A 225102-nucleotide genomic window follows, 5' to 3' on the forward strand; every position below is an offset into this window, starting at 1 on the left:
GACGAAAAGCAGAATTCTCATGCCCCACCTTTTTTCATGAGGAGAAATCCCGGTCAATAGTATTTCGACTCCATTTTCTGACTGCGCGAGTCAATTGCCAAAGAAATCAGCAATTTATGGCTATCTCCAGAGTAATGCTCGGGATTTGTCGGCCTCAAGCTTGCTCGCTTCAAACACCGCCCGTAGGATGGAATGAAATGTCCGACACTACCAGAACCCCTCAGCTTGTTTTTCCATGGAACGGAGTCCTTCCCGATCAGGACGCAATCGCCTTGCGCGATATCGATATCGTAGGGGTGGGGGCCTTCCGGCGGCATCAGCTGGAAATCCTGTCGAAGAGCAAAAATCTGATCGTACAAACTCACGGTATGCAGATTCCTGAACAAGTCAGCTCTATTTATCAGGCAGAACTTCTGCGCACGCTGGAATGGCTTCGTCCCTTCAAGGTGACGGAAGGGGAGCGACTGAATTTGCGTGAAGAGCAAGAACGTCTGTTTGAAAGTCTTTTCCCGCGCACGCGCGAACATCTGGGTGTGGCCGTGAATCGCCTGCGTGATGAGTATCTGGAAAACATGGAGTGGAGCAGCTGGCTTTTGCAGGATCACTGGCGCTACTTCGTTGGATATCTGCGCCAGAAGTTCCCGGGGCAGGCTGATATTCTGGAGCTGGCTCACTGGGAGTGGGTGCAAGCATGGATTGAAGTGCAGCCCTTTGACAGCGAAGGTGGTGAAGAACCCGGCGTGCTTTCACTGAATCCCAGTCTGCAGGTGGTGATTTTATCCCGAGACAATCTCGTCTTGAATCGAGACAAAGGTATGTATGCTTTTGTTTATAGTGGTACGAAGCATACTGTGGTGGAAAGGCCACTGGACGTGGTGGATTCGCTATTCATCGACTTGTTACAGGAAGATAGGAAGTATTCAAAAAAACAACTGCTGGAAATGGCCGCTATTTCCTTTAAATCCACACCCCCACCATCATCCGAGACACTGGAAAAAAAGTTTTTATCACTGCTTGGTGACGATATAATCAGAGACGTTCCGACATAAACCGAAACAAGGAGTGTTGAATGAATAAGATGATTCTGGCTTTGGCCGCTTTTATGGCAGGCAGTGTGGTTTCTTTGCAGTCGCAGGCAGCGACATCCAATGGTGTGTTGGTGAATGCAAATATCTTCATGTACAACAATAACACCGAGGCTTCTCCCGGTGGTGAAAGCAAATCCAATAACAGCATTTATGACATCAAACTGGGATACATCAGCGGCAATGGTTTGTATCTGGGGGGTATTTATACTCTTCGCAAGACAGAGACAGATTCCGGATCCGTGGATGGAAATGCGCTGGGGGCTTCGATCGGCTATGTCGGGGCCAGCGGCTTTTATGTGAAGGGTCATTATCTTTTGTCAGCTGAATACGATAATTTGAAAGAAGGCACGGGCCTTCAGGCTGATTTTGGGTACATGACCAATGTGACCAGTTCCTTCTTTGTGGGTGTGGAGCTGACGTACAGAAGCATTGATTATAAAAAGAGCGACACCAATGCGGCTTTGGACAGTTATAAAGTGACTGAAACATTTCCCATGCTGACAGTGGGATTCATCTTCTAACTTAAACTTAAAATGAAAATGAAAGGGCTTCCATCTTGGAAGCCCTTTTTTATTTCCTCAGGCCATCTATTTGGCTGCTTTGTGATGCTGGTGCATGAAGTCCTCTTTGACCAGGTCATAGAAGGATTTTTTATGGAATATTCGCGAGGTGCCGACGGCGATCGCCGAGCTGAGCATCATCGGAAACAGCGCGGAATGCCGATCTGTCATTTCAAAAATTAATATGAAGGCCGTAAACGGGGTCTGCATGAAACCGGACAGGAAGGAAATCATCGAGGTCATGATCAGCAGATGATGATTGTGCGGCCATACGATCTGGGCCATGAATGATCCCATCACGGCACCAATGGTTAAAGACGGGGCAAACAAGCCACCAGCCGCCCCTGCAATGGCCATCAGAAGAGGGCCGCCGATGCGCACTAAAATATCCTGAGCCGTGGCAGCGCCATCACGGAATAACAGATCCAGGATAAGCATTTTGCCGCCGCCCACACCGTGATTGCTGATAAAAGTAATGCCCAGCCAGAATAAAAAACCACAGCCCAGATTCAGCAGGCTTAAGCGGGTGAAAGACTGAATGCTTTTTCTTTTTTGATGCACGGAAAATAAAATCGACCCATAGCTTGCGCCAAGGATGCCGGTGATGGCTGATGTGACAATCACCCACATGTAGGTTTCCCAGCTGATGGATTCCAGACTGGGAAAACCAATGTAAAGATAGCTGCCTTGGACAGTCTGAACCAGCAGACCCGTGGCGATCACGGACCAGATCACATAGGTTTTAAAGTTATTGAAATAGTCTTTGGACAGCTCCTCAAGCGCATAGGCGATTCCACCCAACGGCGTGTTGAATGCTGCCGCCAGTCCCGATGCGCCTCCGGCCAGAATGAACGGGCGCATGGAAAGCTGCTGAATCCATTTTGTGGATTTTTCCCCGATGCGATAGAACAGCCCCGAGGCAATTTGTAAAGTGGGGCCTTCCTGGCCGACGGCGCCTCCGCCCAGAACGCAGGCGATAGAGGCGATGATCTTCATGGTGATGGTGCGAATACCGATCAGGGAGCGAATAAGCGGTTTGTCTGATGCGGGATCCAGTTCGTTGGCAATCAGCATCTGCGGAATGCCGCTGCCTCCGGCCTGTTTGGCAAAACGATAGGGCAGGTACCAGCTCAGATAAATCATCGTCAGGGTGATGGTCAGCGAGAGCGCCCAGTGAAAGTTATCAACCACATGCAGGGCGACTTCTTCACCGAAGAAAAAAGCCTGGGAATACAGCAGCGAGGTTCCAGCAGCAACAAGACTTGCCAGCAGATAGGGGACAACACGCAAAGTGTCCTGATATTCCAGCTTATGCAGAATGTGGCGCCAGTTCTGGCGTAAGTGTGTAAGGGTCATACATAACCCTTACTCCTGTTAGGGGGTGATGGAAACCCTTTTTTGAATAAAAAACTACAGACCTTTCAGGATGTCATTCAGATGCTGAATGTGTTGCAACGGGTGTTTGCCAACGTGATCGATCATCAGTTTTTTCGCGGCTTCGGCTTTGGCAACGCCTTCAAAAGTAATCAGGCGGTCCATCGCATTGGCTGATGAAACCAGAACCGCCAAAGGATCCATATCCTTTTCGCGCATTCCTTTCGGGCCCGTGCCGTTGATGGTTTCTTCGTGCTGACCGATGATATTGATGACCGTCTGGTCAAAGTGCTTTTTATCCTGCACTTTTTGCGCGCCTTCAATGGGGTGCTTTTTCCACAATGCCAGATCTTCCGGGCTCATGGTGGCTAGCGGCTGTGACAGGTTCAAAGTGCTGTGGTGGTGACCATAGTCATGCAGCAAAGCGCCCAAAGTCAGAAGCTGCGTTTTCTTCGGATCATTAAGACCCAGTTTCTGCGCCAGTGCAATCGACAGGGTCGCCACAGTCACGCCGTGGTGGGACACCGTCTTGTCCGTGTTCTCGATGTTCATCACCGCCGACATCGCCTGGGCGTTGCTCATGATAAAGTTCACATACTTGCCTGCGGCATCTTTGCAATAGTTGTAGCTTTCAACGTTCTCGGGATTTTCAAAAACCTCTTCCGCGTTGTTTTGTTGCGAACCCTGAATGATGTCGGCGCGGGTTTGGATGTCCTTCCCGGTGGTGTCGTCATAGGCCGTTTCAATATTCTTTTGCAGGTAACTGCGGTAGCTGACCTCTTCGTCGGTAAGGATGTACATTTTGCGCAGTTTTTTGTCCTTAAGACGCTTCAGGCGTTCCCCCTCAAAGCTGTCGCCGCGACGAAGGTAGAGTATCATCTTGTCGTTGATTTTAACGTAAGCGTTGAAGTCGATCTTTTGATCGCCGCGCAGGGTGCTTACACGTATAGAAACATAATCCATTGCCTCTGTATCCTTCGATTGCTATCTTTGAGTGGATGTCGATTGATAAAGAAATTGTAGAAGATTTTGTGAACGAGTCAAAGTCCTTGATTGAAGAGTTGTTGGACCTTCTCGAAGGTATTGAAGGCGACTTTTCTCAAGTTCGTAAACTTGCGGATTATGGCAATAACGTCGATCGAATTATGGGCGGTGCCAAGAGTCTTGCCCTGATGGCACCACCTGAACATGCATTGCACATGATTTCGGACTATGCGGCTCTGTGTAAAGCTGTCGGTTACAAGGCGTCCCAGATCACTGGCAATGAACAGTTCTTTCATGTTTGTGTGGGTCTTTTGCTGGACGCCACAGAGACTTTGGAAACCCTGCTTGAAAATATCCACAAAGATTCAAGCTTCCTGCGGGAAACGATCCCTCAGGCCTTTATCGAAAGACTTCGCTGGGTTTCAAATCAGTTCAATGAATCCTACAGTGCCAGCGTTGATACCGGTATGGCGCCGTCGAAGATGAATCAGTTTGAAATTGATGACCTGTTGAAAAAACTGGGACTTTAGTTTCCCAGTTTCTCAAGGCTCCACAAAGCCAGTTCCCCTAGCTTTTCATGTTCGCTCAGTGCTTGGATTTCCGGGCGCAGCTCTTTCAAACCCCGGTTGACGGCAACAATCATGGCATTGCGTTTTAAACCGAATGATCCCGCCCGGGCCAGCGGTGTTCCCAGAAAATCCCGACTGATTTTTTTGCCCGAGGCCGACAGAATGTAGCGCAGGTCCTCGATAAGCAGAGCTTCTTCCGATTCATTTAAGCTAAGACTTGTTTCGATGGAAAGCTGGCCTTTAAAGGCCTTCTGATTCCACGGGCAGACGGTTTGGCACAGATCACAACCAAAGAACCAATCGCCAATTTGCGAGCGCAGGCTTTCTTCCGGGATCTGGCGGGATTCAATAGTCAGATACGAGATGCATTTGCGTGCATCCATCTTGCGCGGCTCAATCAGCGCGCCGGTCGGGCAGATATCCAGACAGCGGGTGCAGGTGCCGCAGAAATCCGGCAAGGGTGCAAACTCGGTGTGAATTTTCAAAGAGGTGTAGATTTCACCGATAAAAAACAAGCTGCCTTTTTTCGGGTGGATCAGGCAGGTGTTCTTTCCCACCCAGCCAAGGCCGGCTTGTTTGGCAAGGTCCCGCTCCAGCACCGGGCTGCTGTCGGTGAAGGCCAGGAATTCTTCCTCGGGGAAAAGCTTTTGTAAATCTGTGCACAAAGACTTCATGCGATCCTTGAACCAGAAATGATAATCCATGCCTTGCGCATACAGGCTGACGCGGGCTTGTTTCAGCGGGAATTCAGATTTTTTCTCGGGATGGGGAAAGTAAGGCATGGCAAACACCAAAGCGCTCTGGGCCCGGGGCCATTTGCTTTGGGGGTTTTCCTTGATCTGGGCGTGCTCGGCCAGATAGGTCATGTCTCCGTGCAGTCCCTGGTCAATCCATTCCCGGTAGAAATCAAAGCTTAAGGGTTTGCTCAATGGCGCAAAACCGAAGTGGGAAAATCCCAGATCGGTCAAGGTTCCATCGATAAGAGATTTCATCTCCTGTGGCGTCACGCGAACAAACTCTTTCTTTCAGGCCTGTCTTTTTCTACAATCTAGGATGTGAATCAGGTGCAAAGTCTTATCGAATCTCATCCTCACTGGCCGGCTGTGGAGTCAATCTACCACAAGCTGCAGGCTCATGGCTATAAGGCCTTTTTGGCTGGCGGCTGCGTGCGCGACGCCCTGTTGGGCATTACCGCCAATGATTTGGATCTGGCGACGGATGCGACCCCCGAAAATGTTGAATCCCTGTTTAGTAAAACCGTCAATGTCGGCAAAAGTTTCGGCGTTATGCGCGTGATCGTGGAAGGCGCGGATATCGAGGTTGCCACCTTCCGCAATGACGGCACCTACAGTGACGGACGCCGCCCGGAAAATGTGGTTTTCTCAAGTCCTGAAGAGGATGCCGAGCGCCGGGATTTCACGGTGAATGCTCTTTTTTATGATTTGACCACGCACCAGGTGCTGGATTTTGTCGAGGGCCAGAAAGATCTTAAAGCGCGCATCCTGCGCACCGTAGGGCAGGCCGAGCGTCGTTTTGAAGAGGACAATCTGCGCCTGCTGCGTGCAGCCCGTTTTTCCGCCCAGCTGAATTTTGAACTGGAACCGGCCAGCTTTGCCGCCGTGAAAAAAATGGCCCCTAAAGTGAAGTCTGTCAGTGGTGAACGCATTCGCGATGAAATGACCAAGCTGCTGAAAACAGAACACGCCAGTCGCGGTCTGCAGGTCATGAAAGACTCAGGCCTGATGAATGTGTTGTTCCCGTTTCGTCTGCGCAAAAATGAATGGGTGAAGAACCCGCTGGCCACCGAATCCTGGCAGCGTCTGGCGCTGTTTGTGCGCGGGGCTCAGGGGACGGAGCTTTCCCCGGTTTTGGATATGCTGAAGCTTTCCAGCCGGGATCGCCGGGCGATTGAGGATGCCTGGAAAATCTGGCAGGATCCGCAACTGGTGTTGAAGAACTCTTTGGGAAAACAGCTGCAGATGCTGGCCAAAGAGGGTGTTGTTTTTGCTTTAAGAATCTTACTGTCCGAAGCGGTTGAAAAAGCTGCCATTGAACTTTTGCTGGCGGAATGGAAAAGCTGGCAGGAAATGCTGCCTCGGCCGTTTTTAAACGGCGAGGACCTGAAGGGGCGTCTCAGTGGGCCGGCCATTGGGGTGTGCCTGGACAAGGCCTTTGAACAGCAGCTGGAACGCCAGCTGCAAAGCCGCGATGAAGCGCTGTTGTGGCTGAAAAAATATCTGGAAAGAGAGTCATCTTAAATGGAATCCGCATTTGTTCCCAGCACCTGGAGACGTTTTTTCGCCTATGGCATTGATCAGATTATCAGTCTGCCGTTTTACCTGCCATTTGCCGGGGTGTTTTTAAGACTGATCTTTACTGAAGATGACGTCATCGTGACGTTGTTGCAGCTGTTTTTGCTGTTTTTGATTCCTGCAGTGTATGAATTCGTCTTTCTGGTGATGATGCAGGCCACGCCAGGCAAATGGTTTATGGGGCTTAAAGTGGTTCCGGCCACAAACTACACCGAAAAACTGCACTGGTCGCAGTGTCTGTTGCGCCCATTGACGGGGCGTTTGAGTTTCTTTTTCTCGTGGGGAATTTATGCCCTGGCGTTTTTCCGTTACGATCGCACGCATCTGTGTGACTGGGCGGCGGAAACGCGTGTGGTGCAGGATAAGCCTCGCGCGACTCAAGCGCGCATGCGCTGGGTGTTGGGACTGGTATTTGTGTGTCTTTATTCCTATGAAGGACTGGCTTCCGCCAAAATGATTCTGAAGTCGATTGACTGGTCCGAGCGTCAAGCCAACCTGCGTGAGGTGTTTGATCTTCAGGATTATATGGATGTGACGTTCGAAGATTAGATCGCTGATTAAGCGGCCGGTTTCCATTTCTTGAAAATGGTCGTGGTCATCAACAGATCGATGTTGCCGGATCCAGACAGGGCCTCGTCGCGCAGATCCTGAATCGCCTGGGTCGCTGTGCGGGCTTGCTTTCCACCTTCAGTCAAAGCGGTCATTTCATGGAAACGATAAGCAAACCCCAATAGTTTGCCAAACTCAGAAATATCCGCATTAATAAGCTTCTTAGGGAAGCCTGTGCCGGCGCCATTTTCACGGTGCTGGCCGATGGCATCGGAAATCTCCTGCGGCAGCGGTACTTTTTTAGCTTTCACCATGACCACCGAACGCTCGGGGTACAGCTGATACTGGCTGATCTCTTCCGGGGTGTAGTCATTCACGGGTTTCGAGCCCACGGTGACGGGCATCTGGGACAAGCCAATATTGTGCAGAAGGCCTGCGATGGCGGCAGTTTCGCGTTTGTCGGCGCTCCAGCCCAGCAATTGGGCGAAATAAGCGGCGTATGCCGACAGACAGATGCAGTCATGGTAAAGGGTTCGCACATTGCCTGAGAAACGGAAGACCTCATCAAAGATCTCCTGCGGGGGAAGATCTTTGGTCAGTTCAAAGTCGGCAACGATGGATTTGCATTTATCAAGGATCACTTTGCCTTCGGAATAATCCGTGGAAGCACCATTCAGGAACTGCGCCATGATTTCATAGATGACTTTTTTCGAGCGGTGGAATTTTTCTGTCATCGAAATCGGCAGGGGCATGTTGCGCATGCTCATCACCGTGCGGGCGTATTCAAAGAACGGTTTCATCTGGGTCTTTTTGATGTACATCTGCTGTTTTAAGGCATTGAACTTGTCCAGATGCTTTTGGTCGACGATGTCGCCGGATTTACGCATCATCACGGATCTGTGATTGGCGGGCAGGTGGACAAAGACATCAAAGTTGATGTTTGTTCCGGCGTCCATATCGCGCAGATCCACGGGCATTAATGCTGTGATCGGGATCTGGTCGCCTTCCATTTCAATCGGGGCCAGTTGCAGAACCATGTCGGAAATGAATTCGCGGTCGAAATTGATGTGCATGATTTCATTCGCACCGTTTTTCTTCACGACGGAGAAATCCAAAGGGGCGGCGGAGGAATGCAGAACGATGACCGGGCAGTCGGGATAGTTCATTTTGGTGGACTGCACCCATTCATTGGTCAGATTGGTGCCGTCCTGTCCGTCGACCAGGGCTAAAATAGGTTTGAAATTTTCGGAAGTGCCGTGATCCAGGGCTTCGTCGATGGATTTGAAGTGCTTGAGCTGGTACGGATAGTAACCCTTCAGGATAGAGGTGATGGCTTCCCAGAAGGAGTCACGGGGACTCCCGATGAGAACATCAACCGTCTTTCCTGAAGTGGAACTCATTGCTGCACCGAAATCTCCACATAGAAAGTGGAGCCGTTCGTCAGGTTGAAGGGGATGACGAGTGTGGCACCTTTATCAGCGTGGGTGATCTTGAAATCACCGGAAATCACGGTTGGAATTGCCATCTCGAAGTTGTAACCCAGTTGATTCAGAGTTGTCTTGGCAGAACCGTAAATCATGTTGGTCATTTCACCAACGGCGTCCGACACATCACCATTGATGGAGGTGTGCTTTTCGCCCAGCATGTTCTCAAGAATGTGGAAGATACTGTCTTTGCCATAAGAGATCAGCAAAGTACCTTTCAAAGGAGGTGCAACCATACCGACCATGCCGGCGATTTCCCCTTTAAGCACGAATTGCGGCTCAATGAAGGGCTTGCCAGGTGTTGCATCGGTCTGAGCGATGGTTTTCAGGGTCTTGATAACGCCTTCGACGAAAGCATTGATCAAGCGCTTGTCAAACAGGGGATTGATAGCTTCTTTTGGTGCTGCAGACATTTATTTCTCCAGATCCAGGTCTTAGGAAGCTTTTGCTTGCGCAGAAGGGTTGTGTTTGGCCCAAACGCGTTCCATCTTGCCCTTCAGAGTGGCAGAGTTGAACGGTTTTACCACGTAGTCAGAAACGCCGGCTTTAGCGGCTTCCAGGATGTGCTTTTGCTCGGACTCTGCAGTCACCAGCATGAATGGCACAGACTTAGTGCGGGGATCGGCTTTGCAGGCCTTCAAAAGGTCGATACCCTGCATTCCGGGCATATTCCAGTCCGAAATGACAAAGCCGTAAGGCTGGCCTGCATCATGAGCGGCCTGGATCATCGGCAGGGCTGTTTTACCGTCGTCAGCTTCCTCTACGTTGGTGTAGCCAAGCTCATTTAGCACTTTTTTAATGATTTTTCGCATAGTTGCGAAGTCATCAACGACCAAAAACTTCGTATTTGTGGGAAACATAATATCTCCTGAATGTTGGAAACTGTGTAAAATCCTCATGCTTATCGGTCTAGTTTTTTAAAACTAGAGTCCAAAGCTATTGCGAATTTCAGTTTTTGTTGTCAGACTTTATTACAGGTGGTCGAGGCTACTTTTGGACATGAGTCCTGGGTGGCGTTGAAGGTTTAGACGGATTTAAAAACAAAAACAATTAGCGGGAGGGAGCAAGGATGCTCAGAGATGTCCTGATTCAAAAAGGTCTTTCAAATAGAGAGGCAGAAGTTGCTGAACTTGTGTCTAAAGGCTTGTCCAACAAGGAAGTTGCGAACCAGCTTTTTGTAACTGAGAAAACAGTTAAATTTCACCTCACAAACATCTACAAAAAAATGAATGTGAAGTCTCGTGCACAGTTGATCGTATGGTGCTTGCCTCACCTGGGCTTCGTTGAAACTGAAGTTCGCGCTGAGAACAACAACCAAGCAGCTGCTGCAACTGCATTCAATAACAATGCAACACAAACGATCCCAGCTGGATCTGCGACTGTTGCAGGTACTACAACTCTACCAGGTAGCGGTTTGAACCGTGGCGGTAACTCCGATATTGGTATGGGCGGCATCTAATCTTTATTGATTAGATTGGTTCTAAGGCGCAGGATGTGGAGACACAGACCTGCGCTTTGTTTTTTCAGAAAGGGGCTGCATCTTGGCTGCTTCAAAACCCGTCTCATCATCTCAAGTGGTAATGACTCAATTGGTTCTTCCTTCCCATACCAACTCTTTGGGAAGTGTCTTTGGCGGAACGATCATGTCCTGGATCGATATCTGCGCCGCGATCTGCTCACAACGACATTGTAACAAGGAAACCGTCACGGCCAGTATTGACCGTTTGGATTTCGTGGCACCTGTTTACAAGGGCTGGGTGGTAAATCTGAAGGCCAGCGTGAACTACACTTCCAGAACGTCAATGGAAGTCGGGGTTCGTGTGGATGCAGAAAATCCAAAAACCGGAGAGTCCTTCCATACGGCTTCTGCGTATCTGACTTTTGTGGCTTTGGGCTCTATGGGAAAACCAACAGAAGTTCCGGGCTTGGTGCTGGAATCCGACGAAGACAAACGCCGTTTCGAACAGGCGAAAAAACGTCGCGAGATTCGCCTGCAGAATAAAACCAGATAATTTTTGTTTTTCATTTTCTATTATTGCTCATGTTCGTTGTTAGATTACATTTGCTAATCAACAGCGAACTGCCGAGTGCGTCTGCTTAAAAATCTCTTTGAAATGTTCGGGCCCTGGGTTAGAAAATACTGTGGGGTCAGAATATCCGGTTAATCCATTTGGCGAATACGCAAACATCAGTTTCATGGTTAAGGCCACGTTGGGCTTCGATTGGTCCAAAACTGAACTTGGCCCCATTGAAAATTGGGATTCCGGCCTTATCAATTCTTTGCGCATAGTATTTAGTTGTCCCGTGGGGATGTACTGCACTTGGGGACCCGAGCGTCGGGTCTTTTACAACGATGCCTATGCTCCGATTTTAAAACATCGTCATCCGCGGGCATTGGGGTCGCCTCTTCGTGAAGTGTGGCCTGAGGTTTGGGATCAGGTGGATGTCATTGCCAGCACTGTTGAATCCGGCGGTGTCGTCCTTGAGTCTGACGTGCAGTTCGACATCGAAGTCGATGGCAAGCCTCAGGGCAATTACTACACCTACGGAAATTCGCCACTGTTTGATTCCGCAGGAAAAATTTCAGGAATGTTGTGCACAATTCTGGATACGACAGTTTCCGTAACAAGAAATCAAGCAGCCGAAGAAAGTCTGGCCAGATCCAATCAAGAGGTCCGCGCTGAGCGCCGAAAACTGCGTTCTATCCTGGAAAAAGCCCCGATTGCCATGGCGGTTCTGGACGGGCCCGAGCACCGTTTTGCAATGGTGAATGATTCTTACCGGGAACTTTTTCTGGGGGACTGTGATGTGTCCGGGCAAAGAATGAAAGATGTTTTTCCAAAAACGGAAGATATCGGATTGATTGCGCAACTGGATGACATTTATCGAACAGGAAAGGTTTTCGAAGCCAGAAATTTTGAAGTTCGTGATCGCCGGGCCGACGGAGTGGAATTTTCTGTCTTTGTTGATGTGGTCTATCAGCCGATTTATGATTTTAACGACGAAATCGAAGGTCTTGTTCTTGCCGCCAATAACGTCACTGAACAGGTGATGGCAGAGCGTGCTTTGCAGTCAGCCAAAGAGGCCGCTGAAAATGCCAATCAGGCGAAATCAGCGTTTCTGGCCAATATGTCTCATGAAATCCGCACTCCTTTGGGGGTTATTCTGGGCTTCTCGGAAATCATCGGCACACAGGATCTGGATGAAGAGGATCGTAAAAAATACTTCGAAATCATTCATCGCAATGGCATGTCGCTGACTCGAATCATTGATGACATTCTGGATCTTTCCAAAATCGAAGCGGGCAAGTTTGAAATCGAAAACAAACCGGTCCGACTGAAAAAACTTCTTCAGGAAGTTCTGACCATGTTCTTTGATCAGGCTTCGCGAAAAAGTATTTATCTGAATTATGATTTGGCCGAGATCGGCAATCTGGTGATTTTGTCGGATGTCGTTCGCATTCGTCAGGTGCTGGTGAATCTTATCGGGAATGCGATCAAATTCACGCTGAAGGGTTCGGTAAAGGTTTCCTGCCGGGCTGAGCAGGTGAATGGTGTGCGCAAAAGAATAACCTTCAGTATCGAAGACACCGGTATCGGTATGACGACAGAGCAGGCGGATCGTCTGTTCCAGCCGTTCACTCAAGCTGACGCCACCTCAACCCGCCGCTTTGGCGGGACCGGATTGGGACTGGCGCTTTCCCGAAATCTGGCCCGAGCCCTCGGGGGGGATGTCAGAATTGCTCACTGCGAACCTCATAGGGGATGCACGTTTGAGTTTTCCTTTGAGGCCGAGGACGCCAGTCCCGGTGCCGCCACGGTTTTGGAAGGTGTCGAGGTCGAGACTGAAAATCCTTTGGCGGGTGTGCGAGTTCTGGCTGTGGATGATTCGGCGGACAACCGCGAGCTTATCAGTAAAATCCTCAGCAATGCGGGGCTGGATGTGACTGAAGCTGAAAGCGGTGAAGAAGCTTTGAATCAGGCCTTTAAGTCGCGTTATGATCTGGTTCTGATGGACATTCAGATGCCGGGATTGGATGGGTTTAGCACGCTGTCCGGGCTTCGCAAGCAGGGTTTTCAGGGGCCGATTATCGCCCTGACTGCACACGCAATGCGGGAAGATCGTGATCGGGCCTTTGCGGCTGGATTTGCAGATCACCTGACAAAGCCGATCAATTCAAAGCTTTTGCTTCAATCGATTCAGTCGCACCTGCGTTTGGCTTAAAGTTATTTACAAAGAAGTTCAATCCAGCGAAGGGCTTCCTTCGCGTTCGGACTGGTTGGGGCCTCGTCGGGCTGATTGTCGCCAGACAGGACATCCTGCTTTTTTCGAGCACAGTCCTTCTTGGTTTTTTCTTTTAATTTCGCCAGTTCAAATGCGGGTTCTAAAGTATAGAACAGACGCGCGACGTCCTGCTCTTTTTCGTCGCCTTCAGCGGGGTTGGACTTTTCATACTGATCCAAAGTGGCTTCAAATGATTTTTCCAAGGTCTTTAAAACAGAACTTTTTTTCTGAAAAGTGGTTTCCTTCGAGGCTTTTTCAAATGCAGTCTGTGACTCTTTGAAAAAGTCTTCGGTGTTTTTAAGTGTTGCTGCCTGGGCGGTCAGCAGGGTTAGGGCCAATGCTATTTTAAACATGTGTCGCCCTTTTTGTCGGCCGGGGTGTGAGGCACGCCGGGTTTGTATTCATCCAGCAGCTCATTCATTTTTACTTCGGTCTGACGAACATAGGAATTGTTTTTGATGATTTTGGAAACGGCCTCACCCGGAGCTGTCGTGTTGGACAGGCGCAGCTTTCGGATCAATGCTTTGGCTTCGGCAGGGCCTTGCGGTCCATAGGCCACCAGGGTCAGATAGTTCAGCACGTCCGGATTGGAGGCAAGTCGTCCTGCGCGGGAGGCAAGGGCGGGTTTCACAATGCTGTCGCGCACATGCACGTAATATCCGAGGGAATAAATCAGGTTGCGAGCGACACCTTTGCCGGGACTGACCCAGGTGCAATAGTTCTTGGGATTGCCGGGGCGGGGTGGTGGATTCACCAGATCATCTTTCATGATTTCACGGAAGGGTTTGCAGGCCGGGTTCTGGCTCTTCATCAAAGTTTCCAGAATGTTGCGACCATTGCCTTCAATGAATTCTCCGTCTTCTTTCCAGCCCGCCAGTTCTTTCACCGGATTGGAGGTCAGCTGGCCCATGCCGACGCCGCCGTTATAGGCGATGTAAAAGTTAAAGGCGGTTTCGTTGTTGATTTTTTTAAGAATGAAACGGGGGTCGATCGGCATGCGATCGGAAGACATGCAGTTCAGGGCCTGATTCAAAGAATACTCGATAAAGTCCACGGTGGAAGAATTCAGGCAAGGCGCTGATTTTCCGGCGTTTTCAAACTTCTTCGGAGTGTCTTTCAAGCAGCTGTAGCCCTGATTGCCGACCTCGCGTTGCAGGGAAGCTTCGATGCATTCGCGGCGGATGGCTTTGACATTGCTTTGGGCTTTGGTGACCTTGGCGATGTCCTTGGTGGTTTTCTTCAGGGATTTAAAGCGGTCTTCCAGTTCGCAGGCCACGACGTAGCCGGCTTTTTGGGACGCTTCAAAGTTGCTATAGGCAAAAGCCTGAGTCAGCGGATCCGTGGCCTGAACCAGAGACTGATTGACCTCGAGGTTTGAGACCCCTTTTTTGCCGGACTTGTCGTTCACACATTGAGGGCCATCGGCCGCAGCATGGAACGCAACAACGCATGAAAAGGCGACTATAAATAGTTGAATGCAAAGGTGTCTCACCAAAGGCTTATCGGACAGATTGTGGAAGAGATGAGCTTAAAAGACAAAACCTCAGGACGATGGTCCTGAGGTTTTCTGAGGTCATTCCATTTTTGTGTTCCGGAAGCTATTTAACAAGATAGTCCTTCCAGCGATTGATCAGGGTCGGAGTCAGCTGCGTATAACAAACGGTGCCTTCGGTGGCGGTTTCTTTGCGCAGGATCTGTGCTTCGCGGCCCAAATCAAAGATCTTGTATTCTTCAGCGCGTGGGAAGTACAGCTGCACATCCTGCTGCATTTCGCTCACAGTCTGGGCCATCAGTTTTTTAAGTTGTTCCATGCCCTGGCCAGTCAGTGCGCTGACGAACACGCGAGGATAAGCCTTCACTCGGAATTGTCGCTCCAAAGGTGCGACATCACACTTGTTAAAGACGTGGATGATCTTTTTATCCTGCCAGTTGAACTCTTTAATCAAAGCTTCAACCACCTCGATTTGTCTTTCCATGTTTGGGGAAGACAGATCCACCACGTGCAAAAGCACGTCGGCTTCAGAGGACTCTTCAAGTGTTGCTTTAAAGGCCTCGATCAATTGAGTCGGCAATTTGCGGATGAATCCCACGGTGTCCGTCACGACAGCAGGGGGCGCATCCGGCAGGAAGATCTTGCGGGTTGTAGGATCCAGAGTCGCAAAGACCTGGTTTTTCGTCATCACCTGAGCGCCGGTCAGGCGGTTTAGAATCGAGCTTTTTCCGGAGTTGGTGTAGCCCACCAACGCGAAAGAAGGGATCTCGTGACGACGACGGGATTGTCTGTGCTGCGCACGGTTTTGGCGCACACTTTCAAGTTTTTTCTTAATAAGGGCCACACGCTCACGGATGCGACGACGGTCGTTTTCCAGGGCGGTTTCACCCGGGCCTCGGGTTCCGATACCACCACCCTGACGGGAAAGTGAATCAAGCCAGGCGCCGACGTTGCGGGGCATTTGATCCAGAAGTTGTGCAAGTTCCACTTGAAGTTTTCCTTCAAAGGTCTGCGCACGCTGGGCAAAGATATCCAGAATCAGCTGATTGCGATCGATCACGCGGGCTTTCACGATCTGCTGCAAGTTTCGTTGCTGCACTCCGGAAAGCTGGTGGTCCATCACTACAATCGTGGCTCCGCTGTCGCGAACCATCTCAGCCACTTCCTCAACTTTACCGGTGCCGATCAAGGTCGCCGGGTTCCATTGCGGAAGAACCTGAATGATAGAGCCCACGACTTCGCCGCCAGCGGCAGAAACCAGCTCTTCAAGTTCCAACAGATTTTCTTTGATTTCAGTAAGGGGCTCGGTCTTAAGGCCGACACCAATGACGATCGCTCTATCCTGGTCTTTGACTTGGGCTTGATTATTCAATCAGGAATGCCCTCCCTTAGTCTTAATTTTAGCACGGTCAGGGGTGGGCACAAAGTTAAATTTACAGAAGCAAAGTCAGGATTCCGCCAGCAAGAATCAAGGCCGCGCTGGGCAGGCGTCGGCGCAGCAAAACCAGACTAACCAAAAAGAGTCCCCATGACAGGGGGGTGATTAATGAGTCCCGCCCCAGTTGTACCAGGGTTGAAAACAGCAATCCCACGGAAACCGCCACAACTCCTTGCAGGAATTGCTTCAGAGCTTCGGAATTCTTCATCCATTGATAGGCCGGAATGCTAAGCGCGACAAAGATGAAGGCCGGCAGAAATATCCCGATGGTCGCAATCAGGGCGCCAGTGGGGCCCTGTAACAGATAGCCAATGAAGCTTGCTGTGGTAAAAACGGGGCCGGGGGTGAACTGGCCAACGGCAATGGCGTCCATCAGTTGGGTTTCGGTAAGCCAGCTGCGTTTTTCAATCAATTCACTTTTCAGAAAACTAAGCAGAACATAACCACTGCCGAATAAGACGGAGCCCACTTTGAAAAACACCCAGAAAAGGGCGCCCGCATTCCAAAGGCGGGTGTTGGTTTTTAAAAGAGGCAACGCCAGAATTCCCCCTGCCAGCAGCAAAGGAATTTCTGCCATCCCTGATGAATGCAGCAAGGCTGAGGTCACTACCAGCAACAACAGAAACAGGACAGACGGGGATCTTAGTGAACGAAGGCTTTCCGCATTGAGCGAACTGACTTTTAAAAGACTCAGCAGAAATCTTGAAGCGGCCTGAAGAATCACCGCCAGCACTACGGCTTTGACTCCCATTAGAAAGCTTTCCATTTGCGGAAGTTTTGCATAATGCACATAAAAGGCGGCAATCAGAGTGACGATCAGGAACGCGGGCAGAATAAAGCAGACACCCGCCACACCCAGGCCTTTCCAGCCGGCACGGCGATAGCCAATGTGAATCGCAAGTTCTGTAGAATTGGGACCGGGGATCAGATTGGACAAAGCCAGAAGTTCCAGAAACTCAGGACGGGTCATCCATTGGCGGCGATGGACAAATTCATCTTCCATCAGTGAAATGTGTGCGGCGGGGCCACCAAAAGAGGTGGCTCCCAGTTTAAGAAAAATCCAGGCAAGCTCCCAAAGGGACCCTTGAAAGCGTTCCGGATTACTTTTTGCCACGGGCTTTCAAAGCGTCCTTGATGAACTGTGCTTCTAAAGCCGTGAACACCACGGAATTCACGATGCCATCGACAGTCGTGGTTCTTTGCAGAACGTTGGCAGAGCGGCGTATGCCCGTCAGGAATGGCCCGATCACTTCCGCTTTGCCGATTTGTTGAATCAGCTTGTAAGCGATGTTGGAGGATTCCAGATTTGGGAAGACCAGCACGTTTGCGCCACCCTTAAGGCCCGAGAACGGGAACAGGCGTTCCATGATCTCTGGATTCACAGCCGTATCGGCCTGCATGTCACCTTCGATCATCAGATCCGGGCGCAAAGAGCGGGCGATTTCGGCCGCTTTTTTCATCTTGCGAGGAGTGCCGTCGGCACCGCTGAAGTTGGAATAGCTCAGCATCGCCACGCGAGGCTCGATACCGAAGTACTCAACAATCTTTGCTGCTTGCAGGGCGATTTGCGCGCACTGCTCAGCCGTCGGGTTGAAGTTCACGGTCGTGTCAGCCAATACCAGGAATTTATCCTCAAGCAGGACAAAGTTCAGACCCGCGGGAATGCCTTCTTTGTAAGTGCCGATAGTCTGCAGGATCGGTCGAACCGCATCCGCATAGTTGATGGAAGATCCGCTGACCATGCCGTCAGCTTCACCCTGATTTACCATCATCGCCGCGAAGTAATTCGGATCCGCCATCAGGCGCTCGGCCTCACCCAGATTGATGCCCTTGCGCTGGCGCAGGGAATACAGCTTTTCAACAAAGCTGAAATACTTCGGATGAGAAGACGGATGGACGATCTGTACATCGTTCAAAAGCGGAATATCCAAAGCTTTGATTTTTTCTTTCACGCGCTCTGGGTAACCCAGCAAAATCGGCTGGCAGATTCTTTCTTCAACCAAAGTTGCCAAAGCTTTCAAAACCTTGGTGCTGGTGCCTTCCGGGAAGACAATGCGGGGCAATTCGCCGCCGTTGGCTTCAGAATTCTGGTGCACGCGGTTGATCGCTGAACGGATGAAGACTTTGGAAGGGCCCTGTTGGGCTTCCAGGGATTCACGGTATTGATCCCAGTCTTCGATTGCACGAGTTGCCACGCCGGATTTCATCGCAGCTTTCGCCACTTCCGGTGCCACCCACAGCAACACACGGGTGTCGAATGGTTTCGGGATCAGGTAATCGCGACCGAATTTGAAGCTTTTTCCGCCGTAAGTGGCCGAAACTTTATCCGGCACATCCATACGGGCCAGCTTCGCCAATGCATGAACTGCTGCCAGTTTCATGTCTTCGTTGATTTGGGTGGAGCGTGTATCCAAAGCCCCACGGAAGATGGACGGGAAGCCCAGAACGTTGTTCACCTGGTTCGGATAGTCAGAGCGACCCGTGGCGATAATAGCATCCGGACGGGCTGCGCGAGCTTTGTCCGGAGTGATTTCCGGCTCTGGGTTGGCCATGGCAAAGATGATAGGGTCTTTAGCCATGTCCTTCAGCATTTCAGGGGTCAAAGCACCCGCCACAGAAAGGCCGACAAAGACATCCGCACCACGCAGGGCTTCTGTCAATGTGCGCGCTTCGGTTTCTGATGCGAAGTATTCTTTGTACTTGTTCATGCCGGCGGTGCGGCCTTTGTAGATAACACCTTGAGAATCGCACATGATGATGTTTTCACGGCGAGCACCCAACGCGATAAAGATCTTCGCGCAAGAGTTTGCAGATGCGCCCGCGCCATTCACGACGATGCGAACTGTTTCCATTTTACGGTTGGTGATAGAGCACGCATTCAATAGTGCGGCACCGGACACAATCGCAGTTCCGTGCTGGTCATCGTGGAAGACCGGGATGTTCATTTCTTTTTTCAGGCGCTCTTCGATTTCAAAGCACTCGGGTGCTTTGATGTCTTCAAGGTTGATACCGCCGAAGGTTGGTTCCAGAACGCGAACCGCATTACAGAACACGTCCACATCGGTTGCTGCCACTTCGATGTCAAAAACGTCAATACCGGCAAATTGTTTGAACAAGATGCCTTTACCTTCCATTACCGGCTTGCCTGCTGCAGGGCCGATGTTTCCCAAACCCAGTACCGCAGTACCGTTAGAGATCACCGCCACCAGATTGCCTTTGGCAGTGTAATCGTAAACTTTTGCCGGATCCTTCGCGATGGCTTTACAGGGTGCTGCCACTCCCGGAGAGTACGCCAAAGAAAGATCTTTTTCCGTAGCACATGGCTTGGAAGAGATGACTTCGATTTTGCCCGGTTTGCCTTGCTGGTGGTACAGCAGGGCTTCTTGGTCGAAGTTCGTCGTGCCTGTTTTAGACTCGGGTTTGGTTTCAGTTTTGTTGTCCAAGGATTCTCCTTTGGTGTTGCAGTTTTTGGGCTCCCGAAGCCAGGGATTTTACGACCCATTTCAATGGGTTAGAGGGAGTCCAGTTACAAGTGCCATTACTCTACCGAGGGGGGTGAGGTGGGTCAATGAATGGGGGACTTGGCGCGCTGAGCCTTTGAGGCAAAAAATATTTCTCCGAGCGAAAACTGCTCACTTTTAGAGCAATATTTCTAGTAATTGCGGAAAATCCGCGATCTGTGGGCATTTGCTGTTCCTAGACCAAAATCCTCGAGTGTTCGATACTTCGGGGGGAGATCCAGAACAGCCTTTTACTATTTGGTGGAACTGCCGAAAAGACATATCATTTTAATGGTTTATACAACTAAGGAGACTGTTCATGAAATCACCACGTGATGTTGTTCTTGTAGAAGGTGTTCGCACTCCCTTCGCGAAAGCAGGAACAAAACTTAAAAAAGTACACCCGGCTGAATTGGGTAAAGTCGCTCTGAAACAAGTTATCGCCCAGACAAATCTGGATGTGAACCTTGTTGATGAAGTGATCATCGGGAACACTGGAAATCCTCCGGACTCTGTGAATATCTCGCGCGTGGTGGCATTGAACGCTGGCATTCCTTTGAAAACATCTGCATACACAGTTCACAGAAACTGTGCGTCTGCACTTGAGTCCATTTCCAATGGTTTTGAAAAAATCAAATCCGGCACCATGGATGTGATCCTTGCGGGCGGGACTGAAAACATGTCCCAGATGCCGACGCTGCCGCCGAAAAAATTCCAGGAAATCTACGAAAAACTTTTCGCTGCGAAAGGGCCGAAACAAGCATTGCCGCTGTTGTGGTCTTTGTTCAAAGCAGACGTGAAACAGATCAAAGCTTTGTTGTCCGGTAACATGCGTGATGAATACTTCCCGGTGATTTCCGTGATGATGGGTCTGACAGATCCTTTTGTCGGCATCAACATGGGGCAAACAGCCGAGATCCTGGCAAAAGAGTGGGGTCTGTCCCGTGAAACTCAAGACAGATTCGCTCTGCGCTCGCACCAGTTGGCGTCCAAAGCCATGAAAGAGGGCCGCATGCGTGAAGAGATCGCGCCTGTCTATCTGGCTCCTGAATACAAAGAAGTGATCAGCGATGACATCGGTCCGCGTGATACGCAAACAATGGAAGCCCTGGCGAAGCTGAAGCCGTTCTTTGATAAGGCGACAGGTTCTATCACGGCAGGGAACTCCTGCCCGATCACAGATGGCGCGGCCATGGTGCTTATGATGTCCCGTGAAAAAGCCGAAGCCCTGGGTTACAAGCCACTGGCAACAATCCGTTCTTACGGTTTTGCGGGTCTTGAACCAGAGCGCATGGGCTTGGGCCCGGTTTATTCCACTCCGGTGGCGTTGAAGCGTGCGGGTCTTTCCATGAAAGATATCGGCCTGGTTGAATTGAACGAAGCTTTCGCGGCTCAGGTTCTTTCCTGCCAAAAGGCATTTGATTCTGACAAATTCGGTCAGGAAAAATTGGGATTGTCTTCCAAGATTGGTGAAATCCGTGATGATATTCTGAATGTCAACGGCGGAGCCATCGCACTTGGTCACCCAGTGGGCGCAACCGGCACCCGTATCGTTCTGACTTTGGCCAAAGAAATGAAACGCAGAAACACCCAGTTTGGTCTGGCGACTTTGTGTATCGGTGGTGGCCAAGGGGGATCCATGATCCTTGAGAACGAAGGCTAAAAGAAGCTCTCGGTACCGAAGCCCTTGGGACAGAGCCCGGCTCTGCGCTCATAGGCTTCGGACAGTCCTCGCGGACGCCATCCCTTTGGGATGAGCTGCTGCGGAACTTGCCTCTGAGCACAGATCCAGGCTCTGTCCCAAGGGCTTCGGGAGAGTTTCTTTGAGCTGGTTCGCAAGGACTGATTGTTGTGTGATTTTTTAAGTATGTTTTTAGATTTGCAACTTAGGAGTTTTCAGAATGTCTATTCAGGAAAGTATTAAAATTGTTCCTCAGGGTGAGGTTGCTGTTGTTGAGTTTGATCTGGTGGGGGAAAAAGTTAATAAGTTTTCTACGCCGGTGATGATGCGCCTTAAGGAAGTTGTCGAGGAGTTGAAGAAGTCCTCGTACAAGGCTGTTATTTTTAAATCCAACAAACCCAAGATCTTTATTGCGGGTGCGGATATTGAAGAAATCAAAAGCATGACCAAGGCTGAAGAATTTGAAGCTGCGGTGAAGGGTGGTCAGGAAGTTATCAGTATGGTTGAAGACCTGCCGATGCCGACGATTGCTGCTGTGAATGGTGCTTGTATGGGTGGGGGTTGTGAATTCATCCTTGCTTGTGATTACCGTATTGCTTCCGAGGATTCTTCCACGAAAATTGGTTTGCCGGAAATTCAACTGGGCATCCTGCCTGGTTTTGGTGGTTGTATTCGTCTGCCTCGCGTGATTGGTTTGCAGGCGGCTTTGGATATTATCCTGGCTGGTAAGTCTGTGAATTCCAAAAAGGCTTTGAAACTTGGTCTGGTGGATAAAGTTGTTCACGCGAACCTGCTTGAGTCCTTCTCTTTGAAATGGGCGAAAGAAATCATCGCGGATGGCGCTAAAAAGCGTCGTAAAACATTCAAGCCACAAGGGGCTGTGAATGTGATTTTGGAAAGCGCTTTGGGTCGCAGCATTGTCTTTAAGAAAGCCCGTGAGGGTGTGTTGAAGGCGACGAAGGGTCATTATCCAGCACCTTTGCAGGCGTTGGAAGTGATTCAGAAAACTTATGGTATGTCTGATCGCGATGCGGCTTTGCGTGTAGAGCGTGAAGGCTTCTGCAAGCTGGGTGTGACTGATATTTCCAAAAACCTGATCCACGTTTTCTATTTGACCGAGATGGTGAAAAAACAAAACGGTGTGCCGGGTGTGGATGTGAAGCCACGCGATGTGAAAGGTCTTGGTGTTTTGGGTGCTGGCACCATGGGTGGCGGTATTGCTTACGTGGCGGCAGACAAGGGCATTCAGGTTCGCATGAAGGACTTGAACACCGATGCGCTGGGTAAGGGTTTGAAGCACGCCAGCGATCTTTGGATGAAACTTGTGAAAAGAAAATCCATCGACAAGTATCAGTTCCAGCAAAAAATGGATCTGGTGTCTGTTTCCACTGATTACGCAGGTTTCAAAAATCTGGATGTTGTCGTTGAAGCCATCGTTGAAGACATGGGTGTTAAGCAAAAAGTTATAGGTGAGTGCGCAGGTCAAATGCGTCCTGACGCCATTATCGCGACCAACACCAGCTCCCTGTCTGTGACTGAAATGGCCAAAGGTCATCCACGTCCGGAGTATTTCGCGGGTATGCACTTCTTCAATCCGGTGAATAAAATGCCATTGATCGAAGTCATCCGTGGTGAAAAGACTTCTGACGAAACAATTGCAACTATTTACGAGCTGTCCAAAAAAATGGGCAAGATGCCAGTGGTGGTAAAAGACGGTCCGGGCTTCCTGGTGAATCGTTTGCTTTTGCCTTACATGGGCGAAGCGGCGTTCTTGCTTCAGGAAGGCATGAGCATCGAATTCGTCGACAAGGTTTACGTGAAAGAATTCGGTATGCCGATGGGTCCATTTGAATTGATGGATGAAGTTGGTTTGGATGTTTGTTTGAAGGTTCTTAAAATCTTCAAAAAAGCCTTCGGCGAGCGTATCGAGCTGGCGGCTTGTATGGAAGCTCTGGGGAATTCCGGTCGCCTGGGTCGTAAGAACGGCAAGGGGTTCTATACATACGGTGAAGACGGTAAGCGTGGCGCTGTGGATCAGACTGTGTATGCAGCTTTGGGTCTGGGTCAGCCGACCAATCCATACGATGGCAAAGAGTGCATCGAGCGTGGTGTCTTTGCGATGATCAATGAGTGCTCTTTGGCGCTGGTTGAAGATCGTATCGTGGAAACTCCGCACGAAGTGGATCTGGCGATGATCATGGGTACGGGCTTCCCGCCGTTCCGTGGTGGTCTGATGAAGTACACCGACAGCATTGGCACTCAGTATGTGGCCGACCAGCTGGCGATGTACGCTTCCAGCCGCAAAGCAGCTCGCCTGAAACCGGCGACTCCGCTAACGAACATGGCAAAATCAAACAGCAAGTTCTACAAATAGTTTTTTAGTATTTTTGTAAGCAACAGCTGTTGGTTTTTTATTCGACAGCTAAGCTGGTTTTCAAAAAAAAAGCCTTCAACAATGTTGGGGGCTTTTTTATTTCTATTCATGATTTCTGCACGCCGCCATCGCTACGGCGGCGGAAAGCGTCAACTATCCCGTGATTTGATCCTGAAATCGAGATAATTGTAAATGCGCCGGAATCTGTTTGCCGGAAAGACTTTCTGCCAGCACGCGGGCAGCGTGAAAGCTTAATCCCATGCCGTGTCCAGAGCATCCCGCCATCACATGCAGACCCTGACGGTTGGGAACTTCGCCAATCATCATTTGTCCATCCGGGGAATAGCCCATAATACCAGACCACTGATAGGCAATGCGCGCGTCTTTGCCGTGTTTAAAGTGACTGCGCACAAAATCAATCAAAGCTTGCTGAATCAGCGGTGTGGTGGCATCAGTCCAGGTGTTTTCGGTTTCAACCGATAGATTTCTAAACCCACCAATCAACAGGTGTCCCGACGGCAGTTGGCGGAAATAACAAAGATGCTTCGTCAGGTAGCACGGTCCTTTTACGAACGCTGGCAGGGGTTCTGTGACCAGAATCTGTCCACGGCCAGCGCGAATAAGGTTTGCGAACTCGGGCGCCACCAGGGGCAAATAGGCATTCAAAGTCAATAGCACTTTCGGTGCGCTGAACAGGCCTTGGTCCGTTTGCAGGACATGGCCTTGAGCTTTGTGAACCACCGAAAACACTTCTGTGCTTTCAAAGATTTCAGCCTTCAAACGAGCACGCATTTTTTCAATCAGCTTTACCGGATGGACGTAGCCATCCCCCGTGTACTGGATGCCGCCGTCAAAGCCCGTGACGCCATAGTCGCGTTCCATATCTTCCGGGCCCACTTCCAAAACATCTATACCGACAGAGCGCATGATTTGCGCGGCTTTCTGATATTTTTCCCAATGGGCAGCGCTCGGGGCCACCGTGCAGGATCCCGTGTGGCGGAAGTCCACAGCATCCAGATCCTTGCCGATGATTTCGTCTAAAAGCAGTCGGCGGTTTTCTTCAGAAAACTTCCAGATCTCGGCGGCTTTTTCCAGGCCGAATTGTTCCTGCAGTTTCATGAAATGTTCCGTCGATCCGCAGGTCACAAAGCCCGCGTTGCGGCCCGAAGCGCCAAAGGCCACGCGGTGCTTTTCAAGGATCGCAATTTTTAAATCAGGATTTTCTTTTTCCAGCCAGTACGCAGTCGACAGCCCGGCAATACCCGCGCCGACGATGACGACATCAAATTGTTTTCTTTTTTGCGAAGCGGATTGGTCAAGCCACAGCGAGATACTCATAAAAGTCCTTAAAGATACTTGATCATTTCTTCGGCCGTGCAACGGCAGGGTTTTCCATCGCGGATGCAGGTGTAATCGACATCAATCCAGTAATTCGGGTGCGTCGCCACACTTGTAAAACCGTATTTCGTCAGATAGCGGATGGAAGAATTGTTCGGGGATTCTTTCCAGGCGTGGGTGATCACGGCTTTCGCGCCCAGTTTGCGGAAGCATTCCAAGGCCGCATCAGAAAGTTTCGGCCCCCAGCCGCCACCCTGAACTTCCGGCGCAATGAAAAGACTTTGAAAATAGGCGGCACTTTCCAAGGGCACATTCCAAAGCTCCGGATGCAGTTTTGAGCCTTTGCCTTTGCTCCACGCGCCGGGAGGATAAGCCAGACGGAAGCCTTTGATATGGTTCTGATCATCGATCAAAACAAAGGAACACATCACGCCTTGGGATTGGGATTTATTGAAGCAGTCTTGCAGTTCGCTTTCGGAAAAGTAGCCCATGCCGATCGTCGAATCGGTAAAAGCTTTCACCAGAGGCAGGTCGGTCAGTTCCAGCGGGCGCAGTTTCATGCCCTCATAAACTCATATCCCGAAAACGGGGTCAAGTTATATGGGCATTTCGTCATAGCCATCGCCGCGGCCGACGTTCAGGGAAAAGCGACGGTGTTCCTGATCCCAGTGCGCCTGAATGGCGATAGGGTGGCAGCACACTTCGCAGTCATAGATAAACTCCTGATCGTCGCCGTCCTCATGGTAAAGGGTCATCGCAAATTTTTCCCGGCAATGCGGGCAGATGACTTTATAGTCCATAGGGCCTTCTTTCTGCTTTCATTGTCTGAAATCTGAATGAACAAGCAAAGAAGGCCTGCTAAGAAACAGCGCTTAAGTCTCTTTTCCCAGGGCTTGAGTCAGGAATTTATGGCAGGCAAAGAACATAACTCCGGGGATCAGACTTAAGACTGCCAAGAGCAGCCAGAACTGGTCTTTCCCCATGGTCTCATAGAACATGCCCACGTAACCTGCGACGTAGTTTCCGAAGAAGGCCGCCAGGAACCACACACCCATCATCATCGATACAATTTTGGCCGGGGAAACTTTCGTCACCACCGACAGACCGATCGGTGAAATGTAAAGCTCTGCCATAGTCAGCAGGAAGGTCGAACCCAACAGCCACATCACAGATCCTTGGCCGCCGCCCACGATTTTTGCCGCGAAGTACATGACCACCAAGGCCACCGCACCCAGCACACAACCCAGGGCCATCTTGGTGACCGTGGAAGGAGCCTTGCCATACTTAGCCTGCCATGCCCAGAAACGGTCCAATAGCGGCGCAAACAGAATGATGATAAGAGGGTTGAAGCTTTGATACCACGTGGAAGGAATCTCCCATCCGAAGAAGTTCCAGTCGGTCTGCTGATCCGCCCACAATTGCATGGTGTTACCCTGCTGTTCGTAAACCCCCCAGAAGAAGATCGTGACCATGCACAGGACCGTCAGGGCGATGGTGCGGGTCCATTCTTCGCGGGTCATCGGTTTGTGCGCGACAGCTTCGACTTCCCTGATGGATTTTTTGTGTTCAGTTTCAGGCAGGTGTTTGCCGCCGAAGTGATAGATCGCCAGGGATAAAAGCATGCCCACGCCCGCAGCGCCAAAGCCCCAGTGCCAGCCGACTTTTTGCCCCAGAGTTCCGCAAATCAGTGGCGACATAATCGCCCCCAGATTGATACCCATATAGAAAATCGTGTAAGCCCCGTCGCGGCGGTTGTCGCCTTGAGCGTAAAGGCCGCCCACTTGGGTCGAGATGTTGGGTTTAAAGAAGCCGTTCCCCACGATCAGGAAAAGCAAGGCCGGGAAGAACAGGCTTTCCACCGCCATCAGGAAGTGGCCGATGGCCATCAAAAAGCCGCCGACATACACCGAACGGCGCTGGCCGATGAAGCGATCGGCGATAATTCCGCCGAAAAAGGGTGTAAAATAAACAAGGCCCGTGTACAGCCCGTAAATTTGTGAGGACATGGCCTGCACGGACATTTCGCCATAGAAGTATCCCAGGAAGGATTTAAGGGCCGAAAAGCCCCAAATTTCTTTGCCGTGCTGAGCTTCCAGGAACAGGTACTGAGTCATGTAAAGCACCAGAAGCACTCTCATGCCGTAATATGAGAATCTTTCCCACATCTCAGTGAAGAAGAGTGTAAAAAGTCCTCGTGGATGCCCCATGAAGGTGGTGGAATCTGCGGCCATGAAACTCCTGTCAATGTAATGAACATTGCAATTTTCTTTTTTTCAGAACTCTTTTGATCTTGGCAATACTTTGGCATAAATGCACTGAAATTAAATGCATCAGAAATTTCAGAGGGGGCCATTCATGGCGGTTAAAAAGAACATCCTGGTTGTGGGCGCATTGCTTTCTTCGACGCTTCTTTCGGCGTGCACCCAGTTCGAGGCAAAGCCGCTGGATCAAATCATCCAGGCCAAGCAGGCTCCTGCAAACTCTCTGAGTACCTTCAGCAATCCGGCTGACATCCCGGCAAATGCCGCGTGCAAACAGGCTTCCTGTGTCACCATTCAAAAAAGCTCTTTGGGGAAGATCTTCCTGCTGATGGCTTCTGGTATCACTTCCGGAATGACGCCACAGTGGTACGACCTGAAACCTTTGGTGGTGAGCTTTGAAAAATCCGGCAACCGCCTGGCTTTGATCGGCGAAAACTACAACAGCATCTATTCTGAAATCCGCACCGTGAATCTGATCCAGAGCTTCGAAGTGATTTCTGAAGACGCAAATTCCATCACGTTCGACTGGGGACAGGGGCTTAAGAGTTTTGTCCTTCAGCGTTCCTATGACGTGGATGCCCCTCGCGGAAATGTGGATCTGACCGACAGCTCCTTGGCGTCTTTGCCGGTGATTGATTCTTTTGTGACTGGAATCAAGTTTGATGAAAAGAACATCGAGCTGAATCAGTTGTCCAAGATCCGCAGCGACAATATCAAAGTCGGTTCTGACAAGTCCCTGAATCACGAACCGCGTGAAGAAACTCTGAATATGAACATTCAGATTCGCGCCTATGATCTTTCCAAGAACTTCAAGGCCAAAGAATACGACAGCTCCCGCCGGGTGGGTTTCTTCGTTACCAAATACCGTAAGCTTGGCTACAGCAAGGAAATGACGAACCTGATCACCAAGTGGGATATTTCCCCGGAAAAAGGCCCGATCAAGGTGCGTGTTTCAGAAGCGGTTCCAGAAGACTATCTGACAGCTGTGACTGAAGGCGCGCTTTACTGGAATAAAGTTTTTGGCCGTGATGTGATCCAGGTGGTGACGGGTGTTCCTGTGGATGCCAAGCCGGAAGATCGCAGCATCATCGTGCGCTGGATTCCCTGGCTTGATTCCGGTGCGGCCTATGCAATTGGTCAGTCAGATCCTTTGACGGGCGAGCTTTTGCGCGCTCAGGTGTTTATGCCTTCCGTGTTCACCTCTGTGGGCTCTGCCGATCTGGTGAAGCTGAACGGTGATGTGCCGGTGGTGGCTGCAGGTGCGATTGCCTGTGACTTGACCCCGTCATTGCTGGCCCTGAATAAGATTGCCCGTGAAGCGGGGGATTCTCAGCGTCTAAGACTGGCTCAGGACAGTGTGCGTGCCACGGTGGCGCACGAACTGGGGCATGCTTTGGGGATGCGCCATAACTTCGCGGGTTCTTCTTCCGCGAAAGTATCCACTCAGGAAATTTACGAATCAGCCAAGACTTATTTGCGTGATCCAAATCACCAGGGTCTGGAAACATCCACCAGTATCATGGACTATGTCAGCGGTATTGATGACATCCTGATGTCGGGCCGTATCAAGTATGCGGCGCTTTCTTATGACAAGATGGCGATGGACTGGGCTTATTCTGACAACAACACGGCTTTGGATGAAAAAATCAGCCGTTATTGCACGGATGATGATATCGCCGTGGCGAATTCTCAAGGTTTGCAGATCTATGGTTGCGAGCGTTTTGATGCTGGTAACAACCCATTGCTGCGTAAGTATCTGGATGCGGTGGATGAGCGTGATGATCTGGTGAAGGTTCTGTTTGCCTCCATCATTGGTCGTTTGTACCCGGCTGATCAGCCGGGCGTGGTTCGTAATCTGGAAACGGTATTGGCGGACACTGTAAAATGGGGTCGTGCGAATATTGATCTGTCTTTTGTTTCTCAGGTTCTTTTTGACAGTACAAAGGCGGGGCAGCCGGCAGCAAGCTTTGCTTCTTTGACGGCAGTGAAAACCGGCAAGATCATGTATGCACGTCTGGGTCTTGATGAACAGCTGATGAAAGAGCGTGCGGCATCCTTGAAAGAAGTCGGCGGCTATGCGGCGATGCTGAATGGTTTGATGCGCGATAAAAACGGCAACATCAACATGAAATGGCTGGATCAGCAGATTGAAGAGCTGAAAGCGGCCCCGTACCTGGCTGGTGGTAAAACTTTGGGTGGTCGTGAGTATGTTCTGACCGAGGCCCAACAAAGAAAGATCCTGAAGTTCATGGACAGCCTCCGTCCGGTGAATGACAAGATTTTGTTGGCTGGTGGCGCGACCTTGTTGCCGAAATTGAACGAAGCCGTGGAAGATGCCAATGGCGCTAAATCCATCGTGACCTCTTTGCTGGGTCAGAACCTGTTGGATGAAGCGGAAGCAGAGTCCCTGACGGCGTTGTATCTGGATCTGGCGCAGGCAGCGACGGGGACAGTGGTGGTGAAAGTGGGCCCGGGCCTTGCTAAAGAAGTGACCTTGCCCTATTCCTGGTTGAAGGCGGATGAAAAGGCTTACTTCGGGAAGTTATTGTCTTCTCAGGGGCTGCGCTTTGATATGACTTTGCGTGTGGCGAAAGCCCGCTCTGAACAGCTGCAAAAGATCGCGGGCTTGTTATCTGAGATTGATCCATCTTTGGATCCGGTGACTGAGCCGAACCTGACCGCTTTGCCATTGCGTCTTTTGACCGGAGGTTTGGTGGATGCCGCAGCGGCGGCTTGGTTGAAGGCTGAAATTGAAGTTCTGACAGCTTTGAGCAAGATTCAATAGCATCTATATATAGAGCACGTTTTGATGAAAAGGCCGGCTTTGCACCGGCCTTTTTTATTTGTCTCAAAGCGAGACGGGAATCAGTGACTGTCGAAAGTTTTTGCGCCTGCGTCCCTGAAATGGCGCCCTTGGCATCTTCGTATCAGCGCGAAACGAAAAAGGGGTGCCAGATCGATTATAGGTATGGCACGACTGGTCCGCCTCTTGCCTTAGGGATATGCAGGAGGCGATTATGACAAACTCTATCTTTAAAAATAAAATGCTGGGTGTGTTGCTGCTGGCGGTTCTTTCCCTCAGTGCATGTGCCAAGAAGGATAGCAGCTCTGTTCGCGTCGCAGGCCGCACAACCAACACAGGAACAACTTCCGGTGGCGGTGTCAGCCAGGGTGGAACGACAACAAGTGGTACTTGCGGTACTTCCTCTGCCGGTAAAATCTTTGATCAGTATGCTTCCCCTCAATTTGAAACTCAGGTGAAGAACTTTGTTTCTGCTACTTTGGACCCACAATCATTGGGCACGGTGAGCGGCAACATCAATGACAGAACCGGTGTGGATCTTTTTGCAACCTTCAAATTCGACAGCGCGGGCAGCCTGATTCCGGCTGAATCCAACATGTTGATCAAGATCTTCGATTCTTATGCGAATCAGGTTTATCAGGGGCAAGTGATCCAGCCTTACTCTGTGTCTTTCTCTCAGGCTTCTGAGGGCATGATTGATCGCAATACGCGTCAATTCCAGGTTAAATTCAGAGACGGTTATGGTGAAATCATCTTCCAAGGTGCTTACGATAACAGCATCGCCGAAGGCACTGTTTACTACCAGAACTATACAGCGGTTTCCGGTTATCAGCCAGCCAGCGGTACTCTGGGTAACTTCCGCATGTATGCCTGCTCCTTGATCAAATAAGCGCCGCGTCTTGCTTCACCCCCTATCGAGTTTGAAGATAGGGGAATGCCTCAACGTTTCATTTTCGAATCATCTATTTTAGACTCCGTTGTCGGAGGACATTCAGCCATCGATATTCCAAGGCTGAATATTCATTCCCTCGAGGCTGCCAGTTCCTTCTTATTAAGCTATGGCTTTGATATCACCCGCGAAGACGACCTGGAAAGGTTGTGGTACTTCCATCGTCGTGCTTTGGTGTTGATGCTGGAAAAGCTGGGTTTTCAGGACACCGATCTTCCTGAAGTATTCCGTGACCGCAAAAAACTGGGCGACATCCGCCAGCTTCTGATTTTTGCAAGTTCCCAAAATCCGGAAGAACAACAGCTGCAGCGCTGGGCCTGTGCGATCATCCGCTGCATGCACGTCTTTGTGCATGCGGAAAATGACCTGTTCAGTTCATTTTCTGAAGAAATCCAGTCCCAGATCCTGACGCCTTTCCAGAACTGCATCCTGCATGACGGAAACACCCATCGCACCTTTATGAAAAGCCCCACCGACCAGTTGGATCAGGTGGAGCTGATGGGCTTTGAAGTAAAACCCTTCAAAACTTCATCCAGCACCGTGATCAAACTTTTGGCCAAGCCCGATGCGCTGGCAATGAAGATCTTTGACAAGCTGGGGGTTCGCTTTGTGACCCGCAATCTGTTTGATTCCTTCCAGGTCGTGCGCTTCCTGATCAAAGAAGACATCATCAGCTTTCCGCACATCATGCCGGATCAAAGTTCGAACAATCTTTACCCGGTGAATCTGTTCATGAGCGTGTGTGATGATCTGTCCCACCGTCTGGACACCCTGGATGAAAAAAGCATTCAGGAAGCCTTTGACCAGAAACTGGCCGAAGAAGGCGAGAACGTAAAGTTCCTGCGCAAGGAAAACTTCTTCTCGGGTGAAGACTATAAATTTATCAAATTCATTTCCCGTAAGCTGGTTCATATCAAACCTCAGGGGGGCAAAGAGGCCTTTAGCTTCTTCTATCCATTCGAGGTGCAGATCATGGATAAGTCCGCTCACGATCGCATTTTGTCCGGTCCCAGCGAACATCAGGCTTACAAGGAACGTCAACGAACAGCCGCGAGAAAACGCCTGTTCCCGGATCCAGGTTAATTATGTTTTTAAAACTTCTTTCTTATCCTCGTTCTTTGCTGGGTGCGATTCTGCTGCCGATTCACACGGTGTTGTGTTCAGCGGCGATGGTCATCTGCAATATTCTGTTTAACAACCGCAAGCTGGAAGACCACATTGTCGAGTTCTGGACCCGCAACTGCTGCCGCATGTTCAATGTGAAAGTGGAAGTTAAAGGCCTGGAAAACCGTCCTGATGGCGGATTCCTGTACGTCTTTAATCACACCAGTTTCTTCGACATCTTTGCCATGAACGGCTGGTTGGGATCTTTCCGTTTCGGGGCTAAAATTGAACTTTTCAGCATTCCGGTGTTTGGCGCCGGCATGAGACGCGCGGGCATTTTGCCGATTGCAAGAAATCGCCGTGATGAAGTTTTCAAAGTCTATCAGGCCGCCGAAGCCCGCATTAAGGCCGGGGAGCGTTTTGCCCTGGCGCCGGAAGGCACCCGTCAGAAAACTGAAACTTTGGGATCATTCAAATCCGGTCCGTTCATCTTCGCTATCAGCGCCAAGGCACCCATCGTGCCGGTGATCGTGAAGGGGGCGGCAGCGATCATGTCCAAGGGGCAGCTTGTGCCTAACTGGGGCGTGTGGAGTCGCACAATAACGCTCGAGGTCCTTCCTCCGGTCAGCACCGAAGGATACACTATTGAAGATCGTCCTATTCTGCAGGAAAAGGTTCGCAAGATGATGGAGCCGTACTTCGCAGTGGATAACTTCTAACGTCCAATTTCCAATTTCCAAACGGGGGTTTGGTGAAAAGCTTTCAGGAGTTCTGGCCTTTTTATCTGCAAGAGCATTCCAACCCCTTCAATCGTCGTCTGCATTTTGTCGGGACGCTGCTGGTACATCTTCTGATTCTGGCAGCTGTTCTGACTAAGCAATGGAACCTGCTGTGGTGGCTTCCGGTGATTGGCTATGGCTTTGCCTGGGTTGGTCACTTTATCGTCGAGAAAAACCGTCCGGCGACGTTTAAACACCCTTTGTGGTCCCTGTGTGGGGATTTTAAAATGTTCTATCAGATGTGTTCAGGAAAGCTTTGGTCATGAGCAAGTTTCGTCTGGCGCTGGGATCAGCCTCTTGTCGTGATAACAAAAGCAAAGACCCTCAAGTGCAGGAAGTCTGCCGCATCCTTTTGGAAAAGCTGGAGGCCTTGAAATCGTCTGATCCGATTCTCCTAAAAAGCTTCCCATTGGATCACAGTGAAATCATGGAAATCAACGGACGTGAAGTACTGATGACCGTCTTTCATGATCGTCTGCCGCAGGAAGAATCCCTTCTGGTGATTCAGGCGTATTATTCAACGTGGAAGTTTCCAAATTTCATTTCTATGGGCGGGGTCGGAAAAGTCTTTGCCGAAGGCTTTTTGCTGGATAAAACCGGCGAAGTGAAAGAGGCCCCTGAATCCCTTTTGTGGGATTATCGCTAGGGGCTTGTCTTAGTTGCGGACCACATTCCAGGTCGTGCCTTCCAGTGAGCTTCGCAGTTTCACGCGCGAGCTTCCGGTGTCGACGGAAATCTGAATCTGGGAATTAGGCAGAGCTTCAATCTGCGTCAGACGCAGGATTTTTGGATTGCGGTGATAGGCGGATTCAATGGCTTGGGCCAGTTTGTCCCAGCGGATAAAGGGCTCAAAACTTTTTCCCTGGTTTGTGGACTTGAAAGATCCCACAAACCACACACCACTTGGATGAATGCTCACAGGATAATTCTGTTTTCCAAACTGGGGAATGGCGGTCCAAGTCAGGCCATCATCCGTGCGATAGATTCCTTCTGAAGACACCAGGCCGCGGACCGAGGTTTTGCTTTCAAAAGCGATGGAATAGATTTCGCGCTTAAGAAGCGTGTCGGTCAGAATTTGTTTTGATGGCTCCACAACGGGGTTTTGCGGCAGCAGCAAATCTGTTTTCTTCCACCAGACTTCACCATGACCGTCCACGCGGCTGACACCCCAGATAACGGCTTCAGGTTTTTGAATCTCCACACGGGCGCGCAAAGGCGGGCCGTAGCTTGTGGAATCAGGTCGGATCACAATCGCACGCAACGGGCTGGTCACGTAACCCAGCACCTCGGACATGTCGACGTTTTCGCCTTTTTTAGTCAGGATCTTGTTGTTGTTTCTAAACGCCACGGTCAGCCAGTTTTTCTTTGGGTGATAAGCCAAAGTGGCAAAGTCAGCGCGGTTCACAAAGTGCGTGATATCCACGAAGCCCACTTTGCCGTTGTATTGAATTTTTAAAAAGCTCGCGGTCACTTCCAGCGGGATCACGCGTTTCAGGCGTGGCAACGTGGTCAGAACTTTTCCGAAACTGGAAGGTTCGGTGCGCACATAAGTGTCGATCAGATTCATGTACACGCCGGGATCATCGTGACGGGTGGTCAGCAGATGCAAAGGCAGCCAGCCTTGCGTGTTTGAATTTTTCTCTTTCACGCGGGCCCAGTAATCATCGCATTCCAAAAGTTCCAGTTGATGACCGCCAGGAACGGATTTCACCAAAGAAGAATCACTGCGATTCAGGCTGAGCAACGTCACCGGGGTGCGGGTTTCCACGAAACGGGCCACCTGGATGTCGCGAATCAGACGATCCCCCGAAAGAGAATAGCTCTTACGGTCCCAAGAGACGGTGAAGGAAGCTTCCATTTCGGTGCGACGAAGAGAGTTTTCAAGGGATGTTCGACTCACCTGGCCAGAGGGAAAAGCGCTGGTTTTACTGCGATAGAACGACATGGCCTTAGAGGCATCCGTGGCTAAAGCCGCAAAAGTGCTGGGAGAGCTGAAAATGAACGACAACGAGAGAAAAAAGGCTGACCGCATATGCTTATTTTGAGGCTTTAGGCTCGGTGCTCTCAAGGCCAGAAGTTTTGACCTCTGGCCTAAAGTAAAGTATCTAATTCAGGCTGTTTTAAATACAAATTAACGCGGAGTGATAAATGAATATCAAAACGATCGGCGTCGTAGGCGCAGGACAGATGGGCAATGGTATCGCACAAGTGGCGGCAAACTTTGGTTTTAACGTCATCATGATGGACGTAAACGGGGCTGCTCTTGAAAAAGGGATCGCAACCATCTCTGGAAGCTGCGATCGTCTTATCAAAAAAGGCACTATGGCAGAGGCCGACAAGGCCACTTTGCTTGGTCGTATCAAGACCGTTCAGGAAACTGCAGGCTTGAAAGATTGCGATATCGTGATTGAAGCCGCGACTGAAAACATCGACCTGAAACTCAAGATCTTCAAGGATCTGGACGCGACCGTAAAACCGGAAGCATTGTTGGTGTCCAATACATCTTCCATCTCCATCACTAAAATTGCGGGTGTGACCAAGCGTCCAACAAAAGTCGCTGGTATGCATTTCATGAATCCTGTTCCGTTGATGAAATTGGTGGAAGGTATCCGTGGTCTTCAGACTTCGGATGAAACTTTCGCGACTGTTAAGGCTTTGGCAGAAAAAATGGACAAAGTGTTCGTTGAGTCCGTGAAAGACATGCCAGGCTTCATCGTGAACCGTGTTCTTATGCCGATGATCAACGAAGCGGTTTACACTCTTCACGAAGGCATTGCTTCCGTGGATGCTATCGACAACGCGATGAAATTGGGAACAAACCAGCCAATGGGTCCTTTGACTCTGGCGGATTTCATTGGTTTGGACACCTGCCTAGCGATCATGAACGTACTGCATGATGGTCTGGGTGATTCCAAGTATCGTCCGTGTCCGCTGCTGGTGAAATACGTTGAAGCAGGCTGGTTGGGTCGTAAAACAGGTCGTGGTTTCTACGACTACAGCGCGAAGTAATTGAGGTCTGATAATGGCAAGCAATTATAAAACAATTCTTCTTGAACAAAAAACACACGGGGTCTGGGTTCTGACGATCCATCGTCCGGAATCTTTGAACGCTCTGAATTCCACCGTTCTGAACGAAATGGGCGAAGCCCTTCGTCAGATCGGTGAAATGGACTATTCCGATGCGCGCGCTTTGATCATCACAGGTTCTGGTGAAAAAGCTTTCGTGGCGGGTGCTGACATCAAAGAAATCCATGACCTGGATGAAGAAAAGGCGCTGGTCTTTGCTCAGCGTGGTCAGAGCATCTTCCATGAGCTGACACTTTTGAAAATACCAGTGATCGCTGCGGTGAACGGTTTTGCTCTGGGGGGCGGCTGTGAACTGGCTTTGGGTTGTGATTTCATCTATGCCGCGGAAAATGCAAAATTCGGTCTGCCGGAAGTTTCTTTGGGATTGATCCCGGGCTTCGGTGGGACGGTTCGCATGGCGCGTGCAGTGGGTTCCCGTCGTGCGCGTGAGCTGACTTACACTGGTGGCATGCTGACTGCCGCGGAAGCTCATGCAGCAGGTCTGGTGAACAAAGTCGTGCCTCAGGCAGAACTGATGAACACTGTGATGAAAACTGTAGACGCTATTTTGGCCAAAGCTCCGATTGCCGTGGGTTCTGCGAAGTTCTCCATCAATCAGGCCTGGGACATGGATGTTGAAGAAGCTCAGAAAAACGAAGCAAGAATCTTTGCAGAGTTGTTCTCTTCTGAAGACGTTAAAGAAGGCACTGGTGCCTTCATCGAGAAACGCAAAGCTGAATTTAAAGGTCGATAAGACATATGGCATACACACCGAAGAATCCGATCCGAATTGTCACTGCAGCCGCTCTATTTGACGGGCATGACGCCAGCATCAATATCATGCGCCGTATCCTTCAGGATATGGGTGCTGAAGTCATTCACCTGGGGCACAACCGCTCGGTGAGTGACGTGGTGAAGGCCGTGTTGCAGGAAGGCGCCCAGGGCGTCTGCATCAGCTCCTATCAAGGGGGCCACATGGAGTACTTCAAGTACATGAAGGATCTTCTGGATGAAGCTGGTGCCGGTTACGTGAAAATCTACGGCGGCGGCGGCGGTGTGATTGTCTTTGACGAGAAAAAAGAACTTGAGGCCTATGGCATCGCCCAGATCTTCCACCCGGAAGACGGTCGTCGCATGGGTCTTGAGGGCATGATCGAAATGATCATCAAGGGTTGTGATTTCGACCTGCTGGAAAAGCAAAAAGAATTCAAAACCAAAAAGAACATCTTTAACGGCGACACCGTTCCTTCTGTGGAACTGGGTGTGGCTTTGACCGCCATTGAAAACGGTCACAAGGATTTCTCTTTGAACGCCTTTGGCCTTGAGTCCTTCAAGGCCGGTAAAGAACCTCTGGTTCTGGGTATCACCGGTACGGGTGGTGCGGGTAAGTCCTCTTTGATTGATGAAATGGTGCAAAGATACCTGAATGCGTATCCGGACAAGAAAATCGCCGTGGTGTGCGTGGATCCATCCAAGCGCAAAACCGGTGGCTCCCTGCTGGGTGACCGTATTCGTATGAACTCTTTGTCCCGCAACCGTGTGTACATGCGCTCTGTGGCGTCCCGTGGTTCAGGCCGCGAGATTGCTTCTTCTTTGCCGGATATTTTGAAATTCATCCGTCAGCTGGACTTTGATTTTGTTATCGCTGAAACCTCGGGTATCGGTCAGGGTAATATGGCAATCACTGAAGTCAGTGACATGTCCATGTACGTGATGACATCTGATTTCGGTGCGCAATCCCAGCTGGAAAAAATCGACATGATCGATTTCGCGGATCTGGTGGCGGTGAATAAAGCCGACCGTCGCGGGGCGCTGGATGCTCTTCGTGATGTGACCAAGCAATACAAACGCTCGCGCAAGATCTTTGATGAAAAGGTCGAGGTGCCGGTCTTCCTGACTCAGGCCTCCCAGTTCAATGATGGCGGAGTGAACAAGCTCTTCTTCCGTTTGGCTGACATTCTTGAAAGCAAGCAGGCGGGTCGCTGGGTTGTAAATGCCCAGTACAAGAACAACATCCTGTCCGCGGAAGAGCATGTGATCATTCCGGCAGATCGTCAGAACTATTTGGCGGAAATCACTTCGACAATTCATAAATACAAAAAACGCACAGAAACTCTGGCGGAAAAAGCATCCCAATTGGGTGGCTTGCAAAAAGTCGCGCCTTTGTTGAATGCAGATCCTGCGACTGTGAAAAAAGTGGAAGCAGACCTGAGCTCTGACTTCACTGCGGAAGAACTGGATCAACTGAAAAAATTCGATGGTCTGATCAAGACCTATTCCGGCGATGAGCTGGTGTTCAAAGTCCGTGACAAAGAACTGCGCCAGCCCATGGTGCGTGAATCCCTGTCCGGCACTAAAATTCGCCGTGTGGTGGTTCCTAAGTTCAAAGACTGGGGCGATCGCTTCCGTTATTTGAAACTTGAAAACGTGCCGGGTGAATTCCCGTTCACGGCCGGTGTGTTCCAGCTAAAACGCGCCGATGAAGATCCTAAACGCATGTTTGCGGGCGAAGGAACTCCAGAGCGTACGAACCGTCGTTTCCATTACCTGACAAAAGGCGAAACAGCACACCGCCTTTCCACGGCGTTTGATTCCGTGACCTTGTACGGTCAGGACCCGGATCAGCGTCCGGATATCTTCGGTAAAGTCGGGGAATCTGGCGTTAGCATCTGTACTTTGAATGACATGAAAAAGCTGTATGCGGGCTTTGATCTGATCAATCCAAATACATCTGTATCTATGACTATCAACGGTCCGGCGCCAATGATTCTGGCGTTCTATTTCAACACGGCGATTGATCAGCAGGTTGAGAAGAAAGAAAAAGAACTGGGTCGTAAGCTGACAGAAAGCGAGTGGACAGATCTGGCGATCTGGACCCTGCAGCAGGTTCGTGGAACAGTTCAAGCTGACATCCTGAAAGAAGACCAGGGTCAGAACACGTGCATCTTCTCTATTAATTTTGCGTTGAAGATGATGGGTGACATTCAAGAGTACTTTGTTCGCAGCAAAATCCGTAACTTCTATTCTGTCAGTATTTCCGGGTACCACATTGCGGAAGCGGGTGCGAACCCGATCTCTCAATTGGCCTTTACGCTGTCCAATGGTTTCACGTTTGTTGAATACTATCTGGCGCGCGGTTTGAAAGTGGACGACTTTGCTCCGAATCTGTCCTTCTTCTTCTCTAACGGTCTGGATCCGGAATATTCCGTGTTGGGCCGTGTAGCTCGTCGTATCTGGGCAGTGGCGATGCGTGACCTTTACAAAGGTAATGATCGCTCTCAGAAGTTGAAGTACCACATTCAGACTTCCGGTCGTTCTCTGCATGCGCAGGAAATTGACTTCAATGACATCCGTACGACTTTGCAGGCTTTGATTGCTCTTTATGACAACTGCAACAGCTTGCACACGAACGCGTACGACGAGGCAATCACCACGCCGACGGAAGAATCCGTTCGCCGTGCGATGGCGATTCAGCTGATCATCAACCGTGAATTCGGCATGACCATGAATGAAAACCCAATGCAGGGTTCTTTCTTCATCGACGAGCTGACCGATCTGGTTGAAGAGGCGGTCTTGAATGAGTTCAAAAAAATCAACGAGCGTGGCGGTGTCTTGGGTGCAATGGAAACGCAGTATCAGCGTTCCAAAATCCAGGAAGAGTCTCTGTATTATGAGCGTCTGAAACATGACGGCACTTTGCCAATCATTGGTGTGAACACCTTCATCGATCCAAAAACGATGGCTGCAGACTATGTTCCACCAAAGATTGAACTGGCGCGTGCCTCCTACGAAGAGAAAAATGCCCAGTTGGACAACGTTCATAAATACCAGGGCGATCACGCCACAGAAGGTGCGAAGTCATTGCAGGCCTTGAAGGACACCGTCCTGAACGGCGGCAATATCTTCGGCGCCTTGATGACCGCTGCAAGATACTGCAGTCTGTACCAAATGACCCAAGCCCTCTACGAAGTCGGCGGCCAATACCGCAGAAATCTGTAGCGGCGGCTGAAAAAGGCCCATCTGACTTCGTTGTCGGAGGGCCTTATCGCTTCGACGTGCTTGGAGCACGCCTGCGCTGCGAGGGCACTCCTCCGCCTCGCATCTGGACCTTTTTGAGCCACCTTGAACGGGTGGTTTTTTTATTTTGTGGTGGGTAGGGTGATCTTGAGGGTGGCGCCTTTGATTTCGCCGCCGCTGGTGCGGTTTTCGATGGAGAGGATGCCGTTGTGAAGGTCGGTGATGGCTTTCATGATGACGGATCCCAGGCCCAGAGAGAAATGGCCGTTCTTGGTGATTTTTCTGCCGCGGAATTCGCGGCGCTGACCGAAGCTTTTCAGTGCTTCCGCATCCAGTCCTTGGCCATTGTCAGAAATCTCGATAGTCAGGGAATCAGAACCTTCGTGGACGCGCACGTCCACCGTGGAATCCGCATAGCGTTCCGCGTTTTCAAGTCCATTGCGAATCAGGCGTTGAATCAGATGGCTGTCGCCTAAAACTGCAGGCACGGTGCCGCCGTCAAGGCTCCATTTGATTTTCGTGTCGCTGTGCTGGCGATGACGGACTTCCTGGGTCAGCAGGTTCATCACGTCAATGCGTTCGGTGCTGGCCTTGAAGTGCGGTTCATCCAAAGACGCAATAGTCATCAGTTGCTCAATCAGATCCTTGAAATAATCAATTTCGCGAATCAGGACATCAAACAGTTCGCCGCGTTTTTCGGCTGACAGTTTGTCGTGATGGATCTGCAGGGTCTCAAAAGAGGTCTTAAGACTTGTAAGCGGTGTGCGCAGGTCATGACCCATTTCCTGCAGCAACTGCTTGCGGGTTCTTTCGGTGGCGTGAATGCGGCCGACCAGTTTTTCAATTTCTTCAGCCATGCGGTTGAAGTCCAGCATCAAGCCGCCGAATTCATCCAGACGATGAATTTCAAAGCGCGCTTTAAGATCGCCTTCCTCCAGTCGGTGCAAGACCGAACGGGCTTCCAGGGATTTTTTGCGCATATAGAAAAAGATCGCGGCAATGGCCAGAATCAAAGCAATCACAATCATGGCGGCGGTGAGCACGGCCTGGGTGATGATCAGATTTCCCAGCATCGGACGGACAGGTTCTTTGATCACCAGATAAAGTTCGGCCTCGGTGTCCAGTCGAATTACGATGGTGGGATTGCCCAGACGGAAAAAGTTTTCTGTCGTCAGGATTTCCTTGCTGGTTTTCGGGTGCGGCAGTTCGTCCCAGTTTTGCGCCAGAGTCGGTGATTTCTTATAGATCAATACCTGACCCTGGGAACTCACAACCCAGGCATCCATATCCATGTGCGGAGGACGGTGGCCACCAGGCCCCGGGCCCGGTCCGGGACCTTTGAAAGGGGGACGGGGGCGATGGTCATCTCCTCGCGGAGGAGGTGGCGGCATCATTCCTCCCATGGGTGGTGGAGGCGGACCCATCATCGGCGGACGGAAATCGCGATCCATACGCAGCAGATCTTTGTGTTGAGAAATCTGATCTGCCGGAACCTTGTGAAGTTTTTGTTCGATGGAAGAAGCGTAAAAGCGCAGGAAGTCATCCCGGAATCTGGCGCCTTGAATGGACATGATTCGGTTCATGAACAAAAGTGAAATCAGACTTAAAACCACTGCGATGGTGATGCTGAAAATCGAAACTTTGATGAGAGCATTTTTGTTCATGGCTGAGACACCTTCATGAAGAGTATCGGATAAAAAGTCATTCCACTCATCATAAATTTAAAGCCACAATTGTTGAGTGTTTGTGGAATGCCCCGAACTTCCCCTGAAGAGAGGCCTTAACCAGAGTCTTTGTCTTGTTTTGAGATGAAAAGGTCCAGTGTTAAAAAAAACGGCCCCGTTCCCATAGGTGGAGGAACGGGGCCGTAACCTTCAGGACCGTTAGAAGGTTTTATTCACGATAAATTGAACTTTTTGAGAACCCAGGTACTGAGCGCTGTCACGACGAACCACAAGGTCCATGTAAAGCTTCGTGCCTGCTGCCGGATTCACCGGGATGGCTTTCAGGGCAATGCCCAGTTCGCCGTTAGCCAAAGTGATGGCTTCACGGGTGAAGTTCTTTTCAGCCAGCCATTCGATTTTGCCGTTGGAAAGTTTTTTCCACACAACCAGTTTGTACTGGGACTGAACTTCTTCCAAAGCCGCCGTCTGATCGCGGATGATCACCACGCGCTCAGCGCCAGCACCATCAATGCGAACCAGTTGAACCATGGCAGAGTTTTTCAAAGTCTGAACCTCGTCCTGATCCAGCTCTTTTTTCTCGTAGCTGGAAGTTTGGTCAAAGCTCAATGCACCTGAAACCACATTGGCGCCGTGGCGTTCAACATGCAATTGCACGGTGTATTTTCCCTCGCGAGCCAGACCCGGAGTGGCGATTGCAAATGCTTTCGCTTCTGTGGACTGCAGACGGTGTTCGAACAAAACGGCCTGGCTTTGCTGATCGCGAACTTCCAAAGTATACACGGAAGTCACGCGAGGAGCGGCCACGGTTTCAGTGAACAGAATCTGTCCCTGACCTTTGGTGAATTGCAATTTCAAACCTTGCACAGTGCTTGTGCCGGCATTGGTTTCATTCCACTTTGGGGACGTTTTCAGAACGAAGACTTTTTCGCGACCATCCTGACGAACTTCAGCAATTTCATAAGCAAAGATGCCAGAGTTCACTTTAATCTGAACTTCCGGAGCCGCCTCAGTGCCGCGCAGAACAACCTGAACGGTTTCTTTTTCTCCAGCCAATAGTGCCGCTTCCTGAGGGAAGATCACAGCCACAGGTTGAGTGTACTGATGATCAAACACATCACGGTAACGAGTCACGCAGCAACGAACTTCGTCACGGTATTTAGTGACAGTGCGGGTGCGGGCTTCAGAACGGTACTTGGTCACAGTGCGAGTGCGCTGTTCTTGACGGTAGTGAGTTTCGTCGCGCCATTTGGTCACAGCACGGGTTTTACGAACGCGCTCGTATCCGCATTCGCGGTCTGTGTACGGAACTTGACGGCAGGAAGGAACATCACGACAAACGCGTGGGCCTTCAGTGCATTCGTTGCGGGTTTTACAGATGCGCTCACCGTGGGCGTTGGTGCCACACTCAGTGATCGGTTGGCAGGTGCGGCCACCTGGTTCACAAAGTCTTTGATTGGAGCATTCCTGGCGGTATTTTGTGACGTTTTTGCACTGGTATTCAGAGTCCCAGTATTCCTCATAGTCCGTGTAGGAAACACGTTCCGTGTAAGGAACTTGTTCGTAGTACGTTTCAGTCGTTTGATAAGGAACGTCTACATAATAGGTTTCTTCAGCCTGATACGGAACTTGCTCAGTATAGTTGTCCTGATAAGGCTCCTGGCGATAAACGTTTTTAGAAAGTTCACCGCGAACAGTCAGGGCGGTGTCAGATGTGCGGGTTAGTAGATCTTGAGTCTTTTCTTGCGGAGCCGCAAACGCGGAAACTCCGATCATCAGAGTCACAATGACTCCAATTAGTGGTTTAAATTGCATTTTCCCTCCTCCAATTTGGACAATCGAAGGAGTTTGCAATCATCAAGCCAACCCAAAATGCCCAAAAGGTACCTGCTTACTTTTGCTGAAGCAGCGCATAAGAAAAAGTCACCAGGCACCTTTTGGAAATAGCTTTTATAGTTGTGCGATGATTTTTTCGGCGATGCGGATGCCGTCGCAGGCTGCCGAGGTGATTCCTCCGGCGTAACCAGCGCCTTCACCTGCAGGGTAAAGACCCTTGTGTGATACGCTCTCCAAAGTTTCATCGTCGCGGGTCACACGAACCGGGCAACTGGTGCGGGATTCGATGCCGTACACTTGAGCCTCTTCAGTTAAGAAGCCTTTCATGCTGCCTTGGAATTTTTCAAAGCCTTCACGCAGACGAGTCACCATGTTCTTTGGCAGCAGCTCATCCAGGCGAATGTTCAATGCTCCCGAGGGGGAAGAACCCGGGCGCAAAGCGCGGGGACCTGTCTTGGAATTGGTCCCTTGCAGGAAGTCCAACAGGTTCTGAGCAGGAAGCTCACGTGTTCCACCAGCGGCAACAACGGAGTTAAAGGCTCGGGTTTCAAGTTCACGGCGCATCTTCATGCCCCCGAACACGTCATCTCCAAAGTTCTTATCGTGATCAATACTGATAACAATCGCGGCATTTGCGTAAGGCGAGTTGCGATTGTAGTTACTCATCCCGTTGCAGACGATGCCATCGGCTTCAGTGCCGGAAGAAAGTACGTAACCACCCGGGCACATACAGAAGGAATAAACTCCGATGCCGGTTTTGTTGTCGTGATGAGCCAGTTTATAGTTGGCGGCACCCAGTTTAGGATGTTCCGAGAACTGGCGGTATTGAATCTTATTGATGGAGGCTTGGGAGTGCTCCACACGAAGCCCCATGGCGAAGGACTTGCCATCCAGTTTCACGCCAAGGTCACGCAGGTGATTGATCATGTCTTCGGCCGAATGGCCCGTTGCCATCACCACATGCGGGGATCTGAATTCAGTGCCGTGTTCGGTGCGCACACCAACAACTTGGGAGCCTTCGGTCAGGACCTCAGTCACTTGAGTGTTAAAATGAATTTCGCAACCATTGGCGCGCAGGAATTCACGCAGTTTTGGAATGACTCGGCGGATACGATCTGAACCCACGTGCGGATTCGACAGCCACTGGATTTCTTCCGGAGCGCCGAATTGCACAAGGCGGTTCATCACATAAGGAATGTGCGGGGACTTGATACGGGTGATCAGCTTGCCGTCAGAATAAAGACCCGCACCGCCTTCACCGAAGCAGACGTTATTGCGCGGATCAAGCTTTCCATAACGCCAGTATTGATTGATCCCTTTGATGCGCTCGCCGCTGTCAGAGCCACGCTCAAACAGCACACAAGGAACGCCTCTTTCTACAAATCGCAGCGCCGCAAATAGACCTGCGGGACCTGTGCCGACGATCAGGGGCTTTTCTTTGGGATTTTTGATTTTCTCCAGCTTGAATTCTGGCAGCTCCAAAGTTTCGCCTTTTTCGGCGACCTCAACGGTATAAACGAAATGCGGGGAGTGGGAACGGCGGGCATCCACGGATTGGCGCAGAATGCGATAAGGACCATGTTCAGGGACAAGCCACTGCAATTTTTCTTCAAGGTCGTTATCAATAGGGATTTCAAGATTCTGAATAATCTTGGACATTCTGCCTCCGGGACCTTTTTAGGGTCCAAATTAGGGTCTGATTTCAATACACTGTACTAGAAAGTCCTTTAGGTGACAAAGGGGTCTATTGCAGATATAAAGATTTCTATGTCAGCAATTACCAGAATTCTACCAAAACGTCGTCTTAGCCGCTGGGTCGGTCACTTTATGCACTGGAAGGGGCCTTCTTTGTGGGCACGCCTGTCTATCCGGGGCTTTGCGTGGCTTTATAACATCGATCTGGCCGAGGCTGAAAAATCCTATGACCAGTATCCTTCCATTGGCGAGTTCTTCGTTCGCCGCCTGAAAGCAGGCATTCGTCCGGTGGGCACGGGCTGGGCGGTTCATCCGGCAGACAGTAAAATCACTCAGGCTGCGGCTATTGATAATGGCACCCTGATTCAAGCCAAGGGTCTGACTTACAAGCTGAAGGACTTCACGCAAGATCCGGACTGCGATAAGAAATGGGCTGGCGGCTTCTTTATGACCTACTATCTTTGCCCGACAGACTATCACCGCGTGCATTCCCCGGTGGACGGCAACATCACGGATGTGCGCTATATGCCAGGCGAACTGTGGCCGGTAAATGAGTGGAGCACCACGAACGTTCCGGATTTGTTTTCGGTGAACGAGCGTGTTCTGGTGGAGATTGAAACAGATCTGGGCCCGGTGGGTGTGGTCTTTGTGGGTGCTACCAACGTCGGTCACATTGTGCTGAGCTTTGATGAAAGAATCCGCGGCAATCAAAAAGGCCCTCATATCTTTGAGCATAAACACTACAGCCCTGAGATCCCGGTTCACAAAGGATCCGAGCTGGGCATGTTCCGCATGGGTTCCACCGTGGTGATGTTGTATCCTCCAAGCTTCCGTCAGAAGTTTGAAGGTCACATGAACCTGGGGCCTTCTGTGCGTGTGAATGCGGATCTGATCAAAAATCCATAAAACTCTCAAAATTATCAAGGATGGTAATGATGAAAAAGTTAAACGTTTTGATTTCTTTGGCAGCCCTGGCGGTTTCAGCGGGCTGCTCGCACACTCCGAAAAAAGCGGAAGTGGTTGAAGTGACTCCAACGCTTGTTCTGATTCATGGCTCGCACTTTGATGGCAGCAGCTGGGATCAGGTTAAGGCTCAGTTGGGGGATAAGTACAAAGTTCTGACCCCGGATCTGCTGGGTCGCGACCCAAAACAATCAGCGACACTGATGGAAATGGCTCAGGATGTTTGTCCAAAGATCCCGGAAAAATCCGTGGTTGTCGGGCACAGCTTCGGTGGGGCCGTGATCAACCAGATGGTGGGTGTGTGTCCCGAGAAAATCATGCGCATTATCTATTTGGCGGCTTTGGTTCCATTGAAAGGCGAAAAACCGTTTGATTCTTTGGAAAAGTCTGACGGAAAAGTCTATGCGAAGGCTGTGACCTTCGGTAAAGAGCGCATCACTCCTAAAAAGCCAAAGCAGTTCTTTAAAAACATGGATTCCACTCTGGATCAAAAGAATCTGCCTCAAGTGAAGCTGTATTCTGAGTCCTTCGCGGCGGGCGCAAATCCGGTGACATATGACGAAGTGATTTTTGCAAAGATTCCTAAATTCTATATCTTTACGACTCAGGATAAAATCGTCAGCCTGGCTTCTCAGAAAAAATACGTAAAACGCACTGACATGGCAAAGACCGGCGAAATCGCCAGCGGCCATCTGCCGGCCCTTTCCAAGCCGGCTGAAGTGGCGCAGGCCATCTTGCAGTCCTTCCAGTAATCACGGGCATTTTTGAAAATTGCGACAAGTTTTAGAGGAGGTGTTTTGCACCTCCTCTTTTGTTAGAAGCCTTCGACGATTGTCGAAATGATATTGCACGGTGTTTTCAAACACCTCGCGTGACCAGGGCAAAAGGGGTTTGGTCGGGGAGGCGTGACCCCGAACATCCCATTCACGATAAGCGCCACCCACCCAGTGAAACATTTTTTCCGGATCCCAGAACCTCAGAACAATATGTTCTTCCTGAGGTGAAGCCCAGGGGCGGTCTTTTCCGCGCAAGTATCCCAGAAAGCTGATGCGGGCCCGGTCGTATTTTACGCTTAATAGTTCTAAAGGCATGTGCAGGGTTCGCTGCCAGGCTTTGCGCAGGTCTGCTGATTCCAGCCCCAGAATGCGCAGGAAGCTCACGGCAAAGGCCGAACATCCGGCGCCTTGTCCCAGCAAAGGATCGGACCTTAATCCGCCGTAAATGTTAATTAAACCCGTAGATTGATAAAGATCCACATAACGGCGCAGGCGTGCGCATTGGTCTGAATTCAGAAGCAATCGAAGCTGTCGGACATAACCTTTTTCCGTCAACGGCTTTAGCCAAGTCAGGATCTCTTGTTCTGAATAGCTGCGCCCGGTTTGATTAATCAGCATCGTGTCCAGCGAAACGCCTTTCACCATAAAGTCCCACAGATAAGCGCCATTGGATTTAATTGAAGTCATGCCTCGATAGACAGGCTTGTCCCGGCCACATTGCAGACGGATGTTCACATGAGAAATCGGGTGAGGATAGTCTTTGCCGCTGACTTTGGCGCTGAGATTCCTGGTCATACTGCGCACCAGGCGTCCTGGGCTTTGCCAGTTTAAAGGTTCCGGCGCGCGGTAAATTAGCAGATCCAGATGATCTGCGAAGCTTGGAAATGGAAAAAGGAATAAAATCAAAATCAGAAATCCCGGCATAGGCCCCAGTATTTCATGGGGCGATTTCGCCGGGACAGAGGGGTGCTTAAATTACAGGGTAAGAGCACTCGGTGGCTGGAGTTTCCGCCACTGTGACTTTCACCAGCGTCGGCAGAACCGGGCGGGCCTTGTCATACAGCCATTTTGCCAAAAGTTCGGAAGTCGGGTTTTCAAGGCCCGGAACTTCGTTCAAAACGCGATGATCAATCTGGTCCAAGAAAGGCTTCATCAGGGCCTGGATGTCGTTGTAATCGATCACCCAGCCAATTTTGGGATCGAGGTCGCCCACCAGAGTCAGAATCAACTTAAAGCTGTGCCCATGCATACGAGAGCACGGATGGCTTGCCGGAAGGTGAGGCAGGAATCGCGCCGATTCAATTTGAAAATGCTGTTTCAGTTCGAATTTCATGCTAATACTATAGTCATTCCGAGGTGAGTATGTCCACGACCACATTGCATTTGGCAAAACAAAATTTCAAGTTCTCTGCCGCGCACTTTCTGATCTTTGATGAAACACACGCAGAGCGCCTGCATGGTCATAACTACCAGGTCAAAGTCGACATCAAAACGCCTTCCGAAGAAGAACTGCATTCTGACGGTTACTTCATTGATTTCAATGTGTTTAAAAAATACATCAAAGCCCGCCTGGATCAGTGGGACGAAATGGTGCTGTTGCCAGAAAATCAAAAAGACATGAAGTTCAAAAAAAACGGCAATTCGCTGGAAGTGACTTTCCGTGATCGTTTTTATGTGTTCCCGGTCAAAGAGGTGTCTTTACTGCCGGTGACCAACACCAGCGTGGAGCAACTGTCCCGCCTGCTGGCTGAAGAATTCCATGCGGAGTTCAAACAGTATGGTGTGAAAAGTGTGCGCGTCTATGTCGCAGAAACCGCAGGGCAGGGTGCCTCTACGGTGGTGCCGTCCAGGGCTTAAGTTTGCCGCTGGAAACTTCGCTGGCGGTCAGTTCGCGCACCACACGGTAGCGCCAGAAACAAATACGTCCGCCTTCATTCAGCTTCTGTTCCAGACGTTCTTCGGTCAATTCAGGACTGCCATCACAATCGATATGTGCAAAGTCTGCAAAGGCATCCACGCGGTTCACCGACCATGAATAAGGGGCCTTGTCGCGGGAAAGAAACGCTCGGTTGAATCCGCCATTTCCCAGTTCAATTCCCGCCACCACAATTTTTTCCAAATTCGGATTGCGAATCTGTTCGCGAGCCGTGGCGATGGTTTCAGGTTTGTCCAAAGCAATCACAAACGCTTCATCCGCTTGGGGGTCTTTGGTTGAAACCAGGAAGTAAGTTTTTGCGGTATCCACCGGCAACATCACAGGTTTCAGCGCCACCGAAGGGCTTACTTGTTCACCCGAGCCATTGTCGTAACTAAGCACTGAGTGCAGACGTTCTGCGCCCCGAACTTCAATACGGGCTACGGATTGGTCCAAGCTCCATTTGAATGCTGATGTATCATAATACTTTTCAAGCTTGAGTTCTTTTTCGCCAATCACGGCGCCCAGGCGGTTGAAGGCTTTCAGGCGAACAGTGTTGGGTTTCAAGTAAAGGTTCAACAAATGAAGTTTCACACTTTGTACCGAAGAGGGCAGCCAGTGCGTGATTTCTGGGGATGTCGTATCAGTTAAAGGAGTACTGAAAGAATCCGCGCAAGAGCTGGTGACGTGAACGACATTTTTGTCCCAGGCTTTGACGGAAAAGGCCTGAGCTTCCGGCAGGAAGCTGGTGCCGCGAATTTTGATCTGGGTTTTGGCTTCCAGGTCGTGGTGTCGTTCGTCGATTTCGGCGCCGTAGCGCACTTGGGTCCACACACGCTGAGGTTCGTTGGTGTTGTTAGTGACAAACAAGGTCAGGTGCTCCGGTGCGCACAGCGACGGGCTGTAAAACACCTGCGAGGCTTCCGCTGTGAAGGAAGTCATAAGGATCAAGCTGCCAATACCGATTGAAGTCTTAATACCAAAATCCATATAGACTTCGGATCGGTAGGCTGGTTTTGAACTTAACCAAAGGTCCTAAAAACCAGACTTAAGGCGGAATAAAGTGAGGCTATTTTGGACTTATTTTCAATTGGCTTTCAATGATAAAGGGGGTGGTCAAAGGACTTCCCTTTAGGTCCTAGACCCCGTAACTAAGCATATCGTCAGGGGAAAACATGAATTTACACGACATGACAATCAAGTCAGGCCAGTCCGTCGAAATCACCGGTTTTGCTGGTGAGGACATTTTGCGTGAACGTCTGCACGAAATGGGTTTAAGAGTCGGCTCTATCATCACTATTTTGGGGAAAGCTCCGTTTGGAGGTCCCTTGCTGATTCGTTTCAACACCAGTTTCCTGGCTTTGAGAAAAGAGGAGGCGGCATGCGCTCTGGTGACGCTGAAGTAACTTTGGCTAATAAATGTGTGGCTTTGGTTGGGGCTCCAAATTCTGGTAAAACAACTCTTTATAACTGGCTGACGGGTTCTCGTTTTAAAACCGTGAACTATCCGGGCGCCACGGTCGAGTTTTCCTTGGGGCATCTGGCTTCTCACTTGGGTGAAGGTCTGCAGGCCATGGACACTCCGGGCACTTACAGTCTGCACCCGAAGAGTGCTGATGAATGGGTGACTCTTCGTTCTATCTATGAAAATCCGAAGGTCGATAAAATCGACGGCATCATCGTGGTGGTGGACGGCACTCAGCTGTCCCGTCACTTGCAACTTGTGATGCAGATGAAGGAAACCGGATTCCCGATGATGGTGGTTGTGACCATGTCGGATCTTTTGCGCCGTGAAGGTGTCGAGCTGGATTTGACTTATCTTGAAAAAACCTTCGGCTGTCCGGTATTGACCTTTGATGGTTTGCTGGCTGGCGGATTGCTTGAGATCGTGTCGGCAGCCGGGAAGCTGGGTTCTTCCCAGAAACCATCCCGTCCTGTGCCATGGGGCTTTGCTCAGCAGGAAGAAAAACTGAAAGAGTGCGAGCGCATTGCGCAGGAAGCTCTTCAGCATAAAACTGATCATGCGCAGGAACGTTTGAATCGCATCGTGGCCTCGACGGAAAAGATCGATCGCGTGTTGTTGCATCCGTGGTTTGGTATTTTGTTCTTTATTCTGATCATGGGCGGATTGTTTGCCAGTGTGTTCTGGCTGGCAACACCTTTCATGGACTTGATCGACGGCTGGTTCACGGGCTTTGCAGAAACAGTGGCAGCGTGGGGTCCGGGCACTTTGTGGGCGGATTTCCTGGCTAACGGTGTGGTCACAAGCTTTGCGGCGTTCATGGTCTTTGTGCCGCAGATCTTTATTTTGTTTGTGGCTATCGGATTGCTTGAAAGCACTGGCTATCTTGCCCGTGCGGCGACGTTGATTGATCGTCCGTTCTCGGCTTTGGGCATGAGCGGTCGTTCGTTTGTTCCGTTGCTGTCAGGCTTTGCCTGTGCGGTGCCGGCGATCATCGCCACTCGCAATATCCCGTCCACCAAGGATCGTCTGATCACGGCCTTTGTGGTGCCTTTGATGAGCTGTTCGGCACGTTTGCCGGTCTATGCTCTGTGTATTGCGTTCTTGTTCCATGGTGAATCGGCACTTTATGCCGGTCTTGCGATGGCGGCGCTTTATCTGGGTTCTATCGTGGTTGGGGCATTTGCCGCAGGTATCATCAGCAAATTCATTCCGCGCACGGAGCCGTCCTTCTTTATGATGGAGCTTCCGATTTATCGCCGTCCTAAGCTGCGCGTGATTTTACGTCAGGCGTGGACTCGTACTTTATCTTACGTGAAACGTGCCGGTCCGATCATCTTCACTTTCGCGGTGATCATCTGGGTGGGAACAACCTTCCCGAATTATCAGACCGAAGACGCGCATCAGAAGCTGGAAGAAAGCTATGTGGGTCGCGCGGGTAAGTTCATTGAGCCCGTTGTGCAACCGATGGGTGTGGACTGGCGTGTGGGTGTGGGCTTGATTTCAGCCTTTGCCGCGCGTGAGGTGTTTGTGTCCTCTATGGCGGTGACCTTCAATATCACGGACACTGATGAGGATTCCCAGCAGCAGGCGTTGTTGACTCAGATGAGCACAGCCACGAACTCGGCCGGTGAAAAGATCTTCACGGTCAGCTCGGTTATTGGTCTTATGATCTTCTTCCTGATTGCCCTTCAATGCATGTCCACCGTGGGTGTCCAGATTCGTGAATCCGGCTCCTGGAAATTTGCGATGATGCAATTGGTGGTCTTTAATGTCGCCGCTTACGTTTTGGTTGTGGTGGTCGTACAGTCCTTAAGATTCCTGGGCGTTCCCTAACGGACGCCCTTCATCAAATCTTTGTACAATTTAAGAGTCTGTTCTTGGGTACTTTGCCAGCGATGCTGGTTCAGTGTCCAGGCGCGGGCCTTTTTGCCCTGTTCGCGGGCTATATCTGGGTTCCGAATATAGAACCTCAGGGCCTCGGACAAACTCTTGGGGTCTTTCGGCTGAACCAGATAGCCGCGTTCGTTCTTGCCGACCTGTTCGGTCGTTCCGCCAGCGTCAGTGCCAATCACAGGCTTTTCCATCAGCATGGCATCAAGCACACTCAACGAATAGGTTTCGTTGTAAGAGGCCAGAATAAACACGTCCAAAGCATCAATGTACGGGATGTAGTCGCGCTGGAATGGAATGCGATGCAAATGCCCTTTCAGGCGAGGTTCTTGCTGCTTTTGTTCAATCCAGTTTTTTAGCTCCAAGGACTGCGTTTCATAGGTGACTTGACCGTTGCTGTCGCGGCTTTTAATTGTCGGATCACCCACAATCACCATGTGAATTTTTTGAACTTCGTCGTCTGTCAGGTGATCCAAAGCTTCGACCAGCTCACGCACGCCTTTACCGGCATCCAGGCGGCACAAAGTTCCGAACGCCAATTCAGAAGGTTTCAGGCCCAGCTTTTCACGCAAGGCCATGCGGGCTTCGGGGTTGGAATTAAACTCTTCAGTTTTTCGTCCATAGCGCATCAGAGTCAGTTTGGATGGATCAATCGGGAAATTCTTGCTGGCTTCGCTCAGTACAAATTCAGACGATGAACACAAGGCATCGACTTTGGAAAACATCCAGCGATGGAATAAATCATTTTTCGCCGGGGCGTTCATGTACAGATTGTAGACGTGCTTGGGGGTGGATGAATTCCAGCGCGCCAGCACGCAAGCCCACATATCCAGACGGGTGTGGGACTGCAGGTGAGTGATCCCGTTTTCGCGCACAATCTTGCGAATCAAACGGGCTTCCTGCAGTTTCGAGATTTTTTTCTCTGGGAAGGTGATGACCTCGACCGAAGTTTTTTTTAGTTCCTCGGCCACACGCGAGTGGGCCGAGCACAGCACGCGCTGATTCAGGCCGGTTTCAGCCAGCTTCTGAATCAGTTCCGTGGTGTATATTTCAAGCCCGCCCCAACTGAGGGACTGGATGCAGTGAAGAACCTTTATTTCGCCCATAGGGATTTGAAGTGCTCAATGGTCTTGCCAAGGCCTTCTTCTTCAAAACGCACCGTTGGCTGCCAGTTCAGTTCTTTTTGTGCTTTGGAGTAATTGATCGCATAGCGGAAATCATGTCCCTTACGGTCCGTCACAAAGCTTAGCAGGGATTCCGGTTTGCCCAGATGTTTTAGAATCATTTTGGCCACATCCAGATTTTGGCGTTCCGAGTTTCCACCCAGATTGTAGACTTCACCGGCTTTGCCTTTAGTGAAGGCCAGCCACACACCTTCATTGTGATCATCCACATAGATCCAGTCGCGAATATTCATGCCGGTGCCATAGATCGGCAATTTTTCATTGGCCAAAGCACGTTTGATCATCAGCGGGATGAATTTTTCTTCAACCTGGTAAGGGCCATAGTTGTTGGAACAACGGGTGATCACCACTGGCATTTTATAAGTTTCAAAGAACGCACGGCACATCAGGTCCGCACTGGCTTTGGAGGCGCTGTACGGGCTGTTCGGCGTGATCGGGGTTTCTTCAGTGAAGGCCGGATCTTCCATTTGCAAAGTGCCGTAAACTTCGTCTGTGGAAACTTGCAGGTATTTGAAAGACGGATTCTTTTCAAAAAGATTCAAGCTTTCTTTCAGCAGGTTCAAAGTGCCCAGAACATTCGTTTCAACGAAGATGTTCGGATTTTCAATAGAACGGTCCACGTGGGATTCGGCTGCGAAATTCAAAACACCGCTGAAGTTGTATTTTTGGAACAGGTCATGAACCAGCTTCGTGTCGCGGATATCGCCTTTAACAAAAGTCAGGTGTTTGTGTGCATCCAGTTCGGCTTGAATATTTTCCAGACGGCCGGCATAAGTCAAAGCATCCAGGATGACAAAGTCATACTGAGCCTTGATGCTGTCACGGCAGGTGATGGTCTTGATAAAGTTGGATCCGATAAAGCCGGCACAACCGGTCAGTAGAACTGTCTGTTTCATAAACTAGATTTCCTCAGAGATGATTTTTTCAAGGTAGCTGCGGTAAGAACATTTCGGCAGATCAGCCGTGATCTTCTGCAGTTGTTCCAGAGTGATGAATTTCATACGGTAAGCGCATTCTTCCAGGCAGGCCACTTTCATGCCCTGGCGTTCTTCGATGGCGCCGATAAAAGACGCGGCATCCAGCAATGAACGCGGAGTGCCCGTGTCCAGCCACGCCAGACCACGGTACATCATTTCCACACCCAGAGTGTCTTCGTTGTGATAACTCAGGATCAGGTCCACGATTTCGGTTTCACCACGCGGGGAGGGTTTCAGGGATTTCGCACGTTTGGCCACAGTTTTGTCAAACAGGTACAGACCCGGAATGGCGAACTGGGATTTCGGAACTTTTGGTTTTTCTTCGATGGATTTGACTTTTTTGGTGTTCTTGTCGAATTCAACCACGCCGTAAGCAGACGGATCCGCCACATAGTAAGCAAACACACGTCCATTCAGGCCACCGGCTTTTTCTTTCTGGGCCTTGATCGCCTCGCGGAAGAAAGTCAGATCGCCATAGAACAAATTATCACCCAGCATCAGACAGACATCGTCATCACCAATGAAATCCTCACCCAGCACAAAGGCTTCAGGCAGTCCGTTTGGTTTTTCCTGAACCACGTAAGAAAGGTTGATGCCGAATTGAGAACCATCACCCAAAAGTTTTTTAAACAGGGGCTGGTCGTCAGGTGATGTGATGATCAGAATGTCTTTGATCCCACCCAGCATTAAAATACTCAGCGGATAATAAATCATCGGCTTGTCATAGATGGACTGAAGCTGCTTGGTCATGACCCGGGTCATTGGGTAAAGGCGAGAACCGGCTCCTCCGGCAAGAATAATACCCTTCATTTATTTCCCCTTAAAAAATTTATTAACTTCGTCCAGGACGAACTGCGCATCCGCCGCTGTCATATCCGCCCACAAAGGCAGGCGCAGCAAGCGGGCCGAGTGATCATCAGTGACAGCCATGCTGCCGCTGACTTTTCCATATTTCAAACCCGCAGGTGCGGAATGCAAAGGCACGTAATGGAACGTGGACTGGATTCCGGCATCTTTCAGGTAGGACCAGAGCTCAATGCGGGTCTGCATGGTCGGCAGCAGGAAATAGAAAATATGCGCGTTGGCTTTGGCATCTGCCGGAACAGTCATGCGCTGAACTTTGCCAGCGGCTTCAAGGTCTGCCATGCCGTCATAGTACTGTTTCCAGATGGCCATACGGCGAGCGGTGATTTTTTCACCCTCTTCCAGTTGTGACATCAGGAACGCAGCGGATAGCTCAGAAAGCAGATAGGAAGATCCCTTGTCCTGCCAGGTGTATTTATCCACTTGGCCATTCAGGAACTGCTGACGGTTGGTCCCTTTATCGCGCACGATTTCAGCGCGAGCCACCAGGCGGGGGTCATTGATGGTCAGTGCACCACCTTCGCCGCAGACGATGTTCTTGGTTTCATGGAAACTGAAGGCCGCCATGTGGCCCCAGGCTCCCAGTGCTTTGCCTTTGTAGGAAGCAAAGATACCCTGAGCGGCGTCTTCCACCACCCAGATGTTGTTCTTGTTCGCAAGCTCCATGATTTTGTCCATTTCGCAGCCCACGCCCGCATAGTGCACCGGCATGATCACACGCGTGCGTGCGGTGATGGCTTTGGCAATGGCATCAACATCGATGTTCATGGTCTTGGGATCCACATCCACGAAAACCGGGATGGCACCATAAAGGGCCACGACGTTTGCGGTGGAGGTGAAGGTGAAAGATGGCAGAATAACTTCATCACCCGGGCCGATGTCAGCCAAAACCATGGCCATTTCAAGGGCGGAAGTACAAGACGGGGTGATGACGGTCATCAGGGTGGGAAGATTCTTGTTGAACCATTCCGTGCATTTTTTGTTGAACTGACCTTCTCCGCTGAGTTTTTTATTGGAGATGGCTTGAGAAATGTACTTCTCTTCGTTCGAGCTTTTAGGCGGTAAATTGAATGGAATTTTCATGCTCCCCCATAGTAGCGCAAGGGGTATGGGGGAGCAAAGAATTAAAAGCCGTCGGTTGTGCCGACTTTGCCACGTGGTTCGTCGTCATCAAAGGGGATGACCGAGCTGCTCTGTGACTTTTTCTCCACGCGTGGGGTCGGACTGGCGGGGCGGGTTGCTTTCTTCGCAAATGGAATGACTTTTTTGTCAGCAGACGGGCGAACGGGTACAGCCGCAGCTGGTGCTGGTTCGTGTTGTCCAGACCCTTGGATGACCTCGTTCAGACTGACAACCATGCTTTGCATCTGCTGGGCCTGGGCGCTGATTTCTTCGGAGGAAGCCGCAATTTCTTCAGAAGATGCCGCATTCGCCTGAGAACCCTGATCCAATTGGTTCATGGCTTTGCTGATTTGCTGGATACCGGTGGTTTGCTCAGAGCTTGCCGCTGCAATTTCGTTGTTCAGGTCCGCGACCTTTTTCACGGAGGTCACGATGGTCTGCAGAACTTCGCCAGAACGGTCGGCGATTTGTGAGCCACGGTCTACTTTTTCAACGCTGTCTTTGATCAAAACATTGATGTCTTTTGCTGCAACTGCGGAGCGTTGCGCCAGCGCGCGCACGGCCTCTGCCACGACCGCAAAGCCTTTGCCTTGTTCGCCGGCACGAGCGGCCTCGACCGCCGCATTCAGAGCCAGAAGGTTGGTCTGGAAGGCGATATCGTCAATAACGCTGATGATTTCCTCAATCTTTTTAGAAGAATGGGAAATATCGTTCATGGAAGAAATCAGCAAAGTGATTTCGTTCTGACCTTGTTCCGCAGAATATTTGGATGACTGAGACAGGGAGGCTGCTTGTTTCGCGTTGTCCGAATTCATCTTTACCATGGAAGACATTTCTTCCAGAGACGCGACAGTTTCTTCCAGAGAAGCGGCAGCTTCGGTAGAGGACTGTGAAAGCGTCTGACCTGCGGCGGTCAACTGAGTGATCGCGCCGGAAACCTGAGTGCCAGCCTCGGAAAGACCGGTGGCAATAGAGCTCACGGTGTTGGAAACACGATAAGCGATCCACATTAAAATGCCGAACACCAGGGTCGCGCACAGGGCTGAGATCAGCATTAGTAGTTGCGTCTGAAATTTACGTTCGTCTTGTTGTACCTTGTCATTGGCAGCAGAAATTTCGCGGTAAAGCTTCATGTTGGCGGCGATAGCATCCTGATAAGCGATGGCCATCACATGCCATTCACCACCGTTCATTGCGGTGTGAACTTGTTTGTTGGCGACAGCATTATTTTGATCAAGCAGATAGATCATCTGTTCTGTTAACTTATAGAAGGAGTCCTGGATGGATTTTGGTTTTGCCCAGTTTTTGGCTTCGTCTTCAGTGAACTTGGTGCTGGCGTAAACCTCTTCGAACTTTTTGAATTCGTCAAAGGCACTGCGGGCGCGCTTGATAAAGTTTTCGCGGGATTTTTGGTCTTCATCGTTGGCCAGGGCAGCCCAGATGAAATAACCAATGCGAGCACGCTGCATGCCCAGCTGACCCAGGGCGTCCATGTTCGGAACGACTTCGGTGTAAGCGCCTGTCAGCATGGATCCAAGACTGTCCATAGAACGCCAGGAAATGGTAGTGAGGACAGCAAATGCGATCACTGGCAAGATTGCAGAAAACAACAAACGCCCGCGCAAACCGCGGAACCAAGACGAGGACGAACTCATGGGCGACTCCTTAAATATGGAATAACTTTGATAAGATTCTGTTCGTCACTTGGATTGCAGTTCTTTAATCAAATTTGGTTGATGTAATGCAGGACTAAGGTGCAGTGCTTCATAACTTATTTAAATGTTTGAGTTTGTCCGCATCATGTTGATACGCTTTTTGAACGTCTAGACTCAAGGAGGGGAAAGTCATGACAAAATCGACACTACGTCGTGCGTTGGCCGTTGTTGCATTGGTTGCAACTGTAGGCTTCACACACCAAACAGCTACATCAGAATCTGTGACACTGTGCTCCGGATTCGTTCCTGAGAACAATTTGTACATCCCAGCGGGTGTTTTCACCGTGGGTGGTATCACTGAACAACAATTCAACATGGTTTTGGACCGTCTTGAAAGATTGTTCGCCAAAGACGTTGAAGCGATGGGGGATCGCTTGAAAATCAACCGTCTATGGAATGATGGTACTGTAAATGCTTCTGCACAAAGATCCGGTAACACACAAGTGTTGAACATGTACGGTGGTTTGGCTCGTCACGCGGCGACGAACATCGAAGGTTTCGCACTGGTTGCGTGCCACGAGTTCGGTCACCACAACGGTGGTGCTCCAAAAATGCAAAGCTGGTTCGGTGGCGCTTGGGCGACCAACGAAGGTGGCTCTGATTACTACGCTTCTTTGAAATGTCTTCGTCGTTTCTTTGCTGAAGACGACAATGCAGCCATCCTGAAAGATCTGGATTTGGATCCAACGGCTGAAGCAGCTTGTTCTGCTCAGTTCCCGGATGAACAAGATCGCCTGATCTGCCTAAGAACTTCTTTGGCTGGTCAGTCTGTAGCGAACCTGTTCCAGGCTTTGCGTAAAGAAACCTCCGCTCCAACATTCGGTACTCCGGATAAGAACGTGGTTTCCCGCACTGACGACAGACACCCAGCGACTCAGTGCCGTTTGGACACTTACTTCGCAGGTATGTTGTGTGTGGCTAAAGAAAGCGAAAAACTAAGCAACTCCGACTACAAGTCTGGCTCTTGCTACGCGCCTCGCGACACAGCGGGTGTTCGTCCTCGTTGCTGGTTTGCTCCAACCAACTAGGAATTACGGGATTTTCGTAAATGAAAAGCCGGGTGACCCCCGGCTTTTTTATTTCCGCAATCCACCCCGGTCGGCATTGACCCGGATCGCGAGGCTGTCTAGGCTTTTTGTATGTCTAAGAAAAAGCTGATTCCTCTTGTAGCAGTTCTTCTTATTTTGCTGCTGGCATATCTGGCCAAGACTTTCCTGTTTCGATCCGAATTTTCCTATGCAGGCACTGTCGAAGTGACCAAGGTGGATATCCCTGCCAGGGTGTCATCAGTCATTTCTGAATTTCCGGTCAAGGAAGGGCAGATTGTTGAAAAAGGGCAGTCCCTGGTCAAACTCGACTGCGAAGAGATCCGCTTGGGTTATGATCTGGCAAACAAGAACTATGGCCGTGCGGTGAAGCTTTATCGCGGCGGCAGTATCGCTCAGGAAAGTTACGATCAGATCAAAAACCGCAAAGATGAAATTGAAACCCGCTTTAAGTGGTGTGAGGTGTCGGCCCCGATCAAAGGCACCGTACTGACCACCTACTTCGAACCCGGGGAAATGGTTTTACCTGGGGCGAAGCTTTTGACGTTGGGGGATCTTTCAGAGGTTTATGCCTATTTCTATCTGCCCCATGATCAGATATCGCCCTTGAAGATGGACCAGAAAGTTTCAGCCCGTCTGCCTGAAATGGGCGATAAAAAGTTTTCGGGTGTGATTGCCTATATCAATCCGGAAGCCGAGTTCACACCTAAAAACGTACAGACCCGGGATGAGCGAACAAGACTGGTTTACGCTGTGAAGATCCGCTTTGAAAACCCCGAGGGCATTCTGAAGCCAGGAATGACTCTGGAATGGGTGGCGGAGGACTGATGCCAGGAACTGTTGCCATCGCCGTCGAAAGCTTAGCTAAAAAAATGCGTACGACGGAGGCCCTTAAAGGCCTGACGATGAACTTTTCCCCAGGGATCATCCACGGCGTGATTGGGCCTGAGGGGGCGGGTAAAACCACTTTCCTGCGGCATTTGATGGGGCTTTTAAAGGCCGACGCCGGCAAGATCGTTTTTTTGCGCGAAGGTCGGCCGGTTCTTTTTTCGGATTTGCGTGAAAATATCGCCTATATGCCTCAGACCCAAAGTCTTTATCCGGAGCTGAGCATTCATGAGCACCTTGAATTCTTTCGCACCCTTTTTCAGGTTCCAGATCAGCTGTATCACTCGCGCCGGGAAAAACTTCTGCGCATGGCAAGACTTGAAGAATTCACCGACCGTCTGGCTTCGCAATTGTCCGGAGGGATGTATAAAAAGCTGGGTTTGATCTGTTCATTGCTGTCTTCGCCCAAGGTGCTGCTGCTGGACGAACCCACCAACGGCGTGGATCCCTTGAGTCGCCGGGATTTCTGGGAACTTCTGCATGAACTGATTCAGGAAGAAGACATTCTGATTCTGGTTACGACCTCGTACATGGATGAAGCCTTGAAGTGCGATGAAGTGCATCTGCTTTTTGATGGAAAGTCTTTATTGGAAGGAACTCCCGATCAGATTTTAAAAGATCGCCAATGCAGCACCTTTGATGAGGTGTTCTTGCAGTACGACGCCATCGAGGAAGCGCCATGAATTCAGTCGAGGTGCAGAATTTGTCCGTTAAATTCGGGGACTATTACGCCGTGAAGGACATAAGCTTTTCGGTTCAGAAGGGCGAGATCTTTGGTTTTCTGGGGGCCAACGGCGCGGGGAAGACGACGACGATTCGTGTGCTTTGCGGACTGTTACTGCCATCGCATGGCGAAGCCCGGGTTTGTGGTCTGGATGTGCAACAGCAGGCCTTTGAAGTGAAAAAGAAGGTCGGGTACATGTCCCAGAAGTTCACCCTGTATGATGATATGACCGTGGCGGAAAATCTGGCCTTCACTGCGGCCTTACGAAAACTTCCTGATCAGCAGCTTAAAAGCCAAAAAGAACGATTGCTTGATTTCATTCGCTTCAAAGCCTCGGAAAAAACTTTGGTGAAAGATCTGCCGGGCGGGATCAAGCAACAAGTCAGTCTGGTGTCGTCACTATTGCATGATCCCGAGATTGTGTTTTTAGATGAACCCACGGCGAGTGTCAGTCCGGCCTATCGGCAGCGATTCTGGGCGCTGATTCGTGAACTGGCCAAAGAAGGCAAAACCGTTTTTGTCACGACTCACTATATGGATGAAGCCGAACACTGTGGCCGGATTGCTTTGATGAGATCCGGGGAGCTGATTGCCCTGGATTCACCTGACGGGCTGAAGGCTGCGAACTTCCCTGATCGCAAGCCCGATGAAGTCAGTTTGGAAGAGGTCTTTATTGCGGAAGTGGAGGGGCGATGAAGATTCGTTCCATCTGGGCCATTGCGCAGAAAGAAGTTTTTCATATTGTACGGGACCCCTTCACGCTGGCGCTGGCTTTGGGGATGCCGGTTATTATGGTGCTCTTTTTTGGGTTTGCCATTGAATTCAATATGGAACGCATTTCATTGGCGATTCACGATGCCAGTAAAACCCCAAACTCGCGTCTGTTGGAACAAGCGTTTACCAGTTCTGATTACTTTCAGTCCCGCTATGTGCACAGTCCGGCCGAGGCCCTGCAATATTTGGATGAAGGCCGGGCGCATGCCGCTCTTTTGGTGCCGCCGGCATACGCGCGGGATCTGAAGCCCCTGCAGGAAAGTGCGGTGCAGATTCTGATCGACGGGGCGGATAATTCTTCAGCCGGATCAATTCTTGGGTACCTGGGCGGGGTTCAAAAGCGGATGTTGCAAAATGAATTTGGTGAATTTCGCGAGCCCATTGAAATCAAAACGCGGTATTTATTTAATCCAGAGCTTAACAGCCGCTGGTTTGTCGTGCCGGGGTTGGCGGCCGCGATCATCGCCATCTTGTCTATTTTACTGACCGCCCTGACCGTGGCACGCGAATGGGAAAATGGTTCGATGGAATTATTATTGGCTACACCGGTGCGTCCCATTGAAATCATCCTGGGAAAGCTTTTGCCTTATTCAGTGATGGGAATTATCGCCGTGTTTTTTGTTTTTCTGATGTCGCAGGTGGTGTTCTCGGTCCCGTTCCGGGGGAATTTCATTTTGTACCTGCTGGCGTGTTTGATCTTTCTTTCGACCTATCTGGCGCAAGGGTTGCTGATTTCAGTGGTCACCCGAAAACAGCAGCTGAGTATGCAGTTTGCGATGCTGTCGGGACTTTTGCCGACGATTCTGCTTTCAGGTTTTATTTTTCCGGTGGAACATATGCCAAAATTCTTTTTCTATTTCACCATGCTTTTGCCCGCGCGGTGGTTTATTGAAATCAGTCGTGCGCTGTTTTTGCAAGGCGCAGGGTTTTTCAGCATTCTGCCGTCATTTTTGGCGCTTTGTGCGCTTTTCACGTTGATGATCACCCTGGCCACCAAAAAATTTAAAAGAGACGTCGAACCATGAAAACACTGCTGGGGTTTATCCGAAAAGAATTTCTTCAGACCCTGCGGGATCCGCGCATGCGTATTTTACTTTTCCTGGCGCCCTGTGTGCAGCTGACCATCTTTGGCGTGGCCTTGTCCACTGAAGCCAAAAACATCCGTCTGGGGATTTTTGCGGCCCCCAACGACAGTGCCTTGCAGGAAATTCACCGCAAAGCTTTAGCCTCGGGCTGGTTCATTCCGGCCAAGACCCGGACGACGGATCCTTATGAACAAATTCAAAAAGGTGAAGCCGACGCCGTCTTGGTGGCGCCAACCGGGGGGCTTGATCGCAGCATGGGTCGGCGCGAGGGCGAAGTGCAGCTTCTGATCAACGCCACCAACGTCACCCGGGCCCAGGGGATCGAGCGCTATATGGGAAGCATTGTACGATCGCTGTACCCGCAGGATCCGCCTTTGCGTTTTGATGTGCGGGTTTTGTACAACCCGGCGATGCGTTCGGCTTTGTTTCTGGTGCCGGGTGTGATGAGCATGCTGGTGTGTCTGATCACAATTTTGCTGACCAGTATGTCGATCACAAAAGAAAAAGAGATGGGCACATTTGAAACTCTGATTGCGGCCCCCGTGTCGCCCGAGGAAGTCATTCTGGGTAAAACCGTGCCGTTTGTTTTGCTGGGGTTAAGCAATATTCCTTTGATTGTCGGCGTGGCCATGGCGTTGTTTGATATGCCTTTGCGGGGAAGTTTATGGATGCTGCTGCTGGCGGCGGTGGCCTTTGTGTTTTGCACGGTGGGGATCGGATTATTTATTTCTACGATCGCCAAGAACCAGCAGCAGTCGATGATGGGTGGTTTCTTATATCTGTTCCCGTCGGTGCTTTTGTCCGGAATGGTCTTTCCGGTGGAAAACATGCCGTGGGTGATGCGGATTTTTTCTTACATCAATCCGCTGACATATTTCATTGAGCTTCTGCGAAACATAATGCTTAAGGGTGGGGATCTGCGCCTGATAACGACGAATGTTCTTATTTTGGTGGTGATGGCGGTGATTGCCATCACCGCCAGCTGGCGTCGCTTTAAAACGACTCTGTCGTAGGCCCTGGTGCTGTATCGGGTGCTGGGCGGGACATGGTTGTCAGGCGCTCTAAATCCATTTCAATCACATCCAGAGTGCCATAGTTGTCAGCGCGTAAGTGGATGGACAGGTGATACAGGTCATCTGTGGTGCGCTTCATGATCATGACTTCACCTTGGCCTTGAGAGACGCGTTCATAGGCTGCATACACGTCGCCCTTTTCGCAGTAACGGCTTTGCGGGTGGTGACGGGTCGAAACAGGCAGACCGAAAGAGCGGACATGTTCCTGTTCGCCTTCCCAGCGCGAGAAATAAATCGCGGTGGCATCGCTCATCGGATGCACGCTCACCTGGGAATACTCGCACAGGGATTCGTGGGGCTTGGCGCCCAGGTTTTCACAGGAAAGCATGCGATAGGTGCCTTCCATGTTGGAAAAAAGCGCCGCGTTTGCCGACGGGACGGCAGACAGAAGGGTCAAAGTGCAGAGCCAAAGCTTCAACATGGGGTCTCCTAAAATGTGTTTAGGGACCTTTTATGCGATTAAATGCGAGAGTCATCTTTTAAGCAGGTAACCTAGATGACGTTTTCGACAGGTCTATTCAGGATTACTCAGAACCGGTGGCGGCGATGGAGACTTTTGTTTTTGATGTTGCCCCCAAATATAGCCTGTAAAATAGGCAACGCAGCCTATGAGAGCAAAAACCATCCATTTTTTGATGCGACCAACCAACAAAGTTTTCATTTTTTTGATTTTTACCCGTTGACAATAGGGTCAGGCAACAGTAATTTTGTGTCTCTCGAAACGATGCGGGAGTAGCTCAGTTGATAGAGCGATGCCTTGCCAAGGCATAGGTCGCGGGTTTGAGCCCCGTCTCCCGCTCCAATTTTTCTTTAAATTGGAGTGACCGCATCCGAGATATTCTAAAAAATTTAAAACCCCTGAAGGAAACTTCAGGGGTTTTTTTATTCCCAAAATCCCGTATTCTTGCAAACAACAAAGGAGCCTCTGTCGTGGGACTTTTTTCAGTGATCTATGCGGTGATATTCAGTGTTGCGGTCGTGATTTATATCGCCTCCACGATTCAATACCAGCGCCTTATGCGCAATATGGAAAAGATCGCTCAAAGATCCGGCCTGCGGGTGGATGATTCCTTGCAGGGCGTGAAAAGAGCTCACGAAATCCATGCGCGCCTCGGAACGGCCGACTCTAAACAGGTGCTGGATAGAATTGAAGCCATCATTCCGGCCTTCATGATGCGTTTTCGTGTGGTTGTAGGTCTTGGGGTGGTCGGTTTGGTTCTGGTTCTGTTTGAAATGTAAAATCCCCGGCTGCCAAAGAAAAGTTGCCTCCAGGTGGAGTCTCAGACACTCTGATAAAGATTCTGTTTCAATAATCTGATGAAGGAGAGTTCCAATGACTGAGTTAGTGACTTGTGTTTGGTTCGATCACGGCGAAGCCAGTAAGGCTGCCGCATTTTATGCAAAGACTTTTCCCGGCAGTGAAGTGGGGCGTGTGAACACAGCTCCGGGTGATTTTCCTGGTGGCAAGAAAGGGACCGAGTTGACGGTGGAGTTCACCGTGATGGGGCGCAAATTTGTGGGCCTGAATGGCGGTCCGATCTTTAAGCCCAATGAATCGGTCAGTTTCATGGTTATCACCGAAAATCAGGCTGAAACCGACCGCCTTTGGAATGCCATTATCGAAAACGGTGGCGCGGCAAGTGACTGCGGATGGTGCAAGGATCGCTGGGGGTTCTCGTGGCAGATCACGCCTAGAATTTTGCTGGATCTGACGACCAGTAAAGATGCAGACAAAGCCAAGAAGGCTTTTGAATCCATGATGACGATGCAAAAGATTGATATCGCCAAACTGGAAGCCGCAGTTAAATAATAAGTTTTAAATCGGAATGATTTGAAAAAGAAAAAGGCGCAGTCTCCTGCGCCTTTTTTATTTAGTGCGGTTGTACGTCCGTCATTTCAAAGAAGCTGGTGGACAGGGCGAACAAAGAGTCTTTGTTTTCGCTGTTTTGCAGATCGGCCATCACTTCCAGACGGAACTGGCGAATCTTAGCAGCGATCTCTTTGGCTTTCTCGCGGCTGGTGGGAACCATGGTGCAACCCATGTCCCAGCGACGTTTGTTTTCGCCACTCATCGCTTCTGTCGCCTTGGTCTGCATCTGCAGGAAATAGTTGCGGGCTGCCACGGAAGAACCGCCATAGCTTGAAGAGTACTTCGCATCACTGGAAACCCATTTGCCATCAGCAGTTTTTTCAACCAGCTTCATGGCTTCCAGGCGCTCCAGGGCTTTTTCAGTCACATCCGTCAGAAGTCCCAATCGGCGGGAGATGTTTTCAACAGTAGGCTCGAAGTCTTTCAATTGCAGAATCTGAGTGATGGCTGTGTAGTACCAGTCAGAGATAACCGCGAATTGGTCTTCACCGATTTTTTCAAACGCTTCTTCACGGGCATTCACACGTTGCAAAGCCATTTCACGAAGAACGGCGCTGCGGGCGTGTTCAGACAAAGCCAGATCCACGAAGAATTCACGCTCGGACGGGGAAAGGTTTAGTTTTGTTGCCAGATTCACCGCACGGCTTTCAGACAAGCCGACTTTGCCGTTTAGAATCTCAGACAGACGAGAGCAAGGAACTTCCAAGTCACGGGAAAACGCGCGAAGAGAATAGGAAGGATTTTTGCGCTGGCGACGCTCAAGTTCTTTCAGGATAAAGTCTCTGTAATGATGCTTTTTGGTCATAAGAGCTCCTCTTTTGTGACGCCCTTTATATATCTGAATTTCGCTGTGTCATCTAGAGGAGTGACTCTAATCCTGCAATTTGTTCCAAAAGTTTCCACGAGATTCCGATTTTGGAACCTGTCGTGAATCTAGACACTTAAGTAAGAATTGCAAGGACGGCTCGGTTGCGTGGTGAGGACCCTTTAAATGCGATAAGAAGGTGTTTTCACTTCCCAAGGGTGGCTTATGAATTCGTTAAAATCGGGTGTTTGTGTTGCTGTGGTTTTGTTTTTGTCTTCGCTGGCGTTTGGTAAAGATTGCACAGTTTTGGTGTCCTCCCATTATCGTGATGAGCTTCGCGAAGTCATCCGCACAGAACTTTCCGGTCAAGGAGTGACGGCGCTTTTTGCTGATGAACTTCAGGTGCATGATCTGGACACGCCCTTTGAAGAAGTGCCACCGGAAATTCTGCCGGGTCAGGAATTCAGTTATCTGTATCTGCCAACGCCCAAAGCCCTGCCTTCGCTTTATCTGGGGCAGCTTTATACAAGTTATGAAGAAGGTCTTTATAATATCACCACCATCACCGAGTTTACTTTCGGAGTGGGGCGCATTGGTTCTTGCAAGAGCACCAAGCATGAAGGTGTTCGCTGTTCAGTCAGGCTGGTGGAGCCGGGGTTGACTTATGAGCGAGTGGTGGCTGAATCCACGCGCGACCTGGTGGTGGTGGATGGGCGACTGAAAAGTCTGGATCGCACCAAGGCCACTTCGGCTGACGTGCGAGAGTATTTACGTCAGTTTGCCACGCGCGCCTGTCAGAAATAATGCTGAAAAACCTCTTCCTCTGATGGCGCTTAAAGCATATCCTGTTTGTAAATTCAAACCGGGGATATGAATGAAGTTACCGCATGTGAAGATTGTACCGGCCGTTATCGCTTTTTTTGTGACCTGTCTTTTCTGGTTCGTGATTTCTCCGCCGGAAGGGGTCGACATCAATGCCTGGCGTTTGCTGGGGATCTTTGTAGGCACCATCACCGCCATCATCGGTAAAGCGCTTCCAATCGGGGGTGCTGCCATGATCGGGATCCTGCTGGTGGGTATCACGCAAGTCACCAATCCCGGAAATCCCGGCAAAGCCATGGGTGATGCACTCAGTGGATATTCCAACACCCTGATCTGGTTGATTGGTATCTCGTTCTTTATTTCCCGCGCTTTCATTAAGACCGGCCTTGGTTCCCGCGTGGCATATTACTTTGTTCGCGCCATTGGGAAAAAGACTTTGGGTATCAGCTACGGACTGTCTTTTGCCGAGTTGGTGCTGTCTCCGGTCATGCCAAGCAACACTGCTCGTGGTGGTGGCGTGCTTTATCCGATCAATCGCTCCATCTCAGAATCCATGGGATCACTTCCGGATGAGGCCACTCGATTGAAGGTCGGTGCGTTCCTGACTTTGGTGGCCTATCAGATCAACGTGATCACTTCGGCGATGTTCATCACTGCGACTGCGCCCAATCCTTTGGTGACGGCTGGGATTCGTGACATCGCCAAGATCGATGTGTCTTGGGCACAGTGGGCGATGGCGGCATTTGTGCCGGGCTTGCTGGCGATTCTGATCATCCCGTGGGTGTTGTTTAAGCTTTATCCGCCACAAATCAAAGAAACTCCGGATGCTGCGGGTTATGCGAATAAAAAATTGCAAGAACTGGGGCCGCTCAGACTGGATGAAAAAATTCTGATTGGTGTCTTTTTCCTGCTTCTGTTTATCTGGGCAGGTGGACCTGAGTTGTTGTCGTCAGATCCTTTGTTCAAGGTGGATGCAACTGCTGGCGCATTTGTGGGGCTGGGGGTGCTTCTGTTTAGTGGGGTGCTTACTTGGGATGACCTGTTGAAAGAAAAGGGCGCCTGGGACACGGTAACGTGGTTCTCGTCCCTGGTGATGATGGCGACGTTCTTAAACAAGGTGGGCGTCGTGGCGTGGTTTTCTAAAACCGTGGAATCCTCGATCGCACATTGGGGTCTGGGGTGGATGCAGGCAGCCGCTATTTTGGTTCTGCTTTATGTGTTCATTCATTATTTCTTTGCCAGCAACACGGCCCATATCTCGGCATTGTTTGCGTCGTTCTTTGGAGTGGGTGTGGCCTTGGGGGCTCCGCCATTGATGTTTGGTCTGTTCCTGGGCTTTGCATCCTCGTTGTGTGCGTCCTTAACCCACTATGGAACGGGGTCGGCTCCGGTGCTGTTTGGTGCTGGATATGTGACCATGGGAGAATGGTGGAAGTGGGGCTTTGTGGTGACGCTTCTGAACCTGCTGATTTTCGCTGGCGGCTGTGCCATTTGGTGGAAGGTTTTGGGGTATTGGTAAGTTTAAAAGCCTAAAACTTGGGCAACTTGTAAATCCTTTTATGACCTTCTGCGAAAACTGTTTTCAAAGCGGGGGAAAGCGTACAAGATAGTTCTTCATTCCAGCGCGCGGGTGGTGGAATTGGTAGACACGCAGGTCTCAGAAGCCTGTGGGAGAAATCCTGTGGGGGTTCAAGTCCCCCCTCGCGCACCAAATCTTTCCGAAGGAAAGATTCTTTCAACAAAAAAAGCCGACAACTGTCGGCTTTTTTTTATCTGTCTGCACTCCAGCTTTGCTAGAGTAGTTTCTGAAGTTTTCCGCCTTCGATGTTTGTTTTGGGGTTTGTCGTTTGCTGTCGACGGCAGCAAACTCCGTATGAGTCCTCTCCTGCGATCATTATTTAAATATCGACAGTGAGGTTTCTGTTTTACTAGGACTCCAATCGTTTTTTATGCAGTGGAGTCCGTGAACACTTGAGAAAGAGCAATTATTGAAATAAACGGGATTCGGCACCTCGGTCACAAATGTGGTCGATACTGGTGCTGAAGTGATATTTATTTTGCTGAAGGACATTAAGAAGTTCTCGTCTTCAGTTTCTGTGTAGTTAGCAGCAATAATGTTCTTTCGGACTTCGTCGTAATAAAAATCGGCACTATGCCAGATTCTGTCTGTTAGATTTCCACCCGGGTGCACAAGGCCATCTTCTCCAAAGCTCGTGTCCACCGCGCCTGTGTTCGTAAGCTTCACTAAAGCACTCACCCCAAAGTCTTCGTTTTGTTCATAGACCGAAACATAAAGATCGCCATTGAACAGATGTATCTTGTTGATCTCAACGAATTCTGTAAATTGTCCGGAAAATTCAGTTTCTGCAAGAGCTCCAGTTGAATTGAAGTCTGTGTCCGGAGAGAGGTCTAAATTATACCGTCGTATGATCATGGTCTCGCTTCCCGGTGCGTCGCCACTCATAAGGTAAACCTTGTTATGGATATCATCCACTATGATCGTGGGATCGTTACTGCGCCCATTGTCTGCGGGTGCAAGGATCTTAATCGTTTTTGATGTTTGGGGATCTTCCCAGGGCGCTCCGGTCTGCGAGTGGACTTTCCAAAGGGCGGTATGAGGTTCTCCGTTAGCAATATCAAAGATATATGCTGTCACATACAGATGTAGATCAGGTCCCATCGCCATTTGACCGTTTCTGGTTGAGGTCTCGAAGTCCTCGTCCCAGGGCAGTTCCATGATGCCTCCGACGCCAAAGTTCGAATCCGGACTGCCATCAAGTGAGTACTTGAAGATTCTGAGATTTAATTCGTAAGAATTGCTGTCAAAGTACTCAGCCAACAAATAGATGCCATCACTGATGATCATCTTTGCCGCGAGAACTCTTTTGACAACGAAGAATCCTGAGTCACCAAAATTTGTGTCTGAGTTTCCATTGGGAAGTGTTTTGTGAATTACCAAAATGGGGCCGTCATTGCCGGTCTGTGCAGAATAAACGGCATAAAATGCACCATCGTGGAATTGTGAGTGCGTTGGCTCCAAGTTGACCATTTGCAGATACTTTTCAGAGTTTTCTTTGAATCCGTTCTCTCCATAGGTGTTGTCCATGGTTCCTGAGGTTAAAAGCTTTGCAGAAACCAGATTGCCTTTTTGGCTCGTCGATGCGTCTCTGATGACGAAATTATTGAAAACTGTAATGGATTCGTCACTGTTGAAGACGGCAGCACGGGGATAGTCCCAGGCATCTCTTTCGAAATCTATAAATGCGATTCCGGCGATTCCGTAAGAGGCGTCAAGGTTTCCATTGGGTAAAAGCTTGGCGATAAAGGTGTAATTTGAATCGGCGGCATCCAGAGAGGTGCCGTGGATGAATATGTTTCCTGCAGAGTCGATAGCCAATATTCTCACATAGTCGGCTCCACCGCCAAATCCCGCGACGTCTTTTAACCTTTGTACGCCGTCGCCGTCAAAAGTGTTATCTAATGTGCCATTAAGATTGTATCGCAAGATAACTCCATCCAGATCTGGGAAATTGGGGCCTTCGCCTGCGATATAAATTTTATTGTCGTGAATTTTGATGTCGTGGAATGTGTCCCGGGCCTGGGCGGGGCTGTCATAGCGTACAAGGCCTGAATTACCCCAGGTACCGTCTATGGCACCCGTAGCTAGAACTTTATAGATTACGCCAGAGTATCCAGAAATGTCGCCATAGATCTGCCCGGTGATATAGAGTGAATTATCAGGAGCAATAGAGGCGGCACTCAAATGCATATCCCGAAAATTCTCCCCAGCGACAACAGGAGGATTGAAAATCAGTCGGCCATTGTTAGCGTAGTTGGTGTCAAACGTACCGTCTTCTTTAATTTTAAAGATATACCCTAGGTATCCAGTGCCATTAAAGTTGCCGGGACCTATTATGAAGTATCCTGAGGCATCCGCCAGAATTCCTCTGACATAGATCGGCTCGGGTAGCTCAAAAACGAAAAGTCCGCTGTTGCCAAAGGTGAGGTCAAGGCTTCCAGATGAACTAAATCTGGCTATCGCAATCGCGTAGTCACGTCCGTTGGCATTCCAGTCACCTTCCAGACTCCAGCCCACAAGAATGTTTTGATTGGAATCCTCACTGACATAGATCCCATTGAATCCGTTGTATGTTGGAACGGTTGGTAGCGAGATGAGACCATTGTTACCAAACGCCGTGTTGACACTGCCGTCAGAGCGAATTCGCATCACGACCGGGCCACTATTCACTACAGCAGCGACAATTCTGTCGCCCGAGGCACTCAGGATGGCGCGTTCCACGGATTCAGTGGCGTCGAATTCATAACTCCAGTTTATTGCACTGGTTTTTGATAGCTGTCCTAAAAAGTTGCTTCCGGAGGGAACGGAGGGGGCTTCGGCTGAGCCTGTTAAATCGGTAAAGCTCGCGCTAAGAGTGCAGCCAGAAAAAACGAAGACTGATCCCAAAAATATCAGAAAATTTCGTAAATAGGTGTACAAAGTTCCAGATACGTCCATGCTTTCTTTTCGGATTTTTATTCGGCTTTAATTAGTTATTAAGGATTTATTGAGTTTTATTTCATTTTACTGTCTCAGGTGGAGACGGAGGGGTTTGTGTACCTTTGGAGGCAAGTTTCTGGGGTGCAGATCGTGACCCAGAAACTTGCTGAGGACTAAAACAATTTAATCAATTGGACCGGCGCGGACTTATTTTTTCTCGATGGCTAAGACCAATCCTAAGATTCTGCTTTCGTCGTTATAGCGAAGGATGATGTTCGACTTTGGAGACGAGAATTCATTCAGCAAATCACCCATGGTCATGCCCAGGCGAACGGCGCTTTCTTTGGTCAGGACTATTTTGCCTTTTTCAGTGGCGACGACGATCGCAGGGGAAGCATTTATCAGATCCCCTGACTTGTTGTAAAAGTCGGCGTTGCTAACCAGGGTGGCGCTTTTGACTTTTCCGTTCAAATACCCGGAATTAGGTTTCTTGGCCTGCTCCAGGCAAAACACATCCGAAACGGAAGGTTCGCAATTAAACCCCAGATCCATGACCTTCACCGTGGAAGCCAGGGATGTAGAAGAAATAGCCAATAGACAAAAAGCGGCAATCGACGCTCTCATAAGACAACCTTTGTTTTAATTTAAACTCAATCAGTCGTCTAAAGTGCATGAACCGTGCTCATTACTTGGCCTCAAGAGCGGTCAGAAACTGCTTCTGTTTTTTGTAGGCTTTGAACAGTTCATAGTACTGCTTCAGCTTTCTTTCCTTGATGCTTTGTACGGTTTCTTCGTGGGCTTCCTGCCACAGGAATCTCAGTTCACGATCCATGCGATCTAATTGTTGGGGAACGTTGTCTTTGTTCATATTTATTCCTTTTGTTTATTTCCAAAGTTTCATGAACTTAAACTGCTATTCCCGGGCCCAAGTGTAAGGGCTTGAAAACTTTTAGGTCTTAAAATGGAACGCCCACAATTGGTGGCTTAAATGTGGAAAGTGCAGTTGGCAGCCTACTTTCGTTGGCAGGACCTGCCGATAACAAGAACATGTCAAAATCACATGAGCTTCTTAAGTTTATAGGCGACTCCGCGCAAATTTTCTTTGAACAACAGGCGGGGGAAAGTCTCATTTCGCGAATCTTGGATCTGTGTATTCAGGCTACTGGCGCAGATCGGGGGACGATCTTCTTTGATTCCCAAATCAATCTGGAACAGCACTTCAAATATCTGAACAGTTATATTGCGACGGGCATCCGCAATCAGACTATCGTGATCAACACAGATCAGGGAATTGCCGGGAAGGTTTTTCGAACCCGCAAAAGTCATTTCTCCAACTGTGTGGCTCAGGACAGCGACTTCTATCTTGGCGTCGACAGCAAGACGGGCTATCAGACGGAAAAAGTTCTGGCGGTTCCGCTGCACTGGAAAGATGGCAAAGTCATCGGGGTCATCGAAGTATTGAATAAAGCCGACGGAGATTTTGACGAATCCGATCAGCACGCCCTGGAAGCGCTTTCCATGCTGGCGGCCGTGGCTTTTGAAAACTATGAAGTCCATCAGAAGAACGAAGAATCTGAATCCGCCATCGAGCACCGCAAGAACATCTGGCGTAAAAGTATTTCTTCCGTCAGCCTGCACTCGAAAGCTCCTGAGCTGCAAAAGATATATGATCACATCGGGGACTTCGGCAAGTCGGACTCAAACATCCTGATTACTGGTGAAAGCGGGGTGGGTAAAGAGGTGATCGCAAGGCTTGCGCATCATCACTCCAGCCGTCGTGACGGTCCATTTATTGCGATCAACTGCGCGGCAATCCCAGAGTCTTTGTTCGAGGCGGAACTCTTCGGTGTGGTCAAAGGGGCTGCGACCGGGACAGTGGCTCGGCAGGGGCAGATTGAGCTGGCTCACCGGGGAACGCTGTTCCTGGATGAAATCGGCGAAATGCCGGTCGAGATGCAGGCCAAACTTTTGCGGGTTTTGCAGGAAAGAAAAGTGCAAAGACTGGGTTCCACCGATTCCCCGAAGGCTGTGGACTTCCGTTTGATCTGTGCCACCAATAAGCATATTGAAACCCAGATCCAGCAGGAAAAATTCCGCGAGGATCTTTTCTATCGTATCAACGTGGTTAACTTGCAGATCCCGTCGTTGCGTGATCGCAAAGGCGATATTCCAGAGCTGGCTCAGGCCATTTTGGAACAACTGCATAATAAGCGCGGCTGGCGACTGAAAAGTATCAGTCCAGAAGCCCTGGATCGCTTGATTGACTATCACTGGCCGGGAAACATCCGCGAATTGGAAAACAAAATTGAAAGTGCCTGCCTGTCGGCCGGGGATCGGGCAGTGTTGATGCCGGATGATTTTCAATTCAAGGCCCGCCCGCAGCTCAGCGTCGTTCCGGATGTGCAGGAAGATTCCCTGAAGCGTTATGAAAACCTCAGCCTGCGCGAAGCGCGGGAAGCCTTTGAGACTGAGTTTGTTCACCGGGCTATTCAGGGTTCTTTGGGCAACAAATCCGAGGCAGCACGTCGCCTGGGTGTTTCCCGCGAAGGTCTCAGAAAGATACTTATTAAGAAACCCGCCTAGATTCCACCGCTAGTTGGCGCCAACCTGACAACCACAGTGGGCGTCTTGATTTAAGACTGTAGTGAAATTGTGGAGTTAGCCGTTGGCCGGATCCTTGCCTTAAGGAAAGTAGCGCAGACGAAATTGCGTGAAACTTTAAACAAGGAGAGAGTTCGTGTTCTTTAATAACGAAATCAGAAAAGTCCTGTCCGTAGTAGTTCTGTTCCACGTTGCAACCCTGGTGGCCTGTCAAGGGAAAGTCGACGAAGTCGTTGAATCCCCATCCATCATAGTTTCTGCTGACAAGCCATCCACAGTTGTTGGGGCGGTCCAGGGAGTGATTGTTGAGGTCGGTAACGGCCTGGTCAGTGATGGGTCATCTCAAAGCGTGCAAGGCAAGATTCAAGCGCAGAACGTGAATGCTTTGTGCAATGAGCACGCCATGCCTTTGGATGAACAAGGCGGCTATATGGACAGTCAGGGGCCGGATTATCCGTCGCGTTTGTTTTACTGTAAACTTGCTCAAAACAGCGGATCTCCGGACTCCATTCCGGGTTCGTTCCAGCAGATCAAAGCCATTTCCTGCATGCTTGAAAAAGTGGGCATCGTTTACGACGATCAGGAACGTCAGGTCAGTGTGACCCCGGACACATCCTGCTTCACGGCTCAACAGCTGGAGAATATGCAGATCCAGGCCATGACTATCTCGGTGCGGGCCTCAAAGCCAGCCTTCTTTAATACCTACTATGACTCCGGTATTTCGATGACGATTCCAGGAATGGGTTTTTATCGAGTCGCAGCGAAACTGAGTGGCACTAAGATGGAGTTCCTGACTCATGAAGATCAGACTTCTGTTCATCCGGATAAAACCGGGACTTTTGCTGCCAGCTTTGATTTGCTGACGGGTGAGCTGAAGTACGAAAGTCGCGGCGATCGATTCCAGTGTACGGAGCAGGGTGGTAATTGCGGTTGGTCCCGTCACGAGCGTTTGTTGGCTCAGGTGGGTATGACCAATGGTGAAATCACGTCCGTATCTAAAATTGAAGCCATCGCCGGGGAAATCTATGGTGACGGCAATTGGTACTCGGCTCGTGTTTCCACAATCAAAGGCAGTCTGGCAAATGGTCTGAAGGCGCGCTATTTCATGGTGAATTCAAACACCAGTGCAGACTTGGGTGATGCGACCAAGTACTCTGAGGTTGTGAACAACCGTTGTTACACTCATGCATCTGATCAGGCGGATTGTAGCGCGAATCCAGGTATTGAATTGCCACAAGAGGCTAGTTTCAAATTCAACCTGCACCCCAGCACGCAGTACACTTCGACTCAAGCCTGGGTTTCTCAGCTGACGGGCTTGAGTTTCACGGGTGTTAACTTCAATGATGTTCAGTAACTTCATGAAGGGGGCTTCGGCCCCCTTTTCTGGTCTTTTTGATTATCGAAAGGGGCTGTTAGCATGGAGTCTATGAAAAATTCATTGATGCAGTTTTTTGTGTTTTGCAGTTTGCTGGCTGGATGCGGTCTGAAAGTTATTAATCCTGCGGATGAAAATCCGAACAAAGGCACCCTGGCGGTGGACTGGTCCGGCGACGGTCCAAAGGTTGTGGGGACCTACACCTGCCGAATGAAATCCATGGGGAACCGTTTCTTCGGCTTTGGAAAAACCGAGGACGAAGCCCGCAAAGACGCCATGGGCAAGTGTCAAAGCCGCACGTTGTTGTCCTTCTGTGAGAAAGAAAAGATCACCTGTGAAAAGAACTAAAAGTGTTGCAACTTCCAAAGTTTGCAACGACTTTATTACCTGAACCTGCTGTCTGGCAGGTTTTTTCTTTATTCAGGGCTGAATCGTGGTTATTCCTCCGTTCATATTTTTGGAGGAAACTATGCGTATTCTTGTACTGTCTTTCGTCGCTTTGATTTCTTTGTCTGCCCAGGCTCAGTCTGTGTCGTTGGACGCTCCAGAGCATGCCAAGTACTATTGTTCAAAACAGGTTGATGCCCAAGATATTGTGGTGCTCTCTGTGGGTATGGTGATCCGAAAAGCCTATACTACGCAGATCCTTCTGGATGTGCTGGATGCAGAATGCAAGGACGGTAAAGTGGTTCCGAATACCTCCAACCGCTTTGCGAAACCTTCTTTGACAGACTTAAGTGATGTGCACGCAATCGCGGCTTCACCTCGTATCTTCCGCGTGAATGAATTCACTCATCAGGTTGTTCTTGAGTTCTATTCCGATACTTTGGCGGTGAGCGAGCGCAACTTCCTTTTAAAGCTGTACGCTCACGACGGTGGTGTTTATCAGATCATCGTGACGACCAGTAACGGCGCTCATGGTTTCATGATTTGGGAGCCTTCCTGGCTTAAAACCAGTGGTCCGGTATATTCAGAGCTTTCAATAGTTCCTGTGTGCAGTTGACCGTTGGGCCAGAAGGTCACGGCCCCGTTCAGATTGGACAGCAACACTTGTTTGCCGTTTAAGATGAACGGGGTTTTGTTTTTTATGGATACGGACATCAGGTTTCCGTTGTCATGGAACTTGAGTAAAATCATGCGGGACAAGGAGCCATCATGGCCGATTGGGAAAGTCTGCCCGTTGAGGTTGAAGGTGTAGGCATCGGCACTGGTGTAAAGGAACGATTCGATCTTTCCGTTCGGATAGAAATTCACGTACTTTCCGGTGATGTTTTGTCCGTGCAGGCTTCCGCCCCAGACCGTCGCCGTCCGGATACTGCCGTCATCATGGTATTGAGCCGCTTCAAGTCCCACGGCAAAGCCGTGATAGTCGACGTGTTTTAAGCCCGCCGTGCGTACCAGATCCAGCATCGTGCGGCTGTCGAAGGACTTCATCAGGTAAGAGCTGATCACCTGATTGAAGTAACGTACTCCCGGGGAGGAGGCGGTCCCCAGCTCAATGGCCTCCCGATAGATCAGCTCATGTAAAATCAGACCGGCTTTGTCATCTTCGCTGAGTTTTTCGAACAAACGAAGGTCAATGACGTAGCGCCGGTCACCCGGCATGATCAGAGGTGTCGGGCGCTGGATGGCGACTTGTTGAATATTGCAATCTTCTGGGATAATCACCACGCCCGAGTCGCGAATCGGCAGAAACTTGCCAACAATGAACCACTGGGTTTCTTCATCGAAAGTCCGGAACCATTTTTTATACATTCTGGCCCGGGTGGGGTTCACATCTTCAAGGCGGTGTAATACATAATACACCTTCTGCTGAAAGCTCATGTGTTCTGGACCCAGTTCGGGCAGAATGCGGCGCTGCTCTTCGCCTTCATAGTAGTCCAGCAGTCGCAAGGAGTCTCCGCAGGAAATAACATTGCCGCCATTGCCGACCCAGTCACCGCCGGCCATCGAAATCACAGAGTAAAAAAGAAGATGAATCAGTGTCGTCATGATGAAGCTCCTATTTGGATTTCGGTGAAAGGATGGGGAAACACTGCAGATTCACGCGGTAAAGCTCGCCCTTTTTGGATTGTTCATCCAGGTCAAAGACGTCATCACGAAACTTCAGGGTCAGTTTTTTCAGTTTTTTAAATCGTTTTTCGTCCAGAGCCACGGTCAGGAACGAATAATCCCGCTCCGGTACCGGCACCCGTGAAAGCATCTGTCTGGCCATGATCAAAGAGTTTAAGTGTGCTTGTTGCAGTGACCGGGACGGGATGTCGTGAGTTGAATACAGGTTCTTATGGCTGCGCACCCAGACAGCACCTTTTCGGGAGATGATCGCCAGATCCTCCATTGTTTCCAGGCACTCATCCACGCGAAGCTCGGTGATTCCGGTTTTGTTTGCAATCCAGCTGGTGGTGCTTTTAAAGTCCGCCAGACGAAATGCCGCCAGGACCACAAAGTACTCCCACTCATCAAAGATCACAGCATAGCGGCTGGGATCCAGTTTGTAGGATGCGGAGTCTGGGGGTGTGTTGACCCCGAGGCTTAGAAGGAACTGCTCTTGATCTTTGGGGGCCAGAGAAAGCTTTTGCATAATCTTGGCGGCTTCCTGTAAAGGCACCAGGCGTTTACCTTTGATGATCGAGGACAGAGTGCCGGGATTCATCTCCAGAAATTGCGCATAAGAGCGCAGAGAATAGCGCTTGTTTCGGGCTTTCTTGGCCTGAAACTGTTCCTGAAGTTTGAGTGCAAAATACGGCAGATTCTCAAGTCCCGACATAAGGATCGCAGAATTAGCAGCCCCTCTAAGTTCGAGCAAGTGTACATTGGGGAGCAGTTCTAATCTGTCCGGTATTTGAAATTATTTGCCGCTTTCCAATGAAAAGAAGAGCTGAAAAAACATTTCCTAAATGTAAGGAACACCTGATTCATGCGCTCAGTGTGAAGGTAAACGTTGAGCCCTCGCCGGGAATGGAGTCTGCCCAGATTTTGCCTCGATGCAGTTCCACGATTCTTTTGCAAGTGGCAAGTCCGATGCCGGAACCCTGATACTGTGAAGGCGCGTGAAGCTTTTTATAGAGATCAAAGATTTCATCTTTTTTCTCTGGATCAAAACCGATTCCATTGTCTTCGACGGTAAATTCCCAGGTGTCGCCGTTAAGGTGTGCGCTGATTTTTATCTCAGGTGTTTTCTGGCTCCGAAACTTTAAAGCGTTCGCTATCAGGTTCTGAAAGAGCTGTGTCACGAGAGGTGCATCGCAAAGAAGGGTGGGGAGCGGTTCAATCGTGATACGGGCCTGAGTGGTCTGGATCTGGTCATTCAGATTCTCGACGGCGGATTGGGCCAGGACTTCTATAGGTGTCGCTTCAAACAGCCTTTCTGTGGATTCAATTCGTGCGTACTCAAGCATGGTGTCTATCAGGGTGTTCATGCGATGCGCTGCCGAGCTGACTCGGTGGAGCATCTGGCCCCCTTCGACTCCCAGCTTTTCTTTGAATTCGTCGTCTTGCAGGGAATCCACAAATCCGATGATAGTCGCCAAAGGGGATTTCAGATCGTGGGCTGCGATCGCGGCAAAGTGGGTGAGCTCCTGGTTGCTGGACTCTGCATTGGAAAGTGCGTTGTGAATCTCAGCATTCTGGTTTTGTACAAACTCTTCTGCCGCCGTGGTGATTGCAATGTCGATTGCCTGGTCAAGCAGCGACCTGTCAGCATGAGACAGATGGCCTCTTTGCAGTAACACCTCGATGATTACTTCACGCAGCACACTGAATTCTTTTAGCAACGAGGCCAGGCGGTGGTTTTCAGAGGTTGGCTCCTGGCTCTGCTCATGAGCGATATTCGCGGCGACTTTTGCTGCAATCGAGGGGTCTTTACGGGTTAAAACGATACTCAGATGCTCAACGAAACTGCCCACTGATTTTTGCAGGACAGACAAAGTAGTGGCTTGGTGCGGGGACTTTTTCCTCCGCACCCGTTCGATCCAAAGCTTCTCAATGGACTCTCTGTTCTGCCTAAGCAGTTCAGCCGTGGAGAGGGTCTGTGGCTCAATCATGGGCTCACCTATGGCCAGATGTTTCCCTGAATGATCTTCTACTTTTAGGATATTCCCAACGTGTTTGTTGGCACTATTGCTTTTGTTGTTGGTGGCAATCTTTAAATTTCAGACTGTGGTTGCTGGATCCGGCCTGATAGTAGGAGTTCACGATATAATAACCGTTCTTTTTATCCTGGTCGTACCGGAAGTCCACGGTAAGATAGTCAAAACTGTGAATGGCCTTGTCAAGTTGGCAGGTTGTCAGAATCTGGTTTATGCCTTTGAATTCAAAGACACTCTGATCGCAGGAATCGTTTTTTGGGTGAATGTTTATACCGCCCACAAGCCCTTCGCCATGCAGGGTCTCTGACTTAAAGATATTGCCATTTTCATCGTAGATATCATGGCGAATAGTTTGAAAGTCTGCAGAAAAAGCAACTTTTTCGTTATCCCATTGTTCCAGAGTGCAAACAGTCTCGCCGGCCCAAGCCAGTGAAGATGATGCCATTATCAATGCAAACAATGTTGATTTCATACAGGCCCGCCTTGTTTGGAAAGTGACTCTATGGTTGTAGCGGCCGTGTCGAGTGTCAATACTGAGATATAATGAGTGACAGAGTGTCATTCGATATTACCGGAAATTTACAATAAAAACCGTTTCGGCGTACAATGTGAACATGAGAAATCAGGGTTTTTCTTATTTGAAACGCATTGTTCGAGTTGTTGCCATTTCGTATTTGGGGCTGAAGTTCACAGCCTTCTTTTTAAGGTCCCTGCTCCCAAAGCAGTGATTCTGTATTTTCACGGTAATGCGGGGGCTATGGACAGCTGGGGGGATGTCGCCGCTGAACTTTCGCAGAAAACCGGATGCAATGTGGATGATGGATTATTATCTATGGTCGCTCCGTCGGTTCTGGTGTGGCGGTAAAAACCGCCGCGGATAACAATGTCGATGGTCTGATTCTGGAAACACCCTATACCAGTTTGTATGAGATGGCGAAGTTGCGTTTTTCGTGGTTCCCGCAAATTCTGTTGAAATATTCAATGCCGTCAAATCAGTGGATTCGCGATGTGGAATCACCGATTGTGATTGTTCATGGGGATCAGGATCAGGTTATCCCGGCAGAGATGGGCTATAAGCTTTCTCGGTTTTCCAACAGGAGCTCATATGTTCTTATTCCGGGGGGAGATCACAACAATCTCTCTGAATTTGAATCCTACTGGGATGCCGTGAACTCCCTTCTGAGATAGTTAATGTTCCGTGATCTTCGTTGAATGAAATGATGTGTTCCCTCTGGTCTGTGCGAGGAACTAAACGATTATATAAGACTTGCCAGTACACCCAAAAAAGTTAAAGAATTCCACAAGATTTTTTTGGAGATTTATGTCGAATCCATTCGGTAATTTTTTGAAAAGCAAACTCGATGAAATTCAAAAACGAAATCCACGTTTTTCGTTCCGCTCTCTGGCAAAGAAAGTAGCAATATCCCCGGGCTGTTTGAATGAGCTTATGCATGGGAAAAGACCTTTAAGTGAGTTTTATGCCAGCAAAATTGTTCTGGGACTCGAACTTGGTGTGGAAGAGCGCAATCAGGTTTATTCCATGATCGCCACACGCTCACGCAAGTTCGGTGTGCAGAAGCGATTGACCGAGCAGCAGCTGGAACTGATTTCCAGCTGGGAGCACTTTGCAATTTTGAATCTGATGCGCATCCCGCAATTTCAATCCAGCGAAAAATGGATCAGCCAGCGATTGGCAATACCGGTTGAAAAAGTGCAGCACAGTCTGGATCTTTTGATGAACCTTGGCTTTATCAAGATGCAAGGGGCGACTTTTGTGCGCACTGTAGCCAGCTTGGGGACGACGTCCGATATTCCAAGTCATGCCCTGGTGCAGGCCCACGTTTCTGACATGAACAAGGCGATTGAAGTTTTGAAAGTCACCACTCCGGACCGCCGGGACTACTCCGCAATCACCATGGCCTTTAATCCTGACAAGATGACCGAAGTCAAAGCCCTGATTAAGAAGTTCCGTCAACGTCTTTCATTGCTTGCTGAAGAAGGTGAGCCGTCCGAGGTCTATAATCTGAATATTCAGCTCTTCCCGCTGACGGTTCCCTTGCAATAATCCGCCGGCGACTTGATGTTGGTTCCTTTTAGTGCCAAAATCATTTCTGAGGTGAGTGATGTGTGCCAGGTATGGATCTGCGGACGAATTTAATTTGTTGATGCGGACGTATCATTTGAAGCTGCCAGAGGTGATGACCCTGCCTTTGCAGATCATCTATCCTCACACTCCAGCTCCGGTTATTTTAAGGGGACGGGAGGGAATGCAGGCAAAGATGATGAATTACTCCCTGATTCCGTCTTGGTCTGAAGTTCGAAAGCCCAAATTTGCCACCTACAATGCCCGCATTGAAGAGGTGCTGAATAAACCTTCATGGAGAGAGACATTTAAAAGCCGTCATTGCCTGGTTCCGGTGAAATTCTTTATTGAATCCGTTTACGAAGGTCGCTACGCCGGTCATAATATTGCAATTGCCGCCAAGGACCGGCGTCTGCTCAGTGCTGCTGGTATTTGGGATTCATGGACTGATCGAAAAACCGGTGAAGTGATCGAATCCGTTGCTATTCTTACGGGGCCGCCAACGGAAGACGTGTTGGCGGCGGGGCATGACCGTTGTCCCATTTTTCTGGCTGAGTCTCATTGGGACGAGTGGCTTTCTGCCCGCAAATCCGCCCAGCAATACGTGGATTTTTTGAAGAACACACGTGAGATCGTTGAATTCGATTTCACCGAACGTGAGGCTTTGAAGAATCACTCCGGACAGATGGCTCTGTTCGACGATGGTGAGTGAAGAGTCTATTCTCGCGGGCGGGCTTCAATCAGTTCGACATGAAAAATCAAATTGGAATGGGGCTTGATGAACTGGCCGATCTGGCGTTCGCCATAGGCCAGGTGCGCCGGCACAAAGATCGTGCGCTTGCCGCCCTCTTTCATGCCCAGGAATCCTATACTCCAGCCGGCAATGACCTTCTTTGAGCCCACGACAAATTCAAAAGGCCGTCCATGGTCATAGCTGGAATCAAACTTTGTTCCGTCTTCCAGAAAACCTTCATAATGGCAAAACACCAGAGCGCCTTTGCTGGCGGTCTGGCCGGTTCCAATAACGGTGTCAGTGATTTTTACTTCAGGCATTTCAGATGTCATGGGGACATCCTACGAAATGTGGGGGGCCAGGGCAATCGTGAAAATAAAAAGGCGCTGACTCTTCAGCCAGCGCCTTTGCAAAGATCCTTGGTCAAAGGGTCTTATTTGCAAGTTTCGATGTATTTGTTTACAGCAGAAATAGGACGCTCACGTCTCCAGTCAGCCTGCTCATATTTGTACTGAGTGTAGGAAGTGGAGTACATTGTGTCTTTCATAACAGAGCTTACGCAACGTGGGTAAGCAGAGTCATTGCGGTTCCATTTTTGGCAAACTTCTTTTTTAGTGAAAGCAGATACTGTTGTTGTCGTCGCAGGAACAGTAACCATTTTGCGGCCTACGCATACTTTTTTAGGACGAGTGGAGTCAGAGTAGTCTGTTTTTACAGAGTCGCAAGTTTCAACTGTGTGCTGAGCCACGAAGATTTTGAAAGAATCTTTGTTGGCGTTCAGGCAGATTTGCTGAGCTGTAACATAGCCACGAGCCGGGATGTATGGGTTGGAAGAGCTGTTGTAAACGATTTCAGTGGCAGCGGTAGCCAAAGTCGGCAACATCATAAGCATAGCGATCATCAGTTTCATAAAAACTCCTTTTGTTTTGATGTCGAGATGTTTGACATAGATAATTTTCCAGGACAAGCGGTGCTCCATGAAAACCTTTCACTTCCCTTGTGAACGTTCACTAAACCTGTGAACGGTTGGTGGGACCTTGAGGTATAAGGGTGCCACGATGAACAAGTCTGATATTCTGAACTACAAGGACTATCGCGCCTTTCTGGCGGACTATAACAGCTGGCGCAGTGAAAACCGCGCAGGCTGGAGTCTGTCCGTGTGGACTCGTCATCTGGGTCTTTCCTATCCATCCGCTCTGTCGATGATCCTGAATCGCAAAAGACATATCGGCGACAAGCTGCTGGATACCATGTGCCAGTACTTCGAGTTCTCTGAGCTTGAAAAGAATCACTTCGCCAATCTGGTAAAGTACGAAAAATCCATCGAAAGCAGCACACTTCGTATCATGGTCCTGAATCATCTCGATGGGGATAAGAAGAACTCTCTTGCTCGTTATATCGTGCGCGAAGGACTTCGCATGCCTCGCTTTGAGGACACCGAAAGCCTGGCCGAGATGCTGGCACCGATTCTGGGGATGAATTCTTCAGAGGTTCTGGCATTGGAGCCCGGGATTCCGGAAAAGCCAGATCCCAAGTCAATGCACCAGGAAGTTCTGGGTCTGCTGGAACGATCTTTTGATTTGGTTCCGAAAGAGTCCCGCCAGTATTCGACCAACTTTATCCGCATGGAACGTTCGCGCCTGCCAGAGGCTATTGCGCGTTTACGGACCTTTCAGCGCGAGTTCATCGCAGAGTTTGACTCAGAGTCCGGGGATTCCCTCGTGTGCTTCCAGAATGCCGTTTTTGCAATGCTAAAAGAGTCTGCTCCAAGCGAAGAGACCCTGCCATCGTCCAAAAAACTGACCTGATCGTTCCGCGAATTTCCGCCTATATTGCGCTTTTCAGAGCTGCGGCATCTATTGAGCCGGGCATCTATTGTTCGTATAGTTTTTGGCGTGAATAGAGAATTGGAAATTTTAACGAAAGGTTTTCCTGTGAAAATGCTTCTGACTGCTTTTGTTTCTTTGTTGTCTTTGTCCGTGACGGCGCAAGCCGCTGTTATGCAGGTGGACTGTGTTGGTGATGACACCCAGATTACTGCAAACCTGATCGTTGAAGGTCGCAAGGTGACAGGTTTTGTGGCTGCGGCAGGTTCCGGTATTGATGCCTTCCAGGCTGATGCCAATGGTTCCTACATCTTCTATAAAGCGGGTGAGTACTACACAGATTTTGATCTTGAGATCATCGAGTTCTGGGGTATTTCCGGTGATCAGTCCGTAGGCTACAAATCCTACACTGATAAAAACGGCAAATTCATCCAGACTGTCCTGGTGAATAAAAAAGCCGTTAATGCCCAGTGCATGATCGGTAAGCAATAGTCCCTGTAAAATACAAGTATGACTCTGAAAAGGCGCTGGGTTTACCTTCAGCGCCTTTTTTATTCTATTTGGGCTATGCATAAAGTGCATATCTGAATTCTTTCTATGCAGTCGATCTGAAAGGGGCTTTTCTGTATATTGCTTTCAAGAAGCAATTACGAAAAAAGGAGGCTTCCATGATGGGATTTATTGAATCTCTTAAAGTGAAACTGTTCGGACCATCCGTTCTAGAATGCCTGGCACACTTAGACTAGGCCCACTTAGGCCGTAGACTGTGGCCGTGAACAAGCCCGCTAGTGCAGCGGGCTTTTTTATTTTCTGGACACTGGACTTTCGATATCGCTGCTTTTGCACAGCGGTCCAGTACCATCTGACTCCCCGGGGCTTATCATAGGGTAGGTTTAAAGGGAGGTCTTTATGGCTACCAATAAAAACTTTAACGAAAAAAGCGCGGATAAAAGCAGCAGCGTAAAACAACCTGCTGCCAAACCCGCTGAAAGAACCGAAAGAACTCAAAAGCCTTCCCATAAAGAAGGCGATAATAGAAGTTCCCGCTCAACCACTGAAAGATACTCACGCGATGAGGAAATGGAAGAGTGACGAACTTGTGAGGTTTGCAGAAGAGGGGCGTTATCGCCTCTCTTTTGTTATGGAGGTGTCTTATGAAAGAAGCCATTTCTGTGTCGTCTGCGTCCCGCCGTCTGCCGCTGACTGCGTTGCTGGGGATATTCGGTGGCGCTGCATTGGGGCTTTATGCTTACAGCAAATACAAGTCTTCCTATCGGGAGGTGCGCGAAGAAACCCATCCCCATGAAGAGCACGAGGTGGACACCTCTTCGGAGGATTCATTCCCGGCCAGTGATCCTCCTTCATGGAGCAGTGGGCACGCCGCCCGCTGGGAGGATTAGAGGGGGCTTGCGTCTTTGGGTGCGAGATGAGAAGCTTTTCTTTTCGGAGGCGGTCTCATGCGGATCAGGCAAATGGGTTTTTCTTCACGTTTGAAGGCGCATCGCAAACTTCTCACTTTGGAAACATTGAAATTTATTGTCGAGTTTTTCAAGGACCGCGATGCCCGGCTGGCGGCTTTGCGATCCGGTGTGCCTGAAAACTACGCTTCCCGACAGGGGCAGTGGCTGAAAAAGCACCCCATTGTAGTGGCTGCGATGGAAGCTGACCTGGATGATCGCGACATGCTGAAGCTTGAAAAAGCCCTGACCGAAATTGACCGTCAAATGGAAGCCTGCAAAGAGATTCTGGGCCTGCAGGACTTTTAGGCGCCCTTGTATTTTCCCCTTCAAGCTACCGTCTGAAGATATTGTCACTACACTCAAGGGCAGAGAGGTGATCTATGGCGCATGGCTTTTTCCTTTCAACGATCCTCGGTGTTCTTCTTTTCAGTTTGCAAGTTTTTTCGGCCACCCCCAAAGAGGCGGATCTGGTGTTGGATCAGGCTCATCAGAAGATGCTTCTGCTGGTGGACGGACTTTTTAATTCAGGACAGATCACTGAAATCGACAAGTTGCTTCTGGTGTCGGATCTGAATGGTTATAAGACGGCTTACAAAGCCTATTCCAATTCGGCAGCGCAAACCCACACATATCTGAAAAACAAAAAACAGCGCGAGGATCACTATGCCAGCAAGATTCTTTACATATCCACTCGCCTTGAAAATCTGGCGGCCAATCCGTCAGGCAACATCGCAGACCTTACTGAAGAGGTGACGGACTTTGTTCCGGCGGATCAAAAGTGCGGGGTTCCTGTGGATCTTCCCTGTGTGGCGCACGAGGTGGAGTTGCGTATGGATATAATATATCTGAATATCAGCAAGCGAAGTTCGAAGGTTCGCGCGAAGTTCAAGAATGTGGCAGATCAGGGGTTGCATGCGGCCGAGCTCTATGCGCGCATTCTGGCGTCACTGCGAACTGACGGCGGGGTTTTGTATCCGACCGAGTACATATACAATAAAGACCGTTTGGTCATGAGTGTTAAGCAGGAAATCGAAGAGGGATACTAGTGCAAAAAACCCTGGGTTTGCTAATGCTGATCTTCTATGCCACTGGCATGATTCTGGGGGCGGGTGTTTATTCGGTGATTGGCAAGGCTGCCGGCGTTGCTCATGAAGGATTGTGGCTGAGTTTTTTGCTGGCCGCCGTGGCAGCTCTGTTGACGGCGCTTTCCTATGCGGAACTGGCGGCACTTTTTCCCAAAGCGGGCGCAGAATATGTCTATATGAAAGAGATCTTTCCGCAAAGAAAGATCCTTTCTTTTTTATGTGGATGTCTGATGATTTTTGCTGCAATTTGCACGGCGTCCACCGTTGCTCTGTCCTTTGCCGCCTATCTGCAGGACTTTTTCAAGGCGTCGCAAGCACTGGTTGCGGTGGCGGTGCTGGCGCTTTTTACCCTGGTGAATATCTGGGGCGTGCGTGAGTCAGGCTGGATGAATATTTTTTTCACGCTGGTGGAGCTTTCGGGGCTGGTGATTTTTGTCTATTTCGGCATCAAGCAGCCGGGCTTCGGTGAGGCTCTTTCGGCCCCGCTTTCCTGGGGAGTGGCAACAGGTGCATCGCTGATTTTTTTTGCCTACCTGGGATTTGAAAGCATGGTGAATTTGGCGGAAGAAGCCAAAGAGCCAGAAAAGAACATCCCCCGCGCGATATTAGTCAGCCTTGCCCTGACGACCGTGCTCTATGTGGCGGTCAGTCTGGCAGCTTTGGCGATGATGAGTCCTGATGGTTTGCAAAAGTCGGATGCTGTTTTGAGTGGAGCTCTGATGAGGCATTCGCCCGAGGCCGCCAGGGCATTGGGAGCCATCGCCTTGTTTGCCACTGCCAATACAGTGATGATTGCTCTTTTGGCGGCCAGTCGGATCGGTCTGGGGATGGCGCGCGGCGGGGATTTGCCCAAAGTTTTCTCCACAATTCTGCCAAAGCGGCAAAGTCCTTGGTTGGCATCACTGTTGGTGTTTGTTTTGACATTGCTGTTTCTGCCATTGGAGAAAATTGAAATCATCGCCAGCGTATCTTCTTTTGTGACGATTGTGGTTTTTATTATTGTTAATGCAGCAGTTATATATCTGCGCCGCAAAGATCCGAAGCGGAAAAGACCGTTTCAAGTTCCGGGATCAGTGGGTGGATGGCCGGTGCTGCCGGTGTTGGCTGCCGGGATTGCTTTGTTCTTTTTATTTCATTTTGAAGAGCAGGTTTACTATGTCGGAGTGGGAATTGTGACTTTCGTTCTGGTGGTGTATCAGGCGCTGCATCGGCGCCGCGCCTGATAAATGAACTACTTGGCTTTTTCTTTTTTGCAGGTTGGGTAAATGGCCTGGCCGGACCAGGTGCCGTCTTTGCAAGTCAGTGTGTCTGAGATGCATATTTCATCCGCAGGTACAGATGGTTTAAGCCAGCCTGTGGCTTTTCCTCCGTCAGGGATTGTGCCCAGCGGAGTGTCGCAACTTCTTTTTTCGCTGACTACGGGAGCAGCTTTGGACGGAGAGGCCTCGATGGCTGTAGGAGCTGCGCCTTCGTACATACGTGTCCCGCCGCCAGGAGGTGGAGATGCCTTAGGCAGCTCGGCTTCAGCAGACGGTGTGGTTTTAGGCTGACTGGAGCAGCCTGCAACAAAAATCAGAGTGGCGATCATCATGAGTGTTTTCATATTCTAAGTTTGCTTTCAATGTTCACCAATTAACAAGTTCCAATTTGTATTTTTGTGGGGAACACAGGTCCAAGGTTTGAGTTTGACCGTGTTATTAGTCTGAGAGCTGACAGAGTGAAATCTTGTCTCTTGGTGTTCGCAGAAAAATGGCATGTACTCAAAGGCAACAAGAGAGGTTTTTTATGGTTCAGTGTGCACTGTTGGTTCGTCTTGAGGCCAAGCCGGGTAAAGAGGCTGAAGTGGAAAGATTTTTAAAGGATGGTCTTGCTTTGGTGGAGGATGAGCCAGAAACCACGGCGTGGTTCGCCTTGAGATTGAATTCCCATGAATTTGGTATCTTTGATGCTTTTCCGGATGAGTCCGGGCGAAAAGCTCATCTGGCCGGTAAAGTGGCAGAAGCGCTGTTTGCACAGTCGCCGGATCTGTTTGCAACCGAACCTCGTATTGAGCAAATCGATGTCATTGCCGACAAGCTGCCGGGGTCTGGCAAGAGTGCGCGCGAGCTTCCGCCGGAAGCCTACGCACCTTAAAGTCTCTGAAGCCGCTTCCAGCCTTCGTAAAGTCGGTCTCTGGCGCCGACCAGCGGGGTGTGGGTGATCTTGATGGATTGTTCGGGAAGGGCTTTTTGCATTTGTTCATAGATGCGTGCCGTGGAAAGTCCCACGGCTTCGCCATCGTCGTTTGAAAGCGCGTAATACACTTCCTTGATGCCGGTCATGTGCATCGCTGCCAGGCACATCGGGCAGGGTTGGCCGCTGGCATAAATCACGCAGCCATCCAGACGCGGGCTTTCCAGCACCTGACTTGCGGCCCGAATGGCAGAAAGTTCGGCGTGAGAGGTGGGATCTTGTGTCAGCAGGATCTGATTCACTCCGGTGGCGATGACTTCATTGTTTTTAACCAGCACGGCTCCAAAAGGACGGCCATGGTGTTCCTGCAGATTTTCTGCGGCAAGATTCACGGCCATTTCCAAAAATCTGATTTGATCGTTGTTCATGAAGAACTCCTTCTTAAGTAAGAAGTTTTGGCAGGATTTCTTTCAGCAGGTCTTTGTCTTTTTTGGACAGGGGCGAAAGGAATTCGTCTTCCACCTGTCTTTGGGTTTTGGCGATGGTGTCAAGGTCCTTCGCCCCTTTCGGGGTCAATTCAATGACCTTGATGCGGCGGTCTTCTGCGCCCGGCACCCGGCGCACATATTTCAGTTTTTCCAGTCCATCGATGAATTTTACCATGGAAGCTTTGTCTATATACATTTCCTGACCCAGAGCGATTTGACTCTTGGGCCCCTGAACTTGAAGAAGCTTCATAATTCCCAATTGAGGGCCGACAATCTTATGTTGAAGCAGGGCGCGTCCCATCATGTCCTTGTATCTAAGTGCACACTTATTGAGACAGTACCCAAAGAAGGCCTTTAGAACAGGATTGAACGAGGTGGCATCGCAGTTGGAAGGGGTTGCGGATGATTTTTTCAAAGAAGACCTCCTGTTTGATAGATTGTAACACAAACCGTTTGCAACGCAAACCATTTGGGCGTACAACCAATAAAGGTTAGGTGGCTTATGATCACATTGAAAAACTACGGCAAAGTTCTTGTTGTTGGTGCGTTGCTGGGGTCTTGTCTCCAGTCTCGGGCGGCAGGTCTGCATCTGCAGGATGCCTTGAGTGAAGCACTGAATAACTCTCCAAAAGTGCAAAAATCCGAATCCCAATACCGCGAAACCGGCTGGAAAAAGACAGAGTCCTATTCAGGATTTCTGCCCACGCTGTCAGCTCAGGCCAGTTACCTCTTTGACAAGAAGTACGCCCTGGTGGATGTAAATCTTAATAATGTGCCCTTGGCGATCCCGCAGGTGGTGCCGACGACCAATGCCTATTTGACGGCTCAATGGTCGATCTTTGATGGCTTCGCCAGTACGAACCGTTACCTGAGTGCGGATGCATTTAATGAATCCGCCAAGAGTGACTTTGACTGGACTCGGTTTCAGGTTCAGCGCGAAGTGACGGTGCTTTTCTATAAGGCACTGGCTGCAAAAGAGCTTAAAGCCGTGGCTGAGCAAAACGTGCGCGCCCTGGAAGATCATCTGAAAGACGTGCGTCTGTTTAAAAAAGTCGGATCTTCCACCAATTATGATGTCCTGCGTGTGGAAGTTCAGATGAGCGAGGCTCAGTCTGAACTTTTAAATGCCACCGACAACGTCGAACTTTCCCGCGGACGTTTAAGTGAGTCCTTGGGGATGGATCAGGACGTGCCGGAGGTCGACGGGACTCTGCCGCGCTTGAGTCCGGAGGTTGTCGCAAAGCTTGATAAGGCGACCTTGGAAGATCGCAAGGATTTGCAGGCTCTGCGTCAGCGCGCCGAAGGTTTTAAACATCAAGAGGACTCTGCGGAAAAATACTGGGTGCCGCGTATTTCTTTGATCGGTCAATATCAGTACTACAACAATCGCAACGACCGCTTTGATGATTTCGATCAGTTCCGTGATGCTTATCAGTTCGGTGTGATACTGAATTGGAATTTGTTCGACGGCATGACTTCGATTTCCCGTTCCAAGCAAAGCATTGAACAGAAATACCAGGCTGAAAAGACAGTGCGTCAGGCTGAGCTGAAAAGTCAGCGCGACTTCGACATGTGGAAAAAGAAGTTTCTTTATTACTGCAAAGTATATGAAGCCCGTTTGAACGATATTTCCAAATCAGAGGAAAGCGTTCGTCTGGCCCGCGAAGGTCAGAAGGTAGGGGCCCGCACCAATACGGACGTGTTGGATGCCGAGGCCGAACTTTACCGCGCTCGCGCGGGGGCGGTGAATGCCCAGGTCGGCGCGATCGAAGCGATCGTCAATCTGGAGCTTAGCACCGGTCAGAAATTGGTTAATTTTAATTAAGGATCAGGACAATGGATAAAAAAAAGAAGTTATTGGCAGGTTTCGGAACTGTGGCGGTGCTGGTTGCAGGATATTTTCTGTATGAACACATGATGTACGTTACGACTGACAACGCGCAGGTCGAAGCGCACTCGGTGATGATCGCTGCCAAAGTGGGTGGTTATATCAACGCGGTTCATATTAATGAAGGCATGAAAGTTAAAAAAGGCGATGTGCTGATCGAGATCGACGATCGCGACTATCAAAATCACCTGCGTCAGATCAAAGGCGAGCTGGCCTCTTTGGAAGCGAAAAAAAGAGACGCGGATAAAAATCTGCGCCGTATCTCTGAATTATTCTCCAAGGGCGTGGTTTCCCAACAGCAGTTTGATGGCACGATGACATCTTTGGCAGAAGTTAAAGCCAAGTACGAAGCTGTCAGTGCTCAGGTGGCTCAGGCAGAATTGAATTTCCAGAACACTAAAATTCTTGCGCCATCAGATGGCTTTATCGCCAAGCGCGCCGCAGAAGTGGGGCAGTTGGCTTCTCCGGGTGTTCCTTTGGTCGGTTTTGTCGACGCGGGTGAACGCTGGGTGACGGCAAACTTCAAAGAAACTGAAATTGAAGGTGTGGTCCCGGGCAAGAAAGTGAATATCGATGTGGATGCGATTTCGGGCCACAGCTTTGTCGGAGTGGTGGAGTCCATCAGTTCTGCAACCGGGGCGACGTTCACTTTGCTTCCGCCAGACAATGCCACCGGGAACTTTACCAAAGTGGTGCAGCGTGTGCCGGTGAAAATCCGTTTTGAAAACGTCACTGCTGAACAAGTTGAAACCCTGAAAGCGGGGCTTTCAGCATTCGTGAAAGTGCATAAGCACTAAATCCTCCTGTTAGAGGGCTATATGAAAAGAGAATCCGTACTGATTATCGTGGTGGCCGTGATGGCCTCCCTGCTTGAGATCGTCGATGCGTCCATTGTGAATGTGGCGCTGTCGTCGATGATGGGAAATCTGGGGGCGACCCTGGAGGACATCAGTATGGTGATCACCGGTTACGCCATCGCCAATGCCATCATCCTTCCCGTATCGGCTTGGCTGGGCGAACGCATTGGCCGCCGCGTGTATTTCCTGGGATGTATTGCGCTCTTCACGGTCACATCGGTGGCCTGTGGTCTGGCGCCGAATCTGGAAACGCTGACCGTGTTTCGCATCCTGCAAGGTCTTGCCGGGGGCGCGCTGCTGCCGACTTCCCAGACCTTGATTTACGAACAATTCCCGAAAGAAAAAGCCGGTATCGCCGGAGCCATCTTTGGGATGAGCGTGATGATCGGCCCTGCATTGGGTCCGGTGCTGGGTGGTTACCTGACTGATACCTTCGGCTGGAGATCCATTTTCAACATCAATCTGCCCTTGGGATTGCTGGCGCTGTTCATCGGAAGCCTGGTCATCTTTGATCGTGAAAAAGAACCGGGGAAAGAAAATCACAAATCAGAGCTCGACATCTGGGGTCTGACGTTCCTGGTGCTGGGCATTGGCTGTTTGCAGTATGTTCTTGAGCGCGGTGAGGCTGATGACTGGTTTGCTTCGAATATTATCTTGTTCAACGCCGTCATTGCAGCAGTCGCATTGCCCCTGTTTGTATGGTGGGAATTGCGCGTGAAAAATCCGATCATCAATGTGCGCCTGTTTCTGCAGCCCTTGGTCAGTAATGGCGTCTTTTTGATGGGTATGATCGGCTTCTTCCTTTACGGTGTGGTCTTTATTCTTCCGGTGTTTGTTTCCAGAACTCTTCACTATGATGCAACCCAGATCGGGGTGCTGTTTATTCCGGGTTCGATTCTGACGGCGGCGTTGATGCCGTTTATCGGTCGGGCCATGGTGCAAGGGGTGGATCCAAGAAAGCTGATCTTTGTGGGGTTGTTGTCCTTGGAAGTGTGTCTGTACACGATGACTTTGCTTTCGCCACTTTCTTCAGAAGGCGAGATTTTACGCATGCTCTTTATCCGCGGTTTCGGCATGGCCTTCTTGTTTGTGCCGATCAACTCAAGCATCTTAAGTCAGTTTAAGGGGGTTGAAATGGGGCAGGTGTCGGGGTTGCTGAATCTGTCCCGTCAAATCGGGGGCAGCGTCGGGATTGCTTTGATCGGCACGATGCTGAACAAAAACAGTCATCAAAACTATTTGGATCTGACTTCGAAGGTGTCTCTGTTGAATGCCAACACTCAAAGCGCTTATTACGGGGCAGCCAATACCCTGGGCTCTAAAATGAGTGAAGGTCTGGGGATGGCTACGGGGAACGAAGCAGCGCTGAAAAGTCTTTATGGGCGCATTCAGAATCAGGTGTTTATGTTGAGCTTCCGCCAACTGATGTTCCTGATGATGATTATTTTTGCGACGGCTTTCATCCCGCTGGCGCTGATCCGTTTTAAGAATAAAACCAATACGGTGGTGGATGCGCACTAAATAAAAAAGCCCTCGTGAAGAGGGCTTTTTTTATCGGATCGCCGAGATGATTGTGGCGCTGGCGAATTGGATCGGGCTTTGCGGTTTACCGGACGACAGCTTCACCCAGCTGCATAGAAGCAAAGCCAGGAATATAAAAAACCAATTACTTGGGGTCAGCTGCAAAAGCATAAGTGTCCGTTAGTCTTTACGACTTTTAAGATAGCCTAAATAGTACTCAACTCCGCTTGTTATACTCAAAATGACGCTTACCCACAAGACTCCGTACCCAATTTTGTCCAAATAAGGGATATGGGGCTCTAGGTTTCCAATAATTACAATAGGGATGGCCACCATTTGCATAGCGGTCTTCCATTTACCGGCTGGTTTGGCCGCGATAATGATTTGATCTGCCGCAGCAACAGAGCGGATACCCCCGATAAAGTTGTCCCGGGCCAGGATAATGATCACCATCCAGGCGTCAATTTTGCCCTGAGCCAGCAACATAGCCAGAACGCTGGTGACCAGAATCTTGTCAGCGATCGGGTCCATGAATTTGCCGAAATTGCTAACGGCGTTGTATTTGCGGGCGTAGTAACCATCATAGTAATCGGTGATGGAGGCCAGAATGAAAAAGCAGGCAGCAGCGACATTCCATCCCAGAGTGTTGGGCCACATCAGTGCCACAATAACAGGCACAAAGAACACCCGGCTTAAGGTGATTCTTGTTGGAAGATTCTTCTGAAATTCTGTAACTGCCACAAACACTCCAATCGCTTCGCGCTGGACTAAAGGTAGCAATTTAGACTAGAAAGAATCAATGTTTATTCATCGTCACAAAGTGCAGTTTTACGAAACAGATCTTATGGGAATTGTTCACCATAGCAATTACCTTAGATTTTACGAGGAAGCCCGCGTTGCCTGGGCCCATGCTCACGGTTTGTTGGATTACCAAAAACCGGGTTCGGCGAGTCATTTTGCGGTCTATGAAACTCAAGTAAAACATGTGAAACCGACGTTCTTTGGGGATGACCTGGAGATCGAAGTGCAGGCGCGCACCGAAGGCAACAGACTGGTGTTTCAGTACCGTCTGCGTGGACGCGGCCGTGATGTGTGTTCTGTTGCAAAGACAGTTCACGTCCCACTGGGGTTGGATTTAAAACTACTAAGATTCCCGGCAGATATGAAAGCCATTGTGAATAAAGAATTGGAGAAAGAAGCATGGATCGAAACCTGGCTTTAGAATTCGTACGTGTGACCGAAGCAGCTGCTCTGGCATCCGCCCGCTGGGTGGGTCGTGGCGAGGAAAAACCCGCTGACGCTGCTGCCGTGGACGCCATGAGAAAAGCTTTCGACATCATCAATATGGATGGCACCGTGGTTATCGGTGAGGGCGAGCGCGATGAAGCTCCGATGCTTTATATCGGTGAAAAAGTCGGCACCAATTCAGGTGATGCACCGGCGTTGGACATTGCTTTGGATCCATTGGAAGGCACAACGATCTGTGCAACAGGTGGAGTGGGCTCCATTTCCGTAATTGCTGTCGCGGAAAAAGGAAAGTTCCTGCATGCTCCGGATACTTACATGGATAAAATCGCCTGTGGTCCTGCGGCCAAAGGTGTGATCGACATTGATAAATCTGCGACTGAAAATATTCACGCGGTGGCCAAAGCTTTGGATAAAGCGGTGAATGACCTGACGGTTGTAATTCTGAACCGCCCTCGTCATGAGGCTTTGATTGCTGAAGTTCGCAGAACCGGCGCACGTATTCACCTGATCGGGGACGGTGACGTTTCCGCGGCGGTGGGCGCGGCCTGGCCGGATTCTGGTATCGATCTTTTGATGGGGGTCGGTGGGGCGCCAGAGGGTGTGATTTCAGCAGCGGCGATGCAGTGCCTGGGGGGAGACTTCCAGGGGCGCCTGAAATTCCGCAACGATGAAGAGCGTGCTCGCGCCACTCGTATGGGTCTGAAAGATCTGGACAAGAAATTCACCGTGGATGAACTGGCTTCCGGGTCCGTGATGTTTGTGGCAACGGGTGTGACAGATGGTCCTTTCCTGAAGGGTGTTCGCTTCCTTCCGGATGGCAAAGCAAAAAGTCATTCCGTGGTGATGCGTTCTCAAACAGGCACTATCCGTACTATTGAAGCTTTCCACGATCTGTCCCGCAAACCGAGCAAATAGATGGCGACATCGCTTCACTGTTTTAGCTGTAACAAAGAGCTGACATTCCCCGGGAATGTCGGCCGTCGCGATGAGTGCCCGCACTGTCGCGCAGACGTTCATGTTTGTAAAAACTGTGAGCACTATGATCCCAAGGTCTATAATGAGTGCCGCGAAACTCAAGCCGACGTGGTCCGCGAAAAAGACCGCGCCAACTTCTGCGATTACTTCACGCCTCGCAAAGGGGCTAACTCTGCGGAAGACAAAAAAGCAGCGCTCAGAGCTGCGGCAGAAGCATTGTTTAAGAAAAAGTAATCCTGTCGCTCCATTCTGAGTCACTTCATTCGAGGGCCCCCATCGAGCCTTAGAAAATGAGTTCAAACTCACAAAATAAATCCAGTTTATAGTGCTAATTACCGAAATATGAGTATGGGCACACTTTGGACGTATTTAGCTCGTGTTTTACTGCTGTTTTTTTCATGTTTACAGCTCGGCTGCACGTTGTCCGCCTCGCTGGTGAAGGAAGGTTTTTTCTCCTCCACCCAGGATATTCGCATCGTAGAACAGGTCAGCTCTTTTTCTGTTTCGCCTTTGGACAGTTTTAAAAAGTACAAACTGATTTCTCAACAACCCATTCGTCCTGAATCCCTGACGGCTGCTGATTTCCTGCGGGGTGGTTCGGCCGAAGGGATCGTGATTGTTATTGAACCCACAAGCTCGGCACTGGAATTTGACGTGTTCGTCTCGGTGTCGGCCCAAGCCGGTACGGTGGTTCTGGAGTTGCCACCCGGAGTCGTGCAATTTCAGGATGGGACGACAAACTCCCTTACGCGTTCAGAAGAGTCTTTTAGCACTGGTGCCGCCAAGCAATCCCGTGTCGCTCTGGGGGAAGAACATTTATGCTATGTCGATCAAGACAAGGCGCTGCGGTGTCAGGGGTATTACTATGGAGGGCAGACGGGCATTGGCGACAGCAGTTCCGGGTCCTGGTATACGGGGCGCACGGTGGATGCTTCTCTTGTTGGTGGTTCTGGTGAGTTTGTGAAGGCCTCCGGTGCCAGCTATAGTTCCTGTGCTTTGTCGAAAGACGGCCAACTGTACTGCTGGGGTGACAACTATGAAGATGAGCTGGGTATTGGCGCTGGTATCATTGAAGTTCTGTTGCCGACTCTGGTTTTGATGACGAATGTGACCGGCGAGGCGCGATTAATTGATTTCGCTCTGGCGCATGAATCCTTGTGTGCGATTTCCATCGCCGGGGATTTGTACTGTGCCGGCAAGGTCTCATCTGCGACCACGGGCCTGCTGACAAAGATTGATTGGACAGGCCTTGCGCAGTCGGCTGCGCGAGTTGTACAGGTGTCGGTGGGATATGATTTTGCCTGTGGCCTGACGGAACATGGTCGTATTTTCTGCTGGGGAGTCAACGATCAGGGGCAGCTGGGAGAGGGCGGCTATACTGATTCAGCGACGCCCGTCTTGCCTGATTGGAGCGCACTTTCCAGTGAGCCCAAATTTATCCATTTGGCGTCAGGGGAAAAACACACTTGCGGTGTGACTGTGGAGGGGTTGATTTACTGCTGGGGCAGCAATTCATACGGTCAATTGGGGGATGGCACGGGCGACAACAGCGCGATTCCGGTGCTTGTTGATAGTTCCATGTTAAGCGGATCAGAAAAGTTCCAGGCCGTGACGGCCAGTCATGACGGGACTTGCGCAACCTCTTCGGCGGGGAAGATTTATTGTTTTGGCGCCAACTGGCATTACCTGTCCGGGAATGGCAGTTCCGACGTGATTTTTGTTCCGACTCTGGTTGATTCATCCATGCTTCCGTCAGGACAGCATTATCGCGAAGTTTACATGCATGAAGGCCGCACGTGTGCAGGCAGTACCGGTGATGAATTATACTGCTGGGGAAGTCCTTACAATGAAGCTTTCTTCAGGGATACCGAGGCCTTTATGCCGGTGGAGGTTGACACCTCTGTTCTGCCGTCTGGACAGTATTGGTCCGCCGTCACCCAGTATTCGGGCGGGCGCGGTTTGGTGCTGCGTTCTTCCGATGGGACGGCCTATGCTTTGGGAAGTGGTTCACCGGGAACAGAGAATGGAGATTTAGCTCCACGACTTTTGGATACTTCTACGATGAGCGGCAGCACTAAGTTTAAAATGCTGACCCTGAATCGCGGGGCGATTTGCGGAATCAACAATGATGACATTTTGCATTGTATGGGATTTGGCGCCGTTGTGGGGCAGGGAGGCGCGATAGTCGAACAGGTTACTCTGAAGGCTGTCGATACAAGTTCTATGACGGGTGCGACGACTTTTGCTGATGTGGAAATAGGAGAAATGGTTGCCTGTGGTGTGGCGACAGACGGGGTCGGGTACTGCTGGGGGGGATCCTCATTTTCTTCCGGACTTTATAACCCCGTCATGGGTAACGGGTCGGCAATGATACGCTACAAGCCCCACCCTATAACTGTCACGGGGATTGCGGGTGCCAAAACTTTCAAAAAGATTTCAGTCGGTCAGTATCATGCCTGTGGTCTTATGACCGACGGGGAAGTTTATTGCTGGGGTAACTCGGTCTACAGTCGCCTGGGTCACAGCAGTATGTTTTCGGTATACACTCCGGCGGCATTGGATAAGTCGGGTATGGTTGGATCGACCTTATTCAAGGATATTCACGGCGATGATGAAACTTTCTGCGGGATCACTACGGATAACGTCACCCATTGTTGGGGTGAAGGGTATTACGGTAATTTAGGAAACAACACGGCAGTGGTGTCTAATTCTCCGGTGCCGGTTTCTGTCGGGGGCTTGTTGACGCCGGCGGCTCCACTGATGGTGAAATCATTTGAACGTTTTGCCTGTGGGATTCTGGATTCAGCACTTAATATTTACTGCTGGGGTCGTGATATACCTGCGGGCCTTTCAGACAGCGTGAATCCACTTCCGGTCGCAGTTCAGAAAACCGGCATGCTGGGAACGCCTGTCAGCATCAATGGCGGGGATAATTTGTATGTCACAACCTCGGCCAATAAGATTTACTGCATCGGGCGTGATTGTGGTCTGGAAATGGACAGAACCATGCCCCACAAGCAGTTTTTCGAAAACTACTAAGAGGTTCCTGGTTCTTTTTTAGGCCCACACTGCGTTATCTGTGTTTGTTCTTTAGTCTGATTGTTTTTTGGATATGCTTTAAAGCATGAAAAAACTGATCGCATCCATTTTCGTTTCCGTTCTGATGTTGGGTTCTGGTGCTATGGCCGCATCCCAGTGGGAAAACCTAAATCAAATCATCAAAGACACCGGCACGATTTCAGAAACCCAGTTTGGGATTTATCTGACATTGTCCAGTATCGTGCCGATTGGGACCGAAGGGGCTCGTCAGGCAGACTATCTGAGCGCTGTGGGCGGGTATGATGAAAACGGGAATTTCCACTCTGGACACCTTGAAGGCGTTTCCGAGCAATGGTTGATTAACGCTGATGGCAACTGGTCGATTGATCAATGGTTGTTCCGAGTGTCTGTCGATGGCGAGATTGACTGGATCGCGCACTATCACATGGTGCAAAAGCCCAACGGCACCATGATCAGTCATGATTCATTGATCGTGGACGATGGCGAGGGTGAGTCCAAATGGCATTCCTGGGTTGAGGATTGGTACGCACGCGTGGGAGCGAAATAGCAAAGGCGATGTAACATAATCGTTTTATGGTCTAGGCCCGCGTTGACTCGATGCTTTGAAATCGACACACTAAGGGCCTATGGCAAAAGCATCCACAACCGAAGTTTTCAACTGCAGCGTCGAACAATTCTTCAAAATCATCTCTGACTACGACAAGTATCATGAGTTTCTGCCGGAAGTGAAAAAGTGCTCGGTTCTTAAAACCGAAGGCAACCGCAAGCTGGTTGAATACAACGTGTCTGTCGTAAAAAGTTTTAAATATTCTTTGTGGATGACTGAATCCGCACCCAAAAGCATCTCCTGGGAATTTGCCTCTGGCGATGTGTTTAAAACCTCTGTGGGTTCCTGGAAACTGGAAGATGAAGCCGGTAAAACCCGTGCGACGTACACGGTTGAAGCCACTTTCAGCATGTTTGTGCCAGGTCCGATTGCCAACGCCTTGGTCAGTGTGAATCTACCGAATATGATCAGCAGCTATCACAAGCGAGTGAAACAACTTTATGGCAACTGACGGAAGCAAAAAAGACGACAAGGACAACTCGGGGGATCTGAAAGGTCTTCTGGGTGACACGGTAAAAAAGGTTTTCACCGCGGGTGTCAGTGCCGCGTTTATGACCGAAGAAAACCTGCGCGCCTATGTCTCTGAACTGAAGCTTCCCAAAGAAGCACTGAATTTGCTGATTCAAGGGGCGCAGAAGTCCAAGGACGAGGTCACTCAGCGCGTGACCAAAGAAATCGTCGGGATCATTCAGAAGATCGACTTCGTCAAAGAAGCTTCGAAGTTCGCTGAAACGCACAAATTCAAAATCACTGCTGAAATCGATATCATCAAAAAGGATACGCCTGCTTCCAAGGACGAATCCGAAGATAAAGCCTAAAATACAAGACTTAAGTCTGTCTCAACTTGAGACAGACTTCTGCCGAAGAGTTCAGCATGGAACAACTTATTCTAAGCCTGATCTCTGTCGTTTTATTCTGTCTGTGCTGCCATCAGTTCATTCGCACGATGGTAAAGCCTATTCCTGTGCTGGCGTCGGAAAGACCTTATGCCCGGGGCGCCATGCAGCTTGGCAAGTTCTATAAATCCATGGCTTGGGGCACGATGACCATGGCATTTCTTGGAGGCCTTGTTGTTTCCTTCCAGCAGGTCTTTTTGACTTTGTAGTTTGTTTCTTTGATGCGCTGAGAGAGGCGCATCTTTCATTCTTGTGGCAGCCTTGAGTTTTCGGAGGTTGTTATGAGTGCTTTTCAAACCGTGAATCCCGCCACTGGCGATGTTCTTGGATCCTACAATCACCTTTCCTGGTCCGACACAGAAAAAAATATTGAACAGGCAGCAAAGGATTTTCAAATCTGGCGTAAAGTTTCGTTCAAAGAACGCGCGGAAGTTTTGCTAAAGCTTGCGCAGGCCTTGCGCAGTCATAAATCTGAATTGGCGCAAGTAATGAATCAGGAGATGGGAAAACTCATCGCCGAAGGTAAAGCTGAAGTTGAAAAGTGCGCCGTTACATGCGAGCACTACGCCAAAGAGGCTGAAACCATGCTGAAAAATCAGGTGGCAGCGTCTTCTCCGTACAAACATGCCGAAGTCAGCTTTCAGCCTGTCGGGGTTGTTTTCAGTGTCATGCCCTGGAACTTCCCTCTGTGGCAGGTGATCCGTTTTGCGGCGCCGGCATTGATGGCAGGGAATGTGATTTTACTGAAGCATGCGGATTTGACCGCGGGCACCTCTGAACTGATTGGTAAAATCTTTAACGATCTGACGCCGGACTATAAACTTTTGCGCAACATTCAGGTCAATCACGACGTGGCAGCCCAGGTGATTGCGCATCCGGTGGTGCATGGTGTGACGTTCACTGGCAGCAGTCAGGGTGGCAGATCGGTTGCGACTGAAGCGGCCAAGAATCTGAAAAAGATCGTTCTGGAGCTGGGTGGCAGTGATGCCTATCTGGTTTTGGAAGATGCCGATGTTGAGGCTGCCGCCAAGGCGTGTGCGAAAGTGCGTCTGGTGAACTGCGGGCAAAGCTGCGTGGCGGGGAAAAGGTTTATCGTGAACGAAAAAGTCGCCAAAGATTTTATTCATCACTTTAGTAAAGAAATGAAAGAAGCTGAGCTGGCCCCTTTGGCGTCAGTGAAATTTCAAAAAACCATCGTCGATCAGGTGGAAAAACTGAAAAAATGGGGCGGCAAAGTTGTCCTGGGTGGTTCGGCTCCGCAAGGGGCGGGGGCCTTTTATCCAGCAACGGTGGTGGTCTTTGAAAAAGATCATCCGGAAGTGCACCGCGAAGAAATATTTGGTCCCGTGGCGTCGGTGTTCATCGTAAAAAACACGGAAGAGGCCTTGGCCGTGGCCAACTCTTCGCCGTACGGTCTGGGCGGTGGAATCTTTACTCGAGACGTGAAAAAGGGCAAAGAGCTGATTGAAAAAGAGTTGCAGGCGGGATTTGTCGTGGTGAATGATTATGTGAAGTCGGACCCAAGAATCCCGTTTGGCGGGATCAAAGAATCCGGCTATGGCCGCGAGTTGGGTCATTTTGGAATCATGGAATTCGTGAACATCAAGACCGTCGCGGTTGCAGGGGAGTAGAGTGAAACTGTCAAAGGCCAAGCAGGATCTGGATCACCACGTATGGAAGCTGATAAAACTTCATTCGCTGCAGGATAAAAAAATTCTGGTGGCGCTTTCTGGTGGCACGGATTCAGTGGCTTTGCTGCGCAGCTTGACGAAGGTGCATAAAAAAAATCTTCTCGGGGCTTGTTACTTTCACCATGGCGAGGACTCCAATCAGGAATATCGCAAAGAGGCGCAGGAGTTTTGCGAAAAGCTTTGCAAGAAGCTTGAGATTGACTTTTACCCATTGCGCGCCTCGCAAATGGCTAAATCAGAGGCAGAGTATCGCGAGCTGCGTTATGAGGCTTTGGACCGCCTGAAGAAGGAAGAAGGTTTCGAACTTGTGGCTACAGGGCACCATCGGGATGACCTGCTGGAGACAAGATTGATTCGTTTGATTCGCGGCACCGGGGCTCAGGGGTTTGCGGCGATGCATGTTTTGCGGGATGGTTTGTTTCGCCCGCTTTTGGAGATTTCCAAAAAAGAGCTTAAAAAATATCTGCGTGAAGAGCGGCTTCGAAGCTTCGAGGACCCAACTAACAAGGGACTGGACCCTTTGCGCAATTGGCTGCGGGAAGAGTGGCTAAAATCCCTTGAAAGGCGCTCCAGAGGCTCGACTGCGGCCTTGGCCCGGTCTCTGGAAACCATTGCGCAAGAGATTGAAAATCGCCCATGGGGTGACTTGCTGGGGCAGAATGAGGCTTATAAGACACAGGGCTTGCGCCGGTCTTTTTACCTCACACTGAGTCCGTTTGAGCAAAAAAGATTGTTGGCCCAGTACCTGTTTTCCCTCGGAAAACGAGATTTTTCGCAATCTCACCTGGAAGAAATTCAAAAGCGCCTGGACAAGTCGCAAAAAGTGATCACATTCAAAGTCGCTGGATGCCAATGGGAAGTTAACGCAGAGCAAATCAAGGTCCAGTCCTGATTTGAGAGGACTTGTTTCTCACTCTAAAGTTTCTTTTTTTGAGAGGGCATTCATGCTACCCTTTGAGGGGTATTAGACCTTCGACCGAAAGGAACTGAAATGCGATCAACCCAGAAAACGCTGGCTCTATGGTTCTTCCTGATCATCATGGCTGTGTTTCTATTTCAAGCCTATGAGAGCAAGCATCAAAAAGCGATTGCTGACTTTAATTTCTCCAAATTCACTGAAGCCGTAAAGGCTGGTGAGGTGGCAACTGTCACCTTCCGTCAGGATTCCAGCGAAGTCGTTGGTGAAATGAAGCCGGAATTCGAAAAGAAATACAACGGCACTCACTTTGCCATCATCGGGAACACCCAGGATGAGGGCTATAAATTCCTGCAACAACACGGCATCACGCCAAATTACGAGCGCGCTGACAACGGCGGTTTCTTCCAGTCTTTGCTGGTGAACTGGCTGCCGCTGATTCTGATCGTGGCGATGTTCCTGTTTATCATGCGCCAGATCCAGGCCGGTGGCGGTAAAGCCATGTCCTTCGGTAAATCCCGTGCACGTCTTTTGACGGAGCATAAAAACCGCGTGACCTTCAAAGAGGTTGCCGGTGTGGACGAAGCCAAAGAAGACCTGCAGGAAATCGTAAGCTTCCTGAAAGACCCTAAGAAGTACACCAAACTTGGCGGCCGCATCCCTAAAGGGGTTTTGCTGGTGGGTTCTCCGGGTACTGGTAAGACGTTGCTGGCTCGCGCTGTTGCGGGTGAAGCGGGCGTTCCATTCTTCACAATTTCCGGTTCTGACTTCGTTGAAATGTTCGTCGGTGTTGGTGCCAGCCGTGTTCGTGATTTGTTCGAACAGGGTAAAAAGAATGCTCCATGCCTGATCTTTATTGATGAGATCGATGCCGTAGGTCGCCATCGTGGTGCTGGTATGGGTGGTGGTCACGATGAACGTGAGCAAACCCTGAATCAGTTGCTGGTAGAGATGGATGGTTTTGAATCCTCTGAAGGCGTGATCATGATCGCGGCAACCAACCGTCCTGACGTTCTGGATCCGGCGTTGCTTCGTCCAGGTCGTTTCGACCGTCGTGTGATCGTGAATAAGCCCGATCTTAAAGGACGTGAGCAAATCCTTGCGGTGCATATGCGTAAAACTCCACTGGGTCCTGATGTGGATGCTTCCAAAATCGCACGTGGTACTCCGGGCTTCTCGGGTGCGGATCTTGAGAACCTTGTGAATGAGGCAGCCCTGGTGGCGGCTCGTTCTGACAAGAAGTATCTTGAAATGGACGATTTCGAAAAAGCGAAAGACAAAGTCACAATGGGTGCGGAAAGACGTTCCATGGTGATTTCTGATGAAGACAAGAAAGTCACGGCTTACCACGAAGCAGGTCATACTCTGGTTGGTAAAAAATTGGCTGGTTTGGATCCGATCCACAAAGTGACCATCATCCCTCGTGGTATGGCACTGGGTGTGACTCAGACTTTGCCGGAAAAAGAAAGCGTGTCCTTGTCCAAGTCCAAAGCTGAAAACATGATCGCCTTCCTGTTTGGTGGTCGTGCGGCTGAAGAATTGATCTTTAAAGACATCACCACCGGTGCCGGAAACGACATCGAGCGTGCGACTGAAATCGCCCGCCGCATGGTGTGTGAATGGGGTATGAGCAAGCTGGGTCCTTTGGCTTATGAAACCCGCGACAATCCGGTGTTCATGGGTATGGGCTATGGCAACAAGTCCAAAGAGTACTCTGATGCGAAAGCTCAAGAGATCGACACTGAAGTCGAAAAGATCATCAAGGACGGTTACGAGGTTTCCATCCAGATCCTTCGTGACAACCAGGATGCTCTGGAGCGCCTGACTCAAGCGTTGCTCGAATACGAAACCATCGACGGTCATGAAGTCGACATGCTGGTGAATGGCGCGGCAGTTGCGGAAATTGAAAAATACCGCAATACCAAGAAAGACACCAACGCGGCAATTATGAACGCGGCGGAAAAGAAAGGATCTGGAGATCCGGTGGGTAACACCGGCCCGGTGACGATCTAAAAATTCTGAAACCCAATCTGCCGACACTTCGTCGGCAGAGCCTTTTTGACGACAACAATTTTTTATAAAGGCATCTTAGATGTTGCAGCAGTTTGTCGACAATCTCGTGTTCATCGTCCAGCACTTGCGGGTGCAGGATGCTATCGACATGCTTCTGGTTTGGATGGTTGTTTATCGCATTCTGGTTCTGATCAAACGAACCGGGACGATTCAAATGCTTTCCGGCCTGGGGGTTCTGGCGATCGGGTACATCCTGAGTATCTGGCTGGAGCTCTTCACCTTTAACTGGATTCTTGAAAAATTCTTCTCCAACCTGTTTGTGATCGTGGTTGTCCTGTTCCAGGGCGAGATTCGTCGTGCACTGGCTCATATCGGCAGCAACCCGTTCTTCAGTGATGCCTCCACAATCCAGGAAACCCAGGTGATTGAAGAGATCGCCAAGGGGATTATCCTGACTGCTCAAAAAGGCTTCGGCGCGTTGGTGGTGGTTGAGCGAGAAATCGTCATCGATTATCACATTGAATTCGGCACCGAAATGGATTCCAAAGTCTCTGCTGAATTGCTGGCATCCATCTTCCATCCGGAAAGCCCGATGCACGACGGAGCGGTGCTGATCCGTAACGGCAAGATCCATTCTGCGGGCTGCTTCCTGCCTTTGAGTAAAAATCCGGCTCTGGACAAGAACCTGGGGACGCGTCACCGTGCCGCCATTGGTTTGACTGAAGAAACCGATGCTTTGGTGTTTGTGGTTTCGGAAGAAAACAAATCCATTGGTATCGTGCAAGGCGGTCACTTGAGTCCTAACGTGGAACTGGGTGATATCCGTAAAGCTCTTTATGAAACCTTCGGTCTTAAATACAAGGCCTTCTCTCAGCAAGGGGAGGTCTGATGAGACGTCGTTGGTCGAATGTCATCACCGAGAACTTCAGCTACAAAGTTGTGGCGTTGTTCATATCGTTGATTCTGTGGCTGACCATTTTGGGTCGCCGCGATTTTGTTCTAAGTAAAAATATTGATATTGAGCTGATCACGGCGCCGGGCACCCATGTGGTGGCTCAGACGACGGATCATATCAAGGTGAAGGTTTCAGGGCCTCGTTCTTCATTGAAAAAGTTCCTGGAAAGCTCACTGGCTCAAAGTATCACGCTGGATATCTCGCAAAGAGGTGAAGGTGTGGTGAACGTGGATATCCCTCTCAGCAAAATTGAAGTGCCGCTGGGTGTGCGAATTCTGGGTGTCCGTCCAAATCAAATTCAAGCAGAAGTGTTGCTGATAAAGGAAAAGCCCCGTGACGAACAAGAAAGCCGATAAAGTGGAAAAGAAAACAAGACTGTTTGGGACTGATGGTATTCGCGGGACTGCGAATCAGTATCCTATGACTCCGGAAATGGTCGTTAAAATTGGTCAGGCCATCGGTTATCTTTTGCGCAAAGAGGCTGAAGAAAAATCCTCCAGCGTGCGCAAAGTGGTTATCGGAAAAGACACGCGTCTGTCCGGTTATATGATCGAGCAGGCTTTGGCTTCCGGGTTAAACTCCATGGGTGTGTTCGTGCAGCTGGTGGGACCACTGCCAACTCCAGGGATTGGTTATTTGACCCGCACCATGCGTGCCGCGGCGGGGATCGTGATCTCTGCGTCCCACAATCCATTCCATGACAACGGGATCAAAGTGTTTGGTTCTGATGGTTTCAAAATCTCTGAAGAGATGGAACGCGAAATCGAGCGCCTGGTTCTGGAAGAAGACCTGACACCACTTCTGCCGCCAAGCAAAGAAATCGGTCGCACTCGTCGTATTGAAGATTCTCAAGGACGTTATATCGTTTACGTAAAGGGCACATTCCCTCTGGAGTACACTCTGGATGGCATGCGTATCGTTCTGGATACCGCTAACGGAGCGTCTTATAAGGTTGCTCCATCCATCTTCCAGGAGCTGGGTGCGGAAGTGATCCAGCTGGGTGATGATCCAAATGGCACAAACATCAATGACAAGGTCGGTGCGTTGTATCCGCAAAAGCTGGCTGAATCCGTTTTGCACTATCGTGCGGACGTGGGTATCAGTCTGGACGGGGATGCGGACCGTGTGATCATGGTCGATGAAAAAGGCGAGATCGTGAACGGAGACCGCATTTTGGCGATCTGTGCTTTGCATATGAAAGAGCGTGGCCTGTTGAAGGGTGACACTCTGGTGGCAACTCAGATGTCGAACTTCGGCCTTGAAAAGCGCATGAATGAAGCGGGTATCAAGCTTGTTAAAACCGGTGTTGGTGATAAGTACGTGGTCGAAGAGATGCGTAAAAATGGTTACAACCTGGGTGGCGAACAATCCGGTCACATTATCTTCCTGGATCACACCACAACGGGTGATGGTTGTATCGCGGCGTTGAGTGTTCTGGCGGTGATGAAACAAACCGGCAAAAAGATGAGCGATCTGAATCATGTCTTTGAAGACGTTCCGCAGATTCTGATCAATTGCCGTGTAAAACGCCGTGCCGAGCTTTCTGAGCTTGCCGGCTACAACGACATGATTCGCAATATTGAAAAGAAACTGGCTGGCAATGGCCGCGTCTTCGTTCGTTTCTCTGGAACTGAGCCCGTGATTCGTGTGCTGGTTGAGGGGACTGAGAAAGCTCAGATCACTCAATTTGCAGAAGAGATCGCCTCTTTCCTGGAAAAAGAACTGTCTTAAATATAAGGGGGGCGACATTCTGTCGTCCTAAAAGTCTATGAAACATAAAATTCGTTTGGGTGTAAATGTGGACCACGTGGCGACGCTTCGTCAGGTGCGTGGTGGGACAACGGCTTATCCTAATTTGCTGGATATGGTGAAAAAGTCCGTCAAAGGTGGCGCAGAACAAATCACGATTCATCTTCGTGAAGACCGTCGTCATATTCAATTGGAAGATCTTAAGGTGCTTTCCAAGCATTGTTCAGTGCCTCTGAATCTCGAAATGGCCGCGACCTCTCAGATGGTGGCTTACGCCAAGAAGTATCGTCCTGACTGGGTGTGTTTCGTTCCTGAGAAGCGTGCTGAACTGACCACCGAAGGTGGTTTGGATGTAAAGAAAGGCTTTAAGAAAATGTTCCCGATGGTTGAAAAGCTTCAGCGCATCGGCATTGAAATCTCCATGTTTATTGAGCCTTCTATCGAACAAGTTGAAGCTTCTTACGAAATCGGTGCGGATGCCGTTGAATTCCACACGGGTAAATGGGTTATGCTTAAAGGAGCTCGTAAAGCCGCTGAATGGAAGCGTCTTTGTGATGCTGCTGAATGGGCGCATTATCTGGGGTTGAATGTGCACGCAGGCCACGGGCTTGATTATGAACATTCCAAACTTATCAATAAGTTGCCGCATCTTCAGGAAGTGAATATTGGACATTCTCTGGTGTGTTATGCGCTTGAGCATGGCATGGAAGAATCTGTTCGTAAGATGAGAAAAATCCTGAAATAATATGACCATCCTGAATTCCCAACACATCGTAAAAAACCTCCAGGAGCTGAAAAGATTCTGGCAGGAGTTTTTGCCCCACCTGAATGACCGCTGCATTTTACTAATGAGCGGCGATGTCGGTGCTGGCAAAACGACCTCGGTGCAAATGATTGCCGCCGAGCTGGGAATGCGCGATGTTCAGTCACCAAGCTTTGCCATTCATCTGCGCTATGAAAATGCTGAAGGCAAAGCCCTGGATCATCTGGATCTGTATCGTCTGAAGGATGACGACGATCTGGAAAGTTCCGGTTTCTGGGATCTGTTTGCCCAGAAAAATTCACTGATTATTATTGAATGGGCGAACCGCCTGGATTTCGATTACCTGCCGCTGAACTGGCAGCGTGTCGAGGTGCGCTTTGAAAAGCTCAGCGACACCGAACGAAAAATCACCACCCGCCAAGTTTAAAAGGCACCTCTTGCGGCACCCTCCGCAGGAGGGCCCACCGCAATTTTGCATAAGCGTTGCGTTAGTTGTAGCCGTTTTGATAAGCCATTTCGTAGTTCGGGAAGAATACGCGTTTCCAGACCGGGATCTTGTTGATCTCTTCAGGTGGAACCACTTTTTTCAGCTCCAGATCGCCCACTGGATTTCTGCCGACTTGTTTTTGCACGCGCATGCGGAACTGATAAGGTTCCTGGGTGTCACGATAGTCGTTTGAGAAAATGCCCAGACGGTTGTCGAAGGCTTCCTTCGAGGCTTTGCTGTAATCACTCACCACGCGTTTTTCAAACGGATAGATGAAGTAAATCATACCCCAGCCATTTTTAAGCATTTCGATATTGAGTTCAGTTTTTCCATTCAACAAGCGACCCAGGATACGTCCGTGTTTGTCGATCTGGCTGTCTTCACTGAGAGTGATAATGCCATCAGCCGGGATCAGGGAGCGCAGGAAGTCGCGAGCGGCCAGCGCCACATCCCCTTGGGTTTCTTTCATGAAGTCCACTTCCGGGGTGTCAACGCCCATCAAGCGCACTTTGACTCGGGTGTTGTTTGAAACGTCCACGGCTGTCAGTGTGTCGCCGTCATGAACGCTGAGAACTTTAATGCGTGTGCCTTGAGCCCAAAGAAGAGAAGGAAGAAGCAGGACAATGAAAAGTACTGAAAGGTTTTTCATGGCCCTGAAAAGTAACGGCATTAAGGTTAAAACTCAATAGGGGCAGGGGGATAACGTATTAATTTCCCGGCCCATTTTGTGAGACGGGCTTATCTTGTTCCTGAGGCGTTCTTGGTTGGATTCGCTGGGGTGGGATGGAATTTATTTCCAATTCCGTGGGCCTTCAGGTTGTTCGTGGTTTCCTTGCACTCGGAGCGAGCCCCACGATGACGCCAGGACAGCTGGGCTGATCCTTTAGCATCGGGATGGGCATCAACAAACAGCTCCACGCGACGGCGCAAATTGCGGTGGAAGAGTTTTTCCTGAGGTGAGCACCCTGCCGGAGTCATGCTAAAAATAATACGCGCGATACGGCTGCGGGAGGCATCCTGAACTGTTTCAACCGCCATCGGGCAGACCACAGTTTCGGATGCGGACTTGATTGTGATGGTCGCGTGGTCGAGGTCTTCGATGTTAATTCCGGCCGAGAGGCTTTTGGCTTGAAGCCATTCGTCCTGCAGCTGGCAGGAATAAAGTGTTTTTTTATTTTGAGCTTTGGCCGCTGAAATGAATCCGAATATAAAAATGAAAATCAGAAGGTGACGGATCATTTGGTGCCTCCTTGAGGGCGGCAATAGCGCATGGTGTGGCTGGAACAATGCAGATTTCCATTCATGGAATGGGCAAAATGCGTGTCGATGTAATCAGTTTTAAGTCCCAGACTTTTGATTGAGGAATCGATGTCACTTTTAAATGCCGGATTTACCGGCTCAGGCAAAATGAAGGTGTCTTGCACGATGTCACCGTTTGTGGGATTGGGGAAAATCGAATCTGCAGAACCGTTCACGTATTTGGGAGGATTGCTGTCATAGTCCATTTCACCAATGAAAAGATCAGGAAGTTCCACCGTTTTCGGGTTGCATTGTGGATAGGACTTTTTAACTTTCGCCAGTAAGTCTTTTTTGAAATTTTGAGTCGCCTCTTCGATGGAGGCATTGAATTCTTTCAACTCAAAATCCTCTTCAATCAGGTTGGCCAGATCCTTATTGGTCATATTGTAGCAGTCCATGGTGTTCTGGATGCTGGTTGAATCCTTGATCATTCCCGCTTGGCGCATCAGTGCGCGGCGACGATTTAAGCGAGCGTACTTTTCTTCGCGACGGCTGCGTTCCAGGGCGGGATCGTCAATACCACCTTCAGAAATCCTTTCCAGGTATTCCTGCATGCGTTTGGATTCAGCGTCTTTTAGGGGTTGAACTGTGGCACCAGCAGAGACGGGCGGCAGCATGATTTCAAAAAGGAACTGACTGACTCCGCGCGAACGTTTTTCGCGGGATTTTTCCGGATCGCCACCGTTGTTTTTCAGAGCTTTGCTATAGGAAAATTCCTGACAGATATAGGTGTAAGGGGTCTGGCTCATGCGGGCCAGAGCTTCATCCGGTGTCAGGTGCGAAAAATCAAAAGCCCGGCCTTGCGGGTTTTTCTTCAGCAGGTCCAGACCTTTTTTGGGGCTGGCAAAGGCCAGGCTGAAATCGCAAGGGGCTTTTTGAGTTGGGTCCTTCAGGGTTTTGAAAAACTCATCCGTGTGGCCAACGCTTAAAAAATCGGAGGGGGTTTTCACAGCCATGGCGGGATTTTCGCAAGTGACTTTGGCGTATCTGTCCCATTCGGTGCCTTCGAAGTGATCCGAGCCAATCAGGCAAAGTCCGTTAACGGCTTCGATGTTGCCGCCGCTGTGCCCGGATTTGTAAGGATTGTTCGTCAGCTTTTTTCCCTCTTGAAACGAGCAATCCTTGCTGGATTGTTTCATCAGATCATTGAAGGCGTTGCCGTGGCGGCCATAGCCCTGAACTTCGCGCAATACCGGTTTCCCGGTATTTGGATCAAAGAAGCTTTCAAAATAATCCTGCTGCCAGTTCCAGCGACTGTTGGTTTTCACGCGGCTCAGGCCTGAGATCCATTGCTGGGCGGTGGTTTGATCCGGGGCTTGTTTTTTGATTTCCCGGACAACGTCGTCCCAGGTTTCATCAGTCACGGCCAGAAAGAATTGTGGTGGTTTTTGTGACTGGGCCTTTAGAACCTTGGTGACATAGTCTTTAACGTAACCAGGTCCTCCCATGTCATCAGAAACAGTGGCCGCCAATATGGGATAGTTTTCAGAAAGCAGTTTGCTGCCGCCGGCAGGACACAGTGGTACATCGGCAGTCATCGGATTGTGCTGGGAACAGGAATTTGCAGAAGCCTCAGTCAGAATGAAACTTAGCAGGATCTGCAGGAAAATGGTCATGATTATGCCGCCTGCAGACCTTTTGTGAATTCGCCGGAAAGCTTTTCAGCCAGAGTCAAAGAGACCTTGTTGTAAGCCGCTTTTTCAGCAAAGCCCATCAGCATTCCCACCAGTTTTTCATTGATAATGATGGGTGTGATGGTCACATGATCCGGGATGCGGCCCTGATTCCAGCCATCAAAGAATTTCTCGTTGATCGCATTCAGGGAGATATAGCCGTGATACGGTTTTTGCGTCGTCGCCACAATATTGAAAACACTTGGCGTCTGAAGCGGGAAGCGCATGGACGTGTCCTTCATGCCCTGGAAATTTTCATCCCAGGCAAAGGCGGTCATCTGCGTTTCCTGTTCGTCCAAAGTCAGAATCATGGACTTTTCAAAGTGCACTTTCATCTGGCTTAGGGCCGTTTTGATTTTCTCATTCAGCAAAGCAGCATTTTTCTTTTTGATTTTTTCCAAAGCAAAATGACCACTGGCCACCGGATTGATGGTTGGCTTAGCCACACCAGCCGGGCGCGGAGTGATCGCAATTGGTTTGTTGCTGAAGCTGTCCTCAAATGGAGGCGGTGTTTCAGCTTTAGGCGGAGGCGGTGGAGGTGTTGCACGTTTTGGTGCAGAACTTTCCACAGCGGTCGCCACAGCAGCCGGTTCATTCGGCATTGTTGCAGCTGGCGCCGGGGTTAGCGGAGTCAGCGGTGACAGAGGGGAAATCACAGTTTTAAGCTCAGTCTCTGGCGTTTCAGAGGAAACGGCCAACGGTTCAGGAGCCGGAGCAGCTGGCGTCGGTGTTTCTGCGGATGGGCTTAAAGCCTCAAGACGGATCACCGTGGGGCCATCAAACAGACCATCAAGTTTTTCGCCACCGGTTTCACCCAGTTGCAGTTCATCTTCACTTAAAGGCTGGAATTCCGGAGCCTCTTTGGAATCGGTTTTTACCCCCAGATCCTCGAAAGAGAAGCTGTCGGAAGCTTGTTTTGTCGTCGTGACCACGGAAAGATCAATACCCTCGGGGGCTTCTTCGGCCACCGGGGTTGCAGCAGGGGCTTGTTGTCTTTCCGGGTGCAGTTGTTTCCAGGTGGCTTCCAGATTTTCGTAGGTCGCCAGAACCAGAATACTGGAAGGCATTGAAGGAAAATCCTGCGGCGGCTGAAGACATGCTACGATGAGGGATCCATCCCACTCCGCCACAGGCAGACACTCCGCAGACCACGGATAATGGGTCGCCCACTTCGCGAACATTTCCTGGGACACGGGAGTTTCTGTAAAAAATCGTGACTGAAGCAAAGGCAGTTTATGGTGAGTCATCGCCCAACGAAGATAGTCCTCAGAGCTCAGGCGTTGCTCCTTGATGGCGTAAGCCAAAAGGCTCAGAGGCGTAGCACTTTGTTCAAAGGCTTCGGTAAGTCCTTGAAGTTGCTCTTTAAAATGTTCAAACCATAAATGATGACTCATCCCTGTGTTTATCGGAATTCCTGTTAAAAACCTGAGTGAAAACTGAGGTCTAGTCCAGTTAAGGACCGAAAAATCCCTGGTCGGCCTGGAAAACAGGCAGAAACGGGGTGTAGAAATTTCCTGATCTGTTAACGCAGTGGACACCCTAAAAGGGCAAATTATCTTAGAGGTTCTCAATACTTAAGAACTATGATAGGTTCCGGCAGCTTATGATACAGACCAAGGTCCTTCATTATTTCGATCACAACGCCACGACTCCGGTGTGCAAAGAGGTTTTGGAATCTCTGCCCGAGTTCGCACAAGCTTGGGGGAACCCAAGCTCCATCCATTGGGGTGGTCGTCAGCCGAAGAATATTCTGCGTGACGCGCGCAAGGCCGTGGCAGAAATGGTGAACGCAAGTCCGCTGGAAATCATTTTCACTTCCGGTGGCAGCGAAGCCAACAACACAGTTTTGAAAGGTCTGCTGGAATACTACCAGACAGCACAGTTCCTGACTCCGGAGCAGCGCAAGCGCACTCACTTCATGAGTTCTGAAGTGGAGCACCCAAGCATCATGAAAACCATGCAGCACCTGAAAGATCTGGGGGCGCGCGTGGATTTTATTCCGGTGAATCGTCAGGGGCAGATTGATCTGAAATTCTATGAAGAGCATCTGAGCGAAGAAACCGCACTGGTGTCTGTGATGTTTGCCAACAATGAAACGGGCACATTATTCCCGATCAAAGAAATGGCCGAGATGGCGCATAAAAAAGGCGCGCTCTTCCATACGGATGCGGTACAGGCTTTCGGTAAAGTGCCGGTGGACCTGAAAGCGTTGAATGTCGATTTTGCCTCTTTCTCTGGTCACAAATTCTATTCCGTCAAAGGAATCGGAGTTTTGTATGCGAAGAAGGGCAACAACGTCACACCTCTGATTCACGGAGGCGCTCAGGAAAGACACCGCCGCGGCGGCACTGAAAATACACTGGGTATCGGGGCGCTGGGTGTGGTTGCCAAGCGTGCGCCAATGATTGCGGAAAAATCCAAGACGCTGGCAGCTCTTCGTGATCACATGGAAGCCCGCATTCTTTCTGAAATTTCTGAAGTGACGGTGACTGCCGGGGAAACCCCTCGTCTGCCGAACACAAGTTCATTGGTGCTGAAAGGTGCTGATGGGGAAACCATGCTGATGTCTTTGGATATCAAAGGCTATGCTGTCTCCACGGGGGCTGCATGTTCTTCCGGGAATCCCGAGCCAAGCCCGGTGCTTTTGGCGATGGGTCTGTCCCGTGACGAAGCTCAGAACAGCCTGCGTTTAAGCCTTGGCTGGGACAGCACACTGGAGCAGGTGGATTCGTTTGTAGATACATTGAAAACAGTAGTGGATCGCTTGCGATCTTTGAACGACGACAAAGGAGAGACTTGTCATGTCTAAAGGAAGAGTCCTTGTTGCTATGAGCGGAGGCGTGGACAGTTCCGCCGCGGCTGCGCTCTTGGTCGAACAGGGTTACGAAGTTATCGGAGCCACGATGCAGGTCTGGGATTATTCCACCTGTGATATCGAGGAAGGAAACGGCACGTGCTGTTCCAGTATCGACGTGGATGACGCTCGTTCGGTTGCAGACCGTCTGGGTATTCCGTTTTATGTGATCAACTGCGAAGCGAAATTCCGTGCCGCGGTTATTGATCCTTTCTTGAAAGCCTACCTGGAAGGGCAAACGCCGCTTCCATGTGTGAACTGCAATACGTATTTGAAATTTGACCACCTGGTTAAAAAAATGCGTGAGCTTGAGTGTGACTATATCGCCACCGGCCACTATGCCAAAATCGTTTATGACGACAAAGGCAAAGCCTCTATCCATACATCCACAGATGACTGGAAAGATCAGACTTACTTCCTGTTTACAATTGATCCGGAATTGGTGCCGAAGCTTTTGTTCCCGGTGGGAGATATGAAAAAGCCGCAGGTGCGCGAGTATTCTGAAAGCCGTGGTCTGGTGACTGCGCGCAAAAAAGATTCTCAAGGCATCTGCTTTGTCGGCAATCAGGGTTATCAGAACTTTATCAAAGATCATGTGAAGTCCGAAATTCTGGCCAGCAAAAAAGGTCTGATCAAGCGCTTCCCGGAAGGTCAGGTGATGGCTTCTCATGAAGGCATTCACAATTATACCTATGGCCAATCAAAAGGCCTGGGCATGGATTATCACGAAAAACTGTTCGTGATCAAAATTGATGCTGCTGACAATACGGTCTGGGTGGGCGAAGAAAAACATCTTTTCGCCAATGAAGTCGATGTCGTCGATCCAAAGCTGCTGGATGAAATCCAGGACGGCGAAATCATGAATGTGAAGATTCGCTATCAGCACAAAGGGGCCCCGGCTCAGGTGATTAAAACTGACAGCGGCTTTAAATTGAAATTCACAGAGCCTCAGCGTGCAGTGACTCCAGGTCAGGCTGCCGTTTTCTATCGTGACAGACAGCTCGTGGGGGGCGGATGGATCACTCTATGAAGTATCAGGTCCACACTTTCGGCTGTAAGGTGAACACTTACGATGCCGGCCTGATCCAGAAAAACCTGAACGCCAGCGGCTTCATGCCGGTGGTGTCCGGCCAGAAAGACGCGCGCATCCACGTGCTGAACACCTGTGCGGTGACTGCGGAAGCCACGAAAGAGGCGGTTCGCTATATCCGTCGTCTGAAGGTGAAAGATCCTTTCTGCACGATCGTGGTGACAGGATGTGCGGCGCAAGTCGACACCGGGTCGTTCTCAGGTCTTCCGGGTGCTGATCTTATTGTGGCCAATTCCCACAAGAGCAGCCTGCCGGATCTTTTGAACAAACATTTCCGCGGTGAGCTGACTGAAAAAGTATTTAAATCCAACATCTTTAAAAAAGAGGATCTGGAAGCCGGCGGTGGTATTGAAAAGCAACACACCCGCACCTTCCTGAAAATTCAGGATGGCTGTAACAGTTTCTGCACTTACTGCATTATTCCTTATGCCCGCGGTAAGAGCCGTTCCATCCCGGTGGCGGATCTGGTGAATCGTATCAATGACCTGTATGCGGAAGGCTCGCGCGAAGTGGTGCTGACCGGTGTGCACATCGGCGATTATGAAGACCAGATCGGTGACCGTAAATATGTGATGGAAGATCTGCTGGAAAATCTTCTGGCGAAAACCAAGATGCCACGTTTCCGTCTTTCAAGCCTTGAACCGGTGGAAGTGTCTGAGCGTCTGTTGGATCTTTATCAGGATTCACGTCTGTGCCCGCATTTCCATATGAGCATTCAAAGTGCCAACACCGATGTGCTTTTCCATATGAAGCGCAAATACACGCAAGAAGACGTGCAAAAATCTCTGCGCGCGATTGCGGACCGTGTTCCCGGCAGCTTTGTCGGGATGGATGTCATCACGGGTTTCCCAACTGAAACCGAAGAGCAGTTCCAGGACACCTACAACTGCCTGAAAGATCTGCCGTGGACCAAGCTGCACGTATTCCCGTACAGCGAACGTCAGGGCACCCGTGCGGCGGCTATGGATGTTTCTGTGTATCCGCATGTGCGCGCGGAAAGAGCGGCACGTCTGCGCGAACTGAGTATCAGTCGTTACACCGAACAAGCCCGGAATCAGATCGGCAGTACCAAGCGTGTGCTGGTCCTGAAAAATGCCGCCAAAGGCGGACAGGGTCTAAGTCATGATTACTGGCCAGTGGATATTTCCGGTGCTGAAAGCTTCCTAGATCACTGGGCGGGTCAGGAAGTCGATGTGAAAGTGACAGGCTATGATCATTCCAACAAACAACACATGGAAGGTCATCTGATCGGCGAGGTTCTGTCATGAGTGATCAGGGCCGAAAGAGTCTTGAAGAGCGTGTAGGGTATCACTTTAAGAAACCGGCACTGCTGGAAAGAGCGCTGACCCACAAGAGTTTTGCCAACGAGCTGAGAAACACCGTTGAGCACAATGAAAAGCTCGAATTCCTGGGTGATGCTGTTTTGGATCTGGTCGTGGGAGAGTTTTTGTATGAAAAATTCCCGACCGACACTGAAGGTGGATTGTCAAAGAAACGTGCCAGTATCGTCAATGAAGAGGTTCTGTCCGAACTGGCACTGGAAATGGGTTTGAATAAACTCATGCAACTGGGAAAGGGCGAAGCCCTGACCGGGGGCGCGCAGAAACCGCGCCTGATAGCCTCTTCGTTTGAAGCCATTGTCGGGGCGCTGTACCTGGACGGCGGTTTTGAAGTGGCTCGCAGCTTTATTCGTCAGGAATTTGTTCCTTTGGCGGATCGGGTGTGTGGGCATGAGGACTTCGAGCGGGATTATAAAACCCGTCTGCAGGAACTGGTGCAGAAGTCCTCGAAAGAAACGCCACGCTATGAAGTGCTGGCGGAGGAAGGGCCCCCGCATGATCGGGAGTTCCTGGTTTGTGTAAAAGTAAAAGATGATGTCTGGGCTCAAGGGCGGGGCCGCAGTAAGAAAAACGCCGAGCAAATGGCGGCAAAGAATGCCCTTGAGATGAAGTACAAGGAGACGAATTAAGATGAGTTACAAAGCTGGATTTTTAGGTCTGATCGGACAGCCGAACGCGGGGAAGAGCACGTTGATGAACTTCCTTGTGGACGAAAAGGTCTCTATCGTCTCTTCAAAACCTCAGACAACCCGCCGCCGCATTCTGGGCATCTGGAGCACAGATAAAGGTCAGGTGATCTTTGTGGATGCTCCGGGTTTGATCAAAGCCGATGAGGGTTTGAATGGTTTCCTGGCACAGGAAGCCCATGATGTTATCAACAGCTCTGATGCGCTTTTGGCGATCATTGCGGTGGATGAGGAAAAACCGGAAAACGCTGAAAAGGTCATCGACCTGGTTTCCAAAAGCGGCAAGCCATGGATCGCCGTGATCACCAAAACGGATATTGAGGAAAAAGCCCACCGTGTGATGATTCTTCGCAAGATGGTCGAGGACAAGGGTGGTAAAGCCTTCTCTGTGTCCGTGAAAGACTCCAAAAACGATCAGGAAGAGCGTGAAGCACTTCTGATTGAGTTCATGGAATTGCTGCCAGAGTCTCCGGCTCCACTTTATGACACTGAGTTGTTTACGAACGAAAACGTGCGTGAAATGGCGGCGGAAATCGTCCGTGAACAGTGCTTTGAGGCGCTTCACCATGAAATCCCGTATTCTATCGCGGTTCGCATCGTGAAGTTTGAAGAAGAAGCCAAGCCGGTTCCAAAGATCTATGCCGAGATCGTGGTGTCCAAAGACAGCCACAAAGCGATCGTGATCGGAAAAGGCGCCAGCGTGATCAAGCAGATCGGTATGGAAGCCCGCAAGGAAATTGAAAAACTGATGGGAGAAAAAATCTTCCTGGACCTGAACGTGGCATCCAAGCCCGAGTGGTTCTCCAATAAACGCATGATGAAGGAGCTTGGATATGTCGTCGACTCTAAAGACTGATTTCTCGCCGAAAGTGGCGATCATCGGTCGCCCGAATGTCGGTAAATCAACACTGTTTAATATCATCACTGAAACCCGCAAAGCCGTGGTGAAAAACCAGGCGGGTGTTACTCGTGACATCATGATCGAACCTGTCGATATCTGGGGCAAGCAATTCGACCTGATCGACACGGGCGGTATCACGGAAGCCGGCGATATTTTCTCCAAGCTGATCAAAGAACAGGTGACTGAGTTCCTGCACTCGGTGGATCTGATCGTGGCAGTGATGGATGGGCGTGTGGGTCTGGTGCCTGAAGACCGTGACATCATTCGCGTGGCGAAACAAACTGGCAAGCCGTTCCTTCTGGTGATCAACAAGGTCGACAGCGATCAGGATCAGGATATGGCCAAAGCTGACTTCTATGAGTTCGGCGTGGACGTGATTGCGGCCTCTTTTGAGCAGCGCCGTGGTCTGGCTGAAATCCTTGAATGGGTTGTGGCGCAGATCCCTGAAAATCCAGGAACGGTGAAAGAGGGCATGAATATCGCCATCGTCGGTAAACCGAACGTGGGTAAGAGCTCTATCTGTAATGCGATTCTGGGCTTCAATCGTATGATCGTTTCGGATGTTGCCGGTACGACTATTGACTCTGTCGATTCCCCTTTCGTTTATAACGAGAAAAAGTACACTTTGGTGGATACCGCCGGTCTTCGTCGTTCTGCAAAACGTGAAGAGGATCTGGAAATCATTTCTGCCTTCAAATCCCAGGAAGCCATTCGTCGTGCGGATATCGTGCTGTTGATGGTGGATGGAACTGTCGGCCCGACAGATCAGGATGCGCGTATCATGCAGGCGATTCTGGAAGATCACAAAGGTGTGATCGTCGTGGCGAATAAGTCAGACTTGGGTGGCAAGGAAGTTCCTGAATACCGCAAGACCTTCCGTGAGCAGGTTGAACGTGTGTTCCACTTCTTCACTGACGTTCACGTTGTCTTCACCAGTGCCAAAACCGGTTACGGTCTGGAAGACCTGTTTGAGGTGATTGAAAAAGTCGCTCATCAGATGACCTTCCGTGTTCCAACGGCAGAGCTGAATGACTTCTTCTTCGAAACCATTCGTAAAGCTCCGGCTCCGGTTTGGGGTACGACGAACGTGAAGTTCTATTATCTGACTCAGACATATCAGCAGCCTCCGGCATTTATCGCATTTGCGAATCATCCGGATGGTGTGACGAATTCCTATCGCCGCTTCCTGATTAAACACATTAAAACGAACTGGGACCTTCACGGGATGCCGATTCGTATCTTCTGTATGAAATCACGCCGTGGTGGACCGGATAATGGCTAGTAAACGCGGCTCGTGGAAAACACGCTATGGATTCTATCTTCTGGCCATCGGCTCTGCCTGTGGTCTGGGAAATCTGTGGCGTTTTCCCTATGTCGTGGGCGAAAATGGAGGCGGTGCCTTCATTTTGCTTTATGGTCTGCTGGCTTTGGCCATTGGTGCTCCGCTGCTGATTGCCGAGCTGATGCTGGGTAAAGGCACGCGTCGTTCGGTGATCGTGGCGACCCAGCAGATGAGCGCCAAGACCGGCGTGAATTTCCGCTGGGTCGGGCGACTGGCCGTGATGGTCAGTATTGTCGTCTTGTCTTATTATTCGGTTATCAGTGGCTGGGTTTTGCACTTTCTGACCCAATTCCTGGTTTCTTTATTTTCCAGTCCCGAACAACTGACTGACAAAACCAATCTGGCGGCCTTGATGTCCAATGGCTGGCTGCAGTTGATGCTGGCCAGTGCGCACATCCTGATCACGGTTGTTGTGGTCGTAAAAGGGGTGCAGCAGGGGCTGGAGCGCTGGATCGGCTACACCATGCCGCTGTTTGCAGTGCTGGTTATTATTCTGGTCATGCGTTCGTTCTCGCTGCCTTCAACGCCGGAGGTTTTGCGCTTCCTGTTTTATCCGGACTTTTCAAAGCTGAGCTGGGATTCCATCAACCACGCATTAGGGCATGTGTTCTTCACGCTTTCAGTGGGCTTTGGCACGATGGTGACCTTTGGTTCTTACATGCGTGAAGAAGACCACGTTCCGACGGCGGGTTTCCGTGTGACGATCGTGGATACGGTGATTTCACTGGTTGCCGTGGTGATGATTTTCCCGGTGGCTTTCCAGGCGTCCAATGTGCCGTTGACTGATCCGGCGTTGATGTTTGAAGTCTTGCCGAAGTACCTGTTGGGGATCCGTGGCGGCACGCTGTTTGGTCTGGCGTTCTTTGCGTGTCTTTATATGGCGGCACTGAATGCCAGTATTGGTTTGCTGGAAGTTGTCGTGTCCAACTGGGTGGATGCCAAGAAAGAAATGGAACGTGGTAAAGCGACCTGGTATTCCGGAGCGATTGCTTTGATGCTGACGGTTCTGCCGGCGCTTTCCAGTTCGATCTTTAAGGACATCCGCGTGGGTGGCCGGTCACTGATTGAAAATCTGGATTCATTGCTGATCAACTGGTTGTTGCCATTGGTGGCGCTGGGTATTTTGATCGCCTTCAATCGCGGCGTTTCAGACAAGGAAAAAGAGCTGGGCTTTGTCGACAAGGACAAGTTCGTCAGCTATTCAATGTATCCGCATTGGATGTTTGTTCTGAGGTGGGCAGGCCCGGTTGTGATTATCGTGGGCCTTTTGCTGCAAGTCATTGGGGTCTTTGTCAGTTAGTCTGGTCAGAAATGCGGGATGATTAGAAGTTCATCCCCAGGATCACCAGGAAGTTATAGAAGTCACCGGTCAGATTCTTATCCAGCTTTTCAGTGCCGTCCACATAGGACTTATTCTCGTCGCTGAAGTTCACATAGTGATAGGTCCCTTGCAAGCCCAGGTAGGCTTTTTTGCGCATCAAGGGGATCTCTAAACCCGCACCGATATCAAAACCCATTGTCGAGTCACGGCTGAAGCCATCAAGGCCCGCAATTGTGTATGTGCGATAGAACTGACCCAAGCCGCCCAGGATGTATGGATTCAGATCCGCAAGACCGCGGGTCACGTTCTGGGTGTTCATGTAATATTTCAAATCAAAGTTCACGGCCGTGATGGACACGTTGCCTTCGTAGGTTTTGGCCTGGTTGTTTACAGAGAACTTCACTGCGTGGTCACCAGTCTGGAAGCCCAGGCTCATCGCCAGACGCAGGTCAAAGAAGTAAGTCAGGAAAATACCAAAAGTTGGCGCCGAGGAATACGCATCCGCAAAGTTGCCGGTGAATCCGCGCATACCACCCGCAAGACCAATTGTGAAGAAGCGGCCGTTGCGGAAAAAGTTGATGTCAGCTTCTTCGTCGGATTCTTCTTCAAATTCAGAATAATCAGTGAATGGATCATAGGCTTCGTCCGCGTCAACCTGGGAAATAAGGTAGGATTTGTGATCAGACTGAGCCAGGGATTTTGAGGGTAGGCTAAGCCCCAAAGCAAGTAGAATCAGAAGGCTGTATGTAAGTGATCGAGCTGTGGTTTTCACAAGGTCCCCCTCTTGATATTATCGAATCAAAAGGGGCAAAACTTCAAAGCAAAGTATCAAAACGGAGTCCAGAAATCGGCGGATTGTCTCGCTTTGGGACGCCGGACTTTTTAGAGGGGTTCGTTCAGGGCCTTTTCCACAGTTTTTGTGATGGAGTCCGAGGACGGTTTGGTGATTGAGCTCCAGCGTTCAACCACCTGACCTTTGCGGTTGATAAGGAACTTTTCAAAGTTCCAGGCCACGTCTTTGAAGATCAATCCTGGTTTTTGTGTCGTCAGGAATTGATAAACCGGCTGGATGTCCTTGCCACTGACCGGTGCTTTATCAAACAACGGGAAGGTCACGCCAAATTCCTTGGCGGCAAAAGTCTGAACTTCGTCGTTCGTTCCCTTTTCCTGTTTGAAGTCGTTGGAAGGAAAGCCCAGAACCACGAAACCGCGGTCTGCATATTTTTTGTACATTTCTTCCAGCTCTTTTAGTTGAGGAGTGAACCCGCATTGTGAAGCGGTGTTGACCACCAAAACAACCTTGCCCCGGTACGTGGAGAAGTTGACCTTTTTGCCGGAAAGCGAGTTCGCGGAAAGATCAAAGAAGCTGGATGGTGTGTCCTTAGCCCAGGCAAAAGAAGTGCACAAAATTAGGGCGATAAGAGTAAAAATACGCATGGTTTCCCCCTGATGGGCGTATTCTAGAGGGGGCGAAGGTAAATCACAAGAAAAAGCCCCGGGAAACCCTTTGGATGCAGTGCGCACCTTTGACTTTATCAATTCGTGATTTTCTAATCATTAAGAGCCTTTAGGATTCTAATTCAATTCAAAAACAGGAGATTATCTCGGCGATGGAACTGGGCAGTCCCGTTATCTTGATTTCAGCATTTGGTCGCGGTCATTGGCTGGCGGCGGCCTTGGCGAAAGAAGGTATTAAAACAACTCTTGTTGATGTGTCTTCAAAGCTGGGCGTGTGGCCCTCTGAAGACGTTGAAGGTCCTTTTGGTTTTCTGCGCAACGAACGCGTTTCCGAGTCCCAGCTTGAGCGTTTGTATTCGGATGATCCTTACGATGAGGTTTCCAACGGTTTCACATTGTGGCTGAAGGAAGGTCCTTTTGAATTCAAAGGTCCGGTCAGCAAATACAAACTGGATCAGTCTTCACTGGCAGCACCAGTCAAAGAATTCATCGCCGGCAGCAGTGTTGATAAAACCGCGAAAAATCTTTACAAGCATCTTGAAGCTTTGAGTTTTGATCAGAGCTGGATTTTGCATCTGGCGCATCAGTGGGCTGGTACCACTTATGCCCCGAATGCGCGCGGAGCTTCTGTGGGGGCGGCCGTTCCTTTGTCGTCGTCATTTCTGGTTCGTCAGGCGACTCGCAACGGTCTTGAGAAATCCCTGACCTGGCTTGCCAGCAAAGGTGTTGAAGTCATGCGCCCGCATCAGATCATGGACGTGTCCTTTGGTGGTGGCAAGTCTATCACTGGACTTGAACTGTCGGGTGAAAAACAAGGTCTGTTCCGTCTGGAGCAAATCATCTGGATGCTTTCCAGCGAAGAAACTTACTTCCTGAATGAGCGCCTGGGAAAATACTTCTTCCCTGAAGGGGCTTTAGAGCCTGAGTGGTGCTGGGTTCGTTACCGCGTGGGATTGCAGCAGTGCTTTGAACGCGATCGCCTGCCGCTGCACACACTGGTGGTGGATGATCTGTCTTCGCCATGGACTCATGAAAACATGATGGTTTTGCAAAGAACTTCATTGGCAGATCAATTTGATGTGTGGATGCGAATTCCGACGGTGCAGCGATTCAATAAAGAATACCTGACTGTGCGCAGTGATCGCATGAAGAAGCTGCTGACGGCGCGCATGTCGTTGTCGGATCCGCAGATTCTAAGCTTCCCTCAGGAGTATTACTATACTTATGCGCAACTGGGGGCTTCACGCTTCCCGGTGTTTGCTGAAAAGCAGACGGCCCGTCGCGGACGTGCTGGTTATGGCAACCTTCATCTGGATGGGCCCGAAGTGTGGCCGCATTACAGTTGGGGATCTTACTTTGACAATCATGAGCGCATCCAGCTTCAGATCGTCAACTGGTGGAAAGAAAAACTTCTGAAAGAGCAAAAAGAGAAGAAGCGAAAGGAACAAAATCCGTGATTGAGAGATACACCCGCCCGGAAATGGGCCTTCTTTGGGACGCCGACCACAAGTTCGGAAAAATGATGGAAGTTGAAATTGCGGTGGCGCAGGTTCAATCCCAGCTTGGCATCATCCCCAAGAACGCAGCCAAGATCATCGCTCAAAAAGCTCGCTTCAATGTAAAAAGAATCTCTGAAATCGAACGAGAAACCAAACACGACGTCATCGCCTTTGTTTCAAATCTGGCTGAAAACGTCGGCCCGCAGGGAAAGTTCATCCATTACGGTATGACCTCGTCGGATGTGCTGGATACCGCCTTCAGCTTGCAGGTGCGTGAAGCCGGGGTCGTTCTGATGAAATCCATTGTCGCTCTGGAAAAATCCCTGAAAACTCTGGTGACCAGGCATGCGGAAACCCTGTGTGCCGGACGCACGCACGGCATGTTTGCCGAACCAACCACTTTCGGATTCAAGATGGCGGGCTTCCTGGCTGAAACCCAGCGCAATAAAAAACGTGTGAAATCCGCTCTTGATAACATGATGATCTGCAAACTCAGTGGTGCGGTGGGGACTTATTCTTCTCAGGCTCCAAAAATTGAGTCCTTGGTGGCTAAAAAGCTGAAATTGAAAACTGAAACGATCGCAACCCAGGTGATCCCGCGCGACCGTCATGCCGAAATGCTTTCGGCCCTGGCCTTGTTCGGAACAGGGCTTGAGCGCTTGGCGGTGGAACTTCGCCATCTTCAGCGCAGTGATGTGGCTGAAGTGACCGAAGGCTTCACCAAGGGGCAAAAAGGCTCTTCGGCAATGCCTCACAAAAAGAATCCTATCAGTGCGGAAAATATCACCGGTCTTTCCCGTTTGCTGCGTGGTTATGCCATTGCTGGATTTGAAAACGTGGCGCTTTGGCATGAACGCGACATCAGCCATTCTTCGGTTGAGCGCGTGGTGTTCCCGGATGCTTTCATTGTGGCGGACTATGCCTGCAATCGCATGAGCATTTTGTTGGATGGTCTGGATGTGAACAAAAAACGCATGATGGACAATATTGAAAGTTCTCAAGGGCAGATTTTCAGCTCCCACGTGTTGCTGGCGCTGATCCAAAAAGGAATGATTCGTGAAGATGCGTATGCATTGGTGCAGCGTCTTTGTCATTCCCTGTCTTACGGAGAACATCTGAAAGACAAACTTCTGGTGGACGATCAGATCCAGAAGCTTTTGAAGCCGAAAGAGATCGACGAGATCTTTACCGGTAAGAAACACAAAAAAGCCATCAAAGACATCATCAAGAGAGTATAGACAATGACCTGGAAGTTTTTGAAAGAAAATGATGTGATTGATGTGGTGGCTCCGGGTTATCCTTCCAAACCTGAAGAGGTGGAAGGCGCGCGCGCGTTCCTGGAAAAATGGAATCTGCAGCCGCACATCCCCAAGGGCATCATCAAGCCGCATTTCCTGCACGCTCATGAAGATGAGGCGCGCTGGCAGTTTATGAAAGCCGCCATTGAATCCAGGGATTCCCGGGTGATCTGGTGTTTGCGCGGGGGGTATGGCAGCAATCGTCTGATTCCTTTCCTGGCAAAAATGAAAAAACCGAAAGAGCCGAAGCTGCTGATTGGTATCAGCGACATTTCCTCTTTGCACACATTCGTGAATCAGGAATGGGGCTGGTCCAGTTTGCATGCGCCGTTGTTGGATCGTCTGGGACGAAATCTTGTTTCTGCCAAACATGAAAAAGAGATTCATGACATTCTGTTTGGAAAAACCCGCCAGGTTGAATTTAAAAAATTGAAACCTCTGAATGAGGCCGCTCGTCAGGTGAAAACCCTGAAATCCAAAATCGTGGGTGGCAATCTGACGGTTTTACAGTCCACGCTGGGAACTCCGTGGCAGGTCGATGCAGATCGTCGCTTGTTGTTTGTCGAGGATATCGGTGAGCGCGGCTATCGCATTGATCGTATGTTTGAGCAGTTCCGTCAGGCTGGCATTCTGAAGAAATGTCACGGCATTGTACTGGGTGATTTCATTGGGGGCAATGAACCCAATGGCACCGAAGATAAAACTCAATTGGTCTTTAAACGCTGGGCTGCGGATCTGGAAATTCCGCTCTTTAAGGGTCTTGAAGCCGGACATGCTCCGGTGCAACGACCTGTGCCCTTTAATACTCCCTGTGAACTGGTGGTGGCGAACAACCGCACCGTTCTGACAATCGATACCGGAGGACGTCCCTAATGAAATTTTCTGTACTGGAAAAAAATCTGATCACCCAACTTGAAGACCGCATTCGTGACACCACTCCGGGTGTGATGGTGCGTGCTTATCAGGGCGGCCGTATCATCTGTGATGTGGCGGTGGGTAACACTTATGCCTATTATGATCTGGCAAGTTTGACGAAAGTGATTTTCACGACCCAGGCCATGGTTCAGGCTTTTGAGGCTGGCAAGTGGAACTTTGAAACCAAAGTGGCGGACCTTCTGCCATGGTTTGCGCATAAAGAAACCCGCATCACTGAGCTTTTGACCCACAGTTCAGGGCTGGCCTGGTGGTTGCCGCTGTATCAGGAGATCAACACCTCTTTGCCGCGTGATAAACGCCGTGAACAGCTTCAGGGCATGCTGCAAAACCTGAAAATCGAAAAGCAGGAAACTGCGGTTTATTCTGACGTGGGCTTTTTGGTTTTGGGCTTCATCATTGAAAAGCTTTATGACAAGTCTTTGGATGACGTCTGGACTGATATCAAAAATAAATTCTATCTGGGCACGACTTTGGAATTCCATCCGGATAACAAGGCTGCTCACAAGGCTTCTTTGTATGCGCCGACTGAGGAGTGTCCGGTTCGTCGCAAGTTGGTTCAGGGTGAAGTGCATGATCTGAATGCGTGGGCTCTGGGTGGGGTTTCAACTCATGCGGGTCTGTTCGGCAGTATTGATGATGCCGGCTGGTTCTCTTTGCATCTGCGTTCGCACTTGATGGGGATTGCCCGTTATTCCATCCGCCAGAAAACAGCTCAGTTGTTTGCCAAAAGAGCTTTGCCGGAAGGCAAAGGGGACTGGGCAATGGGTTACATGATGCCAACACCGGGTTCTGCAAGCTGCGGGACTTATTTCTCTTTGGATTCCATCGGGCATACGGGCTTTACGGGAACTTCCGTCTGGTATGATCCAAAGATGGACTTGAGTGTGATCATTCTGTCCAATCGGGTCCTGTACGGATCTGATAACAAAGCCTTTGGCAAATTGCGTCCGGAAATTCATAATTGGATTGTTGAAAACTACAGAAGAAGTGGACTTTAAGATGAATATCAAACCAGGCAGTCACATTCACTTGATGGGTATTTGCGGGACGGCGATGGCCTCCATGGCAGGTCTTTTGAAAGACCGTGGCTTTAAAATCACCGGCAGTGATTCCAATCCGTATCCTCCGATGTCGACCCAGCTTGAAGGCCTGGGTATCAATATTATGAAAGGCTACAAGGCCGAAAACCTGCATCCAAAGCCAGACTTCGTGATCGTGGGGAACGTGATTTCCGCGAACAACGAAGAAGCTCAGGAGCTGATGAAGCTGGGCATACCGTATACTTCTTTGCCAAAAGCAATGGGTGAATTCATCATCGAAAATCGTGAAAGCGTTGTGATATCCGGGACTCACGGAAAAACCACGACCACTTCGATGATGGCCTGGGTGGCGGAAAATGCCGGAGTAAAACCGGGCTTCCTGATCGGGGGGATTCCCAAGAATTTCTCGCAAAGTTTCAAAAATCCGGAAGGCAATTACTTCATCATCGAAGGTGATGAATACGACACGGCCTTCTTCGATAAAGTTCCAAAGTTCATTCACTATCGTCCAAAACACGTCATCCTGACTTCGGTGGAGTTTGACCACGCGGATATCTATAAGGATTTGGATGACGTGAAGAAATCCTTCGCTCGTTTGATGGATCTTATTCCAGAAAATGGAACGTTGCTGGCCTGTGCGGAAGACGCCAATGTGATGGAGCTTCGCAAGCTTTCCAAGTGCAAGAATTCTTTCACTTACGGTTTTGGTGCAGAGGCTGATTTCCGCGCGAAGATCATGTTCCAAAACGCCAATGGTCTGGGTTTTGAAGTTCATCACCGTGGCGAGATCATGGGCCCATATGCAATGCAGATCACTGGTGAATACAACGTTCTGAATGCGACGGCGGTGGTGGCGATGTCCAAAATGCTGGGCTTCTCTGAAAACCGCATTCAGATCGCCTTGGAATCCTTCGAAGGTGTGAAACGCCGTCAGGAAATTCTGGGTGAACCCAACGGTATTTTGGTGATTGAAGATTTCGCCCACCACCCAACAGCGGTGCGTGAAACAGTGAAAGGCATTCAGAAAAAATACCCGGGCCGCAAGGTGTTCTCGGTGTTTGAACCACGAAGTGCGACGTCCCGTCGTAAAGTCTTCCAGAAAGACTATGTGGAGGCTTTCAAGGGATCTCACGAAGTTCTTCTGGCAAAAGCTTTTGATCAAACCAAGATCGATGCGGAAAACAGATTCTCGACTCACGAACTGGTGGATGATTTGAAGAAAACCCAAGTGTCTGCGGCAGATTTTGATACAGCGGACGACATCGTCGCAGCCTTGAAATCCAAAGCCCACAAAGGCGACGTCATCCTGATCATGAGCAACGGCGGCTTCGACGGCATCTACACCAAACTCCTAAAAGCCCTCGAATAAATAATAAAAGGTACCTGCTTACTTTTTCCGAAGCGCTGCGCAAAAGATTGTTCAATACCAAGAATTGGACAGTCTGTGCGGGCGCTCATTCTTTTTTACCGTTGGAATTTTAAACTCGGACTTTCGAAGTGCTCTTTGAACCAATTCCTTATCTTCAGGGGCCGGTGCGGAATTTAGCCACGCTAGTATGGCGTCTGGTGATTCGAATAAAGTGTTGTCTGGGTATACTGGAAAATTCAGTCGATGAAATCCCAGGGAAATCGAAAGCGTGGAGTGTTGGTAGTCCTGCACTTGACCGCAGAGGCCTGCCTCTACGGGATTTCTGTATATGTATTTATAAGCGTGCAAATAATAGAGTGGATTGCTGATAAGAGTCTTGTGGTATCTGCCTCCATAGATTTGATTTATCATTCCAGCTTTTGTGCTTATGTGTCTGCTGGTCTCTTTCATGAAATAGTTCATGGCTTCGCCTAGCTTTTGCTTGGGGTCTCTGGCCATCAAATGGAAGTGGTTATCCATCAAAACGAATGACAATATTTCGATTCCGTAGGCGTAAGAAACAAAGAAAAGATAGTCTTCCATGATCGACCAAACCGCGGGGCGGGGGATTGGGAACCACTCTCGATTTCGGGATCGTGCGACGATATGGTACGGAAGATCGGCAGAAGCCGGAACTATCTTTCTTGGCATGGCAACACGGTTTTGCAAAAACAGTGAGAAATGTGGCTGCAAAATGGACAAATTTTGAATGAAAAATGCGTCTGGATTTCGGCGCAGCGCTTCGGAAAAAGTAAGCAGGTACCTTTTGAGGGGCGCGGTGCGTTATTTTGGGGTTTTTGGGTGAAACTCGGGCGGGGTTTCGTTAATTTTTTTGGCCTATGTCGAATCTTACGCCACTCATGAAACAGTTCTGGGACATCAAGTCTGTCCACCAAGATAAAATCCTTCTTTTCCGCATGGGGGACTTCTTTGAGATGTTCTTTGATGATGCTGTGAAAGCAGCTCCGGTGCTGGGAATTGCACTGACTCAAAGAAATAAGAAATCCCAGGACGAAACGCCGATGTGCGGAGTGCCTCATCACTCTATCGCAGGTCCGATCAATAAACTTCTGGCCGCAGGATTCAAGATCGCCATCTGTGATCAGCTCGAAGATCCAAAACTTGCCAAAGGCATCGTGAAGCGTGGTGTGACCCGCGTTCTGACGCCGGGGATGGTCTATGATTCCGACACGCTGGATGGCACAAAGCCGCACTATCTGGTCAGTCTTGACTCGGAATCCTTAAGCTTCCTGGACACCACAACAGGCGAGGCATTCTTCTTCCGTTCCAAAAAGACCACCGAGCTTTTGCGCTTCCTGCAGATTCTGCCGGTAGCCGAGATCGTTATCGCGAAAGAAGATGAATCTTTGCTGACGGGTGTGGATGGCGTACTGATCAGTCATCACGAGGACATCGCAGACCTGCTTCATCCGCTTCTTAAAAACGAGGCGCCGATGTCGGCAGCTCGTTTGGTTTCCTATGTCGGCAATATGTCTGGCGAAGAATCCTTGGCGACTATTTCTCCGTTTGTGATGCGTGACCTTGAACATCGACTGGAAATCTCCAGTACGACGCTTCGTCATCTGGAAGTTTTCTCGACCTACAAGGGCGAAGGCCTGGGTAGTTTGTTCCATGCTATCAACCGCACGCAGACTTCGGCCGGCAGCCGTTTGCTGCGTCAGTGGTTGAGCTTCCCACTGCGTGATTTGAATGCGATCGAACAACGTCTGAGCTCTGTTGAGTTCTGGCGCAGTCACGTTCTGGAATTAAAACGCGTTCGTCAGATTCTGGGCCAGATGGGTGATATCGAAAGACGTCTGGGTAAGATTTCCCAGCCTCAGTGCAATGGTCGTGATCTGCTGGCATTGGCGGGCAGTGTGCACGCGGGCATCAGTGCTTTGGAGGTTTTGGTTCACGCAACGGGTGGCAAGGCCAACTTTGAAGGCCTTCGTGATCTGGCGTACAAAATCGAACGCACCATGGTTGAGGATCCACCTTTGGCGACCAAGCAGGGTTATTTGATCCGCAATGGTGTGTCTCCGGAACTGGACGAGCTGATTGAACTTTCCACCAATGCGCAGGCCATGGTGTCTCGCATGGAAGCTGAAGAAAAAGAAAAGACCGGTATTTCCAGCCTGAAGATCCGCTATAACAACGTCTTTGGCTATTACATTGAAATCACCAATTCCCATAAAGACAAAGCGCCGGCGCACTATCAGCGCAAGCAGACTTTGACCAATGCGGAACGCTATTGCACAGATGAACTGATCGAACTTGAAAGAAAAGTTCTGAGCGCCAACACCAAGCGTGCCGACCTTGAATTTGAATTCTTTGAAGCGCTTCGCAAAGAAGTCCTGGCTCAGTGTCCGGGGCTGTTGGCACTGGCCCACGAGTGCAGTGAAGTCGATGTGGTGGCAAGCCTTGCATGGCTAAGCCTTGAAGAAAAATACGTTCGCCCGAAATTCTCGGCGGATGGTTCTTTGAAAATGAAAGCCAGCCGCCACCCGGTGGTTGAGCAGACGGTGAAAAAGAACTTCGTTGCCAATGATCTGGAGCTTCGCCAGCATTCCTGCCTGTTGCTGACAGGTCCCAACATGGCCGGTAAGTCCACATTGATGCGTCAGGTGGCGTTGAATGCCATTCTTGCGCAAATGGGTTCTTTCGTTCCGTGTGACGAGGCTGAAATGCCGATCTTTGATGCGATCTTCACCCGTATCGGGGCGAGTGATCAGTTGTCTGAAGGCCTGTCCACATTCATGGTCGAGATGACTGAAACATCCGCGATGCTGAAAAATGCCACCAAAGATTCTTTGGTCATCCTGGATGAAGTGGGGCGTGGGACCAGCACCTTCGATGGTATGTGTCTGGCGCAATCCATCCTTGAACATCTTTTGAGTGATGTGAAGGCTTTGACCTTCTTTGCCACTCACTATCACGAACTGACATCGTTGGATCAAAGCTTCGGTCAGATCACCAATGCCCACATGACGGTGGCAGAAAGAAACGGTGAAATCCGTTTCCTGCATACTCTTGTCAAGGGACCGGCACTGAAATCTTACGGGGTTCAGGTGGCCGAGCTTGCGGGCTTGCCGGCAACCGTCACCAAGCGTGCAAAAAGCCTTCTGCGTGATATCGAATCCAAACGTGTTCAGGCCAGCAGCCAATTGTCGTTGCTGGATTCTTTGACGTCGGACGAGGTTTACGTAGAACCCGTGGTGGTGAACGTGGATCCGGAAGCGGCTCGAGTGGGCGAGAAAATGAAGTCCCTGATGGAAGAGCTGCAAAAGTTCCCGCTGATGCAGACAAGTCCTTTGGATGTTATGAATCAGGTCGCTAAATGGAAAGAGATCGTCGAGCGCGTTTAAACTTGAGTCGGCTGGCAAATTCGGTGATCCTTTAAAGTCAGAGGACTTTATGGCCCACAAGACGTTTTTGACAGCCGAGCAGTTTCAACAGGCGCAGGAAATCCTGACTCCCCCTCTGATGACACCGGACGGGGATGTGCGCCAGGTGTTTTGTTTTTCCTCGGAAAGTCTGTCCCACTGGCTGGGCACCAAATTAGAAGAAATCCTGAAAGAAAATCCGCAGTGGCGCGACACCCATCCCATCATGCTGGGGTCCTGGGCCCGTGGTGAGCTAAGTCCCAAATCCGATATCGACATCCTTTTTTGTGGTGATGAAGCGCAAGTTAAAGCCTTCACCGATCATCTGCACGAGCGCGGTTTAAAGCTTCGCTATCGCATGCCTTTGAATATGGACGACTGGACCGAAGGGGTTGAAGCCTTCGACATTCTGGCGCTGTTAAAAGCAAAGCCTTTGACTGCCGAAGGGGCGCGCAAGCTGTTTGAGCAGCAAAAGAACATCTGGACCCGCAAAAAGCACTTCCGTCGCATCCTGCTTAAAGCCATCAAAGATGAACGCAAGAACCGCGAAAAGCGTTTTGATTCCATCACCAATTATCTGGAGCCCAATATCAAGTTCGGCCCCGGGGGCTTGCGTGATCTGGAGCAGGGGCTGCAGATCTATGAGCTGTTCGCGGAAAAATTCAACAATCCCGGCCACGCCCTGAATGTGCTTCAGTACTATCGCAGTTATTTCCTGAGCTTGCGGCAGAAGCTTCATCTGGACGGTCACGGGGACATTTTATCCAGCGCCGTGCAGTTTGATCTGGGAAAATGGATGGGCTTTAAGTCCCACAAGGACTTCATGCGCAACTTGCAGCGCGGTCTTTCCCGGGTCAGCTTCTATTCGGACTGGATTGTTGAAGTTGCCGAAGCCTCTGAAAAAGATCTGCGCAAAATTGAAAGTGGCACTTTTAAAAAGTTCGAGGATTTTTTAGCTGCGTTACATAAGAGTCCCCGCGTGCTGGTGCAAAAGAAAGTCCGCGAGAATCTGGATTCACTCATTCCCGATAAGCTGGTGAAAACCATGGCCAAACGCCGCGGTAAAGCACTGGATGAAGTTTTGGATGTGAAAGAATCCGACGAGTTTCTGGTCAGTGTGTTTCGTTCGCGCCTGATCGACAAACTGGTGCCGGAAGTGCGTCGCCTGGTGGGTTATGTTCAGCACGATCAATATCACAGATTCACTGCTGATTCCCATATCATGCAGGCGTGTCGTGAAGTAAAACGTATCTATAAAAAGCCCTCTGAACTGGGGCCGATGAAATTCATCAGCAAGGATCTGACCAGGGAAGACTGGAAGATTCTGACCTGGTCCTGTTTGTATCACGATCTTGCCAAGGGGCTGGAAAGCGCCGAGCATCACTCGGACCTGGGCGTGATGATTGTTGAAAGAGACTTCCGAAGCTATGGATTTTCAAAAGCGTTTACGGATGAAGTAAAGTGGATGGTGCAAAACCATCTGGAGCTTTCGCAAGCCGCCTTCCGCAAGAACCCGAAAGACCCCAAGGTCTGGCAGGAACTGCGGGAAAAAGGCATTTCCGATGCGCGCCTTTTAAGATTGGCGCTGTTCACGGCCATCGACATTCGGGCCACCAATCCCGAAGCGTGGAATGACTGGAAGGCGAAGCTTTTAAAGGACTTGGTCTTAAATCTTCAATCCAAACGTGCGCAGAACTATTTTGATTTCGAGTCGCTAAAGAAACGCAAGAAGTTGAATCTAAGTGCTGAAGTGGTGGAAGAGCTGGGCCTTCAGTTGCTTGAAAGTGTTTCTTTAACAGATCTGGTGGACGACTTGAAGAAAGCTGAAACCAGCGAGGTCTCGTTAAAACCACGCATGCTGAAAACGCGCAAGGGCGAGTTGTGGATCCGCTTCCATGACAAGAAAGACCGTCGCGGTCTTTTGAGTGACTATGTAGGCCAGTTGTATTCATTGGGTCTGGGGATTCGTCATGCCTCCATTCATACGCTGCCCAAGGTCGGTGTCTATGACTGGTTCCAGGTGACCAGTTCCCGCAATCTGACAGCATTGTCCAAAATGATCGAAAATGCGTCGGTGCAAAGCAAGCCCGTGCCGGCGGTGAAGTTTGATACGATTCAGATCGTCAGTGCGGATGACAAGGAATGGGTGGTCAGCTTTAAAGGAGCCGATCAGCCGGGGTTGCTCGCGTCTGCTGCCAAAGCCCTGAGTGATGCGGGGATGAGTATCAAGTCCGCCCGTGTGCATACGTGGGGGCGTCAGGTGGATGATATTTTTGTGGTGAAGCCGTCAGGCGATGCCCAGGAGCTGGTGAAAAGTCTTTCGGAGAAGCTCGGATCTTAGTAGCCCCTAAAAACAAAAAGAGCCCTCTTGGGGCTCTTTTAATTTCAACTAGAAACTAGTTGTTTTTCTTTTTTGCCGCACCAGTGATGCCAGTGTGGTTTCTCCAGTTGTACTCTGGATCTGTTTTGGTGCGATTGTGCCAAGCTTCCCATTTTTTCTTAGGAAGTTTATGAGAGACCTGACCCTTTTCATCAAAGATGTCTGGATCTTTACCTACCAAAAATTGACCGATGGACTTCAGAATACCCATTTATAACCTCATTGAATTGCTATCCCAATATAAGCGAGCAAGGGGGCTCGAGCAAGATAGCAGGTTCATGAGTGCGGCGCGTCTTAGGAGCGTGGGTTTGCGCAAACGTCGATGATATCCAAACCGCGGTCTTCTGAAACTCTGCCAGCACCTTTGTAGAAGCTGAAGCACTGTTGGGCTGCTTGTTCGTAAGCTTCTTCGTAGCTGCCTGCGGATTTTTTAAGTTCCAGAGTCTGGCCGGAAAGTTTGTATTTAAACGTGTATTCTTTGGAAGCGGCATCGCGGCTGCTCCATGCGAAGGAAGTGCAAGAGAAAGCCAGGATTGCGATAGTGATGAATGTTTTCATAAGTCCCCCTTGGTCAGGTTTCATGTTCTTGCTTTTACATAGAGCAAGGGGTGCGCCATAAAAACGGCGGATATGCCCTAAAAATGCCTCGTAACATATTGTAATAACGAGGTTATTTCATCTCATAGTGAGGCGTCTCAAAGGGGTATGCAGGAACTAGTCAGGTGACATGTTAGGGAATGCGGTTGATAAACTTTTGGACACTGCTAAGCTTTCATAAAAACCAACAAGGACGTTTCTATGAGAGTTTTTCTTTTTGCGCTTTTGCTTCTGACGGCGACGACTTCTCAGGCCGGAACCCGAGGTCAGTTCTTGGGAATGCAGCTGATCGTGAATATCGCATCGGTCATGTACGACGGCTCCAACGACAGTTCCCCGCACGTGCTTTTTGAGGCCATGAACAGGCCGGAGCAGGATTCTATGGTGGGACGGGGAAAAGTGCTGGAAGCGCCTCAGAAAGTGCTTAATTTCATCTGCGCTCGTAAAGGTGAAAACAACTATCATTGTGCCATCTACATCCATCAGTCGCCTTTGGCGCGTATTGGTCCGGGGATGGCGCATTTCGAGGCTCGGGGGGCTGAGGCTCGCGCCCTGTTTGAGCAGTTCCACACCCAGGACAATCGCTTTTCCTTCCGCGATGGTGATGGGCTGTTCCTGATTGAGGCCACGCCAGAGCGATTTGTGATGAAATTCAACTCGAACGGCGTTTAGTTTCGCGCCATTTCCTGTAATTACTTTGCCCCCGAAAAAGGCCCTTTGAGTGAGGGCCTTTTCTGTTATAGAACCTTCGCTAGTCGGAGGTTTAACCAAATGAAAACATGGATTGCTTTTATTTTGCTGTTTGTGGGCTTGTCAGCCCAGGCGCGCACTCTTTTGGTCAGCGATGTCGATGACACGATCAAGCTGGCCCACATCAAAGATTTGTCTGAGGCCGCCCGATACGCTTTTGACTCCAGAAGCCGTTTTGCCGGGATGAGCGAATTGTATCACCTGATCGCCAAAGATCAGCCAGATCTTGAGATCGTCTATCTTTCCCGTGCTCCGGACTGGTTTATGGGGCGCACCCACAGAAAGTTCCTGGAAAACGGAAACTTCCCGGATGGCGAATATATCAACCGCACCAATTATGATTCTGACGTTCACAAAATCTACACCTTAAGAGAAGTCATGGCGAAAGTCCGTCCGGATAAAGTCATCTTTGTTGGCGACAACGGCGAGCAGGATCCAGAGATCTACAAACAGATTTCCGAAGAATTCGCCGGTCGTGGTGTTGAGTTTCATCAGTTCATCCGCGTGGTTTATCCCAAGACCAGCATTTTACTGGTCTTGCCGGAAATGATGCTGGAAGGGCAGACAGGATTTGTGACTCCGGTGGAGGTGGCACTGGATCTGGAAAAAGCCGGCATTCTGAAGTCTTCTTCCGTGCAAAACCTGATCAAGACCGTGTTGCCGAAAATTCTGGATGAGCCCAGTTACACCGCCGAAGGCGAAGTGGCCTTCCCGTATTTTGTGAACTGCCGTGATATGGTGTGGAAGTGGGATGCGGCCATCCCGCGCTTTGACGGAGTGAAAAGCGTCAAAGACCGTATCGTGAACCGTTGCAAGCTTCGCCCTTAGGATAAAGATGTTATTAAAGTACCAGCTTCCCCGCATTTATGAAAACATCCTGCCGCGTGAAATTTTGCAATTCGCACCGGAAGAAAAAAAGGCCACCTGTGATGCCTGTGCGATGTCACGTCCACAGAACAAGGCCAAGATTCATTATCGCGCGGATCTGAAGTGCTGCACCTTCCATCCTTTTTTGGCGAACTATATGGTGGGGGCCACGTTCCTGGACAGTACTGCCACGGAAGCTCATCGCATCTTCCGCGACAAAATTGAGCGTCGTGAATACGCACTTCCCATTGGTTTGGTCGCGCCGGTGAAATACCAGGTCCAGTTCAACAATCGCGAAGAAGGCGACTTCGGTCAGCGCGAGGACTGGCTGTGCCCGTACTTCAATAAAGAAAGCCAGAACTGCAATGTGTGGCGCAACCGCGGTGTGGTCTGCACGACGTTCTTCTGCAAAAGCTCTTATGGCAAGACGGGCTTAAAATTCTGGGAAAAGTTCAGTAATTATCTCTGGTATGTCGAGCTGGCCCTTTTGGAAGAGGCCTTGGCGATGCTGGATTTTTCCCCGCGCCAGGTGATGACTTTGTTGGACTATCACAATCGATTTGACGGCACAGCGGCCGAAAAAAAGTCCTGGGTGATCCCGGAAAAGCTCTCTCGCGAGCTGTGGAACGGGTATTATGATGATCAAGAGGGCTTTTTCAAAAAGAGCTTTGAGATTGTGGCCAATTTGGATAAAAGTGCCTTCCATGAATTGATCGGTGAGCAGGGGCAGTCTCTGGAAGAAGAGCTATTCACCATACTTCCCAAACTGAAAAGTGAATAAGCAGGGTGAGATATATGACTATTCAAGAAAAACAAAACAAGGTTATCCAGGACTTCTCCGCACTTGCGCAGTGGGAAGACCGCTATAAGAAAATCATCGACATGGGTAAGGCTTTGCCGGAAATGCCCGAGTCTTTGAAGACCGAGCAGAACGTGGTGAAGGGTTGCCAGTCTCAAGTCTGGTTGTCGGCTTCGTTGAATGATCAAGGGCAGGTTCACCTTCAGGGTGACAGTGATGCTTTGATTGTGAAGGGCTTGGTTGGTTTGCTGTTGAATGTTTATTCCGGATCAACTCCGGCAGAGATTTTGGCGACTCCGCCAGAGTTTTTAAAAGCTTTGGGGTTTGAAGGAAACTTGTCGCCGAGTCGTGCAAATGGTCTTCACTCGATGCTGAAGCAGATTAAGCTTTATGCGACGGCATTCGATTATTTGTTAAAAACTAAAAAGTAGTTGTCTTTCCCTGTCACATTACACAAACTTGTAATGGTGGATGTTCATGATGAGCGTCCAGAGGGGACAAAGTGAAAAGGAATTCATTCGTCGCGGCCGTCAGTGTCGCGGTTGCAGCAACGTTCTCAGTCGGTTTTGTTAATATCACTCCAAAAGTTATTTATGGCGAAGACAACCGTGTGGACGTGTACCAGGTCCAGCGCTCTGACATTCGCGAAATTGCCGATTCCACCGTGGCTTTGATTCCGTCCCGCTCTGTGGTTCGTGATGCCCAAGGCAACTTCAAAATCAACACGACAACTTATGGTCACGAATTGGATCTTTGCAAATCCGAGCCATTCTTTGATCAGCCGACAGCAGCGAACTGCTCTGGCTCTTTGGTTGGTGAGGATTTGATTGCAACGGCTGGTCACTGCATCAGCACTAAAGATTGCGGCACTTACAGTTTTGTCTTCGGCTTCCGTATGCTGGATGCGAAAACAGCTCCACAGACGATTTCTGCTGACGATGTTTACACCTGCAAAGAAATCGTGGCGCGCGAATACACATCCGCTCAGGATTACGCATTGGTTCGTTTGGACAGACCGGTTCGTGGTCATCGCGTATTGGCGATCCAATCGACTCCAGTACAGCCAGGTGATGATATCTACGTTGTCGGTCATCCATCGGGTTTGCCAACCAAGATCGCTGATGGTGCGAAAGTGCGTTCTCAAAAGAACGGCTACTTCGTGACTAATTTGGATACATATGGCGGCAACTCGGGTTCTGCAGTATTTAATGCCCGCACGAATGAAATCGTGGGTATCCTTGTTCGTGGTGCTCAGGATTTTGCCTATGACCGTGCAAATCAGTGTACGATCAGCAACCGTTGCACTGATGAAGGCTGTCGTGGCGAAGATGTGACGAACATTTCTTTCATCTCTCAGGCTTTGAAACAGTAAAAGATTTTAAAATTTAAAAACGAAAAACCCACAGCTTCCTCCGAGTTGTGGGTTTTTTGTTTTTTCAGGACCGCGCTACTGATATCTCAGAGGGCGGCCTGGTTCAGCCGGATCCGCGGGTCTGATAGGCTGAGCTTTAATAGCTCCTTCAGCAGGGCAGTCGCGGGTCGTGCTTTCGAGTCGGGCCATATCACCCAGTTTATCCCGATGAGCTTCCCCCGCACACGGCAGGAGAGGGGATTCTTTCTGAGTACTGGCCGGTTTACGTTTCAGTTCTTCACTTGTCTCTGTGGCACTGGACGCGTTTTTATCAGAAGTCATGCGTTCCGGAGCCCCTTTGACAAATTGAGGAACGATCATCAGAAGAGCCGTTAGCCACAGGGCAAATTTCATAACGACCTCCTTTGCACCTTTATTATAGCGCACTGGGAACGATGCCGCTTTTCAAGTGGAAGAGGGTTGCTGCGAGGTTTGAAACTGCCAAAAGACAGGCTTTGTTTGCGCCGTTGGTCGGGTAAAAAAAAGGGGAGGTCTTTAAACCTCCCCTTTGGGAATGCCTGTTAAATTGTTGCGTGAACGCGGTGAGTGTCGTCCATATCGTCAAGATAGTTCAGGAACTCTGCGACGTCTTTTCTTTGTTCGTCAGAAAGTTCCGTGATGTTCTTGGCTTTGTAAGACAGCTCCCCTTTGGTGATTTTCCAACCACGGGAAGTCAGTGCTTCACGAACCGCATCCAGATCGTCAGCGGCAGTGAAGAACTCATAAGTGCCTTCGTCAGCAGAAACTTCATTGGCGCCAGCTTCGATGGCTTCTTCATCCGGATCAAACGATCCGTCCTTAGTGCCTTCAATCAGGCCCACGCGATCAAACATCCATGCAACAGAGCCGGTTTCACCCATGCTCCCTTCGTGGGATTTGAAGGCGTGACGCATGTCCGGAGCCGTTCTGTGTTTGTTGTCCGTTTGGCACTCTACGATGACACCAACTCCATGAGGGCCATAGCCTTCATAGGTCAGCTCTTCGATCACCTTGCCGTCATCCAGAAGACCCGCACCTTTTTTGATGGCGCGTTCGATAGTGTCATTCGGGCAGGAAACTTTTTTAGCTGCATCCACAGCCAGACGAAGACGGGCATTGGCATTGGGATCAGGGCCACCAGCTTTTGCAGCAACGGCAATCTCGCGCGCAAGTTTGGTGAATATTTGGCCTTTTTGTTGAGCTTTCTCAACTTTACCGGCGGTTTTCCATGATTTACCCATATATCTCCTTCTTAGGCTTGGGACTTATTGCACCAAATCAGGAAATATTTGGCAAGAAAGGGAGCGGGATGTAAAAGGGGCTATGTTCAGTTTTTTGGTCCCTGATGTGTGGGAAAAAATAGACAATATCGAAAAATCCTGTGAGGAAGCATTTAAACTCACTCAACCCTGGACTCAGATGCCTGAAGATCCGGCAAGGGACGTCCTTTTGCTGCATCCAAAGCTTCACCCCCCGAAAAAGGGCTTTTCTTCTGCTGAAGGGCAGGCCCGCATGCTGCACGACCTGGCCAATATCGAACTTCAGGCCATGGAGCTGGGTGTAAGAACCCTGACCGAGTTCCCGGACGCCCCCCAGGGCTTCAAAGAAGAGCTGGTGGCCATCACCATCAATGAATCCGAACATCTGCGCATGTGCCTGGAGGGTATTGAATCCCTGGGGTTTAAATGGGGCGATTGGCCGGTGCACTCCGCACTTTGGCGTGCGGTCGGTGCTGAAGACACCTTGTTGGATCGTATCCTGATCGTGCATCGTTATCTTGAAGGCAGCGGCCTGGATGCCGGGGATACTTTGATCCGCCGTCTGGAAGGCCTGGGGTCGAATGGCCCGATTCAAAAGATCGTAAAACAGATCAATCACGACGAAATTGGCCATGTTAATTTTGGTTCTGAATGGTACCGCGAAATCTGCCGTCAGGAAAAGATGGATGCCGGCGAGGACTTCTTTAAGCGCATGGCGGATTTGCGTCTGCGTTTGCCCAAGCGAATTGAGCCGGTGAACCGCGTTTTACGCTCCAAGGCCGGTTTCACGGATGAAGAGATTCAGTATTTTGAAAACCTGCGCCTTGATTTCATGAACAAGGACAAAAAGCCCTAATCCAGATCGTGGTAATACGACAAGGTCATGGACGCGAAGCTGTGGAAGTTGTCTCGTTCTTCAAACTCGGGTGAAACGGTCACAAATCTCCAGATAAAGCTGAAGTTCATGTACTGCACACCGTAACCAAATTCCGTTTCGGCGACAAAGGGTTTGCGGGTCACATGCGGGCCGTTGTGAAAGATACTGCCGTCGATAAAGATGTTATGCCCCACCAGATTTCCGCGGGCGGCACCGTAAACATATGCCCGCCATGGCAGATCGGCTTTGCTTTCGCGTGGATCTTTGATCATGTCACCATCTGAAGCTGAGGGGCGGGTGGGACCAAAGTCGTTCGGTATATTGACTCCCAGTCGTCCAATCACGCCGGTGTGTGCAGCAACCAGGGCATTGCCCAGGGATCCTCCGACATAGGGAATCACGTCAAACATGCGGCCGGTGGTTTTATCCAGCACATCGACAAAGCGCACTTTCTGAAAGTAGGAAGCCTGCACGATCGGCTCGGTGTCGATTTGATTGTCCCAGCCTTGTGCTTCGGGCACATCGACAATGTGGTGGAATCCATTTTGAACCTGTTCGCCCATGGCCGGAGGCCCGACGATACCGATATCAAGCTCCAGGCTGTGGCTGTGGGTTTCGGTTTTGTAGTTTGCTGTAAACCCCAGGTACAGCCAGGCCGCATAGGGGCGGTCATCCAGAATAGGTTCTTTGGTGTCGGTGTTTTCCGGAGTGTAGATTTTCTGATTCAGGGAAATGCCGAAGTTGGTGGTTGATTGCTCAAGTTCCTTCTTGAGTCCCTGTGACCACTCCGTCAAAGTGGGTGCCCAGGATGGAATGGTGTCTTCGGCATAGATGTAAGCAAATCTAAAACCGCTTGAATAATCATCATCGGAGTTCGGTCCGCCCATGCGGCGGGTGTCGTTTTCAATCGTTGCGCTGTAGGATTCCCCTTTGCTGGCTGCGATCGCCAGCGGGTTGAATCCTGCAAAAACCAATGCAGCCAGCAGCAATGCCCTAATCAAGACGTTCGTCCTCTTCAAGGAAGCGCCATTGGCCTTCAGGAAGCTGACCCAGGCGGATTTTCCCAATGCGCACACGTTTTAGGCCTGTGACTTTCAAGCCCACCAGTTCACACATGCGACGGATCTGACGTTTTTTACCTTCCTGCAAAACAAAGCGCAGCTGATCTTCATTCAGCCATTCGACTTTGGCAGGTTTAAGCTTTTTGCCATCCAAAGAAAGACCGAAATTCAAAAGCTTCAGTTTATCCGGTGGCAGCTGACCTTGCACACGCACGATGTATTCTTTTTCGACCTTGGATTCTTCGCCGATGATTTTTTTTGCGATTCGTCCGTCCTGCGTAAACAGCAGCAAGCCTTGGGAATCAATATCCAGGCGACCGGCCACAGCCAAACCTTTGAAATGTTCTTCTTTCAGGCGGGTTTTGGAATTTCCGAACTGATTTTGTGCTGTGATCAGTTTGATCGCCGGCTGGTAGGGTGGTTCCGGTTGGGCGGAAACATAGCCTACCGGTTTGTTTAAAAGAATTGTAGCCAGACGTTTTTGTTGTTTCAGCGCCTGAGCTTCCAGTGTGATCTTTACATCCGGGCTGACCTTGGTGCCCAGCTGATCGATGATCTCGCCGTTGACCATCACCAGCCCGCGGGAAATATAATCATCAGCCTCGCGGCGGGAACAGATGCCTTTTTCAGCCATCAATTTGGAAAGGCGTACTTTATTGTCTTCGCTCATAGGCGGATCTCCGTCCAGATGTTGTCCATCTCGTAAAGGCGCAGATAAGAAATTTCTTCGGCCTTCACCTGACTTTTTAGTTTTTCCAGAAAATACAGACAGATGTTTTCTGTCGTCGGAATGTTTGTTTTAAATTCCGGAATCACGAAGTTCAAATGCTCGTGATCCAGTTTTGTCGTCAACGAATTCAGGACAGACTGATAATGATCGGCCTGCGTCTGCCAGTTTTCATTCTGACCGTGAAAGCCTGCTTCCAGCACATAGTTGTGCCCATGTCCGTACTGCGTGTAGCAGCGGCCAAAGGTTTCGCGGTTCTTTTGTTCATCCCATTGGGGTTGAGCATAAAAGTGCGCGGCGCTAAAGGGGCTTTTAAGGGTGATGATCATGTCAGATTGATTCCGCCGTCGACAGAAAGCACAGCCCCTGTGGTCCAGGAAGAAAGATCCGAGCCCAGGAAGTAAACCGCACGCGCGATGTCTTCAGGCTTTCCGATGCGACCCAAGGGTTGCAAACCGCCCATTTTATCCAGGGTCTCTTTTTTCTGATCGTCCGGCAAAGCATGGAACTGGTGAATCGGGGTGTCGACCAGGCCTGGGCACACGCAATTGGCGCGGATATTCAGAGGTCCGCCTTCCAAAGCCAGACTTTCTGTCCAGTTCACCAAGGCGGCTTTCACCGCTGAATAAGCGGAAGTCGGGCCTTGAGGACGCAGTCCCAGTGTCGAGGAGATATTCACGATACTGCCGCCGCCTTGTTCTTTGAAGTACGGGAAGAAAGCGCGAACAATGCGCAATGGTCCCAACATGTTAACTTCAAACTGACGACTCCACAGTTCATCGGATCCCGAGTCAGTGGTGTTGCTTTCATAGATGCCGGCATTGTTCACCACGCATTCCACGCGGTGGATTTTTGCGCCCATGACTTCACCCAGGCGCTTGTTCAAAGCGGCTTCATCAGACAGATCACAGGAGACGATGGAAGCACCACTGCGGCATTTCAAAGCCACGTCCTGCAGGCGCTCTTTGTTGCGACCCATAAGATAGACAAAGTATCCGTTTTTGGAAAATTCGATTGCGGTGGCGGCACCGATGCCACTGCTGGCGCCGGTGATAAGGACGGCTTTTTTCAAGTTGGACCCCCGAACCCCACTCCGGCTTCGTCGGAGTGCTAATAGATTTGAACTGGACTTATGGTAGCAAAAGAGGGGGCCGAAGAGAAGTTATGTCCATGCGCGAAGCGACGTCTATCGGAATAAAGTTCTTCTTTGTCGGTCTTTTGATCTTCGGGGCCTTTTTCAGCCATTTTTAAACCCGGCCACGCCACTAACAAATAAAAAAAAGCCGGGTGGGAGCCCGGCTTTTAACGGATGAATTTGAAATAGGAACAGTGTTAAGCCACTTTTTTTGCTGCCGTGTAGTGGTAGAACTTCTTGTCGAAGTCCGGCGCCTTCATGCCTTCTTTGGTGATCAGGCCGGCTTTAAACCAATCAAAGTGCTCTGCACAGAAACCTGCTTTATCGGATTTCTTTTTGCAGCCTTCGCCGCAGCAGCGAGCAGATTCAAGGGAAACAACATTGTTTGGGATCTGTTTATCAAATTTTTTGTCAGCCATACGTGTGACCTCCAGATGAAATCTTAAGCTGGTTGATTGTCTTAAGACATAAGACTTATCGGCGAAGGTCTTGCAGACTTTAGGAAATCTTCTCAAGTTTAGAAGTCTCAGTTTGAGACGCCTATTGGCTAATATAGAGGAAATGGCGGCAAAGAATGCCCTGCCGCCTTAGTGGCTTAATTCACCGTGATCATATCGTTCACGTTAAAGTCACCGGGCATTTGCTTCAGGCCTGAGCCATCTTTTTGGATACGGAAGGTGCCCTCATTGGTGGTGAAGAAGACATGCTTACCCACGACATAGAAGGATTTGATGCCGGTTTGATTTACCAAAACTTCTGCTGTGGCGTTGGCGAAGTCTGTCAGATCAATACGTTGTAGTTTATTATCAGCTCCCAGGAAGAAAATAAAGTCCCCGGAAATAAAGCACGCAATGCTCGGTTTGATAACGCTGGAGTTAATGAATATGGACCATGCAGGCTGGGTGTTTTCTTGATAGCGGAATCGCTGGGTGACGGGAGCGGAAAGATCCACAGTCAATACACCCCTGCCAGTCACGATATGGCGTTTTTCCGAGTCGATAGTGTATTGTCCGCGGCATAGCAGGGTGCCGGTATCATAGTTCATGTTACTGGTGAAGGGTTTGATTTGTTCCACCGGCGTGTGTACAACTCCGGTCGGGTGAATATTTACTTCGCTCAGGGTGAAGTCCACATCTGTGATGGCAGGTGAGCTTGCTTGCAAATGATGGTACGGTCCGCTATTGGATCGTACCGAGAATAATTTCCCGTTGTGGTGAATATAAGAAAACTCCTGTGGGCCGCCATAGGGAGTGATTTGAACTTGGGTCATATCCCCATTGGGAGTCATAGCTATCGTTGGATAGTTTTCGTCGCCGTTGTCGAGGGTTCGTACTACTTGGGCTGCCACATTGTAGTTTTCATCAATCAGCATCGGCTCGCGGCTGCCGCCTTCGTCCGGAACATCTCCCTCATCATTCCACCACAGTGTTGACTGGGAGGTGAGGAATCGATCGCCTGGGATAAATGTGTAATTGGCAGGCAGGGTGATGTGAGTTTGAAGCTGTTTGGTTTCCAGGTTCATTCGTTTTAGATTTTTCAAATCACTGCTGAAAGCAAACAGGTGCCCATTAAACAAAGTGACGGATCGGGTATTGATATCCATTTCTTCCAGACGAATGATGGATCCATTCTGGATATTCACCAGACCGATAAAGGCATCCTGAATTACCACCAAAGCGTATTTCTTGGAAAGCCACTTTACCTGAGAAATGGACAGTTCAAGCTCATGTTCGATGCCTTGGTCATTCACCCAGATCTGGCGGGTGTATTCGCCAGAATCCAATAGATTATAAAGACGATCCATTTTTCCTGTGCTGGCTTTGGAAAGCCCTGTTGAAGAGGAATCCCCCGATGCGCGGAATAAAGCCGTCGTGCCATTCATTTTGAATGATGTGATGTCGCTGAGGCTGGAAGATTGATGGGCACTTTGCGGGGTGCATGCGGAAAGAACCAGTAGACCGGCCCACAGAAAGGAATTGTTTTTCATAAACGAACCTCTTTTCCCAGTACCTAAATTTTCGGCGGGACCGAGGTGTTTTTGCAGTCAAAATACGGGCAAAATCAGAGATGCTAAGTAGTGAAAAAAGCACACTCCGTATCAAATGAAGATATAAACTTAAAAGTATTTGCAAAAGAAAAAGCCCCTGGAAAAAGGGGCCTTGCCGGTTAAATCAGTTTCAGGAAGCGGCCCAGATCAACGGGTTTAGAGAACAAATACCCCTGGCCAAAACGAGCGCCCAGAGTTTCAAGCACCAGCGCTTCTTCGTGGTGTTCGATGCCTTCGGCGATGACTTCGATATCCATGGCGTGCGCCAAGTGGATGATCGAGCTGACGACCGCTTTGGATTTTGGATCACTCAGAATCTTCATTACGAATGAACGGTCGATTTTCAGAAAACTGATCGGCATCTGGGTCAGGTATTGCAGGCCCGAGAATCCGGTTCCGAAATCATCGATGGAAATCGCATAGCCCAGGCTGCGGCACTGGTTTAGAGCATCAATGGCGATCGCGCCATCCATCATGATTCTTTCGGTCATTTCAAGTTTGATGTTCTGGGTGTGCAGGTCATGCTTTTCGCGCAGATCTTCCAGATTGTTCACGAAATCAGAATGCGTGAACTGACGGCCGGAAATATTAATGCTCATCATGAAGTCATCAGACATGCGATCTTTTTTGTTCAGACGCAGCTGATCTTGAATGGTGCGCAGGTCTTTCAGGGCCTGATTGATAATCCAATGGCCAATCGGAATCACCATCGAAGAGTTTTCAATGATGTCGATGAAAAGATTCGGGGAAACCAAACCATGCTGCGGGGAGTTCCAGCGCAGAAGGGCCTCGCAGCCCGTGATGGTTTTGTTTTTAAGATTCACGATCGGCTGATAGAACAGTTCAAATTCCTTGTTCTGGAAAGCCTGGAAAATCTGATTTTCAAGTTTGATCTGATCCAGCGCACTTTGAGTTCCGTCATCACCCGCGCCTGAATTGTCGAATTCAGCTTCAGAAATACGGGAACCACCCGGGCCGCCGATGTTTTTGCGGCGCAGGCGTTTTAGCAATACACGCATCAAAAGCTGAACGACTTTGTCAGCAGTGGAAACGCGTTCCAAAACCTGTTGTTTGGTGACGATGGCCAGACGGACATCTTCCAAAGCGCGCACACTGGCAGAGCGGTTTTGATTGTCGATCAGGGCCATTTCGCCAAAGATTTCGCCTTCACCCAGGATAGTTAAGGGAATTTCCTCTTTGTCTTTGGTGATGTAAATCAGCACCCGTCCTTTTTCGATGATATAGGCGCAGTCACCTGCATCGCCTTCGCTGAAAATGATCTGATCTTTGTGGATGTCGACGGACTGAGCTGCTGCATTCATATGAGTTTTATTCTAGGGTCTTTGGTGCAGGTTGGACAAGTCCAGCTGATTCATTTGATTCAGTTTCCATCCCGTAAATTCAGGCTTGGCCAGCATTGAGAAATGAATGGCTCCCAGCGGGATCAGCAGGTGCTTTTTCATCAGGAAGTCCATGCCGGTTTGACACCATTTTTTCTGATCCTGGGGTTTTTCTGCCTTCGCAAGTGAGGACAAAATATTTTCATACTCTGTCGACTTCAGGCGGATGTAGTTTTCCGGGCTCAGCGGCGCAAATGTCTCTAAGGCTGCAAGACAGGTCGGACGATCCGGAGCCACGCCTTTACGGAACACTGCTGGAGGATTCTGCTGCAGAATTTGCAGATAGACTTTGTTTTCGCGGGACTCGAGATGCGTTTTCAGGCCGGCGTTTTTCAGCCACTGGTTTTGCATCCATTCCGTGGCGCGCTTGTGGTCTTCGCCCCCAAGGCTTGAGAACATCAAAGTAAAGGTTGAAGTGTTCTGAATCTTGGGAACTTTCTTTAAGTCAAAGTCGTAACAAGGCGCTTTTTCCGGAAACCAGGAATCCGGAACCCCCATGCAGCCGGGGCGGCCTTCAGACGAGAAAATCTTCTGAAGCTCTACGTAGTTCAAGGAATAGGTGAAGGCTTTTCTTAGGTCTTCTTTGTCTGCCAGTTCAGGTCCAAACCCCAGATAGTCCAGGCGGGTGACTGGAATCCAGTGAAAGTCCGGGCGCTTTTTATGGCTTGGAATGAATAACGTCGGGAGTCGGCGCAGAAACTGCAGTTCGTTCTTTTCATAAAGCTGCAAAGCCACGGTGTCTTCTTCAACGAACAAAAACTCCACATTCGGGCGTTGCGGGTGTCCGCCCTGATATGCCGAATTTGCCGTCAGGATGATCTTTTGGCCTTTTTTCCATTCAGCCAGTTTGTACGGACCGGAATAGGCGCCAAGGTCCGCTTTGGTGGGGGCCAGCAGGAAACTTGAAAGATTGTATTCAAAATCAGGGTCTGGATCCTGGAACTCAAAACGCAAAGTCAGGGCATCCGGGGCAAAGATTCCCAGATCAGCTGCTTTGGCTTTGCCAGCATAATAATCCTGAGCCTTTTTGATTTTGAAAAGCAAATCGGCACGCGGGGCTGCGGATTTGGGATCGAGAATCTTTTTATAGGTGCGCAGGAAGTCTTCGGACGTCAAAGGGGTGCCGTCGCTCCAGCGCAGATCTTTTTTCAGACGGCAGGTCAGATTCTTTTTCTTGTCACGGGTGCAGCCGCTGCCCAGATCCGGTACCAGGCCCTTTTGATCATCAAAGGTGAAGATATTGCGATACAGATTTCCCAGCAGATAGCTGGAGGCCGAAGTTTTTTGCTTATTCGGGTCAAGGCTTCCCGGTTCGTTGGAAAGGTGCAGGCGAAACGCCTTGGGGTTGGCAAAGGAAAGGACGGGAAAAACCAGAAGAAGTGCAAGGATGATTTTCATGCCTTTAAGATTAGCCTAAGGGCGGGATGAATTGAAGCACGAAAATTACCGGGAAAAATCATAAAAAAACGGCAGGGGATTCCTGCCGTTTTCGGGTTTCAACTTAAGGATTGAACTATTTGTCCAATTCCATTTTTGCAATCGTTTGCAACTGCATGTTGGTTGTACCTTCGTAGATCTGACCGATCTTCGCGTCACGCCAGAATTTCTCAACTGGATATTCTTTGGTGAAGCCATTACCGCCGAACAAGTCGATGGCTTTGGAAGTGATTTTCTCTGCCGCGCGGGAAGAGTACAGTTTAGCCATAGCTGCAGCTTCGATGAAGTCCAGACCTGCGTCTTTCAGGCGAGCGGCATTGTAAACCATCAAACGAGCGGCTTCCAGTTCAGTGCGCATTTCTGCCAATTGGAACTGAACGCCCTGGAAGTGAGCAATAGGTTTGCCGAACTGTTCACGGCCTTTTACGTAACCCAAAGCGGCTTCGTATGCACCTTGAGCGATACCGATCATCTGAGCGCCGATACCGATACGGCCTTCGTTCAGTGTTTCGATCGCGATTTTGTAGCCTTTGCCGACTTCGCCCAAAACGTTTTCTTTTGGAACTTCACAGTTTTCGAACAACAATTCGCAAGTGGAAGAAGCGCGGATGCCCAATTTGTCTTCTTTTTTACCAACTGTGAAACCTTTGAAGCCACGTTCAACGATGAACGCTGTGATGCCTTTGTAGCCTTTTTCCGGCGCCATGTTGGCAAATACGATAAAGATGTTGGCTTCGTTACCGTTGGTGATCCACAGTTTGGAACCGTTCAGAACCCATTTGTCACCTTTGTCTTCTGCTTTCAATTTCAATGCGAAAGCATCAGAACCGGAAGAGGATTCAGACAAAGCGTAAGCGCCCACGTCTTTGGAAGCCATTTGGCCCAGATACTTGGACTTCTGAGCTTCAGTGCCCCATTTAAGGAAGGCATTTGTTGTCAGAGTGTTTTGAACGTCTACAAGAACGGAAACAGAACCGTCCACGCGGCCGATTTCTTCAACTGCCAGGCAGGCCATGAAGAATGTGGAACCAGCACCGCCCCATTTTTCAGGAGTCTCGATACCCATCAAACCCATTTCGAAAAGCTTCGTCAGGATTTCTGGTTTCATTTTCGCTTCTTCGTCCATGTGAGTCACATGAGGTTTGATTTCGGATTCTGCAAAAGATCTTACAGCATCACGGAAAGCAATTTCATCCTCAGAAAGTACAGTCAGCGCCGGACGCGCATTTGTTGTATCAGACATCTTATTTCCCTTCGATCGGAAGCCCAGCCCCAAGGGCCTTACCTGCCTCTGCGGCTTCGGACAGTCCTCGCGGACGACCATTCCTTTGGAATGTGTCTGCTGCGGAACTCGCCGCATAGCCAGGTAAGGCCCTTGGGGCTGGGCTTCAGTTCTTGTTAAAACGTATTCAGAACCGTTTTAAAACAGTTTCTTAAAACGGGGGTCACGGTAGCTTTTTTGACTGATTTATTCAAGACCTTGGAATGACGAGAGCTTTTCTTTTAACAAGCTGTGTTAGACTGAATTGCACTTTAAATGTGCAAGTGTTTTATCGCACTAGACATGAGTCTAGGTGTGTTTTAGCGTGAGGTTGTATGGATATGATGGAAATCGGCGCCAAGATTGGTGTCTACTTTATTCCTTTTCTTTTTGCACTTTGCTTCCACGAGTTTGCGCACGGTTGGGTGGCGCGTCTACGTGGGGATAACACTGCGGAGCAGATGGGTCGTTTGACTCTGAACCCGGTGGCGCACATGGATTTGGTCGGGACGTTGATTCTTCCGATTGCGGCCATTGCGTTTTCGTCGCCGATCTTTTTTGGTTGGGCGAAGCCGGTGCCGGTGAATTCCCGCAATCTTAAGAATCCGCGCGTGGATATGTTCTGGATCGCTTTGGCGGGGCCGCTTTCGAACATCCTGCTGGCGCTGGTGGGCGCTTTTGCGATCGCTCTGGTGGCGAAATACTACTCCTTCGGCATGTATGCCAAGGGTGCGGTGACGATTCTTCAGACCTTTATTGTGACTAATATGTTCCTAGCTGTTTTCAATCTTTTGCCGATGCATCCGCTGGATGGTGGCAAGGTGCTGGCGCGCTTCCTGCCTGCCAGCTTGAATTATAAGCTTGAACAGAATGAACACATCACCAGCATGGTTTTGATGGTGCTTGTGTTGACGGGGATGTTGCGCTTCCTGGCTGAGCCGGTTTACTGGAGTTCTCAGCACCTGATCAATCTTGCGTTGAGTGGGGTGGGAGTTTAAGGCTTTGCTGCGGCGCAAACACGTCGGGTGGGGGCCTTAAAGAGTTGTTGAATAATCCAAAGCCGCTTGATTCAATCTTCGGCGTTTGGACGGGGACTGCGAAGTGCGTTCCGGTTTTAGTGAAAGGGTAGAGGGGACCATCTTTCATGAGTATTACAGTACAGTTGCCTAAATTCGAAGGACCTCTTGGACTTCTTCTTTACCTTATCCGTAAAGAGGAAATGGACATCATGGATATCAAAGTTCATGAGATCACCAAACAATACCTTGAATATATCAAATTGATGAAAGAACTGGATCTGGAAGTTGCCGGAGAGTTCGTGGCCATGGCTGCGACTCTGATCCAGATCAAATCCCGCATGCTTTTGCCTCAGTACGACGAAAATGGCGAAGCTATCGAAGTTGAAGATCCGCGCAAAGAGCTGGTTCAGAAACTTCTTGAATACCAAAAGTACCAGGAAGCAGCGAAGCTTCTTTACGATCGCCCGTTGGTGGGTCGTGATGTGTGGTTGCGTGGAACCCGTGAAAAGCTGGATGAAAAAGAAGAGGAAATTGTTCTTGAGGACAACGCCCTGTTTTCTTTGATCGCCAGCTACCGTCGTATTTCCCGTGCCGTTAAAAAGAAAATTCACCAGGTGGCGGCGAAAGCCCAGTCCATCTCCAGCCGTATCCTTGAAATGAAGGATCGTCTGATTGTCGGTCAAAGAACCACAATGATGGAGATGGTGACGGCAACGGAAGACCGTGCCCGCCAGGCCCTGATCACCTTCCTGTCCTTGCTTGAACTGGGTAAAATGGGCTTTGTGGGTTTGTATCAGACCGAAGCTTATTCTGACATCTGGGTTGATACCAAAAAACCGATCGAAACGGACGTTTTGAGCCGTGTTGAAGAGTACGATTCCATGCGCGCTGATGAAGTCGCGGCAAAAATGATGGAAGAAACCAAAAAGATCGACGCTGATGAAGATCTTTTGGCAGATATTGAAGAAACTGAAGAAGAAAACAACCAGCTGCAAATGGACTTGGGTGCTGGTCTCACAGACGACATCGCTTTTGTTGACACAAATGTTGATGATATCGCCACGGACGACGAAATCTTGGCTGCTGAGAGTGAATTGTTTAAAGATGACGTGACGGAAGTGTAGAGGGGACCATGTCTGAAGAAAAAGACGATTTGATCAACGAAGAAATGAATCACGCTGAAGAATCTGAAGGCTTCGAAACTGAAGCTGACGTTGAAACTGACGAGCTTTCCGCTGACGGCATCGAATCCGACGCCTCTGTATTCCTGCAGGAAGAAGAGGAAACAGAAGGTTTCCTTCCGGAAGCTTCTGATGATGACGTGGACGCGATGGAAGCCTCTGAAGAAGAGGACGAAGTCTCTGTTGATGGCACTGAGCTTGACGGTTTTGACTCCGCTGAAATTGAAGAAGTGGAATTCGTCGAGGAAGAACGCCTTGAAAGCATCGTGGAAAGCGTGCTGTTTGCTTCAGACAGACCGGTGAGTCTGGCTTCTTTGAAACTTCTGTTTAAAGGCACCAACATCCGTGGCGACAAAATCCGTCGTGCTTTGGATCAGCTGGCCGTTGAATACGCTGGCGGCCGTCGTGGAGTGACCCTGGAAGAAGTTCCGGGTGGATACCAGTTGCGCACTAAAATTGACAATATGGAATTCCTGAAGCGCACGCTGAAAGCGCGTCAGTTCAAACTTTCCGGCCCGGCTTTGGAAGTTCTTTCCATCGTGGCCTACAAACAGCCGACTGTGAAGGCGGAAGTGGATGAAATCCGCGGCGTTGAATCCGGTCACTTGCTGCGCGCTTTGATGGAGAAAAATCTGGTTTGCTTCGAAGGCAAATCCGAACTTCCAGGTCGTCCTATGCAGTACGGCACCACCAGAAAATTCCTGGAGATCTTCGGCCTGAGAAGCTTGAAAGAGCTTCCAACCCTGTCCCAGATTGATGAACTTCTGCCGGATGGTATTGATGAACAGCAGGCGGAGGAAAAACCGACTCTTTCCACTATCACGGACAGCATGTCTGAAACTTACATTGGTTCTTACTCTCAAGGTGAGGAAGAGCTGATGAAAATCCAGGAACAGCTTGAAGACATCGCGACTTCTTCCAACTTCTTTGAGGAAGAAAAACGCCGTCAGGCTGAAAAACGTGACCAGGAACGCGCTCAGAATATCCGTGATGCTTTGGCATTCGGCGAGCCGGTTTCCACACGTGATCAAAACTGGCTGACGAAGTACGATGAGGCTTTGGCTGCGGGCACTTCTTTGGTTGCCATGGCAGCTGAAAAGAAAGCCGCTGCTTTGGAAAACATGAAAAAGCCGGCAGTGACTGCGGAAAACGGCGAAGAAATCTCTGAGGAAGGATCTGAAGAGACTTTGGAAGCTTCCATGGATGAATCCTCTGAAGAGTCTGTGGACGAATCCACCGACGGGGATGATTCCGAGCTGGAAGAAGCTGTCGTAGCATTTGATAACGACGAAGATCTGGATGAGGCTTCAGACGATCAATTATTCGCTGACTCTGATGATGAATCTTCCGAAGAAGAAGAGTTGCCATTCTTGGGTGAGGCGGACGACATTGATGAAGAAGGTGAAGCTTCTGTTTAAGACTCTTCTGAGTCTTTGGATCGTATATAATATCTTTGTGATGTTGGTGATGCCCAATGTGGGTGCCTATTTCGGGCGGGTGACTGCAAACGTGGTCACCCCGTACGCCAACACGGTGGGTTTGAATGCCGGGTGGAATTTCTTTTCCCCCGAGCCAGCCCATCCCATGTATCTGAAATACACCATCAATTATCTGTACACTGAAGGTGAAAACGCCGGTGAAGAGGCCAAAGAGCCGGTTTACGGTTTTTTCCCCTTGGAGACCGCCAAGGACAACCGTCCTTTGCCGAACATCACCCGCAAACGTGAATGGGCATTGATGCGCTATATGGTGCTGGATCCCAAGCGTTTAAGGGTTTTGATGGGACCATGGTTCTGTCGTCAGTATCCGGGTGCCACGTCTGTGGATATGGAGCATGTGATTGAGACTATTCCATTCCTGGATCAGGCCGTGCGTTTCCGCGAAGACAGCGTCAGTGACCTGTCCAAAGAGGTCCAGTATGTTCGGGAATCCTATTCCTGCGCAGGTGGGGATGAGGAGAGTCTATGATTAAAAAACTCTGGGCTCATTGGGATCAGTTCTGGTTTGCGCCACAAAGTCTGCTGGGTCTTGCGTATATGCGGATCATGCTGTGTGCGACGCTGCTTTATATGAACCTGTCCCGATTCTATAATCTTGAATTTTACACAGACTCCAGCTGGATTCCGCGCACCCGTGCGCTGGAAGTGATGCCGGAACTGGGGCGTCCGCTGTTTCTGTGGACGTTCTGGCCCGACAGCATGAATTTTGTCATGAACCTGGTGCTGGTGGTGCTTTTGGCTCTGCTGACCTTGGGGATTGGCGGTCGCTGGCTGATGGGGATCGCGTGGCTCATTAATGCCGGATTCCTGCAAAGAAATTATGCGGTGAATTTCGGGGCGGATGTGATCGGGGCGTTATTCCTGTTCTATATGGCCTTCACCCAAAGCTGTGAACGATTAAGTGTTGTGAATCTGGTCCGTAAGAAAAGTTCATTTAAAATGAGCGACACCGTCAGCTCGATGATGATTCGCATGATGCAGGTTCAGATTTCTGTGATCTATGCTTACACCGGGTGGGAAAAACTTAAAGGTGGCAGTTGGTGGGATGGAACCGCTTTGTGGAGTGTCCTTGCTAACCCACAAATGACGACGATGGACTTTTCGTTCCTGCGCCATTTTCCGTGGGTGATCCCGGTGATTGGCTATGTGACGATTCTGTTTGAAATCTATTTCCCGGCGATGGTGGCCTGGCCCAAGACAAGATATCTTTGCCTGCTGCTGGGGCTTTCGTTCCATGCGGGGATCGGCATCTTTATGGGTCTGATTCCTTTTGCCACGGTCATGGTTTCGACGTACTTCCTGTTCCTGGACCCACAGCTTCTTGAAAGGGCTTTGATCAGAACCCGCTCTGTGGTGCGCATTTAAATGAACAAAGCTCTGATTGGAAAAATCGTGAATGGACTGCTGGTTGTCGCAGTCCTGTGGGTTTTGATCAATCGCCTTCCGGGCATTATTGAAAACTTCAAAAAACAAAACCAGCCAGCTCCTTCGTTTGCGGTTCCTTTGCTGGATGGAACCTTGTTTGAATCAGAAAAAGCCGGCAAGCCCGTGGTGATTGTGTTTTGGGCCACGTGGTGTGGTCCTTGTGAGGTCGAACTTTCCCGCATGCAAAAGCTGATCGATGAAAAGATCATTCCCGCAGAATCGGTACTGGCTATTTCAAGTCTGGAAGATCGCGATCTTGTTCAGGCCACGGTGGAACAGCGCCGTTATACCTTCCTGGTGGGCGTGGATATCAGCGGTCAGGTGGCCGGTCTTTATGGAGTTCGTGCCACGCCGACCACGGCCTTGCTCGATAAAGACCACCAATTAACCTGGATCACCACGGGGTTAAGTCCGCTGTTGGAAGTAAAAATCCGGGGTCTTTTTAAGTAAATCCGCCGTTATCGCATTTTGGGACGGGGAAATCGTCTCAAAACTGGACCTGATGAAAAAACTCGTTTAAGCGTCCCCGCACCTCATTTATTCTATAAAGGTGGGGGAGCTCATGAAATCAGTACGATATTTTGCAGGACTTTCAAGTCTTTGTCTTCTGTTGGCGGCCTGTCAGCCGGTGGAAGGCGATTCTCTGCTGACTGATAAAAAAGATGATTCCAGCACCCATACTTTGGATAAAACTCCGAAATCAGAAGAACTGACCGTTCAGCTTTTCTCTCCCACCATCAATATGAAAAACACAGACACCAAAGCCGAAATCACCGGCGAGTGCTATGTTTCAACATATCCGTCCCACAGGCTGATTGTGATGAATGGTTCGACACAAATGACCCTGGTGGATACAAATCCGGCAACGGCCTCCAATGCCAACTATGCCACTTGTAAAAACGGACGCTTTAACTTCTCGTTGAATATTGCGGCTTTGGCTTCTGGCGTTTACAGCATGCGAATCATCATGCAGGCCTTCGATGCGGACGGAAATGCCGTGATGAACGAAGCCCGTGCGGCTCCGACATTCACTCTTACAAAATAAAATTGAAATCGTTTTTAAGTTTCAAAGGCGCTTCCTGATCTTTGCTTTCAAGAATCAGGGTGTCTTTCAATTGCAGATCGCGGATAAAATCCGCACGTCTGTGCAGTGGAATCTCTTTTCCCGTCACAGTTGAAAAGGTCGAATTAAAAGGGGTGCCCAGCAATCCCTTTTCCTGGTGCTCCACATTCGTCAGAACCTCAAGAATCTCCAAAGCCAGTTCTTTCTGGGTGGAGTTCGCCGGAATGGCGGCTCCCCACATCAAAAGGGCACTCAAAAACGGGTGAGGACCGCCGCGGAATTCACGATTCTGCGGGGTTTCCACGGCCCCTTCATCACTGGCTTTGCTCAGTTGATCCAGCTGCAGGGTCAGAATTCTTTTTGTATTGATTTGCTCAAGCAACCCCTGCTCTTTCCAGGTCTGGAAGTGCTTGAGCAGCAGGTCTTCATCGGCCAGCAAAAACAGGAAGGTTTCTTTTTTGTTTTTCAGATAATCCTGGAAGGTTTCGTCCAGCGGAGTATCAATGCCGGTTTTCATCCAGTAAATGGGCAGGAAAGTAAAGGTTTCGGGATTGCGGCTTTTTACGAAGTCAGTGGAAACTCGTTGCAGCAATTCACCTTGAATGCCGGCGACGTTTGCCAAAAGATTCTGATGCGCCAGTGTGTTGGCCCAGTATGATGGCAGAAAGATCAAATCGGCGGAAGGGCTGGCCACCACGTTGGCCATCATTGATTCCCAGTCGCGGGTCACCGTGACGGAAAAACGCACGTGAAGTTCTTCTTCCAGTTCCTGACGCAAGTTCATCGGGAACAGGACTTCATCCGTGGTCAGTACAGAAATTTTACGGGGAGTGACGAAATAGCTTCTGGAAATGCCTTGGGGCAGGACTCCGTGCAGAAATCCCACCCCCATGCAGATTAGAAAAAAGAAGATCCAAAAAATGTTGCTTTTCAGATGAAGTCCAGTCTCCGCGGCCCGATGCACTCCGGCTTCGCCGGAGTAGCGCCGCTACGACATCCTAGCCGTAGGCTAGAAGGCCTCGTCGAAGGCAACTGCGCCGGATACGCCTGTTTGGTAGGCGGAAACGCGTCTTTCGAAGAAGTTTGCAAGCTCTTGCATGTCCTGAAGTTCCATGAAGATGAACGGATTCTTCACGTTGTAGCGTGGAGCAATGTTCAAGCTTTCAAGGCGTTGATCAGCGCAGTACTCAAGATATTGTCTCATGTCTTTGGCAGACAAGCCGGCAACACCCAGGTTCAGTACGTCGTGAGCAAATTCCATCTCGCATTCGATGGCGTCTTCAAGCATTTGCACAACCATGTCTTCCATTTGCTGGTTGAACAATTCTGGTTCTTCTCTGCGAGCTGTTTTAACAACTTCGATCGCGAAGGCCATGTGCATGGACTCATCACGGAAGACCCAGTTGGTACCAGATGCCAAACCAGCCAAAAGACCTTTGGAGCGCAGGAAGTATACGTAAGCGAAGGCTGCATAGAAGAACAGACCTTCAACGCAAGTTGCGAAGCAGATCAGGTTCATCAGGAAGCGGCGACGATCTTCGATCGTTTTCAGTTCATTCAGCTCGTTGATGGAATCAATCCATTTGTAGCAGAAATCCGCTTTCTTTTTGATGGACGGGATGTTTTCAACCGCAGCGAAAGCCTCCGCGCGTTCATCTGGATTTGGAATGTAGTTATCCAAAAGTGTCAGATAGAACTGAACGTGCAAAGCTTCTTCATAAAGCTGACGGGACAAGTACATGCGACCCTCTGGAGAGTTCACGTGCTTGTAAAGGTTCAACACCAGATTGTTACCCACGATAGAGTCACCTGTTGCGAAGAAAGCCACCAAACGACGGATCAGATGTTTTTCTGATTCAGTCATTTTGGAGTGCAGATCCACAAGGTCTGTAGAGAAATCAACTTCATCCACAGTCCAGGTGTTCTTGATCCCGTTTTTGTACATTTCGTAGAAAATAGGGTATTTCATCGGGCGCAAAGTCAGGTCAAAGCCAGGATCCAAAATCATAAAAAACTCCAAAAAAGTACGCGCTAAAAAAGCGCAGGTTCAGCTTCGGGGGCTTGTGCCCCCTTAGCACTCCGCGGGCGAGCCGCGATTACTGACAAGCTTCGCAGGCTTCCGGATTTTCCAGGGAGCATGCGATCACTTCTGCGTCAGAGTAAGACTTCTTGGCCTCTTGAGCAGGAGCTGCGTCCATCATGCTTTCAGAAGCAGTTGGATTTGCAGAGTTGCTGGAAGCTTTCACAGTCGTTTTTGCGATTTTAGTCGCAGGACGAGAGCGAAGGTAATAAGTCGTCTTCACACCTTTTTTCCATGCATACATGTACATGGAGGAAAGTTTGCCGATAGTCGGGCTTTCCTGGAACAAGTTCAAAGATTGAGCCTGATCGATGTAAGCGCCACGGTCCGCAGCCATATCAACCAAAGACTTCATCGGGATTTCCCAAACAGTGCGGTACAATTCCTTGATTTGTGGAGGAATCATAGCCACGTCCTGGATGGAACCGTCCTGAAGTTTGATTTCGTTACGAACGTCTTCAGTCCAGATGCCCATCGCTTTCAAGTCACCCACAAGGTACTTGTTGATCTGCATGAACTCTCCGGAAAGAGTCTCACGTTTGAACAAGTTGGAAACCTGTGGTTCGATCGCTTCGTAGCAACCCACGATGGAGGCGATAGTTGCTGTTGGAGCAATCGCGATCATCAAAGAGTTTCTCAGGCCGTGCTTTTTGATTTTCTCTTTCAACTTCTCGAAACGCTCTGGTTGAGAAGGTGTCACGCCCCAAAGGTCGTATTGCAACAAACCTTTAGCCGCTTTGGTCTGCTCGTAAGCGCCGTGAGGACCGTGCTTTTCAGCAAGTTCGCAGGAAGTTACAAGCGCATTGTAATAAATCTCTTCCTGAACTCTTGCAGAAAGGTCACGAGCCGCTGCAGAGTCAAACGGAAGCTTCATAAGGAACAAAGCATCCTGAAGACCCATCACGCCCAAACCAACTGGACGCCATTTGTGGTTGGAGTCCTGAGCTGTGCCGATCGGGTAGAAGTTGATATCAACAACGCGGTCCAGGTATTTCACAGCTGTGCGAACAGAACGAGCCAGTTTTTCGAAGTTGAACTGACCGTTTTCCACGTGGCGGGACAGGTTCACGGAACCCAGGTTGCACACCGCAGTTTCTTTGTCAGAGGTCACTTCAAGGATCTCTGTGCACAGGTTGGAAAGGTGGATCACGTTTCCAGCTTCGCCAGTCTGGTTGGCTTTCAAGTTCGCATGGTCTTTGAAAGTCATCCAGCCGTTACCGGTCTGAGCCAATGTTTTCATCATACGGCTGTACAGGTCACGAGCTTTAAGTTGTTTGATGTAAAGTTTCTTTTCCTCTGCTTCGGTGTAAGCCTTTTCGAACTCTTCACCGTAAGTGTCCACGAAATGAGGAACCACTTTCGGATCGAACAAAGACCACATTGCATCGGCTTCAACACGCTTCATGAACAAGTCTGGAACCCAGTTTGCCAGGTTCAGATTGTGCGCGCGTTTTGCTTCGTCACCAGTGTTGTCGCGAAGTTCAAGGAACTCCTCGATGTCACCGTGCCAGGTTTCAAGATAAACACAGGCTGCACCTTTACGTTTACCACCCTGATTTACCGCTGCAACGGAAGAATCCATTGTTTTCAGCCAAGGGATGATACCGTTGGAGTGACCGTTTGTTCCTTTGATCAAAGAACCACGGGAACGAACGCGGGAGTAAGCCACGCCGATACCGCCGGCGAATTTGGACAGAAGGGCGATGTCCGTGTATTTCTGATAGATGGCAGTCAAGTCATCGCTTGGAGAATCCAAAAGATAGCAGGAAGACATCTGCGGACGCATAGTTCCGGAGTTGAACAAAGTCGGGGTGGACGGCATGTAATCGTGAGAAGAGATCAAACGATAGAACTCGATAGCCTCTTCCACGGATTGCGCCAAACCGCAGGCAACACGCATGAAGAAGTATTGAGGAGTCTCAAACACCTGACGAGTTGTTGGGTTTTTCAACAGATAACGATCATAAACAGTTCTTAGACCGAAGTATTCGAAACGGTCTGTTCTGTACGGCTCGATCGCCGCGCAAAGAGCTGCTTTGTTGGCTTCAACGAATTTGTAAGTGCTCTCAGCAAGAAGGCCTGCCTGGAAGCCGAAGCTTACAGAGTCAGCGAAAGATTGGATCTTCTGAGAACGAACTTCTTCGTCAATATATGTGGAAAGAAGGCGAGCCGCCAGACGGGAATACTCTGGGTCTTCACCGATCAGCAAAGATGCTGTCTGGATACAAAGATTATCCAATTCTTTGGTGGAAGCACCATCATAAAGACCGCTGATAGCCTTAGTGGCAACACGCAAAGGATCTACCTGAGTCAATCCCTGGCAATTCTTGGTTACGCGCTCAACGATTTTCGTTACGTCCACTGGCTCCAGTGTGCCATCGCGCTTTTTAACTCTCATGATGTGAGCTGTTGTTTCCAACATGGCTGTATCCCCTCTGCCCAGTTCCGTTTGGGCAAAAAAATCCCGCCCCAAGATCTTCACCCCTCGTAAAGACTTAGGTCTGGTTAATGCATATATAAGTTGTATGGTAATTGGTGAGAACGAAGTTGCTAATCCTTAGCTGTTTCCCTTGAATCCCCCTTAGTTGCCTTTCGGCTTGCCACTATATCTAGTGGTCTCTAATTGGTGACATATCCATATGCCGGGTATCTCTCTCAATTCCGATCTTGTAATTCTTTCGGTGATGTTTCAAGAACAATTTTAAAAATAACGCCGATTTTTTTGTGACGTTGCCCATCAAATAGGCAAAAAAAACTTCCTCTTGACTGAAGTCGCGTGCAAACAAAACTGGCAAGAGCTTGTAATTTTACCTCGTAAAACTAAAGTCCAGTGCTGAAACCTTAAATTTGGGGGCTTAAAGCTGAAATTTCCCTGTACTGATCTTACACGATCTTAAATTGTGCAGAAACTAAGCACGGACTGCGTCTGTTCTTTGCGATTTTTCGAACAAGCGTTTCTGCAGAAGCAGGTCCGAGTCGTTCAAAGCTGCGAAATTCTGGGACTGATAAGCGCCGTGAGCGCGCAAAACATCAATAATGTGCTGGTGCATGCCCATCTTGTTTCGTGTCCACTCTGGCGCCACAAGCTCATCCCAGCGCGAAGAATAAGCTGCCAGACGGTGCAAAGCCAAACGCGGGGAAAGATGCTGCAGGAACAGCTCTACACGACGTGTGTAGGTGTCTTTGTCGATCGGGCTGAATTCACCCTTGTGATACATCTCTTCCAGCGGAGTGTTCTTCAGGACATGCAGGTTGTGAAGTTTCACGTTGGTGATCGGCAGGTCGTTACAGATCTTGGCCGTTTCGATGATCTGTTCATCAGTTTCCGTGGGACTTCCAAAAATCAGATGAATGCCCAGATCCGCCGTCGTGGATGAAGCGATTTTGTGAATGGCCGCGATGGAATCTTCCGCGGTGTGCCCCCGGCGCATGAACTCCAGCTGGTCATTATAGAAGCTCTGCACACCCAGTTCGACGGCCACGAAGGATTTTTCGTGATATTCCTGCCACAGGTCCAAGACAGACTTTGAAAGGCAGTCCGGGCGGGTGCCCACGGTGAAGCCCTTCACCCAAGGATAAGACAGGGCCACGTCGAAATTGTTTCTAAGGGCAGACACCTTGGTGAAGGTGTTGGTGTAGGCCTGGAAGTAAATCAAAAAGGCCTTGGCGTTATATTTTTTGCTGATAATGCCGTGGTATTTTTCGATTTGCGCACGAAGCTCCATGGAAAGGCTTTCGGCGTTGGCGGCAGAACCCCAAACGTCACAGAACACGCAAGTCTGCATGCCCTTCAGGCCACGGCGGTTCGGGCAGTCGTCAACGACAGCCACCGGCACCTTATAAACCTTTTCACCAAAGAGTTTATTGTAGTGCTCACTGATAGTATGATAGGGAACCCCTAACCAGCCTTTTTCCATAGGCACTTTTACAGGTTTTTTCTGCGGGAAGTCAATCAAATGAAGTCTTGGGCCGATATTGGTTTTGAAATTGAGATCACGGGCGATGCAAGCCCCAGTTTGCGTCTGCTTGAGTCTATAGACGGCGCCACCGATCGCGGCGAGACCATGCATCACTCGGGCGGAGCATGCGCTGAGACGTTGATGATCTACGGAGACCCTGCAAAACAGATCCTTCAGAAGGTGCAGAAACCTCATTTTCTAGTGGTGGGCCTGGGGCTTGCTTACATTGAACTGGTGATCGCGCGCGAAGCACTGCTTTTGGGAAAAACGTCTGCGGATGTGGGCTTGATCACAAGTTATGAAAGTGTCCCGGAACTGCGCGAATTTTTCATTCAGTGGCTGCACGAGGATCGCACGAATCTTCATCCGGAAGTGCTGCAAACTTATGATCAGGTTTTGCAAAGTGTTTGTGGTAACACGGAGCTTGATCCGCAGGATCTTAAGTTTTTCTTGAGAAATCATTTTTCAGATGTCAGCAAAATCAGCGGAGCCCTTGATGCAGACGTTGAGCTGGTGTCGAAATATCACTGTATTTTATATGATGCTTTCAGCTCCAAGACTTCTCCGCACCTGTGGGAAGAAGAGTTCCTGAACAAGATTTTGCGCGAAGGTACAGAGGAGAAAAGTCTTCTGACTACTTATGCTTGCAAGGGGAATTTGAAGCGCGCACTGAAAGCCCAGGGTTTTGAAGTGATTCTGCGCGAAGGTTTTCAAGGGAAGCGCAACTCCACTTTGGGTCTTAAAAATATCTGAATTTGTAACGTTGCGCTGGCTGAAAAGGCCTTGCTAATTACCATCAATAAATCTTTACTTAGTTATGTCTTTGATCGCGAACGTAACAGCATTGCTGCTTCTGTCGTCTGTAGCCTCGGCCAAGCCGATTGTTATGGCGACCTTCGCCATTCCTTTAATGGTGGAAAGTCCCGAAAAAGGCCTTTTCGTCAATCTGACCCGGGAAATCGCCAAGCGCAATTCCCGCCAAATCGAAATTCTGGTTTATCCCACCGGCAAAACTCTTTTGGCATTCACTAACAACAAGGTGGATGGGTTTTTTCCGGCACTGGATGTTTATGTTCCTCAGGCCTCTGCTAAATCCAGCGCTTTTTATCGCAAGGTGGATTATGTCTTCTACAAAAAAGACAAACCACTCAGAAGCCTGAAAGATCTTGAGGGCAAAAAAGTCGGCCTGACCTTCCGCTATCCTTACGTCCGAGAACTTATCGGCAACAAGAAAATCCGCTTTGAAATGGCGGCTGACGATGTGCTGAATATGAAAAAGCTGGGTAAGGGCCTGATTGATGCTTTTGTCGTGGAAGAGCGTTCAGGGTTGAAGGCGCTGCAACTAAGCGGTCAGAAACAGATTGAGTTTGACCGGAACCAGCCTCTGTCCGAGCAGGTTGTGTACTATGCATTTCAGGATAACGATGACGGCAAACGTCTTGCCGATATTTTCTCAAAAACCATTGAGACTATGAAAAAAGACGGCAGCCTCGATCGGGTCCTGACCGAGACTGTCGCCACCACACCGTAGTTATTCCACAGTTCCCAGGCGGATCTCGGCATCAAGGACAATGTATAATTGCGCCTCTTCGCCCAGACTCCACTGCAAATCATAAAGTTCACTTTGGCGAGGGTATTTGGAAATCAAACCTTGCAACAATCCTTGAGCTTCCTGACGGAAAGCACCCTGGGCGGCACGGGATTGTTTTGCCTGAGGCTTCAGGGTCTCTGCGCGGAATCTCCACAGATCCAGCTGAAAGTTTTCATAGTCATGAAGTCCTGAACCCAGGCGGGCCGAGATCGTGTTCAGACGCTCTTGAGCTTCAGTCAGATCGCTATAAGCCATGTCACGCTGGCCATTCATAATATTTTTGGCTGCACGCAAAACCTTGATTCGCGCCCACATGAATTCGTACGGGAATTCAAAAACGCCATCTTGAGCTGCGGTCGCAGACGCTGTTTCCAGCAAGGCCAGGGTGCGATCCAGACCTGTGATCGTGCTGTGATCCTGTTCATTGGCGAGATAGGCCTTCACATAGTATTTCATAGAGTCATACCAGGCAGGTTTCGTTGGATCTTCCCACGCTTTGGTGGTTCCCAGAATTTCCACCGGAGCTTTTTGTCCCGGACCCAGCAGGCGGAAGCCGACAAAGTGTGAACGGTTGGTCGGGTAGGTTTCTGCCACACTCATCCACCACTGCATGCGGCCTGGCTGCATTACATGGGTCGCGGCGGTGTAAAGTTTCGTGGTGGTGCGACCAAAGGATCTTGCACCCACCAGTTCGTCGCTGTGACCACTTAAGCGATTGATCACCCATTGAGTATCAATTTTTCCGAAGTCTTCATTCAGGGTGCGTTCGACATGCGCCAGACGCGCGCGGGTTTCCAGGGTTTTGTTCAGGCTGTATTCATAACCTTCCTGACTGGTTTTGCCACCCAGGAAGTGATTGCTCTGACCCAGGAATTTGTTTTGCGCGCGACGAGCCACCACCACAGTGTCGCCACTCAATTCAATGGAAGCGGATTCGTCGGTTTTGGCGTCAGAGATAAAGAACGTCCATGCTCCAAAGCCCTTGCGGGTCTGGATCATGGCAATAGCCTCATTAAGGGTGCGTGCTTTCAACAGAACAGAATGCAGCAGGTAAGGGGCGATGTCGGATTCACCACGATCATAGCGAATCTGGGTGCCCTCGGTTTGCAGTTCATGCAAGCTCACAGACAGACCGTGGTTGTTGATACCGCTGATACCGCCGGCATAGTGCAGCCCCGCAGAACCCAGCCCCACAGACGTGGTTCCGTTTTTCTGGCGATTGATCACGATGACCTGTTCAGGTTCATAGAAACCCAGAAGGCCCGTGTCGAAGTTGCGACCATGAACAAGGGCCCCATCCCTGGAGCTGCTAGCTGATGCACTGATCCCTGTACAACCCATTTTAATGGATCTCAAACCCTGAGCCAGCAACTTAAAGGGCTTGGCCAGAGTGTTCCCGATAAAGTAAGGCGCGCAGGAGGCAAAAACCTTCATGGCTCCTTTGCGGGGGCTTTCATCCATCTGTCTTTGCATGGAATCAGCAAAGATAGAGAATTCCACCATGTAGTTGGTTTCTTCAAACGCAGTCCAAGGCACCTGGCTTCCGGCATCTTTCAATCCTCGGTGCAGGTTTTTAAGGCCGGATTTAAATTCATCAGAAACACTGGCGCGATAGTTGTCGATCACACATTTTTTAATCAACAAAAGCTGATCCTGAGACTTTTTGTCCAGGGCAGAAAAAGCACGTTCGGTTCTGACCTGAACACCCTTCAAGACACCAGCCTCGATTTCTTTTTTCAGGAAATAGCCGTGGAAATAAGCGGTTTCAGAAAAACCACCCTTCAGATCCAGCACGTGCACCGATTTCGAAGTGCCCGGGGCCTGACAGACAAAATGCTTTTGGCCTTGCAGTTCATTCTTAAGAACACAGTCCGCAAAGGCAGAGCCGGGAAGTAAAAGAGCCAGGATAAAAAGACGCTTCATAGGATCCCCACAGAAAGATAAATTGAAAAGCAGAAGAAACCGCAGGCGGCCACGATTTCGATTTTTCTTAAGAATTGCTTGATAGGCCCGTGCAGTCTTTTAAGCCCCCACAAAAGAGCCAGAAAGCTGACCACGAAGGTCAGAAGATACACGAGGACTCCCAGCCACAGGGATTTTGCGTCCCGCAGGTGAACGAACAGACCTGCATAGATCAAAACTAGGTGGAAGTTGGAAAGGGTCAAAGCCAGGCTCTTGGTGAATCCCTGATGTGGGATCTCAATTGTGGCAGGCTGTTCTTTGGAAAGAAGAACCTTCAAAGAGTAAGCTGACAGGACCAGGGCGGTCATCCCTGTCAATGTAATCTTAAGCCATTCCTGGTGAAACAACGGGCTTTTTAGCAGGGCCATTGCCAGAAGGATGTAGGTCACATCCCCCAGTAAAAAACCTGCAATCGAGGACCAGGGCCAGGTGCGGCGGGACACCAGACTGCGAATGATGCTGAAGCTTGCAGGCCCCAGCGCAAACGCTGATAAAAATCCCACCGAAATCATCCACAGAATCATTGCGCAAGTCCTGTCTGTTCCAGGTTGTTGCGGATGAAGCTCAGGTATTCTTCCGCTGTTTCAAAAGTTGTTTTCATTTTGAACTGACCACGGCTGCGGTTTTTCTCGAAGTACGCCTGCAGATAATCAGCATTCATGATCTGCACCTGGGCCGGGCCCAGAACCCCCAATTCGCGGCAGTCGTGGTAGTCACCATTCAGTTTTTGCATCTGCTGATCCAGGGTCGCAGCCAGGGCTTCCATATTGATGTTTGCTTTTTCCGGAACGAACAAAGTCCAAAGATATGCGGCTTTGCCGTTGTTCAGGACCGGGGACAGGAAGAAGTGACGCAGATCCACGTTGTGAGAATTTTTGGTGTTCAAATAACAATCCAGAATTTCGTCGTCGCTGACTTTTTCCGCGGCCAGGTTCATGCCGGTGGATTTGCGACCCACGAATTCAAATACGAGATCGCCGTTATTCAGATCAAAGCTGACAACGTCTTTCATGCAATAGTGAATCATTCCGTTGGGAGTGCCGACATTCAAATAATAAGCCACGCCCATTTCAATCTGGTGCAGGCCGATGTTCTTTTTTGGTCCATTGACCGGAGTGAAAGAGTAAATCAGGTCCGGGTTCAGGAAATAGCGCTGGCGGCCGTTTTCATATTTTTCATAGGGCAGGCCGATAGCGGCTTCCGTTGCGGCATAAACACCGTAATAGTTCAGTTCGTGACCCACCAGACGGTCAATGCGTTCCTGGTATTGTTTGATCGGGGTGGCTGCATAGACAAAGACTTTCAGGTTCGGCCAGATTTCGTTGATGTGGGTTTTGCCGGTTTTTTGCAAAACGGCCTCAAAGATAGAAATGATATAAGTAGGGATTCCGCTCACCACTTGAATGTCCTGCTGGATGGATTCGTTAACCAGCATTTCAATCTTTTTGTCCCAGTTGGAAATAGCCAGCACCTCCCGGCAAGGGAAGGTGTTCTTGGCCAAAGCCTTTGGAACACGGGTGGACAGAATCCCGGAAATGTAACCAAATTTAAAACCATTCTGGGAATACAGATAAGGATCAGAACCAAAAGTCAGACGACCTGCTTTCAGCAGATTCAGATTCGGCTCTAACGTGGACAGTTTGCTTGCAATGCGCTTCTGGGATTTGATGAACATGCGAATCATGCGTTCATTATAAGGAACGCGCTTGGAGTCTTTCCCGGAAGTGCCGGAAGAAAGACCAAAATAGTCCGCTTTGTCTTTGAAAAGAATGTCTTTATGGCCTGCAGCGATCATGTCGACATAGGGCGCATATTCGTCATAACCAAACACCGGAACATGGTTTACGAACTCTTCGTAAGAGTGGATGTGGGACAGGCGCAAATCCTTATAGATGCGGGTGCCGGTCATGGAACGCTTCAGGCTGGCAAAGTTCTTTTCTTGTTTTGCCAGCATGTCTTGATGATTCACGGTCATTCTTTGACCGTATGTTTTCAGGTATTTTTGACCCAGGGACTGGACAACATGATTCACTGCGAACATAAAAATCTCCTTCGTTGGAATGAAGGCAATTTATTTCGATTTAAAACCTTTGTCGCTTTATGGCGTTGACAGGAAATGAGGGTTTTTGTCGAATTCGGCAGCTTCCATTGACAGAATTCGGGTATTTTTGTCAAAATTGCAGGATGGCAACTGAATCGAAAGAAGAAATCTATTTTGCGGTCTGTAACGCTATTCTGAAGATGGAAGTGGCCAAAGGTCATTTACAGTGGACCTTGTCTGATATCTCCAGAGAATCCAACGTCACCCGGTCCTTGATTTACTATTATTTCGGGAAGGAAAAAGACAAGGTTTTGGAAGAGGCCTATAAATTCGTTATTTCTCATATCTTCAATATGGAGCGCACTAAAACTGTCGGCATTCGCGAGCGGCTGCGCGCTGTTTTGCGGGATGTGAAGAATATGCCTTATTTGTTTGTGCTTTATTATCTGGAGAAAAACGCCGGAACCCAGTTCGGCAAGATGATCAATGAGGCGGAAGCGTTGTTGATGAAAGCGATGAAAATCGAATTCCCAACTTTAAGCGAAGTTCAGATTCTGGAGATCTATCTGAAAGAGCTTGGGGCCATCGCGTTCCAGCTGCCGCCAGAACGGGTCGATGACCTGTTTGCTGATTACATCAAAAAGAACTAATCCTCAGCCAGCGCTTTCGGTGTAAAGCGCGCGGCCGTCAGCCCCTGGTCGATCTTCACCTGGGCCAATCCAATAACCGTGGCTCTTTTATTCTGGACATTTTTAATGCTGATCTTGGAAGCGCGCATTTTGCCTCCAGAGACTTTTTTGTATCCCGTGAAATCCAGGGTTTTTAAAAGTTTTCCCTGTTTGTCGTAACATTCCATCTTCACGGGAACATACTCGACCGATGAAACGTAGCTGATAATTTTGGAATAGGACGAAGAGGTGGCGTTGACGTCTGATTCCACAATCAGATATTTCTTGCCGCCGATTTCAGCCTCTTTTTTGATGACATTTTGCGCCGCCTGGTCGCGATTGAAATCAAAATCCTCGGTGGAAAGCTCAGACCCCAGGATGCCTCCTTGGCCCGATTCGCCGGTCAGGCGGCGGGTTTGTTTGGTTGAGGGCAGATAAATCCATTTGTCCTCTTGTTCACCTTTCAGGGTGGCCAGCAAGGCGGTGCCTTTTAAATCCTGCGGCTTTTGCATGCGCACCAGAAGATAGTGCTCTTTTTTTTGAGGGCTGAACCGCCAAATCTTCATTTCGCGGTCTTTGCTTGAGCCGTCGGCCTCGATGATCTTCATTTTCACGACGAACTGCTCATCCCGGGAACGCAGGCGCTGGCTCATTTCTTCACCCAACTTTTCCGCAGTGGGAAGCTGGGCATGCGTTGGAATTGGGGCCATTGCCACAAATAGTGTCAAAAGTATCATTGCTGTTGTTGCCATGACTTTCTCCTTTTTCCACGGTACGGGACCGAGCAACCAAGGGCAACTTTTCAGCAAGGTTGGAAGAAGAATCAAATCACCAACCAGTCCAGCGAGCATTGACAGTAGCATGTAGAAGCCAAAGATCCTGTTCATTGCAAAATAAGACGCCATAAAGACAGAGAAGCCTGCAAGCAGGGTCAGGCTTGAGATAAGACAAGGATTTCCCTCGCGCCACAGAGTGCGTTCGATTTCAAGCTCTTTGCTCTTGGACTTTTTCTGCATGTAACGAAGCCGCTCCAGCAAATAAACTGTATTGTTAAATGCCAACCCCAGCGCGATCGAAAAGATAATAGCGACACTGGGTTTGATGGGTGTTTGTGAAATTGCCAGAAAGCCCAGTAAAGCTGCCGGCGGCACCAGATTGGGAATACAGGCCACGATGGCCCAGCGAACAGAGCGGAAGACCACCACCAGCACCAGGGCGATTGCAATCATCGAATGCCAGAAGCCGAAAATCAGTTCTTTGGAAAGTTCATTGTTCAAGTGATGAATGGTCGAACCCATGCCTGTGACCTCGACATTCATCTGCGGGAAAGCCGCTTTGGCCTTTTCACGAATTTGATCCACCACAGAATGCAGCTGATTGGATGGCAGATCATAGGTCCGCACTGAGATCCGCGTGTTGGCAGAATCTGTAGTCAGGAAGTTCTTAAGCGGGCTTGCGCTGCTTAAGGAATAAAGGAAAAATATTTCGGCCGTTGATGAACGGCTGGCTGGCAGGCGGGAATGGTGCAGATTGGCGGCGGCCACCAGATCCGGAAGTCCCACGACGCTGCCGACACCTTCGACAGTGCGAAGTTCAGACAACAGTTGATCCAGACGCGCCAGTAATTTTGGTTCATTCCATGAATCTGCAGGCCCCTTGACTTCAATATCAACCGGAATCATTCCACCCAGTTCCCGATCAATGGTTTCAGTGGACAGGCGCACCTGGTGATTCGCAGGCAGGTCATCAAACAACCGGGCGGACCAGGAAAGCCCCTGACCTTTGATCGCCAATGCTGAACACACCAGGATGATTAAAAATGCCCAGATGCCCGAGCGGCGGAACAGATACAAGCCCCAGCGTGCCTTAGCCCAGGCCCAGTCGCGGGCTTTGGGGCCTTGCATAAAATAAAGCATAGGGAACAGGGTCATTGTCGTGACCAGCCAGCCAATCACAATGGCTCCGGCGGCGGTTACGCCATAGTCACGAATCAACGGAACCTTGGTCATCAACAGGCTTAAGAAGCCGATCATCGTGGTTGTGGAGGCAAAGAAATTGGGTCCCAGCAAAACTTTGAACGTGTAGACAACACGTTGCTGATGGGTCAGGTGTGGCTGGTTCTTTTGTTCTTCGGCGTAGCGCAGAAGTGTATGAATAATCAATGACACCACATCCACGGTGGTCAGAATCGGAATTGTTGTAGACAGGACTGAAAACGGATATCCAGCAAGTGCCATGATGGCCAGAACAATGATGTTGGCAAATATGATGGTCACAAATGAAATAATCAAAGGGGACCAATTGGCAAATATCAATCCCAGCACCAGAAAGCACGCCAGAAATCCCAGAACAACAAAATTACGGATCTCGGTCTGCAGCAGGACGCCCACATCGGTCTGGACGGCCGGAGTTCCGCCAATTTCAATGTGAGCAAAAGGCACAGCGGCGGTGGCCGTGACCTCCAGATTCTGGCGCAGACTGAGCAAGTCCTTCGTGTTCAGGGACTTGATGTTGACAATAACAGAGGCCGTTTTTGCATCTTCTGAAATCAGCGTCGGCGAAATCAGGGGATTGGCCAGGGTTTCAGTCTGCCATTTTTCATGGGGAAGATTTTGCAGCAGGGGGCCGACGCTCAGGCCCTCTTTATTGTTTACAGCACCCTGTACGGTGGCCAGGCTTAAGGTGCCTTTGACGCCGGGATAATTTGCCAGCAGATCCGTGAGGGATTTTAAACTCTGAATTTTATCGTGACTGAACCAGGTTTCGCCGTCTTCTTTGATCTTGGCGGTGACAATAAAGGGCTGGGCTTCTGAAAGCTGAAACACCTGTTTAGTATGTTCATCTCTTTGTAGCAGCGGATTATCCACTGGCAAAAATTGCTTTAAACTGTACTGCGTTTGTAAACCAGGCAGAGCGAACAGACCAAGGACAGAGGCCAGAAAAACAAAAAGAAGGGTAGAAATGCAGACTGTTTTGACGGAAACTTTTGAAAATATTTTGGCGATTGTCGTATTTATCATTGGAATGTCTTCTTTCGATTCTGCTTAAAAAAGTTCCTTTAGATTTTTCAGTTGAAGCCGTAACTTAGAAACATGATGTCTGACATGATGAGGAAACGAAGTTCTATGATGACAACAAAACTATCGGCCACGCTACTCACATTCTTAATAACTGTACCTGCATTTTCCAAAACAGTTGTGGAATCAGAGTTCGAACTGAAACTACCTAGACAATTCCAACAAAGTTTAATTGAAGAAAAGTGGAAAACACTCACGACTCGCGAGTTCACCGCAAACTGGCAATTTCCTGATCAGCAGGTTGTAAGTCAGGAAATCCCAGTCCACATTAAAGGCATTTCAATTGATATTAAGTCCCGCCTTGAAAAGCCCGCCCTGAGCGGTTCTCAGAGCGCCCTGGAGCTTTCATCCAAAGGTCTGGCGGCAGAACTCAAGATTGCAGAGGTCATGGTTGATCATCTGGTGGAGCGCAATGTGGGTGGCATTATCGGCCGTTTTCGCGTTCAGGCTCAGTGTAAGGATATTGTGCTGAATTTGAAATCCGGTGAAGGTCAGTTTGCAATGAAAGTGACTCCGAACGTGGGAAGCACACAAGCGGGCGCCAATGTTGATTCTGTGGCTCTGTCCTGGAATCCGGGCGCGTGGGTTGTGGCCGGCAATGTGCAATGTTCAGGGGCTGAAGGGTTCTCGGACATCTTGATGAACGAAGTCACTAAAATCACAAATGACTCGGCCAGCTTCGTGGAACCGCAAAAAGAACTTATTAAAAGCTATGTTCAAAAATATCTGGAAGGGGTGACCTTTGATTTCTCCGGCAGCCGCAAACTTGTTGTGGCCCGCCCGGATATTGAAGTCACAATGTCGGTTCAGAGTTTTCAGGATCTGGGCACAGAGGGCTTGCTGGCCAAAGGAACTTTGGCCGTGTCCTTCACTCGTGTCGCAGAGGATTCCAAAAAAGTTTTGAAACTGGATGAAGGTTCCGCGGTGTCTTCAAGCTCGGCATCTTTGCGTCTGCCGAAGGACTTTATCAATGTGGTTTTAAGTGAGGCTTATAAAGGTAATACCTGGCTGCATCAGATCAGTTCCAGCAAACTTCCGGGTTTTTCGACGATCATGAATTCCCGCTTTGTTCAGCTGTTTATCTGGCCTGAGCTGATGAACTATTCCAAGTCAGCCAAATTCCTGTTTGATCTTTATTCAGACAAGGATGTGCAAATCACCGGAAAAGGTTTGCAGTATTCTGTGAAAACAACCATGTATGCGAAAATGCAGGCCCCAAAATCCGGATCTTATATTTCGTTTATGAACTTCACTTTGCCATTCAATTCCAAAGTGACTTTGAAACTGGATGACGGAAAGGTGCAGGCAAAGTTTGTGAACCCGACTTTGGGAATGACGGGGGTCTATGATTCGACTTATATTTCCCGTTACAGTCCTTCGCGCCGCTTTAAGTCTGCCACCATCCGGGATCGTATTATTGATTCCCTGTGGGGGCAGTCGGTCAGCATGACTTTGCCGGATATCCCTGTGGCAGAAGGTTTGTCCTTGCAGGTCAACAAGCTGCTGACGACGGAATCTTCGGATTTGGTATTGCAGCTGACTCCGTAAATCAGAAAGAACGGCTTAAGGACAACGAATAAGAGTCGTTTTTTCCATAAACTCCCAAAGGAGTGTCGGCGGATCCCTGAATAAGGTCCGCCGTAATCGTCAACACCCACGCATCAAAAAAACGGCGGCTCAGCGAATACTGCTGATAAGTGCTTCCGTGGACGCTGTCATACAGTCCCAGCAAATTAAATCCCCAGACTTCTTTCCATGTCAGGCGGCCCCCGGCCATATAGGCACTGCGGAAGATTTCCGTAATAGACAGATTGGAGTCATTCTTCTTTTCCGTGTTCACGAAAGAGTATTGAAGAATACCGATCAACAGACCGCTTTCACCCAGATTGAAGGTCTTCTCAAGACCCAGCACATTTTCATTCGTCCATTTTTGCAGAGCCGGGTTGTCTTCCAGGCTTTGAGTATAGCTGCCAACAGTTTTAAAAAGCATGTTCCACTGATTCATCACAAAAGAAAGTCCCCCCTGACGAATGCGATAGTTATAGGTGTTTAAAAGAACATCCGGATCGACATCAATCACAGTTTTGGGTGAAACCTGTACGATGGTTCCGGTCACCACCGGCTCCACAAAGGGAAAGCTGGCAGCCCCCTCGTATCCCGTCAGGGCCACATCGATAAATTCACCTCTGCGCTGCAGGCGAAAGGCATAATTGTTGTCCAGGGCATTTCCCAGGCTCTGTCTTGAAGAATAATCATAACGCAGATTTTCGGGAAGATTCAGCACCAGATCGTTGTCGGCAGTCTGGGGCACGAAGATCTCCCGTGGCAGCCAGCGGCTTTCTGTGCCCGGCAGAAGTGATCCGCGATTCTGTGGGATATAGATCAGCTCCAGCTCCCAGCTTCCCATGGTTTGGGAATATGAAAGTGACAGCGCGCCCAGTTTTCGGCTGCGTAAGGGATCGAAATACTGTTTCGAGTTCACGATATCCACCGGGTTGTAGCCATCGGTCACACCCCAGGTGAAAAGATTGTATCCCGCCTGCAGGGAAGAGCTTTCCGTCTGGTAGCGGAGGTAGGCTTCGGAGGGATCAAAGAAATAGCGTTCTTCTTCAGAGTTGTTGTTCGGGGTGGCGACAAAAACGGGGCGCACGAAAAAACGCCAGGACTCAAGATACTTCCAGCGGTAAATCGGAATCAGTTCCAGACCATAAAGTTCCGAGTTGGTGTCTTCACCGTATTCTTCCGGGAAGGCTGTGGCCTCAAGCTTTGAATCCAAATGCAGGCTCCACTCTGTTTTGCGGGCGGCAAACACAGAGCCGGGCAGAATGATAATCACAAGAAAGGGAAGCAGCCACGACATTCCTGATAGATCATCATAGCGCCGGACTTTTTTCTATTTAAAGAGCTTTGATAGATGGCAGTTTAAACCATGGCAAACTTGCGCACGTATTCGATGATCGAACTTTTGAATTCTTCTGGTAAGCCGACAAAACGAAGTCCGGCATAGCCGTCGTTTCCGACATAAACCACTTCGCAAGTCGTGTTGATAGTCACAAACAGATTGGGACTGGTCAGCGTCCCTTTAAAGCGTTCGCCAATTTGCAGGTTCTGAGCATCGTTAACGCCCAGTCCGCCTTCGCTGATGGAAATCACCCGGCAGCTGAATTCGCCCTTGGGGCTTTCACAAGCCAGGGTTCCCACCATCGGCACACGCGGGTGGGAGCGACGGCTGATGCCCAGATCATCAACAATGCGGGGAATGGAATAGATTTCCTTCCAAACATTGGAATTATCCGCACACACATCCACCGCAGAAAAATCGGTCATGCCTTTCAGGAAAGAAATCAGGGCTGAGTATTTCATTGGAGGGCGGTCTTTGCCTTCCACGCGAACTTTCCAAAGTCCTTCAGGCTCATTGGCAGAAACCGCCGCTTGGCTTGAATCCTTCAATGACTGGCGCCACTTGATAGGGGTCATCCATTCGCTTTGCCCACGCCCCCAGATTTGAGCTTCCTTGGCAGAGGCCACACGGGATTCCACTTCCTGAACATCGAAAGGGCCGTTGACCTGTCCTTCGGTAAGCACGAACCAGTTTTTTGGATTCACGATGAAGCTCCTCGCAGTTGAGTCTTGTGTTTTATTACAGCGAAAGGTATATGACTTTGTCTAGGAGAATTACTCATGAAATACATCATCGCCGGTACAGACCGTCCCGATTCCAACACTCTTAAAGTTTCCAAAATTATCCAGGGAATCTATAAAGATCTGGGTGAAGCTGTTGAAATCATCGATCTGAAAGATCTGAAGCAGCATCTGCATGACGACATTCACTATGGAAAACCTTCTGAAGCTTTGCAGCCATACTTGAACAAGGTTCTTGGCAGCGAAGGTCTGATTGTGGTGTGTCCTGAGTACAATGGCTCTATGCCGGGCATTCTGAAGTACTTCATTGATCACTTGAAGTTCCCAGAGTCCTTCGAATATCGTCCGGTTTGTTTTGTGGGTTTGGGCGCGATGTTTGGCGCGCTTCGTCCGGTGGAACATCTGCAAGGGGTTTTCGGATACCGCAATGCCTTTATCTTCCCGGAACGCGTCTTTATGATGAATGTCTTTAAGATCATCAATGCCGAAGGGCAGTTGACGGACGAGTTGATGAAGTCCCTGTTGGTCAAGCAAGCCAAAGGATTCCAGAAGTTCACAGAGGCTTTGAAAGCCTATAAACTGGATGCGAACTCGTTTATTGAGAGTAAGAAGTCGACGTAGGTTGTCGGCTCGCGATCAATCTGTCATGAACGCGGCCCTCAAAGTAGATCAATCCCAGGATCAAGAGGGCTGCCAAAAACCATTTCGAGCGAAAAAGCGCATTCCGTGCCATAGATCTATGGTCTCAAAAAGCTCAAAATAAAGGCAACTGAACTTCCTGTAATGTAGTCAACGCGCGTCAAATCTTCATGGGGACTGCTGACATCATAGTGTAATTTCACTAGACTAAAACCTTGTTTCGACAACTTAGACGGGGTTTTTGGTATCGAAAATTCAGGCCATCACAAAAATAATTCCAATGTTTTAATGCTCGCCTTAGGCGCCCTTGGTGTGGTGTTCGGGGATATCGGTACAAGTCCTCTTTACGCCATGAAAGAGTGCTTCGGTCATTATGGACTGGCACCTACGCCTGAGAACGTGATCGGGATTCTGTCTTTGATTTTCTGGACCCTGGTTCTTGCGATCTGTATCAAGTACATGGCGTTCGTCCTCAGAGCAGACAATAAAGGCGAAGGTGGAATTCTTTCGTTGATGGCTTTGGCTGTGCGCAGCCAGCACTCTAAGGATGTTTCGCGCCGTCGCTGGGTCATGACAATTGTCGGTCTTTTTGGGGCCGCGCTTTTGTATGGTGATGGAATTATCACTCCGGCGATCTCGGTCCTTTCGGCGATGGAAGGTCTGACGCTGGTGGCTCCACAATTCCATCCGTATATTATTCCGTTAACGATCTTTGTGATGAATGCTTTATTCTTGATGCAGAAATACGGCACAGCTCGTATTGGCGTTGTTTTTGGACCGATTCTTCTGATCTGGTTCACAGTGTTGGGGTTGCTGGGTATTCGCGGGATGGCTGAAAATCTACATATCTTCGAAGCTTTGCTGCCACACCATGGAATCGAGTTCTTAATAAATAACGGAATGGCCGGATTCCTGGTGTTGGGTTCTGTGTTTCTGGTCGTGACGGGTGGCGAGGCCCTTTATGCGGATATGGGTCACTTTGGTAAAAGGCCGATCCGTCTGGCGTGGTTCTTTGTGGCTTTGCCGGCGCTGATATTGAATTACTTCGGTCAGGGTGCTTTGCTTTTGAATAATCCCGAAGCGGTTTCAAACCCATTCTACATGCTTGCGCCCAAGTGGGCGTTGCTTCCGATGGTCATGCTGTCCACGATGGCAACGGTGATTGCCTCTCAAGCCTTGATCACAGGGGTGTTCTCAATCACGCGTCAGGCGATCCAGCTGGGATTCTGTCCTCGTGTGAACATCATCCATACCTCCAGTCAGGAGATCGGACAGATCTATATCCCGATCGTGAACTGGTCCATGTTCATCGGTGTCATCTGGTTGGTATTGACGTTTAAAACATCAAGCAATCTTGCTGCGGCTTACGGAATAGCAGTCACGGGTGCGACAACAATCACGACAATCCTGGCCTTTGAAGTGGCCCGTCAAAAATGGAAGTGGAGTCTGTTGAAAGCTTCCGCCATCTTTGGCAGTTTCCTGGTGATGGATCTGGCCTTCTTTGGTGCCAACGTTCATAAGATCCCGCATGGTGGTTGGGTGCCACTGATGATTGGCGCGATCATTTACCTGTTAATGACGACCTGGCAAAAAGGGCGTCAGATTTTGTTCCGACGTCTTAAAGAACGTTCCATGCCGATTGAGGACTTCTGTCAAAAGCTTCTGCGTGAGCCGCCTCTGCGTGCGCCGGGCACGGCGATTTATATGGCGGGTGACCCTTGGGGTGTGCCAGCGCCGTTGCTGCACAACATGAAACATAACAAGGTTCTGCATCAGCGCGTGGCGATTCTGACCATTCAGACCAAGGAAGTTCCGTTTGTTTCCAAACGTGATCGTATTTCCATTCAGGAAGTCATTCCCAATATCTATCGCATTATTGCCAACTACGGCTTTATGGAAATTCCCAAGATGAAACATATTCTTGAGGCCTGCCGTCAGCGTGATATCAACTTTAACGTGAATGAAACGACCTTCGTTTTGGGTCGTGAAACCATCATCGCAGAAAAAGGACCCAACCGTCCGGGTGAAACCGGCATGGCGCACTGGCGTGAACGTCTGTTTGCGATCATGTCCAAGAATGCCCAGCGACCGACAGCCTTCTTCCGCATTCCACCGAATCAGGTGATTGAAGTCGGAATTCAGGTCGAGATTTAATCTTCATGGAGCAGGCGCAAAACCTGCTCTTTGACGTTCATGCCGTCCTTGTATCCTATTTCAATCAAATCCGTGGAATAGGATTTTTCAAACAACAGAAAGCTTGCGATCTCGCTGGCTTCCTGCAAAGTCCCCAGACCCCGCAGCAGATAACGAATCATCGGCGGCAGGTTTTCAGTTTTCATCGAGGCGACTTCACCCAGATCCACTGATGGGGAAATCCACAGGTGTTTCACAGGTTTTACCGACACATTATCAAGTTCACTGGCAGCAATTTTCTGCAGATTTAAATTAATCCTTTCAATGCGTTCTATGTCGGCTTCCAGACCATCCATCATAACCGTGTTCAGAATCACACTGACGACCCGGGCAATGGACGGGGACTCGTGAGTGTTTACTTTTTGCGAGGCAAAGCAGATGTCCTGTTTCTTGCGAACACCGATGGCAATCAGTTTGCGCGCCCCCATATAAATCGCCGGCGCACAAGGGGACTGGTTGCGAATACTGCCATCTCCGAAGAATCGTCCGTCCACCGTGGTGGCGGGAAAAAGCAACGGGATAGAGGCTGAAGCCATCACATGTTCTGCAGTGATCTTTCCTGCAATACCCACTTTGCGCACACGGGTCCAGGTGGGGATTTTTTCTTCCCCTTGAATGAAAGTGACAGTGGAGGTTGTGAAATAGTCCAGCGCTGAAATCGCCACCGCACGGAATCGTTTGGCGTCGATGTTTTTTTGAATATTGCCGAAATCACAGTTTTTTCTGATCAGTTCGTGCAGCGGTTTTGTTTCCAGCAAAGATCGATGAGGCGAAGATTTTTTCATTCCGCCCATGGACAGATCCATCAGCCACTGAATGCCGCCTTTTGATAACGAAAAAATATCGCTGACATAAACTTGCTCGGCGCTGATGCCGGTCCAGAGCTCGGTGAGTTTGGCTGTCGCAGCACCAATGTGGCAGTTGTCGGCAGTCGTCAGGAAAGCTGTGTTGATGGCGCCCGCACTGACGCCGGTGTAGTAGGAAAAAGGATAAGCAATGCCTTCCTGGCGGCTGATTTCAGCCAGAGCGTTGATGACTCCTGCCTGGTAAGCGCCGCGGGCTCCGCCGCCTGATAAAACAAGACCGAGGGATGACAAGGTGGCCCCCTTTCTTTTGTCTTTGATTTTAAGAGGCAACAGACAGCGTGGACAGACGTTTTCTGGACTTGCAGAAAAATACAGATAAGCGATACTGAAGTCGAACAAGGCCACAGTAATCTTTATTCGGTTGCTGGTCCCATTGAAGGGAAACCTGCCTTGTAAAAGGGAGTCAGATCGACTCCCTTTCTATTTTGTCTGAACGATGCAGTTCACGGCTCCATCCAAATGAAAAAGAATTGAAACTGCGCCCCTTTGGTATTCCTTGAGTGCTAAGGAGTGCTTTGAATGCAATGTGCCCCGAAAGTCCTGACGATTGGATTTAGGGAGAGGTTTTCTTTTCTGTGTTGATCTCTGTTACATTATGCGGGAAAGTTTTGATGGTTAACAGTGAAGCTAAACAACGGGAATTGCGAAGGAGAAAATGCAAATGTTTAAAACTGTTTTGGCTGCGTTCGTATTGGTAGTGGCTGCTCATGCACAAGCGGCTGATGTTTATAAAATTGATACTAAAGCCAGCTCTGTGGCATGGAAAGGCACTAAAAAAGTGGGCGAATCCCACAATGGTGGCATCTCCGTAAAAGAGGGCGAAGTGACTGTTGATAAAGGTCAGTTGACCGGTGGTAACGTGGTTGTTGACATGACTACGATCACAAATGCTGACGTGAAAGATGCAGGCTACAACAAGAAGCTTGTAGGTCACTTGTCCACTGAAGATTTCTTCAACGCAGGCAAGTTCCCAACTTCCACTTTTAAAATCACTTCCGTAGCTCCATCCAAAACCAAAGGTGAAGTTTTGGTAAAAGGTGAATTCACTATGATCGGTGGTACTCACCCGATCGAGTTCCCTGCAAAAGTGACTGTTGATAAAGGTGTTGCAACTGGTGAAGCTGTTGTGAAAATCGACCGCACTAAATGGGGTCTGAAATACGGTTCTGGCAACTTCTTCAAAGAACTTGCTGGCGACAAAATCATCAACGACGAGTTCGAATTGACTTTGAAACTTGTTGCGAAAAAATAGTTTTCTTTTATAAAGACAAACTTGAAAAGGCATCACGGGTTTCGTGATGCCTTTTTTATTAGTTGAACACGAACTGACCTTGTCCGTGTTTTTGGTGCGGGATTTTTTCTCCGCGCATTTCCTGTACGCTGACCTCGATGGTTTCGCACATTTGATTTAATGCCAGGTCATTGTCCTCAGTCCCAAAGGGCTCTTCAATCTGATTCACGATCGCATCCAAAGCCATAAAGGTGTAAGCCACAAATGTACAGATCAACGGGGTCATCCAGCCAATGCTGTCCATCAGTCCAAACGGCAAAAGCACGCAGTAAATATAAACCGTGCGATGCAAGAGCACGGCGTAAGGATACGGGATCGGGGTGTTGGCGATGCGCTCACAGCCCCCGACAATGTCAGACATGTCGTTCAGGTTCTTGTCGAACATGCCGGCCGTGATGCTGTCGATACGCCCGGCATTCTTTTGATCCTGAACCCATTGGCCTAAATGACGTAGCAGCACCGCGGGTTTGTATTCCGCCTTGGACAGCTCCGTCGTCAGTTCCGGAGTCAGGCGTTGCAAGTCAGCCATGGCGTCGGTTTTGCGCAGCTGGTGTTTGGTGCAATAAGCAAAGGCGATGATCAGCTGCAGGAATCGGCGACTTTCCGTGTGATTGGCGTCAAGGCCTGTGAATGTCAGCGCTTGCCGGGTCAGGGATCTGGAAACATTCAGCAGCGATCCCCACAGCTTACGCCCTTCCCAGAAACGGTCATAGGCGGCCGAATTGCGAAACCCCAAAAAGATCGCCAGGGCAATCCCCATCAAAGTGAACGGCGTGGGGTTCAGAGAGACTTTGACTGAAAAAAACACGCCGTGAAAGTAAATCACCAGCGCAGAAAGAATGAAGATAAAAATCAGGCGCGGCAGAATCTCGGGCAGAACCGAGCCTTTCCACACCAACAGCATTTTAAACCAGTTGTATTTGGGCCGAATGACCATCGTGAACACCTCGATGAAATAAGCCTAGGCCCCCGGGGAATGTCTGTCAAAGAGCTGAGCGACAGGGGGCGCAAAGTGTTCGAACCGGGGTGGAGTGTTTTGTTCTGAGACGCGTTTCACAGTGAGAATAAGAAAGGATTTCCGGCAGTTCCGCTGTTTATGCTCTTGGCGAAGCCTTTGCACTTTCAAAGTTCGAAGTCCATCGAACAAGGAGTGGCTAAATGAAGAAAACCAAAATGATCTTTGCAGCTTTGCTGGCAGGCAGTCTGAAGACCGCGTGTGCGAAGAAGGATTCTGAATTTGCCGCCCGCTATGCGAAAAACAAAATGGGTGCAAGTGTTGTCGATGGAGCAAAGACCCAGGAAGCTGGCGAACAAGCCGCAGCTCAAGGGCTGGAAGCCGACATCGTGGGGGTTAAACGATACTGGACACCGCAAGGGCAGCCAGGCCCCCGCGTGGTGATGGCGACCATTTTGATTAATAACACCGAGTTCCCGGTGACCAGTCATCACTATAGCACCGAAATCGTGGATGGCAGTGTGGATGTGAACGGCTACAACGTTCGCTATCACGCGATGTGTGGCAATGATGAGTGCAATCCTTATTATGCCGCGATGGAAGTTTATCAGAACGGGCGCATCGTGATTCAGGAAGGTATTCGCATTTACTTTGATAAAACCAAACCCGAGCATCAGGATCTTTATCAGTGGCTTTCTCCGGGCAATGAATTGCCTTTGCTGGGCTCAAGCCAGACGGATCCTCGTGGCATGGTCGGGTACCTGAATCAGGCGGTCACAGGTGGCAGTTCTTCCAGCCTGATTAAATAAGAATTCAAATAACAGACTATTTTAAGGAAGAGTCCCGCAAGGCATTCTTCCTTTTTTCGTTTTGGATTTCCAGATCCAGCAATTCGGATAAAAAGCCGTGGCGGCTCTTTACTTGACTGTCGATCTTGGCCAGGCGGGTGGCGAGGTTGTTAAACAGCCGTTCGATCTCGGAATCGTTTTCCAATCGACCTTCCTCTTCTTTGATTTCTTCAATCAGGCGCTCCACTATAAAGAGGGCTCCGTTGAGGTTGACTCCGACATCATGCAGAAAAGCCCGTTCACGGCTGAGTTCTTGAGCATCGGCCATAAGAACCTCCTTCATATTAGTATTCAAAGGTCCCATCAGGCCGGCAACTTGTAGGTTTACATGGGCCAAAGTGGCACTGAATTTTCTTCATAGTCTTCTGTCATTAGCACAAGGTGAAAGTGTAATGATACAAAAGGACACCACCTCATAATGACAAAAATGTCCTCAGATCGAATTTAAGAGCAAATGGCACAAAGTTTTTTTAAATATCCGTCAAGATTTGCTTTGCCGCTCGACCAAAGTCATGGCACCTTACTTGCTTATTGGGCTATGTGGCTCCAAATTGGGACCATTTTTGGCACTGAGGATAAAGGAATTATCCGGAGTCCGAATTAGTTAAATGAAAATTAAACGTCGAAAGACGGATAACAAATTAAGAAACATAATTAACCATTATTGAAAGGGAAAACAGTGAAAACACAAATTTTGATGTCACTGATTTTGGCGGGGTCTATGGTTGCGGTTTCTGCTCAGGCAGAAGAACAAAACCAAAATGCAAACACTAGCACTGTAAAAGTGTCTGATGTTCAAAAGTCTGAAGAGAAAAAAGAAGACATCGATCAAGAGATCACGAATGCTCGTATGCGTTCTGAACTTGGTTCCAAGTCTCAATGGTCTTTCAAATCCAGCCTTGGTTACAACGGCGGCTCTTTGCAAAAACCTTTCGATTCTATCCGTCCTAACTACCGCGCTTCTGCGACAATCGAGTCTTTGACTGCTTTGTCCGGTAACGTAGGTGTTAACTACCGTGTATCCAAAGGTGGTAACCTTTCTTTCGGTACTGGCGTAGTTATCATGGCTCCACTTGAAGGCGATATCACTAAGGATTTCCAAGATCCACGCGCTTCCAGAAAAGGTGCTGATGTAAAACGTACTCAAGTTTCCACTCCATACATGGACTACAGCCACGGTTACCGTGCAATGGACATGCAGATGATCTCCAGCGTGACTTACTCTCACTACACTGAAGAAGATCAAACTGATTACTACAACCTGATGGGTAACCTGTCTGTAAGCCAAACTGTGCTTGCTGATTTCGGTGATTCCAAATGGCAGGGTGGTGTGTCTTTGTCTCTTGATAAAGATATCGCTAAAGGCTCCTTCTCTGTTGCTGGCGATTCTCGCTATGACTACGGTGTAGGTCTGTTCCCGTTTGCTGAATACGCTTTCAACGACGACTACTCTTTCAGAACAGTATTTGGTTACTTCCAATTTGCTAAGTACGAAGAGCAGGGCGACCTGATCCAAATGGAGCCATACCAGTCTGTTGGTGTTGGTATCTCCGTTACTCGTGACATCTACGTTTATCCAAACGTACAGTTCACTCCTAAAGACATCCGTTCTGACAGAACAAACGTAGCAGTTTCTGCTAACTTGAACTTGTTCTAATTCCTGAACGAAATTAGGAAAATTAAAAGGCTGCCCCTCGGGGTGGCCTTTTTTATTTCTTAAACATAAAGACGTTCAAGCTGGACGTTTCGGAATATAAAAAACCCGCTTTTATGAGCGGGTTTTGCTTTTAAGATTTATAGTTGTGCCGTGACTGAAGGAAGAAGCGGAAGCGGGTCAATCGGTCCGCGGTCCTTTCTGACTTCAAAGTGCAGGTGAACCCCGGTGGCGCGTCCTGTGCGGCCCATGGCGCCGACAACTTCGCCTTGACGGACCTTCTGGCCTTCCGCGACCAGGATCTTGTCAAAGTGAGCGTAAAGAGTCGCCCAGCCGTTGCCAGACTCGATCAGGACCATCTTTCCGTAACCACGGAACTCACGACCTGCATAGATCACGGTGCCAGCCTGGGAAGCCAAAATAGGCGTTCCTTTAGGCGCTGCCAGATCAATACCCAGATGCGGGCGGCGTTTGTTAGGTAAGAACCCACGGGTCATGCGTGCGCGATCCACAGGCCAATCAAAGGTCAAAGACTGTTCGATGCGGGGGCTGTGATCTGAAGCGGCCACACGGGCGTTAGTTCCGCCGTTGGGTGCCAGATATTCGCGTGAAAGGGGTGTGTGAAAAGTCGTACAGGAACCCAAAGTTCCCAACGTGGCAATGCATCCTGCAAATTTAACGAGCTGATTCCATCCTGGTGTCATAGATTGAGTATACGACATAAGCCCTTGGATCCAAAGAATTTTTTGACCAAAGGCCAGCTTAAAATAAAGGCATTTTTACTGGTTAAAACCATAAAAAAAGCCCTCAGATTTCTGAGGGCTTCGTAACACTTTGTCGGTTTGGGACGTGCTTAGTAAATCGGGAACTGCTTGCAAAGCTCTTTTACTTCTTCATGCACGCGGTTTTTCACGGCAGTATCTTCCGCATTATTCAGAACTTGGCCGATCCATTTAGCAATTTGCTTCATTTCAGAAGGACCCATTCCACGTGTGGTCAATGCTGGAGTTCCAATGCGAACACCACTGGTGACAAACGGAGAGCGCTTTTCATTTGGCACAGTGTTTTTATTCACAGTGATGCCGGCTTCATCCAAAGAATTTTCCGCAAGCTTCCCGGTGATTTCGCGATCGCTCAGATCCATCAGAATAAGGTGATTATCAGTACCGCCAGTCACAAGTTTGAAGCCTGCAGACAGCAGTTCTTCTGCCAAAACTTTTGCGTTGCTGACAACTTTGCCGGAATAATCTTTAAACTCTGGTTTAAGAGCTTCGCCGAAGGCCACGGCCTTGCCGGCAATCACGTGCTCTAGCGGACCACCCTGGATGCCGGGGAAGATACGCGAGTTCATGGTCTTGGCTTTTTCTTCTGAGTTCGTCAGAATCATACCGCCGCGAGGACCGCGCAAAGTTTTGTGAGTGGTCGTGGTGATGTAATCAGCATAGGGAACCGGGGACGGGTGATGGCCAGTTGCCACAAGACCCGCAAAGTGCGCCATGTCCACCAGCAACTGTGCGCCCACTTCATCAGCGATCTCTTTGAATTTTGCAAAATCCAAGGTGCGCGGATAAGCGCTGTAGCCTGCGATGATCAGCTTTGGCTGAGTTTCTTTCGCGGTGGCGCGGATTGTATCATAATTCAAACGACCTGTTTCCGGATCCAGCTTGTACGAAGCCGCTTTGAACAACATCCCGCTGAAGTTCACCGGAGATCCGTGAGTCAAATGCCCACCGTGAGAAAGATCCATGCCCAGGATGGTTTCGCCAGCTTTGCATGCCGCCAGATAAACACCCATGTTGGCTTGAGACCCAGAGTGCGGTTGTACGTTGGCATATTGAACGCCGAAAAGTTTTTTCGCTCTTTCAATGGCCAGGGACTCGACGGTGTCCACATTCACGCAACCACCATAGTAGCGTTTTCCTGGGTAACCTTCGGCATATTTGTTGGTCAGGATGGATCCTTGAGCTTCCATCACGGCTTTGGAGGTGTAGTTTTCAGAAGCGATCATTTCCAGACCGAACTGCTGACGTTCGGATTCTTTGTTGATGGCTGCCAGAATCTCGGGGTCAACCTGGGATAAAGTAAGTGATGTGGAATGCATAGACGGACTCCTTAACGCAGGTTCAAACTGCGTCTTGATTTTAGTCGTGATGTTAAATCAGATGATGAAAGTATCCCTTGAAAGACAGGAATTTAAAAGTCTCAACAACCAGTGTCGCTTGAAAGCTTGTCGACACGCTGCTGGTGGCGTCCACCGGCGAAGGAGGTCGACAGGAACGTTTGAAGCATCTTCACCGCATCATTGGGCGACGTGAAACGTTCGCTCAGGCAAAGAATGTTCGCATTATTATGTTCGCGGGACAGGCGGGCGATGTCGTTGTTCCAGCAAAGCGCCGCACGAATCTGTGGAAACTTGTTGGCGCGAATGGCCATACCCTGCCCAGAGCCACAGATCAAAAGACCCAGTGCCGGGCCTTTTTGAGAATCAATCAGATTGTTCTTTTGATTTTGAAGTTCCACTTTAACAACTTCGCGGCACACCTGATTGGCATAGTCCGGATAGTCGACAGAATCAGCGGAGTGAGTGCCCATGTCCTTCCATTGGATATCTGGAAGAGCCGCCATCACTTTAAGTTTTAAATCCAACCCAGCGTGATCGCAGCCAACATAGACAATCATTTCTTATCCTTCGTATTTCGAGAAGATCATGGAAGCGTTGGTTCCACCGAAACCAAAGCTGTTGTTGATGACATTGGTGATTTTACCTTTACGTGCCTCATTAGGAACGTAATCCAAATCACAGTCTTCACTTGGATTTTCCAAGTTGATCGTTGGTGGAGCCACCTGATCGCGAATTGCCATCACACAGAAAGCAGATTCAATTGCGCCAGCTGCACCCAACGCGTGACCCATCATGGATTTGGTGCTGGAAACCCAGACCTTTTTCGCATGATCACCCAGCAAGCGTTTGATTGCTGCGGTTTCAAGGCCGTCACCCACCGGCGTGCTTGTGCCGTGAGCGTTGATATAGTTGATGTCTTCCGCTTTCAGGCCAGAGTCTTTCAAAGCCATGGACATCGCCGCATAACCGCCAGCGCCTTCTGGAGCCGGTGAAGTCATGTGGTAAGCATCGGAGGAAACTCCGTAGCCTGTGATTTCGCAAAGAATGTTGGCGCCACGTTTAACCGCGTGCTCAAGGGATTCGATGCAAAGAACCGCCGCACCCTCTGCCAAAACAAACCCGTCACGGTCTTTATCCCAAGGACGGCTGGCTTTTTCAGGAGCATCATTGCGGGTGGACAGGGCGCGCATGGAAGCAAAGCCTCCGACAGCCAGTCCACAGATTGTGCTTTCTGCGCCACCTGCAAGCATCACATCAGTCACACCGTCGCGAATATAGCGAACAGCATCCCCGATAGAGTGAACACCTGAAGCACACGCTGAAGTCACAGAATAGTTAGGACCTTTCAGCCCCAACGAGATCGTCACCTGACCAGCGGCCAGGTTCGTGATCACAGAAGGGATGAAGAACGGACTGATACGGCCCGGTCCTCTTTCCTTCATTTTGATGGCGGTTTCTTCGATGTTCGCAAGACCACCGATGCCGACACCAATGATGACTCCCGCTTGATTCTTCACTTCTTCGGTCAGTTCCAGCTTGGCCATTTCCACGGCCATTTTGGAAGCTGCGATCGAGTAGTGAATGAACTCGTCCATTTTCTTTTGCTCTTTTTTCTCGACGTATTGGTCTGTGTTGAAACCCTTTACTTCGCCGGCAAAAGTCACATCAAAGCCTGTCGTGTCGAATTTGGTGATCTTGGCGATCCCAGATTGACCACGGGTTGCAGCTGCCCAGCTCTCCTCAATGGTGTTACCAAGGGGAGTGACTGCGCCTACTCCGGTGACGACAACTCTTCTCTGTGGTTTGGATGGACGTTCAAATCGGGAGTTCATAATGAATTAAGCTTTTCCTTTTTTCTCAAGGTAAGAAGCTACGTCTTGAACTGTCTTCAGCTTTTCAGCGTCTTCGTCAGGGATTTCAAGATCGAATTCTTCTTCCATTGCCATCACAAGTTCAACGATATCCAAGCTGTCTGCGCCCAGATCGTCGATGAAAGAAGCTTCCGCTTTAACTTTATCTGGATCTACGCCAAGTTGTTCAACGATGATATCTTTAACCTTTGGATGAATAGCCATTTATGCCTCCTAATAGTGCGTTCAATATTACTTAAATTACAAGTCTAGTCTAGTGTTAGAACTCTATCATGTCGCTCCTAGGCGATATGAAGTATTCGCGAGTTTATTCGCGAGCTTAGTTCATGTGCATTCCGCCGTTCACATCCAATGTGTGACCGGTGATGTACTTGGATTCGTCGCTCAAAAGGAAACGCACGGCTTGTGCCACATCGGATCCTTCGCCGATTTTTGCCAAGGGAATCTTATCCATCATTTTGGATTTTACATCTTCAGAAAGAACATCTGTCATTTCAGTTGCGATGTATCCAGGTGCCACGTTGTTCACGCGCACATTGCGGGAACCCAGTTCCAGTGCCACGGATTTGCTGAAAGCAATCGTGCCGGCCTTGGACGCTGCATAGTTCGCCTGACCTGCGTTGCCAGTCTCGCCAATGATAGACACGATGTTCACGATGGAACCTTTACGTGCTTTCATCATTGGTTTGGTAAAGGCTTTGGTCACCAGGAAGGTGCCGCGCAGATTGGTGTTCACCACGGAATCGAAATCTTCTGCTTTCATGCGCAGAAGCAATCCGTCTTTGGTGATGCCGGCATTGTTCACAACGCCGTCGATGTCGCTCCATTTTTCCAGAATGTGATCTACAGCAGAGTTCACAGATTCTTCGTTCGCGATATCCATTTTGATGTAGAAGTGACCTTCGCCGGTCAAAGAGTGAGCCACCTGTTGAGCGGCCTCTTCGCGGGAAGAGTAAGTGAAGGCAACCTGAGCGCCTTCATCAGCAAGAAGCTTAACGATAGCAGCGCCAATTCCGCGGCTGCCACCAGTGACAACAATTTTCTTTCCTTGAAGCGACTTTCCGCTCATGTGCAAAATCCTTTTAAGCAATAACCTGTGTTGTTTTCAGCACACTGTGACCGAACTCCGAATAAAGCTCAAGAAATTTTAATGACTCGTAGCTTTCAGAAATTCTTCAATAATTTTCACATCTTCGATGGAAGTTGTCGTCATGACTTTGAAGAAATCCGCATCGATCTTTTTCAGCAGGCCCTGAAGGACTTTGCCAGCGCCACACTCGATAACTTGAGAGTGACCCATGCCTTTAAGAACTTCCATGCTCTGAGTCCAGCGCACAGGGGCTGACACCTGACGAATCAGATTTTCACGCAGGATGGAACCGTCGGTTTCAGCTTTGGCGTGGAAGTTTTGAATGATCGGGAAGGTCGCTGTTTCAAATTTCATCGCGGTCAGGACTTCTCTCATCTTGTCTTCGGCAGGCTTCATCATTTCACAATGGAAAGGAGCCGAAACAGTCAATGGGATAAGCTTTGCGCGTTTTGGGGCTTCTGCAAAAATCAACTCTGGTTTGAAGTTGTCCTTCAGCCAGTTGATGGCTTTTTGTGAACCGGAAATAACGATTTGCCCTGGGGAATTGAAATTGGCAGCTGACAATGGACCCACGCCGGAGTTTTTCACAACGTAGTTACAAAGTGTTTCAACCTGATCAGGCTCAAGACCCAACACAGCCACCATGCCGCCTTGACCCACTGGAACGGCAGACTGCATCGCCTGACCACGGGTTTTTACCGCGCGCATGGATTCGTCAAAACGAGTCACGCCCGCTGCGACAAGGGCTGCGTATTCGCCGATAGAGTGGCCAGCAGCCACAGACGCTTTCACGCCGAATTCTTTCGTCAGCACACGTTGAGTGGCTGTGGAGACCAACAGCAAAGCGGGTTGTGTGTTCTCGGTTAAAGCCAAGTCAGCTTCAGAACCTTCGAAGCACAGCTTTTTCATGTCTTGCTTCAGAGCTTCGGAACCTTCTTCGAAAGTTTCCTGAGCGACCTTGAAGTTTTCAAACAAAAAACGGCCCATGCCAGGTTGCTGGCTGCCTTGTCCTGGGAATACCAATGTAAACATTTTTTAGTACCTCAATAGAATACTGCCGGAAGTAAGACCTGCACCGAATGCGGTAAGCAAAATAGTCTGACCCCGTTTGATCTTGCCGTTTTTAACAGCCCAATCGAATGCAAGAGGGATGGAAGCTGCGGATGTGTTACCAGTTTCCTGGAGATACACGATCACACGTTCCATTGGGAATTTAAATTGATCTGCAACCGCCTCGATGATGCGCTTGTTGGCCTGGTGAGGAACAATCCAGTCGACCTGTTCAGGTGCAACCTTGTTGTGTTCCAGAGCCTCTTGGCAGCAGGACGCCATCGTGCGAACCGCGTTCTTAAAAATATCGCGGCCCTTCATGGTCATGAAGTGCAGGCCTTTGTCGATGGCTTCGTGGGATTGCGGGATTCTGCTGCCGCCCGCTGGAAGGATCAGAAGATCCGCCAGGTTGCCGTCGGCGCGCAGGTGAGAGCTTTCAATAACGTTCGTCTGGCCTTCCGCTGCACGGGACACGACCCACGCCCCAGCACCGTCTCCGAAAAGAATGCAGGTTTCGCGGTCTTTGTAGTTCATGTAGCGGGAAAGGACTTCCGCACCGATAACCAGGATGTTTTTGTACATGCCTGTGCGGATGAATTGGTCGGCAATGCTGACGCCGTAGAGGAAGCCGGAGCAAGCTGCGTTCAAGTCCACAGCCATGATGTTTTTTGCTCCAAGTTTCGCTTGGACAAAGCACGCAGTGGACGGCATTTGATGGTCACCAGTTACGGTGCCCACCAGAATCATATCGATATCTTCGACTTTTAGATTAGCATCTTCCAGAGCGCGCTTGGCGGCGATGACACAAAGATCAGAAGTGGCCTGATCTTCGGAGGCGATATGGCGGCGTTCGATCCCGGTTCTTTCAACGATCCACTGATCGTTGGTTTCTACCATCTTTTCAAGATCCGTGTTTGAAAGGATCTTTTCAGGTAGATAGGAGCCTATCCCTGAAACTCGAGATCGATACATTCCTGCCATGGAGTCAACCTATTCTGTTCTGTTATGAAGCGAGATTACTTCGCTGCGCTGATTTGTTTGCCTTTGTAGTACAAAGCACCGTCAGCACTTTTGTGTGCGCGGTGAGGGCGAACAAGTTCACCAGTCTTTTTTTCTACAGCGATAGCTGGAGCAGTAAGACCGTCGTGAGAGCGGCGCATGTCACGCTTGGAGCGGGATGTTTTCTTCTTAGGAGTTGGCATTTCAAACCTCGTTTTAAATCAGTATTTAGCAAAGCACGTTAATTTAACCAAAGAACAATAAAAATCAACAATTTAATTGAGTTTTAAATTCTTTAGAGCCGCAAATGGATTCTGGGGCTTTTCTACAGGCATTTGTTCTTCGCAGATAAGACCTTGTCCTGACTCGGGAATTCTGCAATCTGAGGGTTTTCCGTCTTCGCCAATTTCCGGACATGCCGGATTAAAAGGCGCAGCAAGAGCAACCACTTCATGCAGGTATTCGCTCATATCAAAAACCATATTTTCGTATTCAGAAACCTCAGGACCGCCTTCTGGCAGGTCGCTGACATGGTTCACCTTGGAATACTTGCTGGCGCGGGGCTGTTCGCGCTTAGGGATCAGGATTTCGTGGAATCTTTCGCTGACCGGCAAATTGAAGTCATTTCCGCAGCGGGAGCAGACTTCCGGGGATTTGGTCTTGATTTTCCCGGTCAGTTCGAAGTCCTTGGAATTCAAAGGTTTAATGAAAAACTCAGCGTCGTAGGCGTTTTTGCCCACGATGTCGGCCAAAACCGCATTGGCTTCGCCAGTTTGAGTGGTCCAGTGATAGGCGCGGCCTTCTTCAGGGACTTCAGTCAATTTGATCTTCATAGAAACTCCTCAGCTTCCCCAAAAGGCCTCTTTGGGCCCATAGTGCATTGTAATCGGGGAACGGGACTTTGTAGTGAATTTGGAGCGGTTGGTCAAGGACTGATTTCGTCTAGTGGGTCTTGCGGGGCTCTATGGCGGGAGTAGGCTTTAATTGAAAGCTAAAGGGGGTCTATATGGCTACTTTAAGACTGCATGGACATGAGTATTACTTTGAAGATCATGGCCCCAAAGACGCCCCCTGCATCGTGCTGAGTCCTCTTGTTTATACAGACACCACTGTTTATGAGCCCATCGCCCGCATCCTGGCGGACGACTATCGTGTGATCACTTATGATCACCGCGGCTTGGGTCGCAGCGAACACACTGTCAGCCCCAGCCTGGAAAGCGGCGCCAAGGACGTGGCGGCTCTTATTGAACAGCTGGGTGTTGGACCCTGCCACTTTGTAGGAAACTGTCTGGGAGCCTATATCGGACTGCAACTGGCCATCCATCGATCTGATCTGCTGAAAAGCTGCACGTTGATGGGGGCCGTCGCTGAGGGTGAAAGCGATGAAACCATCAAAGCCATGGAAGGCTTTGTCGCCAATATCAAGAAAGAAGGAATGAAAGCAGGGGTTGGTGACTTCGCTAAAATGTGGTTCGGAGACACCTTCCGCGCCACCAAAGATCCAATTCAAGTCAGCCGCCGTGAAAAATGGCTGAGTCATATCAAACACATGAAGCCAGAGGAAATGGATTCGGCTTTGCAAATCTTCCGCCGAACCGACATGAGCGAAGACCTGAATAAAGTGCATTGTTCTGTTCTGGTTCTGGCTGGTGATGAGGATTCACCTTCAAATCTGGAAGCTTACCGCCGTCTGGCCAAAGCTCTTCCGGCCGGTGAATACAAAACCATCCACCACGCGGGTTTTGCCCTTGTGATCGAACAACCTGAAGAGGTCGCCGAAAACATCCGCACCTTCGTGGGTAAAGTCGAACGTCATCTGAAACATCAATTCAAACAAGCTCCGCTGGGTTTTGATGCCCGCGCGATGTGAAGTTAGGTTCGAAGGCCCTCTGCAGGCAGCAGGGGGCCTTCTTTATTTAGATATATTTGGTGATTTCCTTGATCTCGTCCAAATCAAGGTCCTTGTGGTTGCCATCCAGGCAGTGCTCGATGTGATCGTGAATATAAACGCTTTTTGCCGCTGACAGGGCTTTGGTGACCGCGTGCAGTTGGCGGGCCACATCAACGCAGGCGCGTTCGTCAGCAATCATTTTAATGACAGTTTCCAAGTGGCCTTTGGCGCGCTTCAGGCGTTTGGAGACATCCTCGTGACTTGCATGTTGCTTTTTGTGTGACATGAAACTAGTATCCCCTCCCGGGGGATGGGATGTCAACGAAAGTCCAGAGCTTGTTCCGAATTGAAACTCAACTGTTGGTGGGAAGATTGTTAACCAGATCCGGCGATCAGGCCTGGGACTTTGTTGTGCCCTTTGCCTTGCTGGTTATCTTTCCGGGAAAACTGCAGGTTGCTGCATTTTATTATCTTATAGTGAAGATCGGGACCTTTCTATTGACCCCTTCCAGTGGAAAATGGATCGATACTCACCCTCGCATTCAGGTGGTGAAGTGGGGCGTCTGGCTGCAGTTTTTTGCCATTCTTGCGGGCATGGTGTTTTTCGGAATGCTGGATAATCTTGTTCGCGATGGGGGCCGCGATTCGTGGTTGTTGCCTGTGCTGTTTGTCGCTCTGGCGTTATCGGGGGTTATGGCTTCTCTGGGGTCACAGATCACGGATATATCTGTTGGGAATGATCTGGCTCCGTCTCTGGTGGCGCCGGAAGAACTAACCCAGTTCAACAGCTGGTTGCGCCGAATTGATCTGGCCACCGAGGTGGGGGCGCCGATTCTGGCCGGAACTTTGTTTGCATTTCATCCAGCACAGCTTCCATTGGCGGGTCTGTTCCTGATTGGTCTTTGGAATTTGATATCTTTTGTTCCTGAATATTTCCTTTTAAAAAATGTGATTCAAAAATCAGGATTAAAGGTCAAGGCTCTTGCTCAGGTGCAGAGCTGGAAAGAAACCTTCCAGATCAAGCTGCACGGTTCTTTTGCAGATCCCATTTTCTGGCTGATTTTAAGTTATGCCTTGTTGTGGCTGTCGGTATTAAGTCCGCATGGAGTTTTGTTGGCCGCCTACTTAAAGGATGAAATGAGGCTTCCGGAAGCAGAGATCGGCCTTTTCCGCGGGCTGGGCGCTGTCTTTGGTCTGATTTCGACGGTGAGTTTTCCTTATCTGGTCCGTCAACTGGGTTTGATCCGCAGCTCGCGATGGCATTTGGGTTTTCAGGGGCTTACCCTGACAATCGGAATCGTGGCTTTTGCGATGGGATCGGTGGCTTCGGTGTATGTGTTTTTGGGATGTATTTTACTTTCGCGGGTGGGACTTTATGGATTTTCCAACGGGGAGTTCGAGCTTCGTCAAAGACTTATCCCCGAAGGTCGTCGCGGGGAATTGAACTCGCTCAGTTCTTTGATGACTACGTCAGCCACCTTGATTTTATTTGCGGCTGGCAGTCTGCTTCCGCGAACGGAAGACTTTAAATATCTGGTTTACTTGTCGCTGATTGCGGTGCTTGTGGCGAATGTGGTCTTTATCAAATGGTCCAGCAGGCAGGGGGCACCCTTAAGATCTGCTGAACCGGTTGAACCCTGAGGGCCTATTTTACGTATAGGTCCGAGGCTTTCGGAGTCGATTTGATTAGCTTTAGTTTTTTCATCTGCTGAACCAGGGTGTCCCAGCGTTCGTCCGTCATGGACCCCACCACAACGCCCGTGGTTTCAATCAAAGGCTTTTGGATATCGGCGGCTTTGTTAAAGGTTGTCAGATCAATGGCCTTGTTCAATGTGGCCATATGTTCATTCGTGGCTTTTGGATCCTTCAGGTAATGCGCCCAGCCTTCTCGGGTCGCCGTCAGAACTTTTTGCACCAGCTCGGGTTTGTTTTTCAGGGTTTCTTCCGTGGTGGCCAGAACCACCAAATAGGGATTGAAACCTTCATCAGCAATCAGGAAGTTCTTCACCTTGGCGCCGGCTTTTTCCGCGCTTAAAGGCTCAATGGTGATAAAACCCTGCTGGGAAAAAGTCATGTCGTTCACAAAGTTGCTGACGCCACCCAAGTAAGGCACCACACGGACTTTGGGCTTTCCGAATTTCTGCACCAGGAACTGATAGTATGGCAGGCCTGATTGCATGGACAGGAAGCCTTCGTTGGTGAAAACATCTTTCAGGCTTTTAAAGTTTCTTTCTGCATGGGTCATTACGATGTACGGGGACTTTTGGTAAACCGCGAACAAGGCTTTGACCTTGTTCACTTTGTTTTTGTCCTGGGAAATGATCAGTTCATCTGCGCTGACGATGGCAAAATCAACTTTGTTGTTAGCCAGCATCTGCACGGTGGGAGTTCCGGATCCACCTTCAAGGATCTGTACGTCCAGGCCTTGCGTCTTATAGAAGCCCTGTAAAGAGGCGGCATAGAAGCCACCAAACTCGGGCTCAGCCTTCCAGTTCAGCGCCAGTGTTGCGGGTGCATTGGCGGCAAAGGCTGCTGATGTCATCAGAACAGAAATCAAAAGGGTGATCATGGTTTTCATAATTCTCCTTGCGTGTAAGAGGCTAGCGGGCGGCGGCTCAGTATTAACTTATGAAGCAAAGCCCAGGCGCCCATTAATAGAAGTCCCATCAGTGATAACAATAAAAGCGCACCAAAGACAATATCGACCCGTTGCTGGGTGCGCGCAGAATCAATCAGGGCCCCCAGGCCACCACCGGCCACAAACTCCCCGGCAATGGCGCCGATAATCGACAGGCCCGTTGAGATTTTAAGACCGGAATAAATATAACTGTAAGCATGGGGAAGTTTTAATTTCCACAGGGTCTGCAAACGAGTGGCGCGATAAATTCGAAACAGGTCTTTTTGTGATTCGCTGACACTTTCAAGACCCATCAGGGTGTTGGCGATAATCGGGAACAGTGACACGATAAAGCTTGAGGCAATGACCGTGGGTGCGCCAAAGCCGAAATAGATCACCAGCAAAGGCGCAATGGCAATGATCGGCACAGTTTGGAAAAACACGGCAAACGGCAAAATGGCCCGCTTCAAAGTTTCAGACAAAGAAAACACAAATGAAATCAGTCCACCCATCAGAACACTTAAACCCAATCCCGCAAGAACATTGATCAGGGTTTCTTTGAAGGCGACGCCAAAGTCAGCGCGAAGCTCGTGCAAAGTTGTGATGACAGTGGAAGGGGAGGGCAGCAGGGTCTCACTCACCCACCCGCCACGAGTCAGAATTTCAAGACTTAAGGTCAATATCACAAAGCTGATAAAGGCCGGCAGAAAACGTTTCACGCGCGCAGCCTTTCAGAAAGTCCTTCAACGATCTTATTGAAACCTTCCGAGGTTCTTAGGTGTTCCTGCCGTTTTTCTGGTAAGGCCAGTTTTTGATCAAAAACGATGGGTGCTCCCTGCCCCTTTAACATCACCACACGTTCTGACAAGAACGCGGATTCAAACAGGGAATGCGTCACAAACACGACCGTCATGCGTTCGGAATGCCAAAGTTCATGAAGCTGGTTTTGCATTTCAAAACGGGTGCTTTCATCCAAAGCCGCAAAGGGTTCATCCATCAGTAAAAGCTTCGGGGAATTCACCAGCGCACGAGCCAAAGACACACGCATTTTCATTCCGCCAGACAGTTGATGGGGGAAAAGATGCTGGGCTTCGGTTAAGTGGACTTTTTTTAGTGCGGCCAGGACTTTGTTCTTACGTTCTTCGTCCGGCAGGTTTTTAAAAGTATGATTCAGTTCAAACGGCAGATGCACATTTTCATAAACAGTTCGCCATGCCAGCAGGTTGGGTTCCTGAAAAACAAAGCTGGAAGGGGCGTCTGGCATCGTCAGCTTCACGCTTCCAGAGTTGGCGGATTCAAGGCCGGCCATGAGTCTTAGCAATGTGGACTTGCCACATCCCGAAGGCCCCACAATTGAAATAAATGAACCGGGTTCAACAGTCAGGTCCATGTTTTCAATCACGGACCTTTTGCCGAAGTGCTTGCTCAGTTTTTCAATATGAATTCCCTGGGCGCTATTCACTTTACACCCAGTCGTAGTTAAAGCTGATGCTGATGCGTTCTTTGTTGGAATCGTTTTTGGGAACTTCATGGCGCAACCAGGATTCAAACAGCACCACATGACCTTCCTGAGGCTCTAGCGAGTGATAGCGCTGGTTGTGAACCTTGGCGTTGTGCTTGCGTGGAGGTGACGCCATAAACGAATCCAGGCGCGGATCCTCGAATTTGATCGCCGAGCAGTTTTTCGGTGTCTGAACATAATAAGTCCCGCTGATCACAGAAAGTGGATGCAAGTGCATGGTGTGAATCACATCTGTCGGCATGATGTTCACCCAACACGAAGACATGCGCAGCTCTTTTGGGTCAATGTCCATTTCAAGATGTTTTACGAACTTGCGAACGTGTTTGTTGATCTCTTTTTCAAGATCCCCAAAGGTGGACGAAAACTGGTGCAACTGGCTCATGGATCCGTAAGAGGTGAAGCCGCCTTTGTAGTTCTTTTGCGACCAGATCTGACCTTCTTCATCGACTTCGGCAATTTTCACGGACTCTTGTTTCAGGTCCTTGTTCAGGGATTTGTCTTTGCTCGCCAAGGGAGCATAGTAAACGAAGGTGGGGAAGAGTGTTTTTATCATTTTGAGACACCTAAATGCTTGTAATTGCGTGTTTTCACCATAGGTCTAAATCTGTGTCATTACAAGAATTGATAACTACTTCTTTGACAGTTGTAAGGGGTTTTTGCGGGTGAAGGGGTTGTAAAACAATAGGCAGGGGGCTCGTTTGGCACTGCCCTTGCTTTATAAGTCTGTATCAGCAAGGAGCTAAGTATGAAGAAGCAAGTAGTTATCGCCGTAATGACCCTGATCCCAGCAATCAGTTTTGCCAAGATCTCGGATTTCAACGCTTTGATCAGCGAAAATTCCAAGGCGCAAAACGAGCTTCATAATACGGTTCAACACAACCTTGAGGCGTCCCGCGAACAAGCTGCTGCAGCTGAAGTGCGCGAGCGTATCGTGGTGGTTGAAAACTCTGGCTCTTCTTACAATGCTCCAACCAGAAAAGATCTTTTGGCCTTCAAAAAGGAAAAGATCAGCCACCGTGCTTCAGAAGAAAAGCAGTTTGACCGCCTGGCTTCTGAAATCCGCGGCATGGAAGACTAATTAAAGGATCAATTTACGTAGCTCTTGCTGAGAATATACGTAATCCGCATAAACCATGGTGTTGGTGATGTTTCGATGTCCCAACGCCACCTGGACCAGTCGCAAATCCTTCGTTTTCTGATACAGCTCAATCGCAAACGTGTGCCTTAAGGCGTGAAACTTCTTTGGTACGGGGCGATACATTTCCCAGACCTGATAAAGCCGATTGTACGAAATAGGAAAAACCGACGTTCCGCCCTGGTTTTCGGCGAAGCGATGAAGTCGGCTGAAAAGATCAGAATGAACCGGAATTTCGCGGTCATTCGACCCCTTTAGGCCCCTAATGAATATGCTTTCATCGTAGGGGTTCAAATCCGCCCGCTGAATATTGAGAACTTCCTGAGCCCGGGCGCCAGTTCGCAAAGCCGTCCAAATCATCAAACAGTTGCGTGGATCCTTATCCTGAAAATCTGTGAGAATTTTTCGCAAACGTTCCGATTCGGGAGCGAGAAGATATTTGTTCTTATTAAGTTGATACCGAGGTGCCGTAGCCATAACTCATCATTCAAAAGTCGAGAGAGCTTTGACAAGGGCTTATTCGCAACGCACCGCATCCAAAGTGTTGATGGGTAAATAATTTGTGTTTAGTCGTGGTGTATTGTAATATATGCAGTGCATTATGGCGGTCGGGCCAAATATCACCAATATAATATATCAATAAAAACATATACTTAATACTAAAGCTTATAACTATAAGCTTTAGGCGGATTTGAAAAAGGGGTGCCTGGAGTACCCCCGGAAGGATTCTTTCGTGGTTTCAATGACTTAGCTTGACCCCTCAAACACCCTTCTGGAAAGATATCTGTATTATACAACGCTAATTATTGTGAATAACAACACTAATATTGTGAAATACAACGGTCCAGAAGGGGTTTGTATGCAGGGTGAGGTTCAGGAGCCAGATCAGGATCAGCTTCAAAAGGGTGCCTTTGACGAGGGGTTTATCGAGGATGATTTGAACCCTCGATCCAAGACGTCTTTGCGTATGAATTACGAAGCCCAGGTCACGGTCATTCAAAGGCAGATCGGCAATCTGGAGCAAATTCGGGGGGATTTAGGCCTTTCACAACGCAAAATTTCGCAACTTTTGATGGTTGATCCATCCAGTTGGACCCGCTGGGTAAAACAAGGCGATGAGGCTCCCCCGCATATTTGGAGGGCTTTGCAGTGGTATTTGGCCCTGCGAGAAAAGATCCCCGGGCTTACGCCCAATTATTTCCTGGGTTCAAGTCCTCAGGTTCTGCATCAAAAAGCTCTTCAGGAAGTGGATTTAGAACGCCAAGCCCGTCGCGAAGAGATTGAAAAACTGTCTTTGGAGCTTCGCGGAGTGTTTTCCGAGCGGGAAAAGCTGAAATCAGAGCTTCAGGAATTGAAAAAAGACCTGAAATTCCACAGAAATATCAGTATAGTTGTGCTTCTTATTGGTCTGGCTTGGGCTGGCGTATTTTTCTTCTGGAAAGGTCTATGATTAAACACGACTCCATTCGATTGCTTGCGACGAACTTACTTAAAGATGCAGCTATGCGCGCTTATCCAAATGAGTTGGCGGCTTTAAACATCAATCTTGAAGATGAAATCTATAAATCCCTGGTGAATCCACCTAAATCCGAACTGGGCGATCTGGCCTTTGGCTGCTTTATTTTGGCTAAGCATCTGAAAAGCGCCCCACCACAGTTGGCGGCAAAGTTGACCGAAGAGTTGGTAAGATTCTCCGGCGCGAAAGTGTCGGCGGTTGCGGCGGGTCCTTATATTAATATTCGTTTTGATGAACAGACTCATGGCGAACAGGTTTTGGCGAGCATTCTGGATGGCAGCTTCTTTAAAAAGCCGCTGATGGAAAAATCCCCAAAAACCATGATCGAGTATTCCCAGCCCAACACGCATAAAGAGCTTCATGTGGGGCATATGCGTAACCTTTGCCTGGGTGATGCGATTGTTCGCATGCTTCGCTATAGCGGCCGTGAAATCGTTTCTTCGACGTTCCCGGGTGATATGGGAACACACGTGGCGAAGTGTCTTTGGTATATGAAAAAGCACAATCAAGAGCCCGTTCCTGCCACTGAAAAAGGTGAATGGCTGGGCCGCATGTATTCCAAGGCCAATTTGTTGTTGGAAGATCAAAACGGCACACCTCAGGAAGATATCAATCGTCAGGAACTGACAGCGATTCTGCATCAGCTGGAAGGCAAGACCGGTCCCTACTATGATCTATGGCTTGAGACCCGCGAATGGTCCATCGAGCTGATGAAGAAGGTCTATGCCTGGGCGGATGTGACGTTTGATGAATGGTACTTTGAATCCGTAATGGATTCTCCGTCTGCAGCATGGGTAAAGCAGCTTTACGCTGAAGGCAAACTTGAGATGTCTCAAGGCGCTATCGGTAAAGATCTGGAGTCTGAAAAGCTGGGCTTCTGCATGCTTTTGAAATCTGATGGTACCGGTCTTTATGCGACGAAAGATTTGTTGCTGGCGAAGCACAAGTTTGAAGATGTGAAGATTGAAAAAAGCGTTTATGTCGTCGATATGCGCCAGGCTTTGCATTTCAAACAGGTCTTCCGCGTGCTGGAAATCCTGGGCTTTGAGCAGGCCAAGAACTGCTTCCATCTTCAGTACAACTATGTCGAACTTCCGGATGGCGCGATGAGTTCCCGTAAAGGCAATATCGTGCCGTTGCGCGAGCTGGTTCACCGCATGGAAGATCACGTGAAGACCACTTACCTCAGTCGTTATAAAGGTGAATGGACTGAAGCTGATATTGAGAAAATCGCCGGCCAAGTGGCCAAGGGTGCTATTTTCTATGGCATGCTTCGCATGGACACTAATAAAAAGATCGTCTTTGATATGAATGAATGGTTGAAACTGGACGGGGAGTCCGGACCGTTTGTGCAATATTCTTACGCACGTATCTCCAGCCTGGGTCGTAAGTTCCCACGCACGGCCGGCAGCAAAGTTGACTGGAGTCGTTTGACTCACGCTTCTGAAAGACAGCTGATGCAGTCTTTGGGTGGCTTCAATACAGCTATTGCGGCAGCGGCAGAAAACTTCAAGCCTGCGGCGATTTGCAGCTATCTTTATGATCTGGCAAAGAGCTTCAACGTCTTCTATCATGAGTGCCCGATCGGCACTGAAGCTGATGTGGCAACTCGCGAAGCACGTCTGGCTTTGAGCGAAGCTGTCGGTATGACTCTGAAAAATGGTCTGGCTGTTCTTGGTATGCCAGCACCGGAGAAAATGTAGATATAAATGAGAAAACAGGCCTCTAAATGAAAATTTGGAGGCCTGAGCTAATACCCCGCATTAACGCTAGTCTTTTTACTCAATTGGACCCATGATCTTTCGGCAATTCAAAAATGAAGGAGCCTACATTGGGAACTTTTGAGATTATCTCTAAGCATGGTGATCATGAGCAGGTTGTTTTCTGTAACGACCCTCATGTTGGTTTGAAAGCGATCATCGCTATTCACAACACCTCTTTGGGGCCTGCACTAGGCGGCACCCGTATGTGGAACTATAAGAACGAAGACGAGGCTCTTGTTGACGTTCTTCGTTTGTCCAAAGGTATGACTTATAAAGCAGCTGCTTCCGGCCTGAATCTGGGCGGTGGTAAAGCAGTTATCATCGGCGATCCTAAGACTCAAAAGTCTGAAGGTCTGTTCCGTGCTTTCGGTCAGTTCGTGAACTCTCTGAACGGTAAATACATCACTGCTGAAGACGTTGGTACGTCTGTTCAGGACATGGAGCACATCTACATGGAGACTCCTTGGGTGACTGGTATTCCTAAGGACTTCGGTGGTTCCGGCGATCCATCTCCGTACACTGCACACGGTGTATTGATGGGTATCAAAGCTTCCGCTAAAGAAAAATTCGGCACCGACGCTTTGAAAGGCCTTCATATCGCCGTTCAAGGTCTGGGTAACGTGGGTTCCAACCTGGTGAAATACCTGGTTGAAGAAGGCGCTGTGATCACAGTGGCTGATATCGACATGAACCGCACTAAAAACGTGGCTGACAAATTCGGCGCTAAAGCTGTCAGCTCTGATGACATTTTGTTCACAGAGTGTGACATCCTGGCACCATGTGCATTGGGCGCGGTCGTGAATGATCAGTCCATCACTAAATTGAGAACTAAAGTTATCGCTGGTGGCGCGAACAACGTATTGGCTGAAGCCCGTCACGGTGATCAGTTGAAAGAACTGGGCATCTTGTATGCTCCGGACTACGTGATCAACGCCGGTGGTCTGATGAACGTATTCGTTGAACTAGAGGGCTACTCTCCAGAGCGCGCCTTCGAAAAGACAAAACGCGTTTACGACAACATCCTTAAAGTTTACGAAATCGCAAAACGTGACGGTATCGGGACACACACCGCTGCGGACCGTTTGGCCGAAGAGCGTATCAACACAATTGGTCGCCTAAAACAACGCCACCCAGGCAAATCTTCCCGCGCGTTCACCACGCTGCGTGAAGTTCATAATCGCTAGTAGCGGCAGAGCTGGAGTGCCGGCAGGCACGCAAGCTGAAGCAGCTTAAAATTGGGGTCGAAAGACCCCTTTTTTTATGCGCCGAGTGATAGCATTCATTACGGCCCGTTTTCTTGACATCCCCTCTGGACCAAAGAACAATCTTTCCTCGTAAGTATTTATTAACAGCGAGGAATTATCTTGAGCACTAAAATTTCTAAAGACGATTTGAAGTCCCCGGATCAGGTCACTCAAACTTTGAGAAAAGGTTTTGTCTGGACCACTGGTCACTCCAAAATTGTAATCGCAGCCGTTGCTGCCTTCATCGTGTTGGGTGTGGGTTACTCCATCGCCACTCATTTGTCTGATAAGAAAGAAACAGCTCAGCAGGAAAAATACTTCCTTCTTGAAAAGGCTTACAGCACGAAAAAAAGCGGTTTTGAAGAAGCGGCTCGTGCTGAGCAGATCAATGCTCAAAGCAAAGACAAAAAGAACGTTCCGGCCTTCGATCCGGCTAAAAAAGCTTCCGGTGATCTGCAAAAGGATTACGGCACAGTCGTGGCGGGCTTTGAGTCTTTCATCAATGACGCTCCTAAAACCAAAGCAGCTCAAATGGCAGCTTTGAACCTGAGCGAAATCTATCTGACTTACAAAAAGAATGATGAAGCTGCGGCGGTATTGGCGAAAGTCGAGCCGGGTCTGAAAAGCGGCGACGTTCTGACCGCTTTGGTACTGATGCAGACTGGAAATGTTCAGGCTGACAAAGGTGACTGTAAAGCGGCTGTTGAAAAATGGGAAAAGCTGGCTGACAGCAAAAACCTGGCATTTGCTCATGATGAAGCAAAATTGCGCATGGGTCTTTGCTTTGAATCCATGAATGATCTGGCAAAAGCGGAAGCGCTTTACACTGAGATCGCTAAAAAAGAAGACATGAACACAACTGACTTCGCGGCAGCCAAAGAAGCGCAAAAATACCTGCGTTTGCTTAAAGCCAAGAAGAACCTTTAATCCGGGGAATTCATGAAGATTGTCCTGTTCGGAACTCTATTGCTGACGCTGGTTGGATGCACCACTTTGAACTCGGGTTTGGAGAAATGGAGCTCTTTAAACAACAGCAAGCGTGAGTACGAGGTCAAGGCCGCGTGGATTCGTCGCACCACTGAAAAAGACAATCTGGGCTTCCGTAAGATCAACCGTATGACGCCGGTTTTGGCTGGCGATCTGGTGATTCAGGGGAATGGTCTGGATGGGATTGTTGCCTATAGCCGCGACAGCGGTCAGGAGCGCTGGAGACTGCCGATTGAAAATGGTGCTGAACCCAGCGCCACTTTGATCCGTGATCGTTTGTTTGTGGGTGCGAGCGATGGAAACTTCTATTCTATCGAAGCCAGCACCGGCAAAGTCCAGTGGACCTTCAATACCAAATCTGAAAACCTGGCCGCTCCTTTGTTGGAAGACGGCATTGTGTACTTCCTTGCGGGCAACAGCGTATTTTACGCACTGGATGCCTCTACAGGCCACCAGGTCTGGTTGTACTCTCGTCAGGATACGTCCCAGTTCTCTATTCGTGGCGGCAGTCAGGCGGCTTTAAGCAATGGTACTTTGTACGTGGGCTTCTCTGACGGTTCCGTGGTGGCTTTGAATGCGAAGACGGGTTCTTCCCTGTGGGAAGTTCAACTGAACCGCAACAAACGCTTCCGTGATATTGATGCGACCCCGGTGGTTGAAGGCAATCAGCTTTATGTGGCTGGTTATGATGACAAGCTTTACTGCCTTTCTGTAGACAAGGGTGAAGTCCTTTGGCGCATTGAAGGTGGCGGTTATAGTGGCGTCACTATCGTGGGTGATAAATTGATCTATCCGACGACCAATGGCGAAGTCCAGGCTTTGAATAAAGCGTCTGGTGACAAGCTGTGGTCTTATACGCTGAAGGACGGCATTGCGACTCAGGTAAGAACCTACAAAGGGGTGCTTGTGTTCGGTGAATCCCAAGGCTCTTTGCGCTTTCTGGATGCCAATGCCGGCACCGAGGTGGGATCTTTCGAACCGGGCCGCGGAATCCTTTCCTCCCCACAAGTGGATGAAAAGGCGGGTCGAGTTTACTTTATTTCCGGCGAAGCGAATCTTTATGCGATCGACGCTGGTTGGATCAAAACCCCTTACTTTTAGGAGTAAGTCATGAAAAAGCTTTTGTTGGTTTTGTCAGTTATGGGATCTTTGGCAGCGTGCAGTCACGGGAACTGCCGTGCCCAGAAGGAAGCTCAGAAAAACGCCCCTAAAAGCGAGGTTGTTGTGGAAAAATCAAAGTCCACGGATCGTGTGAAGGTGTTTAAGTACGACGGATCTTTGCAGTGCGGTCAGGGCAAGAAAATCGCCCCGGCTGAAATGCAAAAAGACCTCAAGGGTATTGAGGTCTTTTCTTCATCCAATCAGAACGACGGGATGATGCGTATTCAACTTTGTGGAAGCCCTACAGGCAACGCCAATGTCTACGAAATCGATCGTAAGGACCTGGACGCTGCCCTGAAGCTGGGCTTTAAAGAGTGGTTGGCTGAATAAGCAAACGCTCTTTGATTCTTTCTGTCGGGAGAGGACCTTCTCCCGGCACGTAACGACCTTCAATCACCATCACTTCATTTGGCTTCTCGATATTTCTAAGAAGCGTTTCCATTACTTTACCAGCGGCATCCAGTCTTTGGATCAGCATCACGGCATCTGGATCTGTACCACCGATACCCATAACTTCTGCCTGACGGCCGTAAGTGTAGGCGAATTCAGGGTCAAACGCTTTCAGACGACCCAAGTCCACGTCTTTCATCGCTCTGTAAGAAGCCACGTTGATACGGGACTTCAACTGAGACTGAAGGGCTGGATCCATGTGCTTGCCGTATTCACCAACAACCATCGCACCCATGGCGAAGGCCTTACCCACCACTTCACGTTTGGAAGTGGAGTAACCGTAAGAGACACCATATTTCGGTCCGCTTCTGTGGTGGTCAATGGCCATTTCAACCATGTCACCATTCAGGGATTCTTTGTTGTACAGAGCAAAGTCATTCTTAATAGCCTCAACCAGTGGAGTGCCGGAACGAAGAGCTCTTAGCACGCTGTTGGACACCAAGTGAGATGTTGGTTTTTTGAAGTAGTCCAACAGCTCTTGACGAGTCGGCTCTTTGGTTCTGTTGGAAAGACCGCGCCATACAAGCAGCTCTTTGTCATACCAACGGTTCATTTTTGCATCCCAAAGGGCTTTGGAACCGGAACGATTTACACCGAACATATCAATAAAGTCAGGATCAACCAGGCGCAGACCGATCTGGCGTTCGCCATCTTTATCGTGGATGTAGCGAACGGTTTTTGATCTGTAGTATTCAACAAACAAGTCAGCGATACGAGACATTGCACGCAGACGGTTGTTCTGGATCTCTACTTTCAATTCAGGATGTGCCTGAACCAGGGCTTTGATGAAGGCGTTAAACTGCTCGGCATCCACTTTGGTTTGAGCATAGTTTTCAACAACTTTGGTCTTGCCCTGTTGTTTCAAAGAGATGCCAACCATCTCTGGCAGACCTGGGTACAGCAACTCTGGAGAATGCTCTACGGTCAGACCATTTTTGATACGGAACAAAACATCAGCCTGCAAGTGAGCGTTGTTAACAACACCTTTATGTACGTATTCGCGCCATTCTTTCTGGGAAACCTGAACATCCAGGAAAGGATCCACCAGGCGAACAGGAGGCAAGCCTTCCTTCGTCAGAAGATAGTTCATCAACAGGCGAGTCGTGCGGCCGTTACCATTCAATACCGGGTGGATTGCCACCAGGTCACGCTGAAGGTCCGCTACGATATCGATATATCTGTGTTCATTGGTGCCGATTTTAACTTCGCCCAAAGCCGCGCGCTCAGCATTGAATCTTTCGAAACGCTGTTCAACCAGGGCTTTAGTGAAGGCCTGTTCCAGGGCCGGGGTGCCCTGACCATTCAAAGACGTGCCGTTTTGTTCACGGTACGCCATGATTTCTTTATAAAGCTCCGGGTGGGAGTTTTTGATGATATCAACAGTGGCTTGTTTCGGAGTTGTTACATATGGATAGTGAATACGGCCGCTGACCAAAGTGGTGTCGCCATTTTCCACAACCATGTCACGTTTGGAACCCCAGATTTTTACATTCTTCCATACGCCTTCATTCAAAGTGCTGCCTTCGCGAGCGCTTTCAACAAAGTTCAGGTAAGGATTTTCCAGGACTACTTGAGCTTCTTTCGGCGTCATTTTGAATGCGCCAGCTACGTTACCCATCCAATGACCATTGCGCCATACGCCCAATTGGTCTGCACGGATGCCTTCAACGCCGTTTTCCATAATGCGCTTATGGATCTCTGGCAGAAGTTCTGCGGTGATTGGAGGCTGTTCTTTTCTTAGGAAATTATCACGAGCGCTCAGGAAACCTTTAAATGGAGCTGCCTCAGCTTCGCCGCGATCGTAGATCTTGGAAAAGTCCATGGCTTCGCGTTTGCCTTCAAGGAAGTTAGGCAAAAGCTTTTCAGCTGTGTGCGTGTAATCGAAGAACTCGACTGAAGCCAGAAGATGTTCAACCTGGGATTTGCGCTGTGGGGCCAGCTTGTCCAGGGTTGCCCAAAGGTCTGCTTTAATAGTTTTAAATTGCAGCAGTTCACGAGGAGTTTCCGGCTGTTTCACTTCAGAACGCAGGCCGAATTCCACACCGCGGGCTTTAACCTGCGGATCTGTAAAGACATACTCACACATCTGAGCGGCTTGCGCCGGGCTCATAAAGCTGATTGTCAGTAACAGGGACAGCATGAACTTAAACATCTTATGCACAGGCATATAGACTCCTCTTCTTCAGAAGGATACTAAAGCAACGCCCGTGCTAGGTTATAAGCACTACGTTGGCCCTAACAGGGGAGGGATGGGGGACTCCCCGTCTCATTGTGAGAAAGAGGCAATTTGCGTCGACGGCTGTCAATGCGCTAGACGAACTTCGAAAGTGACAAGATGGCAGCATCCAGTTCTGCCTGAGTGTTATGAATATGCGGAGTCAGTCTTAAAACCGGAAAGCCTGGAACCCTTGGAAGTCCCACTTGCAAAGCAGGCTTTGAATCACGGACAAACAGGCCGTCAAATTCGATTCCGGGAAAACTCTCGATCTTGTAACATAATAGACTTGAAGCAATATCTGAATGACGGTCTTTAAGTGATTTGATCTTGAATTGATTTAAGCCGTCTTCAAGATAGTTCATACGTTTTTGAATTTCGGTTCTGATAGTGTCAGGTCCCATCTGATCCCAAAAATCAAAACAAGCTTCCAAACCATACAGGCTTGAATAGCTCATTGAATGGGACCACAGCATGCGCGCCGCAAACGGATGATCACAATAAGCACCCATCCCAGGCAAAATCTTTTCTTCCGTGGTCCAAGACCCATAAGCTGGCTGCATTTGATTCTGAAGTACAGGATTCACCCAGGCAAACGCTGTGCCTTTGGGACCCATAAACCATTTATGCAGATTCCCGGCATAATAATCGACGTTTTGAAGGTCATTTGTGAAGTTTAAATCCAATAACCCGGGTGCGTGAGCACCATCAACCACCAGTAAAACGTTTTTAGCTCTTAATGCGGCCGCCAGTTTTGCCAAAGGTACAGTCAGGCCATTGCCGGTAAAGACATGGCTGACGACGAATACACGGGTTTTACCCGAGATTTGCGATACGACCTTTGAAACCACTTCATCCGCTGAGATTTCATCATACATAAAATCCGCATTGATAAAGCGCACAGAAAGACGGTCTTTGCGGGCCTTGAAATGCAGAATATTTACCACCGCACCGTATTCAAAGCTGGTCGAAAGGATTTCGGAGTCTGCAGGCAGCTGCAAACCCATGATGATTTCATTTAAAGCCAAAGTGACATTGGGGCGAAGAAACAGATCCTGAGGCCGGGCTTTGATGAAACGTCCCAGACGCTCTTGCAAGACCCACAGGCGAGCCCAGGCCGCACCATACCCTTTAGATGTGTTGTGTTCAAAAGTCCCAACCTCGGCTTTTTGCTGATCGATAACGACCGATGGGCACAAACCCAGGGTGCCGTTGTTGAGATTCACAAACGAAGTGTCTTTGTATTTCTCAAAAGCAGCGGTGAAATCCTGAAACATAATTACTTATTACGACCTTTACAGGTTTTCAAAGACAGATCTTCGTTGGTCACCAAAGACAACTGATTGTTTTTCAGCTGTTCGCGGATGTCCGTCCACAATAAATAGTAATGCCATTCACGGGGGGATTTTTCCGAAACACCATGGTCGGGGAGAAGCTTCAGATCATTTGTTTTCACCAGAACATCCAAGACTTCAGGGTTCTGGCGCAGCTTTTCGATCAGGGCTTCAAAGATCAGATTATAATGCTCAGCGGGCTCTTTAGTCGCAAATGGAAACACTTTGCCTTCAAAGGTCACCCAGTTGGCGTCGTTTTTTTCCATCAGGAAGTTGGCGTAACCACCAGCGCTTTTTGCGGCATAGCCATTCATCTGGGAAACTTGTTCGCGGGTGTATTTCCAGTTCTTGGCCCAAGCCCAGCGAGGATCAGTTTCGGTCTCTGGGTATTTCATCATCTGCCAGAAAGCTTCAACCGTTGGATAGCAAACTCCATGGAATACGAACGAAGCTTCCGCGAAGTTTGAAAGCAGACCCAGTTCATTTCGTTTGCTTAGAACAACTTCCATACGGCCGGCATCTTGGGGAAGGATTTCCCAGGATTTGGCTTCTTCGCGCGGAACTTCTTTCCACCAGTGCGCCGGATATGGAGCTTTCCAGGAATCATCGGCTTTCGCGGCAGGTTTTACACCTTGGGTGGGCTTTTTATTGCTGGAATCTGAACAAGAAACCAGAAATGCTGTCAGAAGCACAAACAATGATACGAACGTCGTTTTAGCCATAAATCCCCCTTACGCAAAAACGCCCGCAAAGACTAGCGGACCTTCCGCGTGAATACAATTCTGACCGCACGCATAAAAGGTCAAAATACGGTCAGATTTAGGGCTATTCTTAAAGAAATCGACAAAGGGGAGCTTATGGAAGTTGGATTTTTAGGCGCAGCCGGAACAGTTACCGGGTCTAAGTTTCTGGTACATAATAACAGCACTCGAATTTTAGTCGATTGCGGCATGTTCCAGGGTTTTAAAGAACTTCGCGAACTCAACTGGGAGGACTTTCCGTTTGAGGCCCGTGATATCGATGCTGTCGTTTTAACTCACGCGCATCTGGATCATTGCGGAGCTTTGCCTTTGTTGGTTAAACGAGGTTTTAAAGGCCGAATTTACTGCACCGAACCAACGCTGGAACTGACGAAAATCATCTTACTGGATTCAGCCAAGATCCAGGAAGAAGACGCTGAATACGCCAACAAAAAAGGTTTCTCCAAACACAGTCCAGCACTGGCTTTATATACCATTGAAGATGCTGAAAAAACGCTGCCTCTTTTAACGCCGGTGGATCTGCACACTGAATTTGATATTGGAACTTTGAAGGTTTATTTCACCAGCAGCGGTCACATTTTGGGGGCTGCTTCAGCATGGATTTCAAACGGTGAAACCAGTATCCAATTTTCCGGTGATTTAGGCCGTTATAATGACCCTTTGATGCCACCACCGGAACCACCAGTGCATTCAGACTATGTCGTGATGGAATCCACCTATGGGGATCGCGATCATTCCAAGATCACTTCAAAAGAAGTCTTAAAACAGTGTATTTTAGAGATCGCAAAAACACGGGGAGTGTTACTGATTCCTAGTTTTGCCGTGGGAAGAGCTCAGAATCTGTTGTTTGAAATCACGGAACTAAAAAGAGACGGGGAGGTCCCCGCCCATATCCCCGTTTATTTTAACTCTCCCATGGGTCATGAAGTTGCAAAATTATACGAACGCTATCACCCGTTCCAACGTCTGGCTTCGGGACAGTTCGCTGAAATCATGTCTGAAGTTCATTCCGTTAAAACCGCCGAAGAATCCCGCGCTTTAAATGATGATAAATCCGGGCCTAAAATCATCATCGCAGCCAGCGGCATGTTAACTGGTGGCCGGGTTTTACATCATTTAAAAGCTTTCGGCCCGGATCCAAGAAACATCGTTTTGCTGGCAGGATTTCAAAGCCCCGGAACCCGTGGATACAGCTTGTTGAATGGTGCTAAAGAGATCAAAATCCATGGTCTTTATGTAGAGATTAACTGCAAAGTGGTTCCATCGGATTCATTTTCAGCCCATGCAGACAGAAGTGATTTAATGACCTGGTTAAAGCAGGCTCCAGAGGCCCCAAAAAGAACGTTCCTGGTGCATGGGGAATCCAGCGCTGCAGATGAGCTTCGTAAACGCATCGATAAAGACTTAAAATGGAACGTTTCAGTGCCCAGAATGAATCAATTCGTTAAGACCTAGGGCCATATTCAAATAAACCCCTCTACCCATTGTTACATAATATAACTTATCAGAAGATTGTATATCCCACTTCAACCGTGGGTTTTTCATCGAATTGACCCTGAACTGGTTCTGGCTTTACATTCAAAAGCATCTCTTTAAAGGTTAATTAATATGGAATCTTGCCCGCTTTGTTCAAATCAATCCCAACTTCATTCCGAACCATTATTTCCGGCTTGGATGAATGCCTCTGAAAACCCGACTTTGAATATCTGTGGGACCTGCCAAACACGCTTTGAGCGAAATGCTGCCTTCACGGTGGAGTTTTTCAAAGAACGTGCTTTCTTCAAGAAGCTTATTGAGCCGGATTATTACGACACTTTTTATGGCTCTGAACTTCACCTTAAACGATCCCGTATCGCTTTGTTGTACTTCCTGGTGGGTCTGAGTTTGAAACAACATCTGATTCTGGCAAATCAGGGCGAAGACCTTTTAGGTGGCAGTTTTGATCGCTTGGCGCATGATTTTAATGGCCGTTTTATCGAGGAAAATGACTATCACCTTTGGGCGGCATTCAATCCGGAACACAGCGAGATTATTTCGGCCCCGGTGCGAACCCGCATTGAAGGTTTAAATGCCACCGAATCCTGCATTTTGGGATATCATTTCTTTCTGATCACAGATCAGCGTCCTTTGCCGGCGAAGTCTTTGATTCTGCAACTGGAACAAGAGCAAGACCTGACCATTATGCATGCGGGAATTGAAAAAGATATCTATGAGGACTTCGAAGCTTTCATGGAAGAGTTCAATAGCCGCAAAAAATAGTTTTGTATCAAACGGGGATAGTGAAAAACATCTCTCCCCGTCTTCCCCTGCTGGTTTATTTACTAAAAACTTCTGGTTTCAGGATGATTTCCTGACTCTCTGTTGTGATCGCTTTTAGATATTCATCACCAGCATTCAACCCCAGACTGACGGTGGCGACTTCATATAAATTCCCGTGCTGATCTTTCAGAATCAAATGACGAATGGGTCCAGATCCTGAATCCATCGTTTTGATTCCATGCTTTGTTACGGCGATCATTTTGACCAGTTCAAATTCCATGTCTGAACTGGCATCCACGGTCTGCGTTTGCATGTTTTCAATTTGATATTGATAATGGATGGCGTGTCTGGCTTCGACAAGTTTGTTGGTGATGGCGCCCATTTCTGCCAGGCATTGATATTCTTTATCGATCCCGCGCACCACAGCCGCAGGTCGAATCAAATGTATCTTGGCACCGGTAAAATCGGTCGGTATGGTCTGAGCTTCTTCGGTATAGACACAAGACCTTACCAAGGATCCATAATAACAATAGCGCAGGCCCAAAAACACACCTGCGACAATAACGATCCAAGAGCTTATTTTCCATCTGGTTTTCATTCAAAAGACTCCCCAAAACGGATGGCATTCAAATACGGATCATCGATCTGCATTTCGTTCATGCCCCAGAGTTGCCTGGTCAGTTCATATCTGAATACAACTCCGCGGTCTTTGAACTCTGAAAACAGGTTTTCAACATTTTCAACACGGATATAGCAGCTGCTTTGGCTCCCCAGATTCTTTGCATCAGTTTCAGAAGCGGTTCTCCAAAAATGAATTTCGCAAGACCCGCGCTTTACGGACAAAAACCCGTGCTCAATCATTTTCGCAACAACTTTAAAACCCAGTTTCTGTTCCATGAACTGAGCTGTTTTTTCAATGTCACCAGAAGGTAACTGCGGAATTGCAGGAGATAAATTAGCTGAATTCATTATGTTTCAATCCTGTTGCTGTTTTCTGTCGTAATCAATTCTGGCCTTAAACCATTTTCTTCAGTTCAGAAAGATGCATAATTTCCATTTGTGGCGGGACTTCGTCGATTTCAATTTTAACTTTTCCGGGATTGAACCAGCAGGAATCAATACCGAAATGATGCGCCCCCAGAATGTCCGTTTCAAGCTTGTCGCCAACCATCAGGGTTGATCTTTTATCAAACTTACGGGCCTGTTTAACGGTGTATTCAAAGAATCGAACATCGGGCTTCGCATAGCCGGCTTCTTCAGACACAGCCATAAAGCTGACAAAAGGAGCCAGTTTCGAGCGGCTGAGCCGTTGAACCTGAGTGGCTTGAATCCCGTTGGTGATAATTCCAAGCTCGCCTTTGCCGCTTAAATATTCACATAGCTCCACGGCGTGATCGATCAACACAACAGCTTCTGGCAAAGCATCCAAATATCGGTTTGCCGTCAGGACCGGATCGATTTCAATGGCGTGGACTTCAAACAGCTTGCGGAAACGTTCGATCTTTAAAAGATCCTTGGTGGTTTTTCCCTGTTCAAACTGTTTCCACAAAGCGGCATTTTCAATCTGATAAGTCCGGAAAAGGTTGTCCAGATCCGAGGTCAAACCCACTGAATTCATCGCCGAAACAAAAGACAGCTTTTCAGACGCTTTAAAGTCCAACAACGTGTCATCCAAATCAAAAAGGAACAAATCGTATTTCATAATCTGATCTTAAATTACTCCAGAACATCACGATACTCGTTTACCAGCCCTAAAGCCATACCCAAGTCCGTATGCAAGGCATTCTCCTGTCGTAACGTCCTGTAAAACTTCCCGCCCAATAAGCCGATTAAACAAATGCAAGACAAGTCCAACAAGGGGGCCTTATGAAAATTCAGATCCTAACTATTCTGGCGATGCTGATGGCAACATCCGTGGCTTCCGCCCGCCAATTCACTCTGGTAAAAGGTTCTGGCTATGCTATTGAGCCTTTGTACGGATATGAAACTGTCTATCGCAGCAGCCCCAGTCCGCATATCGCAACCCGCGCGATGTATGGCGTGCGCCTGTCGGCCGGCGTGGATCTGCTTTCCGGTGAAGCTGAGTATTCCCGTGCCTCTGATACCGAAACTTTCTCTGGCACCCCGGAAAAGGTTTATCACGAGGATGAAAACTACAAGCTTGGTATTCGTTCGACCTACAGATTCAATCAATATTTCTTTTCTTCCGCACGTCTGGGAGCCCAGGCCACTAAAGGGTTTGAAGAATCCACATCCAGTGGCGTGGTCACAAGAAAAGACAAAGACCTGAAATACAACCCTTATGCCGGTGCTCAGTTAGGTGTGAAGCTCGGGGTGTTTTCAGTGAATTTAAGCGCCACGATGGTCTTCAGAGACTATTCCGACCTGTCTAAAAATGATGTGCAGCACACGCTGTCTTTTGGTGTGGGCTATTAAAAGGCTTCCTTTACAATCCGAGGCTGACTGAAGGCAAACTCCAGCAAAATCCTTCCGGCAGCAAAGCGATCCTGATTGCTGGGCGCCCCCAAAACAACGGCTATATAACGCTCGGACTTTTTATCCGGGCGTTTGTTTTTTCGCGCACTGACCATCACACACCAGCCTGCCGCCTTGATATGTCCGGTCTTCATCCCATCCACCGGCAGTTTCGAAAACAGCAGGTCATTGGTGTTTTTCTTGTGGAAATCCCGAAAGGTCAGATCTTTGCTGGACGAGTATTCAAAGTACTCGGGGAATTCCTGGGAAATTCGCACTGCCAACAATCCCAGGTCCTTCGCCGTGGAATAGTGTTTATCAGTGTACAAACCCGAAGCGTTAGCAAAAAGACTTTGAGTCATTCCCAAGCCTTGCGCCGTCTTGTTCATTTGCTTTGCAAAAGCCCTCTGGCTGCCTGAAACAACTTCGGCCAACACAAGGGCGGCGTCATTGGCTGAAGCCACTATAAGCCCTCGCAAAAGCTCATCCACCGACACAGACTCCCCGACCTTTAAAAACATACTGGACTCTTCCGGCCGATGGACGATTGCACTGGCAGAAACCTTCGCCCGGTCCCTGCGGGAAAGCCGACCTTCGCGGATCTCAGATAAAACCATATACGCTGTCATCACTTTGGTTAAAGAAGCCGGTGGAAGCGGTTGATCTTTATTAAGTTCCGCCAGGATCTGACCGCTGGAGGCATCCAGCAACACCCAGGACAAAGCATTCACCGAAGGCAGGGCTTGCGCCTTCACGCAGAAGAAACACACAAAAAGAAGAAGCAACCCCTTCAGGCATTCCATAAAGCCATCATACACCTTGGGGATTATTTTAAAGGGTCTTTGTCAGTTGCGCCCAGACTTCAGAGAAGGGCTTGTAAGCGGTGTCCGGAATAAACACACGGGCGCGCTCGTTGCCATGAAGATAGATTTCTTCCTGAGCCCAGACATAATGATCACAATGACAGCCCCAGGCTTTCGCACCATCTTCAAGTTCTTCCTGAGGCAATGGATTCAAAGCCATGTAAGCTTCCAAGAAGGCCGTGGTCAGATCCGGTTTCAGATCAAACATGTAAGAAGCCACACGGGCCACTTCAAAACCCCGGGGCATAAAGACCGCCTGATCCCAGTCAATCACGCCGCAGACAGTTTCTTTTTGGAAAAACAGATTTCCCTGATGAAAGTCCCCATGCAGAACCTGAGCTGAATACTTTGGAACATAAGAATGCAGACAAGCAGGATTTCGCATCCACTCGCGCTGATCTTTAAGGCGATACAACACCCATTGATCGGCTTCAGACAAATGCGGTTTTTGTAAAATAACCGCTTCGATTTTATCCAGACGTGCAATCCATTCCTGGGCGTCCCAGTTCAAGGAGTACTTGCGATAACCCACATCCGGCAGTGGTTTTAATACTTTATGCAGACGAGCTAACATGGAACCTGCAGCTCTGGCATGGGTCAAGGTCAGGTCATTTTTCTTCACCTGATGCCCTGGAGCTTCGAAATACAAAGCCCCATACTTGCCCTTAAATTCAACCAATGAAGTTCCATACCGGGAAGGCAGCGTCTGTACCGCCGGCAGATTGTGAGCCGCCACAAATTCAATCAGAGCATGCTCACGCTGCACCCGGGATTTGTCTTCGGTTTTATATATTCTTAGATAGAAGTTACCCAGAGAGGCTTCAACCCGGTATACCTGATTGACGGCCCCGTTAAGAATCTCCACGACCGAACGAATGGCCCCTAAGGGCCATAGCTCCAATATCTCTTGCAAATGCGGCAATACGGTCGTGCTAGTCATTCGCAGTTCAGAATACTTTTTTTCTGGACCAAAACTCAAGAAGATTGAGTTTATTCTAAACCGGAATTTCCACGATCGAACGAATTCCCGTGCGGGCTGTCATAGCGTGAACCACAGCACGCAAACCCATGATGGTCTTGCCTTGAGTGCCAATGACCTGACCCAGGTTTTCTTTGGCACAATTCACCCGGTACACGGTGGTCTTGGGTCCCACATAGGTGCTGACCGTCACTGTGTCGGGGTGATCCACCAGCAGGCGCACCATGTGCTCGATCAGCTGACGGATTTCCTCGCGATACTTTTCCTGGTCAATATCTGCGCCTTTGACTTTACGTTCTTCATACTTAAAGGCTTCGATGTCGTTCATAGAACCTAATCCCCCATGATGAAATTGGCTGTGCCTATACGCTTAAAGTTGCAATGCGGTCCCGGGACTGGCACCCAGCTAAACAGGAAGGAAAACGCCTGGGCCCCTTTTATAAAGGCGGCCGAGCCCTCCTGAAATCCATAACCGTCATTGCGCCCGATGGAAACATAGAACCTAGGTTTTTTACCCTTGGGATATCTGCTGATCAGCCTGAGCGGATCGTGATTGTCCCAGTCCTTTTTATCCACGAACACGGATTGCGAAATACGCTGCATTTTTTCAACCTGACAACGAAGGGCCCCGGTGCGCCGGATGTAAGCGTCGATTTCGCGATCGCTGGCAAAAGGACTGATCGTCGCAAGTGCCGGACACAACAAAGCCACTTTGGAAAACATCCCCGGATTTTTCAGGGATATTTCCGCGGCATTGAATCCCCCCATGGACTGGCCGATGATGTGGCGCTGTCCACCTTTCAAACCCCCGACTTTTTTCTCCACAAAGGGCATGATCACCCGGGTGAAGGCCGGCAACAGAGGATATCGTTTGTTGTTAACCAAGAGCCACTGGGGGCCGAATGAAACCGAAATGATCCGAGGGCGATAACCGCGAAGCTCCCACCAGTCCTGTATGGTCCGGGTTCCCAAAAACTGGCGATGCCAGGTTTTCTCAGAACCGTTCAGTCCATGAAAGAAATAGACGATGTCGTTGTTGTTCGCGCTGTCTGGATCCCGGTAACAATACTTAAACCGGACGCCCTGCAATTCTTCCGAATCACAAATAAACCGTCCGCGACCAAATTCGGTTTCCGGGACATCTGCTTCTGCAAGCATATAATCGTCGGACACTTCATCATAGCCTTGAGCCCATAGTGAAACGCACAGAAGGAGAAAAGCTAGAGTCAACCTCTTCATAGACCCCCCTCTACACAGAGAAAAGGGTCCCTTGAGGCCTATGAAAAATCAATTTGCAATATCGAAATCTTCGCGGACTCTGTGCTTAGACACGAGAACTTGTTCGCCCGTGTTCAAACAGCGCAGATAGAAATGATTAAAGCCCCTGTTGGTTACCACAAAACGGCGGGGTTGAGCGGGAGATATCTTTTTGGCAAGAACTGATCCCACATCCAGAGTTTCATATTTACTTAAAAGTTTCCCAGCCACACGCGCACGCAGAACGTGGAGCAAAATGGCACCACAGACCAACACAAACGCCGCACCCAGCGCCACCACCCAATGAACTTTTTCATCCATCAGCCACGTGAACGACACGGGCGCCATCACTGAAAGAAACACCAGGCCGCCGGTCAGAAAGCGTTCTTGTCTTTGATATTTTTTGAATTCTTCCACAAAAGAGGACATGTGCAGGAAACCTCGCTCCTCAAAGAGACCCTTATACAATCACAATCGGTTAGTACAGATCGAGTCCAGATTCTGTTATTTTCCTTGCCGCTCTGCCTCCCCAGCTGACAGCCTGTTTTGACTGGGTTCTGCTTACAACAAAGAGGTGCACATGAAATTACTTTTGAACGTTCTTCTTCTTTCCACCGTTGGATCGGCTTCCGCAATGGCTTTCGACTCCCAGGCAGTTTGTCAGGATATCGTTGAGAGACGTGGCAGCATCCAAGTCCAGATGATTTCTTCCAGTGATGGCGACAACTGCTATGTCTCTGTCCATAACCGCAAGGCACAAGGTCTGGTTTACCGTGACTATCTGTTCACGGCTGATGGCGAACTGATGGTCTTTAACTCTTTGGGTTATGGCGATGAGTCCTCGACCACAGGAGCCCGTGAATTCTTTCTGTTCCCACGTATTAATCCGGTTCCCACATTTGAATGGAATGACGAAACCCGCCGCCTGACGGTGACTACTGTCAATGGCAACAAAGCTTCTTTCGACTATGAAGACGCCGAACTGGTTGAAATGACGGGCGCAGAAGTCAAAAGAGCTGCAGCTATCCGTCCGGACAACCGTGGTGGCGTTGAAATCAACAAGTATCAGGGTTTGAAATTGGATTCCGGCTTTAAACTGGGTTCTGCACCCACAGCCGTTTCCGGGAACAGCTCTGTTTTCACCGATAAAAACGGTAAAACCTGCAGCGTAAAGAACTATGATCTTTTCAAATACACGTCTGACGGGGATGTGCGCTTTAAGTTCTCTGACAATGGTCTGAGAACTTTCCTGAAAAGCCGCTGTTCTTCACTGACTTTCTAAATCACTCCGCTTGAAGCGCTAAATCGCTTCGCATGAAAAACTAAAAAGCCAGTCGGTGTTCCAGACTGGCTTTTTTTTATTTTCTATTCTTTCAGCTTCGGAGTGATCTTCAGCTCCAACGGTTTGCCATCACGAAGAATCTTCATAATGGTCTCTTGATTGGGTTTTACCGATTGAAGCGTATAAACATAGTCATACAGGTTTTCAATCTTGGTTCCACCGAACTCAGTGATGATATCCTTGTCTTTCAATCCGGCTTTTTCAGCAGGGCTGTCTTTGGATGCTCCAGAGATACGCACCCCTTTGACACCTTCCTGGGAATAATCCGGAACCGTGCCCAGATAAACACGGAAACTGCGGCCTTCCAGACGGTTCTGGGCGCTGGCCACTTTCACGTATTTGACCATTGGAAGCTTCGTATCAACCAAAAGGTCCGTCAGGCTTCTTACGGCCGTCAGAACACGGGCAACACCTTCATAGTTTACCAATTCAGGAATGTCGCGCGGACTGTGGTATTCAGCGTGGGACCCGGTGAAGAAGTTCGCCGTGGGAACTCCAGCCAGATAAAACGCCAAAGAATCCGTCGGCAGATAAGGGTCCTCTTGAACAATCATCGGAACCGCACTGCGCACACCCACTTCTTCCGCCAGACGGGTCCAGTTGTCTGCAGATCCCAAACCTTGAACAAAGACGCGATCTTTGAATCGACCGATCATGTCCATGTTGATATAGGAGGTAATATTATGTTTCGCCATATTTTTGGTGAAATGGGACGAACCCAGATTTCCCAGCTCTTCGCCGGACCAGATGCCGAAATAGATATTCTTTTGCAACAGACCTGGTTTGGAAGCTTTCAGGTTCGCATAGTAATGCGCAAGCTCCATCACACCGGCCACACCTGAAGCATTGTCATCCGCACCCACATGGGCTTTACCAGCATCACCAGTCTTCGCCAAGCTGCTGCCGAACTGACCGTGCCCCAGATGATCCCCATGGGCGCCAATCATCACCGCAGAATTGCTACCAGCTGCCGTCAGCTTCGCAACAACATTGATGCCTTGAGCTTTCTGGAACTGCAAATCCACCTGAGCCTTGATATACGCCGAAGGAATCACAAAACCTTCAAGCATTTCGCCTTTATCCAGTTTCATCTGCAGCTTGATCATGTCCTGACCGGCATAACGAATCATTTCCTGAGCTGCTGATGTCGACAGGCGCAAAACACCCAGCGTGCTTTCAGACAATGAGCCTTCGAATTTGATCTTGCCGAATTTTTCAGGCAAACCGCTTTCAGGTCCGTTAGTCACAATAATACCAACAGCCCCTTCATTTTTCGCCACAGTCACTTTGTGCTGCAAACGAGAATACAGATTCAGATAATGACGACGTTGCGGCGAAATATTTGCTGGCAAATCCGTCAGCACCATCACCCACTTGCCTTTAACATCCAGACCTTTGTAAGAATTGTATTCAGCTTCTTTGTCACTGGCCGGAGCTTTAATACCATAGCCCGCAAACACCACCGGCGCTTCACGGAAGTCTCCGGTTTTAGAGAATGACACCGGTTCAAAATCCCGGGAAACGGTGTATTTCTTTTTGAATGAACCCACCACTTCAAGTGAGTTCGCAGCACCCAGACCCACACCTGAAGTAAATTCGAAGGTTTCAAAGAACGACCCATTCGGACCTGCCCCTGTCAAACCCCAGGACTTCAAGAGTTGCGTGAGCTTTTCAGTATAAAGCTTTTCTTCCCCCGTGCCGGTGCCACGTCCTTGAAGTTCCGGGGAGGCCAGATAGTAAACCCATTTCTTGATGTCTTCGACTTTCACTTCCGGAGTCAAAGAACCCGCGGCCGGATCCTGAGCAGCAAGTCCCAGAAGCTTTCTGGCCTGAGCGTCGTCCCATTTCGCAATAAAGATCTGCGAATCCCCTTTTTCATTTCGGTGGGTCCAGGACAAACTGTTACCATCCGGCGTGAACACCGGAAGACCGTCAAAGCCATCATCCGACGTCACACGCACCGGCGCTTTTTTGCCTTCCGCATCGACGATGAAAAGTTCAAAGTTGTGATATCCCAGAACGCTGGAGCCAAAAATGATGTAATCCCCTGATGGATGAAAGTACGGCGCCCAGGACATGGACTTCAACTTGGTGACTTGTTTCTGGTCTGAACCATCCACATTCATGGTGAAGATTTCAGCCGTGGATCCATTCGGGGAGAATCGGCGCCAGGTGATTTTCCTGCCATCCGCACTGAAGAACGGACCGCCATCATAACCCTTGGAATCAGTCAGACGCTTCACTTGGGTGCCATCAGCTTTCATGATGTAGATATCCATCATGTAGGAAGGGTCCTGTTCAAAAAGCTTCTTGTCCTCCCCTTCCAGCTTTTCGGTGTAACCGGCACGGTTGGAGGCAAAGGCGATCCATTGCCCATCCGGGGAATAAGACCCTTCGGCGTCATAGCCTTTTTCACGGGTCAGACGCTGGATGTTTTTGCCATTCAGATCAGAACTGAAGATGTCGTAGTTATCATCAAAGCTCCAGGAATAACGGGCTTTGACCGCTTTTTTGCGGTTGTCATATTCTTCCTGGGTTTTCTTTTTCGTTTCCGGATCCAGATGGGTCGAGGAATAAAGCACCTTCTTCATGGAAGGGTGAATCCAGCCACAGGTGGTTTTGCCATGCCCCGGGGAAACGCGGGTCGTGTCCCCACTGATCAGATCCAGAATGTACATCTGATAGAATGGATTTCCCGGCTCACGCTCACTTTGAAAGATCATCTTTTTTCCGTCCGGACTGAAATAACCTTCACCTGACTTAGGGCCGGTGAAGGTCAGTTGGCGGGCTTCACCCACCAATGTGTGAGGCTCATTGGAAAAGGCACCGGAAGCGGCAGTCTCAGATTTGGAAACAGAGGACTTGGTGTCCTTCACCTGGCACGCCACCAGGCCGGAAATTAGCGAGAAAATGCAGGCACTTGTAAGAAGAACTTTCACTTTTTTCATAGTCTGTGTAGGCTAAAAGCAGGACCATCTTAAGTCAAACCCAAGCGAAGAAAAGAGAAACTCATGCGCCGCACGTTTCACTTGGCTCTCATTTCCCTTTCACTGACCGCCTGCGCCACCTCATCACCGTATAAACTTTCAAGCCTGAGCTATTCTGAACAAGAGCTTAAGCCGAAAGCCACGCGCGGGATTGCTTCCGTCGAGCATAAAGAAAAGTCCTATCTGTCTTTGGATCTGCCTTATGCGGCCTTTGAAAAAATGCGCGTTGAGGTGGAAAAAAACCAAAGCGTGCAACTTCAGCATCGCGGCGAAGCGCACATCACGGTGATTTCACCGGTCGAATTCACGAAACTAAAAAAGAAGATTTCAATGAAAGAAATCAACGCCCTGGCTGAGCGCATGGACATGACTAAAAGCCCTTATCACTTGCTGTGCGTGGGTAAAGGGGCGGTGAAGGAAGATTCTACCTATTACGCGGTGGTGGAATCAGACCGCCTGTTCCAGATCAGAAAAGCCGTGCACGTTCTTTACACGCAAAAAGGCGGCAAAGCCGAAGACTTCAATCCTGAACAGTACTATCCGCATGTGACATTGGGTTTTACGAAGAAGGATCTGCACCTGGAAGATGGTGTGATCAAGGACGCAAGTTCTTGTATCTATTCCCTGCGCCCGTCTGAATCAGTGAAAAACTAGTAAGTGCTTGAAAGAGCTTTGTCCAAGCCCTGAGTTGTTCCGGCACCAGGGCCCAGCCACAACGTGGTTTCTTCCATCAAAGATCCATCTGAAAACTTGCAGACATTGAACGTCTGGCCGTCAGTGTCTTTGCCTTGAAAAACTTCCGCATCGAAAGATCCGCAGATTCCGCCGCGAGCCGAAGAGGCATTGCGGTTTTTGTAGGCCAATACAGCCTCCGGAGTCGCCGATTTGGATTTAAACTGGAAAAGAGCCTCAGCTCCCACCGCAGATTCACCAAAGAAACACATGGAGTATTCCTCAGAACCCGCTTTTAGAACCCAGAACTGCCCCGCCTCAATACGACAAGCACGCATCCAAGGGTTGTTGTTGGCAGCAAAGGAGGAAACTCCCGCAAAGATGATCATGCCAGCAAGCAATAAAATTCTCACCATTCCCCCATTAGTTTTGATAAGATAGGTTTTTCTTATAACAGCGAAATTGCCGGGGCAAGTACTCAATGCCGAACTTTCAGAAATTCGAAACCTTTGACAAACTGACCACTGTGCCTTGTCCCTACGCCCCGGACTGTGGCGGCTGTCAGCATATCGGAGTGCCTTACGGCGATCAGGCTCAAAACAAAATAAACGACCTTTCAGGATTATTTACGGCCGCATCGGTCGCGTTTCCACAGCCCCTCAAAGTTCTTTCCGCCGGCCCCGGGCATTTACGGGACCGTCTGGATTTCAGCCTTCAGGACGGCCGTTTGGGTCTTTACCGCACGGATCGTCATGAAATTCTCGATATCGAAGTCTGCGCCCAGCTCAGCCCCGCATTGCAAGAATGGCTCTCGGACTTTAGAAAGATTCAGTGGCCCTTTAAGCGCGGATCCTTCCGACTTCGCATCGGACCGGCCGGACAGCGCGGACTGTGGATCGATCTGGCCAACGTGGATATCAAAACCCTTTTGGATGAACAGAGCATCCTGCGTTCTTTGCAACAGCAGGCTTTTGTGGAAATCGGTCAGCGTCGCAAAGTTCCGGTTTGGACTGGTCACGAGTTTAAATTGCGCGATCCCGAGCACCACGTGTGGTTCCAGTCCTGGATGAATGACATTCCGGTGAATCTTTACTGTCAGGTGGCGAGCTTCACTCAACCCAGCCACACCGCCAACAGGATCATCTGCGATGTGATTTATGACTGGGTGAAACGCTATAAGGCCCAGCGCCTGATCGAGTTCGGTTCTGGCATCGGAAACCTAACATTCCCGGCTTTGGCGGGGGCGGAAAGCATTCTGGCGTGTGAAATCGACGAACTGTCGCTGCAAGGCCTGGAGCGGTCTTTAAACGAGCTTCCCCAAAGCCTTTCCCACCTGAAGAATCGCGTGACTATATATCGCGGGGACTTCCAGAAAAAACTGACTCAGGATTTTTCGCAGTTTGATGGTGTACTGGCGAATCCACCAAGATCCGGCCTGATGGGCTTTTTGAATCCGCTAAAAAACCTTGCGCCTGAACAGCGGCCCGAGTTCTTTATTTATATGTCCTGTTATCCTGAATCCATGGCCCGCGATCTGGTGACTTTGCAGGAATGCGGATACCGCATGCAAGAGGCCTATATCGTCGACCAGTTCCCGCAAACGGATCACTATGAGGTTTTGGGATTACTTCAAAGAGAAAAGGCGTAAGCCTGAAAGCGCACCGGCCAGATCTTTTCCGGCCAACAACGAAAGCAGCGGCAAGGTCACAATTCCGGTGACCAAAATCAAAGAGCTGCGCAAAGCCACGCGGAAGATATAACTGATTTGCAGACGCTCATGCGGCTGCCCCAAGCGCAGATCACACGCCCATTCACCGATGGTAGAACCCATCACACTGCGAACGGTGATCATATACACCCAGGCAAACATCACAAAAACTTCTGCAAAGAAGGTCAGTTGATTTTGACTGTGAAACAAGTGCTGCATAAGCGCACCCACCGGTGTTTTCACGATCATTGAAAACATCAGCATGAACACACAACTGACCGCAACCAGAATCAAAGCATCAATGAACGACGCCAACCACGACCACAACGCAAGTTTATAACCCTTGCGACGCGCCGACGGCCCGCCATGAAAACCGGTTCCCTGTTCAAAACTCAGATCTCGACGATCCCTGAACAAGCCGTTCACGCGTGACGGAGCCGGTGTTGCCGGCC

226 protein-coding genes and 2 tRNA genes (2 of these 228 only partly in view) are annotated in these 225102 nt (G+C 49.5%); 121 read left to right on the forward strand and 107 right to left on the reverse strand.

The window, feature by feature from the left end:
* Window positions 1–21: the start of a hypothetical protein gene (locus tag AC04MQ_RS14170; RefSeq protein ID WP_235046323.1), read on the reverse strand. The gene continues 564 nt to the left of window position 1, outside the view; 21 of the gene's 585 nt are visible here — the first part of the coding sequence; it begins with the start codon at window positions 19–21; the stop codon falls past the left edge of the window.
* A 176-nt stretch (window positions 22–197) separates the two neighbouring features.
* Between AC04MQ_RS14170 and AC04MQ_RS14175 the strand changes: the two genes are divergently transcribed.
* On the forward strand, window positions 198–1049 hold the full coding sequence (locus AC04MQ_RS14175; RefSeq protein WP_475392399.1) for a hypothetical protein: 852 nt from the start codon (window positions 198–200) through the stop codon (window positions 1047–1049).
* A 20-nt stretch (window positions 1050–1069) separates the two neighbouring features.
* Window positions 1070–1609 (forward strand): hypothetical protein, encoded by a 540-nt coding sequence (locus tag AC04MQ_RS14180; RefSeq protein WP_148278783.1) that lies wholly within the window; start codon window positions 1070–1072, stop codon window positions 1607–1609.
* 66 nt (window positions 1610–1675) lie between these two features.
* Here AC04MQ_RS14180 and AC04MQ_RS14185 read toward each other — a convergent pair whose 3' ends face one another.
* A complete protein-coding gene (locus tag AC04MQ_RS14185) occupies window positions 1676–3004 on the reverse strand; it encodes a chloride channel protein (protein WP_475392400.1) in 1329 nt (442 codons plus the stop codon).
* Between the two features lie 54 nt (window positions 3005–3058).
* Window positions 3059–3985, reverse strand: coding sequence for an HD-GYP domain-containing protein (locus AC04MQ_RS14190; protein WP_015090932.1), 927 nt, complete (start codon window positions 3983–3985; stop codon window positions 3059–3061).
* A gap of 68 nt (window positions 3986–4053) precedes the next feature.
* On the opposite strand from AC04MQ_RS14190, the gene AC04MQ_RS14195 reads away from it, so the two are divergent.
* Window positions 4054–4536: a hypothetical protein gene (locus AC04MQ_RS14195; RefSeq protein ID WP_235046324.1), complete on the forward strand. Its 483-nt coding sequence runs from the start codon at window positions 4054–4056 to the stop codon at window positions 4534–4536.
* Here the strand turns inward: AC04MQ_RS14195 and queG are convergent.
* Complete coding sequence (gene queG, locus AC04MQ_RS14200) at window positions 4533–5567, reverse strand: tRNA epoxyqueuosine(34) reductase QueG (protein ID WP_475392401.1); 1035 nt, start codon at window positions 5565–5567, stop codon at window positions 4533–4535. The genes AC04MQ_RS14195 and queG overlap by 4 nt on opposite strands.
* 63 nt (window positions 5568–5630) lie before the next feature.
* On the opposite strand from queG, the gene AC04MQ_RS14205 reads away from it, so the two are divergent.
* Together AC04MQ_RS14205 and AC04MQ_RS14210 are read left to right on the forward strand one after the other, a co-directional pair.
* A complete protein-coding gene (locus tag AC04MQ_RS14205; RefSeq protein ID WP_015090935.1) occupies window positions 5631–6833 on the forward strand; it encodes a CCA tRNA nucleotidyltransferase in 1203 nt (400 codons plus the stop codon).
* Entirely contained in the window at window positions 6834–7436 is a 603-nt protein-coding gene (locus AC04MQ_RS14210) for an RDD family protein (RefSeq protein WP_015090936.1), read from the forward strand. It abuts the gene before it with no gap.
* Between the two features lie 8 nt (window positions 7437–7444).
* Here AC04MQ_RS14210 and AC04MQ_RS14215 read toward each other — a convergent pair whose 3' ends face one another.
* From AC04MQ_RS14215 to AC04MQ_RS14225, 3 genes are read right to left on the reverse strand one after another with little or no spacing between them, the layout of a single operon-like run.
* Complete coding sequence (locus tag AC04MQ_RS14215) at window positions 7445–8836, reverse strand: HD-GYP domain-containing protein (RefSeq protein WP_475392402.1); 1392 nt, start codon at window positions 8834–8836, stop codon at window positions 7445–7447.
* A complete protein-coding gene (locus AC04MQ_RS14220) occupies window positions 8833–9333 on the reverse strand; it encodes a chemotaxis protein CheX (RefSeq protein ID WP_475392403.1) in 501 nt (166 codons plus the stop codon). Before AC04MQ_RS14220 ends, AC04MQ_RS14215 begins: the two co-directional genes overlap by 4 nt.
* 21 nt (window positions 9334–9354) lie before the next feature.
* Window positions 9355–9780 (reverse strand): response regulator, encoded by a 426-nt coding sequence (locus AC04MQ_RS14225; protein ID WP_041577503.1) that lies wholly within the window; start codon window positions 9778–9780, stop codon window positions 9355–9357.
* 209 nt (window positions 9781–9989) lie between these two features.
* Here AC04MQ_RS14225 and AC04MQ_RS14230 point away from each other — a divergent pair, with 209 nt between their 5' ends.
* The 3 genes from AC04MQ_RS14230 to AC04MQ_RS14240 all read left to right on the forward strand — a co-directional run bounded on the left by AC04MQ_RS14230 (window position 9990) and on the right by AC04MQ_RS14240 (window position 13144).
* Window positions 9990–10379, forward strand: a complete 390-nt coding sequence (locus AC04MQ_RS14230; protein ID WP_011164286.1) for a helix-turn-helix domain-containing protein — start codon at window positions 9990–9992, stop codon at window positions 10377–10379.
* A 121-nt stretch (window positions 10380–10500) separates the two neighbouring features.
* Window positions 10501–10932 (forward strand): acyl-CoA thioesterase, encoded by a 432-nt coding sequence (locus AC04MQ_RS14235; protein ID WP_015090940.1) that lies wholly within the window; start codon window positions 10501–10503, stop codon window positions 10930–10932.
* Between the two features lie 130 nt (window positions 10933–11062).
* Window positions 11063–13144, forward strand: coding sequence for a response regulator (locus AC04MQ_RS14240; protein ID WP_475392404.1), 2082 nt, complete (start codon window positions 11063–11065; stop codon window positions 13142–13144).
* A gap of 2 nt (window positions 13145–13146) precedes the next feature.
* Here AC04MQ_RS14240 and AC04MQ_RS14245 read toward each other — a convergent pair whose 3' ends face one another.
* The 5 genes from AC04MQ_RS14245 to AC04MQ_RS14265 all read right to left on the reverse strand — a co-directional run bounded on the left by AC04MQ_RS14245 (window position 13147) and on the right by AC04MQ_RS14265 (window position 19577).
* The gene (locus tag AC04MQ_RS14245) at window positions 13147–13557 is read right to left on the reverse strand and encodes a hypothetical protein (RefSeq protein WP_041577509.1); all 411 of its coding nucleotides are present in this window, start codon (window positions 13555–13557) and stop codon (window positions 13147–13149) included.
* On the reverse strand, window positions 13545–14696 hold the full coding sequence (locus AC04MQ_RS14250; RefSeq protein WP_475392405.1) for a hypothetical protein: 1152 nt from the start codon (window positions 14694–14696) through the stop codon (window positions 13545–13547). The genes AC04MQ_RS14245 and AC04MQ_RS14250 overlap by 13 nt, the downstream gene beginning before the upstream one ends.
* 106 nt (window positions 14697–14802) lie before the next feature.
* The gene (gene hflX / locus AC04MQ_RS14255) at window positions 14803–16068 is read right to left on the reverse strand and encodes a GTPase HflX (RefSeq protein ID WP_011164291.1); all 1266 of its coding nucleotides are present in this window, start codon (window positions 16066–16068) and stop codon (window positions 14803–14805) included.
* A gap of 61 nt (window positions 16069–16129) precedes the next feature.
* A complete protein-coding gene (gene chrA, locus AC04MQ_RS14260; RefSeq protein WP_475392406.1) occupies window positions 16130–17248 on the reverse strand; it encodes a chromate efflux transporter in 1119 nt (372 codons plus the stop codon).
* Window positions 17235–19577 carry an NADP-dependent malic enzyme gene (locus tag AC04MQ_RS14265; protein WP_015090945.1) on the reverse strand — a complete coding sequence of 781 codons (2343 nt, stop codon included), beginning with the start codon at window positions 19575–19577 and terminating at the stop codon, window positions 17235–17237. The genes chrA and AC04MQ_RS14265 overlap by 14 nt, the downstream gene beginning before the upstream one ends.
* 376 nt (window positions 19578–19953) lie before the next feature.
* On the opposite strand from AC04MQ_RS14265, the gene AC04MQ_RS14270 reads away from it, so the two are divergent.
* Window positions 19954–21297 (forward strand): thiolase family protein, encoded by a 1344-nt coding sequence (locus AC04MQ_RS14270; RefSeq protein ID WP_015090946.1) that lies wholly within the window; start codon window positions 19954–19956, stop codon window positions 21295–21297.
* 238 nt (window positions 21298–21535) lie between these two features.
* Window positions 21536–23689, forward strand: a complete 2154-nt coding sequence (locus AC04MQ_RS14275) for a 3-hydroxyacyl-CoA dehydrogenase NAD-binding domain-containing protein (RefSeq protein WP_475392407.1) — start codon at window positions 21536–21538, stop codon at window positions 23687–23689.
* A gap of 153 nt (window positions 23690–23842) precedes the next feature.
* Here the strand turns inward: AC04MQ_RS14275 and AC04MQ_RS14280 are convergent, their stop codons facing one another.
* The 4 genes from AC04MQ_RS14280 to AC04MQ_RS14295 all read right to left on the reverse strand — a co-directional run bounded on the left by AC04MQ_RS14280 (window position 23843) and on the right by AC04MQ_RS14295 (window position 27258).
* A complete protein-coding gene (locus AC04MQ_RS14280; protein WP_475392408.1) occupies window positions 23843–25027 on the reverse strand; it encodes an NAD(P)/FAD-dependent oxidoreductase in 1185 nt (394 codons plus the stop codon).
* 8 nt (window positions 25028–25035) lie between these two features.
* Window positions 25036–25587, reverse strand: a complete 552-nt coding sequence (locus tag AC04MQ_RS14285; protein WP_015090949.1) for a GNAT family N-acetyltransferase — start codon at window positions 25585–25587, stop codon at window positions 25036–25038.
* A 36-nt stretch (window positions 25588–25623) separates the two neighbouring features.
* Window positions 25624–25827 (reverse strand): CPXCG motif-containing cysteine-rich protein, encoded by a 204-nt coding sequence (locus AC04MQ_RS14290; protein ID WP_015090950.1) that lies wholly within the window; start codon window positions 25825–25827, stop codon window positions 25624–25626.
* A 72-nt stretch (window positions 25828–25899) separates the two neighbouring features.
* A complete protein-coding gene (locus AC04MQ_RS14295) occupies window positions 25900–27258 on the reverse strand; it encodes a peptide MFS transporter (protein WP_015090951.1) in 1359 nt (452 codons plus the stop codon).
* A 124-nt stretch (window positions 27259–27382) separates the two neighbouring features.
* Here AC04MQ_RS14295 and AC04MQ_RS14300 point away from each other — a divergent pair, with 124 nt between their 5' ends.
* From AC04MQ_RS14300 to AC04MQ_RS14325, 6 genes are all read left to right on the forward strand, one after another.
* Window positions 27383–30073, forward strand: a complete 2691-nt coding sequence (locus tag AC04MQ_RS14300; protein WP_015090952.1) for a zinc-dependent metalloprotease — start codon at window positions 27383–27385, stop codon at window positions 30071–30073.
* A gap of 232 nt (window positions 30074–30305) precedes the next feature.
* Window positions 30306–30980: a hypothetical protein gene (locus tag AC04MQ_RS14305; RefSeq protein WP_148278785.1), complete on the forward strand. Its 675-nt coding sequence runs from the start codon at window positions 30306–30308 to the stop codon at window positions 30978–30980.
* Between the two features lie 45 nt (window positions 30981–31025).
* Window positions 31026–32123: a TIGR04552 family protein gene (locus AC04MQ_RS14310; RefSeq protein WP_015090954.1), complete on the forward strand. Its 1098-nt coding sequence runs from the start codon at window positions 31026–31028 to the stop codon at window positions 32121–32123.
* 2 nt (window positions 32124–32125) lie between these two features.
* Window positions 32126–32863 (forward strand): lysophospholipid acyltransferase family protein, encoded by a 738-nt coding sequence (locus tag AC04MQ_RS14315; RefSeq protein ID WP_015090955.1) that lies wholly within the window; start codon window positions 32126–32128, stop codon window positions 32861–32863.
* Between the two features lie 32 nt (window positions 32864–32895).
* Window positions 32896–33189: an Mpo1-like protein gene (locus AC04MQ_RS14320; protein WP_015090956.1), complete on the forward strand. Its 294-nt coding sequence runs from the start codon at window positions 32896–32898 to the stop codon at window positions 33187–33189.
* Window positions 33186–33569, forward strand: a complete 384-nt coding sequence (locus AC04MQ_RS14325; protein WP_475392409.1) for a hypothetical protein — start codon at window positions 33186–33188, stop codon at window positions 33567–33569. Before AC04MQ_RS14320 ends, AC04MQ_RS14325 begins: the two co-directional genes overlap by 4 nt.
* Before the next feature lie 9 nt (window positions 33570–33578).
* On the opposite strand, the gene AC04MQ_RS14330 is transcribed toward AC04MQ_RS14325, so the two are convergent.
* Window positions 33579–34955 (reverse strand): SH3 domain-containing protein, encoded by a 1377-nt coding sequence (locus tag AC04MQ_RS14330; RefSeq protein WP_235046327.1) that lies wholly within the window; start codon window positions 34953–34955, stop codon window positions 33579–33581.
* A gap of 116 nt (window positions 34956–35071) precedes the next feature.
* Here AC04MQ_RS14330 and AC04MQ_RS14335 point away from each other — a divergent pair, with 116 nt between their 5' ends.
* The 3 genes from AC04MQ_RS14335 to icmF are packed head-to-tail and all read left to right on the forward strand — an operon-like array spanning window position 35072 to window position 39988.
* Window positions 35072–35932: a 3-hydroxybutyryl-CoA dehydrogenase gene (locus tag AC04MQ_RS14335; protein ID WP_041577516.1), complete on the forward strand. Its 861-nt coding sequence runs from the start codon at window positions 35072–35074 to the stop codon at window positions 35930–35932.
* 13 nt (window positions 35933–35945) lie between these two features.
* Window positions 35946–36743 carry an enoyl-CoA hydratase/isomerase family protein gene (locus AC04MQ_RS14340; RefSeq protein ID WP_015090960.1) on the forward strand — a complete coding sequence of 266 codons (798 nt, stop codon included), beginning with the start codon at window positions 35946–35948 and terminating at the stop codon, window positions 36741–36743.
* Window positions 36744–36748: 5 nt separating this feature from the next.
* Window positions 36749–39988, forward strand: a complete 3240-nt coding sequence (gene icmF / locus AC04MQ_RS14345) for a fused isobutyryl-CoA mutase/GTPase IcmF (protein ID WP_475392410.1) — start codon at window positions 36749–36751, stop codon at window positions 39986–39988.
* A gap of 140 nt (window positions 39989–40128) precedes the next feature.
* Here icmF and AC04MQ_RS14350 read toward each other — a convergent pair whose 3' ends face one another.
* The 3 genes from AC04MQ_RS14350 to AC04MQ_RS14360 all read right to left on the reverse strand — a co-directional run bounded on the left by AC04MQ_RS14350 (window position 40129) and on the right by AC04MQ_RS14360 (window position 45183).
* Window positions 40129–41670, reverse strand: a complete 1542-nt coding sequence (locus AC04MQ_RS14350) for a sensor histidine kinase (protein ID WP_475392411.1) — start codon at window positions 41668–41670, stop codon at window positions 40129–40131.
* Window positions 41671–41889: 219 nt separating this feature from the next.
* Window positions 41890–43503, reverse strand: a complete 1614-nt coding sequence (locus tag AC04MQ_RS14355) for a hypothetical protein (RefSeq protein ID WP_475392412.1) — start codon at window positions 43501–43503, stop codon at window positions 41890–41892.
* A 135-nt stretch (window positions 43504–43638) separates the two neighbouring features.
* Window positions 43639–45183, reverse strand: a complete 1545-nt coding sequence (locus AC04MQ_RS14360) for an NAD(P)/FAD-dependent oxidoreductase (RefSeq protein WP_015090964.1) — start codon at window positions 45181–45183, stop codon at window positions 43639–43641.
* Window positions 45184–45291: 108 nt separating this feature from the next.
* Between AC04MQ_RS14360 and asd the strand changes: the two genes are divergently transcribed.
* On the forward strand, window positions 45292–46125 hold the full coding sequence (gene asd / locus AC04MQ_RS14365) for an archaetidylserine decarboxylase (protein WP_041577522.1): 834 nt from the start codon (window positions 45292–45294) through the stop codon (window positions 46123–46125).
* A 26-nt stretch (window positions 46126–46151) separates the two neighbouring features.
* Window positions 46152–46934: an alpha/beta fold hydrolase gene (locus tag AC04MQ_RS14370; RefSeq protein ID WP_475392413.1), complete on the forward strand. Its 783-nt coding sequence runs from the start codon at window positions 46152–46154 to the stop codon at window positions 46932–46934.
* Here AC04MQ_RS14370 and AC04MQ_RS14375 read toward each other — a convergent pair whose 3' ends face one another.
* Together AC04MQ_RS14375 and queD are read right to left on the reverse strand one after the other, a co-directional pair.
* A complete protein-coding gene (locus AC04MQ_RS14375; protein WP_475392414.1) occupies window positions 46935–47753 on the reverse strand; it encodes a hypothetical protein in 819 nt (272 codons plus the stop codon). It abuts the gene before it with no gap.
* 175 nt (window positions 47754–47928) lie between these two features.
* Window positions 47929–48291 (reverse strand): 6-carboxytetrahydropterin synthase QueD, encoded by a 363-nt coding sequence (gene queD, locus AC04MQ_RS14380; protein WP_088565348.1) that lies wholly within the window; start codon window positions 48289–48291, stop codon window positions 47929–47931.
* Window positions 48292–48320: 29 nt separating this feature from the next.
* Here queD and AC04MQ_RS14385 point away from each other — a divergent pair, with 29 nt between their 5' ends.
* A complete protein-coding gene (locus AC04MQ_RS14385; protein ID WP_015090969.1) occupies window positions 48321–48815 on the forward strand; it encodes a 6-pyruvoyl trahydropterin synthase family protein in 495 nt (164 codons plus the stop codon).
* Here AC04MQ_RS14385 and AC04MQ_RS14390 read toward each other — a convergent pair.
* Window positions 48790–49863: a BP74-related protein gene (locus AC04MQ_RS14390; RefSeq protein WP_475392415.1), complete on the reverse strand. Its 1074-nt coding sequence runs from the start codon at window positions 49861–49863 to the stop codon at window positions 48790–48792. The genes AC04MQ_RS14385 and AC04MQ_RS14390 overlap by 26 nt on opposite strands.
* Window positions 49864–50048: 185 nt before the next feature.
* On the opposite strand from AC04MQ_RS14390, the gene AC04MQ_RS14395 reads away from it, so the two are divergent.
* Window positions 50049–50279, forward strand: a complete 231-nt coding sequence (locus AC04MQ_RS14395) for a FeoA family protein (RefSeq protein ID WP_041577526.1) — start codon at window positions 50049–50051, stop codon at window positions 50277–50279.
* Window positions 50255–52171, forward strand: coding sequence for a ferrous iron transporter B (gene feoB / locus AC04MQ_RS14400; RefSeq protein ID WP_051026292.1), 1917 nt, complete (start codon window positions 50255–50257; stop codon window positions 52169–52171). Before AC04MQ_RS14395 ends, feoB begins: the two co-directional genes overlap by 25 nt.
* Here the strand turns inward: feoB and AC04MQ_RS14405 are convergent.
* Genes AC04MQ_RS14405 through AC04MQ_RS14425 form a run of 5 tightly spaced genes read right to left on the reverse strand, consistent with a single transcriptional unit; the run spans window position 52168 to window position 58030 of the window.
* Complete coding sequence (locus AC04MQ_RS14405; protein WP_475392416.1) at window positions 52168–53334, reverse strand: glycosyltransferase family 4 protein; 1167 nt, start codon at window positions 53332–53334, stop codon at window positions 52168–52170. The genes feoB and AC04MQ_RS14405 overlap by 4 nt on opposite strands.
* A complete protein-coding gene (gene rfbB / locus AC04MQ_RS14410) occupies window positions 53322–54308 on the reverse strand; it encodes a dTDP-glucose 4,6-dehydratase (protein ID WP_015090974.1) in 987 nt (328 codons plus the stop codon). Before rfbB ends, AC04MQ_RS14405 begins: the two co-directional genes overlap by 13 nt.
* Window positions 54309–54311: 3 nt before the next feature.
* Window positions 54312–55199 carry a glucose-1-phosphate thymidylyltransferase RfbA gene (gene rfbA / locus AC04MQ_RS14415; protein WP_015090975.1) on the reverse strand — a complete coding sequence of 296 codons (888 nt, stop codon included), beginning with the start codon at window positions 55197–55199 and terminating at the stop codon, window positions 54312–54314.
* Complete coding sequence (gene rffA, locus AC04MQ_RS14420) at window positions 55200–56336, reverse strand: dTDP-4-amino-4,6-dideoxygalactose transaminase (protein WP_015090976.1); 1137 nt, start codon at window positions 56334–56336, stop codon at window positions 55200–55202.
* 41 nt (window positions 56337–56377) lie between these two features.
* Window positions 56378–58030: a methyl-accepting chemotaxis protein gene (locus AC04MQ_RS14425; RefSeq protein ID WP_475392417.1), complete on the reverse strand. Its 1653-nt coding sequence runs from the start codon at window positions 58028–58030 to the stop codon at window positions 56378–56380.
* A 191-nt stretch (window positions 58031–58221) separates the two neighbouring features.
* Between AC04MQ_RS14425 and AC04MQ_RS14430 the strand changes: the two genes are divergently transcribed.
* The 6 genes from AC04MQ_RS14430 (at window position 58222) to AC04MQ_RS14455 (ending at window position 63620) form a co-directional block, all read left to right on the forward strand.
* Window positions 58222–59118: a hypothetical protein gene (locus tag AC04MQ_RS14430; RefSeq protein ID WP_475392418.1), complete on the forward strand. Its 897-nt coding sequence runs from the start codon at window positions 58222–58224 to the stop codon at window positions 59116–59118.
* Window positions 59119–59229: 111 nt separating this feature from the next.
* Complete coding sequence (locus AC04MQ_RS14435) at window positions 59230–59964, forward strand: efflux RND transporter periplasmic adaptor subunit (RefSeq protein WP_475392419.1); 735 nt, start codon at window positions 59230–59232, stop codon at window positions 59962–59964.
* Window positions 59964–60707, forward strand: a complete 744-nt coding sequence (locus AC04MQ_RS14440) for an ABC transporter ATP-binding protein (protein WP_475392420.1) — start codon at window positions 59964–59966, stop codon at window positions 60705–60707. The genes AC04MQ_RS14435 and AC04MQ_RS14440 overlap by 1 nt, the downstream gene beginning before the upstream one ends.
* A complete protein-coding gene (locus tag AC04MQ_RS14445) occupies window positions 60704–61444 on the forward strand; it encodes an ABC transporter ATP-binding protein (protein WP_475392421.1) in 741 nt (246 codons plus the stop codon). Before AC04MQ_RS14440 ends, AC04MQ_RS14445 begins: the two co-directional genes overlap by 4 nt.
* Window positions 61441–62547, forward strand: coding sequence for an ABC transporter permease (locus AC04MQ_RS14450; RefSeq protein WP_475392422.1), 1107 nt, complete (start codon window positions 61441–61443; stop codon window positions 62545–62547). Before AC04MQ_RS14445 ends, AC04MQ_RS14450 begins: the two co-directional genes overlap by 4 nt.
* Window positions 62544–63620 (forward strand): ABC transporter permease, encoded by a 1077-nt coding sequence (locus AC04MQ_RS14455; RefSeq protein ID WP_015090983.1) that lies wholly within the window; start codon window positions 62544–62546, stop codon window positions 63618–63620. Before AC04MQ_RS14450 ends, AC04MQ_RS14455 begins: the two co-directional genes overlap by 4 nt.
* On the opposite strand, the gene AC04MQ_RS14460 is transcribed toward AC04MQ_RS14455, so the two are convergent.
* The gene (locus tag AC04MQ_RS14460) at window positions 63601–64101 is read right to left on the reverse strand and encodes a hypothetical protein (RefSeq protein ID WP_051026293.1); all 501 of its coding nucleotides are present in this window, start codon (window positions 64099–64101) and stop codon (window positions 63601–63603) included. The two genes, AC04MQ_RS14455 and AC04MQ_RS14460, sit on opposite strands and share 20 nt — an antisense overlap.
* 93 nt (window positions 64102–64194) lie before the next feature.
* Entirely contained in the window at window positions 64195–64341 is a 147-nt protein-coding gene (locus tag AC04MQ_RS14465) for a hypothetical protein (RefSeq protein ID WP_475392423.1), read from the reverse strand.
* A 65-nt stretch (window positions 64342–64406) separates the two neighbouring features.
* Here AC04MQ_RS14465 and AC04MQ_RS14470 point away from each other — a divergent pair.
* The 3 genes from AC04MQ_RS14470 (at window position 64407) to AC04MQ_RS14480 (ending at window position 65490) form a co-directional block, all read left to right on the forward strand.
* Window positions 64407–64482, forward strand: a tRNA-Gly gene (locus AC04MQ_RS14470).
* 128 nt (window positions 64483–64610) lie between these two features.
* Entirely contained in the window at window positions 64611–64919 is a 309-nt protein-coding gene (locus AC04MQ_RS14475; RefSeq protein ID WP_475392424.1) for a hypothetical protein, read from the forward strand.
* A gap of 94 nt (window positions 64920–65013) precedes the next feature.
* Window positions 65014–65490, forward strand: a complete 477-nt coding sequence (locus AC04MQ_RS14480; protein ID WP_041577534.1) for a VOC family protein — start codon at window positions 65014–65016, stop codon at window positions 65488–65490.
* A gap of 61 nt (window positions 65491–65551) precedes the next feature.
* Here the strand turns inward: AC04MQ_RS14480 and AC04MQ_RS14485 are convergent, their stop codons facing one another.
* Window positions 65552–66355: a TIGR02147 family protein gene (locus AC04MQ_RS14485; RefSeq protein ID WP_475392425.1), complete on the reverse strand. Its 804-nt coding sequence runs from the start codon at window positions 66353–66355 to the stop codon at window positions 65552–65554.
* Between the two features lie 225 nt (window positions 66356–66580).
* On the opposite strand from AC04MQ_RS14485, the gene AC04MQ_RS14490 reads away from it, so the two are divergent.
* The 3 genes from AC04MQ_RS14490 to AC04MQ_RS14500 all read left to right on the forward strand — a co-directional run bounded on the left by AC04MQ_RS14490 (window position 66581) and on the right by AC04MQ_RS14500 (window position 68888).
* Window positions 66581–67159 carry a hypothetical protein gene (locus AC04MQ_RS14490; RefSeq protein WP_475392426.1) on the forward strand — a complete coding sequence of 193 codons (579 nt, stop codon included), beginning with the start codon at window positions 66581–66583 and terminating at the stop codon, window positions 67157–67159.
* A gap of 70 nt (window positions 67160–67229) precedes the next feature.
* Window positions 67230–68696 (forward strand): anion permease, encoded by a 1467-nt coding sequence (locus AC04MQ_RS14495; protein ID WP_475392427.1) that lies wholly within the window; start codon window positions 67230–67232, stop codon window positions 68694–68696.
* A 105-nt stretch (window positions 68697–68801) separates the two neighbouring features.
* Window positions 68802–68888: transfer RNA gene (locus tag AC04MQ_RS14500), tRNA-Leu, on the forward strand.
* A 183-nt stretch (window positions 68889–69071) separates the two neighbouring features.
* Here the strand turns inward: AC04MQ_RS14500 and AC04MQ_RS14505 are convergent.
* The 3 genes from AC04MQ_RS14505 to AC04MQ_RS14515 all read right to left on the reverse strand — a co-directional run bounded on the left by AC04MQ_RS14505 (window position 69072) and on the right by AC04MQ_RS14515 (window position 72543).
* Entirely contained in the window at window positions 69072–71693 is a 2622-nt protein-coding gene (locus AC04MQ_RS14505; protein ID WP_475392428.1) for a delta-60 repeat domain-containing protein, read from the reverse strand.
* A gap of 189 nt (window positions 71694–71882) precedes the next feature.
* The gene (locus AC04MQ_RS14510; protein ID WP_475392429.1) at window positions 71883–72299 is read right to left on the reverse strand and encodes a hypothetical protein; all 417 of its coding nucleotides are present in this window, start codon (window positions 72297–72299) and stop codon (window positions 71883–71885) included.
* Between the two features lie 61 nt (window positions 72300–72360).
* Window positions 72361–72543: a hypothetical protein gene (locus tag AC04MQ_RS14515; RefSeq protein ID WP_144313820.1), complete on the reverse strand. Its 183-nt coding sequence runs from the start codon at window positions 72541–72543 to the stop codon at window positions 72361–72363.
* Window positions 72544–72722: 179 nt separating this feature from the next.
* Between AC04MQ_RS14515 and AC04MQ_RS14520 the strand changes: the two genes are divergently transcribed.
* The 4 genes from AC04MQ_RS14520 to AC04MQ_RS14535 all read left to right on the forward strand — a co-directional run bounded on the left by AC04MQ_RS14520 (window position 72723) and on the right by AC04MQ_RS14535 (window position 76654).
* Window positions 72723–74258 carry a sigma-54-dependent Fis family transcriptional regulator gene (locus AC04MQ_RS14520; RefSeq protein ID WP_475392430.1) on the forward strand — a complete coding sequence of 512 codons (1536 nt, stop codon included), beginning with the start codon at window positions 72723–72725 and terminating at the stop codon, window positions 74256–74258.
* A 154-nt stretch (window positions 74259–74412) separates the two neighbouring features.
* Entirely contained in the window at window positions 74413–75630 is a 1218-nt protein-coding gene (locus AC04MQ_RS14525; protein ID WP_475392431.1) for a hypothetical protein, read from the forward strand.
* Between the two features lie 72 nt (window positions 75631–75702).
* A complete protein-coding gene (locus AC04MQ_RS14530) occupies window positions 75703–75999 on the forward strand; it encodes a hypothetical protein (protein WP_417865966.1) in 297 nt (98 codons plus the stop codon).
* A gap of 121 nt (window positions 76000–76120) precedes the next feature.
* The gene (locus AC04MQ_RS14535) at window positions 76121–76654 is read left to right on the forward strand and encodes a hypothetical protein (RefSeq protein WP_417865968.1); all 534 of its coding nucleotides are present in this window, start codon (window positions 76121–76123) and stop codon (window positions 76652–76654) included.
* Here AC04MQ_RS14535 and AC04MQ_RS14540 read toward each other — a convergent pair.
* The 4 genes from AC04MQ_RS14540 to AC04MQ_RS14555 all read right to left on the reverse strand — a co-directional run bounded on the left by AC04MQ_RS14540 (window position 76567) and on the right by AC04MQ_RS14555 (window position 80211).
* Complete coding sequence (locus AC04MQ_RS14540) at window positions 76567–77643, reverse strand: hypothetical protein (RefSeq protein ID WP_417865970.1); 1077 nt, start codon at window positions 77641–77643, stop codon at window positions 76567–76569. The genes AC04MQ_RS14535 and AC04MQ_RS14540 overlap by 88 nt on opposite strands.
* 10 nt (window positions 77644–77653) lie before the next feature.
* Window positions 77654–78457 carry a DUF4423 domain-containing protein gene (locus tag AC04MQ_RS14545; RefSeq protein ID WP_417865972.1) on the reverse strand — a complete coding sequence of 268 codons (804 nt, stop codon included), beginning with the start codon at window positions 78455–78457 and terminating at the stop codon, window positions 77654–77656.
* A 109-nt stretch (window positions 78458–78566) separates the two neighbouring features.
* Complete coding sequence (locus AC04MQ_RS14550; RefSeq protein ID WP_417865974.1) at window positions 78567–79694, reverse strand: sensor histidine kinase; 1128 nt, start codon at window positions 79692–79694, stop codon at window positions 78567–78569.
* A 73-nt stretch (window positions 79695–79767) separates the two neighbouring features.
* The gene (locus AC04MQ_RS14555; protein ID WP_417865976.1) at window positions 79768–80211 is read right to left on the reverse strand and encodes a hypothetical protein; all 444 of its coding nucleotides are present in this window, start codon (window positions 80209–80211) and stop codon (window positions 79768–79770) included.
* A gap of 383 nt (window positions 80212–80594) precedes the next feature.
* On the opposite strand from AC04MQ_RS14555, the gene AC04MQ_RS14560 reads away from it, so the two are divergent.
* The 3 genes from AC04MQ_RS14560 (at window position 80595) to AC04MQ_RS14570 (ending at window position 82534) form a co-directional block, all read left to right on the forward strand.
* Window positions 80595–80927 (forward strand): alpha/beta hydrolase, encoded by a 333-nt coding sequence (locus AC04MQ_RS14560; protein WP_475392432.1) that lies wholly within the window; start codon window positions 80595–80597, stop codon window positions 80925–80927.
* A 259-nt stretch (window positions 80928–81186) separates the two neighbouring features.
* The gene (locus AC04MQ_RS14565; protein ID WP_417865980.1) at window positions 81187–81804 is read left to right on the forward strand and encodes a DUF4423 domain-containing protein; all 618 of its coding nucleotides are present in this window, start codon (window positions 81187–81189) and stop codon (window positions 81802–81804) included.
* Between the two features lie 58 nt (window positions 81805–81862).
* The gene (locus AC04MQ_RS14570; RefSeq protein ID WP_475392433.1) at window positions 81863–82534 is read left to right on the forward strand and encodes an SOS response-associated peptidase; all 672 of its coding nucleotides are present in this window, start codon (window positions 81863–81865) and stop codon (window positions 82532–82534) included.
* A 5-nt stretch (window positions 82535–82539) separates the two neighbouring features.
* Here the strand turns inward: AC04MQ_RS14570 and AC04MQ_RS14575 are convergent, their stop codons facing one another.
* Window positions 82540–82887 (reverse strand): FKBP-type peptidyl-prolyl cis-trans isomerase, encoded by a 348-nt coding sequence (locus AC04MQ_RS14575; protein WP_417865985.1) that lies wholly within the window; start codon window positions 82885–82887, stop codon window positions 82540–82542.
* Between the two features lie 101 nt (window positions 82888–82988).
* Window positions 82989–83465, reverse strand: coding sequence for a hypothetical protein (locus tag AC04MQ_RS14580; protein ID WP_417865987.1), 477 nt, complete (start codon window positions 83463–83465; stop codon window positions 82989–82991).
* Window positions 83466–83613: 148 nt separating this feature from the next.
* On the opposite strand from AC04MQ_RS14580, the gene AC04MQ_RS14585 reads away from it, so the two are divergent.
* The 7 genes from AC04MQ_RS14585 to AC04MQ_RS14615 all read left to right on the forward strand — a co-directional run bounded on the left by AC04MQ_RS14585 (window position 83614) and on the right by AC04MQ_RS14615 (window position 88149).
* Complete coding sequence (locus AC04MQ_RS14585) at window positions 83614–84363, forward strand: hypothetical protein (RefSeq protein ID WP_475392434.1); 750 nt, start codon at window positions 83614–83616, stop codon at window positions 84361–84363.
* A gap of 132 nt (window positions 84364–84495) precedes the next feature.
* Window positions 84496–84873, forward strand: a complete 378-nt coding sequence (locus AC04MQ_RS14590; protein ID WP_475392435.1) for a hypothetical protein — start codon at window positions 84496–84498, stop codon at window positions 84871–84873.
* A gap of 417 nt (window positions 84874–85290) precedes the next feature.
* The gene (locus AC04MQ_RS14595) at window positions 85291–85473 is read left to right on the forward strand and encodes a hypothetical protein (RefSeq protein ID WP_475392436.1); all 183 of its coding nucleotides are present in this window, start codon (window positions 85291–85293) and stop codon (window positions 85471–85473) included.
* 62 nt (window positions 85474–85535) lie between these two features.
* Window positions 85536–85781 (forward strand): hypothetical protein, encoded by a 246-nt coding sequence (locus tag AC04MQ_RS14600; RefSeq protein WP_417865995.1) that lies wholly within the window; start codon window positions 85536–85538, stop codon window positions 85779–85781.
* 57 nt (window positions 85782–85838) lie between these two features.
* Entirely contained in the window at window positions 85839–86147 is a 309-nt protein-coding gene (locus AC04MQ_RS14605; protein ID WP_417865997.1) for a hypothetical protein, read from the forward strand.
* Between the two features lie 74 nt (window positions 86148–86221).
* The gene (locus AC04MQ_RS14610; RefSeq protein WP_417865998.1) at window positions 86222–86887 is read left to right on the forward strand and encodes a hypothetical protein; all 666 of its coding nucleotides are present in this window, start codon (window positions 86222–86224) and stop codon (window positions 86885–86887) included.
* Complete coding sequence (locus tag AC04MQ_RS14615; RefSeq protein ID WP_475392437.1) at window positions 86887–88149, forward strand: APC family permease; 1263 nt, start codon at window positions 86887–86889, stop codon at window positions 88147–88149. The genes AC04MQ_RS14610 and AC04MQ_RS14615 overlap by 1 nt, the downstream gene beginning before the upstream one ends.
* An 8-nt stretch (window positions 88150–88157) precedes the next feature.
* Here AC04MQ_RS14615 and AC04MQ_RS14620 read toward each other — a convergent pair whose 3' ends face one another.
* Entirely contained in the window at window positions 88158–88529 is a 372-nt protein-coding gene (locus tag AC04MQ_RS14620; protein WP_417866003.1) for a hypothetical protein, read from the reverse strand.
* A gap of 182 nt (window positions 88530–88711) precedes the next feature.
* Here AC04MQ_RS14620 and AC04MQ_RS14625 point away from each other — a divergent pair, with 182 nt between their 5' ends.
* A complete protein-coding gene (locus AC04MQ_RS14625) occupies window positions 88712–89059 on the forward strand; it encodes a putative quinol monooxygenase (protein ID WP_417866006.1) in 348 nt (115 codons plus the stop codon).
* Here the strand turns inward: AC04MQ_RS14625 and AC04MQ_RS14630 are convergent.
* Window positions 89056–89526: a nucleoside deaminase gene (locus tag AC04MQ_RS14630; protein WP_475392438.1), complete on the reverse strand. Its 471-nt coding sequence runs from the start codon at window positions 89524–89526 to the stop codon at window positions 89056–89058. The genes AC04MQ_RS14625 and AC04MQ_RS14630 overlap by 4 nt on opposite strands.
* A gap of 13 nt (window positions 89527–89539) precedes the next feature.
* Window positions 89540–90001, reverse strand: a complete 462-nt coding sequence (locus tag AC04MQ_RS14635) for a MarR family winged helix-turn-helix transcriptional regulator (protein ID WP_475392439.1) — start codon at window positions 89999–90001, stop codon at window positions 89540–89542.
* Between the two features lie 87 nt (window positions 90002–90088).
* Between AC04MQ_RS14635 and AC04MQ_RS14640 the strand changes: the two genes are divergently transcribed.
* The 3 genes from AC04MQ_RS14640 to AC04MQ_RS14650 are packed head-to-tail and all read left to right on the forward strand — an operon-like array spanning window position 90089 to window position 93852.
* Window positions 90089–91411: a TolC family protein gene (locus AC04MQ_RS14640; RefSeq protein ID WP_475392440.1), complete on the forward strand. Its 1323-nt coding sequence runs from the start codon at window positions 90089–90091 to the stop codon at window positions 91409–91411.
* A gap of 11 nt (window positions 91412–91422) precedes the next feature.
* Complete coding sequence (locus tag AC04MQ_RS14645; protein WP_475392441.1) at window positions 91423–92271, forward strand: HlyD family secretion protein; 849 nt, start codon at window positions 91423–91425, stop codon at window positions 92269–92271.
* A 21-nt stretch (window positions 92272–92292) separates the two neighbouring features.
* Window positions 92293–93852 carry a DHA2 family efflux MFS transporter permease subunit gene (locus tag AC04MQ_RS14650; protein ID WP_475392442.1) on the forward strand — a complete coding sequence of 520 codons (1560 nt, stop codon included), beginning with the start codon at window positions 92293–92295 and terminating at the stop codon, window positions 93850–93852.
* 180 nt (window positions 93853–94032) lie between these two features.
* Here AC04MQ_RS14650 and pgsA read toward each other — a convergent pair whose 3' ends face one another.
* A complete protein-coding gene (pgsA, locus tag AC04MQ_RS14655) occupies window positions 94033–94593 on the reverse strand; it encodes a CDP-diacylglycerol--glycerol-3-phosphate 3-phosphatidyltransferase (RefSeq protein ID WP_011164370.1) in 561 nt (186 codons plus the stop codon).
* A 58-nt stretch (window positions 94594–94651) separates the two neighbouring features.
* Here pgsA and AC04MQ_RS14660 point away from each other — a divergent pair, with 58 nt between their 5' ends.
* The 16 genes from AC04MQ_RS14660 (at window position 94652) to tsaE (ending at window position 109152) form a co-directional block, all read left to right on the forward strand.
* Window positions 94652–95074, forward strand: a complete 423-nt coding sequence (locus AC04MQ_RS14660) for an acyl-CoA thioesterase (protein ID WP_475392443.1) — start codon at window positions 94652–94654, stop codon at window positions 95072–95074.
* Window positions 95053–96015 carry a class II fructose-bisphosphatase gene (gene glpX, locus AC04MQ_RS14665; protein ID WP_041577561.1) on the forward strand — a complete coding sequence of 321 codons (963 nt, stop codon included), beginning with the start codon at window positions 95053–95055 and terminating at the stop codon, window positions 96013–96015. Before AC04MQ_RS14660 ends, glpX begins: the two co-directional genes overlap by 22 nt.
* Entirely contained in the window at window positions 96016–96309 is a 294-nt protein-coding gene (locus AC04MQ_RS14670) for a hypothetical protein (protein ID WP_088565300.1), read from the forward strand.
* 201 nt (window positions 96310–96510) lie between these two features.
* Complete coding sequence (locus AC04MQ_RS14675; protein ID WP_475392444.1) at window positions 96511–99114, forward strand: RCC1 domain-containing protein; 2604 nt, start codon at window positions 96511–96513, stop codon at window positions 99112–99114.
* A gap of 85 nt (window positions 99115–99199) precedes the next feature.
* Window positions 99200–99682 carry a hypothetical protein gene (locus AC04MQ_RS14680; RefSeq protein WP_475392445.1) on the forward strand — a complete coding sequence of 161 codons (483 nt, stop codon included), beginning with the start codon at window positions 99200–99202 and terminating at the stop codon, window positions 99680–99682.
* Window positions 99683–99761: 79 nt separating this feature from the next.
* Entirely contained in the window at window positions 99762–100193 is a 432-nt protein-coding gene (locus tag AC04MQ_RS14685) for a type II toxin-antitoxin system RatA family toxin (protein WP_015091030.1), read from the forward strand.
* Entirely contained in the window at window positions 100183–100560 is a 378-nt protein-coding gene (locus tag AC04MQ_RS14690; protein WP_015091031.1) for a hypothetical protein, read from the forward strand. The genes AC04MQ_RS14685 and AC04MQ_RS14690 overlap by 11 nt, the downstream gene beginning before the upstream one ends.
* Before the next feature lie 56 nt (window positions 100561–100616).
* Entirely contained in the window at window positions 100617–100847 is a 231-nt protein-coding gene (locus tag AC04MQ_RS14695; protein ID WP_235046074.1) for a hypothetical protein, read from the forward strand.
* A gap of 72 nt (window positions 100848–100919) precedes the next feature.
* A complete protein-coding gene (locus AC04MQ_RS14700; RefSeq protein ID WP_475392446.1) occupies window positions 100920–102269 on the forward strand; it encodes an NAD-dependent succinate-semialdehyde dehydrogenase in 1350 nt (449 codons plus the stop codon).
* A 1-nt stretch (window position 102270) separates the two neighbouring features.
* Complete coding sequence (tilS, locus tag AC04MQ_RS14705) at window positions 102271–103221, forward strand: tRNA lysidine(34) synthetase TilS (RefSeq protein ID WP_475392447.1); 951 nt, start codon at window positions 102271–102273, stop codon at window positions 103219–103221.
* Window positions 103222–103320: 99 nt separating this feature from the next.
* A complete protein-coding gene (ftsH, locus tag AC04MQ_RS14710; RefSeq protein WP_015091035.1) occupies window positions 103321–105258 on the forward strand; it encodes an ATP-dependent zinc metalloprotease FtsH in 1938 nt (645 codons plus the stop codon).
* Between the two features lie 79 nt (window positions 105259–105337).
* Window positions 105338–106147: a diadenylate cyclase CdaA gene (gene cdaA, locus AC04MQ_RS14715; RefSeq protein WP_011164382.1), complete on the forward strand. Its 810-nt coding sequence runs from the start codon at window positions 105338–105340 to the stop codon at window positions 106145–106147.
* Entirely contained in the window at window positions 106147–106569 is a 423-nt protein-coding gene (locus AC04MQ_RS14720; RefSeq protein ID WP_015091036.1) for a CdaR family protein, read from the forward strand. The genes cdaA and AC04MQ_RS14720 overlap by 1 nt, the downstream gene beginning before the upstream one ends.
* 1 nt (window position 106570) lies before the next feature.
* Complete coding sequence (gene glmM / locus AC04MQ_RS14725) at window positions 106571–107944, forward strand: phosphoglucosamine mutase (protein WP_475392630.1); 1374 nt, start codon at window positions 106571–106573, stop codon at window positions 107942–107944.
* Between the two features lie 37 nt (window positions 107945–107981).
* A complete protein-coding gene (locus tag AC04MQ_RS14730) occupies window positions 107982–108707 on the forward strand; it encodes a pyridoxine 5'-phosphate synthase (protein WP_475392448.1) in 726 nt (241 codons plus the stop codon).
* A gap of 1 nt (window position 108708) precedes the next feature.
* Complete coding sequence (gene tsaE, locus AC04MQ_RS14735) at window positions 108709–109152, forward strand: tRNA (adenosine(37)-N6)-threonylcarbamoyltransferase complex ATPase subunit type 1 TsaE (RefSeq protein ID WP_475392449.1); 444 nt, start codon at window positions 108709–108711, stop codon at window positions 109150–109152.
* Window positions 109153–109213: 61 nt separating this feature from the next.
* On the opposite strand, the gene AC04MQ_RS14740 is transcribed toward tsaE, so the two are convergent.
* From AC04MQ_RS14740 to AC04MQ_RS14755, 4 genes are all read right to left on the reverse strand, one after another.
* A complete protein-coding gene (locus AC04MQ_RS14740; protein WP_475392450.1) occupies window positions 109214–109861 on the reverse strand; it encodes a thermonuclease family protein in 648 nt (215 codons plus the stop codon).
* 89 nt (window positions 109862–109950) lie between these two features.
* On the reverse strand, window positions 109951–110451 hold the full coding sequence (locus AC04MQ_RS14745; protein WP_475392451.1) for a hypothetical protein: 501 nt from the start codon (window positions 110449–110451) through the stop codon (window positions 109951–109953).
* Complete coding sequence (locus AC04MQ_RS14750; protein ID WP_475392452.1) at window positions 110448–112127, reverse strand: protein-arginine deiminase family protein; 1680 nt, start codon at window positions 112125–112127, stop codon at window positions 110448–110450. Before AC04MQ_RS14750 ends, AC04MQ_RS14745 begins: the two co-directional genes overlap by 4 nt.
* 2 nt (window positions 112128–112129) lie before the next feature.
* Entirely contained in the window at window positions 112130–113578 is a 1449-nt protein-coding gene (locus AC04MQ_RS14755; protein WP_475392453.1) for a hypothetical protein, read from the reverse strand.
* Between the two features lie 209 nt (window positions 113579–113787).
* Between AC04MQ_RS14755 and AC04MQ_RS14760 the strand changes: the two genes are divergently transcribed.
* The 7 genes from AC04MQ_RS14760 to AC04MQ_RS14790 are packed head-to-tail and all read left to right on the forward strand — an operon-like array spanning window position 113788 to window position 121697.
* Window positions 113788–114993 carry a cysteine desulfurase family protein gene (locus AC04MQ_RS14760; RefSeq protein WP_475392454.1) on the forward strand — a complete coding sequence of 402 codons (1206 nt, stop codon included), beginning with the start codon at window positions 113788–113790 and terminating at the stop codon, window positions 114991–114993.
* A complete protein-coding gene (gene mnmA / locus AC04MQ_RS14765; protein ID WP_475392455.1) occupies window positions 114986–116068 on the forward strand; it encodes a tRNA 2-thiouridine(34) synthase MnmA in 1083 nt (360 codons plus the stop codon). The genes AC04MQ_RS14760 and mnmA overlap by 8 nt, the downstream gene beginning before the upstream one ends.
* Window positions 116053–117396: a tRNA (N(6)-L-threonylcarbamoyladenosine(37)-C(2))-methylthiotransferase MtaB gene (mtaB, locus tag AC04MQ_RS14770; RefSeq protein ID WP_475392456.1), complete on the forward strand. Its 1344-nt coding sequence runs from the start codon at window positions 116053–116055 to the stop codon at window positions 117394–117396. The genes mnmA and mtaB overlap by 16 nt, the downstream gene beginning before the upstream one ends.
* A complete protein-coding gene (gene rnc, locus AC04MQ_RS14775; RefSeq protein WP_475392457.1) occupies window positions 117393–118097 on the forward strand; it encodes a ribonuclease III in 705 nt (234 codons plus the stop codon). Before mtaB ends, rnc begins: the two co-directional genes overlap by 4 nt.
* A gap of 1 nt (window position 118098) precedes the next feature.
* Complete coding sequence (gene era / locus AC04MQ_RS14780) at window positions 118099–119010, forward strand: GTPase Era (RefSeq protein ID WP_015091048.1); 912 nt, start codon at window positions 118099–118101, stop codon at window positions 119008–119010.
* Window positions 118988–120337 (forward strand): ribosome biogenesis GTPase Der, encoded by a 1350-nt coding sequence (gene der / locus AC04MQ_RS14785; RefSeq protein ID WP_475392458.1) that lies wholly within the window; start codon window positions 118988–118990, stop codon window positions 120335–120337. Before era ends, der begins: the two co-directional genes overlap by 23 nt.
* Window positions 120330–121697, forward strand: a complete 1368-nt coding sequence (locus AC04MQ_RS14790) for a sodium-dependent transporter (protein ID WP_475392459.1) — start codon at window positions 120330–120332, stop codon at window positions 121695–121697. The genes der and AC04MQ_RS14790 overlap by 8 nt, the downstream gene beginning before the upstream one ends.
* Window positions 121698–121719: 22 nt before the next feature.
* On the opposite strand, the gene AC04MQ_RS14795 is transcribed toward AC04MQ_RS14790, so the two are convergent.
* Window positions 121720–122490 carry an outer membrane beta-barrel protein gene (locus tag AC04MQ_RS14795; protein ID WP_015091050.1) on the reverse strand — a complete coding sequence of 257 codons (771 nt, stop codon included), beginning with the start codon at window positions 122488–122490 and terminating at the stop codon, window positions 121720–121722.
* A 110-nt stretch (window positions 122491–122600) separates the two neighbouring features.
* Entirely contained in the window at window positions 122601–123155 is a 555-nt protein-coding gene (locus tag AC04MQ_RS14800; protein WP_475392460.1) for a glutathione peroxidase, read from the reverse strand.
* A gap of 173 nt (window positions 123156–123328) precedes the next feature.
* Between AC04MQ_RS14800 and AC04MQ_RS14805 the strand changes: the two genes are divergently transcribed.
* Genes AC04MQ_RS14805 through mpl form a run of 5 tightly spaced genes read left to right on the forward strand, consistent with a single transcriptional unit; the run spans window position 123329 to window position 129318 of the window.
* Entirely contained in the window at window positions 123329–124633 is a 1305-nt protein-coding gene (locus tag AC04MQ_RS14805; RefSeq protein ID WP_475392461.1) for a hypothetical protein, read from the forward strand.
* Entirely contained in the window at window positions 124630–125913 is a 1284-nt protein-coding gene (gene purB / locus AC04MQ_RS14810) for an adenylosuccinate lyase (RefSeq protein WP_475392631.1), read from the forward strand. The genes AC04MQ_RS14805 and purB overlap by 4 nt, the downstream gene beginning before the upstream one ends.
* Window positions 125914–125916: 3 nt before the next feature.
* Window positions 125917–126846, forward strand: coding sequence for a S66 peptidase family protein (locus tag AC04MQ_RS14815; protein ID WP_475392462.1), 930 nt, complete (start codon window positions 125917–125919; stop codon window positions 126844–126846).
* Window positions 126846–127907, forward strand: coding sequence for a serine hydrolase domain-containing protein (locus AC04MQ_RS14820; RefSeq protein ID WP_475392463.1), 1062 nt, complete (start codon window positions 126846–126848; stop codon window positions 127905–127907). Before AC04MQ_RS14815 ends, AC04MQ_RS14820 begins: the two co-directional genes overlap by 1 nt.
* On the forward strand, window positions 127879–129318 hold the full coding sequence (gene mpl / locus AC04MQ_RS14825) for a UDP-N-acetylmuramate:L-alanyl-gamma-D-glutamyl-meso-diaminopimelate ligase (RefSeq protein ID WP_475392464.1): 1440 nt from the start codon (window positions 127879–127881) through the stop codon (window positions 129316–129318). Before AC04MQ_RS14820 ends, mpl begins: the two co-directional genes overlap by 29 nt.
* Before the next feature lie 51 nt (window positions 129319–129369).
* Here the strand turns inward: mpl and AC04MQ_RS14830 are convergent, their stop codons facing one another.
* The gene (locus tag AC04MQ_RS14830) at window positions 129370–130008 is read right to left on the reverse strand and encodes a transposase (RefSeq protein WP_475392632.1); all 639 of its coding nucleotides are present in this window, start codon (window positions 130006–130008) and stop codon (window positions 129370–129372) included.
* A gap of 209 nt (window positions 130009–130217) precedes the next feature.
* Between AC04MQ_RS14830 and mutS the strand changes: the two genes are divergently transcribed.
* Both mutS and AC04MQ_RS14840 read left to right on the forward strand, forming a co-directional pair.
* Entirely contained in the window at window positions 130218–132722 is a 2505-nt protein-coding gene (gene mutS, locus AC04MQ_RS14835; protein ID WP_475392465.1) for a DNA mismatch repair protein MutS, read from the forward strand.
* Between the two features lie 49 nt (window positions 132723–132771).
* Window positions 132772–135081 (forward strand): [protein-PII] uridylyltransferase family protein, encoded by a 2310-nt coding sequence (locus AC04MQ_RS14840; RefSeq protein ID WP_475392466.1) that lies wholly within the window; start codon window positions 132772–132774, stop codon window positions 135079–135081.
* A 55-nt stretch (window positions 135082–135136) separates the two neighbouring features.
* On the opposite strand, the gene AC04MQ_RS14845 is transcribed toward AC04MQ_RS14840, so the two are convergent.
* Together AC04MQ_RS14845 and AC04MQ_RS14850 are read right to left on the reverse strand one after the other, a co-directional pair.
* Window positions 135137–135331, reverse strand: a complete 195-nt coding sequence (locus AC04MQ_RS14845; protein ID WP_011164408.1) for a hypothetical protein — start codon at window positions 135329–135331, stop codon at window positions 135137–135139.
* An 83-nt stretch (window positions 135332–135414) separates the two neighbouring features.
* Window positions 135415–135678 carry a hypothetical protein gene (locus tag AC04MQ_RS14850; RefSeq protein ID WP_015091059.1) on the reverse strand — a complete coding sequence of 88 codons (264 nt, stop codon included), beginning with the start codon at window positions 135676–135678 and terminating at the stop codon, window positions 135415–135417.
* Between the two features lie 240 nt (window positions 135679–135918).
* Between AC04MQ_RS14850 and AC04MQ_RS14855 the strand changes: the two genes are divergently transcribed.
* The 5 genes from AC04MQ_RS14855 (at window position 135919) to AC04MQ_RS14875 (ending at window position 139505) form a co-directional block, all read left to right on the forward strand.
* Window positions 135919–136389: a hypothetical protein gene (locus AC04MQ_RS14855; protein ID WP_015091060.1), complete on the forward strand. Its 471-nt coding sequence runs from the start codon at window positions 135919–135921 to the stop codon at window positions 136387–136389.
* Window positions 136390–136488: 99 nt separating this feature from the next.
* Window positions 136489–137295, forward strand: coding sequence for a phosphatase domain-containing protein (locus tag AC04MQ_RS14860; RefSeq protein WP_015091061.1), 807 nt, complete (start codon window positions 136489–136491; stop codon window positions 137293–137295).
* Window positions 137296–137302: 7 nt separating this feature from the next.
* Entirely contained in the window at window positions 137303–138115 is an 813-nt protein-coding gene (locus tag AC04MQ_RS14865; protein ID WP_015091062.1) for a hypothetical protein, read from the forward strand.
* 14 nt (window positions 138116–138129) lie between these two features.
* On the forward strand, window positions 138130–138564 hold the full coding sequence (locus AC04MQ_RS14870) for a SufE family protein (RefSeq protein ID WP_015091063.1): 435 nt from the start codon (window positions 138130–138132) through the stop codon (window positions 138562–138564).
* Between the two features lie 71 nt (window positions 138565–138635).
* Window positions 138636–139505 (forward strand): trypsin-like serine peptidase, encoded by an 870-nt coding sequence (locus AC04MQ_RS14875; RefSeq protein ID WP_475392467.1) that lies wholly within the window; start codon window positions 138636–138638, stop codon window positions 139503–139505.
* 75 nt (window positions 139506–139580) lie between these two features.
* Here AC04MQ_RS14875 and AC04MQ_RS14880 read toward each other — a convergent pair whose 3' ends face one another.
* On the reverse strand, window positions 139581–139898 hold the full coding sequence (locus AC04MQ_RS14880; protein ID WP_015091065.1) for a hypothetical protein: 318 nt from the start codon (window positions 139896–139898) through the stop codon (window positions 139581–139583).
* Window positions 139899–140065: 167 nt separating this feature from the next.
* Complete coding sequence (locus AC04MQ_RS14885; protein ID WP_015091066.1) at window positions 140066–140764, reverse strand: YebC/PmpR family DNA-binding transcriptional regulator; 699 nt, start codon at window positions 140762–140764, stop codon at window positions 140066–140068.
* 82 nt (window positions 140765–140846) lie between these two features.
* On the opposite strand from AC04MQ_RS14885, the gene AC04MQ_RS14890 reads away from it, so the two are divergent.
* Window positions 140847–141638, forward strand: a complete 792-nt coding sequence (locus tag AC04MQ_RS14890; RefSeq protein ID WP_015091067.1) for a DUF455 family protein — start codon at window positions 140847–140849, stop codon at window positions 141636–141638.
* Here the strand turns inward: AC04MQ_RS14890 and AC04MQ_RS14895 are convergent.
* The 9 genes from AC04MQ_RS14895 to AC04MQ_RS14935 all read right to left on the reverse strand — a co-directional run bounded on the left by AC04MQ_RS14895 (window position 141635) and on the right by AC04MQ_RS14935 (window position 150709).
* Window positions 141635–142660 (reverse strand): lipid A deacylase LpxR family protein, encoded by a 1026-nt coding sequence (locus tag AC04MQ_RS14895; RefSeq protein ID WP_235046075.1) that lies wholly within the window; start codon window positions 142658–142660, stop codon window positions 141635–141637. The genes AC04MQ_RS14890 and AC04MQ_RS14895 overlap by 4 nt on opposite strands.
* The gene (locus tag AC04MQ_RS14900) at window positions 142653–143390 is read right to left on the reverse strand and encodes a pseudouridine synthase (RefSeq protein ID WP_015091069.1); all 738 of its coding nucleotides are present in this window, start codon (window positions 143388–143390) and stop codon (window positions 142653–142655) included. Before AC04MQ_RS14900 ends, AC04MQ_RS14895 begins: the two co-directional genes overlap by 8 nt.
* Entirely contained in the window at window positions 143387–143776 is a 390-nt protein-coding gene (locus tag AC04MQ_RS14905) for a 6-carboxytetrahydropterin synthase (RefSeq protein WP_015091070.1), read from the reverse strand. Before AC04MQ_RS14905 ends, AC04MQ_RS14900 begins: the two co-directional genes overlap by 4 nt.
* On the reverse strand, window positions 143773–144519 hold the full coding sequence (locus AC04MQ_RS14910) for an SDR family NAD(P)-dependent oxidoreductase (RefSeq protein ID WP_015091071.1): 747 nt from the start codon (window positions 144517–144519) through the stop codon (window positions 143773–143775). The genes AC04MQ_RS14905 and AC04MQ_RS14910 overlap by 4 nt, the downstream gene beginning before the upstream one ends.
* 260 nt (window positions 144520–144779) lie before the next feature.
* Entirely contained in the window at window positions 144780–145001 is a 222-nt protein-coding gene (locus AC04MQ_RS14915; RefSeq protein ID WP_015091072.1) for a hypothetical protein, read from the reverse strand.
* A gap of 176 nt (window positions 145002–145177) precedes the next feature.
* The gene (locus tag AC04MQ_RS14920) at window positions 145178–146569 is read right to left on the reverse strand and encodes a hypothetical protein (RefSeq protein ID WP_475392468.1); all 1392 of its coding nucleotides are present in this window, start codon (window positions 146567–146569) and stop codon (window positions 145178–145180) included.
* A gap of 179 nt (window positions 146570–146748) precedes the next feature.
* On the reverse strand, window positions 146749–147951 hold the full coding sequence (locus AC04MQ_RS14925) for an EAL domain-containing protein (RefSeq protein ID WP_015091074.1): 1203 nt from the start codon (window positions 147949–147951) through the stop codon (window positions 146749–146751).
* A 12-nt stretch (window positions 147952–147963) separates the two neighbouring features.
* A complete protein-coding gene (locus AC04MQ_RS14930; RefSeq protein ID WP_015091075.1) occupies window positions 147964–149427 on the reverse strand; it encodes a peptide ABC transporter substrate-binding protein in 1464 nt (487 codons plus the stop codon).
* A gap of 115 nt (window positions 149428–149542) precedes the next feature.
* Window positions 149543–150709 (reverse strand): acyl-CoA dehydrogenase, encoded by a 1167-nt coding sequence (locus tag AC04MQ_RS14935; RefSeq protein WP_015091076.1) that lies wholly within the window; start codon window positions 150707–150709, stop codon window positions 149543–149545.
* A 353-nt stretch (window positions 150710–151062) separates the two neighbouring features.
* Between AC04MQ_RS14935 and AC04MQ_RS14940 the strand changes: the two genes are divergently transcribed.
* From AC04MQ_RS14940 to AC04MQ_RS14970, 7 genes are all read left to right on the forward strand, one after another.
* Complete coding sequence (locus AC04MQ_RS14940) at window positions 151063–151725, forward strand: site-2 protease family protein (RefSeq protein ID WP_417865432.1); 663 nt, start codon at window positions 151063–151065, stop codon at window positions 151723–151725.
* A 146-nt stretch (window positions 151726–151871) separates the two neighbouring features.
* The gene (locus AC04MQ_RS14945; protein ID WP_475392469.1) at window positions 151872–152870 is read left to right on the forward strand and encodes a segregation and condensation protein A; all 999 of its coding nucleotides are present in this window, start codon (window positions 151872–151874) and stop codon (window positions 152868–152870) included.
* 8 nt (window positions 152871–152878) lie between these two features.
* On the forward strand, window positions 152879–154345 hold the full coding sequence (scpB, locus tag AC04MQ_RS14950; RefSeq protein WP_475392470.1) for an SMC-Scp complex subunit ScpB: 1467 nt from the start codon (window positions 152879–152881) through the stop codon (window positions 154343–154345).
* A complete protein-coding gene (locus AC04MQ_RS14955) occupies window positions 154320–154895 on the forward strand; it encodes a hypothetical protein (protein ID WP_015091080.1) in 576 nt (191 codons plus the stop codon). Before scpB ends, AC04MQ_RS14955 begins: the two co-directional genes overlap by 26 nt.
* Window positions 154892–155791: an HTTM domain-containing protein gene (locus AC04MQ_RS14960; RefSeq protein ID WP_475392471.1), complete on the forward strand. Its 900-nt coding sequence runs from the start codon at window positions 154892–154894 to the stop codon at window positions 155789–155791. The genes AC04MQ_RS14955 and AC04MQ_RS14960 overlap by 4 nt, the downstream gene beginning before the upstream one ends.
* A complete protein-coding gene (locus tag AC04MQ_RS14965) occupies window positions 155792–156301 on the forward strand; it encodes a TlpA disulfide reductase family protein (RefSeq protein ID WP_015091082.1) in 510 nt (169 codons plus the stop codon).
* Window positions 156302–156413: 112 nt separating this feature from the next.
* A complete protein-coding gene (locus AC04MQ_RS14970) occupies window positions 156414–156896 on the forward strand; it encodes a hypothetical protein (protein ID WP_015091083.1) in 483 nt (160 codons plus the stop codon).
* Here AC04MQ_RS14970 and AC04MQ_RS14975 read toward each other — a convergent pair.
* The 4 genes from AC04MQ_RS14975 to mnmL form a co-directional block, all read right to left on the reverse strand.
* Window positions 156886–157806, reverse strand: a complete 921-nt coding sequence (locus tag AC04MQ_RS14975) for a hypothetical protein (RefSeq protein ID WP_015091084.1) — start codon at window positions 157804–157806, stop codon at window positions 156886–156888. The genes AC04MQ_RS14970 and AC04MQ_RS14975 overlap by 11 nt on opposite strands.
* Window positions 157807–157923: 117 nt before the next feature.
* Entirely contained in the window at window positions 157924–158922 is a 999-nt protein-coding gene (locus AC04MQ_RS14980) for a ribonucleotide-diphosphate reductase subunit beta (protein WP_015091085.1), read from the reverse strand.
* 88 nt (window positions 158923–159010) lie between these two features.
* Window positions 159011–161416, reverse strand: coding sequence for a ribonucleoside-diphosphate reductase subunit alpha (locus AC04MQ_RS14985; RefSeq protein ID WP_475392472.1), 2406 nt, complete (start codon window positions 161414–161416; stop codon window positions 159011–159013).
* Window positions 161417–161903: 487 nt separating this feature from the next.
* Entirely contained in the window at window positions 161904–162911 is a 1008-nt protein-coding gene (mnmL, locus tag AC04MQ_RS14990; RefSeq protein ID WP_475392473.1) for a tRNA modification radical SAM protein MnmL/YtqA, read from the reverse strand.
* Window positions 162912–162950: 39 nt separating this feature from the next.
* Here mnmL and AC04MQ_RS14995 point away from each other — a divergent pair, with 39 nt between their 5' ends.
* Window positions 162951–163706: an MnmC family methyltransferase gene (locus tag AC04MQ_RS14995; RefSeq protein WP_475392474.1), complete on the forward strand. Its 756-nt coding sequence runs from the start codon at window positions 162951–162953 to the stop codon at window positions 163704–163706.
* Between the two features lie 64 nt (window positions 163707–163770).
* Complete coding sequence (locus tag AC04MQ_RS15000) at window positions 163771–164484, forward strand: substrate-binding periplasmic protein (protein ID WP_015091089.1); 714 nt, start codon at window positions 163771–163773, stop codon at window positions 164482–164484.
* Here the strand turns inward: AC04MQ_RS15000 and AC04MQ_RS15005 are convergent, their stop codons facing one another.
* The 3 genes from AC04MQ_RS15005 to AC04MQ_RS15015 are packed head-to-tail and all read right to left on the reverse strand — an operon-like array spanning window position 164485 to window position 168547.
* Window positions 164485–166467 (reverse strand): C45 family autoproteolytic acyltransferase/hydolase, encoded by a 1983-nt coding sequence (locus AC04MQ_RS15005; RefSeq protein ID WP_475392475.1) that lies wholly within the window; start codon window positions 166465–166467, stop codon window positions 164485–164487.
* The gene (locus tag AC04MQ_RS15010; RefSeq protein ID WP_015091091.1) at window positions 166464–167030 is read right to left on the reverse strand and encodes a hypothetical protein; all 567 of its coding nucleotides are present in this window, start codon (window positions 167028–167030) and stop codon (window positions 166464–166466) included. Before AC04MQ_RS15010 ends, AC04MQ_RS15005 begins: the two co-directional genes overlap by 4 nt.
* Window positions 167027–168547 carry a GH3 family acyl-acid amido synthetase gene (locus tag AC04MQ_RS15015; RefSeq protein WP_475392476.1) on the reverse strand — a complete coding sequence of 507 codons (1521 nt, stop codon included), beginning with the start codon at window positions 168545–168547 and terminating at the stop codon, window positions 167027–167029. Before AC04MQ_RS15015 ends, AC04MQ_RS15010 begins: the two co-directional genes overlap by 4 nt.
* 143 nt (window positions 168548–168690) lie before the next feature.
* On the opposite strand from AC04MQ_RS15015, the gene AC04MQ_RS15020 reads away from it, so the two are divergent.
* The gene (locus tag AC04MQ_RS15020) at window positions 168691–169197 is read left to right on the forward strand and encodes a TetR/AcrR family transcriptional regulator (RefSeq protein WP_475392477.1); all 507 of its coding nucleotides are present in this window, start codon (window positions 168691–168693) and stop codon (window positions 169195–169197) included.
* On the opposite strand, the gene AC04MQ_RS15025 is transcribed toward AC04MQ_RS15020, so the two are convergent.
* Entirely contained in the window at window positions 169194–172235 is a 3042-nt protein-coding gene (locus tag AC04MQ_RS15025) for an outer membrane lipoprotein-sorting protein (RefSeq protein ID WP_080602378.1), read from the reverse strand. The genes AC04MQ_RS15020 and AC04MQ_RS15025 overlap by 4 nt on opposite strands.
* A 177-nt stretch (window positions 172236–172412) precedes the next feature.
* Between AC04MQ_RS15025 and AC04MQ_RS15030 the strand changes: the two genes are divergently transcribed.
* Complete coding sequence (locus AC04MQ_RS15030) at window positions 172413–173840, forward strand: hypothetical protein (protein ID WP_015091095.1); 1428 nt, start codon at window positions 172413–172415, stop codon at window positions 173838–173840.
* A 1-nt stretch (window position 173841) separates the two neighbouring features.
* Here the strand turns inward: AC04MQ_RS15030 and AC04MQ_RS15035 are convergent, their stop codons facing one another.
* On the reverse strand, window positions 173842–175152 hold the full coding sequence (locus AC04MQ_RS15035; RefSeq protein ID WP_015091096.1) for a hypothetical protein: 1311 nt from the start codon (window positions 175150–175152) through the stop codon (window positions 173842–173844).
* A 62-nt stretch (window positions 175153–175214) separates the two neighbouring features.
* Window positions 175215–175898: a PilZ domain-containing protein gene (locus AC04MQ_RS15040; RefSeq protein WP_015091097.1), complete on the reverse strand. Its 684-nt coding sequence runs from the start codon at window positions 175896–175898 to the stop codon at window positions 175215–175217.
* 75 nt (window positions 175899–175973) lie between these two features.
* Between AC04MQ_RS15040 and AC04MQ_RS15045 the strand changes: the two genes are divergently transcribed.
* Together AC04MQ_RS15045 and AC04MQ_RS15050 are read left to right on the forward strand one after the other, a co-directional pair.
* Complete coding sequence (locus tag AC04MQ_RS15045; protein WP_015091098.1) at window positions 175974–176555, forward strand: NADPH-dependent FMN reductase; 582 nt, start codon at window positions 175974–175976, stop codon at window positions 176553–176555.
* Window positions 176556–176861: 306 nt separating this feature from the next.
* Window positions 176862–178727, forward strand: a complete 1866-nt coding sequence (locus AC04MQ_RS15050; protein ID WP_041577578.1) for a potassium transporter Kup — start codon at window positions 176862–176864, stop codon at window positions 178725–178727.
* Here AC04MQ_RS15050 and AC04MQ_RS15055 read toward each other — a convergent pair.
* On the reverse strand, window positions 178724–179863 hold the full coding sequence (locus tag AC04MQ_RS15055; protein WP_041578324.1) for a patatin-like phospholipase family protein: 1140 nt from the start codon (window positions 179861–179863) through the stop codon (window positions 178724–178726). The genes AC04MQ_RS15050 and AC04MQ_RS15055 overlap by 4 nt on opposite strands.
* A gap of 430 nt (window positions 179864–180293) precedes the next feature.
* On the opposite strand from AC04MQ_RS15055, the gene AC04MQ_RS15060 reads away from it, so the two are divergent.
* Window positions 180294–180884 carry a YceI family protein gene (locus tag AC04MQ_RS15060; RefSeq protein WP_015091102.1) on the forward strand — a complete coding sequence of 197 codons (591 nt, stop codon included), beginning with the start codon at window positions 180294–180296 and terminating at the stop codon, window positions 180882–180884.
* Window positions 180885–180942: 58 nt separating this feature from the next.
* Here AC04MQ_RS15060 and AC04MQ_RS15065 read toward each other — a convergent pair whose 3' ends face one another.
* A complete protein-coding gene (locus AC04MQ_RS15065) occupies window positions 180943–181860 on the reverse strand; it encodes a bestrophin family protein (RefSeq protein WP_041577580.1) in 918 nt (305 codons plus the stop codon).
* Window positions 181861–182081: 221 nt separating this feature from the next.
* Here AC04MQ_RS15065 and AC04MQ_RS15070 point away from each other — a divergent pair, with 221 nt between their 5' ends.
* Window positions 182082–182687, forward strand: a complete 606-nt coding sequence (locus AC04MQ_RS15070; protein ID WP_475392478.1) for a hypothetical protein — start codon at window positions 182082–182084, stop codon at window positions 182685–182687.
* 16 nt (window positions 182688–182703) lie between these two features.
* Here AC04MQ_RS15070 and AC04MQ_RS15075 read toward each other — a convergent pair whose 3' ends face one another.
* Window positions 182704–182994, reverse strand: coding sequence for a hypothetical protein (locus AC04MQ_RS15075; RefSeq protein WP_015091105.1), 291 nt, complete (start codon window positions 182992–182994; stop codon window positions 182704–182706).
* Between the two features lie 411 nt (window positions 182995–183405).
* Here AC04MQ_RS15075 and AC04MQ_RS15080 point away from each other — a divergent pair, with 411 nt between their 5' ends.
* Window positions 183406–184383: a hypothetical protein gene (locus tag AC04MQ_RS15080; RefSeq protein WP_148278792.1), complete on the forward strand. Its 978-nt coding sequence runs from the start codon at window positions 183406–183408 to the stop codon at window positions 184381–184383.
* A 137-nt stretch (window positions 184384–184520) separates the two neighbouring features.
* On the opposite strand, the gene AC04MQ_RS15085 is transcribed toward AC04MQ_RS15080, so the two are convergent.
* The 10 genes from AC04MQ_RS15085 to AC04MQ_RS15130 form a co-directional block, all read right to left on the reverse strand.
* On the reverse strand, window positions 184521–185084 hold the full coding sequence (locus AC04MQ_RS15085; RefSeq protein ID WP_475392479.1) for a M23 family metallopeptidase: 564 nt from the start codon (window positions 185082–185084) through the stop codon (window positions 184521–184523).
* Between the two features lie 149 nt (window positions 185085–185233).
* The gene (gene glyA, locus AC04MQ_RS15090; RefSeq protein WP_015091108.1) at window positions 185234–186481 is read right to left on the reverse strand and encodes a serine hydroxymethyltransferase; all 1248 of its coding nucleotides are present in this window, start codon (window positions 186479–186481) and stop codon (window positions 185234–185236) included.
* 101 nt (window positions 186482–186582) lie between these two features.
* The gene (locus tag AC04MQ_RS15095) at window positions 186583–187059 is read right to left on the reverse strand and encodes an RpiB/LacA/LacB family sugar-phosphate isomerase (RefSeq protein ID WP_475392480.1); all 477 of its coding nucleotides are present in this window, start codon (window positions 187057–187059) and stop codon (window positions 186583–186585) included.
* A 3-nt stretch (window positions 187060–187062) separates the two neighbouring features.
* Window positions 187063–188334 (reverse strand): beta-ketoacyl-ACP synthase II, encoded by a 1272-nt coding sequence (fabF, locus tag AC04MQ_RS15100; RefSeq protein WP_475392481.1) that lies wholly within the window; start codon window positions 188332–188334, stop codon window positions 187063–187065.
* Between the two features lie 6 nt (window positions 188335–188340).
* Window positions 188341–188577: an acyl carrier protein gene (gene acpP, locus AC04MQ_RS15105; RefSeq protein ID WP_011164461.1), complete on the reverse strand. Its 237-nt coding sequence runs from the start codon at window positions 188575–188577 to the stop codon at window positions 188341–188343.
* Between the two features lie 115 nt (window positions 188578–188692).
* Entirely contained in the window at window positions 188693–189442 is a 750-nt protein-coding gene (gene fabG, locus AC04MQ_RS15110) for a 3-oxoacyl-[acyl-carrier-protein] reductase (RefSeq protein WP_015091111.1), read from the reverse strand.
* A 78-nt stretch (window positions 189443–189520) separates the two neighbouring features.
* The gene (gene fabD, locus AC04MQ_RS15115; protein ID WP_475392482.1) at window positions 189521–190495 is read right to left on the reverse strand and encodes an ACP S-malonyltransferase; all 975 of its coding nucleotides are present in this window, start codon (window positions 190493–190495) and stop codon (window positions 189521–189523) included.
* Window positions 190496–190498: 3 nt separating this feature from the next.
* Entirely contained in the window at window positions 190499–191494 is a 996-nt protein-coding gene (locus AC04MQ_RS15120; protein WP_041577586.1) for a beta-ketoacyl-ACP synthase III, read from the reverse strand.
* Window positions 191495–191529: 35 nt separating this feature from the next.
* Complete coding sequence (gene rpmF, locus AC04MQ_RS15125; protein ID WP_015091114.1) at window positions 191530–191715, reverse strand: 50S ribosomal protein L32; 186 nt, start codon at window positions 191713–191715, stop codon at window positions 191530–191532.
* Window positions 191716–191787: 72 nt separating this feature from the next.
* Entirely contained in the window at window positions 191788–192345 is a 558-nt protein-coding gene (locus AC04MQ_RS15130) for a YceD family protein (protein ID WP_475392483.1), read from the reverse strand.
* A 173-nt stretch (window positions 192346–192518) separates the two neighbouring features.
* Here AC04MQ_RS15130 and AC04MQ_RS15135 point away from each other — a divergent pair, with 173 nt between their 5' ends.
* On the forward strand, window positions 192519–193382 hold the full coding sequence (locus AC04MQ_RS15135) for an alpha/beta fold hydrolase (RefSeq protein ID WP_015091116.1): 864 nt from the start codon (window positions 192519–192521) through the stop codon (window positions 193380–193382).
* A gap of 46 nt (window positions 193383–193428) precedes the next feature.
* Here the strand turns inward: AC04MQ_RS15135 and AC04MQ_RS15140 are convergent, their stop codons facing one another.
* Window positions 193429–193689 (reverse strand): metal-sensing transcriptional repressor, encoded by a 261-nt coding sequence (locus AC04MQ_RS15140; RefSeq protein ID WP_015091117.1) that lies wholly within the window; start codon window positions 193687–193689, stop codon window positions 193429–193431.
* 29 nt (window positions 193690–193718) lie between these two features.
* On the opposite strand from AC04MQ_RS15140, the gene slc39 reads away from it, so the two are divergent.
* Window positions 193719–195044: a ferreportin gene (gene slc39 / locus AC04MQ_RS15145; RefSeq protein WP_475392484.1), complete on the forward strand. Its 1326-nt coding sequence runs from the start codon at window positions 193719–193721 to the stop codon at window positions 195042–195044.
* A gap of 4 nt (window positions 195045–195048) precedes the next feature.
* Here slc39 and AC04MQ_RS15150 read toward each other — a convergent pair whose 3' ends face one another.
* From AC04MQ_RS15150 to AC04MQ_RS15165, 4 genes are read right to left on the reverse strand one after another with little or no spacing between them, the layout of a single operon-like run.
* A complete protein-coding gene (locus tag AC04MQ_RS15150) occupies window positions 195049–195981 on the reverse strand; it encodes an ABC transporter substrate-binding protein (RefSeq protein ID WP_015091119.1) in 933 nt (310 codons plus the stop codon).
* Window positions 195978–196739, reverse strand: a complete 762-nt coding sequence (locus AC04MQ_RS15155) for an ABC transporter permease (protein WP_015091120.1) — start codon at window positions 196737–196739, stop codon at window positions 195978–195980. The genes AC04MQ_RS15150 and AC04MQ_RS15155 overlap by 4 nt, the downstream gene beginning before the upstream one ends.
* Complete coding sequence (locus AC04MQ_RS15160) at window positions 196736–197482, reverse strand: ABC transporter ATP-binding protein (RefSeq protein WP_015091121.1); 747 nt, start codon at window positions 197480–197482, stop codon at window positions 196736–196738. Before AC04MQ_RS15160 ends, AC04MQ_RS15155 begins: the two co-directional genes overlap by 4 nt.
* Window position 197483: 1 nt before the next feature.
* Complete coding sequence (locus tag AC04MQ_RS15165; protein ID WP_015091122.1) at window positions 197484–198095, reverse strand: 2OG-Fe(II) oxygenase family protein; 612 nt, start codon at window positions 198093–198095, stop codon at window positions 197484–197486.
* A gap of 192 nt (window positions 198096–198287) precedes the next feature.
* Between AC04MQ_RS15165 and AC04MQ_RS15170 the strand changes: the two genes are divergently transcribed.
* Complete coding sequence (locus AC04MQ_RS15170) at window positions 198288–198620, forward strand: hypothetical protein (protein ID WP_041577588.1); 333 nt, start codon at window positions 198288–198290, stop codon at window positions 198618–198620.
* Here AC04MQ_RS15170 and AC04MQ_RS15175 read toward each other — a convergent pair whose 3' ends face one another.
* Entirely contained in the window at window positions 198621–199154 is a 534-nt protein-coding gene (locus AC04MQ_RS15175; RefSeq protein WP_038449271.1) for a tyrosine-type recombinase/integrase, read from the reverse strand.
* Window positions 199155–199485: 331 nt separating this feature from the next.
* Here AC04MQ_RS15175 and AC04MQ_RS15180 point away from each other — a divergent pair, with 331 nt between their 5' ends.
* The 6 genes from AC04MQ_RS15180 to AC04MQ_RS15205 all read left to right on the forward strand — a co-directional run bounded on the left by AC04MQ_RS15180 (window position 199486) and on the right by AC04MQ_RS15205 (window position 205678).
* A complete protein-coding gene (locus AC04MQ_RS15180) occupies window positions 199486–200127 on the forward strand; it encodes a hypothetical protein (RefSeq protein ID WP_475392485.1) in 642 nt (213 codons plus the stop codon).
* Complete coding sequence (gene argS, locus AC04MQ_RS15185; protein WP_475392486.1) at window positions 200124–201896, forward strand: arginine--tRNA ligase; 1773 nt, start codon at window positions 200124–200126, stop codon at window positions 201894–201896. The genes AC04MQ_RS15180 and argS overlap by 4 nt, the downstream gene beginning before the upstream one ends.
* A 113-nt stretch (window positions 201897–202009) precedes the next feature.
* Window positions 202010–203140, forward strand: a complete 1131-nt coding sequence (locus AC04MQ_RS15190) for a Glu/Leu/Phe/Val family dehydrogenase (RefSeq protein ID WP_015091127.1) — start codon at window positions 202010–202012, stop codon at window positions 203138–203140.
* A gap of 180 nt (window positions 203141–203320) precedes the next feature.
* Window positions 203321–204127 carry a tetratricopeptide repeat protein gene (locus AC04MQ_RS15195; RefSeq protein WP_015091128.1) on the forward strand — a complete coding sequence of 269 codons (807 nt, stop codon included), beginning with the start codon at window positions 203321–203323 and terminating at the stop codon, window positions 204125–204127.
* Between the two features lie 12 nt (window positions 204128–204139).
* Window positions 204140–205288 (forward strand): outer membrane protein assembly factor BamB family protein, encoded by a 1149-nt coding sequence (locus AC04MQ_RS15200; protein WP_475392487.1) that lies wholly within the window; start codon window positions 204140–204142, stop codon window positions 205286–205288.
* A 9-nt stretch (window positions 205289–205297) separates the two neighbouring features.
* Entirely contained in the window at window positions 205298–205678 is a 381-nt protein-coding gene (locus tag AC04MQ_RS15205; protein ID WP_015091130.1) for a hypothetical protein, read from the forward strand.
* Here the strand turns inward: AC04MQ_RS15205 and AC04MQ_RS15210 are convergent.
* The 3 genes from AC04MQ_RS15210 to AC04MQ_RS15220 all read right to left on the reverse strand — a co-directional run bounded on the left by AC04MQ_RS15210 (window position 205656) and on the right by AC04MQ_RS15220 (window position 210069).
* Complete coding sequence (locus AC04MQ_RS15210; protein WP_475392488.1) at window positions 205656–207965, reverse strand: Fic family protein; 2310 nt, start codon at window positions 207963–207965, stop codon at window positions 205656–205658. The two genes, AC04MQ_RS15205 and AC04MQ_RS15210, sit on opposite strands and share 23 nt — an antisense overlap.
* Window positions 207966–208108: 143 nt before the next feature.
* Window positions 208109–209290: an aminotransferase class V-fold PLP-dependent enzyme gene (locus tag AC04MQ_RS15215; RefSeq protein WP_015091132.1), complete on the reverse strand. Its 1182-nt coding sequence runs from the start codon at window positions 209288–209290 to the stop codon at window positions 208109–208111.
* Window positions 209291–209292: 2 nt separating this feature from the next.
* The gene (locus tag AC04MQ_RS15220; RefSeq protein ID WP_015091133.1) at window positions 209293–210069 is read right to left on the reverse strand and encodes an NADAR family protein; all 777 of its coding nucleotides are present in this window, start codon (window positions 210067–210069) and stop codon (window positions 209293–209295) included.
* Between the two features lie 135 nt (window positions 210070–210204).
* Between AC04MQ_RS15220 and AC04MQ_RS15225 the strand changes: the two genes are divergently transcribed.
* Together AC04MQ_RS15225 and AC04MQ_RS15230 are read left to right on the forward strand one after the other, a co-directional pair.
* A complete protein-coding gene (locus AC04MQ_RS15225; RefSeq protein ID WP_041577598.1) occupies window positions 210205–211563 on the forward strand; it encodes an MBL fold metallo-hydrolase RNA specificity domain-containing protein in 1359 nt (452 codons plus the stop codon).
* Between the two features lie 219 nt (window positions 211564–211782).
* On the forward strand, window positions 211783–212367 hold the full coding sequence (locus AC04MQ_RS15230) for a hypothetical protein (protein ID WP_015091135.1): 585 nt from the start codon (window positions 211783–211785) through the stop codon (window positions 212365–212367).
* A 55-nt stretch (window positions 212368–212422) separates the two neighbouring features.
* On the opposite strand, the gene AC04MQ_RS15235 is transcribed toward AC04MQ_RS15230, so the two are convergent.
* Genes AC04MQ_RS15235 through AC04MQ_RS15245 form a run of 3 tightly spaced genes read right to left on the reverse strand, consistent with a single transcriptional unit; the run spans window position 212423 to window position 214069 of the window.
* Window positions 212423–212965: a hypothetical protein gene (locus AC04MQ_RS15235; RefSeq protein ID WP_041577600.1), complete on the reverse strand. Its 543-nt coding sequence runs from the start codon at window positions 212963–212965 to the stop codon at window positions 212423–212425.
* Window positions 212962–213336, reverse strand: coding sequence for a bleomycin resistance protein (locus AC04MQ_RS15240; RefSeq protein WP_015091137.1), 375 nt, complete (start codon window positions 213334–213336; stop codon window positions 212962–212964). Before AC04MQ_RS15240 ends, AC04MQ_RS15235 begins: the two co-directional genes overlap by 4 nt.
* Window positions 213337–213382: 46 nt before the next feature.
* Window positions 213383–214069: a YjjG family noncanonical pyrimidine nucleotidase gene (locus AC04MQ_RS15245; RefSeq protein WP_475392489.1), complete on the reverse strand. Its 687-nt coding sequence runs from the start codon at window positions 214067–214069 to the stop codon at window positions 213383–213385.
* Window positions 214070–214233: 164 nt separating this feature from the next.
* Between AC04MQ_RS15245 and AC04MQ_RS15250 the strand changes: the two genes are divergently transcribed.
* Window positions 214234–214803 carry a porin family protein gene (locus AC04MQ_RS15250; protein ID WP_015091139.1) on the forward strand — a complete coding sequence of 190 codons (570 nt, stop codon included), beginning with the start codon at window positions 214234–214236 and terminating at the stop codon, window positions 214801–214803.
* On the opposite strand, the gene AC04MQ_RS15255 is transcribed toward AC04MQ_RS15250, so the two are convergent.
* Genes AC04MQ_RS15255 through AC04MQ_RS15275 form a run of 5 tightly spaced genes read right to left on the reverse strand, consistent with a single transcriptional unit; the run spans window position 214800 to window position 218370 of the window.
* Window positions 214800–215645 (reverse strand): D-alanyl-D-alanine carboxypeptidase family protein, encoded by an 846-nt coding sequence (locus tag AC04MQ_RS15255; protein WP_235046079.1) that lies wholly within the window; start codon window positions 215643–215645, stop codon window positions 214800–214802. The two genes, AC04MQ_RS15250 and AC04MQ_RS15255, sit on opposite strands and share 4 nt — an antisense overlap.
* A gap of 28 nt (window positions 215646–215673) precedes the next feature.
* Complete coding sequence (locus tag AC04MQ_RS15260; RefSeq protein WP_080602467.1) at window positions 215674–216645, reverse strand: phosphotransferase enzyme family protein; 972 nt, start codon at window positions 216643–216645, stop codon at window positions 215674–215676.
* 55 nt (window positions 216646–216700) lie between these two features.
* The gene (locus tag AC04MQ_RS15265) at window positions 216701–217012 is read right to left on the reverse strand and encodes a KH domain-containing protein (RefSeq protein ID WP_015091142.1); all 312 of its coding nucleotides are present in this window, start codon (window positions 217010–217012) and stop codon (window positions 216701–216703) included.
* Window positions 217013–217017: 5 nt separating this feature from the next.
* Window positions 217018–217923: an alpha/beta hydrolase-fold protein gene (locus AC04MQ_RS15270; RefSeq protein ID WP_041577602.1), complete on the reverse strand. Its 906-nt coding sequence runs from the start codon at window positions 217921–217923 to the stop codon at window positions 217018–217020.
* Window positions 217924–217971: 48 nt separating this feature from the next.
* On the reverse strand, window positions 217972–218370 hold the full coding sequence (locus AC04MQ_RS15275) for a hypothetical protein (protein WP_475392490.1): 399 nt from the start codon (window positions 218368–218370) through the stop codon (window positions 217972–217974).
* Between the two features lie 151 nt (window positions 218371–218521).
* On the opposite strand from AC04MQ_RS15275, the gene AC04MQ_RS15280 reads away from it, so the two are divergent.
* Window positions 218522–219223, forward strand: coding sequence for a hypothetical protein (locus tag AC04MQ_RS15280; RefSeq protein ID WP_015091145.1), 702 nt, complete (start codon window positions 218522–218524; stop codon window positions 219221–219223).
* 83 nt (window positions 219224–219306) lie between these two features.
* Here the strand turns inward: AC04MQ_RS15280 and AC04MQ_RS15285 are convergent, their stop codons facing one another.
* On the reverse strand, window positions 219307–222231 hold the full coding sequence (locus tag AC04MQ_RS15285) for a M28 family peptidase (RefSeq protein WP_475392491.1): 2925 nt from the start codon (window positions 222229–222231) through the stop codon (window positions 219307–219309).
* A gap of 63 nt (window positions 222232–222294) precedes the next feature.
* On the opposite strand from AC04MQ_RS15285, the gene AC04MQ_RS15290 reads away from it, so the two are divergent.
* On the forward strand, window positions 222295–222924 hold the full coding sequence (locus AC04MQ_RS15290) for a hypothetical protein (protein ID WP_475392492.1): 630 nt from the start codon (window positions 222295–222297) through the stop codon (window positions 222922–222924).
* Here AC04MQ_RS15290 and AC04MQ_RS15295 read toward each other — a convergent pair.
* Window positions 222921–223358: a hypothetical protein gene (locus AC04MQ_RS15295; protein WP_015091148.1), complete on the reverse strand. Its 438-nt coding sequence runs from the start codon at window positions 223356–223358 to the stop codon at window positions 222921–222923. The two genes, AC04MQ_RS15290 and AC04MQ_RS15295, sit on opposite strands and share 4 nt — an antisense overlap.
* A 65-nt stretch (window positions 223359–223423) precedes the next feature.
* On the opposite strand from AC04MQ_RS15295, the gene AC04MQ_RS15300 reads away from it, so the two are divergent.
* Window positions 223424–224590: a class I SAM-dependent RNA methyltransferase gene (locus AC04MQ_RS15300; protein WP_475392493.1), complete on the forward strand. Its 1167-nt coding sequence runs from the start codon at window positions 223424–223426 to the stop codon at window positions 224588–224590.
* On the opposite strand, the gene AC04MQ_RS15305 is transcribed toward AC04MQ_RS15300, so the two are convergent.
* Window positions 224567–225102, reverse strand: the 3' portion of a protein-coding gene (locus AC04MQ_RS15305) for an RDD family protein (RefSeq protein ID WP_235046080.1). Its footprint extends 34 nt past the window's final position; 536 of the gene's 570 nt are visible here — the last part of the coding sequence; its start codon lies beyond the right edge, outside the window — the gene reads right to left on this strand; its stop codon occupies window positions 224567–224569. The genes AC04MQ_RS15300 and AC04MQ_RS15305 overlap by 24 nt on opposite strands.

Source organism: Bdellovibrio sp. MYbb2 (assembly GCF_056175685.1).

What these genes read in the sequence shown, in the direction of transcription:
- AC04MQ_RS14175 (WP_475392399.1), top strand. Translation starts at nt 198, where the DNA reads ATGTCCGACACTACCAGAACCCCTCAGCTTGTTTTTCCATGGAACGGA.
- AC04MQ_RS14180 (WP_148278783.1), top strand. Translation starts at nt 1,070, where the DNA reads ATGAATAAGATGATTCTGGCTTTGGCCGCTTTTATGGCAGGCAGTGTG.
- AC04MQ_RS14185 (WP_475392400.1), bottom strand. Translation starts at nt 3,004, where the DNA reads ATGACCCTTACACACTTACGCCAGAACTGGCGCCACATTCTGCATAAG.
- AC04MQ_RS14190 (WP_015090932.1), bottom strand. Translation starts at nt 3,985, where the DNA reads ATGGATTATGTTTCTATACGTGTAAGCACCCTGCGCGGCGATCAAAAG.
- queG (WP_475392401.1), bottom strand. Translation starts at nt 5,567, where the DNA reads ATGAAATCTCTTATCGATGGAACCTTGACCGATCTGGGATTTTCCCAC.
- AC04MQ_RS14210 (WP_015090936.1), top strand. Translation starts at nt 6,834, where the DNA reads ATGGAATCCGCATTTGTTCCCAGCACCTGGAGACGTTTTTTCGCCTAT.
- AC04MQ_RS14215 (WP_475392402.1), bottom strand. Translation starts at nt 8,836, where the DNA reads ATGAGTTCCACTTCAGGAAAGACGGTTGATGTTCTCATCGGGAGTCCC.
- AC04MQ_RS14220 (WP_475392403.1), bottom strand. Translation starts at nt 9,333, where the DNA reads ATGTCTGCAGCACCAAAAGAAGCTATCAATCCCCTGTTTGACAAGCGC.
- AC04MQ_RS14225 (WP_041577503.1), bottom strand. Translation starts at nt 9,780, where the DNA reads ATGTTTCCCACAAATACGAAGTTTTTGGTCGTTGATGACTTCGCAACT.
- AC04MQ_RS14230 (WP_011164286.1), top strand. Translation starts at nt 9,990, where the DNA reads ATGCTCAGAGATGTCCTGATTCAAAAAGGTCTTTCAAATAGAGAGGCA.
- AC04MQ_RS14235 (WP_015090940.1), top strand. Translation starts at nt 10,501, where the DNA reads ATGACTCAATTGGTTCTTCCTTCCCATACCAACTCTTTGGGAAGTGTC.
- AC04MQ_RS14245 (WP_041577509.1), bottom strand. Translation starts at nt 13,557, where the DNA reads ATGTTTAAAATAGCATTGGCCCTAACCCTGCTGACCGCCCAGGCAGCA.
- AC04MQ_RS14270 (WP_015090946.1), top strand. Translation starts at nt 19,954, where the DNA reads ATGAAATCACCACGTGATGTTGTTCTTGTAGAAGGTGTTCGCACTCCC.
- AC04MQ_RS14275 (WP_475392407.1), top strand. Translation starts at nt 21,536, where the DNA reads ATGTCTATTCAGGAAAGTATTAAAATTGTTCCTCAGGGTGAGGTTGCT.
- AC04MQ_RS14280 (WP_475392408.1), bottom strand. Translation starts at nt 25,027, where the DNA reads ATGAGTATCTCGCTGTGGCTTGACCAATCCGCTTCGCAAAAAAGAAAA.
- AC04MQ_RS14285 (WP_015090949.1), bottom strand. Translation starts at nt 25,587, where the DNA reads ATGAAACTGCGCCCGCTGGAACTGACCGACCTGCCTCTGGTGAAAGCT.
- AC04MQ_RS14290 (WP_015090950.1), bottom strand. Translation starts at nt 25,827, where the DNA reads ATGGACTATAAAGTCATCTGCCCGCATTGCCGGGAAAAATTTGCGATG.
- AC04MQ_RS14295 (WP_015090951.1), bottom strand. Translation starts at nt 27,258, where the DNA reads ATGGCCGCAGATTCCACCACCTTCATGGGGCATCCACGAGGACTTTTT.
- AC04MQ_RS14300 (WP_015090952.1), top strand. Translation starts at nt 27,383, where the DNA reads ATGGCGGTTAAAAAGAACATCCTGGTTGTGGGCGCATTGCTTTCTTCG.
- AC04MQ_RS14305 (WP_148278785.1), top strand. Translation starts at nt 30,306, where the DNA reads ATGACAAACTCTATCTTTAAAAATAAAATGCTGGGTGTGTTGCTGCTG.
- AC04MQ_RS14310 (WP_015090954.1), top strand. Translation starts at nt 31,026, where the DNA reads ATGCCTCAACGTTTCATTTTCGAATCATCTATTTTAGACTCCGTTGTC.
- AC04MQ_RS14315 (WP_015090955.1), top strand. Translation starts at nt 32,126, where the DNA reads ATGTTTTTAAAACTTCTTTCTTATCCTCGTTCTTTGCTGGGTGCGATT.
- AC04MQ_RS14325 (WP_475392409.1), top strand. Translation starts at nt 33,186, where the DNA reads ATGAGCAAGTTTCGTCTGGCGCTGGGATCAGCCTCTTGTCGTGATAAC.
- AC04MQ_RS14330 (WP_235046327.1), bottom strand. Translation starts at nt 34,955, where the DNA reads ATGCGGTCAGCCTTTTTTCTCTCGTTGTCGTTCATTTTCAGCTCTCCC.
- AC04MQ_RS14335 (WP_041577516.1), top strand. Translation starts at nt 35,072, where the DNA reads ATGAATATCAAAACGATCGGCGTCGTAGGCGCAGGACAGATGGGCAAT.
- AC04MQ_RS14340 (WP_015090960.1), top strand. Translation starts at nt 35,946, where the DNA reads ATGGCAAGCAATTATAAAACAATTCTTCTTGAACAAAAAACACACGGG.
- icmF (WP_475392410.1), top strand. Translation starts at nt 36,749, where the DNA reads ATGGCATACACACCGAAGAATCCGATCCGAATTGTCACTGCAGCCGCT.
- AC04MQ_RS14350 (WP_475392411.1), bottom strand. Translation starts at nt 41,670, where the DNA reads ATGAACAAAAATGCTCTCATCAAAGTTTCGATTTTCAGCATCACCATC.
- AC04MQ_RS14355 (WP_475392412.1), bottom strand. Translation starts at nt 43,503, where the DNA reads ATGCAATTTAAACCACTAATTGGAGTCATTGTGACTCTGATGATCGGA.
- AC04MQ_RS14360 (WP_015090964.1), bottom strand. Translation starts at nt 45,183, where the DNA reads ATGTCCAAGATTATTCAGAATCTTGAAATCCCTATTGATAACGACCTT.
- asd (WP_041577522.1), top strand. Translation starts at nt 45,292, where the DNA reads ATGTCAGCAATTACCAGAATTCTACCAAAACGTCGTCTTAGCCGCTGG.
- AC04MQ_RS14370 (WP_475392413.1), top strand. Translation starts at nt 46,152, where the DNA reads ATGATGAAAAAGTTAAACGTTTTGATTTCTTTGGCAGCCCTGGCGGTT.
- AC04MQ_RS14375 (WP_475392414.1), bottom strand. Translation starts at nt 47,753, where the DNA reads ATGACCAGGAATCTCAGCGCCAAAGTCAGCGGCAAAGACTATCCTCAC.
- queD (WP_088565348.1), bottom strand. Translation starts at nt 48,291, where the DNA reads ATGAAATTCGAACTGAAACAGCATTTTCAAATTGAATCGGCGCGATTC.
- AC04MQ_RS14385 (WP_015090969.1), top strand. Translation starts at nt 48,321, where the DNA reads ATGTCCACGACCACATTGCATTTGGCAAAACAAAATTTCAAGTTCTCT.
- AC04MQ_RS14390 (WP_475392415.1), bottom strand. Translation starts at nt 49,863, where the DNA reads ATGGATTTTGGTATTAAGACTTCAATCGGTATTGGCAGCTTGATCCTT.
- AC04MQ_RS14395 (WP_041577526.1), top strand. Translation starts at nt 50,049, where the DNA reads ATGAATTTACACGACATGACAATCAAGTCAGGCCAGTCCGTCGAAATC.
- feoB (WP_051026292.1), top strand. Translation starts at nt 50,255, where the DNA reads ATGCGCTCTGGTGACGCTGAAGTAACTTTGGCTAATAAATGTGTGGCT.
- AC04MQ_RS14405 (WP_475392416.1), bottom strand. Translation starts at nt 53,334, where the DNA reads ATGGGCGAAATAAAGGTTCTTCACTGCATCCAGTCCCTCAGTTGGGGC.
- rfbB (WP_015090974.1), bottom strand. Translation starts at nt 54,308, where the DNA reads ATGAAACAGACAGTTCTACTGACCGGTTGTGCCGGCTTTATCGGATCC.
- rfbA (WP_015090975.1), bottom strand. Translation starts at nt 55,199, where the DNA reads ATGAAGGGTATTATTCTTGCCGGAGGAGCCGGTTCTCGCCTTTACCCA.
- rffA (WP_015090976.1), bottom strand. Translation starts at nt 56,336, where the DNA reads ATGAAAATTCCATTCAATTTACCGCCTAAAAGCTCGAACGAAGAGAAG.
- AC04MQ_RS14425 (WP_475392417.1), bottom strand. Translation starts at nt 58,030, where the DNA reads ATGAGTTCGTCCTCGTCTTGGTTCCGCGGTTTGCGCGGGCGTTTGTTG.
- AC04MQ_RS14430 (WP_475392418.1), top strand. Translation starts at nt 58,222, where the DNA reads ATGACAAAATCGACACTACGTCGTGCGTTGGCCGTTGTTGCATTGGTT.
- AC04MQ_RS14435 (WP_475392419.1), top strand. Translation starts at nt 59,230, where the DNA reads ATGTCTAAGAAAAAGCTGATTCCTCTTGTAGCAGTTCTTCTTATTTTG.
- AC04MQ_RS14440 (WP_475392420.1), top strand. Translation starts at nt 59,964, where the DNA reads ATGCCAGGAACTGTTGCCATCGCCGTCGAAAGCTTAGCTAAAAAAATG.
- AC04MQ_RS14445 (WP_475392421.1), top strand. Translation starts at nt 60,704, where the DNA reads ATGAATTCAGTCGAGGTGCAGAATTTGTCCGTTAAATTCGGGGACTAT.
- AC04MQ_RS14450 (WP_475392422.1), top strand. Translation starts at nt 61,441, where the DNA reads ATGAAGATTCGTTCCATCTGGGCCATTGCGCAGAAAGAAGTTTTTCAT.
- AC04MQ_RS14455 (WP_015090983.1), top strand. Translation starts at nt 62,544, where the DNA reads ATGAAAACACTGCTGGGGTTTATCCGAAAAGAATTTCTTCAGACCCTG.
- AC04MQ_RS14460 (WP_051026293.1), bottom strand. Translation starts at nt 64,101, where the DNA reads ATGTTGAAGCTTTGGCTCTGCACTTTGACCCTTCTGTCTGCCGTCCCG.
- AC04MQ_RS14465 (WP_475392423.1), bottom strand. Translation starts at nt 64,341, where the DNA reads ATGAAAACTTTGTTGGTTGGTCGCATCAAAAAATGGATGGTTTTTGCT.
- AC04MQ_RS14480 (WP_041577534.1), top strand. Translation starts at nt 65,014, where the DNA reads ATGACTGAGTTAGTGACTTGTGTTTGGTTCGATCACGGCGAAGCCAGT.
- AC04MQ_RS14485 (WP_475392425.1), bottom strand. Translation starts at nt 66,355, where the DNA reads ATGACCAAAAAGCATCATTACAGAGACTTTATCCTGAAAGAACTTGAG.
- AC04MQ_RS14490 (WP_475392426.1), top strand. Translation starts at nt 66,581, where the DNA reads ATGAATTCGTTAAAATCGGGTGTTTGTGTTGCTGTGGTTTTGTTTTTG.
- AC04MQ_RS14495 (WP_475392427.1), top strand. Translation starts at nt 67,230, where the DNA reads ATGAAGTTACCGCATGTGAAGATTGTACCGGCCGTTATCGCTTTTTTT.
- AC04MQ_RS14505 (WP_475392428.1), bottom strand. Translation starts at nt 71,693, where the DNA reads ATGGACGTATCTGGAACTTTGTACACCTATTTACGAAATTTTCTGATA.
- AC04MQ_RS14510 (WP_475392429.1), bottom strand. Translation starts at nt 72,299, where the DNA reads ATGAGAGCGTCGATTGCCGCTTTTTGTCTATTGGCTATTTCTTCTACA.
- AC04MQ_RS14515 (WP_144313820.1), bottom strand. Translation starts at nt 72,543, where the DNA reads ATGAACAAAGACAACGTTCCCCAACAATTAGATCGCATGGATCGTGAA.
- AC04MQ_RS14520 (WP_475392430.1), top strand. Translation starts at nt 72,723, where the DNA reads ATGTCAAAATCACATGAGCTTCTTAAGTTTATAGGCGACTCCGCGCAA.
- AC04MQ_RS14530 (WP_417865966.1), top strand. Translation starts at nt 75,703, where the DNA reads ATGAAAAATTCATTGATGCAGTTTTTTGTGTTTTGCAGTTTGCTGGCT.
- AC04MQ_RS14535 (WP_417865968.1), top strand. Translation starts at nt 76,121, where the DNA reads ATGCGTATTCTTGTACTGTCTTTCGTCGCTTTGATTTCTTTGTCTGCC.
- AC04MQ_RS14540 (WP_417865970.1), bottom strand. Translation starts at nt 77,643, where the DNA reads ATGACGACACTGATTCATCTTCTTTTTTACTCTGTGATTTCGATGGCC.
- AC04MQ_RS14550 (WP_417865974.1), bottom strand. Translation starts at nt 79,694, where the DNA reads ATGATTGAGCCACAGACCCTCTCCACGGCTGAACTGCTTAGGCAGAAC.
- AC04MQ_RS14555 (WP_417865976.1), bottom strand. Translation starts at nt 80,211, where the DNA reads ATGAAATCAACATTGTTTGCATTGATAATGGCATCATCTTCACTGGCT.
- AC04MQ_RS14565 (WP_417865980.1), top strand. Translation starts at nt 81,187, where the DNA reads ATGCATGGGAAAAGACCTTTAAGTGAGTTTTATGCCAGCAAAATTGTT.
- AC04MQ_RS14570 (WP_475392433.1), top strand. Translation starts at nt 81,863, where the DNA reads ATGTGTGCCAGGTATGGATCTGCGGACGAATTTAATTTGTTGATGCGG.
- AC04MQ_RS14575 (WP_417865985.1), bottom strand. Translation starts at nt 82,887, where the DNA reads ATGACATCTGAAATGCCTGAAGTAAAAATCACTGACACCGTTATTGGA.
- AC04MQ_RS14580 (WP_417865987.1), bottom strand. Translation starts at nt 83,465, where the DNA reads ATGAAACTGATGATCGCTATGCTTATGATGTTGCCGACTTTGGCTACC.
- AC04MQ_RS14585 (WP_475392434.1), top strand. Translation starts at nt 83,614, where the DNA reads ATGAACAAGTCTGATATTCTGAACTACAAGGACTATCGCGCCTTTCTG.
- AC04MQ_RS14590 (WP_475392435.1), top strand. Translation starts at nt 84,496, where the DNA reads ATGCTTCTGACTGCTTTTGTTTCTTTGTTGTCTTTGTCCGTGACGGCG.
- AC04MQ_RS14595 (WP_475392436.1), top strand. Translation starts at nt 85,291, where the DNA reads ATGGCTACCAATAAAAACTTTAACGAAAAAAGCGCGGATAAAAGCAGC.
- AC04MQ_RS14600 (WP_417865995.1), top strand. Translation starts at nt 85,536, where the DNA reads ATGAAAGAAGCCATTTCTGTGTCGTCTGCGTCCCGCCGTCTGCCGCTG.
- AC04MQ_RS14605 (WP_417865997.1), top strand. Translation starts at nt 85,839, where the DNA reads ATGCGGATCAGGCAAATGGGTTTTTCTTCACGTTTGAAGGCGCATCGC.
- AC04MQ_RS14610 (WP_417865998.1), top strand. Translation starts at nt 86,222, where the DNA reads ATGGCGCATGGCTTTTTCCTTTCAACGATCCTCGGTGTTCTTCTTTTC.
- AC04MQ_RS14620 (WP_417866003.1), bottom strand. Translation starts at nt 88,529, where the DNA reads ATGAAAACACTCATGATGATCGCCACTCTGATTTTTGTTGCAGGCTGC.
- AC04MQ_RS14625 (WP_417866006.1), top strand. Translation starts at nt 88,712, where the DNA reads ATGGTTCAGTGTGCACTGTTGGTTCGTCTTGAGGCCAAGCCGGGTAAA.
- AC04MQ_RS14630 (WP_475392438.1), bottom strand. Translation starts at nt 89,526, where the DNA reads ATGAACAACGATCAAATCAGATTTTTGGAAATGGCCGTGAATCTTGCC.
- AC04MQ_RS14640 (WP_475392440.1), top strand. Translation starts at nt 90,089, where the DNA reads ATGATCACATTGAAAAACTACGGCAAAGTTCTTGTTGTTGGTGCGTTG.
- AC04MQ_RS14645 (WP_475392441.1), top strand. Translation starts at nt 91,423, where the DNA reads ATGGATAAAAAAAAGAAGTTATTGGCAGGTTTCGGAACTGTGGCGGTG.
- AC04MQ_RS14650 (WP_475392442.1), top strand. Translation starts at nt 92,293, where the DNA reads ATGAAAAGAGAATCCGTACTGATTATCGTGGTGGCCGTGATGGCCTCC.
- AC04MQ_RS14660 (WP_475392443.1), top strand. Translation starts at nt 94,652, where the DNA reads ATGTTTATTCATCGTCACAAAGTGCAGTTTTACGAAACAGATCTTATG.
- glpX (WP_041577561.1), top strand. Translation starts at nt 95,053, where the DNA reads ATGGATCGAAACCTGGCTTTAGAATTCGTACGTGTGACCGAAGCAGCT.
- AC04MQ_RS14670 (WP_088565300.1), top strand. Translation starts at nt 96,016, where the DNA reads ATGGCGACATCGCTTCACTGTTTTAGCTGTAACAAAGAGCTGACATTC.
- AC04MQ_RS14680 (WP_475392445.1), top strand. Translation starts at nt 99,200, where the DNA reads ATGAAAAAACTGATCGCATCCATTTTCGTTTCCGTTCTGATGTTGGGT.
- AC04MQ_RS14685 (WP_015091030.1), top strand. Translation starts at nt 99,762, where the DNA reads ATGGCAAAAGCATCCACAACCGAAGTTTTCAACTGCAGCGTCGAACAA.
- AC04MQ_RS14690 (WP_015091031.1), top strand. Translation starts at nt 100,183, where the DNA reads ATGGCAACTGACGGAAGCAAAAAAGACGACAAGGACAACTCGGGGGAT.
- AC04MQ_RS14695 (WP_235046074.1), top strand. Translation starts at nt 100,617, where the DNA reads ATGGAACAACTTATTCTAAGCCTGATCTCTGTCGTTTTATTCTGTCTG.
- AC04MQ_RS14700 (WP_475392446.1), top strand. Translation starts at nt 100,920, where the DNA reads ATGAGTGCTTTTCAAACCGTGAATCCCGCCACTGGCGATGTTCTTGGA.
- ftsH (WP_015091035.1), top strand. Translation starts at nt 103,321, where the DNA reads ATGCGATCAACCCAGAAAACGCTGGCTCTATGGTTCTTCCTGATCATC.
- cdaA (WP_011164382.1), top strand. Translation starts at nt 105,338, where the DNA reads ATGTTGCAGCAGTTTGTCGACAATCTCGTGTTCATCGTCCAGCACTTG.
- AC04MQ_RS14720 (WP_015091036.1), top strand. Translation starts at nt 106,147, where the DNA reads ATGAGACGTCGTTGGTCGAATGTCATCACCGAGAACTTCAGCTACAAA.
- AC04MQ_RS14730 (WP_475392448.1), top strand. Translation starts at nt 107,982, where the DNA reads ATGAAACATAAAATTCGTTTGGGTGTAAATGTGGACCACGTGGCGACG.
- tsaE (WP_475392449.1), top strand. Translation starts at nt 108,709, where the DNA reads ATGACCATCCTGAATTCCCAACACATCGTAAAAAACCTCCAGGAGCTG.
- AC04MQ_RS14740 (WP_475392450.1), bottom strand. Translation starts at nt 109,861, where the DNA reads ATGAAAAACCTTTCAGTACTTTTCATTGTCCTGCTTCTTCCTTCTCTT.
- AC04MQ_RS14745 (WP_475392451.1), bottom strand. Translation starts at nt 110,451, where the DNA reads ATGATCCGTCACCTTCTGATTTTCATTTTTATATTCGGATTCATTTCA.
- AC04MQ_RS14750 (WP_475392452.1), bottom strand. Translation starts at nt 112,127, where the DNA reads ATGACCATTTTCCTGCAGATCCTGCTAAGTTTCATTCTGACTGAGGCT.
- AC04MQ_RS14755 (WP_475392453.1), bottom strand. Translation starts at nt 113,578, where the DNA reads ATGAGTCATCATTTATGGTTTGAACATTTTAAAGAGCAACTTCAAGGA.
- AC04MQ_RS14760 (WP_475392454.1), top strand. Translation starts at nt 113,788, where the DNA reads ATGATACAGACCAAGGTCCTTCATTATTTCGATCACAACGCCACGACT.
- mnmA (WP_475392455.1), top strand. Translation starts at nt 114,986, where the DNA reads ATGTCTAAAGGAAGAGTCCTTGTTGCTATGAGCGGAGGCGTGGACAGT.
- mtaB (WP_475392456.1), top strand. Translation starts at nt 116,053, where the DNA reads ATGGATCACTCTATGAAGTATCAGGTCCACACTTTCGGCTGTAAGGTG.
- rnc (WP_475392457.1), top strand. Translation starts at nt 117,393, where the DNA reads ATGAGTGATCAGGGCCGAAAGAGTCTTGAAGAGCGTGTAGGGTATCAC.
- era (WP_015091048.1), top strand. Translation starts at nt 118,099, where the DNA reads ATGAGTTACAAAGCTGGATTTTTAGGTCTGATCGGACAGCCGAACGCG.
- der (WP_475392458.1), top strand. Translation starts at nt 118,988, where the DNA reads ATGTCGTCGACTCTAAAGACTGATTTCTCGCCGAAAGTGGCGATCATC.
- AC04MQ_RS14790 (WP_475392459.1), top strand. Translation starts at nt 120,330, where the DNA reads ATGGCTAGTAAACGCGGCTCGTGGAAAACACGCTATGGATTCTATCTT.
- AC04MQ_RS14800 (WP_475392460.1), bottom strand. Translation starts at nt 123,155, where the DNA reads ATGCGTATTTTTACTCTTATCGCCCTAATTTTGTGCACTTCTTTTGCC.
- AC04MQ_RS14805 (WP_475392461.1), top strand. Translation starts at nt 123,329, where the DNA reads ATGGAACTGGGCAGTCCCGTTATCTTGATTTCAGCATTTGGTCGCGGT.
- AC04MQ_RS14815 (WP_475392462.1), top strand. Translation starts at nt 125,917, where the DNA reads ATGACCTGGAAGTTTTTGAAAGAAAATGATGTGATTGATGTGGTGGCT.
- AC04MQ_RS14820 (WP_475392463.1), top strand. Translation starts at nt 126,846, where the DNA reads ATGAAATTTTCTGTACTGGAAAAAAATCTGATCACCCAACTTGAAGAC.
- AC04MQ_RS14830 (WP_475392632.1), bottom strand. Translation starts at nt 130,008, where the DNA reads ATGCCAAGAAAGATAGTTCCGGCTTCTGCCGATCTTCCGTACCATATC.
- mutS (WP_475392465.1), top strand. Translation starts at nt 130,218, where the DNA reads ATGAAACAGTTCTGGGACATCAAGTCTGTCCACCAAGATAAAATCCTT.
- AC04MQ_RS14840 (WP_475392466.1), top strand. Translation starts at nt 132,772, where the DNA reads ATGGCCCACAAGACGTTTTTGACAGCCGAGCAGTTTCAACAGGCGCAG.
- AC04MQ_RS14845 (WP_011164408.1), bottom strand. Translation starts at nt 135,331, where the DNA reads ATGGGTATTCTGAAGTCCATCGGTCAATTTTTGGTAGGTAAAGATCCA.
- AC04MQ_RS14850 (WP_015091059.1), bottom strand. Translation starts at nt 135,678, where the DNA reads ATGAAAACATTCATCACTATCGCAATCCTGGCTTTCTCTTGCACTTCC.
- AC04MQ_RS14855 (WP_015091060.1), top strand. Translation starts at nt 135,919, where the DNA reads ATGAGAGTTTTTCTTTTTGCGCTTTTGCTTCTGACGGCGACGACTTCT.
- AC04MQ_RS14860 (WP_015091061.1), top strand. Translation starts at nt 136,489, where the DNA reads ATGAAAACATGGATTGCTTTTATTTTGCTGTTTGTGGGCTTGTCAGCC.
- AC04MQ_RS14865 (WP_015091062.1), top strand. Translation starts at nt 137,303, where the DNA reads ATGTTATTAAAGTACCAGCTTCCCCGCATTTATGAAAACATCCTGCCG.
- AC04MQ_RS14870 (WP_015091063.1), top strand. Translation starts at nt 138,130, where the DNA reads ATGACTATTCAAGAAAAACAAAACAAGGTTATCCAGGACTTCTCCGCA.
- AC04MQ_RS14880 (WP_015091065.1), bottom strand. Translation starts at nt 139,898, where the DNA reads ATGAAATTTGCCCTGTGGCTAACGGCTCTTCTGATGATCGTTCCTCAA.
- AC04MQ_RS14885 (WP_015091066.1), bottom strand. Translation starts at nt 140,764, where the DNA reads ATGGGTAAATCATGGAAAACCGCCGGTAAAGTTGAGAAAGCTCAACAA.
- AC04MQ_RS14890 (WP_015091067.1), top strand. Translation starts at nt 140,847, where the DNA reads ATGTTCAGTTTTTTGGTCCCTGATGTGTGGGAAAAAATAGACAATATC.
- AC04MQ_RS14900 (WP_015091069.1), bottom strand. Translation starts at nt 143,390, where the DNA reads ATGAGCGAAGACAATAAAGTACGCCTTTCCAAATTGATGGCTGAAAAA.
- AC04MQ_RS14905 (WP_015091070.1), bottom strand. Translation starts at nt 143,776, where the DNA reads ATGATCATCACCCTTAAAAGCCCCTTTAGCGCCGCGCACTTTTATGCT.
- AC04MQ_RS14915 (WP_015091072.1), bottom strand. Translation starts at nt 145,001, where the DNA reads ATGGCTGACAAAAAATTTGATAAACAGATCCCAAACAATGTTGTTTCC.
- AC04MQ_RS14920 (WP_475392468.1), bottom strand. Translation starts at nt 146,569, where the DNA reads ATGAAAAACAATTCCTTTCTGTGGGCCGGTCTACTGGTTCTTTCCGCA.
- AC04MQ_RS14925 (WP_015091074.1), bottom strand. Translation starts at nt 147,951, where the DNA reads ATGAATGCAGCAGCTCAGTCCGTCGACATCCACAAAGATCAGATCATT.
- AC04MQ_RS14930 (WP_015091075.1), bottom strand. Translation starts at nt 149,427, where the DNA reads ATGAAAATCATCCTTGCACTTCTTCTGGTTTTTCCCGTCCTTTCCTTT.
- AC04MQ_RS14935 (WP_015091076.1), bottom strand. Translation starts at nt 150,709, where the DNA reads ATGTCTGATACAACAAATGCGCGTCCGGCGCTGACTGTACTTTCTGAG.
- AC04MQ_RS14940 (WP_417865432.1), top strand. Translation starts at nt 151,063, where the DNA reads ATGGATATGATGGAAATCGGCGCCAAGATTGGTGTCTACTTTATTCCT.
- AC04MQ_RS14945 (WP_475392469.1), top strand. Translation starts at nt 151,872, where the DNA reads ATGAGTATTACAGTACAGTTGCCTAAATTCGAAGGACCTCTTGGACTT.
- scpB (WP_475392470.1), top strand. Translation starts at nt 152,879, where the DNA reads ATGTCTGAAGAAAAAGACGATTTGATCAACGAAGAAATGAATCACGCT.
- AC04MQ_RS14955 (WP_015091080.1), top strand. Translation starts at nt 154,320, where the DNA reads ATGAAGAAGGTGAAGCTTCTGTTTAAGACTCTTCTGAGTCTTTGGATC.
- AC04MQ_RS14960 (WP_475392471.1), top strand. Translation starts at nt 154,892, where the DNA reads ATGATTAAAAAACTCTGGGCTCATTGGGATCAGTTCTGGTTTGCGCCA.
- AC04MQ_RS14965 (WP_015091082.1), top strand. Translation starts at nt 155,792, where the DNA reads ATGAACAAAGCTCTGATTGGAAAAATCGTGAATGGACTGCTGGTTGTC.
- AC04MQ_RS14970 (WP_015091083.1), top strand. Translation starts at nt 156,414, where the DNA reads ATGAAATCAGTACGATATTTTGCAGGACTTTCAAGTCTTTGTCTTCTG.
- AC04MQ_RS14975 (WP_015091084.1), bottom strand. Translation starts at nt 157,806, where the DNA reads ATGGGGGTGGGATTTCTGCACGGAGTCCTGCCCCAAGGCATTTCCAGA.
- AC04MQ_RS14980 (WP_015091085.1), bottom strand. Translation starts at nt 158,922, where the DNA reads ATGATTTTGGATCCTGGCTTTGACCTGACTTTGCGCCCGATGAAATAC.
- AC04MQ_RS14985 (WP_475392472.1), bottom strand. Translation starts at nt 161,416, where the DNA reads ATGTTGGAAACAACAGCTCACATCATGAGAGTTAAAAAGCGCGATGGC.
- mnmL (WP_475392473.1), bottom strand. Translation starts at nt 162,911, where the DNA reads ATGGAAAAAGGCTGGTTAGGGGTTCCCTATCATACTATCAGTGAGCAC.
- AC04MQ_RS14995 (WP_475392474.1), top strand. Translation starts at nt 162,951, where the DNA reads ATGAAGTCTTGGGCCGATATTGGTTTTGAAATTGAGATCACGGGCGAT.
- AC04MQ_RS15000 (WP_015091089.1), top strand. Translation starts at nt 163,771, where the DNA reads ATGTCTTTGATCGCGAACGTAACAGCATTGCTGCTTCTGTCGTCTGTA.
- AC04MQ_RS15005 (WP_475392475.1), bottom strand. Translation starts at nt 166,467, where the DNA reads ATGAAGCGTCTTTTTATCCTGGCTCTTTTACTTCCCGGCTCTGCCTTT.
- AC04MQ_RS15010 (WP_015091091.1), bottom strand. Translation starts at nt 167,030, where the DNA reads ATGATTCTGTGGATGATTTCGGTGGGATTTTTATCAGCGTTTGCGCTG.
- AC04MQ_RS15015 (WP_475392476.1), bottom strand. Translation starts at nt 168,547, where the DNA reads ATGTTCGCAGTGAATCATGTTGTCCAGTCCCTGGGTCAAAAATACCTG.
- AC04MQ_RS15020 (WP_475392477.1), top strand. Translation starts at nt 168,691, where the DNA reads ATGGCAACTGAATCGAAAGAAGAAATCTATTTTGCGGTCTGTAACGCT.
- AC04MQ_RS15025 (WP_080602378.1), bottom strand. Translation starts at nt 172,235, where the DNA reads ATGATAAATACGACAATCGCCAAAATATTTTCAAAAGTTTCCGTCAAA.
- AC04MQ_RS15035 (WP_015091096.1), bottom strand. Translation starts at nt 175,152, where the DNA reads ATGTCGTGGCTGCTTCCCTTTCTTGTGATTATCATTCTGCCCGGCTCT.
- AC04MQ_RS15045 (WP_015091098.1), top strand. Translation starts at nt 175,974, where the DNA reads ATGAAATACATCATCGCCGGTACAGACCGTCCCGATTCCAACACTCTT.
- AC04MQ_RS15050 (WP_041577578.1), top strand. Translation starts at nt 176,862, where the DNA reads ATGCTCGCCTTAGGCGCCCTTGGTGTGGTGTTCGGGGATATCGGTACA.
- AC04MQ_RS15060 (WP_015091102.1), top strand. Translation starts at nt 180,294, where the DNA reads ATGTTTAAAACTGTTTTGGCTGCGTTCGTATTGGTAGTGGCTGCTCAT.
- AC04MQ_RS15065 (WP_041577580.1), bottom strand. Translation starts at nt 181,860, where the DNA reads ATGGTCATTCGGCCCAAATACAACTGGTTTAAAATGCTGTTGGTGTGG.
- AC04MQ_RS15070 (WP_475392478.1), top strand. Translation starts at nt 182,082, where the DNA reads ATGAAGAAAACCAAAATGATCTTTGCAGCTTTGCTGGCAGGCAGTCTG.
- AC04MQ_RS15075 (WP_015091105.1), bottom strand. Translation starts at nt 182,994, where the DNA reads ATGGCCGATGCTCAAGAACTCAGCCGTGAACGGGCTTTTCTGCATGAT.
- AC04MQ_RS15085 (WP_475392479.1), bottom strand. Translation starts at nt 185,084, where the DNA reads ATGACACCAGGATGGAATCAGCTCGTTAAATTTGCAGGATGCATTGCC.
- glyA (WP_015091108.1), bottom strand. Translation starts at nt 186,481, where the DNA reads ATGCATTCCACATCACTTACTTTATCCCAGGTTGACCCCGAGATTCTG.
- AC04MQ_RS15095 (WP_475392480.1), bottom strand. Translation starts at nt 187,059, where the DNA reads ATGATTGTCTATGTTGGCTGCGATCACGCTGGGTTGGATTTAAAACTT.
- fabF (WP_475392481.1), bottom strand. Translation starts at nt 188,334, where the DNA reads ATGAACTCCCGATTTGAACGTCCATCCAAACCACAGAGAAGAGTTGTC.
- acpP (WP_011164461.1), bottom strand. Translation starts at nt 188,577, where the DNA reads ATGGCTATTCATCCAAAGGTTAAAGATATCATCGTTGAACAACTTGGC.
- fabG (WP_015091111.1), bottom strand. Translation starts at nt 189,442, where the DNA reads ATGAGCGGAAAGTCGCTTCAAGGAAAGAAAATTGTTGTCACTGGTGGC.
- fabD (WP_475392482.1), bottom strand. Translation starts at nt 190,495, where the DNA reads ATGTTTACATTGGTATTCCCAGGACAAGGCAGCCAGCAACCTGGCATG.
- AC04MQ_RS15120 (WP_041577586.1), bottom strand. Translation starts at nt 191,494, where the DNA reads ATGGCAGGAATGTATCGATCTCGAGTTTCAGGGATAGGCTCCTATCTA.
- rpmF (WP_015091114.1), bottom strand. Translation starts at nt 191,715, where the DNA reads ATGCCAACTCCTAAGAAGAAAACATCCCGCTCCAAGCGTGACATGCGC.
- AC04MQ_RS15130 (WP_475392483.1), bottom strand. Translation starts at nt 192,345, where the DNA reads ATGAAGATCAAATTGACTGAAGTCCCTGAAGAAGGCCGCGCCTATCAC.
- AC04MQ_RS15135 (WP_015091116.1), top strand. Translation starts at nt 192,519, where the DNA reads ATGGCTACTTTAAGACTGCATGGACATGAGTATTACTTTGAAGATCAT.
- AC04MQ_RS15140 (WP_015091117.1), bottom strand. Translation starts at nt 193,689, where the DNA reads ATGTCACACAAAAAGCAACATGCAAGTCACGAGGATGTCTCCAAACGC.
- slc39 (WP_475392484.1), top strand. Translation starts at nt 193,719, where the DNA reads ATGTCAACGAAAGTCCAGAGCTTGTTCCGAATTGAAACTCAACTGTTG.
- AC04MQ_RS15150 (WP_015091119.1), bottom strand. Translation starts at nt 195,981, where the DNA reads ATGAAAACCATGATCACCCTTTTGATTTCTGTTCTGATGACATCAGCA.
- AC04MQ_RS15165 (WP_015091122.1), bottom strand. Translation starts at nt 198,095, where the DNA reads ATGATAAAAACACTCTTCCCCACCTTCGTTTACTATGCTCCCTTGGCG.
- AC04MQ_RS15170 (WP_041577588.1), top strand. Translation starts at nt 198,288, where the DNA reads ATGAAGAAGCAAGTAGTTATCGCCGTAATGACCCTGATCCCAGCAATC.
- AC04MQ_RS15175 (WP_038449271.1), bottom strand. Translation starts at nt 199,154, where the DNA reads ATGGCTACGGCACCTCGGTATCAACTTAATAAGAACAAATATCTTCTC.
- argS (WP_475392486.1), top strand. Translation starts at nt 200,124, where the DNA reads ATGATTAAACACGACTCCATTCGATTGCTTGCGACGAACTTACTTAAA.
- AC04MQ_RS15190 (WP_015091127.1), top strand. Translation starts at nt 202,010, where the DNA reads ATGAAGGAGCCTACATTGGGAACTTTTGAGATTATCTCTAAGCATGGT.
- AC04MQ_RS15200 (WP_475392487.1), top strand. Translation starts at nt 204,140, where the DNA reads ATGAAGATTGTCCTGTTCGGAACTCTATTGCTGACGCTGGTTGGATGC.
- AC04MQ_RS15205 (WP_015091130.1), top strand. Translation starts at nt 205,298, where the DNA reads ATGAAAAAGCTTTTGTTGGTTTTGTCAGTTATGGGATCTTTGGCAGCG.
- AC04MQ_RS15210 (WP_475392488.1), bottom strand. Translation starts at nt 207,965, where the DNA reads ATGCCTGTGCATAAGATGTTTAAGTTCATGCTGTCCCTGTTACTGACA.
- AC04MQ_RS15215 (WP_015091132.1), bottom strand. Translation starts at nt 209,290, where the DNA reads ATGTTTCAGGATTTCACCGCTGCTTTTGAGAAATACAAAGACACTTCG.
- AC04MQ_RS15220 (WP_015091133.1), bottom strand. Translation starts at nt 210,069, where the DNA reads ATGGCTAAAACGACGTTCGTATCATTGTTTGTGCTTCTGACAGCATTT.
- AC04MQ_RS15225 (WP_041577598.1), top strand. Translation starts at nt 210,205, where the DNA reads ATGGAAGTTGGATTTTTAGGCGCAGCCGGAACAGTTACCGGGTCTAAG.
- AC04MQ_RS15230 (WP_015091135.1), top strand. Translation starts at nt 211,783, where the DNA reads ATGAATGCCTCTGAAAACCCGACTTTGAATATCTGTGGGACCTGCCAA.
- AC04MQ_RS15235 (WP_041577600.1), bottom strand. Translation starts at nt 212,965, where the DNA reads ATGAAAACCAGATGGAAAATAAGCTCTTGGATCGTTATTGTCGCAGGT.
- AC04MQ_RS15240 (WP_015091137.1), bottom strand. Translation starts at nt 213,336, where the DNA reads ATGAATTCAGCTAATTTATCTCCTGCAATTCCGCAGTTACCTTCTGGT.
- AC04MQ_RS15245 (WP_475392489.1), bottom strand. Translation starts at nt 214,069, where the DNA reads ATGAAATACGATTTGTTCCTTTTTGATTTGGATGACACGTTGTTGGAC.
- AC04MQ_RS15250 (WP_015091139.1), top strand. Translation starts at nt 214,234, where the DNA reads ATGAAAATTCAGATCCTAACTATTCTGGCGATGCTGATGGCAACATCC.
- AC04MQ_RS15255 (WP_235046079.1), bottom strand. Translation starts at nt 215,645, where the DNA reads ATGGAATGCCTGAAGGGGTTGCTTCTTCTTTTTGTGTGTTTCTTCTGC.
- AC04MQ_RS15260 (WP_080602467.1), bottom strand. Translation starts at nt 216,645, where the DNA reads ATGACTAGCACGACCGTATTGCCGCATTTGCAAGAGATATTGGAGCTA.
- AC04MQ_RS15265 (WP_015091142.1), bottom strand. Translation starts at nt 217,012, where the DNA reads ATGAACGACATCGAAGCCTTTAAGTATGAAGAACGTAAAGTCAAAGGC.
- AC04MQ_RS15270 (WP_041577602.1), bottom strand. Translation starts at nt 217,923, where the DNA reads ATGAAGAGGTTGACTCTAGCTTTTCTCCTTCTGTGCGTTTCACTATGG.
- AC04MQ_RS15275 (WP_475392490.1), bottom strand. Translation starts at nt 218,370, where the DNA reads ATGTCCTCTTTTGTGGAAGAATTCAAAAAATATCAAAGACAAGAACGC.
- AC04MQ_RS15280 (WP_015091145.1), top strand. Translation starts at nt 218,522, where the DNA reads ATGAAATTACTTTTGAACGTTCTTCTTCTTTCCACCGTTGGATCGGCT.
- AC04MQ_RS15285 (WP_475392491.1), bottom strand. Translation starts at nt 222,231, where the DNA reads ATGAAAAAAGTGAAAGTTCTTCTTACAAGTGCCTGCATTTTCTCGCTA.
- AC04MQ_RS15290 (WP_475392492.1), top strand. Translation starts at nt 222,295, where the DNA reads ATGCGCCGCACGTTTCACTTGGCTCTCATTTCCCTTTCACTGACCGCC.
- AC04MQ_RS15295 (WP_015091148.1), bottom strand. Translation starts at nt 223,358, where the DNA reads ATGGTGAGAATTTTATTGCTTGCTGGCATGATCATCTTTGCGGGAGTT.
- AC04MQ_RS15300 (WP_475392493.1), top strand. Translation starts at nt 223,424, where the DNA reads ATGCCGAACTTTCAGAAATTCGAAACCTTTGACAAACTGACCACTGTG.